The 176,746-nt window shown below is 60.2% G+C and carries 166 protein-coding genes; 76 read left to right on the forward strand and 90 right to left on the reverse strand.

Features of this window, described 5'->3' with window-relative positions; genetic code table 11:
- The 5 genes from AADW22_RS16255 to fliF form a co-directional block, all read right to left on the reverse strand.
- Nucleotides 1-809, reverse strand: an 809-nt coding sequence (locus AADW22_RS16255) for a flagellar motor switch protein FliG (RefSeq protein ID WP_407474696.1), incomplete at its 3' end; no start/stop codon positions are given.
- Nucleotides 810-935: 126 nt separating this feature from the next.
- The gene (gene fliP / locus AADW22_RS16260) at nucleotides 936-1,760 is read right to left on the reverse strand and encodes a flagellar type III secretion system pore protein FliP (RefSeq protein WP_180829517.1); all 825 of its coding nucleotides are present in this window, start codon (nucleotides 1,758-1,760) and stop codon (nucleotides 936-938) included.
- Nucleotides 1,760-2,104, reverse strand: a complete 345-nt coding sequence (fliN, locus tag AADW22_RS16265) for a flagellar motor switch protein FliN (protein ID WP_064216629.1) — start codon at nucleotides 2,102-2,104, stop codon at nucleotides 1,760-1,762. Before fliN ends, fliP begins: the two co-directional genes overlap by 1 nt.
- Nucleotides 2,104-2,745 carry a flagellar motor switch protein FliH gene (locus AADW22_RS16270; protein ID WP_407474697.1) on the reverse strand — a complete coding sequence of 214 codons (642 nt, stop codon included), beginning with the start codon at nucleotides 2,743-2,745 and terminating at the stop codon, nucleotides 2,104-2,106. The genes fliN and AADW22_RS16270 overlap by 1 nt, the downstream gene beginning before the upstream one ends.
- Nucleotides 2,742-4,436, reverse strand: coding sequence for a flagellar basal-body MS-ring/collar protein FliF (gene fliF, locus AADW22_RS16275; protein WP_407474698.1), 1,695 nt, complete (start codon nucleotides 4,434-4,436; stop codon nucleotides 2,742-2,744). Before fliF ends, AADW22_RS16270 begins: the two co-directional genes overlap by 4 nt.
- Before the next feature lie 135 nt (nucleotides 4,437-4,571).
- Between fliF and fliL the strand changes: the two genes are divergently transcribed.
- Genes fliL through AADW22_RS16295 form a run of 4 tightly spaced genes read left to right on the forward strand, consistent with a single transcriptional unit; the run spans nucleotide 4,572 to nucleotide 7,197 of the window.
- Nucleotides 4,572-5,210, forward strand: coding sequence for a flagellar basal body-associated protein FliL (fliL, locus tag AADW22_RS16280; protein WP_037966637.1), 639 nt, complete (start codon nucleotides 4,572-4,574; stop codon nucleotides 5,208-5,210).
- A 9-nt stretch (nucleotides 5,211-5,219) separates the two neighbouring features.
- A complete protein-coding gene (locus AADW22_RS16285) occupies nucleotides 5,220-6,176 on the forward strand; it encodes a flagellar motor switch protein FliM (RefSeq protein ID WP_407474699.1) in 957 nt (318 codons plus the stop codon).
- Nucleotides 6,157-6,531: a flagellar motor switch protein gene (locus AADW22_RS16290; protein WP_407474700.1), complete on the forward strand. Its 375-nt coding sequence runs from the start codon at nucleotides 6,157-6,159 to the stop codon at nucleotides 6,529-6,531. Before AADW22_RS16285 ends, AADW22_RS16290 begins: the two co-directional genes overlap by 20 nt.
- Before the next feature lie 3 nt (nucleotides 6,532-6,534).
- Nucleotides 6,535-7,197: a MotE family protein gene (locus AADW22_RS16295; protein WP_005849044.1), complete on the forward strand. Its 663-nt coding sequence runs from the start codon at nucleotides 6,535-6,537 to the stop codon at nucleotides 7,195-7,197.
- On the opposite strand, the gene AADW22_RS16300 is transcribed toward AADW22_RS16295, so the two are convergent.
- Genes AADW22_RS16300 through AADW22_RS16335 form a run of 8 tightly spaced genes read right to left on the reverse strand, consistent with a single transcriptional unit; the run spans nucleotide 7,194 to nucleotide 13,383 of the window.
- Entirely contained in the window at nucleotides 7,194-8,321 is a 1,128-nt protein-coding gene (locus AADW22_RS16300) for a flagellar biosynthesis protein FlhB (protein WP_005849043.1), read from the reverse strand. The genes AADW22_RS16295 and AADW22_RS16300 overlap by 4 nt on opposite strands.
- A gap of 2 nt (nucleotides 8,322-8,323) precedes the next feature.
- Nucleotides 8,324-9,079, reverse strand: a complete 756-nt coding sequence (locus AADW22_RS16305) for a flagellar biosynthetic protein FliR (protein ID WP_278425743.1) — start codon at nucleotides 9,077-9,079, stop codon at nucleotides 8,324-8,326.
- 6 nt (nucleotides 9,080-9,085) lie between these two features.
- Entirely contained in the window at nucleotides 9,086-11,176 is a 2,091-nt protein-coding gene (gene flhA / locus AADW22_RS16310; RefSeq protein WP_407474701.1) for a flagellar biosynthesis protein FlhA, read from the reverse strand.
- Between the two features lie 2 nt (nucleotides 11,177-11,178).
- Nucleotides 11,179-11,967 (reverse strand): lytic transglycosylase domain-containing protein, encoded by a 789-nt coding sequence (locus tag AADW22_RS16315; RefSeq protein WP_235183703.1) that lies wholly within the window; start codon nucleotides 11,965-11,967, stop codon nucleotides 11,179-11,181.
- A gap of 1 nt (nucleotide 11,968) precedes the next feature.
- Entirely contained in the window at nucleotides 11,969-12,238 is a 270-nt protein-coding gene (locus AADW22_RS16320) for a flagellar biosynthetic protein FliQ (protein WP_005849035.1), read from the reverse strand.
- A 39-nt stretch (nucleotides 12,239-12,277) separates the two neighbouring features.
- Entirely contained in the window at nucleotides 12,278-12,595 is a 318-nt protein-coding gene (locus AADW22_RS16325) for a flagellar hook-basal body complex protein FliE (protein WP_005849033.1), read from the reverse strand.
- Between the two features lie 9 nt (nucleotides 12,596-12,604).
- Nucleotides 12,605-13,015, reverse strand: a complete 411-nt coding sequence (gene flgC / locus AADW22_RS16330; RefSeq protein WP_074636865.1) for a flagellar basal body rod protein FlgC — start codon at nucleotides 13,013-13,015, stop codon at nucleotides 12,605-12,607.
- A 14-nt stretch (nucleotides 13,016-13,029) separates the two neighbouring features.
- Nucleotides 13,030-13,383 (reverse strand): flagellar basal body protein, encoded by a 354-nt coding sequence (locus AADW22_RS16335; protein ID WP_005849029.1) that lies wholly within the window; start codon nucleotides 13,381-13,383, stop codon nucleotides 13,030-13,032.
- A gap of 62 nt (nucleotides 13,384-13,445) precedes the next feature.
- Here AADW22_RS16335 and AADW22_RS16340 point away from each other — a divergent pair, with 62 nt between their 5' ends.
- Nucleotides 13,446-14,837, forward strand: coding sequence for a FliI/YscN family ATPase (locus tag AADW22_RS16340; protein WP_184583845.1), 1,392 nt, complete (start codon nucleotides 13,446-13,448; stop codon nucleotides 14,835-14,837).
- Nucleotides 14,838-14,936: 99 nt separating this feature from the next.
- Here AADW22_RS16340 and AADW22_RS16345 read toward each other — a convergent pair whose 3' ends face one another.
- From AADW22_RS16345 to AADW22_RS16365, 5 genes are all read right to left on the reverse strand, one after another.
- On the reverse strand, nucleotides 14,937-15,812 hold the full coding sequence (locus AADW22_RS16345; protein ID WP_407474702.1) for a flagellin: 876 nt from the start codon (nucleotides 15,810-15,812) through the stop codon (nucleotides 14,937-14,939).
- Between the two features lie 163 nt (nucleotides 15,813-15,975).
- A complete protein-coding gene (locus tag AADW22_RS16350) occupies nucleotides 15,976-16,845 on the reverse strand; it encodes a flagellin (RefSeq protein ID WP_407474703.1) in 870 nt (289 codons plus the stop codon).
- A gap of 132 nt (nucleotides 16,846-16,977) precedes the next feature.
- Nucleotides 16,978-17,469, reverse strand: coding sequence for a flagellar biosynthesis protein FlgI (locus tag AADW22_RS16355; protein WP_407474704.1), 492 nt, complete (start codon nucleotides 17,467-17,469; stop codon nucleotides 16,978-16,980).
- Complete coding sequence (locus AADW22_RS16360) at nucleotides 17,466-17,768, reverse strand: hypothetical protein (protein WP_304950978.1); 303 nt, start codon at nucleotides 17,766-17,768, stop codon at nucleotides 17,466-17,468. Before AADW22_RS16360 ends, AADW22_RS16355 begins: the two co-directional genes overlap by 4 nt.
- Nucleotides 17,768-18,925: a flagellar basal body P-ring protein FlgI gene (locus AADW22_RS16365; protein ID WP_184583851.1), complete on the reverse strand. Its 1,158-nt coding sequence runs from the start codon at nucleotides 18,923-18,925 to the stop codon at nucleotides 17,768-17,770. Before AADW22_RS16365 ends, AADW22_RS16360 begins: the two co-directional genes overlap by 1 nt.
- Nucleotides 18,926-19,099: 174 nt before the next feature.
- Here AADW22_RS16365 and AADW22_RS16370 point away from each other — a divergent pair, with 174 nt between their 5' ends.
- Nucleotides 19,100-19,804: a response regulator transcription factor gene (locus AADW22_RS16370; protein WP_005849021.1), complete on the forward strand. Its 705-nt coding sequence runs from the start codon at nucleotides 19,100-19,102 to the stop codon at nucleotides 19,802-19,804.
- On the opposite strand, the gene AADW22_RS16375 is transcribed toward AADW22_RS16370, so the two are convergent.
- From AADW22_RS16375 to AADW22_RS16390, 4 genes are all read right to left on the reverse strand, one after another.
- On the reverse strand, nucleotides 19,805-20,884 hold the full coding sequence (locus tag AADW22_RS16375) for a flagellin (protein ID WP_340289394.1): 1,080 nt from the start codon (nucleotides 20,882-20,884) through the stop codon (nucleotides 19,805-19,807).
- A gap of 10 nt (nucleotides 20,885-20,894) precedes the next feature.
- Complete coding sequence (flgK, locus tag AADW22_RS16380) at nucleotides 20,895-22,313, reverse strand: flagellar hook-associated protein FlgK (protein WP_064216619.1); 1,419 nt, start codon at nucleotides 22,311-22,313, stop codon at nucleotides 20,895-20,897.
- Between the two features lie 26 nt (nucleotides 22,314-22,339).
- Nucleotides 22,340-23,641, reverse strand: coding sequence for a flagellar hook protein FlgE (locus AADW22_RS16385; RefSeq protein WP_005849017.1), 1,302 nt, complete (start codon nucleotides 23,639-23,641; stop codon nucleotides 22,340-22,342).
- Between the two features lie 129 nt (nucleotides 23,642-23,770).
- Nucleotides 23,771-25,588, reverse strand: coding sequence for a tetratricopeptide repeat protein (locus tag AADW22_RS16390; protein ID WP_407474705.1), 1,818 nt, complete (start codon nucleotides 25,586-25,588; stop codon nucleotides 23,771-23,773).
- A gap of 118 nt (nucleotides 25,589-25,706) precedes the next feature.
- On the opposite strand from AADW22_RS16390, the gene AADW22_RS16395 reads away from it, so the two are divergent.
- Genes AADW22_RS16395 through AADW22_RS16415 form a run of 5 tightly spaced genes read left to right on the forward strand, consistent with a single transcriptional unit; the run spans nucleotide 25,707 to nucleotide 29,145 of the window.
- Nucleotides 25,707-26,438, forward strand: coding sequence for a flagellar hook-basal body complex protein (locus tag AADW22_RS16395; protein ID WP_235183701.1), 732 nt, complete (start codon nucleotides 25,707-25,709; stop codon nucleotides 26,436-26,438).
- 21 nt (nucleotides 26,439-26,459) lie between these two features.
- On the forward strand, nucleotides 26,460-27,245 hold the full coding sequence (gene flgG / locus AADW22_RS16400) for a flagellar basal-body rod protein FlgG (RefSeq protein WP_005849013.1): 786 nt from the start codon (nucleotides 26,460-26,462) through the stop codon (nucleotides 27,243-27,245).
- Nucleotides 27,246-27,257: 12 nt separating this feature from the next.
- A complete protein-coding gene (gene flgA / locus AADW22_RS16405) occupies nucleotides 27,258-27,941 on the forward strand; it encodes a flagellar basal body P-ring formation chaperone FlgA (protein ID WP_037942023.1) in 684 nt (227 codons plus the stop codon).
- Nucleotides 27,938-28,675, forward strand: coding sequence for a flagellar basal body L-ring protein FlgH (locus tag AADW22_RS16410; protein WP_005849010.1), 738 nt, complete (start codon nucleotides 27,938-27,940; stop codon nucleotides 28,673-28,675). The genes flgA and AADW22_RS16410 overlap by 4 nt, the downstream gene beginning before the upstream one ends.
- A gap of 14 nt (nucleotides 28,676-28,689) precedes the next feature.
- Entirely contained in the window at nucleotides 28,690-29,145 is a 456-nt protein-coding gene (locus AADW22_RS16415) for a hypothetical protein (protein WP_005849008.1), read from the forward strand.
- Nucleotides 29,146-29,154: 9 nt separating this feature from the next.
- On the opposite strand, the gene AADW22_RS16420 is transcribed toward AADW22_RS16415, so the two are convergent.
- The 12 genes from AADW22_RS16420 to AADW22_RS16475 all read right to left on the reverse strand — a co-directional run bounded on the left by AADW22_RS16420 (nucleotide 29,155) and on the right by AADW22_RS16475 (nucleotide 46,821).
- A complete protein-coding gene (locus AADW22_RS16420; RefSeq protein ID WP_180829495.1) occupies nucleotides 29,155-29,826 on the reverse strand; it encodes a flagellar hook assembly protein FlgD in 672 nt (223 codons plus the stop codon).
- Nucleotides 29,827-29,839: 13 nt separating this feature from the next.
- On the reverse strand, nucleotides 29,840-31,303 hold the full coding sequence (locus AADW22_RS16425; RefSeq protein ID WP_407474706.1) for a flagellar hook-length control protein FliK: 1,464 nt from the start codon (nucleotides 31,301-31,303) through the stop codon (nucleotides 29,840-29,842).
- A 1-nt stretch (nucleotide 31,304) separates the two neighbouring features.
- Nucleotides 31,305-31,976, reverse strand: a complete 672-nt coding sequence (locus AADW22_RS16430) for a sigma-70 family RNA polymerase sigma factor (protein ID WP_005849004.1) — start codon at nucleotides 31,974-31,976, stop codon at nucleotides 31,305-31,307.
- Nucleotides 31,977-32,102: 126 nt separating this feature from the next.
- Nucleotides 32,103-33,386 (reverse strand): TRAP transporter large permease, encoded by a 1,284-nt coding sequence (locus AADW22_RS16435; RefSeq protein WP_005849002.1) that lies wholly within the window; start codon nucleotides 33,384-33,386, stop codon nucleotides 32,103-32,105.
- Entirely contained in the window at nucleotides 33,379-33,900 is a 522-nt protein-coding gene (locus AADW22_RS16440) for a TRAP transporter small permease (RefSeq protein WP_180829490.1), read from the reverse strand. The genes AADW22_RS16435 and AADW22_RS16440 overlap by 8 nt, the downstream gene beginning before the upstream one ends.
- A gap of 52 nt (nucleotides 33,901-33,952) precedes the next feature.
- Nucleotides 33,953-34,933, reverse strand: coding sequence for a TRAP transporter substrate-binding protein (locus AADW22_RS16445; RefSeq protein WP_168592472.1), 981 nt, complete (start codon nucleotides 34,931-34,933; stop codon nucleotides 33,953-33,955).
- Between the two features lie 88 nt (nucleotides 34,934-35,021).
- Entirely contained in the window at nucleotides 35,022-35,903 is an 882-nt protein-coding gene (locus AADW22_RS16450; RefSeq protein ID WP_288960705.1) for an NAD(P)-dependent oxidoreductase, read from the reverse strand.
- A gap of 30 nt (nucleotides 35,904-35,933) precedes the next feature.
- Complete coding sequence (locus AADW22_RS16455) at nucleotides 35,934-37,421, reverse strand: aldehyde dehydrogenase family protein (RefSeq protein ID WP_407474707.1); 1,488 nt, start codon at nucleotides 37,419-37,421, stop codon at nucleotides 35,934-35,936.
- A gap of 220 nt (nucleotides 37,422-37,641) precedes the next feature.
- On the reverse strand, nucleotides 37,642-38,922 hold the full coding sequence (locus tag AADW22_RS16460; RefSeq protein WP_037966667.1) for a surface lipoprotein assembly modifier: 1,281 nt from the start codon (nucleotides 38,920-38,922) through the stop codon (nucleotides 37,642-37,644).
- Nucleotides 38,923-39,086: 164 nt separating this feature from the next.
- Complete coding sequence (locus AADW22_RS16465; RefSeq protein WP_235208571.1) at nucleotides 39,087-40,079, reverse strand: transferrin-binding protein-like solute binding protein; 993 nt, start codon at nucleotides 40,077-40,079, stop codon at nucleotides 39,087-39,089.
- A 192-nt stretch (nucleotides 40,080-40,271) separates the two neighbouring features.
- Entirely contained in the window at nucleotides 40,272-45,134 is a 4,863-nt protein-coding gene (locus AADW22_RS16470) for a cytochrome P450 (RefSeq protein ID WP_407474708.1), read from the reverse strand.
- A 55-nt stretch (nucleotides 45,135-45,189) separates the two neighbouring features.
- Complete coding sequence (locus AADW22_RS16475) at nucleotides 45,190-46,821, reverse strand: hypothetical protein (protein ID WP_407474709.1); 1,632 nt, start codon at nucleotides 46,819-46,821, stop codon at nucleotides 45,190-45,192.
- A 192-nt stretch (nucleotides 46,822-47,013) separates the two neighbouring features.
- On the opposite strand from AADW22_RS16475, the gene AADW22_RS16480 reads away from it, so the two are divergent.
- On the forward strand, nucleotides 47,014-48,699 hold the full coding sequence (locus AADW22_RS16480) for a thiamine pyrophosphate-dependent enzyme (RefSeq protein WP_288960709.1): 1,686 nt from the start codon (nucleotides 47,014-47,016) through the stop codon (nucleotides 48,697-48,699).
- A gap of 71 nt (nucleotides 48,700-48,770) precedes the next feature.
- Here the strand turns inward: AADW22_RS16480 and AADW22_RS16485 are convergent, their stop codons facing one another.
- Nucleotides 48,771-49,520, reverse strand: coding sequence for an SDR family oxidoreductase (locus AADW22_RS16485; RefSeq protein ID WP_005848987.1), 750 nt, complete (start codon nucleotides 49,518-49,520; stop codon nucleotides 48,771-48,773).
- 96 nt (nucleotides 49,521-49,616) lie between these two features.
- Here AADW22_RS16485 and AADW22_RS16490 point away from each other — a divergent pair, with 96 nt between their 5' ends.
- Nucleotides 49,617-50,252 carry a glutathione S-transferase family protein gene (locus AADW22_RS16490; RefSeq protein WP_407474710.1) on the forward strand — a complete coding sequence of 212 codons (636 nt, stop codon included), beginning with the start codon at nucleotides 49,617-49,619 and terminating at the stop codon, nucleotides 50,250-50,252.
- Nucleotides 50,253-50,265: 13 nt separating this feature from the next.
- On the opposite strand, the gene AADW22_RS16495 is transcribed toward AADW22_RS16490, so the two are convergent.
- The 4 genes from AADW22_RS16495 to AADW22_RS16510 all read right to left on the reverse strand — a co-directional run bounded on the left by AADW22_RS16495 (nucleotide 50,266) and on the right by AADW22_RS16510 (nucleotide 53,396).
- The gene (locus AADW22_RS16495) at nucleotides 50,266-50,559 is read right to left on the reverse strand and encodes a CcdB family protein (RefSeq protein ID WP_009824373.1); all 294 of its coding nucleotides are present in this window, start codon (nucleotides 50,557-50,559) and stop codon (nucleotides 50,266-50,268) included.
- Nucleotides 50,560-50,567: 8 nt separating this feature from the next.
- Entirely contained in the window at nucleotides 50,568-50,789 is a 222-nt protein-coding gene (locus AADW22_RS16500) for a type II toxin-antitoxin system CcdA family antitoxin (RefSeq protein ID WP_341205303.1), read from the reverse strand.
- A 163-nt stretch (nucleotides 50,790-50,952) separates the two neighbouring features.
- Nucleotides 50,953-52,098 (reverse strand): ParB/RepB/Spo0J family partition protein, encoded by a 1,146-nt coding sequence (locus tag AADW22_RS16505; RefSeq protein WP_278375714.1) that lies wholly within the window; start codon nucleotides 52,096-52,098, stop codon nucleotides 50,953-50,955.
- Nucleotides 52,098-53,396 carry an AAA family ATPase gene (locus tag AADW22_RS16510; protein ID WP_005848979.1) on the reverse strand — a complete coding sequence of 433 codons (1,299 nt, stop codon included), beginning with the start codon at nucleotides 53,394-53,396 and terminating at the stop codon, nucleotides 52,098-52,100. Before AADW22_RS16510 ends, AADW22_RS16505 begins: the two co-directional genes overlap by 1 nt.
- A 504-nt stretch (nucleotides 53,397-53,900) precedes the next feature.
- Here AADW22_RS16510 and AADW22_RS16515 point away from each other — a divergent pair.
- The 10 genes from AADW22_RS16515 (at nucleotide 53,901) to AADW22_RS16560 (ending at nucleotide 66,172) form a co-directional block, all read left to right on the forward strand.
- Nucleotides 53,901-54,581, forward strand: a complete 681-nt coding sequence (locus AADW22_RS16515) for a hypothetical protein (RefSeq protein WP_407474711.1) — start codon at nucleotides 53,901-53,903, stop codon at nucleotides 54,579-54,581.
- A gap of 123 nt (nucleotides 54,582-54,704) precedes the next feature.
- Entirely contained in the window at nucleotides 54,705-55,466 is a 762-nt protein-coding gene (locus AADW22_RS16520; RefSeq protein WP_037941991.1) for an SDR family NAD(P)-dependent oxidoreductase, read from the forward strand.
- Nucleotides 55,467-55,490: 24 nt separating this feature from the next.
- Nucleotides 55,491-56,651 carry an acetyl-CoA C-acetyltransferase gene (locus tag AADW22_RS16525; protein ID WP_037941990.1) on the forward strand — a complete coding sequence of 387 codons (1,161 nt, stop codon included), beginning with the start codon at nucleotides 55,491-55,493 and terminating at the stop codon, nucleotides 56,649-56,651.
- Between the two features lie 101 nt (nucleotides 56,652-56,752).
- The gene (locus AADW22_RS16530; protein WP_005848974.1) at nucleotides 56,753-57,730 is read left to right on the forward strand and encodes a nitronate monooxygenase family protein; all 978 of its coding nucleotides are present in this window, start codon (nucleotides 56,753-56,755) and stop codon (nucleotides 57,728-57,730) included.
- 58 nt (nucleotides 57,731-57,788) lie between these two features.
- Nucleotides 57,789-59,051 (forward strand): glycerate kinase, encoded by a 1,263-nt coding sequence (locus tag AADW22_RS16535; RefSeq protein WP_407474712.1) that lies wholly within the window; start codon nucleotides 57,789-57,791, stop codon nucleotides 59,049-59,051.
- 269 nt (nucleotides 59,052-59,320) lie between these two features.
- Nucleotides 59,321-62,437, forward strand: a complete 3,117-nt coding sequence (locus tag AADW22_RS16540; protein WP_407474713.1) for a CHASE domain-containing protein — start codon at nucleotides 59,321-59,323, stop codon at nucleotides 62,435-62,437.
- A gap of 135 nt (nucleotides 62,438-62,572) precedes the next feature.
- Complete coding sequence (locus AADW22_RS16545; RefSeq protein ID WP_407474714.1) at nucleotides 62,573-64,225, forward strand: ATP-binding protein; 1,653 nt, start codon at nucleotides 62,573-62,575, stop codon at nucleotides 64,223-64,225.
- A 9-nt stretch (nucleotides 64,226-64,234) separates the two neighbouring features.
- Entirely contained in the window at nucleotides 64,235-64,600 is a 366-nt protein-coding gene (locus AADW22_RS16550) for a response regulator (protein ID WP_005848967.1), read from the forward strand.
- A gap of 331 nt (nucleotides 64,601-64,931) precedes the next feature.
- Nucleotides 64,932-65,435, forward strand: a complete 504-nt coding sequence (locus AADW22_RS16555; RefSeq protein ID WP_009824384.1) for an RNA polymerase sigma factor — start codon at nucleotides 64,932-64,934, stop codon at nucleotides 65,433-65,435.
- Nucleotides 65,432-66,172, forward strand: coding sequence for a hypothetical protein (locus tag AADW22_RS16560; protein ID WP_340245444.1), 741 nt, complete (start codon nucleotides 65,432-65,434; stop codon nucleotides 66,170-66,172). The genes AADW22_RS16555 and AADW22_RS16560 overlap by 4 nt, the downstream gene beginning before the upstream one ends.
- A 1-nt stretch (nucleotide 66,173) precedes the next feature.
- Here AADW22_RS16560 and AADW22_RS16565 read toward each other — a convergent pair whose 3' ends face one another.
- From AADW22_RS16565 to AADW22_RS16575, 3 genes are all read right to left on the reverse strand, one after another.
- Complete coding sequence (locus AADW22_RS16565; RefSeq protein WP_407474715.1) at nucleotides 66,174-66,905, reverse strand: c-type cytochrome; 732 nt, start codon at nucleotides 66,903-66,905, stop codon at nucleotides 66,174-66,176.
- Nucleotides 66,906-66,960: 55 nt separating this feature from the next.
- A complete protein-coding gene (locus AADW22_RS16570) occupies nucleotides 66,961-68,145 on the reverse strand; it encodes a sulfite oxidase (RefSeq protein WP_407474716.1) in 1,185 nt (394 codons plus the stop codon).
- A 268-nt stretch (nucleotides 68,146-68,413) separates the two neighbouring features.
- Complete coding sequence (locus AADW22_RS16575) at nucleotides 68,414-68,950, reverse strand: peroxiredoxin family protein (protein WP_407474717.1); 537 nt, start codon at nucleotides 68,948-68,950, stop codon at nucleotides 68,414-68,416.
- A gap of 239 nt (nucleotides 68,951-69,189) precedes the next feature.
- On the opposite strand from AADW22_RS16575, the gene AADW22_RS16580 reads away from it, so the two are divergent.
- The 5 genes from AADW22_RS16580 (at nucleotide 69,190) to AADW22_RS16600 (ending at nucleotide 73,564) form a co-directional block, all read left to right on the forward strand.
- Nucleotides 69,190-70,185 (forward strand): TRAP transporter substrate-binding protein, encoded by a 996-nt coding sequence (locus AADW22_RS16580; RefSeq protein ID WP_005848957.1) that lies wholly within the window; start codon nucleotides 69,190-69,192, stop codon nucleotides 70,183-70,185.
- A 71-nt stretch (nucleotides 70,186-70,256) separates the two neighbouring features.
- A complete protein-coding gene (locus tag AADW22_RS16585) occupies nucleotides 70,257-70,787 on the forward strand; it encodes a TRAP transporter small permease (protein ID WP_278375703.1) in 531 nt (176 codons plus the stop codon).
- Nucleotides 70,788-70,789: 2 nt separating this feature from the next.
- Complete coding sequence (locus tag AADW22_RS16590) at nucleotides 70,790-72,070, forward strand: TRAP transporter large permease (RefSeq protein WP_005848953.1); 1,281 nt, start codon at nucleotides 70,790-70,792, stop codon at nucleotides 72,068-72,070.
- 58 nt (nucleotides 72,071-72,128) lie between these two features.
- Entirely contained in the window at nucleotides 72,129-72,845 is a 717-nt protein-coding gene (locus tag AADW22_RS16595; RefSeq protein WP_005848951.1) for a ribonuclease activity regulator RraA, read from the forward strand.
- Nucleotides 72,821-73,564: a FadR/GntR family transcriptional regulator gene (locus AADW22_RS16600; protein ID WP_407474718.1), complete on the forward strand. Its 744-nt coding sequence runs from the start codon at nucleotides 72,821-72,823 to the stop codon at nucleotides 73,562-73,564. The genes AADW22_RS16595 and AADW22_RS16600 overlap by 25 nt, the downstream gene beginning before the upstream one ends.
- A gap of 4 nt (nucleotides 73,565-73,568) precedes the next feature.
- Here the strand turns inward: AADW22_RS16600 and AADW22_RS16605 are convergent, their stop codons facing one another.
- Nucleotides 73,569-73,916 carry a cupin domain-containing protein gene (locus AADW22_RS16605; protein WP_005848947.1) on the reverse strand — a complete coding sequence of 116 codons (348 nt, stop codon included), beginning with the start codon at nucleotides 73,914-73,916 and terminating at the stop codon, nucleotides 73,569-73,571.
- Nucleotides 73,917-74,286: 370 nt separating this feature from the next.
- Here AADW22_RS16605 and AADW22_RS16610 point away from each other — a divergent pair, with 370 nt between their 5' ends.
- The 16 genes from AADW22_RS16610 to AADW22_RS16685 all read left to right on the forward strand — a co-directional run bounded on the left by AADW22_RS16610 (nucleotide 74,287) and on the right by AADW22_RS16685 (nucleotide 90,875).
- Nucleotides 74,287-75,033: an SDR family NAD(P)-dependent oxidoreductase gene (locus AADW22_RS16610; protein WP_005848946.1), complete on the forward strand. Its 747-nt coding sequence runs from the start codon at nucleotides 74,287-74,289 to the stop codon at nucleotides 75,031-75,033.
- A 71-nt stretch (nucleotides 75,034-75,104) separates the two neighbouring features.
- Entirely contained in the window at nucleotides 75,105-76,610 is a 1,506-nt protein-coding gene (locus AADW22_RS16615) for an aldehyde dehydrogenase (NADP(+)) (RefSeq protein ID WP_407474719.1), read from the forward strand.
- Nucleotides 76,611-76,776: 166 nt separating this feature from the next.
- Complete coding sequence (locus tag AADW22_RS16620; protein WP_407474720.1) at nucleotides 76,777-77,769, forward strand: TRAP transporter substrate-binding protein; 993 nt, start codon at nucleotides 76,777-76,779, stop codon at nucleotides 77,767-77,769.
- Between the two features lie 75 nt (nucleotides 77,770-77,844).
- Nucleotides 77,845-78,339, forward strand: a complete 495-nt coding sequence (locus AADW22_RS16625) for a TRAP transporter small permease (protein WP_005848940.1) — start codon at nucleotides 77,845-77,847, stop codon at nucleotides 78,337-78,339.
- Entirely contained in the window at nucleotides 78,336-79,646 is a 1,311-nt protein-coding gene (locus AADW22_RS16630) for a TRAP transporter large permease (protein WP_009824395.1), read from the forward strand. The genes AADW22_RS16625 and AADW22_RS16630 overlap by 4 nt, the downstream gene beginning before the upstream one ends.
- Nucleotides 79,647-79,683: 37 nt before the next feature.
- Nucleotides 79,684-80,874 (forward strand): mannonate dehydratase, encoded by a 1,191-nt coding sequence (gene uxuA, locus AADW22_RS16635; protein ID WP_407474721.1) that lies wholly within the window; start codon nucleotides 79,684-79,686, stop codon nucleotides 80,872-80,874.
- On the forward strand, nucleotides 80,871-81,782 hold the full coding sequence (locus AADW22_RS16640) for a sugar kinase (RefSeq protein WP_407474722.1): 912 nt from the start codon (nucleotides 80,871-80,873) through the stop codon (nucleotides 81,780-81,782). The genes uxuA and AADW22_RS16640 overlap by 4 nt, the downstream gene beginning before the upstream one ends.
- A gap of 130 nt (nucleotides 81,783-81,912) precedes the next feature.
- Nucleotides 81,913-83,523: a cytochrome-c oxidase, cbb3-type subunit I gene (ccoN, locus tag AADW22_RS16645; RefSeq protein ID WP_005848932.1), complete on the forward strand. Its 1,611-nt coding sequence runs from the start codon at nucleotides 81,913-81,915 to the stop codon at nucleotides 83,521-83,523.
- Between the two features lie 5 nt (nucleotides 83,524-83,528).
- Entirely contained in the window at nucleotides 83,529-84,365 is an 837-nt protein-coding gene (gene ccoO, locus AADW22_RS16650) for a cytochrome-c oxidase, cbb3-type subunit II (protein ID WP_386176794.1), read from the forward strand.
- 10 nt (nucleotides 84,366-84,375) lie between these two features.
- Entirely contained in the window at nucleotides 84,376-84,564 is a 189-nt protein-coding gene (locus tag AADW22_RS16655) for a CcoQ/FixQ family Cbb3-type cytochrome c oxidase assembly chaperone (RefSeq protein WP_005848929.1), read from the forward strand.
- Nucleotides 84,561-85,466 (forward strand): cytochrome-c oxidase, cbb3-type subunit III, encoded by a 906-nt coding sequence (gene ccoP, locus AADW22_RS16660; RefSeq protein WP_407474723.1) that lies wholly within the window; start codon nucleotides 84,561-84,563, stop codon nucleotides 85,464-85,466. Before AADW22_RS16655 ends, ccoP begins: the two co-directional genes overlap by 4 nt.
- Before the next feature lie 96 nt (nucleotides 85,467-85,562).
- Nucleotides 85,563-87,170, forward strand: coding sequence for a cytochrome c oxidase accessory protein CcoG (gene ccoG / locus AADW22_RS16665; protein WP_407474724.1), 1,608 nt, complete (start codon nucleotides 85,563-85,565; stop codon nucleotides 87,168-87,170).
- A complete protein-coding gene (locus AADW22_RS16670; RefSeq protein ID WP_407474725.1) occupies nucleotides 87,151-87,621 on the forward strand; it encodes a FixH family protein in 471 nt (156 codons plus the stop codon). The genes ccoG and AADW22_RS16670 overlap by 20 nt, the downstream gene beginning before the upstream one ends.
- The gene (locus AADW22_RS16675; protein WP_407474726.1) at nucleotides 87,618-89,738 is read left to right on the forward strand and encodes a heavy metal translocating P-type ATPase; all 2,121 of its coding nucleotides are present in this window, start codon (nucleotides 87,618-87,620) and stop codon (nucleotides 89,736-89,738) included. The genes AADW22_RS16670 and AADW22_RS16675 overlap by 4 nt, the downstream gene beginning before the upstream one ends.
- The gene (ccoS, locus tag AADW22_RS16680) at nucleotides 89,735-89,899 is read left to right on the forward strand and encodes a cbb3-type cytochrome oxidase assembly protein CcoS (protein WP_037941952.1); all 165 of its coding nucleotides are present in this window, start codon (nucleotides 89,735-89,737) and stop codon (nucleotides 89,897-89,899) included. Before AADW22_RS16675 ends, ccoS begins: the two co-directional genes overlap by 4 nt.
- A 190-nt stretch (nucleotides 89,900-90,089) precedes the next feature.
- Nucleotides 90,090-90,875 carry a glycosyltransferase family 25 protein gene (locus AADW22_RS16685; RefSeq protein WP_407474761.1) on the forward strand — a complete coding sequence of 262 codons (786 nt, stop codon included), beginning with the start codon at nucleotides 90,090-90,092 and terminating at the stop codon, nucleotides 90,873-90,875.
- On the opposite strand, the gene AADW22_RS16690 is transcribed toward AADW22_RS16685, so the two are convergent.
- Entirely contained in the window at nucleotides 90,872-91,612 is a 741-nt protein-coding gene (locus tag AADW22_RS16690) for a hypothetical protein (protein ID WP_407474727.1), read from the reverse strand. The genes AADW22_RS16685 and AADW22_RS16690 overlap by 4 nt on opposite strands.
- A gap of 158 nt (nucleotides 91,613-91,770) precedes the next feature.
- Nucleotides 91,771-92,826 (reverse strand): glycosyltransferase, encoded by a 1,056-nt coding sequence (locus AADW22_RS16695; RefSeq protein ID WP_407474728.1) that lies wholly within the window; start codon nucleotides 92,824-92,826, stop codon nucleotides 91,771-91,773.
- A 287-nt stretch (nucleotides 92,827-93,113) separates the two neighbouring features.
- Between AADW22_RS16695 and hmgA the strand changes: the two genes are divergently transcribed.
- From hmgA to AADW22_RS16715, 4 genes are all read left to right on the forward strand, one after another.
- Nucleotides 93,114-94,475 carry a homogentisate 1,2-dioxygenase gene (gene hmgA / locus AADW22_RS16700; protein ID WP_407474729.1) on the forward strand — a complete coding sequence of 454 codons (1,362 nt, stop codon included), beginning with the start codon at nucleotides 93,114-93,116 and terminating at the stop codon, nucleotides 94,473-94,475.
- 138 nt (nucleotides 94,476-94,613) lie between these two features.
- On the forward strand, nucleotides 94,614-95,564 hold the full coding sequence (locus tag AADW22_RS16705; RefSeq protein WP_005848911.1) for an MBL fold metallo-hydrolase: 951 nt from the start codon (nucleotides 94,614-94,616) through the stop codon (nucleotides 95,562-95,564).
- A 23-nt stretch (nucleotides 95,565-95,587) separates the two neighbouring features.
- Nucleotides 95,588-97,213, forward strand: coding sequence for an FAD-dependent oxidoreductase (locus AADW22_RS16710; protein WP_407474730.1), 1,626 nt, complete (start codon nucleotides 95,588-95,590; stop codon nucleotides 97,211-97,213).
- Nucleotides 97,214-97,215: 2 nt separating this feature from the next.
- Nucleotides 97,216-97,398: a DUF2783 domain-containing protein gene (locus tag AADW22_RS16715; protein WP_074636951.1), complete on the forward strand. Its 183-nt coding sequence runs from the start codon at nucleotides 97,216-97,218 to the stop codon at nucleotides 97,396-97,398.
- Between the two features lie 314 nt (nucleotides 97,399-97,712).
- On the opposite strand, the gene AADW22_RS16720 is transcribed toward AADW22_RS16715, so the two are convergent.
- On the reverse strand, nucleotides 97,713-98,930 hold the full coding sequence (locus AADW22_RS16720) for a multidrug effflux MFS transporter (RefSeq protein WP_407474731.1): 1,218 nt from the start codon (nucleotides 98,928-98,930) through the stop codon (nucleotides 97,713-97,715).
- 103 nt (nucleotides 98,931-99,033) lie between these two features.
- Between AADW22_RS16720 and AADW22_RS16725 the strand changes: the two genes are divergently transcribed.
- Nucleotides 99,034-99,606 carry a TetR/AcrR family transcriptional regulator gene (locus tag AADW22_RS16725; RefSeq protein ID WP_407474732.1) on the forward strand — a complete coding sequence of 191 codons (573 nt, stop codon included), beginning with the start codon at nucleotides 99,034-99,036 and terminating at the stop codon, nucleotides 99,604-99,606.
- Nucleotides 99,607-99,634: 28 nt separating this feature from the next.
- On the opposite strand, the gene AADW22_RS16730 is transcribed toward AADW22_RS16725, so the two are convergent.
- The 5 genes from AADW22_RS16730 to AADW22_RS16750 all read right to left on the reverse strand — a co-directional run bounded on the left by AADW22_RS16730 (nucleotide 99,635) and on the right by AADW22_RS16750 (nucleotide 105,378).
- Nucleotides 99,635-100,336 carry an ABC transporter ATP-binding protein gene (locus tag AADW22_RS16730; RefSeq protein ID WP_407474733.1) on the reverse strand — a complete coding sequence of 234 codons (702 nt, stop codon included), beginning with the start codon at nucleotides 100,334-100,336 and terminating at the stop codon, nucleotides 99,635-99,637.
- On the reverse strand, nucleotides 100,329-101,105 hold the full coding sequence (locus tag AADW22_RS16735) for an ABC transporter ATP-binding protein (RefSeq protein ID WP_407474734.1): 777 nt from the start codon (nucleotides 101,103-101,105) through the stop codon (nucleotides 100,329-100,331). Before AADW22_RS16735 ends, AADW22_RS16730 begins: the two co-directional genes overlap by 8 nt.
- On the reverse strand, nucleotides 101,102-102,964 hold the full coding sequence (locus tag AADW22_RS16740) for an ABC transporter permease (protein WP_005848902.1): 1,863 nt from the start codon (nucleotides 102,962-102,964) through the stop codon (nucleotides 101,102-101,104). Before AADW22_RS16740 ends, AADW22_RS16735 begins: the two co-directional genes overlap by 4 nt.
- Nucleotides 102,965-103,036: 72 nt before the next feature.
- Nucleotides 103,037-104,254: an ABC transporter substrate-binding protein gene (locus AADW22_RS16745; RefSeq protein ID WP_407474735.1), complete on the reverse strand. Its 1,218-nt coding sequence runs from the start codon at nucleotides 104,252-104,254 to the stop codon at nucleotides 103,037-103,039.
- Between the two features lie 56 nt (nucleotides 104,255-104,310).
- Nucleotides 104,311-105,378, reverse strand: coding sequence for a Rieske 2Fe-2S domain-containing protein (locus AADW22_RS16750; protein ID WP_407474736.1), 1,068 nt, complete (start codon nucleotides 105,376-105,378; stop codon nucleotides 104,311-104,313).
- Between the two features lie 158 nt (nucleotides 105,379-105,536).
- Between AADW22_RS16750 and AADW22_RS16755 the strand changes: the two genes are divergently transcribed.
- Entirely contained in the window at nucleotides 105,537-105,974 is a 438-nt protein-coding gene (locus AADW22_RS16755; RefSeq protein ID WP_005848896.1) for a MarR family winged helix-turn-helix transcriptional regulator, read from the forward strand.
- A 3-nt stretch (nucleotides 105,975-105,977) separates the two neighbouring features.
- Here the strand turns inward: AADW22_RS16755 and AADW22_RS16760 are convergent, their stop codons facing one another.
- From AADW22_RS16760 to AADW22_RS16790, 7 genes are all read right to left on the reverse strand, one after another.
- A complete protein-coding gene (locus tag AADW22_RS16760) occupies nucleotides 105,978-106,562 on the reverse strand; it encodes an amino acid synthesis family protein (protein ID WP_341205144.1) in 585 nt (194 codons plus the stop codon).
- Nucleotides 106,559-107,143, reverse strand: coding sequence for an amino acid synthesis family protein (locus AADW22_RS16765; protein WP_407474737.1), 585 nt, complete (start codon nucleotides 107,141-107,143; stop codon nucleotides 106,559-106,561). The genes AADW22_RS16760 and AADW22_RS16765 overlap by 4 nt, the downstream gene beginning before the upstream one ends.
- Nucleotides 107,136-107,984 (reverse strand): UPF0280 family protein, encoded by an 849-nt coding sequence (locus AADW22_RS16770; protein ID WP_407474738.1) that lies wholly within the window; start codon nucleotides 107,982-107,984, stop codon nucleotides 107,136-107,138. The genes AADW22_RS16765 and AADW22_RS16770 overlap by 8 nt, the downstream gene beginning before the upstream one ends.
- On the reverse strand, nucleotides 107,981-109,468 hold the full coding sequence (locus AADW22_RS16775) for a 6-hydroxynicotinate reductase (RefSeq protein WP_407474739.1): 1,488 nt from the start codon (nucleotides 109,466-109,468) through the stop codon (nucleotides 107,981-107,983). Before AADW22_RS16775 ends, AADW22_RS16770 begins: the two co-directional genes overlap by 4 nt.
- Nucleotides 109,461-112,208: a molybdopterin-dependent oxidoreductase gene (locus tag AADW22_RS16780; protein ID WP_407474740.1), complete on the reverse strand. Its 2,748-nt coding sequence runs from the start codon at nucleotides 112,206-112,208 to the stop codon at nucleotides 109,461-109,463. Before AADW22_RS16780 ends, AADW22_RS16775 begins: the two co-directional genes overlap by 8 nt.
- Nucleotides 112,208-113,044, reverse strand: a complete 837-nt coding sequence (locus AADW22_RS16785) for a xanthine dehydrogenase family protein subunit M (RefSeq protein WP_288959638.1) — start codon at nucleotides 113,042-113,044, stop codon at nucleotides 112,208-112,210. Before AADW22_RS16785 ends, AADW22_RS16780 begins: the two co-directional genes overlap by 1 nt.
- A gap of 89 nt (nucleotides 113,045-113,133) precedes the next feature.
- Nucleotides 113,134-113,940, reverse strand: a complete 807-nt coding sequence (locus AADW22_RS16790) for a ferredoxin--NADP reductase (protein ID WP_074636797.1) — start codon at nucleotides 113,938-113,940, stop codon at nucleotides 113,134-113,136.
- A 133-nt stretch (nucleotides 113,941-114,073) separates the two neighbouring features.
- Between AADW22_RS16790 and AADW22_RS16795 the strand changes: the two genes are divergently transcribed.
- The 8 genes from AADW22_RS16795 to AADW22_RS16830 all read left to right on the forward strand — a co-directional run bounded on the left by AADW22_RS16795 (nucleotide 114,074) and on the right by AADW22_RS16830 (nucleotide 122,708).
- Nucleotides 114,074-115,264: an amidohydrolase family protein gene (locus AADW22_RS16795; RefSeq protein WP_407474741.1), complete on the forward strand. Its 1,191-nt coding sequence runs from the start codon at nucleotides 114,074-114,076 to the stop codon at nucleotides 115,262-115,264.
- 377 nt (nucleotides 115,265-115,641) lie between these two features.
- On the forward strand, nucleotides 115,642-117,333 hold the full coding sequence (locus AADW22_RS16800; protein WP_407474742.1) for an AMP-binding protein: 1,692 nt from the start codon (nucleotides 115,642-115,644) through the stop codon (nucleotides 117,331-117,333).
- Between the two features lie 33 nt (nucleotides 117,334-117,366).
- Entirely contained in the window at nucleotides 117,367-118,659 is a 1,293-nt protein-coding gene (locus AADW22_RS16805; RefSeq protein ID WP_132997976.1) for a 3-hydroxyacyl-CoA dehydrogenase, read from the forward strand.
- Entirely contained in the window at nucleotides 118,656-119,435 is a 780-nt protein-coding gene (locus tag AADW22_RS16810) for an enoyl-CoA hydratase-related protein (RefSeq protein ID WP_009824290.1), read from the forward strand. The genes AADW22_RS16805 and AADW22_RS16810 overlap by 4 nt, the downstream gene beginning before the upstream one ends.
- A 53-nt stretch (nucleotides 119,436-119,488) precedes the next feature.
- Complete coding sequence (locus tag AADW22_RS16815) at nucleotides 119,489-120,775, forward strand: acyl-CoA dehydrogenase family protein (protein ID WP_407474762.1); 1,287 nt, start codon at nucleotides 119,489-119,491, stop codon at nucleotides 120,773-120,775.
- Nucleotides 120,772-121,539: an SDR family NAD(P)-dependent oxidoreductase gene (locus AADW22_RS16820; protein WP_005848869.1), complete on the forward strand. Its 768-nt coding sequence runs from the start codon at nucleotides 120,772-120,774 to the stop codon at nucleotides 121,537-121,539. Before AADW22_RS16815 ends, AADW22_RS16820 begins: the two co-directional genes overlap by 4 nt.
- A gap of 9 nt (nucleotides 121,540-121,548) precedes the next feature.
- The gene (locus AADW22_RS16825; protein ID WP_180829560.1) at nucleotides 121,549-122,340 is read left to right on the forward strand and encodes an SDR family oxidoreductase; all 792 of its coding nucleotides are present in this window, start codon (nucleotides 121,549-121,551) and stop codon (nucleotides 122,338-122,340) included.
- A complete protein-coding gene (locus tag AADW22_RS16830) occupies nucleotides 122,337-122,708 on the forward strand; it encodes a VOC family protein (protein WP_407474743.1) in 372 nt (123 codons plus the stop codon). The genes AADW22_RS16825 and AADW22_RS16830 overlap by 4 nt, the downstream gene beginning before the upstream one ends.
- A 21-nt stretch (nucleotides 122,709-122,729) precedes the next feature.
- On the opposite strand, the gene AADW22_RS16835 is transcribed toward AADW22_RS16830, so the two are convergent.
- The 17 genes from AADW22_RS16835 to AADW22_RS16915 form a co-directional block, all read right to left on the reverse strand.
- Complete coding sequence (locus AADW22_RS16835; RefSeq protein ID WP_407474744.1) at nucleotides 122,730-123,785, reverse strand: amidohydrolase family protein; 1,056 nt, start codon at nucleotides 123,783-123,785, stop codon at nucleotides 122,730-122,732.
- The gene (locus AADW22_RS16840; RefSeq protein WP_005848859.1) at nucleotides 123,782-124,660 is read right to left on the reverse strand and encodes an acyl-CoA thioesterase II; all 879 of its coding nucleotides are present in this window, start codon (nucleotides 124,658-124,660) and stop codon (nucleotides 123,782-123,784) included. The genes AADW22_RS16835 and AADW22_RS16840 overlap by 4 nt, the downstream gene beginning before the upstream one ends.
- Nucleotides 124,661-124,666: 6 nt before the next feature.
- The gene (locus AADW22_RS16845) at nucleotides 124,667-126,625 is read right to left on the reverse strand and encodes an acetoacetate--CoA ligase (protein ID WP_342580036.1); all 1,959 of its coding nucleotides are present in this window, start codon (nucleotides 126,623-126,625) and stop codon (nucleotides 124,667-124,669) included.
- Entirely contained in the window at nucleotides 126,622-127,824 is a 1,203-nt protein-coding gene (locus AADW22_RS16850) for a serine hydrolase (RefSeq protein ID WP_289085404.1), read from the reverse strand. The genes AADW22_RS16845 and AADW22_RS16850 overlap by 4 nt, the downstream gene beginning before the upstream one ends.
- Before the next feature lie 101 nt (nucleotides 127,825-127,925).
- Nucleotides 127,926-128,627: an ABC transporter ATP-binding protein gene (locus AADW22_RS16855; RefSeq protein WP_174226639.1), complete on the reverse strand. Its 702-nt coding sequence runs from the start codon at nucleotides 128,625-128,627 to the stop codon at nucleotides 127,926-127,928.
- Between the two features lie 2 nt (nucleotides 128,628-128,629).
- A complete protein-coding gene (locus AADW22_RS16860) occupies nucleotides 128,630-129,391 on the reverse strand; it encodes an ABC transporter ATP-binding protein (protein WP_005848852.1) in 762 nt (253 codons plus the stop codon).
- A complete protein-coding gene (locus tag AADW22_RS16865; protein ID WP_064216662.1) occupies nucleotides 129,388-130,728 on the reverse strand; it encodes a branched-chain amino acid ABC transporter permease in 1,341 nt (446 codons plus the stop codon). The genes AADW22_RS16860 and AADW22_RS16865 overlap by 4 nt, the downstream gene beginning before the upstream one ends.
- Entirely contained in the window at nucleotides 130,725-131,681 is a 957-nt protein-coding gene (locus AADW22_RS16870; protein WP_005848848.1) for a branched-chain amino acid ABC transporter permease, read from the reverse strand. The genes AADW22_RS16865 and AADW22_RS16870 overlap by 4 nt, the downstream gene beginning before the upstream one ends.
- Before the next feature lie 78 nt (nucleotides 131,682-131,759).
- Nucleotides 131,760-133,007 (reverse strand): branched-chain amino acid ABC transporter substrate-binding protein, encoded by a 1,248-nt coding sequence (locus AADW22_RS16875; protein WP_168593217.1) that lies wholly within the window; start codon nucleotides 133,005-133,007, stop codon nucleotides 131,760-131,762.
- Nucleotides 133,008-133,471: 464 nt separating this feature from the next.
- Nucleotides 133,472-134,269, reverse strand: a complete 798-nt coding sequence (locus AADW22_RS16880; protein ID WP_005848844.1) for an IclR family transcriptional regulator — start codon at nucleotides 134,267-134,269, stop codon at nucleotides 133,472-133,474.
- A 1-nt stretch (nucleotide 134,270) separates the two neighbouring features.
- On the reverse strand, nucleotides 134,271-135,302 hold the full coding sequence (locus AADW22_RS16885; protein WP_289085403.1) for a phosphotransferase family protein: 1,032 nt from the start codon (nucleotides 135,300-135,302) through the stop codon (nucleotides 134,271-134,273).
- Between the two features lie 12 nt (nucleotides 135,303-135,314).
- On the reverse strand, nucleotides 135,315-135,962 hold the full coding sequence (locus AADW22_RS16890) for a histidine phosphatase family protein (RefSeq protein ID WP_180829554.1): 648 nt from the start codon (nucleotides 135,960-135,962) through the stop codon (nucleotides 135,315-135,317).
- A gap of 6 nt (nucleotides 135,963-135,968) precedes the next feature.
- Entirely contained in the window at nucleotides 135,969-137,165 is a 1,197-nt protein-coding gene (locus AADW22_RS16895; RefSeq protein ID WP_005848837.1) for an acetyl-CoA C-acyltransferase, read from the reverse strand.
- A 27-nt stretch (nucleotides 137,166-137,192) separates the two neighbouring features.
- A complete protein-coding gene (locus AADW22_RS16900) occupies nucleotides 137,193-138,119 on the reverse strand; it encodes an SDR family NAD(P)-dependent oxidoreductase (protein ID WP_037966583.1) in 927 nt (308 codons plus the stop codon).
- A 9-nt stretch (nucleotides 138,120-138,128) separates the two neighbouring features.
- Nucleotides 138,129-138,950: an SDR family oxidoreductase gene (locus tag AADW22_RS16905; protein ID WP_009824304.1), complete on the reverse strand. Its 822-nt coding sequence runs from the start codon at nucleotides 138,948-138,950 to the stop codon at nucleotides 138,129-138,131.
- A gap of 3 nt (nucleotides 138,951-138,953) precedes the next feature.
- Entirely contained in the window at nucleotides 138,954-140,069 is a 1,116-nt protein-coding gene (locus tag AADW22_RS16910; RefSeq protein ID WP_235183695.1) for an acyl-CoA dehydrogenase family protein, read from the reverse strand.
- A gap of 4 nt (nucleotides 140,070-140,073) precedes the next feature.
- Nucleotides 140,074-141,249 carry an acyl-CoA dehydrogenase family protein gene (locus AADW22_RS16915; protein ID WP_005849108.1) on the reverse strand — a complete coding sequence of 392 codons (1,176 nt, stop codon included), beginning with the start codon at nucleotides 141,247-141,249 and terminating at the stop codon, nucleotides 140,074-140,076.
- A gap of 124 nt (nucleotides 141,250-141,373) precedes the next feature.
- Here AADW22_RS16915 and AADW22_RS16920 point away from each other — a divergent pair, with 124 nt between their 5' ends.
- The 3 genes from AADW22_RS16920 to AADW22_RS16930 are packed head-to-tail and all read left to right on the forward strand — an operon-like array spanning nucleotide 141,374 to nucleotide 143,877.
- Entirely contained in the window at nucleotides 141,374-142,372 is a 999-nt protein-coding gene (locus tag AADW22_RS16920) for an NADPH:quinone oxidoreductase family protein (RefSeq protein WP_074636819.1), read from the forward strand.
- Nucleotides 142,373-142,390: 18 nt separating this feature from the next.
- Nucleotides 142,391-143,395, forward strand: a complete 1,005-nt coding sequence (locus AADW22_RS16925) for an NADP-dependent oxidoreductase (protein ID WP_407474745.1) — start codon at nucleotides 142,391-142,393, stop codon at nucleotides 143,393-143,395.
- A gap of 11 nt (nucleotides 143,396-143,406) precedes the next feature.
- Complete coding sequence (locus tag AADW22_RS16930) at nucleotides 143,407-143,877, forward strand: MaoC family dehydratase (RefSeq protein ID WP_005849103.1); 471 nt, start codon at nucleotides 143,407-143,409, stop codon at nucleotides 143,875-143,877.
- Nucleotides 143,878-143,947: 70 nt separating this feature from the next.
- On the opposite strand, the gene AADW22_RS16935 is transcribed toward AADW22_RS16930, so the two are convergent.
- The 8 genes from AADW22_RS16935 to AADW22_RS16970 form a co-directional block, all read right to left on the reverse strand.
- Nucleotides 143,948-144,553 (reverse strand): hypothetical protein, encoded by a 606-nt coding sequence (locus AADW22_RS16935; protein ID WP_005849102.1) that lies wholly within the window; start codon nucleotides 144,551-144,553, stop codon nucleotides 143,948-143,950.
- A gap of 3 nt (nucleotides 144,554-144,556) precedes the next feature.
- Nucleotides 144,557-146,734, reverse strand: a complete 2,178-nt coding sequence (locus AADW22_RS16940) for a molybdopterin cofactor-binding domain-containing protein (protein WP_407474746.1) — start codon at nucleotides 146,732-146,734, stop codon at nucleotides 144,557-144,559.
- A 3-nt stretch (nucleotides 146,735-146,737) separates the two neighbouring features.
- Complete coding sequence (locus AADW22_RS16945) at nucleotides 146,738-147,196, reverse strand: (2Fe-2S)-binding protein (RefSeq protein WP_009824309.1); 459 nt, start codon at nucleotides 147,194-147,196, stop codon at nucleotides 146,738-146,740.
- 161 nt (nucleotides 147,197-147,357) lie between these two features.
- On the reverse strand, nucleotides 147,358-150,471 hold the full coding sequence (locus AADW22_RS16950; protein ID WP_407474747.1) for an efflux RND transporter permease subunit: 3,114 nt from the start codon (nucleotides 150,469-150,471) through the stop codon (nucleotides 147,358-147,360).
- A 21-nt stretch (nucleotides 150,472-150,492) separates the two neighbouring features.
- On the reverse strand, nucleotides 150,493-151,659 hold the full coding sequence (locus tag AADW22_RS16955) for an efflux RND transporter periplasmic adaptor subunit (protein ID WP_407474748.1): 1,167 nt from the start codon (nucleotides 151,657-151,659) through the stop codon (nucleotides 150,493-150,495).
- Between the two features lie 74 nt (nucleotides 151,660-151,733).
- On the reverse strand, nucleotides 151,734-153,002 hold the full coding sequence (locus AADW22_RS16960) for a multidrug effflux MFS transporter (protein ID WP_407474749.1): 1,269 nt from the start codon (nucleotides 153,000-153,002) through the stop codon (nucleotides 151,734-151,736).
- The gene (locus tag AADW22_RS16965) at nucleotides 152,999-153,472 is read right to left on the reverse strand and encodes a MarR family winged helix-turn-helix transcriptional regulator (protein ID WP_005849095.1); all 474 of its coding nucleotides are present in this window, start codon (nucleotides 153,470-153,472) and stop codon (nucleotides 152,999-153,001) included. Before AADW22_RS16965 ends, AADW22_RS16960 begins: the two co-directional genes overlap by 4 nt.
- Before the next feature lie 113 nt (nucleotides 153,473-153,585).
- Nucleotides 153,586-154,602, reverse strand: coding sequence for an aldose epimerase family protein (locus AADW22_RS16970; protein ID WP_407474750.1), 1,017 nt, complete (start codon nucleotides 154,600-154,602; stop codon nucleotides 153,586-153,588).
- A 166-nt stretch (nucleotides 154,603-154,768) separates the two neighbouring features.
- Between AADW22_RS16970 and AADW22_RS16975 the strand changes: the two genes are divergently transcribed.
- The 8 genes from AADW22_RS16975 (at nucleotide 154,769) to AADW22_RS17010 (ending at nucleotide 163,711) form a co-directional block, all read left to right on the forward strand.
- On the forward strand, nucleotides 154,769-155,752 hold the full coding sequence (locus tag AADW22_RS16975) for a PleD family two-component system response regulator (protein ID WP_037942088.1): 984 nt from the start codon (nucleotides 154,769-154,771) through the stop codon (nucleotides 155,750-155,752).
- Nucleotides 155,752-156,123 carry an Hpt domain-containing protein gene (locus tag AADW22_RS16980; protein ID WP_005849092.1) on the forward strand — a complete coding sequence of 124 codons (372 nt, stop codon included), beginning with the start codon at nucleotides 155,752-155,754 and terminating at the stop codon, nucleotides 156,121-156,123. Before AADW22_RS16975 ends, AADW22_RS16980 begins: the two co-directional genes overlap by 1 nt.
- 169 nt (nucleotides 156,124-156,292) lie before the next feature.
- Nucleotides 156,293-157,570: a flavin-dependent oxidoreductase gene (locus tag AADW22_RS16985; protein ID WP_289082609.1), complete on the forward strand. Its 1,278-nt coding sequence runs from the start codon at nucleotides 156,293-156,295 to the stop codon at nucleotides 157,568-157,570.
- Nucleotides 157,571-157,774: 204 nt separating this feature from the next.
- Nucleotides 157,775-159,034 (forward strand): imelysin family protein, encoded by a 1,260-nt coding sequence (locus AADW22_RS16990; RefSeq protein WP_168592499.1) that lies wholly within the window; start codon nucleotides 157,775-157,777, stop codon nucleotides 159,032-159,034.
- A 45-nt stretch (nucleotides 159,035-159,079) separates the two neighbouring features.
- Nucleotides 159,080-160,084 (forward strand): hypothetical protein, encoded by a 1,005-nt coding sequence (locus AADW22_RS16995; protein ID WP_407474751.1) that lies wholly within the window; start codon nucleotides 159,080-159,082, stop codon nucleotides 160,082-160,084.
- 58 nt (nucleotides 160,085-160,142) lie between these two features.
- Entirely contained in the window at nucleotides 160,143-161,639 is a 1,497-nt protein-coding gene (locus AADW22_RS17000; RefSeq protein WP_407474752.1) for a di-heme oxidoredictase family protein, read from the forward strand.
- 1 nt (nucleotide 161,640) lies between these two features.
- Nucleotides 161,641-162,657 (forward strand): imelysin family protein, encoded by a 1,017-nt coding sequence (locus AADW22_RS17005; RefSeq protein WP_407474753.1) that lies wholly within the window; start codon nucleotides 161,641-161,643, stop codon nucleotides 162,655-162,657.
- A 4-nt stretch (nucleotides 162,658-162,661) separates the two neighbouring features.
- Complete coding sequence (locus AADW22_RS17010; protein ID WP_037966617.1) at nucleotides 162,662-163,711, forward strand: DUF1513 domain-containing protein; 1,050 nt, start codon at nucleotides 162,662-162,664, stop codon at nucleotides 163,709-163,711.
- A 301-nt stretch (nucleotides 163,712-164,012) separates the two neighbouring features.
- Here the strand turns inward: AADW22_RS17010 and AADW22_RS17015 are convergent, their stop codons facing one another.
- Entirely contained in the window at nucleotides 164,013-164,978 is a 966-nt protein-coding gene (locus AADW22_RS17015; protein ID WP_407474754.1) for a hypothetical protein, read from the reverse strand.
- A gap of 457 nt (nucleotides 164,979-165,435) precedes the next feature.
- Here AADW22_RS17015 and AADW22_RS17020 point away from each other — a divergent pair, with 457 nt between their 5' ends.
- Nucleotides 165,436-168,702, forward strand: coding sequence for an ATP-binding protein (locus AADW22_RS17020; protein WP_407474755.1), 3,267 nt, complete (start codon nucleotides 165,436-165,438; stop codon nucleotides 168,700-168,702).
- An 11-nt stretch (nucleotides 168,703-168,713) separates the two neighbouring features.
- Here AADW22_RS17020 and AADW22_RS17025 read toward each other — a convergent pair whose 3' ends face one another.
- Nucleotides 168,714-169,142, reverse strand: a complete 429-nt coding sequence (locus AADW22_RS17025) for a flagellar motor protein (RefSeq protein WP_407474756.1) — start codon at nucleotides 169,140-169,142, stop codon at nucleotides 168,714-168,716.
- Between the two features lie 3 nt (nucleotides 169,143-169,145).
- Nucleotides 169,146-170,015, reverse strand: coding sequence for a flagellar motor stator protein MotA (gene motA, locus AADW22_RS17030; RefSeq protein WP_005849072.1), 870 nt, complete (start codon nucleotides 170,013-170,015; stop codon nucleotides 169,146-169,148).
- Nucleotides 170,016-170,174: 159 nt separating this feature from the next.
- Between motA and AADW22_RS17035 the strand changes: the two genes are divergently transcribed.
- The gene (locus AADW22_RS17035; protein ID WP_407474757.1) at nucleotides 170,175-170,726 is read left to right on the forward strand and encodes a flagellar motor protein; all 552 of its coding nucleotides are present in this window, start codon (nucleotides 170,175-170,177) and stop codon (nucleotides 170,724-170,726) included.
- Here the strand turns inward: AADW22_RS17035 and AADW22_RS17040 are convergent, their stop codons facing one another.
- The 3 genes from AADW22_RS17040 to AADW22_RS17050 all read right to left on the reverse strand — a co-directional run bounded on the left by AADW22_RS17040 (nucleotide 170,727) and on the right by AADW22_RS17050 (nucleotide 172,949).
- Complete coding sequence (locus AADW22_RS17040) at nucleotides 170,727-171,911, reverse strand: flagellar motor protein MotB (RefSeq protein WP_407474758.1); 1,185 nt, start codon at nucleotides 171,909-171,911, stop codon at nucleotides 170,727-170,729.
- Between the two features lie 138 nt (nucleotides 171,912-172,049).
- Complete coding sequence (locus AADW22_RS17045; protein ID WP_288960698.1) at nucleotides 172,050-172,613, reverse strand: MucR family transcriptional regulator; 564 nt, start codon at nucleotides 172,611-172,613, stop codon at nucleotides 172,050-172,052.
- A gap of 93 nt (nucleotides 172,614-172,706) precedes the next feature.
- Nucleotides 172,707-172,949 carry a hypothetical protein gene (locus AADW22_RS17050; RefSeq protein WP_005849065.1) on the reverse strand — a complete coding sequence of 81 codons (243 nt, stop codon included), beginning with the start codon at nucleotides 172,947-172,949 and terminating at the stop codon, nucleotides 172,707-172,709.
- 297 nt (nucleotides 172,950-173,246) lie between these two features.
- On the opposite strand from AADW22_RS17050, the gene AADW22_RS17055 reads away from it, so the two are divergent.
- From AADW22_RS17055 to AADW22_RS17075, 5 genes are all read left to right on the forward strand, one after another.
- Nucleotides 173,247-173,927, forward strand: coding sequence for a winged helix-turn-helix domain-containing protein (locus tag AADW22_RS17055; protein ID WP_289084204.1), 681 nt, complete (start codon nucleotides 173,247-173,249; stop codon nucleotides 173,925-173,927).
- A gap of 352 nt (nucleotides 173,928-174,279) precedes the next feature.
- Entirely contained in the window at nucleotides 174,280-174,735 is a 456-nt protein-coding gene (locus AADW22_RS17060; protein WP_407474759.1) for a hypothetical protein, read from the forward strand.
- A 163-nt stretch (nucleotides 174,736-174,898) separates the two neighbouring features.
- Nucleotides 174,899-175,300, forward strand: a complete 402-nt coding sequence (gene flaF, locus AADW22_RS17065; protein ID WP_005849061.1) for a flagellar biosynthesis regulator FlaF — start codon at nucleotides 174,899-174,901, stop codon at nucleotides 175,298-175,300.
- Nucleotides 175,301-175,305: 5 nt separating this feature from the next.
- On the forward strand, nucleotides 175,306-175,725 hold the full coding sequence (locus AADW22_RS17070; RefSeq protein WP_064216633.1) for a flagellar biosynthesis repressor FlbT: 420 nt from the start codon (nucleotides 175,306-175,308) through the stop codon (nucleotides 175,723-175,725).
- 9 nt (nucleotides 175,726-175,734) lie between these two features.
- Nucleotides 175,735-176,559 (forward strand): DUF1217 domain-containing protein, encoded by an 825-nt coding sequence (locus tag AADW22_RS17075; protein WP_005849059.1) that lies wholly within the window; start codon nucleotides 175,735-175,737, stop codon nucleotides 176,557-176,559.
- On the opposite strand, the gene AADW22_RS17080 is transcribed toward AADW22_RS17075, so the two are convergent.
- Nucleotides 176,560-176,746, reverse strand: a 187-nt coding sequence (locus AADW22_RS17080) for a FliG C-terminal domain-containing protein (protein ID WP_407474760.1), incomplete at its 5' end; no start/stop codon positions are given.

Raw genomic sequence — 176,746 nt, forward strand, 5'->3', positions numbered from 1 at the left:
AGGAAATGTTCACGCACTTCCTTCTTGGCACCACGCAGCGCCATCGGCAGGGTATTCCCGCTCACTTCGCGCATGATTTTCCCCAACATCATTTCGTTGAACTTAACCAAATCATCGAAAACAAACATTTTTTGCTTGATGGACAAGAGCTTATCGGGCTGGCGCTCTTCCAGGTTGCGGGTGAGATTAACCAACATATCTTCATCGAGTTTGTTGAAAATCGACACCAATTGGCTCTCGATCCGGGCTTCAGCGCTGTTTCCGGCCTTGGCGAGCACATCTTCACGCAATGTGTTTTCGATATTCTGAATCGTATCGATCGGCAGCTTGTCCATGCCCATGATGCGCTCGATCAGATCGGCGGCGCGTTCGCCCCCCAAAAGCGGCAATACCTTTGCCGCGACGTCAGGCCGGATTCGTGTCAGGATGACCGCGATCGTCTGGTTGTGTTCCTTCTGAAGAAAGGCGACCAACTCCTTCTCGTCCAGATCCGACAGGTCTTTCCAAACGTTATCGATCTTTTTGCCGTCAATTTCCTGCAAAATTTCAGCAACACGATCTTCGGGGAGGAATTCTTTCAGCAATCCGCGCGCAGCATCAATCGAGCCGACCACACTGCCGCTATGATTCACTTTTTCATCAAATTCCGCGATGATTTCTTCGACAATACCAGCGTCGACTTCGCCCATCGTCGAGATAGCGGTAGTGATCTGGCGAATCTCATCAACATCAAGCTGCTGCATGATCGCGCCGCCCCTCTCCTCACCCAAACACAGGAAAAGGATCGCCGATTTCTGCGCGCCGGACATGTGGCGATGTTTGCGAAGGGGTACAAACTGGTTCATGAGATCGTCGATTCCCGCAGGCTGGATATTATCGCACAAGGATAGCCGAAACTATTCTTGTTTGACATGGCTATTTATGACCGCGGCGGTTTATCCGGAAACGTAGGATTGAATCAGCGATCCAGCCAGCATGTACCACCCATCGATCAGTACGAAAAAGATGACCTTGAAGGGCAGCGAAACCAACACGGGCGGCAGCATCATCATGCCTGCGCTCATCAAAACCGATGCCACGATCAGGTCGATCGCGATGAATGGCAGGTAAATCAGAAAGCCGATGGTAAACGCGCGACGCAGCTCCGAAATCATGAAGGAGGGCACCAGCACCCGCCAGCTTGGCAGCGCAGCAGGCCCGTCCGAGGGCGGTGACGCTTCATCCGCAATATCAGTGAAAAGCTGGAGATCCTTGTCGCGTGTATTAACCAACATGAAGTTGTAAAACGGCTCGGATATATTACGCACGGCTTGCTCTTCGATGATGGCGTTTTCCATCAAAGGGACCAGCCCGCCCTCCCACGCATCCTCGAACACCGGCTGCATCACAAAGAAGGTCATGAACAGCGCCATAGCGTTCAACACGATGTTCGGTGGCGTTTGGTTCAGCCCAAGCGCAAGCCGTAACATCGAGAAAACAATGACAAATCTGGTGAAGCTCGTGACCATCACCAAAAGCCCCGGTGCCACGCTCAGGACCGTAATGATCGCAAACAGCTGGATCAGACGGCCCGACAGGCTGGCCCCCTCGTCCGTGCCCGGCGTTACGTCACCGAAAGCCGAAGAGAGGTCCCGCACCATGCTGCCAAGGTCTGCCTCTTGCGCCCATCCAGTCGATGCGGACGCGACGACACCAGCCAAAACCAAGGCCAGACCACACATCACGCGCGGTGCAAACAGGGGCAGCAAACGGGGGTACATCAGATTTCTGAGACGAAGTCTTTGACGATCTCACGCAGCGCAACTCCAAGGGAATCCCCCTGCACGCGCACCAGATCACCGCGCGCGACCATGCGATCGTTAATCATGATGTCAACGGGTTCACCCACGCGGCGGTCAAGCTCGATCACCGACCCTTTGGTCAGGTTCAGCAGCTCCGAGATCGGCATACGGCTGCGCCCCAGAACGACACGGACGTCAAGTTTGACACCAAAAATCGCATCGAGGCTTTTGCCATCCAGACCCGCCGGCGCTTTGGTCTCTGCATCCTGAGCGTTGCTGTCAGTCAGGTCTGCTTGGGTTTTATCCTGGTCATTATGTAGCATTATTCAGCAATCCTTGTGGTTGCGGTCAGTTCAACGGCGGCGGTTTGCAAGGCGCTGCGCACGGCCGTGGTTGCCTCTTCAAGATCGTATTCCAGCTTCCCGCCCTGCCAGACGACCCGCGCCGCACCACGGGGCAGATCGCTATCCGCGACAATCTTGATCGACGCGGCGTCTGTTGATGCAGGTAGCCAAACCGGCGGCTCGGCTTTCAGCCGCGCGGCGACTTCGGGGCAGGCGGTAATGGACAGAACCGGTGTACTGCGGCTTAGGGCGACGCTTTCACGGATGCGACCAATGGCCAGATCGACGCCGTAGTTTTGCAGCAACTCTGGTACAAGCCGGTCGCCGATGCCGAGGAAGAGTTCCACGATATCAGTCTCTGTTGCACGGCATTGTCTCGTATCTTGCGCGATCAGCGCGGCAAGCTGCGCACGGATTTCAGCGCTCTCCGCCTCTAGTCGTGCATCCTCTTGCGCGTCAAACTCCGCCTTTGCATCTTGCTGCCCGACGGCGCGCCCGGCATCAAAGCCCTGCTTGCGCGCTTCGGCAAGACGCAGGTTCAGCTCTTCCTCGTCGATTGTAGTGACGGGCGCCGCGGGCGCATTGTCGCTGTCAAAATTCCGGGCGAAAAGATCGATCATGCGCCTGCCTCGGCAGGAAGCCACGACCGGATCACGCGCAGAACCTCTTGGGGTTTCTCATCTGCAAGCTGTTGGATCGTCTCGATCTTTTTCTTATGGAGATTCCCGCGGATGCCTTCCTTGCGCACGTATTCAGCCACTTCAGCAGCTTCGATATCCTCATCCGTGACAGTCAGCGGGTCGTCATCCTCGGCAATATCCGCGACGGCTGGCGTGGTGCCGGGCAGCTTGGGGCGCTGGCCTTCCGCTGTCAGTGCGGCGGGTTCGGCGGCCTTTTCTGCGGTCAGGGCGGGATCTTCGTAACTGTTGAGCTGATCGCCTTCGCTGAACTTGCGCAGCATGGGCCGCACGCCAAAGACGAGGATCAGGCCGACAACCAGCAGGGCCAGAACACCGCGCACAATAGACACAACATTCTCGGTCAGCTCATCCCCGATAGATTTGTCGATCGGATCGCCAAGATCCATCGAATAATCCATGAACCGCATACTATCGACAGAGACACTATCCCCGCGTGTAGTGTCGAATCCGACGGCGGTTTTGACCAGTTCGCCTAGCCGCGCGAGCTCTTCCGGCGTGCGTTCAGCGTAGATCACATCTGACCCGTCAACGTTGTAGATCCCATTCACCAGAACCGCGACCGACATGCGCCGCACGTCGCCGGCTTCGCGCACGATCTCGCGGCGGGTGTTGCCGATCTCATATTGCACGATCTCATCAGCCTCGGACCGACGGGTCGATGTCCCTGCCCCATTGCCATCGGCCAAAGCGGCAGGGATGTTGTTTTCCACACCGACGTTGCCTGCCTCTTTCGTGCCGGTCTGGTCTTCGGACTTCGTCTCGGTCGACCGCACGACCTGCTGGTCGGGGTCGTATGTCTGCTCGACAATGACTTCGCGCTGCGTGGTCAATTCGACGTTCACATGGACGCGCGCATTCCCCGCGCCGACCCGCGCTGTCAGGATGTTCTGGATCTCTTGCGACAGGCGGTCTTCAATGCCTGCTTTGGCGGATTGGACGCCGCCTTGGCTGCTACCGTCCGGCCCTTCCGCCAGGATCGTCTCGCCACTGGCCGACAGAACGGTGACCCGCGAAATATCCAGATCAGCAACGGCAGAGGCGACCAGATTGCTAACCGCCACGGCCTGCTTACGGGTTACCGCACGGCCGGATTCGGGGCGCAGGATGATAGAGGCACGCGGCGCAGGCGCATCGCGGGAGAAAGGCTCGCGGTCGGGCAACACCAGATGAACCCGCGCAGACGAGATCCCGTCAAGCGTCTGGATGGAGCGGGCGAGCTCCCCCTCCATCGCGCGCATCTTATTGATCTTCTGCAGGAAGGAGTTCATCGCCAGCCCGCTGCTTTCGTCGAACAGCTCCCATCCCGGATCTCCATCGATGGGCATGCCGGTCTCCGCCAAAACCATACGCGCCCGCACCGCGTCCCCGCGGGGAACCGAGATGCTGGTACCGTCTTCAGAGACCATGGCATTGAAGCCGGCGTTTGCCAGAGTCGCCTCGATCGAATTGGCGGAGGTGATCGACAGATTCGAATAGAGCGGCGCGTAGTCCGGACGGGTCACAGCACCAATGCCGAGAATCATCAACATCACTACACCAATGCCCGCCCCGCCAAGCATCATGAGCTTGTTTTTACCGAGCGACTTGAGATTGTCGATTAATCCTTGCATGGGGCCCCTCAGCATCGATTTGTTGTGAATATATTGATCAATTCATGCCTCAAGGCAAGTATTAAACAATTTTTAACCTTGTGTTTTTGCCCTTAAAAGGGGAATGTGGCATTAACACCAAGTTAAGGTTTCCACATGGCCGACAAAGCGAAAAAAAAGCCAGCTGCGGCAAAGCAGGCCGCCTCTGCTGACGCAGCGGACCGGCCACGCGGGTCGCGTAAAATGCTGATCGCGGCCGCGCTCATGTGCGTGGTATCCTTGGGCGGCGGCTTTTTCCTTGCCCGTGCGGCCTACGTCAAAGACGCCGAAGCCTTCGAGCCCGAGTATAAAAGCGAAGAAGCTGATCAAACGGACACCAAGGATGATCACGCCGACGCGGAAGATCATGGTAAAGACGATCATGCCAAGGACGAGGGTGATGCCGAAGACCACGCCGATGACACCAAGGCCGCAAGCACAGGGCTGATCGATCTGGGCGAGATGCTGACCAACATCCAAGGTTTCGATCAGAACGGCACGCCGACATCGGCGTTTCTTAAGGTGAACCTGATGGTCGCCTACCGGCCCGATGCGGGCGCGGACAAGCTGATGGTCGAACGCCAGCCCTTCATGCGCGATCTTTTCAACGGCTACCTGCGGGGGCTGACCGAAAACGACGTGCGCGGCATGGCGGGCATTCTTTATATCAAGGCCGAACTGCTGAAACGGGCGCGCGCCGCCGTGGGCAGCGATCTGCCGCAGGAAATCCTGATCAAAGACCTGATCGTGCAGTAGGAGGCGGCGATGAGCGAGAGCGACACAACAGCACGGCGATCCGACGAAGCAGGCAGCACCCTGATCGACGAAATCATCCGCATGTCGGATTTCACGTTTGATCGCCTGCCCATGCTCGACATCATTGGCGATCGCATGGTCGAAAACCTGTCGGTTGCCCTGCCCGACCTGATGCGCGCCATGTGTGAAGCCTCACTCGCCTCGCTTGACTATATCCCTATGGGCAAAGTGATAGAAGGGCTGCCCAAGCCCACGTTTCTGGCCGTTGGCACAGGTCACCCCTTTGTCGGTGAAATCCTTGTGGTGATGGATCAAGCGGTGCTTATGACCGCGGTTGAACTGATGCTGGGCGGGAACGCCAAGAACGTCGATCTCGACAACACCGATCCCTTTACCGCGATCGAGCTCGGCTTTGGCGAACGGCTTGCCTCTGCCGTCTTTGCCGAGTTGGAGCGGTCTTTGTCGGTTGTGGGGGCGGCGAACCTCGAACTCGATCGAATCGAAACCGAGGCCGAAGGTGCCGCGATTGCCAAAAACACGAGCCTTTGCGCGCGGTTACGGCTGTCGTTGACCCTGGCAGGGAATACCGGAAACCTTGATCTAGTCATCCCCTATGACGCACTTGAACAGATCTTGCCCGACTTGGGGAAAGTCTATTTCGGCGACCGTATGGTGTCGCAAGACCAGTGGCGCGGGTTGATCGGGGCGCAGATCGAACGGGCGAACGTCGATCTGGATGTCGTCCTGTCCGAAAACGTCTTTCCGCTCCAAAAAATCATGTCATGGCGGCCCGGCGACACCATTGATTTCGGCATCGAGGAAGGCCGCGATGCCACTGTGACCTGTGCCGACACCCCGATGTTCAACGTGTCGTTGGGCAAACGCAACAACGGCTATGTGGCTGTACAAATTACCGAAAAGCTGGAAATTCTGGAGGACCACGAAGATGATGGCAACGATAGTTGACAGCCTGATCGTCGTATTGCTGATCGGCAGCATCGGCTATGGCTACGTGGTTTCGATGAAATTGCGCAAGTTGACGGCGACGTTGAAACAGCTTGAACCGCTGGTCGAACAATTTTCCTCTGCGGTCGATAAATCCGAACAATCTGTGCACCACATGCGCGAAAGCATCGAAACCGCGCAACGTGCGCCGGCCCCCGTCGAAGCGCCCCCCCCGCCCGAAGAAACAGCCGCCTCTTTCGCCAGCCGCCGCGCGACCAAGCAAGCGCCGGCAGAACGCAATGGCGTGCGCGTGGTACGGGATAAAAAAGAGATGGTGCGCGCGTTTTTCGAAAATTCTTCTGCGGCAAAGGGCTGATAGATGTTTGGACCAGGTATGTTGAACGGGAAAATTATCCTTGGAGGGCTGGCCCTGACGCTCTGCGCCAAAGCCGCGCTATCCTTTCCTGAATTGCCCTTGTTCAAGGATAGTGCGCTGCCGCAGCAGCCGATGGTCGTTCTTGCCGCTGAAACCAAAGAGGAAACGGGCCTGCAACCGGTTCAGGATGCCCCGCCGCTGGTGGGCAACCTGCCCGAACTTTCAAACGGTTGCGAAGCGCCCGAAGACGTTTTGATCTCGCTCACGAAAGAGCGCGAATTGGTGCGGTTGCAGCAGGAAGAGCTGGAAAACCAACGTGCTGAGTTTGCGCTGGCCCGCGAGCGGCTTAACATCGAAAAAGCATCTCTGACCGAGCTCAAGACCTCTATCGAGGATCTGCTGGGCCGCGTTGATGCCGCGCAGACCGAAGACCTTGATCGTCTGATCCAGCTTTACACGAATATGAAGCCGACCGATGCGGCGCGTATCATGGATGATCTGGACATCGAGACGACGATTATGATCCTTGGCACCATGAAGCCAAGAACAGCTGCGCCTATCCTTGCAAAGATCCCGCCTGTACGGGCGCGCGCCGTCTCCAAAATCATTCTGGAACGTTCGCAGCTTCCGGCGGATCAAGATCTTACAGGTATCAAGCTTCGTTAATATGGATCGGTCCGCAGGGTAGACCCCTGCGGTGCCGCCCGCTTTTTATTGTTGCGCAGGTCAAAGACGAAGCTGATGATCTCGGCGACAATTTCCCAATGGGCGACGGGAATGACCTGATCGACGTCGATCTCGTCATACAGCATTCGCGTTAACGGTTTATTCTCGATCATCGGAATATCGTGCTCCGCAGCCACTTCGCGGATGCGCCGCGCCAGATGATCTGCGCCTTTGGCGATACAGACCGGGGCCATATCCTGCGCCGGGTCGTATTTCAGCGCGATTGAATAATGGGTCGGGTTGGTCAGAATGACATCTGCCAAAGGCACAGCAGTGATTGTACGCTGTTGTGACAGCTCGCGCCGGCGACGCGCCCGTTTCTGCCGGATTTCGGGGGAGCCTTCGGATTCCTTGTGCTCGTCCTTGATGTCTTTCTGGCTCATCCTTTGCTTGCGCCGCCAATCAAAACGACGCCACAGAATGTCGGCAATCGCGATTGGCACAAGCAGAATTGCAGCCGCAATCAACAGCTTAACAGCAGCGGCGGTCAGATAGCCGGGCAGATGCTCGGGGATAAAGCCCGACGAGGTCCAGATGCGCCGCACCGCTTCATTCGTGAACCACACGGCAAGCCCACCGATTGCCAAGACTTTGACGATACTTTTCGCGAATTCGACCAGCGCATTCGCCGAAAAAAGACGCTTCAACCCTTCCAGCGGTGACAATTTGGAAAGCTTTGGTTTGATACGCTCTGCCGCAACGACGGTTTCCCCCTGAATCACCGCGCCAATCGCGCCGCCCAAGAACAAAACGCCAAAGATAGGAAGGACAGCCCACACGATCATATAGAAGAATTCGCTCATGATCTGCCCCAGCCGGATCACCCCCGGCTCCCCCGTGGCGACCATCAGATTTGGGGAATGGTCCAGCAGAACTGACAGCGCGACGACGATTTGCGGGGCCTGATAGGGCAAGACCAAGGCGGCGATCCCTAACATCGCCACGACAACGACCATGTTCCCCGTCTCCTTTGAAGACGGGACATCCCCTTTCTTGCGCGCGTCCTTAAGCTTCTTTTCGGTCGGCTCTAGGGTCTTTTCTGTGCTGTCGCTATTCTCGGCCATGATTAGATCCTAAAGCCCATGATCCACTCCTGGAATCGCACTAGGAAGTAATCAAGCATGGCTGGCACGGCGATAGCAAGGATCAGCAGCCCTGCCCCGATCAACAGCGATGCCGCTACGAAAAACACGGGCAGTTGTGGCATCATCCGGTTTGCCAGCCCCATGCCAAGGTTCAAAATCACCCCCATCACAAAGAAGGGGGCCGCAATTGCCGTCCCGATGTAAAGGCTCGCACTCGCGACACGAAGTATTTGATCAGCAAGATCGGCGAGCACGAACTGTCCGGGCGGGAACACCTGATAACTGGCAAGCAATGCGCGGATGATCAGATGATGGGTGTCTGTGACAAAGATCATGGTCACCGCGCTCATCAGCAGCAAGGTCGCCACCATCGTCGCGCCTTCAAACGACCCGAACGACGGGCCAAAAGCGTTTGCCAAACCAGACACCTGCCCGACCTGAAACCCCGCAAACTGCAATGCTGACAACAGGATACGCGCACAAAGACCAATCCACAGCCCGATCAGCACCTCGGCGCCCAACAGGAACACCGCGGTCACCGCGCTATCAGGCAGCGCGCTTGCAATGGGTGTCAGCGGAAGCAGGGAAAGACTGATCAGCACCGCCAAGGACAGCCGCGGGCGCACTGGAATCTGCACCTCCCCAAACCCGGGCATAAACATCAGCGCCGTGCCAATGCGGGCAAACACCACGAAAAAAGAGAAAAATAGCGTCGAAATGAAGGGTTCGATTGCCACGATCGGTTAACCGACGGTGCCAACAGTACGTAGCGACGCTTTGCGGTGGACTTCGTTGTGCGAAATCACTTGGGTCATGGGGCTCACCCGTTCGAGGATCGACCGGACGTAGGGCCGCGCTTGCGGGCTGACCAAAATGGCCGGCCATTCATCTGCGCTCGAAAACTTCTGGATTTCCTTGCGTACTGCAAGAACAAATTCCTGCACCCGCGACGGCGACATCAGGAAGGTTTCTTCCCCGTTCGCTTTAGAGATCGAAGTCGCAAGCTCGCGCTCCCAATCTCCACCCAGATTTATGACGGGCACATATCCTTGAGAATCCTTCAAGGATTGGCAAATTTGTTTGGCCAGTTTGCTCCGGGCGTGCTCGATCACTGTGCGGATATTCTTGGACGTGGCGCTTGCCTCCGCGACCGCTTCGATGATCATCGACAGATTTCGGATCGACACCCGCTCTGCAAGCAGCGCCTGCAAGACATGCTGCAACATAACAGCCGAGCTGCTGTCAGAGCCGCTTGAAAGCAGTTTCTGATATTCCTTGCCCTGCCCCTCGATCAATTCCTGCGTCGCGGCATAGGTCAGGATCTCGGGCATATGCTCCTTGATCACCTCGGTCAGATGCGTGGTGATCACGCTTTCCGGATCAACGACAGTCATCCCCATGAGCTCTGCTTCGGATGCGCGCGTTTCGTCAACCCAGATCGCTTCCAACCCGAAGGTCGGTTCGCGCGTGCGTTTGCCGGGAAGGTTAATTTCTTGGCCCGACGGGTTAATCACCATCATCATCATCGGGTCCACTTCCCCACGGGCGGCCTCCACCCCTTGCAGGGAAATGGCGTAGGTATAGGCGGGAAGCTCCGCATCGTCCTTGATCCGAACCAACGGCAAGACAAACCCGAAGTCTTTTATAAACAACGACCGGAGGCTTTTAACCTTACCCGGCAGCGCCGCATTGACCGAGGTAATCATCGGCACGAGACCAGAGCCGAGATCCAGCCGTACATCATCAACGCGCAGCATATCCGACAGCTTGTCTTCAGCACTCTCAACAGGTGCCGCGTCACGCGCGGCGGCGAGTTTCTCGGCCTTGTCCCGCTCTACAAAGGACTTCTGCATGATATAGCCAAAGCCCGCCATCCCGGCAGAGAGCGCGAGAAAGATCATCAACGGAAAGCCGGGCAGCCAACCGATACAGAATGTCAGTCCCGCCGCGACATACAAAGCCTTGGGGAAATTGCTGAGCTGCCCCAAGACGGCTTCGTTCGCCGCACCCAGTGTTCCGCCCTTGGTCACCAGCAAACCAGCGGCAAGAGACACGACCAACGCCGGGATTTGCGTGACCAAACCGTCACCGATCGTTAGCACTGTATAGCGGCTCATCGCGTCGCCCACGCTCAGTCCGTGGCTGATCATACCGATCATAATGCCGCCAAAAACGTTGATCAGCGTGATGATCAACCCAGCAACTGCATCCCCGCGGACGAACTTGGACGCACCGTCCATCGCCCCGAAGAACGAGCTTTCTTCCTCGACCGTTTTACGCCGTAGTTTCGCCTCCTCCTCCGTAATGGCACCGGCGCCGAGGTCAGCATCGATCGCCATCTGTTTGCCCGGCATCGCATCCAGCGAGAATCGCGCCGCAACCTCCGCGATTCGAGTAGAGCCCTTAGTGATGACGATAAAGTTAATGATCACCAGAATTGTGAAAACAATAATGCCGATGATGAAGTCGCCGCCCAGAATGAACTGCGAAAATCCCTCGATGACATTCCCCGCAGCGCCCGGCCCGTTATGACCTTCACTCAAAATTAATCTGGTGGAGGATACGTTCAGCGCCAGACGCAGCATCGTGACGACCAGCAAAAGCGTCGGAAAGGAATTAAATTCCAAGGGTGTACCGATCCACAGGGCCACCATGAGAATCAGAACGGACAACGCGAGGGAAATCGCCAAACCCAGATCCAGAAAGAAGGGAGGCAAAGGAATAAACAACATCGCCAGGATGAGAACCATCCCCACGGCGAACCCGATGTCGCGATTGGCACCGCTGAGCTTGGCAAAGCTGAAGGGCTGCGGATTTGTGTCTGGTGTCGCCACGCTCAGTTGACCTCTGCGTAATGGGGCAGGATGGGGGCCAACGCCTGCGTAGAATAGATTGACAGCGCGCCGCCCGCTTTGCCGGAGTTTGCACCGCTCAGATCGGCGCTCCAGTTGAAATCGGGCATCTCGCGGGTGACTGCAACCTGCTGCGGGGTGCTATTGCCCGGGCTGACATCACTTGCAAAGCGGGTCAGGAATGCCTGGGCGATGCGCTGGTTCTGCTGCAACTTCTGCAGATAAACAGCTTTGTAGCTGGGGTTAGACGAATGGTACCGGCCGGCGGCCTGCCACCAATCGCCTGTCTCGTGATATAGCGCGGTCAGAAAACGTGCGGCATAATCGACGTTATGCGCTGGCGTCGTCGCCTCTTCCAGCGAGGAGAACTGGTCGCCATGCCACCGTTGGTTAATCTGCATGCATCCCACATCCGTGGACCGGATGCCGCGGCCCTCTGTCTCGCGCACATGCGCTTCTAATGCGAGCTTGCTGCCAAAGAACGTGCCGGTACCGTTTGTGTTTGCGGTCCACGGCCATACCACCAGCTTGTTGTTCACCTGACGGCCAGCTTCCTGAATCCCGATCGCCAGCAACAGGTTACCGGGAATGTTATAGCGCTGTTCAGCCAAAAGGATCTCGTCCACGCAGACGCGCATCGGGTTTGACGTGGCGTTTTGCCGACCCAACTTCACGGCAGGAGCGGATGACGTGTAAAACCCCGTCCAACCGCCTTTGTCCGCCAAGGCAGAGACGGGCAGCAAGAGAACCATGAACAAGACGGTGAGGCGCACCCTAGAGCCCCCCGTTGGAGACAAGATCAAACACCCGGTCCGAGAGCCCGACAAGTGTCGAAAAAATAAAAGGAATGCTGATGGCGAGCGTCACAAAAATCGCAGCGATCTTGGGCACGAACGTTAGCGTCATTTCCTGAATCTGTGTCAAAGCCTGGAAAAACGCGATGGCAAGCCCGACGCCAAGCGCCACAACAAGCACAGGTGCCGATCCGATCAATGTCACGGTTAACGTCTGCCGGATGATTTCGTAGATAGTGACAGAATCCACAGCGGACCTCCGAAAAACATGGCGCGTGTTAACCTGACGTTAAACCGGCATACGCATAACTTCTTGGTACGCTTCCACCAGTTTGTCACGCAGCGCGACCGAAACCTGAACTGTCTGCTCCATCGCCATGGTGGCCTGAACAACCTCTTGCAGGCTGGCTTGCCCTGTCAGCCCCTTGATCGCCATCTGGTCGCCTTCGCGCACCGAATCCACGGCCTGCGACGCGGCATCGCCGACCATCTGGGCAAAATCCTTGGGGGCGGGACCAGCGGGTTTTGCACCCCGCGTTTCGCCCTGCACCGTCTTTGCATAGGCGGCTTCAACATAGGACGATCGGATGGCGGAAAAATCTGTCATTCTGGCACCTTACTTCAACAGCTCGACCAACTGACGGCGCATGTCACGCGCCTTGTCCAGCATCGAAAGGTTTGCTTCATAGCTGCGCGCGGCTTCACGCATATTGCTCATTTCGATCAGCGGGTTCACGTTCGGCATCTTGATATAGCCGTTCTGATCCGCCGCGGGGTGCGATGGTTCATACCGCAGCGTGAAATCGGCATCATCCCGCAGCACGCCTGCAGACTGCACAATCGCCGCCCCCGTTGAAGGATCCGTAGCGCTTTCGAAAGAAATCGTCTTGCGCTGGTATGGGTCACCCCCCGCCGTTTGCGCGGTCGAACTGGCATTAGCAAGGTTTTCAGAGACGATGCGCAACCGGTCACCCTGCGCCCGCATCCCGCTGGCTGCTGTTGCTGAAATTCTGGAAAGGGAATCCATCGCGCGTCTCTCCGTTATTTCCGGCCAGCGACGGCGTAGACCATCTCGTGCGCTTTGCGGTACAGGCTCGCGGCCATTTGAAACTGACCCGAGGCGCTGTTCGCCTCGACCAACTGCTCTTCCAGGTTCACATTATTCCCGGTTGCCGTAGCGCCACCCAGAACCCGCGCCTCAACCACCTCGGCCTCCTGCAAACGTTGCGACCGACCTGCGTCTTCCAAATAGCTGGCAAAGCTTTGCACATCCTGCGCGCGGTATCCCGCAACGTCAGAATTCGCGATGTTCTCCGACACGACATTCTGCCGCGTGGCAAGCCACTGCAAACGCTTGGGTGCAAGGCTGAACAAGGATGTGGGATCTGTATTCATACTAGACTCATTATTTATCCTTGTTATATAGCAAGGATAGAATATTTTCGAAAGAGTATATTTTGACTTCTGCCTTCGCAAACCTGCAAAAGTCCATCTATTCATGCGCCAGCGCAAAGATCTCGGGCACCGTCAGGTCCATCACTGGCATGACCCTCACCGTCAGCGGGCTAGAGGCGATGGCAGCGATCGGCAGCCAATGCCGGGTGCACACCCCCGCAGGACACATCGATGGCGAAGTCGTCAGCGCGCAGGGCAGTGATCTATGCGTTCTGCCGTTCGGCACATGGGAGGGCGTGTCCGTCGGGAATACCGTCGAATTGATCGAGCACGACGATATGGTATCCCCCGACGACAGCTGGATCGGCACGGTGGTCGATGCGCTTGGCCGCCCCCTCACGCAATACACCCGCGCGCGCCGCCCGCGCCGCAAAACCCGCTTTCGCGCCAACCCACCCGGTGCATTCGACCGCAAGAAGGTGGGCGAGAAGCTGGAAACACAGATCAAATGCATTGATATTTTCACCCCGATTTGTCGCGGCCAGAGGATGGGTGTTTTCGCGGGTTCCGGTGTCGGTAAATCGACCATGATGGCCATGCTGGCCCGCAATACGGATGCCGATGTGATTGTCATCGGGCTGATCGGCGAACGCGGCCGCGAGGTGCAACAGTTCATCCAAGAGGATCTGGGCGAAGAAGGCATGGCGCGCGCCGTTGTCGTCGTCTCTACCGGGGACGAGGCACCGCTGCTGCGCAAACAGGCCGCATTAACCACGACCGCGATTGCTGAATACTTCAAATCGACGGGAAAGCAGGTGTTGCTGCTGCTGGATAGCGTCACCCGTTTTGCGATGGCGCAGCGTGAAATCGGCCTCGCCCGCGGCGAGCCGCCAACCCTGCGGGGCTATCCGCCGTCGGTGTTCAGCGAACTGCCCCATTTGCTGGAACGTGCCGGCCCCGGCATGGCGGCGGAAGGTGACATTACCGGTCTTTATACGGTGCTGGTGGATGGGGACGATATGAACGAACCCATCGCGGATGCGGTGCGCGGGATCGTGGACGGGCATCTGGTGCTCGACCGGCGCATCGCCGAACAAGGGCGTTTCCCCGCGATCGATCTGCAAAAATCGCTGTCGCGGATGCTGCCGGGCTGCCACTCTCCCGAAGAATACGAGATCACCAAAGTCGCGCGCAAGGCTTTGGGCCGCTACGCCGATATGGAAGATCTGATCCGATTGGGAGCGTATAAAGCCGGGTCCGACCCGGAAACGGACCAAGCCATCACATTTTTCCGCGCGGCCAGCCCATTTCTGTCACAAAGCCGCGGCGACAAGACCCCAGCCGCCGAAGGCTTTGCCGACACCTACCGGATGATACTGGAATCCGGCATCGACGACCCGCTGCGCAGCTTTTTCGAAGAACGCGCCCGCGCCGAGGCGACGACAGCGCAATAAAAAACCGGCGGGACGTCTGTCCAAGCCGGTGTTTTGTGTCGTCAGGGCCCCTCCCCACCAGTGGCGGAGAGGGGTTTTTCATATAACGCCTAAACCGAATTAACGGAACAAGCTCAGGATGTTCTGAGGCGCCTGGTTTGCAATCGACAGGGACTGCGTCGCCAGCTGCTGCTGAACCTGATAGGCCTGCAAACGCGCCGCTTCTTCTTCCATATCCGCATCAACCATCGAGCTCACGCCGGAATCCAGCGTGTCTGTCAGGCTGTCGATGAACTGCATTTGGCCGTCGAGAGCGTTTTCGGTGATGCCTAGGGATGTGGCAGCTTCAATAGAAGCTGCTAGCTCGGCCTCTGCATCTTGCAGTGCTTGCTCCATGTCGATTACATCAGGAGTTCCTGATGTTTCGCTGTAGACCTTAATTCCTTCGAATGCTGTCTTGATAGCATCGAGATTCACACCTTCAAACTTGAATGTCGTAGTAGCAAAAGTACCGCCACTGCGTGTTACCCCGTTGGTAACTATCACACTGTTATCAGGGTTGCTGTCGGCGGTCCCATCCATACTATTGCCATCAACTAGGTTGTCGCCATTGAACGTAGCCTGCTCGATTGCCGTCCCCATGTTTTTGACGAGTGCATCAATTTCAAGCTGTACATCAGCGCGATCCACGCCATCAGTTTGTGCAAACGCAACACGTTCGACGATTTGCTGAGCTATGTCTGCAACAGTTTCGGCACCTAAACGAGCCGTCGCGACGGAGTTCTTGGTCGCAGTCATGCCTTCGTTGATGGCTTTGAACATGCCGCTGTCGCCTTTCATCGTCTCGGAGACGGCGAAATAGGCGGCGTTGTCTTTGCCAGACGCCACTTTCAGACCCGTGGAAACACGGTCCTGTGTTTGGTTGAGCCCACGGTTCACGTCTTTCAACGTGGCCAGAGCGTTAATTGCTGAGCTATTTGTGAGAATGGACGACATTTAATGTTCTCCTTGTTTCTCGTATTGATCCAGTCTTCTGACTGATACTGACTTGCGCCAGCTTTGTTATCTGGTGATTAGATTAAACTGGCTTCACGACTGCCATGCCAGCTTTCTCCCACCAAAGACGGAGGGAGCGTTCTTATAAATCGCCGAGGCGAGATTAACGGAACAAGCTCAGGATGTTCTGAGGCGCCTGGTTTGCAATCGACAAGGACTGCGTCGCCAGCTGCTGCTGAACCTGATAGGCCTGCAAACGCGCCGCTTCTTCTTCCATATCCGCATCAACCATCGAGCTTACGCCGGAATCCAGCGTGTCTGTCAGGCTGTCGATGAATTGCATTTGGCTATCAAGAGTATTTTCAGTGATGCCAAGGGACGTTGCTGCGGTAATTGCTTCACCAAGCTGAGCTTCTGCTGTGGCAAGCTTCTCAGCCATAGTAGTACCACCGGTATTAGCAGCTAAGGATTCCAAGTCAATTGTAGCAAATGCATCCTTGATCGCAGTCAAGTTAACTTCATTAAACGCAAACGTAGTCGCGGTAATTCCGGTGCCAGTACGTTTGATACCATTTACCACCGATACCTCGGTTAGCGGGTTGCCGGCTGAGTCATTTTTGTAAACACCATCGACGAGGTTGTCGCCGTTGAAAGTTGACTGAGCGATCGCCGAGGTCATATTTTCGACCAAAGCATCGATTTCCAGCTGGACGTCAGCGCGATCCACGCCATCGGTTTGAGCGAAAGCAACACGCTCGACGATCTGCTGCGCGATGTCGGAAACGGTTTCGGCACCCAGACGGGCTGTCGCGACGGAGTTCTTGGTCGCGGTCATGCCTTCATTGATGGCTTTGAACATGCCGCTGTCGCCTTTCATCGTCTCGGAGACGGCGAAATAGGCGGCGTTGTCTTTACCGGACGCCACTTTTAGACCCGTGGAAACACGGTCCTGTGTTTGGTTGAGCCCACGGTTCACATCTTTCAACGTGGCCAGAGCGTTCATTGCGGAGGTATTTGTGAGAATGGACGACATTTAATGTTCTCCTTGCTTCTCGTATTGATCCAGTCTTCTGACTGAGGTCAGCCGTAAAAGGCTAACCTGAACTACATAGCAGTTCAGGTTAAAGCAGGGTTAACAAATTGGGTAAAATCGACGGAACGCGCGTTAGAATTTCTGATCGACGTGCATATTCTTATCCGCAACGCCGCTCACACGTTGGCCCATCTTGCCATAATTTCCGTCTAGCGCGTTACGATTACTGATTTTTTTGACCTCGCGCAGAATGGTGCGGGCGGCGACGGCCATGCGGGATAAAATTGCGCTATCCTCTTCAATCGCCCCCTTTAACTGCTTGAGCTGCGCCTTCACCTCCAGCTCAACCATAATCGGGTGCTCCATAAAGGGTTCGACCAGCGGGGTTTGTAGCTCCAGCCACTTCAACGCGCGGGATTTTTCTTCGAAGATCGCGCTAACGACATCCAGATTGCCGGCTTTGATCGCCTCGACCTCGCGGTTCAGCACGTCGATGGTGTCGTGGATTTTCGCGACATAGGCGTGAATATTTTCCTCGTCCTGCGGGGTCAGCACCAACTGGTCAGGGGCCTCGCCCTCGGGCGCGGTGCCGCGTTGACCGAAACGGAAGGTGCGCGGGGTCATTCGCCCTGCTCCGAAAATTTGGCTTTGCCCTGCCCGTAGGCGTCCAGCATTTGCGACACGCTACCGGAAAAGCCCAGGCCGCCCTGCTCTACCAACTGGCCAGCGACGGCTTCGGACATGAAGGACCGCCACATATCCGCCTGCTGTTCCCCGCCGAAAGCAGAGGCACCGGCGGTTTTCATCATCTCGTCCACGAATTGGGTCAAGAACACCTTTTCGAATTCTTTACCTGTCTGCACCGCGCGGTCGGGTTTGGCGATATCGAAACTAGGCAGTGACGGGGGGATTGAACCGGTCATCAGATAATCTCCAGATCGGCGTGAAGCGCCCCTGCGGCTTTGATGGCCTGCAAAATCGCAATCGTTTGCCGTGCGCCGACGCCGATGGCGTTCAGCCCGTCGACAAGCTCTTGCAGGCTCACGTCACCGTTAAGAATGGTAAAGCTGCCGTCAGTTTCTTCGATATCAATCTCGGTCTCCGGCACAATCACTGTCGTCCCCCCGATAGAGATAGGTTCCTCGCTGATCACGGCCGTATTCCCGCCAAGGCTGATCGGACCGGGCTGGCTGACGCCGAAATTCTCGCGCACGCGCACGGTCAGCCCCCCCTGGCTGATCGCGACCTGCGCGATCCGCACGTCCGAGCCCATGACGATGGTGCCCGACTTTTCGTCAATCACGACCCGCGCCACGGCGTCCGGCGTGACCAGCAGGTTTTCCACCGCCATGATCGTCTCGGGCGCGTTGCGTTTGTCACCGACCCAGACCTCGATCGTGCCAGAATCCAACACCTCGACCTGACTGGATCCAAGGTGTTTCGCGATGGCTTCGCGCACGCGATCCGCCGTGGTGAAATCAGGGTTGTTCAGCGCAATCCGGATACTGTCGAGCTGAAAGAGGCTGAATTCGATCTCGCGTTCGACGATAGCCCCGTTTTCGATCCGCGCAATGGTCGGCACGCCATCCACAACGCTCGCGGCATTGCCATCCACCCGGTAGCCCGAGGCCGCAACGGCGCCCTGCCCCACGGCATAGACCTCACCATCCGCGCCCGTCAGCGGGGTGATCAACAAGGTGCCGCCCCGCAGACTTGTCGCATCTCCAAGCGAAGAGACGGTGATATCGATGGGCGAGCCGCGCCGCGCAAACGGGGGCAGCTTGGCCGTCACCATCACGGCGGCGGTGTTCTTGGTTTTCAGCGCCTCGCCATCAAGGTTCGCAACGCCAAGCCGTTCAAGCATCCCGCGAATGGATTCACGGGTGAATGGGCTGGAGTTCAGCTTATCCCCCGTCCCCAAAAGCCCGACAACGAGGCCATATCCGATCAGATGGTTTTCCCGCACACCTTCAAAATGCGCAATATCCTTGATCCGGACCTCGGCCCAGGACGGCATCGCGGGCACAACCAAAAGTGCTGCGGCGGCAAGGGCCCGCAGGCAGCGCAACAGGCGGGTCATGGGGCGTCGCTGGCTGTGCGCCATTGCGAAATCTCCGGTACAAGAACAGTTCAACTATCCTTGGCATAATCACGTAATAACCGGATTTATACAAGTTAAATCATCTATTAATTGTTGCTACCGCAGAATATACTTGCTACCGATAGGAATAGTCAGGGTTTAGGGCACACAAACATGCGCATGTATATTTTCGAACAGCGGAAAGAACGATGCGCCGGCCTTACGGCAGAGCTGCGCAGCGCAGGTATCGAGCTTCAGTTCGTCACCGCCGAGTTTTTCACGACGGGCCTTGGCCCATTGCTGCAACCGGGCCATCAGACCAATGCGGTTCTGATCGGTGAATGTGACGATACGCGTGAATATATCCGCGCGATGCGTACCGCAGGCTGCGTCAACCCTGTCATCGTGCTCAAGGATTTCCGCAACGCCAAGGATACGTCGGACCTGCTGAACCTTGGCGCGGATGATGTGATCGTCAGCCCGATCCGTGGGGCCGAAGTGCTGTCGCGGACCAATTCGATCATCCGGCGTCACTATGGCCATGCTTCTGAAAGCGTGATCGTCGGAGAGCTGACCGCCTATTTCGACGGGCGCGATCCGATTGTATCGGGCAGCCGCATCAAACTGTCAAAACGCGAATATTCGGTGTTCCAGCATCTTGCGCTGAACTCGAACAAAGTCATCTCTAAAGACGCGATTTATGACGCAATCTACGGCAGCAGCATCGATCAGCCCTTCGATAAGGTCATCGATGTCTACATCTGCAAACTGCGCAAAAAGCTCGCTTCCGCGTCGAAATCAGGCTGGCAGTATATCGAGACCGTGCATGGCCGCGGCTACAAGCTAAGCTCGCCCGAGGTGACGTCGAAAGCCGGCTGATCAGCGCAGGTAATTCAGGATCGACAGGCTCGAAAGCCGCGAGGAGACCTGATAGCTCGCCTGCAACTGTGTCTCGAGGCTATTCATGCGCGTGATCGCCTCGTAGGGATCAACACTTTCGTAGTTCGAGATTTGCGTCCGCTGCACAAGCGACAGATCGGTCAGCTGCGTTTGGGTCTTCTCGACGATCTGCTGGTTGAACCCGATCCGCGCCGAGATATCCAACATACCCTCTTGCGACGCCGACAGGCTATCGACCACCTCTGACATCCAGGTGCTATAGGCCGCTTCGTCCATCTGGCTCACGTCGGTCACGGCCAGCATCGCCAACCCTTTGTAGGCATCGCGGAAAGACTGGTCGTTGGCGCGCACGCCGTAGACGACCTCTTGTCCGGTATTCACCCAGGCGCTGATCTGTTTTGTCTCGGCCCCACTGGCATCACGCTCGGGCGAGCCTTGATAGAAGGTGCCCTGAAAGTTCCGGCTGGCGTCGGCGTCTTGCGAGTTGAACACGGTCTCTAGCTGATCCGCGATGGTTTGGGCGCTGGCTGGGTCGGTTGGACCGGCGCCAAAGATTTCTTCGACCACCGATTGCGGTGAACGGCCTGTGTCGGCACTGGTTTCGGGCCAGCGGGTCAGCGAGGTCTTGTTGGATTCCAGCCCCGAAAACAGGTTCTCGCCATTATACGACGTGTTCATCGTCGACACGAGGCTTTCCAGCGCGGCGCGGGCCTGCATCTGCAACACCTCGGCCCCGTTGCCATTGCGTGTAGCATTGACCAGCGCGCTTTCCAGCACCGATTGTACCTGCGTACGTGCCGCATCGACGGACGCAAGCATCGCGTCAAGCTTGCTCGCCAGCACGTCGTTCGATGTCATGAAGGTCTGGGTATTCGCCTCGCGCCCGTGCAGCTTCATCACCGAGGCCGCGCGCGGGCCCAGATCGGCATAGATGTCGGCCTTTTTTCCGGTAGAGACTTCTTCGCTCACCCGTTGCAATTCCAGTGTCGTGCGCTGCACGTTCTGACGGTTGAAAAGGTTAAACTGGAACGACGAAAAACTGCTGATACCTAGAACCATTGTCCCTGCCTCATACCGCTGCGATCAGCGTGTCGATCATCTCTGACACCGCTGTAAGCACTCTGGAGTTTGCCGCATAACTTTGTTCGATCAACAGCAGTTGCTGCATCTCGTCATCAATATTCACACCTTCAGAGTTGCGCCGCGCCGACATCACGACCTCGGCCGCAGAGGCCGCGGCGTTAAAGTCATTCTCTGCCCGCGCGCGCGTGGCCGCTTGGCTGGTGATCATCTCTGCCGAAAAATCACGCAAGGTGACCTCGGCGGGAATACCCGTGCCCGTCGCTGCATTCATCGCCGTGTCGAGCCCTGCCAGAAATGCGTTGATCTGCACCGTTTCAGACCCTGCACCGGGGGAAGTGGCCCCCAGACCATCGCGGATACGCCAAACCTCCGCCTCGCCGGTAGAGGAGATCTTGCTGTTTATTTGCAAACGGCTCGCCAGACCTGTGATATTCGCCGGATCAAACGCGATCCCGTTATCTGTGAACAGCCCCGCTTCACCCGGTGCAAGGCTGGCATCCGCCTCTTCAAAGGTCTGGATCAGCCCCCGCGCGTATTCGTCCAACTGTTGACTAAACTGCGGTATAGTCTCTCTCTTCAGCTCGGAAAGCCCCGCAAGACTGCCGTGCTGAATACCACGTACACCGTCTTTGAACGGGGTGATGTCCTGATTACCCGCCATCAATGTGCCGTCGCTGGGGTTAAAGGTCACATCCTGCACGACGCGCCCCTCCAGCAATGCGGCCCCGCTGACCGTATACAGGCTGATCGATCCGTTCGAAGACCGATGTATCCGCGTGTCAACGATCCCGGAAATCTGGTCAAGGATCGTGTCGACCTTTTCATCAAACTGCGCGGCCTCCAGCGAACCGGGGGTAAAGCCGCTGCCCGAGGCATTCAGATCGCGCAACTGGTATAGGGCCGTGTTCAGGTCCGCGACTTCATAGCGGATTTCCATATTCACGTCGTTCAACGTCGTGGACAGCGTTGTCGCTGCCCCTTTGACCGACCGCACCAAATCCTCTGCCGCCAGCGCAACCGATGTCTGCGCCCCGTTCGACGACGGCATATTGACCAGCGTTGTCAGGCTGTTCTGGAAATCGTTAAACCGGTCTGCGGGCGATGTGCCGTCACCGGGTTGCCCCAGATAGGCGGTATAGGTGGTCAGCCCTTCCTGAATAGACTGATACTGCGTCATCCGACTGTTTTCGAGCCGCGACATCCGTTGCAGCGTCGCATCAACCTCGCGGCGGACCTCGCTGATGACGGCACCGCCCTGCCCGCCGCTGGCGGTGACCAGCACCGCCTCGCGCCGGACATAACCGGGGGTCATCGCATTCGACACGTTATCGGCCGCAATCCGCGACTGACCCTGTGTCGTATGCAAACCGGCTGTGGCCGAATTCAGCGCGCCCGAAAGGCTCATGTCATGCTCCGGTCAGACCGTCTGGCTTATCGTTTCAGACGGGTGGTTTCATCCATCATATCGTCGACGGTAGTGATCACTTTGGCATTGGTCGAAAACGCCCGCTGCGCCTTGATCAGGTCGGTCATCTCTTGCGCAATGTCCACGTTAGACCCTTCAAGCGCACCGGCGTTGATCGACCCCACGGTCGAAGAATTGGCCTGCAAAGCAGAGAACGACCCTGTTTCACCCGACAGGCGATAGGCGTTGCCCTTCACTTCGACCAGCCCGTTGGGGTTGGCGACGACAGCGACGGGAATGTCATAAAGCGCGCGGCGCATGCCATTATCGAAAACGCCGAACAATGTACCGTCTTCGGTGATCTCGGTGCGCACCAGCTCGCCCGCGCTGGACCCGTCCCGATCAAACGCGAGGCTGAAATCCCCCGCGAACTGGCTGATCCCGTCAAATGCGCCGGGCTTGCCAAGAGTGATGTCGATCTCTTGCGGGACAACCCCGTTATCAAGGGTGATCGTCGCCACGCCTGTCGCAGGGTCCACGGTAAAGGCGGCAGGTGCCGTCGCGGTGGAATTGATGTTGCTATAGCTCAGCGGAGAGCCCGCCGCAGGTCCGGCGTTGTTGAACTCGATCGTGACACTGCCAAGCCCATTGCCATTCTGATCCGCAATCGCCAGATCCCATGTGTTCGCCGTGGTGCCAGGTGCCCAGGAAAAGCTCACGCGCTGGCTTTCACCCAAAGCGGTGAACACCTCGGACGAGGTGACAAAAGGTGCGCCGGGATCGGCTTGGCCTGTGTCCTGCGATGGCAGGTTGCCAAAGGCGGTGATGGTCGACGTCACGCCGGCAGAGATGTTCAGATTGCCGATGTTAACCGTTTCCATATCCTTGAAGGACGTCCGGTCGACCGACCCGATGTCCCCTTCCAGCCCGTAAGGGTAGCCCGCAAGATAATAACCCGCCGCGTTCTTCAGGTTGCCCTGCTCATCCGGCAAGAACGACCCCGCGCGGGTCAGCATGTAGTTGGTCTGCACTGTCTCGTTCGGGTTCATCGACACCGCGAAGAAACCGTTCCCGCCAATCGCCAGATCGGTAGAGGAGTTGGTCGAGATCAGGCCGCCTGCTGTCGCGATGTCCAGCTCTTCAACGGCGTTGACCGACAGGACCCCGTCGCCATTCCCGCCCGAGGCAGTGGTCGTGACCATATGCGCGAACCCGCGGCGGTACCCCACCGTGTTCGAGTTTGCGATGTTCTCAGAGATGCTGCCAACCGCCTTGGAGTTGGCGCGCAGCCCGCTGACACCCGTCTGAAGCGCGCTTGAAATGCTCATTTTCCTACCTCGTTGTCGTTCTTGGTATTCTTGCCTAACAGGACAAATAATCGAATTGGTTTAAAGAAGGTTAAATTTTCGCGATTTATTTTTGTCTAACCTTGGTTTAGCTGAAATTTGCAGCCGAGTTCATGGAGATATCCCTGAATTCGCGATGCTCTCAAAGGCATTCTCTAGCTGCTCCAACCGCTTCGCCGCCCCGCCCGCGCTCAGCGGCAGCACGTTATCGCGCACCTCCGATATGCTGTTTGCCAGTGAAATCAGATCTTTAGACGGCGTGAGACTGGGGAAGGAACGCGTCACCTGCTGTAGGGTCTCTTGATCTTCGGACCGATAGGCCGCGATCAACAGGCGTGTGGCATCCTGCAAGGAAAAATCCTGCGGATATGTCCGCCAAAGCTGCGAAAGAACGTCCGCCGCCTGCGGCCAGCGCTCCTCCTCCGACAGCGCGAGCCCCACATCGCGCAAATGCTGCGCCGTTGGTGCATCGACGGACGCCTTTAGCAAAGCAGGCTTATCCCCCAGTTTAGAGAGGGTTTGCGCCAGCAAACTCTGATGCGCCTCCTCCATCTCGGGGGCGACGCTGACGCCCATCAGTTCCAACGTCAGCCGTGCATCGGCGAATTGCCCCCCCTGCACCTGCGCTTGCGCAAGCTTCATGTTCAGGCGGAAAATCTCGGCCGCGCGGGAGGTGCCTTGTTCTTCCTGCTTTTCTTGCAAGATACGCACGGCACGACGGTATTCCTTGGCCGCCAGATCGGTCGACCCCAGTTTCAAGACGTAGTCACCCAGTGTTTCAATCTGCGCCGTGAACCCGTCGGTATAGCGGAAATAGGGCAGCAAACGCAGATGCAGCGCGACCCAAGCCGACAGCGGATACTGCCCCTCGCCCCCCGCCTTATAGATATCTGCCAGCAATTCTTGCGCCTGCGCCTCAATCGGGGCGGCTTCGGCAGGTTCGGGGAACCGCAGCAGAATACGGCCAAGGGTCAACACCGCTTCGGGATGATTGCCCAATGCATGGTACACCCGTTCAAGCCGGCGCAAGACTTCCAGCTCGTACCGCCCGCCGCGCCACGCCTCTGATCCGCCCTCTAGGGTCGATTGTGCAGCCAGCAACGCCCCCCTTCCGCCATCGGCAAGCGCCATATCCGCAACCGCCAAACGGGCGCGCACGGCGTATTGGTCCCAGCCCTCTGCCGCTTCCAGATAGATCTTGAGCGCGGTCGCCGCGTCCCCACGCTTTTGCGCGGCCCGTGCACGCAGGAATGTACCGGATTCAGCCCCCGCCAGCTCTGGCATTTCGTCCAGCAGGCGCAGGGTCGCGTCGACATATTCGCGCTTGTCCAGCTCAATCGCCGCTTCAAGCAACACCGGCAGAACGGCCCGCACGACGGATTCCGGCTGTGTGCTCAGCCCGCCAAAGCTTGGCTCGATATTATCCGACAAGCGCCGAACGTCGGAGGTGGCAATCGCGTCCAGACTGGCCCAAAAGGCGCGATCCGGTCGGTTGCCTGCCAGCGGAGACGTGTTGAAAGGTGGCGTTACCGCGGTCGGTGCTTCCCCCGCCAGCAGACGCACCGCGTCGGACAGTGCACGGTGACGGCGTTTATGAACCGGCGTGTCAGGGGTCACTTCGGCAAGGATAGAGCCCGCCTCGAACAGCAGCATATGGGCCATATACAGTTCGGCCACATCCATCATCACCCGCGTCTGGTCGCTGCCCCGTTGGCTGCCGAGCTTGGCAATGCTGTGTCGCAAATCATCGCGCAACCCGTCCGGAGACCAGCGCCGCAAATCCAGATCCCGCCGCCATGTCTGCCCTGCGTCCAACGCGCTGTGATCCAGCGTATCAACCACATCAGAGGGCGCGGCCACAAGTACACCCGCCGGAACCGCAAGAACCAGCAACGCCTTAACGACCGTTATGCAAATATACTGGCGCACACCTATCCTTGAGAGTGTAAATAGAACTTGCCTTATCCTTGTATTCATGAAAATTTGTATTTGCAATGACATGTACAATGCGTTTTTTCGTGATGCTTCAGCACCGCCGGAGGATGAGATGAGCAATATCAGTTATGTGGCGCTTTCTCAGGCAACTGCGCTGACCCGCAGCATGGACACGACGGCGCATAACCTCGCCAACGCCACGACCTCGGGCTACAAGGCGATCCACCCCGTGCTTGAATCCGTGCCCGATGGCAGCGGCGACAACGCGATCAACTATGTTCGCGAAAGCGGGACATACCTTGAACTTGCCGACGGCCCCTTGATGCAGACCGGCAACCCGATGGACATCGCCGTGGCCGGTGATGGCTGGCTCAGCTTCCAGCTGCCCGGCGGCGAAACAGGTTACAGCCGTCACGGGCGCCTTGTTGTGGATGTCGACGGCCAGTTGAAAACCGCAGGTGGTATGCCCCTGCTTGGCGTGGGCGGCGGGCCTGTCGTGCTGCCCGATGATGTGGGTGACGAGGTGGTGATCACCACCAGCGGCACCGTGACCAACCCCCAAGGCGCGGTGCTTGGCGCGGTCAGCGTTGTCGCGATCAACGAGGCGGCGCAGATGCTGCCCATGGGCGCGGGCATGTACCAGTTGCCCCCGAACGCAGGCCAGCCACAGCAGATGGAGAACCCGCAGGTCAAACAGGGCTTTATCGAGGGCAGCAACGTGAACGCCGTCCTTGAAATGACCCGTCTGATCGACATCCAACGGGCCTATGAGAATTCGGTCAAACTGATGGGGTCGGACGATGATCTGACCCGCACGGCCATCCAGAAACTTGGGCGCGTATAACGCCGCCGGAAGGAGCATAAGATGAAAGCACTCGGGATCGCGGCCACGGGCATGTTGGCGCAACAGACCAACGTTGACGTCATCGCCAACAACATCGCCAACGCCAATACCACCGGCTTTAAAAGCGGGCGCGCCGCGTTTCAGGATCTGGTTTATCAAAGCTTTGCGAGCGCCGGATCGCTGACCTCCGAAGAAGGCACTGCGCGGCCTGTAGGCACTGATATCGGCTTGGGCGTGCAGGCGGCGGGCGTGATCCGTCACAACATCCAGGGCGGCTTGATCCAGACCGAAAACCAGTTGGACCTCGCGATCGAGGGGCGCGGCTATTTCACCGTGAACCGTCCCGATGGCACACAGGCCTTTACCCGCGACGGGAACTTCCAGCTCAGCGCCGAAGGCCAGTTGGTCACCCTGAACGGCTATGAGGTAGAGCCCGCGATCATCGTGCCCGAACTGACCCGTCAGGTCGAAATCAATCAAGAGGGCGTGGTCATGGCCTATGTTGAAAACGACCCTGAACCGGTGGAACTGGGCCAGTTGAACTTTGCGACCTTCCTGAACGAAGCGGGCCTGAAACCCGTCGGTGATAACTTGATGGAGCAGACCGCCGCGTCGGGTGAGCCTGTGCAGAACGTCCCCGGCACCCCCGGCGTCGGCATCACACGGCAGGGATATCTTGAACAGTCGAACGTCAACATCATCCAGCAGATCACCGACCTGATCTCGGCACAGCGCGCCTACGAGATGAACTCCAAGGCGATCGAGACCGCCGATCAGATCATGACCACGACGAACCAGATCAAGTAACGGGTTGAACCGATGAAACGTGTTGCCATTGCCCTTTTCGTGTTGTTCCAGCTTGCCGCCGCTCTTGTGGTGGCGGGCCCTGCGCTTGCACAAGCCGTGCCCGTGACCGACCTGATCGAGGAACGCGCCGTCGCCGAACTGGGTGCCACTTTGCCCGCGAAAGCCAAGCTGGATATCCGCATGGCCGAGGGGATGATCAAGAAGGGCAACTTCGTGCAGGAGTTCTGGATCGACCCTGACTCGGGCCAATTCATCGCAAATGTGGTAACCGACAGCGGTGTCCCGCAACGCGTATGGGGTCTGGCGATGGTGACATTGACCGTGCCTGTTCCCAACCGGCGCATCGTGCCCGATGAAATCGTCCGCGCCCAAGACGTGTCACTGGTCGAAATGCCGATGCAGCGGGTCGGCAGCTATGCGATAAATGAATATGATCAACTCGTCGGCCAGCAGGTGCGTCGTATGCTGGTCACCGGCCGCCCCGTCCCGCGCAATTCGGTCATGCCGCCCCGTATCATCAGCCGCGGTGAAAAGGTCAAAATCCGCCTGACTCACGGCGGGTTGCAGCTAACGGCCAAAGGACGTGCCCTGGATGATGCCCATAAGGGTCAGGAACTGCGCGTCGTCAATCTTTCCAGCAACAAGGCCCTGTCGACCATCGCGATGGCAGCAGGCGTCGTCGAGGTCGTACAATGACATCCCTTCGTTTTCCCGCTCGGCTCGGCTGTCTGCTAGCAGCTTCGGCGCTTTTTCTGGCGGCCTGTGGTGATTTTCAGGAAACCCACAACCCCACGGTCAGCGATCTGACGCTCAGCCCCGACCACATGGGCGAGGTCAACCGCGTGAGCATCCCGATGCCTCTGCCCAAAGCGCCCGAACAGCCCAAACGCGCCGATCAGGCCAGCCTCTGGAGCAATTCGACACCGCGTCTGTTTCAGGATCGTCGCGCCGGCGACGTGGGCGATCTGGTCACCGTTCTGATCGATATCGATGACCGCGCGCAGTTGCAAAATGCCACAGGGCGCAGCCGGTCCTCCTCCACTGGGGTGGACGACCCCGATATCCTGAACTTCGACACCTCGACCGACAGCGGACAGCTGATTGGCCTGTCGAGCAGCTCGTCCAGCGAAGGCGAAGGGTCGATCCGCCGGAACGAGACGATACGTCTGCGTGTGGCCGCCCTTGTGATCCAGACCCTACCCAATGGGAATTTCGTGATCGCCGGACGGCAAGAGGTCAAGGTGAACAACGAACTGCGCGAGCTGCGCATCGCTGGCATCATCCGCCAGTCCGATATCAACGTCGGGAACACCATCGACTACGACAAGATCGCCGAGGCACGGATCACCTATGGTGGGCGCGGGCAGATTTCGACGGTGCAAACCGCGCGCTACGGTCAGGACGCGCTTGAAGTGTTCCTGCCCTACTAAGGCGGGACGAAGGTGTGATCAAATACATCATCATCGCCGTTTGCGTGATTGGTGCGGGGGCCATGGGCTATGTCGGGGAACGCTTTATGCGGCCAACGACATCGGCCCCCTCGGATCAGGCGGCCACGCAAGAGCTAATGTTCAAGATGCCCTTGGGCAAATTCACCATGCAGATCATCCAGAGCCGCAAAATCCTGCATCTGGTGTTTGACATGGATGTCTATGTCATGGGGGCTTCGTCGTTTCACGAGATCAACGGTGCCGTCGGGCGCGCCCGTTTGCGTGACGCAACCGTGTCAGCGATCGCCGAGCTTGCGGAAACCGACCTGAGCCTCGCCCAACCGATCGAAGAAGAAGCCCGCAAAGCAGAGCTTGCCGCGCAAATCGTGCGTAAGCTCTACGTTAATTTCCCGGCAGTACGTACGGCGCGGCTGAACAGCTTTTACGCCAATACCAGCCTGCGCAACTGACAGACCCGATCAGCTCGCCGATTTCACGGTGATCGACGACGCCGTTTCGCCGCCGTCCAGACCAAAGATGATCTCTCCCTCGCGGAAACGTACATCTTCGACGCGAGCACTGCGCGACGGCTGGATCGCGATATTGTTACCAGCGGCATCTTTCGCCGTCAGCACCACGGTGTATTTCCCCGCCAACTGCGCGTTGCCGTAATCGTCCTTGCCATCCCATCCCAGCGGGTTCGTGGTGCCGGATACTGTGGACAGGCCGTTGATCGTACGCACATTGCGCCCCAGCGGATCATAGATTTTCGCGGTGACCTCGGCTGCGCCGGCCCCCACCTCGTAGGAGGTCGAGGTCGTGCCATCTTCCAGCATCACCACATCGGATTGCACTGTAACATCGCGCCCCAAAAGATCGGTGCCCCCCAGATTCAGCAAGCCGCTGATCTGGCTGGTCAATGTCTCTAGCTGGGTATTGGTCTGCACCGCTTGTTCCACCTGCGACAACTGCGCAAGCTGTGCGACGAATTGCGTGCTATCGACCGGCTCAAGCGGATCCTGGTTCTGGATCTGCGCGGTCAGCAGGGTCAGGAACTTGGTATAATCCTCGCCCAACTGGCCCAGTGAATCCTGCGCCGAGCTTTGGTTCGTGCTTGTGAAATTGTTCAACAGTGTCTGGCTTGTCAGCATGGATCACACCCCCTTAGGTGAGAATATCAAGTTGTCCGTCATCCACCACATTTTTGTGCTGAACGCCAGCGGTCACAGGGCCTGCGCCGTCATCAATGCCCCCACCGAACCCCGCGGTAGAGCGTTGTTGATCGCGCGCACCATCGTCCGAGAACCCCTGCTGGAATTCAAAGCTGCCCGCGTCGGTAAACCCGAGCCCCTGCGCCAAAAGCTGGCGTTCATCGCGCAGCGTTTGCAGCACGGCAGGGTTCTCGACACGGACCACAACGCGGGTGCCGCTGTCCTTGTCGGTGACGACCTCGATCTCGATTTGCCCCAAACCGCGCGGATGCAAGCTGACCGAGGTGCGGCCCTCTTTCGCCTCGACGGCCTTCACTTGCGAGATCAGCGCATCGGCAAAGGGTTTCGGTGCAGGTTTGGCCTGCGTCTCGGCACTTGGCGCGGCGGCTTTCAGATCGCTTGCTTGGTCGGCGAGGATCAACGCGTTGCTTTCCACGGGCTGCGCCTGAACCACCTCGGCGGGCCGGAAGGTCGCGGTGACATCAACGGGCGCTTTGCCCTGTGCGGCTGCGCCATTCTGACCTGCGTTCAAGAAGGTCGGCTGCTCCGCCCCGAAAGCGGCCTGTCGCAACGGCGCGACGGGCGTATCCGCGTCGATTGATGGTTCCGGCGGGGCGGTTCCCTCAACAGCGGCCGCGGCTTGGGGTACTGCACGCGGCGGGGTCGAAACCTTGTCACTAACCTGCGGCTTAGGGACGGGTTGCACCGCCGCCGCCCCCTGCGTTTGCGCAACGGTTTGAACCTCTGCCGTGGCAGCGATTGGTTGCTGTGTCGCTACTGCTGTCGCGGGGGCAGCAACGGGCTGCGGCACAACAGAAGTTTGCGGTGCGGGTGCCGCGATTTTGACATCGGTTTTCGCCTCGACAGGGGATGGCGCCGCAGGCGCAGCCGTTTCGGGCGCGACCTTAACAGCGGTTTGCGTCACATTGGCCGCTACCGCGTCAGCGGCCAATGGTGGCGCGGCCAATGGTGGCGCGGCCAACGGCAACCGAGGGTCAGTTTCGCCCGCGACACCTTGCACGAACGTCTGTGGCACAGCGACTGCGGGGGCGCTGACCGTGGTCGCGGTGGTCACCGCCCCCGTTGCTTGAGCGGGAGCCCCCTCGCCCGTCGGTTGGGCGGCCGACATCAGACCGGTGAAGGATGCCTCCATCGACAGGGCCGTCGGATCGCCCGCTTGCTCTGTGGTCAGCGAAAGCCCCAGCACATCTGCCATCCCTTCGGCGGTAGCATCGTCACTACCCAGCAGAATAGGCTCACCATCGGGGCCGAGGGTGAAGGGCGGTACCGCAGCACCTGCCTCGCCAATTGCGACGGTCCCCATCAGCGCGGCGAACCCTTCGGGCACGGCGCTGGAGCCCTTGCCGGTTTTCACGCCAACCTGCCCCGTCATCAATGCGGATAGAGCGACATTCATCTCAGTGCATCTTGCTTGTCATGACGCCACGCGCCGCGAGCTCATACTTCAACCGCGACATCGCGCGGCGTTCGATCTGGCGCAGCTTGGCGGGGGTGACCTCCATCCGCGTGGCAAGATCTTGGATGCTCTCAGGGGGCTGCTGCAAGGTCCGCGCCCGCAGCACCTCGCGGTCCATCGGTTGAAGCCGTTCCATCGCCTCAAGCAATCGCGCGCGGATCAGGGTTTGCGACGACTGCGCGATCACGGCCTCTTCGGGGTTGGGGTCTTCCGACGCCAGCAGCGCAAAGCTGTCATCGTCGTCAATGGAATGCTGCACTGTTTTCTGCACGCCCGCCGGAGTCTCGACAATGGCGCGCAGGTGGTTGCGGGCGGTCATCGTGGCGTTCTTGACCCACCATTTCGCATAGGTCGAAAACCGTACGTCCCGATCCAGATCAAACAGATCGGCGGCGTGGATCAACCCCAGTATCCCTTCGGAAATCAGGTCTTCGCGTTCGGCCTGATCATCGCTGAGCTTGCGCGCCCAGTAGAACACGATACGCGCATGGGACAGCACCAAGGATTCAAGCGCGAACTTATCTTTGCTGACCTGCCAATCCTTTAACAGGACACGTTCATCTTCCAACGCCAACATCGGCGCATTGCGCGCTGCTGCATAAGTTATTGTCATTGCCTGCCCAACTTTTTCCCCAACATGACCACACTTCACGAATCTGGGAAAGTTTATTTTGCTTAAGGCACGGTTAAATTGGGTTTTATCCTTGGCAAACAACCCGATATCAAAGGACAGTTCCCCCTAGAACCCGCTGAGCGTCGGCAACCAAGTGGACAGCGCAGGGATAAAGGTGATCAACAGCAACGCCCCCATCAGTGCGATAAAGAACGGCGGCATTTCCTTGATCAGGGCCGATGGCTTGATGTTCACCGCGGACGAGACGACAAAAATCAGGCTTCCCACCGGCGGTGTGGTCAGACCAAGGGTCAGGTTCACAATTACGATAATCGCGAAATGATCGGGGTCGATCCCAAGCGCAAAGCTGATGGGCGCAAGGATCGGCACAAGGATCATCACCCCGGGCAGCGGGTCCATGAACAGGCCAAAGACCAGCAACAGCGCATTCACCGCCAGCAAAAAGACAATCGGCGACAGATCCCAGGCAATGATCGTCTCTGCCAGAAACTGCGGCACGCCTTCGATGATCAACACCCAGGCAAAGGCCCGCGCCGCACCAAGGATCAACAGCACCGCCCCCGACACCAGGGCCGCGCGCAGGATAATCGCGGGCAGATCCGCGACCCGCAGCGACCGGTAAATGAACATGCCGACGAACAGCGCGTAGAAGACCGCGATCACCGACGCCTCGGTCGGGGTGAACACACCAAAACGGATACCGCCGACGATCAGCACCACCAGCATCAGCGCGGGCAGCGCGTAAAGCGCGATCCGCGCGATCTCGGCCAAGGGAGGCATCGGCGCGCCGCTGGCATAGCCGCGTTTGTGGCTGACCCGCGCATTGGCCAGCAGCACCGCTGCGGTGATCAGGATACCCGGCAGCACACCCGCCATGAACAGCGACCCGACCGATACCTGCTGGTCCTGCATGGCGTAGATAATCATCGTGATCGACGGCGGGATAATCGGCCCCACGACCGAGCTCGAGATGGTGAGCGCACCGGCATAAGCACGGCCATAGCCGCCCTTCTCCATCATGCGGATCATCATCGTCCCCGGCCCCGCAGCATCGGCCAGCGCCGAGCCGGAGATCCCCGCGAACATGGCAGAGCTGACGACATTCGCGTGACCCAAGCCCCCTTTCAGATGCCCCACCAGCGATTGTGCCAAGCGCAGCATCGCAAGTGTCACCGCCCCGCCGGTCATGATCTCTGCCGCGAGGATAAAGAACGGCACCGCCAGGAGCGGGAAACTATCAAGGCCCGAGAACATCTCTTTCACCACAACGAGGTTGGGGTAGGACGACCCGAAGCTCAGCGCGACAAAGACGGATATCGCCATCGCAAAGGCCACGGGCAGACCAAGGGCGAGCAGTACGAAAAGCGCGGGAAAAAGGATCTCAGCCATTTGCGCCTCCGGGCAGCGGATCGGCGGTGGCCCCGTCCATACGTTTATAATCCCCCGCCATGATGAAGGGGTGCGCAATCAGCAGCAGGTGGGCGATCAGCAGCGCAAAGCCGACCGGCATCGCCGCGTAGACATACAGGAAGGGCATCCGCAGTGCGGGCGTCACCTGATACTGCATGCGCTGCGCATATTGGATGCCGACGTAGACCATGAAACCGAAAAAGACCAAAAGCCCCAAGGCAATCCCCGCCCGCAGCAGCTTTTGCCCCATGCTGGGTAATGCATCCTGTAGGTTGGTGATCGCGACATGCCCGCCGGTGCGCAACACCAGTCCCGCGCCGCCAAAGGTCATCCAGATCATCAGATAGCGCGCCGCCTCATCCGCCCAAGGCAGCGAATGGGCAGTCACATAGCGCAGGGTGATATTGGCACCGACGACCAGCGTCATTGCCGACAGCATGAGGATCAGCGCCCAACCGTTCAACGCCACGAAAATGGTTTCCAGTCTCTTCACGGCTTCCCCTCGCCCGATGTCGCCGGCACCCGTTGGATGCCGGCGGTATTGCTCACTCGAAGTTTACGATCGAGTCGACCAGCTCTTGGCCGTAGGTGTCATAGTAGCCTTCATAGGCCGATTTGATCGACGCCTGAAACGCGGCTTTCTCTTCGGCGGACAGGGCGTTTACTTCCATGCCACGCTCTTTCAGCGTTTCCACACCCGAGGTTTCCACATTGTCGACATAGCCCCGCATCGCGGCAGCCGCTTCAGTTGCGGCTTTTTCCATCGCGGCTTTCTGATCATCGTCCAGCCCGTCCCAGAAAGGTTTGGACACCAGCAGCATCGCGGGCGAATAGACGTGGCCCGACAGGGTCAGATATTTCTGAACTTCGTTCAGCTTGACCGAAACGATCACCGACAGCGGGTTTTCCTGACCGTCGATCACACCTTGCTGCAACGACGAAATCACTTCGGGCCAAGCCATCGGCGTGGGGGCGGCTCCCATGGCGTCGAAGGCCGCGAGATGCACGGGGTTTTCCATCGTGCGGATCTTCAGCCCTTCGACATCGGCAGGCGTGTGGATCGCATTGCGGTTGTTGGTGATGTGGCGAAAGCCCTGTTCGCCCCATGCCAGACCGTGCAGGCCGACAGTGTCGAACTCGCCCAGAATGTCCTGACCGATGGGCCCGTCCAGCACGGCGCGGGCGTGGTCCAACCCGCTGAACAGGAACGGAATGTCAAAAACACCGGTGGAGGGGACGAAGTTCGCCAGCGTGCCCGAGGACACGATTGTTGCCTCGATGGTGCCCAGTTGCAGCCCCTCGATCACTTCGCGTTCGCCGCCCAGACCCGAGGACGGGAAATGCTTGAAGCTGAACTGGTCGCCGGTTTCCGCCAGCACGACCTCTTCGAATTTCTGCGCCGCGACGCCGTAGTGGCTGTCGGGGGCCAGAGCATAGCCGATCTTGATCTCGGTCTGCGCGGCGGCGGCACCCGCCAGCGCGACAAAGGCGCTTGCGGCCGCAAAATGTGTCAGATTGAATTTCATGGTAACCTCCCAGTAACCTTGTGGATGTGCTATCTAAACCCACCAAAGCTGACAAGATGCAGCCCTCGTGGCACCGCGCAACGCTGGCTTAGCCCTGCGCGGATTTCCGGAACAACTTTACCAGCTCGGGCACATAGGCCTGACCATGCCCCGCCTCGACCGTTCGGGCGAGCGCGGCAGAGACGTTATCGGCGACGGTCTGTTGCGCCCCCGATGCGGTCGACATGGCACGGTAATAGTCGATGTCTTTTTGTGCATTGCTGACGAAAAAGGGCAGCCCTTCGCGGTCACCTTGCGTGATATAGGGGGCAAGGCGGTCCAGCGCGACACTGGCCCCGCCGCCACCGGCCAGAACATCCACAAAGACCTGCGGATCGATCTGTGCATCGGCGGCCTGCGCTGCGGCCTCGGCCAGCAGGGTCATGAACCCCACCGACACATAGTTATGCAGCAACTTCAACCGGTGCCCGTGGCCAAGCGCACCGACGTGGTCGACCGTATCGGTAAAGCTTGCCAGCACGGGCCGGACCTTTTCCAGCACCGCGGCGTCACCCCCCACCAACAGGTTCAACGCCCCGTCATGGGCATGTTTCGCCGTGCGCGTCATTGGCGCATCCAGATAGGCCCCGCCCGCGGCCTGCACCGCGTCGCCCATACGCAGGGTGCTGTCGGGCAGCGCGGTGGAACAATCGACAACCACCGCGCCGGGTTTCAACGCCGACACCAGCCCGTGATCGCCCGTGACAATCGCCTCCACCTGAGGCGATCCGGTGACGCAGAGAATGATCACATCACTCACCGCCGCCAGCGCGGCAGGCGTGTCATACGCCACAGCGCCAAGGCCCGTAATCTCGTCTACCGGCTGGTTGCCGGGGTGATCCAGAAAGCCCAGTTCGAACTTGCCCTTGCGCAAGACGTTCCGCGCAATGCCGTGGCCCATCAGACCGACACCGATAATGCCAACTTTCATCGCGTTCCTCCCTTTGTCCCGCAGCGCGGTTTATTCCGCGTTGATCCAGATCGCTTTGGTGTCCAGATATTCTTCCAGATGCTCGGTCCCGCCTTCGCGGCCATACCCCGACATCTTGACACCGCCAAAAGGCACCGCTGGATCAATGGCGTGATACATATTCACCCAGACGGACCCTGCTTTCAGCCGATGTGCCAGCTTGTGCGCCGTCCCCAGATTGGTCGAGAATACACCAGCAGCCAACCCATAGGGCGTGTCATTGGCGCGGGCCACGACCTCGTCCAGATCATCAAACGGCAGCGCGGAAATCACGGGGCCGAAGATCTCTTCGCGGGCGATGCGCATGTCGTCGGTGACGCCGCCAAAAACGGTGGGCTGGATGAAATGCCCACCCTCCAGCGCCGCCCCTTCGGCACGTTGCCCGCCGGTCAGAACCGTTGCGCCCTCGGCCGGACCGTCCGACAGGAAACCGGCGATCCGTTCGGCCTGACGGGCCGAGATGATGGGCCCGATATCCGTACCCTCGTCAATCCCCTGCCCGATCTTCAGCCCCGCGGCAAACTCCGCCACGCGGCGGGTGAATTCATCATGGATCTCGCGCGCCACAAACAGCCGCGATCCGGCGATGCAGATCTGACCCGAATTGGCAAAGACCGACATCGCGGCCACGGGCACCGCCTTGTCGATATCCGCATCCTTGCAGACGATGACCGGCGATTTACCCCCCAGCTCAAGCGAGACGCGTTTCAACGTGCCCGTCGCCGCGCGGGCAATCGCCTGACCGGTGGCGGTTGAGCCGGTGAACACGATCTTGTCCACATCCGGATGCGCCGCCAGCGCGGCACCGGCATCAGACCCCAATCCGGTCACCACATTCAACACCCCGTCGGGCAGCCCCGCCTCTTGCATCAACCGCGCGATCATCAGCACGGTCAGCGACGCCTCCTCGGACGGTTTCAACACCACGGTGCAGCCGGTCGCCAGCGCGGGCGCGATCTTCCAGACGGAACCGGCGATTGGCGCGTTCCACGGGATGATCGCCCCGACCACGCCCACGGGTTCACGCACAGTGGATGAATAAATCTCGCCGGGGAAGGAGTTCGGGATCGTCTGGCCATGGATCATCACCGCCTGCCCCGCATAGAACCGCAACATCCCCAACACGCGACGGCTGTTGGCCAGCGTGCGCTGGATCGGCATCCCCATATCCAACGTGTCCGAAAGACACAGGCGTTCCCATTCTGCCTCGAACTTGTCGGCGATGCGCAGCAGCAGCGCCTGACGCTCGAACGGGGTGAACTTGGCCCAAGGCCCCTCGAACGCCGCGCGGGCGGCTTTTACGGCGGCATCAATATCCGCCGCGCCCCCCTGCGGTACAGTCGCCAGCAAAGACCCGTTCGCCGGATTGCGCGCATCCATCTCTGCGCCCGATTGGGCCGGACACCATTTACCGTTGATGAACATCGGCCGAAAGCTGCCGTCATACAGCGCGCTCGCCAAAGCGTTCCAGTCTTTCATACGTGTCTCCCTTGCTTTGCAGACCACCGCGTAGATGGCGTCTTTCTGCACCTCGGATCGAGGCGCCGCAAGGTAAGGCAGGCGAATTAATCCAACTTTTTGAAAGTTTTACGGCAAAGGTATGCCCGAATGGCCCGCAAACCTGTGTTTTGTCAGGATATTCGGGCCGTCTCTTTGGTGTTTGCGGGAAGGGGCACCCCATCAGGCCGCCCGCCCCGCGTCAGAACTTGAGCGAGAGACTCGCCCCGATGTCGTGGCTGTCATAGTCGAACAACGCCACATTCGATTTCGCCCGCGTGTAGGTATAGGTGATGCGCGGCACGTATTTCCCGATCTGCACCTTATTGTGCTGCACGGTGAAGGTGAGGCTGGTGGTGTCATCTTCGCGCGGGGTCGTAGTACCGGGGAAGATGCCGTCGTATCTGTCCTGTTCGTATGCCAGTATCACGCCGGTCGAGAGGCCCGATTTCCACTGTTTGTCGATCCCCATCGACACGCCGGTTTCATGGTGATCCAGATGCGCGCGCTGTGTCGTTTCGCGCAGCTGCGACAGGCCGAAGGACAGCCCGAGCGTCGGCGTCAGCCGATGTTGGTACGAGACCGAAGCCCGCATCCGGTGCCCGTCCCGAAACGGGCTTTGGTCATAGGTCTGCCGATCAAACCGAAGCGCACCCGACACCAGATCACGCGGACGCAGCTGATAGGCTCCGCGCAGCTCCGCCCCCCACCGTCGTCGCACGATGTCTGAATCAGAAAAGCTCAGCTCGGCAATCGGCCCGAAAGAGAACCGCCCCCGCTGCCCGCCTCGAATGACATCGAACCGTGCGACGGCCGTGGTTTCCGTGTTCAGCGCGGAATCGTAGAATTTCGCATCCAGACTGGCGGTGCCCACGCCGGACCATCTTTCATTCCACTGCCAGCGCCGCCACGCGGTGCCCCCAATCGCCAGCCCCACCCCGGAAGACGCGCGCGACGCAGGGTTCAGCGTGAACGGCACCCCGCCAATCAGGATTTCCTGCTCGGCACTGCCGCGGGTCTGGTTCGACGACGGCAACAGCGCGAACCGCAGGGCAAAGCCGCCGGGCTTGCGCGAGGTATTGTTCAGGATAAAGGTCTGCAATCCGGCGCGCAGCTGTTCGTCGGCGGTTTCCGCGACCAACCGTTCCGCATGATAGCGCGCAGCGGTCACATCACCGCGATAGGCCAGCAGCAGGGTCAGCTCTCGTCTTGCCGGTTCATAATCGGGCGCGATGCGTACCAGATCGCGAAACAGATCAACCGCCGCCGCAGGCTGGTTCTGGCGCATCAGGATTTGACCTTCCAGATAGGCCTGATGCAACGGCCCGTTCGGATCCCCCTTGACCAACTGCGCCAGGCTGGCCCGCGCGGCGTCATAGTTTCCCTGTTCCAGATAGTCCTGTGGTGTCGCGGCCTGCGCCTGTCCGGGCGATTGGCACGCCAAAAGAACGCCCATCAGGGCGGCAAAAAGAAGATGTTTCATGGATTAACCCTCAAGCAGTTAAATCGGCGTGAAACCTGAACTCTGCACTGCGTCTCCCACATGAAATAATGGGGAGACGCAGGCATGGCTTGAGGTCATGCCCACGCCCAGAGAAGCGGGACCCGTAATTTGATCGACGCTTCTCTATCCCGTTGTCGTCGACCTTAGTCGACTTTGTCGGCCGAGAAGTAGCCGTTCCCGTTCAGCGACCCGTCGTCAGCGCCGATACCAAATGTCAGCGCACCGGCAACCTGTTCGGCATTTGGCCCATAGAACGCACCGGAGTACGTCCCTTCGGCACTATTGACGTCGATATCGCTGATGAAGTCCGCATCTGCCGTCAACGTCCCGGCAAAACCATTGTTGTCGAACGTGGTTTTATCCATCGCGATGGTCCCTTCAACGGCATCACGTTCACCGTCTTCGGGGTCTTCGATGGTGGTGTTCCCGATGGTGCCCCAGATCTCGCCGGCGCCAAAGTCTGCCGTCATCGCGATCTCGCTACGCACCTTGTACCGGCTTTCGCTGTTCGACTCGAAGCCGCTGTTTGGCACGACGTTGATCCGCGACCGGCCCGTATATTCGGCTTTTGGCAGATCCTTCAGATCTTCATCCGCCGTCTCTGTGCCAAAGATCGCAAAGGTATTGTCACCCGACACATGACCTTCGGCGTTCTCGGATGTCCGGAAAATGCTTACCACCTGGGCAAAGCCATTGCCCGCCGTCAGCAGTTCTTCGACCGGACCATTAAAGTTATAGACCCCGGCGAATTTGCCATCCACCTCGACCTCGTAGCCGTCACCTTCGCCATTCACGTCGGCAGGGGTGAACGCCAGCTCTTCGCCGTCGATGGTCACGGTCAGCGCGCCATCATCATTGCGCTTGATCGACGCGGTGACATCAGTCGTCGTGCTGGTTTCCCCGGTGTGATAGTTCAGGTTCTGCAAGGCGACGCCCACGGCGCGCGCGGTCAGCGTCTTGCCGGACGCAATAGCAGCACCGGCATCGACCGGATCACCATCCTCGTCTGTTGCAAAGGTCCGTTTGGCCTGCGCCTCTTCGGTGATGTCTGTCACATCAATCACCTTGTCGACCCCGTTCGATGACCCGCAGGCCGCGACGCTCAGCGCCAGCGCGGTCGTTGTCATCAGTTGCATGTAAAGTTTCATTTGAATGCCCTTTCTAAATAGCCCCAAGCGGGCGGGTGCCTGCCGAAATCGCAGCAGGTTAAGAAAGGTTAAAAATCGACCGTAAACGTACCGTAATTTTTTGCGCGGCGCTCCGTGAAAAAATCGTGAAAAAAGAACGCATCAGGCGGTTTTTCATCGCTAAACGCTCAGGGGCCTAACCTATAGTTGCGACAGATATGCCAGCGCCTGTTTGCTTGGCATAAAGAAGTACCCCCCCGCCACCGTTCGGGTGAAATCCACCGGCGCAGGTTGCGCGACCCCCTCCCCTTCCGCGCGGGACATCGGGCACATATCCAGCGCCAGCGACTCCTCCGACCCCGGAATAATGAACGTATCACCCTTCTGTTTCGGCGTGATCAACGGGTCTGGCCCATGCCGCCCGCCGTGGAACCCGTCGGCGTTGATCCAGGTCTGCTGCACGAACTCGAACTGCCGTTCGATATTGGCGTTAAAGCACATAAAGAAGGTGCCTTCCTCTTGCTCAACCGGCGGTACAGTTTCGGTATCGCGCCGCACCCAGCCCGCGTCGACCAAACCTGCGTCCTGCGGCGTGTCAAACGCGCTGCTATAGGTCCGGCCCCGCCGCAACAGCCGATGGCGGTTGTTGATCTGCAATGTGATCTCGTGACCGGGGCGGAAACTGTCGCGCGGGTTGGCGCGGCGGATATGCGACCCGATCGGGCAATACAGCCCCAAGGGGTCGTCCTCACCGTGGCGGAAATCATTGTCGGGGATCACCGGCCGCAGCAGATCGCGTGGTATGCCAAGGGGGCCGACCTCATGCTCCAGCTCTGACAAGGCATCGTTGAACGCGGCCCAGCCCTGCGCCGTCCAGATCGTCTCATCCATGCTCAGCCCGCCATACACGCCCAAACGGCCGCTTCCCCTTGGCGTGCGTGTCCGGTCAAGGAACTGCTGCAGCGCAACAAGATGGCCGTCGGTCGCAGGGCGCTGGCCCGTGGCGGCCTGCAATGCCTTGAGGCGCAGCCCGACATAGCGACGCACGACCGCGTGATAGCGCGCGCGGTTGCGCAGGCTGCGCGACACCGACGGGTTGCGCGCAAGTGAACTGCCGTCCGCCCACCGACCGATGATCTTGGCGGTGATCCATTGCTCCATCCAGATCTGCCGTGCATCCGGCCCCATAGGCACATCGCCATAGGGCGACTGATCCATCTGCCCGCGCTGCATATCCCCCAGCACGATATCCTTGTCGCCGGGCATGTGGTCGCCCTGCCGGATCCTGATGTCGGCCTGCATATCCTCGCGGATCGCATCCGCGATGCCCTTTTGCGGCAGATGTCGCGCCTCAAGCCCGCGCGCCTTGGTCGCCACAAAATCCTTCAAAGCCTTGTCATTGTGCAAGATCTGCCGCACCGCCAGAAAGCTCCCGCCGCGGCCAAAATCACGCTGGTCCCCCAGATGCAGCCGCCCAAAGCGCGGCACCAGATCCGTCACCGGCCGCTCGACCGCCGACAGCCCCTGCGCCGCCGGCGTATCGGCGGGCACGGTGATCGCCAGCGGCAGGTAGCCCCGGGAATCGGGATACCCCAGGATGAACTCCCCCGCGCCGACCACATCATCCGGCGCGGCCTTGCCTTTGGCAAAGGCCTGGGTGTGGCGCATGATCGGCTGCGAGATACCGTCACGCGTGCCGAACCCGTCGCTATGGGCCAAGCCGCGGCGTTGCAGATCCGCTCGCACGATGCTGTCCACCGCGATGCCATATTGCTCGAACATCACGGTCAGCGTGTCGTCCGTCGCCGCCTGCTCCGAAGGATCGCGGGCATAGGACAGCAGCAAAGCGTGCGCGGCACCGTCGCTCCACCGCCAGCGGGCGGGATCGGCGGGCGTGCCCGCATCGCCCAACACCCGCCCCCGTGCCGCCATGCCGCTGGCAAAGGCGTGGGGCAACGTCGCGCGCCCGTCGTGGGGCGTGTCGGGAAACCCCAGCAGCGACAGCCCGCCAGAGGACAGGGCAATGAAATGCGCCGGATAATCGGGATAGGCGTCGCCAAAGCTCAGCCGCGCATCCCAGGGCGCACCGGGGGTCTCGGCATTGCGCGCCTCTTGCAGCAACTGCGCGATCAGGCGTTTGCCCCCCTGCCCCGTGTCAAAGCGCAGCACCCGCGCAGTCATCAACGGATGCCGCCCCAGCCCGTTGAACAGCAAGGTCTGCACCTGGTCCGTCTCGATCGCATCGGCGGGGCGCGGCGCGGTGTAGAATAGGTTGGCCCATGCGCGATATTCGTCATGGGTCAGCGCCCGCGCCAGCCCGTCGCGCACCAGCGCATTGGTGCGGATCATCCCAGTGGTCAGCTGCGGAAAGCGGCTGTACCAGACCTGCGTCTGCACCTGCTGGCGCCGCACCCAGCGTTTGAACCTGTCACCGTCCTGCGCCCCATCCAGAAAAAACCACCGGCTGCGCGGAAACCCCACGCAGTTGTTCCACGCCATCGTCTGCCCACGGTGCACCTTGGTGATGAAATCCTCTAGGTAGCTTTCCCAGCTGCCGTCGTAATTGCCCTGAAAGATCAGCTTTTGACTGCCTTTGGGGCAGTACCAGCGCGCATAATGGATGGTGGCGAAATCGGTGACAAAGCCGGGGCGGAACCACAGGATTTTCATATATTTGATGATGTGGAACGCCAGCGCCGTGGTCAGCCGCCGCAGCAGGCCGGGCTTCAAGGCACTGACCGAGGTGATGTGGTTCTGCGCATAGCCGGGCAGATCCTCCATCGCTTGCACGGCGGCGACGTGATCATGAGGCGCATAGCGGTCATCCGGCGTCTCGCGCGTCTCGACCCGCCGCAACCATGCCAGCACCCCGCCCGCCACCGTAAGCCCCAGCAACAGCGGCACCATCCACAGCGAGACATAGACATCCGCCGCCTGCAGCAGACTGACAAGACCAAAGGCGACCAGCCCCACAGGCAGCACCAGCGCCAGCAGCGCAAAGACCGCCAAGGGCTTAAGCCCCAGCACCGCATATTTCGCGATAAACCCCGAGAAGGGGAAATCCTTGTGCCGCGAGAAACGCGGATAGCGATGGGATGGGCGGTACAGCAGCGCCGCTTTCGCAGGGTCCTCCTGCATCTGCTTGCGGATATCGGCGACCAGATCGGCGGGGTCCGTAGTGCCCTCGGCTGCGCGCTGCCGCACCTGCGCCTCGGCCCAGTCATAGAGGTTTTTCTCCTCCTCGATCTGGCGCACGGGCATATGTTCGGTGCCGTTGAAGTTCACCCCGATGGTGCCCCAGGGCTTGGTATCGGGATGTAGCAGATGCGCGCGCACCGCCGCGATAAACCCGCCCTGCGCATCTTTCAGAAACGGCAGCACTGTCGAACAGGGCGCGTCGATCCGTTGCGCCAGCCGCGCCAGCGCGTCCCGCGGCATGCCATCGGTGTTGAACTCTGCCAGCAGATGCGTGGGCCGCGCATCAAGCCGCGTCTCGGCCCCCAGATTGACCAGATTGAGGCTTGCGAAATGCACGATCCCCGTGCCCTCAAGCCCCTGCTTCAAATCCAACGTCTCCTCCTGCAACCCCGCCAAGACCGCGCGCAGCGCCTCTATATCCACACCCTCTTTCAAGGGCACTGGTGCCACGATCGTCGACTGTGCCGCGTGGCCTTCCACCATGTCGAACCGCATCCGCAAGCGGCCCAGATAGGGGCCATAGAACTTTGGCCGCTCGGGCAGAAAGGCGATGCCGGGGCGCGACAGGATGATCTGGAATGCCTCGGTGATGATCTCATGCGCCATCTCGTGCCCCAGACAGTGATGCATCCCCAAACCAAAGGACAGATCCGGCAGCGTGGTGCCGTCCTTGGCCAGGAACCCTTCGCCGGGCATGAAGCGGTTGGGGTGTTTCACCACTCGCGGATCATGCAGGGCTTGCGCTGTTGCCAGAATGACCACGGCACCGGGTTTGATCCGCCTCAGCGCCTCGGGCAGGCCGTGGGTATCGCCGGCCTCTTTACGCAGGCGGAACTGGCCGGGAAAAAGCGACGGGTTAAAGCGGGCGATCTCGAACAATATGTCGCGCAGGGCCACGCGCGCCTGCGGGTCATCGGGGGTGGCTTCGGCCCGCGCGGCACAGCGCAGCGCCTGATGGAACTGGTCCGGCTTGCGGCGCATCTGATCGAGTATCTTGCCCGCCGCAAGCGCGGTGGTGGGCACAAAGCCGGTGATCACCCCGAACAGGATCACCCGCACGGTGTCTTTGTCCGACTGTTCCCAAACCGGCCCGCCATCGCCCTGCCGCGCGACCTGATCCATCAACCCTTGCAAGAACCCCGCCTGTGCCGGGTCCGCACGTTCGTCGGCGGACAGCTTGGCATAGGCGTCGATGCTGGCATCCAGCAGATCGCAGATGCGCTTGGCCCCGATCATCGCCTGCCGACGCACCGCAGGCGTGCCCGAGGGGTCGGCAAAGATCAGCGAGGAACAGGCCGCCGAAAACGCGGCAAAGTTTTCCGCGCTCGGTGCCGCGATGCCAAAGGTCTTCAGACAGGCCTCTGCCGTGACGCGCATAAAGACATCGCGCGCCATGTCGATCTGCCCGCCGCTATCCTCCAGCAAGGCTTCGGTCACGCGGCGCACCACAGGGCGCACATGGGTCACCGGATCAATCGCCGCCCAAGGATCGCGCAAAATCGCCATCTGCGCGGCATGGGTCTGTGCATCATCGCCCAAGGCAAACACCGGCGGGCCTGCCATCTCTTCCATCTCGGGGCCAAAGGGCACGCCGAAAACATCGGGCCGATGCAATGCCGCGACAATATCAGCGTGGCGCGTGACAAAATGATACGGCCCCAACCGCACCACCGGCGCAATCCGCTGCATCAGGCGCAGCCCGCCATGTTTCATCAGCCCTTGCGTGATCCGGCTTTGCAGCTGTGCGACCCAACTGCCGTTCAGCGCGTCAAGCGTGAAATGCCGCGTTCCCAGATCAGAGGGATGCGCCCGCTCCTCCGCCTGCGCTTGCCGGATACCAGCGTAGTTGTCTGCATATTTCGTCATGCGTCGGATGCCTTCTGCAAAGGCCCCCCGGGGGTCACCAGCCGGCGCGCCGTACCTAGAACATCTCTTCAATCATACGCGCGTTCAGCGACCGGTCCGAAAAGGGAAGCCAGTTGATATAGCTGCGGTTGAAACGGGGCTCGAACTCGTACAGGTCGCGCTTGGCACGCGCCACGGCGTCGGGGCGGCCCATGCGGTGCAGCGCCAGGACCTTGACCATATGGGCGTACCAATAGGCGGGGCGCAGCAACAAGGCGTGATCCGCGTGCTGCAATGCGGCCGACAGATCCCCGGCCAGCAGCGCGGCAAGGGCTGTCTCCCCCTCGAAACAGAAGCGCTGCGGGTGGTGGGGCGACAGGCGGATCGCGTGTTCCAGCGCCTCCAGCGCGGCCAAGGGATTGCCATCATAGGCCAGATTCGTGCCGCGCTGGTCATGGGCAAAGGCCAGCGAGGGGCACAGCCGGATCGCCTCGTCCGTGTAATGCACAGCGGCCGTCTTGTTGCCCAGCCAACATTCCGCACAGCCCGCGATCCAATAGCCCCGCCCGTCCGACACATCCAGCTTGATCGCCTTTTGCGCCTGTCGCCGCGCCAGCTTGATGTCACGCGGATCGGCGCGGCAGGTCCAGACCCGCCACAGCGTGGTCAGCGCAAGATAGACATGGGCCTCTATATGACCGGGGTTGCGCGCGATGATATCCTCGAAGATCGCCTGCGCCTTCTCGAAATCCTCGGCCGTGAGGCGGTTGATATGCCAGCGCCCCTGCCACACCAGCGCCTCGTCACTTTGTGCCGGCCGCGACTGGGACCGCTGTTCGTAGGATTGCGCCAAGGCACAGCTGAAATTCCCCGCCACCTCGATCGCCATATCCCGCGCGACTGCGGCAAACCCCGCCCCGATATCGGCAGCATCGGCCAGCGGCGCGATAAATTGCGCGCGTTTCACCGATTGCCCCGTGGTCAGATGCGTCAGCTCAACCATCAAGACCAACCGCCCGCTGCTCTGGCGCAACTGGCCGGTCACCACGTAATTCGCCGTCGCAGGCCGCGCGGCACCGGCGGCGCTGCGGCCACTGTGCACGGCCCAATCCATAAAGCTGATCCAACGATGCCGCGCCAGCTGGTCCAACACCTGCTCTGCCAGCTCTTGCGCCTGAGGGGTCAGCGGCTCGGCACTGGCAAAGGGCATGAGCGTCACGCAGGGCACATCCAGCGGTGGGGCGAAGTCAACCTCTGACGGGTCGGGACCGCCCTGCGACGTCTCTAGCTGGCGGGACCAGAAAGCGCGTTGCTCGCGCAGCCAGTTGTCGAATTCGGGGTCCCTGATATCAAGCCCTTCAAGGAACTCCGCCTGCCCCGGCAACCGCTGCGCCACCGACGAAAGCTCAAGCGCATCTACCGCGACCTCGCTCAGCGACAGCGTGACCGTGGTGCGATCCGCCTCCAGCACATCGCCCATCGGGGCAAGCGCACGGCGCAGGGCCGACAGCGTCTGGCGCAGGCTGGCCGCACCTTCACGCTCTCCGCGTTCGCTCCATAGCTTGTATTGCAACCAACGTCTTTCGCGCCTGCCACCGGGGGCGACCGCCAACATCGCCAGCACAGCGCGCGCCTTCTTCGAGGTGATGGTGACACGTGACCCATCGGTGCGCCGCAAATCGAACGGCCCGATGACATTTAGCTGCAATCCTAGAGTTTTATGAGAACCATCCGCCAAAACTACCCACCACTTTCGTCATGGTTGAGTGTGCGGGATACGTTTCCATCCGTCAATTTTTTTTCACCGCCAATGTTTCCCTAACGGCATTGCAAAACCTGCCCCAGCGTGCTGCATCTTCGGCAATCGAAAATACCAGATGACATGGACGGAGCCCGACCAATGACCCAGAACGCCCCCCTCAAACGCCGGACCGGCGGACAGGTCCTTGTGGACCAGCTTTTGATCCACGGGGCCGACACCGCCTATTGCGTGCCCGGTGAAAGCTACCTCGAGGTGCTGGACGCGCTGCATGACGTGCAAGACCGGTTCACCCTGATCAACGCCCGCCACGAGGCCGGTGCGGCGAATATGGCCGAAACCTACGGCAAGCTGCACGGCACCCCCGGCATCTGCATGGTCACCCGCGGCCCCGGCGCCTGCCACGCCGCCATTGGCGTGCATATCGCGCAACAAGATAGCACGCCGATGATCCTGCTGGTGGGCCAGATCGCCCGCGACACCACCGACCGCGAAGCTTTTCAGGAAGTCGACTACCGCGCCATGTTTGGCCCTATCGCCAAATGGGCGACCCAGATCGACGATGCGTCGCGGGTGCCTGAATATATGGCCCGCGCCTTCCGCGTCGCCACCTCTGGTCGGCCCGGTCCGGTTGTCATCGCCCTGCCCGAAGACATGTTGACCGATATCGTCGAAGTCGCCGACGCGCGGCCCTATAGCGCCACGCAGGCCCAGCTTTCGACAGCAAATGTAGACGCGCTGAAGGACGAGATCGCACAGGCCAAACGCCCGCTGATGCTGCTTGGCGGCTCCGGCTGGACCGAGGATGCCGCCGCCGCGATCACCCGCTTTGCCGAGACCAACAACATCCCCGTCGCCACCTCCTTCCGGCGACAGGATATCGTGCACAACCTGTCGCCCGTCTTTGCGGGCGATTTCGGCACCTCCACCGCGCCGACGCTTTTTGCGCACCAGAAAGAGGCCGACCTGCTGATCGTCATCGGTGCCCGCTTGGGCGAGATGACGACCAAGACCTACACCACCCTGCAATCGCCCAACCCCGATACCCGTCTGGTGCACCTGCACCCTGACGCGGACGAGATCGGCCGCGTCTATTCCCCCGACCTCGGCTTTGCCGCCTCCCCCGCCGCTGCGGCAGCGGCGCTTGATGATCTTGATCTGGGCCGCGCTGACGATTGGCAGGATTGGTGCGCTAAGCTGCATGGCGATTACCTGACCGACACCGACAGCCCCAATGGCGCGGAATGGGAGCTCGACATGGGCGTCGCCCTTTGCCAGATCCGCGATAGTCTGCCGCAAGATACAATCGTGACACTGGACGCGGGCAACCACACCGGCTGGGCACAACGCTATCTGCGTTTTGGCCGCCCGGGGCGCATCGTAGGGTCGACCTGTGGCGCGATGGGGTATTCCGTTCCGGCGGGCGTCTCTGCGGCGCTGGCGCATAAGGATCAGCTGGTGCTGTCATTCGTCGGCGATGGCGGCTTCATGATGAGCGGGCAAGAGCTCGCCACCGCCGCGCAATACGGGGCAACGCCGATCGTGCTGCTGTTCAACAACGGCATCTACGGCACTATCCGCATGCATCAGGAACGCGACCACCCCGAACGCATTTCGGGCACCACGCTGATCAATCAGGATTTCTGCAAAATGGCCGAGGGTTACGGCGCGCATGCGGAACGCGTGACCAAAACCGCCGACTTCGCTGCCGCCTTTGACCGTGCCCGCGCCAGCGGTCGCCCGGCCTTGATCGAACTGGTCACCAACCCCGAACAGATCTCTACCCGCACCACGATCACGAAACTGCGCGATGCGGCAAAGAAGTAGGCTCTAAACCCCGTACTAGAGACACATAACAGCACCCCGCCCGCTAATTTCTCGCGGGCGGGGCCCCTCCTCTAGCCGCGCCCGATAAAGGGCATCTTGGTCGCCATCACCGTCACGAACATGGCGTTTGAAGCAGGCGGCAGGCTTGCCATATAGACCAGCGTGCGGCCCACATCCTCTACATCCATGCGCGGCTCTGCCCGACGTGACCCATCCGGTTGCAGCACACCCTGGGCCATCTGCTCTGTCATCTCGCTGGCGGCATTGCCGATGTCGATCTGACCACAAGCGATGTCATGCGCCCGCCCGTCCAGCGACAGCGACCGCGTCAGCCCCGTCACCGCATGTTTCGTCGCCGTGTAGGGTGCCGAGAACGGGCGCGGCACATGGGCAGAGATCGACCCGTTGTTGATGATCCGCCCGCCCTTGGGCGACTGCCGTTTCATCAACCCGAAAGCCGCGCGCGCGCATAGAAACGACCCTGTGAGGTTCGCGGCCACAATGGCGTTCCAGTCGTCCAGCGACAGGTCGTCAATCTCGACCGCGGGGGCGTTGACGCCCGCGTTGTTGAACAGCAGGTCCAACCGTCCGAACTGCGCCTCGATCTGGTCAAACAGCGCCAGCACATCCGCCTCGACCCCGACATCGGCGGTGATCGCCAGATGCCCCTCCCCCGCCAACGCGGCGCGGGCCTCCTCTAGCGGGGCCATCCGACGCCCCGTCAGCACCAGCGTAAACCCCGCCTCTGCCAGCGCTGCGGCGCAGGCGCGCCCGACGCCGCTGCCCCCGCCGGTAACCAGTGCAATCTTCCTCTCCATCATCCCCCCGATCTGCGCCTTTGTGATCCGCGCAAGCTGATTTATACCAAGGGCATAGCAACCCGTTTTCCCCCCTGACGCAAGCCGAAGGACGCCGCAATGATCGACCTCTATACCTGGACCACCCCGAACGGCCGCAAGGTCTCTATCCTGCTGGAGGAGTTGGGCGTACCCTATACCGCCCACCCCATCGACATCACCAAGGACGACCAATTCGCGCCCGATTTCCTGAAAATCAGCCCCAATAACAAAATCCCCGCGATCAAGGACCATGACAATGGCCTCTGCCTGATGGAATCCGGCGCGATCATGTGGTATCTCGCTGATAAATATGGGAAATTCCTGCCGAGCGATGCGATTGGACGTGCCAAGGTGCATGAATGGCTGATGTGGCAGATGGGCGGCTTGGGTCCGATGGCCGGACAGGCGCATCACTTCTTGCAGTTCAACCCGGGCAAGGCCCCCTACGCCGAAACCCGCTATGCGACAGAGGTCCAGCGGCTTTATGGCGTGCTCGACAAACAGCTCGACGGGCAAGACTACATCTGCGGAGACTATTCGATCGCGGATATGGCCTGTTGGCCCTGGGTCGCGCGCTATGAATGGCAGCGGGTGGACCTGACGCAATTCCACAATGTGTTGCGCTGGTACAAAGCACTGCGCGCCCGCGACGCGGTGATCAAAGGGTATCAGGTGCCGAAAGATGTGGGCGAGGTTCCCCGCGGGGAACCGTAAGCCGCGGGCAGTGTCACAGCCCGTCGATCAGGATATCCAAGGCCCGCTTCAACGCATCGCGCTCTGCCTCAAGGGAGGTCACCTTGTCGCGCAGCGCTGTGCCGGGCACGGCGGCCAGCTCTTGCACCCGCACGATCCATGCGGTGCCGTCGACCTCTACCTGCGGGGTCAGACCGGGAAAGGCAGCGTACCGCCCCGCCTCGCGCAGCGGTGCCACCACGCGCGAAGCGTCGATGCCAATCAGGTCGGTTTGCAGATCCACCACAAGCTGCCCGCCCGCAAGCCGGTACACATCAAACTGCGCCATAGCTCGCCCTAGAAACTGCGGAAGCGTTCAAGCGGCAGGCCCTCGGACTCTACCTCTTGCGCATAGGCATCCAGCGCCTGCTGGTTCTCGATCCGCCAGCGCCGGTTACGTTCTGCCTTGGCGGCGTCCGAAATCGCGGCCTCGGCCAGCCGTGACATGTTCAGCCCAAGCGCGCGCGCCGTTTCGGCGACGCTGGCATCCAATGTAAGATTCACTTTGACACGGCCCATGGCACCCTCTCGCACTATGCGTATAGGGCAGGAGTATAGGTGAGGCTGAGGATTCGGGCAAGGCGGCGCGGGTTGGCGCGTATATGTGGGCCTATCGCGCGCATTAGGCCCGACCCATCGCGAGAAGAAGGGGCAAAGCGATCCGCCCTGCCCCCTTCGAGTTTCAGTCTTTCTGATCCAGCGCTGCAAGGAACGCCTCGATCCCGCGCTGTAATCGCGCCTTGCTGACAGCCGAGAAATCGCGTGGCAAGCGCATCTCTACCTTCCCGTCCGACGCGATCACCCGCATCTCCCCCTGTGGCAACCCAAGCCGCAAGGATGTCTTGGCAGAGCTTCGGCCCGCGGGTTTTGGCGCGGCTTTCTTTGCTGTGATCCCTGCCCGCAGAATCGCAAGTTCGGCATCGGCATCCCGTTCAGGCTGCTTGATCAACGCCTTTTTCAGCGCCATCGCATTGCCCGCCTGCGCATCAAGGAACCGATAGACATCCAGCCCAAGCGCACGCGGGATCGCCTCGGGGTAGCGCAGCGCGCCGTCCAGATCGGCAAGCACACGGGCGAACTGCCGGATATAGGTCTTCTTCTGTTTCAGCGCAGAAGCATACAGCGTGCCAACCGCGTCACTCACCTCGACGCCCGAATCCTGTGCATAGGACAAGGCCAGCCGCGCCATCTCGCCAAAGGACAGATCTTTGCGCACAAGGTTCTCGTCCACCATCTTACGGTACAGATCCGCGAGGGGTTCCCCGCGGGGAACCAGCGCGGCCGGGATGCGGGAATAACGCGGATCGCCGGTTTCGGCGGCAAGTTCGCGGAAAGCGGTGAGCCGGCGGAAGCCTTGAATAAGCTCATACCCATTATCCGTCTGCTCCACCCGAATGGGGTTGGAAAGGCCGACCGACTGGATCGACTGTTTCAGCTCTGCCAGTTCGGGGTCAACATTGGCCGACCGGTCGCGGGTCAGCTTATCGGTATGCACATCCGAGGTCTGGATCAGATCGGTGATCAACCCCAGCCGTTTCAGCCGCACATGCTCATGCGCCAGCGCGTCGTTTTCCGCGCGAATGGCGGCCTCTGCGCTGGCGCGCTCGGAAGTGGCTTCAAGCGTTTCCGAGATCGCGCTCGCCATCGGGCCGCGTCGCGACGGGGCAGGGGGGTTGGGCACAGGATCAGAGTTCTGCAACGGGTGGCCTTGAATGTTGTACTCTTTCACAACGGGCGGCTCGACAGGTGCGTTCCCCGCGGGGAACCCCGCGTCTTCCTCTTCATCCAGATCGAAGTTGATATCGAAAACAGAGCGTTTCTTAACCATTATTCATCCTCCAGTTTATCCCACGCATCGACAAGCGTGGCACGGAATTCATCATAGGCCCGATCAAAGGAGGCCCGCGCGCGGCGCCAGGTCTCGCGGGTCATCTGGCGGTAATCCATCTCGTAGATCGACGACAGGAACCGGCCTGACTGTTCAACCGCGCGGGTCATTTCAATCGGGTGCTCTGCTACATGTGGCTTAAAGACCTGATTAAATGCTGACTGCATCGCACGGTGCAGATCGTTATTAGGCTCGAAACGGGTCAATAGAAACTTGATGTCAGCAAAGGCCTTGACGGGATCGGTGCCCGACGGCAGCCGCCCGCGGAAGCGGCCCAGGTCCTCAAGCGCTTCCGAGAGCTGGCCGATGAAGCTGGTGGTGCTGTCATACTCCCAATAGCCGGGGCCGGACGGAATATACAAAACATCCGCCGCAAAGACCGCGTTCATCGACTGGTAACCAATGGCCGGCGGGCAGTCGAAGATGATCAGGTCGTAGGCGTCCGGCGGGATCGTATCAAGATAACGGGACACGGCGGCAAAAAACGACCATTCGGGGTTCAGGTGCCTATACTGCGCGCTGGCAAATTCAACGAAGGCGGCATTGGCACAGCTGGGGATCAGGTCGATCGTGGGCCAGCTGGTTGGCTTGATGAAATCGGTGGCGCGCAATTCGCTAAGCCCCATGCCGGTGACAGAGGCAGGCAGTTTGCGTTGGGGCAGGGTTGCCCCGCTTTCCGCGCCGCCTTGCACCGCGTTCATCCTCTCAGTCTCGCGGATCAGGTCGCGGGCCATGATGCCCCAGACGGTGACCTCTTCCGAGACATCCGACAGCCCCATCGAATGGCTGAGCGTGGCCTGCGGATCGAAATCCACGGCCAGCACGCGGTAGCCGTCAAGCGCGGCCGCATGGGCGAAATGCAGCGCCACGGTGGACTTGCCCGCGCCGCCCTTGAAGTTCGCAATCGCGGCACGCACCGCCCGCTTGCCGGCAGGTCGCGGCGGCATCAGCGACCGGTTCTTGATCTTCAGCTTGCGCCGCAGCTCGTTGATCTCTTCCAGGGAATACCAGCGTTGGCGGCCTTCCTCTTCCACCTGCCCCTCGGGCAGGGACGGGTCGGCGGCCAGCCGGCCGCGCAGGGTCGACGGGTTGGTCTTGAAGATCAGCTCTGCCACTTCCCAGCTTGAGAACCGGCGCAGGGTCTTTTCCATCTCGGGCGAATAGGTCTGATGCCGGATGTGCCCCTGCATCTTGAGCGACTGCGCCTGAAGCTTTGCCAGGTCCGCATAGGTAAACATAAGCTGTCCTTTTCCCTACCCGTTCCCCGCGGGGAACCGTCGCCCCGCACGCTGTGGCGGCACCGGAAAACCCGAAAGAGAACGCTAATTACTACTCAATTTGGATTTACGCTGAATTTGCATCTCATGGAAAGACATTTATTCTATAAACAGGTTTTCAATATCCCTTATACCACAGGGCCCCGGCGCGATTCGGGCGATAGGCGCGGCTCTATAGCTCCGGGGCGGAAATATAGGGGGACAGCAGGATCGGCCCCGCGACATATTGGGGGACAAAAACGCTGTAATAGGGGACGCTCTGTATGACCCCCTATACCAATGATACCTCAACTTTCAAATTTGAATGGGGAAGAAAGAGGGTCGGTGCAAAACCAATCCTTGACAGAATCGGGTTTCCGGACGCAAATCAGGGAAGAGGCGGAAAAGACGTTGTCTACGCCCCGAGGATCCATCAAGAGATCGAACTGAGGCTGCACATTCACACCGTGCCAGATCGGAGCAGCTATGCTTTCACCGAAACCCGTGGGGCGTGACGCCGCCGCGCGCAAGTATGATATCATCACCGCCTTGGGGGCCTATGCCCTTGCCGGCGGGAAACATGATCACCGTCTGGTGCTGCGCTTCATTACACTTGTAACGGCGCGCTACAACTGGGCGCGTAATGAACTGGCCGTGGGTCAGCGCGAGATCGCGCAGCTTTGGTCCGTTGATGAACGCACCGTTAAACGCGAGATGGCAAAGCTGCGCGGCTGTGGCTGGCTGGTGGTCAAACGTCAGGGCGCGCGCGGACGGGTGACGGAATACGGGCTCGACCTTGATGCGATCCTTGAAAAGACGCGCCCGCAATGGCCGCAGGTCGGCCCGGACTTTGATCTGCGCATGCAGGGCGCGCCGGAACCGACGCGGGTGGTGCCTTTGCCCGTGCGTGGCAGCGCCCCGACACCGCCTGTCGAAGGGGGCAGCGAATGGGCGCTGGCGCAGGCTGTGCTTCATGCGGAAGATGCCGGTGTCTATGGCAGTTGGCTGCATAATCTCACACGGCAGGATCGGGCAGGGGGGCGTGTCACGCTTCAGGCCCCCAGCCGTTTTCACGGGGCCTATGTACAGACCCATCTGATCCCCCGCGTGCTGGCCGCATTGCAGGCCGTAGATAGTGACGTGTCCGAGGTCGTGATCACCGCCTGAACCGGATCGGCTGAACGGGGGGCCGCTGGCCCCACGCTTTGCCATTGTAATCCGCGAAACTGCAGGCGACATTCCCCGCAATTAAACTGTTGCCCCTGCGTCAGCAGGGAAGGGGAGGATACCATGCAATTGAACGGACAAGCCGCCATCGTCACCGGTGGCGCTTCGGGATTGGGCGGGGCCACGGCAGCGTTTCTGGCGCAGGCCGGGGCCAAGGTCACCATCTTTGATATGAACGCCGAACTGGGCGAGGAAAAAGCCACCGCCATCGGGGGCAAGTTTCTGCGCGTTGATGTCACCGATGAAAGCGCGGTAGAGGCCGCGATCGCAGAGGCCGAAGGGCTGCACGGCAAGGCGCGTATTCTGGTAAACTGCGCGGGCATCGGCCCACCTGCCAAAGTCGTGGATCGTGACGGCGCGGCGCTGCCCTTGGCAAGCTTTACCAATGTCGTGAATGTGAACCTGCTGGGCTCGTTCAACGTGTTGTCGAAATTCGCCGCGGCCTTGCACAAGGCAGAGCCCGTGGGCGAGGAACGCGGCGTGATCATCAACACGGCGTCGGTCGCAGCGTTTGATGGTCAGATCGGGCAGGCGGCCTATGCGGCATCGAAGGGCGGGATCGTGGGCATGACCTTGCCCGTCGCCCGCGAGCTGGCGCGCTATGGCATTCGTGTGATGACGATCGCACCGGGGCTGTTCCTCACTCCGCTGCTGGAGGGGCTGCCGCAGGAGGCGCAGGATTCGCTCGGCGCGCAGGTGCCCTTCCCCAGCCGTTTGGGCGATCCGTCGGAATACGCCAAGATGGTTGGGGCGATTATCGACAACCCGATGCTGAACGGTGAAACGATCCGCCTTGATGGCGCGATCCGCATGGCACCGAAATAGAGACTGAATAGAGGGGAAAGCGTTATGGCACATGCCTATATCGTAGAGACAGCCCGCACCGCAGGGGGGCGCCGTGGCGGCGCGCTGCGCGACTGGCACCCTGCCAATCTGGGGGCCGAAGTGTTGAATGCGCTGGTGGCGCGATCGGGGATCGACGGCGCGGTGATCGATGACGTGATCGTCGGGTGCGTCAGCCAGGGCGGAGAGCAATCCTTTGCCTTCGGGCGCAACTGTGTGCTGGCGTCGAACCTGCCGCAATCGGTGCCTGCGGTCACCATCGACCGGCAATGCGGCAGCTCGCAACAGGCGGTGCAATTCGCGGCTCAGGCGGTGATGTCGGGCACGCAGGATGTGGTTGTCGCGATGGGTGTCGAAAGCATGACACGGGTGCCGATGGGGTCGAATGTATCGCTTTATGCCAAGGCGGGGTTGGGCGAGGGCCCGTTCAGCGACCGGATCGAGGCGCGCTACGGCACCAAGAATTTCAGCCAGTTCATCGGCGCGGAAATGGTCGCACAGAAGCACGGGTTCACCCGCGCGGAACTGGACGCCTATGCGCTGGAAAGCCACCGCCGCGCCGCCGCTGCGCGGGATGGTGGGGCCTTTGACGCAGAGATCATTCCGCTGGCCATCGAGGGCGGGATGCACACCCGCGACGAAGGCATCCGCGATGATGCGACGCTTGACGGGATTTCCTCTGTTAAACTGCTGGATCCGGACGGCATGATCTCGGCCGCGAACGCGTCGCAGATTTGCGATGGGGCGGCGGGCGTGTTGGTCGTGTCCGAAGCTGCGCTCAAGAAATACAAGCTGACCCCGAAGGCGCGGATCGTGAACCTGACGGTGACCGCAGGCGATCCGGTGATCATGCTGGAGGAACCGCTGCCCGCCACCGACCGCGCGCTGGAGCGGGCCGGTATGAAGATCGACGACATCGATCTGTTCGAGGTCAACGAAGCCTTTGCGCCGATCCCGATGGCCTGGGCGAAACACACCGGGGCCGATCCGGCCAAGTTGAATGTAAACGGCGGCGCGATTGCGCTTGGGCATCCTCTGGGGGCCTCTGGAGCGCGGCTGATGACGACGCTGGTGCACAGCCTGCATGCGCGCGGCCAAAGATACGGGTTGCAAACCATGTGCGAAGGCGGCGGCATCGCCAATGTCACCATCATCGAGGCGCTGTAGCCCCGATCACAAGAAGGGGGTGACGGACGCAACGTTCGTCATTTCCAAAGCGCGCACATCCTGACAAGTTGCAGGAAAATAATACGTCCCGGAGGAACAAGATGACGCTACCCGCCCTTTTCGACAATTTGCGTATCCCGCTGATTGGCAGCCCGCTGTTCATTATCTCGAACCCTGATCTGGTGATTGCACAGTGCAAGGCCGGTATAGTGGGCAGCTTTCCAGCGCTGAACGCACGTGAAGCGGAAGGGGAGCCGATTGAGCTGGACCGCTGGTTGACGCGCATCAAGGAAGAGCTGGACCGTCACAACCAAGCGAACCCCGACAATCCCGCCGCCCCCTATGCGGTGAACCAGATCGTGCATAAATCCAACGCGCGGCTTGAACGGGACGTAGAGATTTGCGTCAAGCACGAGGTGCCGCTGTGGATCACGTCGCTTGGGGCGCAGGAATGGCTGAACGATGCGGCGCATGGCGCGGGCGGTGTTGTCTTGCACGACATCATCAACAACCGCTTTGCCCATAAGGCGATTGAAAAAGGGGCTGATGGTCTGATCGCTGTGGCCGCCGGGGCAGGGGGGCACGCCGGTGCCTTGTCGCCGCTGGCGCTGATCCAGGAGATCCGCGAATGGTTCAACGGGCCGCTGTTCCTGTCGGGGGCGATTGCCAAGGGGGACAGCATTCTTGCGGCGCAGGCCATGGGCGCGGATGGCGGCTATGCCGGGTCGGCGTTTATCGCCACGCAAGAGGCGAATGCCGACGCACGCTACAAGCAGATGATCGCGGATTCGGGGGCCTCGGATATTGTGTATTCCGACTTGTTCACCGGCGTTTGGGGCAACTATCTGAAAGCCTCGATCGAGGCGCAGGGCATGGACCCGAACAACCTTGAGCGGTCCGACCCGTCGAACATGAACTTCGGTGCCGATCGCGAAAAGCCTAAAAGCTGGAAAGAGATTTGGGGGGCCGGTCAGGGCATCGGCGCGGTCAAGGATGTGCGCCCCGCCGCCGAGGTGGTCGAGCGGATGGCGACAGAATACGCTGCGGCACGCAAAAGGCTGTTCGATCAGACTGCGTGAGTGTAAAACAGGCCGTCCCTTCGGGGGCGGCTTTTTTGATGACGGGATAGGGATCGCCATGCACACCGCGCCGGAGACGACTTTACGCCGCTTGTTCGATCGCGCGGTCGCCGTGGCCGATCCGATGCAATCGCTGGCCGCGCATCTGCCGCCCAAACCCGCGGGCCGTGTGGTGGTGATCGGTGCGGGCAAGGCCAGCGCGCGCATGGCCGAGGCGGTCGAGGCGGCCTGGGGCCCCTGCGACGGTTTGGTGATCACCCGCTACGGATACGCCCGCCCCTGTCAGGGCATCGAGATTGTCGAGGCCGCCCACCCCGTGCCCGATGCCGCCGGACAGGCCGCAACCGCGCGGATGCTACAACTGGTGCAGGGCTTGGGCGAGGGGGACTTTGTGCTGGCGCTGATCTCGGGCGGGGCGTCGGCGCTGCTGACCGCCCCCTTGGGGGAGATTACGCTGGCCGAGAAACAGGCGGTGAACGCGGGGTTGCTGGCCTCTGGCGCGCCGATCACGCAGATGAATGTGGTGCGCAAGCATCTGTCGCAGGTCAAGGGCGGGCAGCTGGCGGCGGCGGCCTATCCGGCGACGATGCATACGTTGATGATCTCGGACGTGCCGGGGGATGATATGGCGATGATCGGGTCGGGCCCCACGGTGGGCGATGCCTCGACCTCGCGCGATGCGCAGGCGATTTTGACGCAGTGGGGCGTGGCGGTTCCGGCCTCGGTCACGCGGGCGCTGGCTGCGGGGTCTCAGGTCGTGCCGCCGGATGATATGCGGCTGTCGCGTGTGATGAACCGGATTTATGCGGCCCCCAAGCAATCGCTGGATGCGGCACAGGCTTTGGCCGAGGCAGAGGGGTTTCGCGTGATCCGTCTGGGTAATGACCTGGAGGGCGAGGCCCGCGAGGTCGCCCGCGCCCATGCCGCCTTGGCCCTGCAAGAACAGGCGCGTCTACATCCCGACGATGCGCCGATTGTTATCCTGTCGGGCGGCGAGCTGACGGTCACGCGGCGCGGGGATGGCGTTGGTGGACCGAATGCGGAATATGCCTTGGCGCTGATGCTGGCCCTGAACGGGGCGGCAGGTATCTGGGGGTTGGCCTGCGATACCGACGGCGTCGACGGCGCGGCAGAGGTGGCGGGGGCGATCATCGGGCCTGACACATTGGCACGGGGCGGGGCCGCGCGCGCCGACGCAGAATCGGCGTTAGCGGTAAATGACGCCCACGGTTTCTTTGGCCGGATCGGCGGTCAGGTGGTGACGGGACCGACGCTGACGAACGTCAACGACTTCCGCGCTATGATTGTGCATCCCGTATGATCAGCAACCCTGAGTTGGGGCGTCTTTAGATTCTCTTGAGGTTTCTGTCTTTATCCTGTGCGCAAGTAATAATTAACGTTGGCAGGGAAACCGGTGCTACTTATAAGTGAGGGATGCCGGTAACATGATCAGCGGGTGGCTTTCATCGATTAGGCGCTTTTTTCAGTTTCGCGAAATGTGAGAGTATAGTTTTGTTCAAGCGCTTAGATTTGATTTTGGTCGTTGTCTGCCTTCTCGTGACCTTCGGGATCTACGCTGAAGGCGCGCGAATGAACCGCGCCGCGGCCAAGGCCGAATTCACCCGCATCACCGAAGACGGGCTTCAGGCGTTGGATCGTCGGATGAACATCTATCTGCAAAGTCTGAACGGCGCCGCAGGGATGATGCAATCGTCGGAGAATATCGAATACGACGATTTCGAGACCTTTGTCGAAAGTCTGGATTTCGAAAACTATCTGCCCGGCATCAACGGCATCGGTTTTGTCGAACCCGTGGCCAAGGTGGACGAGGATGCTTTCGTCGCCGATATGCGTGCCAATGGGACGCCGGGGTTCGAGATCAGGCCGGAAACGAACCATGACCAGAAATATGTGATCAAATATATCGCGCCGGTGCTGCCCAACAAGGAAGCCGTCGGGCTGGACATCAGCTTTGAAAAAGGGCGGCGCGAGGCGGCGGATCGGGCGCGCGAAACCAACACCCCGCAGCTGACACCGCGCATCCTGCTGGTGCAGGACGCGATGAAGGAACCGGGGTTCTTGCTGCTGCGCCCGCTGTTCTATGCCTCCGGCCCGCGCGAGGGGACGTTTCGCGGCTGGGTCTATGCGCCGTTCATCGGCCGCAACCTGTTGCAGGATCTGACGCCGAACCAGAACAATGTGTATGATTTCCACGTCTATGACGGCGACACGACCGACCCCGAGGCTCTGATCTATGCTAGTCAGGATCACGAACATGCGGCGGGTAAGTATAGTGTGGCCTATGCCACCGAATTCTTCGGGCGGACCTGGACCGTCCAATATGAAAGCACCCCCTTGTTCGAGGCGTTGTTCCCCGGTGGAACACCGCTGCTCGCGCTGATCGCAGGGATTGCCCTGACCGCGATGCTGATCGTGGTGCTGCGCGCCATTCGCCAACGCGGGGATTCTCTGGCTGAGGTGGCCGCGCTGCGCGAACAGCAGATCAGCGCCCGCGAAGAGGAAAACCGGTCGATCATCGAGAACAGCGTTGTGGGCATCTTCATTCTGGATGAACGCCGCGAGATCCTGTTTGCCAACCACGCCGCGCTCGAGATTTTCGACAAGCATGAAGACGGGATGGGCGGGTTGCCCCTGAAGAAATTCGTGACAGAGGCGGGGTGGCTGCCCGCAGAGGCAGGCTATAACGCCACGGGCACCAAACATGACGGATCCACGCTGCACCTTGATCTACATTATAACGAATGGGAAACGCTGAATGGCGTCAAACGCATCACCGCTATTGTGCGGGATGTATCGGTCGAGGTCGGGGCCGTCGGGGAACTGGCCGGGATCAAGGAACGCTATGACCATGCCCTCGCGGGGTCAGAAATTGGCGTGTTCGAGATCGACCTGATGTCGGGCAAATCGGTGGTTTCGCCGACGTGGCGCAAGATCATGGAGGTCGGTCCGGAGGTCGAGGATACGCAGGAAGAGTTCCTAAGCCGTATCCACCCCGACGATCTGCCCCGTCTGATCGAGGCGGATCAGCACTGTATCACCGGCAAGGCAGAACGGTCGCGGACCGAATACCGGATGCAGTTCGGCGAAAGCTGGCGCTGGATGCGGTCGGATGCCGTGGTCGTGGACCGCGCCGACGATGGGTCGGCGATACGGATGGTCGGGACGCAAAGCGACATTACCGGGCTGCGTCACGCCCGCAACGCGCTTGAGGCGAGCGAGAAGCGATTCCGCACCGTGCTGGATGCGGCCCCCGTTGGCATGGCGACCCTGAACAGCAACGGACAGTTCACCAGCGTGAACAACGCCATGTGCGAGCTGACGGGATATTCGCAAAAGGTAATGACCGACCGGTTCAACCTTGCGCAGATCATCCCCGAGGAAGATGTGAAGCTGATGCGTGATATCGTGACCAAGTTCACCGAAAGCGGGTCGAACGAGGTTTACCGCGGCGAACATCCGATCCTGCACAAGGACGGCGGCCAGCGGTGGGGGCTGTTCAACATCACCTGGACCTTCGACAAAAACGAAGGGGCCTATGTCTTTATCGCGCAGGTCAACGATATCACCGACCAGAAGAAGATCGACGAGATCAAGAATGAGTTCGTGTCCACCGTCAGCCATGAATTGCGCACGCCGCTGACCTCTATCAAGGGGGCGCTTGGCCTGATCGAGATGTCGGCGCGTGACACCATGCCGGCCTCGGCGCTGCGCCTGATCGAGATCGCGCGCAACAACGCCGACCGTCTGACCACCATCGTCAACGATATTCTCGACCTCGAAAAGATATCGTCGGGCAAGATCGAGTTTGACCTCAGCCCGATGAGCCTGAACGAGGTCATCTCTTCGGCGGTGCAAGAGATGATGCCCTTTGCCGTCACCCATAACACCAAACTGGTGATGGATCTGCCCGACACCGACATCAATGTAACCGCCGATTGGTCACGGATGATGCAGGTGCTGGCGAACCTGATGTCGAATGCGTGCAAGTACTCGACCGAAGGCACCGACGTCACGATCAAGGCCGAGACGATTGGCGACATGGCGATTGTTTACGTGCAGAACTTCGGCCCCGGCGTGCCCGAGAATTTCAAGAACCGGATTTTCCAGGCATTTTCTCAGGCCGATGGATCGGACACGCGGGCCAAGGGCGGGACGGGCCTTGGGCTGAATATCACGCGACAGATCGTCTGGCGTCAGGGCGGCAACATCGGCTTTGAAAGCAAGCCGAGCGGGACCACGGTTTTCTGGTTCACCTGTCCGTTGAGCACCGATGCCGAAGGGTATGACGTGCTGCCCGATGCCCGCACGTTCGAAGTGATCGACGGCACGAGGAACAACCTTAGGGTGTTGCACCTTGAGGATGACGAAGAATTTGCAGAGGTGCTGCGCGAAGGGCTGAGACCCTTTGCCGATGTCCATAACGTCACGCGGCTGAACGAGGTCCACGAAGCGCTGAGCGCGGGGCCGCTGGATGTGATTATCCTTGACTGGACCGTGCCAGATGGCGACGCCGCTGCCGTCCTGGACGATATCGCTGAGCTTCAGCCAACGGCGCGGGTGGTCGGGCTGACCTCTGACGCGGCGCGCGAGAAGGATAGTCGGGTGGGCACCCATCTGGTGAAGTCTCAGACCGACCTGAACCACATTATCGAAAGTATTGTAGGTCCGACACAAAGAGCGAGTTGATCTCCTTATGGTTGTTTCTAAAGTTGCTAAAAATCGCCTTAAAAATGTCTAGATACTTTTGTCTATGATGGCGCAAGGGATGGAGAGGGCGCTTGGCTAGGGATGGTGCCTTCTTTTTGTAAGTAAGGACGCGATATGTCTTGGAACGGAAAGAAGCGCCATAGTGCGACCGGTTTCGTCGCCGGATCGGCCTTGGCTGGGGGGTGGTACGCCGCGACCTCGGCGCTGCTGTCGGGCGCACCGGCGCAAACCGTTCCGGTTATCGGGGCCATCGCCATTGCAAGTCTGGTGCCGCTGATCGCCGCGAACGTGCGGGCCACGCCGGCGCGTGCGACGGTTGATGACAGCGTTGCCCAACAGCTGCGTGTTCTAAAGATGCACACGATGGTAAACGTGGTCGACACCGATAACCTGCTGGTCGAGGTGAACGACCTGTTGCTCGAGGCAACCGGCTATACCCGCAAAGAGCTGATCGGCAAACCGGTCGCGATGCTGTATTCCAAGGACAATAGAACCACCGCCACTGAAATCCGCGATCTGCTGCGGCAGGGCAAAAGCTGGCAGGGTGAAACGACGCTGCGCAATCGCGACGGGTCAAACTGCGTGACACAGACGACAGTGACCCCGTTGCTGGATGCGAATGGCCGCTGGATCGGGTCGATCTCGGCGCGGACGGACATCACATCTACCACCAAGCTGATCGCGCGACGCGACACGGCAATGACCTTGCACGAGCTGCGCGACGACATCTGGATCGTGTCCGAAGACAACCTTGAGTTGCGCTATATGAACCTCGCCGCCAAGGCACGGTTCGGCTGGTCGACGCGGCCCAAGAACGGGCAAACGGTGCGCGATATGGCGGCCGCGCGCGGCTGCGAGGATGTGCTCGATGCCTGTCTGCGGATGATGGATATCGGCGACACCTATATGACGTTCAGCGCAACGATATCGGGCACGAACTTTGAAGGGTCGATCAAGTGGCTGAACAAGGGGACAGTCGACGGGCGTCTGCTGATCATGCTGCACGACATCACCGAACGGCTTGAACAAGAGCAACTTCAGGCGGATTTCATCTCTATGGTCAGCCACGAACTTCGGTCGCCGTTGACCTCGATCAAAGGGTCGATGGGGCTGCTGTTGTCGAAAGCCGCGGGGCAGCTACCGCCCAAGGCCGAGGGCTTGCTGGAGATCGCGCATCGCAATGCCGATCGTCTGGTGCTGATCATCAACGACATTCTGGACATGGAAAAGATCTCCTCCGGGCGTCTGGATTTCGAACTGGAAACCGCCGACCTGTCAGAACTGGTGGCCGAATCCCTGCGCGCCAATGCGACCGCGCATCAGCGGTTCGGCTTGCAGATCAAATGCCACGGGGTGGATACGCCCACCTATATCGAGACCGACGCCAACCGTATCATTCAAGTTTTAACCAACTTGATGTCGAATGCTGCGAAGTTTTCCAAGCCGGGCGGCACGGTGGAGATCTCCGTCGATAAAACGCCCGAAAACGTATGTGTGTCTGTACGCGATGAGGGTATGGGCATTGCGCCCGAAGACCAGCATAAGATCTTTCAGCGGTTTGCAGATATGGCGAATTCCGATCGGGCGACCAAAGGCGGTACCGGTTTGGGGCTGAGCATCTGTAAAGCAATTGTTGAAGGTTTGGGTGGTACGATCGATTTTGTCAGTAAAGAAGGGCGGGGGACAACTTTCACCTTCACTTTACCTGTCAAAACGCGCCATTCTGGGCCAGAGACTGATTTTGAAAGACTAGAGAACGTTGGATAAGAGTCCCGTATGATTAAATTGCTTCACGTAGAAGACGACGCCGATATTCGCGAAATCGCCAAAATGTCACTCGAACTGTCGGGTGATTTCGTGGTTGAGCAATGCGATTGCGGCGAACAGGCGCTTGAAAAGACGCTGGACTATATCCCCGACGTTTTTTTGCTGGATATGATGATGCCCGGCATGACCGGCCGTCAAACGCTTGAGAAACTGCGCGAGAATCCGGATTTCGCAAATGTGCCCGCGATCTTCATGACCGCCCGTGCCCAGCCGAACGAGCTGGAAGAACTGCGCGGCATCGGCGCGACAGAGGTGATCAGCAAACCCTTTGATCCCATGTCGCTCGCCGACCAGATCAAGGCAGCCATCGCCTGAATAGGGCCAGACGTTAGATGAAAAAACCGCGGCGGAAATGCTGCGGTTTTTTTGTTTTGTGGGTGTCGCTGTTTGTAAGGTCGATACGGGTGGGACGTTTGTTTGGAAATCAAAAGTGCCGAAGAACGTTATGTTAAATAATGGCGAACGCTTAAACCCTGCCGGTGAAGCCACCTGAATACCGTTTCAGATTCAGCCGCGTGCGCCGCGATTTTTCCGGCAAGCATCACGGATATTCTCGACGCAACTCCTACGCCCGATCCCGCACGAAGAATGCCGACAACGGGCCGTGTTGGCTTTGATCCGGCCTGAAAACGCGGTACGGATTGATATGGCGCAGCGTACCCTTATCGAGATTCTTTTGCCTGAGTTGAGGGCCTATGCCACGGCCATCTGTCAGTCGCGCGACGCGGCAGAGGATCTGGTGCAGGACGCGGTGGAGCGGGGGTTGCGGTCTGATCGCAGACCCGAACTGCTGGAGGAATTGCGCCCGTGGATGTTCCGCGTCATTCGCAACCTGCATTATGACGAGCTGAGAAAAAGGCGCGTGCGCCGTGAATATTCGGCGGAGGAGAAACGTCTATCTGATGAAGCAGGCGGACCGGACACCGCGCGGGATGTATTGATCCGGCTGGCGTTCGAGAAGCTGCCGCCCGAAACCCGCGAGGTGCTGTGCCTTGTGGACATTATGGGCCTGAAATACGCAGAGGCGGCGAAAGTGATGGATGTGCCAAACGGCACAGTGATGAGCCGGATCAGCCGCGCGCGTCGGGCGTTGCTGGACGTGGTCGATGGGGCCGGAACGGCAAAACAGGAAGTGACGCGGAAGACATGAGCGAGCTGAACGACAAAGACTGGGAACAGGTCAACGCCTACCATGATGGCGCGCTGAGCGCGTCGGAAATGCGTGCCTTAGAGACGCGGTTGGCTGCCGAACCCGCGCTGGCTGCGGCGCTTGAGGATGTGCGGCGCGTTTCGCGCGGTTTGGCGTTGATGCGTCCGGTGCTGGACGACCCAGACGCTACGCCGCAAACGAGGGCTGCAAATAGCAACCGGCACCCGCGACCTTGGCTTTGGGGCGGCGCTGTCGCCGCAGCGGTGGCTTTGGCGATGGTTTTCGGGTCTGACTTCGTCGCCACCCCCACGGCTTTCGACATTCACACCGAACTTGCAGCACAGACCTATGATGTAGGCTCTGGCGATCTGCGCCCCGTGGCGGGGGGTGGACTGGCAGGTGTGCCGGATCTTGAGGGCGCGAACCTGACAGCCGTCGCGTCCCGCGTGGCAAAGCAGGGCGACATCATGCATTATGCGGGCCAGAATGGATGTCGGCTGACCTACCTGCGCGGCGGGTTTGCACTGCCAGAGGGTAAGAGCACGTCAGAAAAGCAGATCGCGAGCTGGGGCTCACGGGACCAACAGCACCATATTATCGTCGCGACGGGGATGGACCGCACCCGGTTCGATGCCATTGCCCGCTATCTTAGGCTTGAAACGCGCGAACGCGCCTCTGAAAGCGTGATGGCAGCGCTTTCAAAGACGGTTCGTTCGGCACGGCCTTGCGTCGGTTAGGTCAGTCGGCGTCTGACAAACTGGCGAGATAGGCGATCACATCGGCTTGGTCTTCCGGCTTGCGCAGCCCGGCAAAGCTCATCTTGGTGCCGGGCACGGCCTTGCGGGGGTTGGCAAGGAAAGTCGCAAGCCGGTCCGGTGTCCAGTCGCCGCCATGGTCGGTCAGCGCGCCGGAATAGCGGAACCCGTCCACCGCCGCGACAGAGGCACCGACGATCCCGTACAGATTTGGCCCGACGCGGCTTGGGCCATCTTCTTCTACCGTGTGACAGGCTTTGCACTTCCTGAATACTTTCTCGCCCGCGGCGGGGTCGCCTTGCGCCAGAATCTCGGCACCGGGGGTTTCCGGCTCTGCTGCGGCGGCGTCCTCGGTCGGCGCGCTGGCGTCGCTGTTGGCCGCGGCGTCAGATCCGCCCGCGACCGTCGCCACATAGGTCGATAGCGTTTCGATCTCTGCGTCGGTCAGCGTTTCGGCAAAGCCGGGCATAATGCCGATCCCGCTTGTCACGGCGGCGCGGACCTGTTCGACGGTGGGCTTGAAGTCATCAAGGTTCGGGCCGATCTCGCCTTCGGCGCCTGCGTCTTTCAAGCTGTGACAAAGGGCACATTGCGGCTGCGCTGTCTCGTTGAAAAGGGCGCGCCCGGCGTCAAGAGAGGCGTCGGCTGCTGCTACGCTGCCGATCAGCGCAAGGAAAAGGGCACCGCCAAGGCGCGGCGTCAGGGATGGGGTCATTTCAATGTCTCCGGGTAAGGGTCGGACCGACGGCCAAGGCCGCCGGTCTATGGTATCAGCTGACAGTCACGTCGACGGCATGTGCCCGCCATCCGTTGTTGCCATAACCGCGTTCGTTTGGCGGAAAGTTCTCTGGCTGGGCGTCGCCTGCGGCGTTGGTTGCCCGGCTGGCCAGCATATGTGTGCCTTCCGTCAGATCGGTGATCAGCACAAAGGGTCGCCACGCGTAGGGGCCAAGGTCAGGGCCCAGAAACTGCGCATCGGCCCAATTCTGCCCGCTGTCTGTGGACACTTCGACTTTCTCCAGCCCGCTGACACCGCCCATGGCGACGCCGTGAATCTGCACCTTGCCCGTTGCAGCATCCACCAGCGGCCCGGTGATCCATGATTTCACCGACATCTCGTACATGGAGGGTTGCGAGGGATCACCTTTTTCGCCGACAGGGCGGACGCGGTAGCCAGTCTGCTGGATCTTATTGGGCGATTCCTCGACCGTCAGGGCCAACCGTTTGAGATATTTGATATTGTTGACCCCGTAGTAGCCCGGGATAATCAGCCGCAGGGGGCCACCGTGCGCCAGCGGCACGGGTTCGCCGTTCATCTCCCACGCGAGGATCGCGCGATCCATCGCAGCCTTGGGGACAGAGCGTTCAACCTGGATCGATTCAGGCGGCAGTCCTTGGGGAATGTCCTCTCCGCCGGTGCCGGTCAGGTAGACGGCATCCGCATCGGCACCGCCCATTGCGTCAATAACGGCGCGCACGGGCACGCCTGTCCACACGACATTGCCCGCCGCCCCGACGGACCACTGCGACCCGCTCGTCTCGTGATCGAAGAAAGCGCGCCCGTTGCCCGAGCATTGCAACACGCACACGACCGTTTCGACGCCAAGCGTTTTCAACGCGCCGACGGTCATCTTGCCGGGGTTTGCAACACCGTCGATCTCGACCTCCCAAGCATCGCGATCGGCAACGATCTTGTCCGAGGGGGCGGGCAAGTTGTTGCGGATGTAAAGTTCGGTCGTGGGGGTGATCAGCTCTGCCCCCTGTGCGGCGCGTTTCGTCTCGAGCGTCTGCTTGGAATGGACGATCATGTCCTCGGCGTCTTTCCAGGCGACGTAATCCGGCAAAGGCTCTCCGCCCGATTGTGCCAAAGCCGGTGCCCCGACCGCGACGGCTGCCATCGTGCCTGCCGATCCGATCAAAAAATGCCGACGCTTAACGTTTTCAATGACTTTCATGTCTTCCTCCCGTGGTTCCGGGCCTTTGCTCTGCATGGTGGGCAAAGGCTCTATGACCAAGTGACGTCCGGGGGGTGCGGTTTATTCCCGCGTGACAAAATAACTTTCGATAAAGTTTGCGAGCACCCGCTGGATCGGTGCCCGTTCGCGCAGGCCCGCTGTATCCAGCGCTTTGGCAGAACTCGGGTCTGTCGCCTAGCGGGAGGCGTTGTGTTGTATTAGGGGTGCTCCTCTTGGCTGTCTTGCGGTTTGTAGGCACAGGTCGGGTTTAGGCGTTCCCGCGGACAGGTTTGTCGTTGTTGATCGTGAATATCATCCCGTCGAGAAGTTCATCCAAATCGGGGCGCGCCGCCGGACCGTTAGAGATGGCTATGATCTGCGTCGTGCCGTCGGGGCGCAGGCAGAAAATACCGGGCTCTGCAAAGCGACGGTCGGTTTCCTGCGAAGACAGCGGGTCGCTGACGTAAAGCCCCATGGCGCGCATGTCACTCTCTCGCAGGTCGTAGCCGATGTCGAAGGTCCACCCGAAGCGCGCAACATCATCGCTGACTTTCTCCAGCGGGTCGGCCGAGACGCATTTCACCGCAAAACCCGCGTCTTCCCACTTTGCATAGTTGTGTTCCAGCTTGCCCAGGTAGGTCTTGCAGCGTCCGCAATGCTTGCCACGGTATACGATGAGCAGCGTCCAGCCGTCGGTCGCGCCGCCCACCGTCATGGTGCCGCCACCGAATTTAGGCACCTCGAACACGGGGAAGGCGGCGCCCGCCTGTAGTTTGGTTGTCTGGTTGGAATGCGAATTTGTCATCTATCTACCTCTTCCTATGTATCGGCCCGCCCGTGCAGTAGGGGCGAAATTTCCGTCGCCTTAGTCGTCTCTTCGCAGACCTTAAGCCCTTTAAAATTCTAAATTTTTGGGTCGGTGCGGTGAAGATCAAAACGACAAGGTCGGGCGCGTCCCCATTAAGACTCGAAAAATAATACTTGTAAATATTTGTAAGTCGTGTGATCACTTTTGCAATAATTTGTCTTTGGGAGGAAACAAATATGAAACTGAATAAAATCATCACCCGTGGTGCCTTTGCGATTGCCGCGGCATCGACGCTGGCTGTCATGCCCGTGACGGCGCAGGCAAAGGACTGGCGCGGCTGGAATATCCACGTCGAGGATTACCCTGTATCGCACGGTATGGAAGCCTTCATGGAAGAGGTCACCGAAAAGACCGGGGGCGAGATCAAGGGCAAGGTGTTCCACGCTGGCGTTCTGGGCTCGCAGCCCGATGCGATTGAACAGCTGCGTCTCGGGATTATGGATTTTGGCGTCTTCAGCCTTGGGCCGATGGGTCAGGCCGTGCCTGCGACCAATGTCGTGTCCTTGCCTTTTGTCTTCAAAAGCGTGCCCCAAATGTATGAGCTGATGGACGGCGAACCGGGGGCCGCACTGGGGGAAGCGCTAGAGGAAAAGGGGATTGTCCCCCTTGGTTACTATGACGCCGGCGCGCGGTCTTTCTATAATTCGGTCAAGCCGATCAATACGCCCGAAGACGTGCAAGGCATGAAAGTGCGCGTGATGAACAACGACCTGTTCGTCGGCATGATCGAATCCATGGGCGGCAACGCCACCCCGATGGCCTTTGCGGAAGTCTACCAGTCGATCAAGACCGGCGTTGTGGACGGGGCAGAGAACAACCCGCCGTCTTATGAATCCACCAGCCACTTCGAGGTCGCGAAATACTATTCGTTGACCCAGCACCTGATCATTCCCGAATGCCTGTGCATGAGCAAGAAGACCTTTGACGGTCTGACACCAGAACAGCAGGAAATCGTGAAAACCGCCGGTAAAAACTCCACCGATCTGCAGCGCAAGCTCTGGGGCGAACGCGAGGCGGCGTCGATGAAGATCATCATGGACGGTGGCGTCGAAGTGAACGAGATCGCCGACAAATCGGCGTTCCAGGAAGCGATGGTGCCCGTCTACGAAAAGTATCTGGCGGCCAATCCAGAGATGACGGATCTCGTCAATCTGTTCCGCAACGCTGACTGATCAGCGCGGCTGGACAATCGTGCGCCCTGTTGCAACGGGGCGCACCCCTTCTCTCACAAAGGAATAGGGCCGTGGAACACGCACCCCTCTGGATGAAGCATACCGAGCGTGCGCTCGACGGGCTGAGTTTTCTTTGCATGCTCGCGGCCTCTATCGCCATCGTCGTGCTGATCGCGACCTTTGGCTGGCTGGTGTTCGGGCGCTATGTCTTGAACGTCACACCGACATGGGTCGAACAGCTGGCACTTCTGCTGATCTGCTATGTGACCTATCTGGGCGCGGCGGTCGGGATCCATGAGAACACACATCTCGGGGTGACGCTATTCCGCGACATGATGGGCTGGCGGGTCAGTCATTTCCTGAAGCTCGTCATTGATATCGTCCTTGCCGGTTTTGGCCTGATCATGCTGGTCGCAAGTATTGAACTGGTGAAATTCGGGTGGAGCACAATGCTCCCCATGCTGAACATCCCCGAGAGCTTCCGGTCCTTGTCGGCTGCGATGTGCGGCGGGCTTGTCTTTCTATTTGCCGGACTGCGCGCGGTGTTTCGGATCGCCTGTTTTCTGCGCGGTATCCCCTATCATGAAAAAGGTCTGTTTTAATCATGGGTCTGACAATCCTTCTTGGCATTTTCGGTGTCTCCGTCGTGATCGGTATCCCCGTCGCCTTTGCAATGGGTATCGCAGCCCTGACCGCGTTCTGGTACGAGGGTTTTCCGCTGCTGATCACTTTTCAACGGTCGGTTTCCGGCATCTCTGTCTTCTCGCTGCTGGCGATCCCGTTCTTTGTTTTCGCAGGCGAGCTGATGCTGCACGGCGGTATCGCCATGCGTCTGGTCAAGTTCGCCTCGGCCCTTGTGGGTCACGTGCGCGGCGGTCTGGCATCGGTGAACATTTTTTCCAGCATGTTGTTCGGCGGGATTTCGGGATCGGCTGTGGCTGATATCTCGGCGCTCGGGTCTATTCTGATCCCTGTCATGAAGGAACGTGGCTATCATTCCGATTACGCGGTGAACGTGACCGTTACATCATCGATTGCAGGCATCGTTATTCCGCCCAGCCACAATATGATTATCTTTGCGGTGGCCGCTGGCGGGGGGATCTCGATCTCGAAGCTGTTCCTCGCGGGGGTGGTGCCCGGTATGCTGATGTGTCTGTGCCTTGCGGTGGCGGCCTATGTCATTGCGATCAAACGCAACTATCCGGCGGAGCCCTTCCCCGGCTGGCGTGCGGTCGGCGTTGCATCGCTGCATGCGCTGCCGGGTCTGGTGACGGCTGTGATTATCGTGGGCGGGGTGCTGTCGGGTATTTTCACCGTGACTGAATCCGGTGCCTTCGGCGCGATCTATGCGCTGCTGCTGACCTATTTCGTCTATCGCAGCCTTGACTGGAACGGGTTCAAGACCGCCGTCGTCTCTGCCGTGCGCACAACCGCGATGGTCATGGTGCTAATCGGTTTCGCCAGTTCATTCGCCTATCTTCTGGCGCTGTATCAGGTGCCCGAAAAGCTGAGCAGCTTCATGCTTGGCATCTCGGAAGAAAAGATCGCCGTTCTGCTGATGATCAACATCATGCTGCTGGTGCTGGGGATGATCATGGATATGGCCGCGCTGATCCTGATCTGCACCCCGATCTTCCTGCCCATTGTACGCGATCTTGGCATGGACCCCACCCAGTTCGGGATCATGCTGCTGGTCAACCTCGGGCTTGGTCTGTGCACGCCCCCCGTTGGCACCTGCCTGTTCGTGGGCTGTGCCGTTGGCAGGGTCAAGATCGAGGAAACGCTCAGGACCATATGGCCCTTCTACCTGGCCATTCTGATGGCGCTCTTGCTGGTCACATATGTCCCCGCGGTGTCGCTGTTCCTGCCCTCATTGCTTGAATGAGCCGACCTTTTCCACGCCTTTCAAAACGCCCGAAATACCATAGTAGAAAGTTTTCACCATGACTGAACCGACGCCAGAACTCCTTGAAAAGCTCATGCATGTCAGCACGGCAACGCTGACCACCGCATTGTTCAAGCGCGGCTTTCGTAACGTCTTTATTCAGGGGCCGTACCGTATGAACCCCGGGCCGAATATGGTCGGGCCGGCCTACACCCTGCGCTATATTCCCGCGCGCGAGGATCTGGACGGGCTAGAGTCTTTCGCGGACCGTGCCAACCCGCAGCGCAAGGGCGTAGAGGAATGCCCCCCCGGGTCCGTCTTCATGATCGACTCGCGGCGCGATTCAACGGCGGCGTCGGCGGGGTGTATTCTGGCCACCCGGTTGATGAAGCGCGGCTGCAAGGGGATCGTCACCGACGGGGGGTTCCGCGACACGCCCGAGATTTCGGCGCTCGAGATGCCCGCTTATCACACGCGCCCCAGTGCGCCGACAAACCTGACCAAACACCACGCCGTCGCGATCAATGATCCTATCGCATGTGGCGGTGTTTCCGTCTTTCCGGGTGACATTATCGTCGGCGACAATGAAGGCGTCGTTTGCATCCCCAAGCATCTGGTGGCAGAAATAGCGTCAGAAACCGAAGAGATGACCGTTTTCGAAGACTTCGTTCTGGAAATGGTGCAAAATGGTGCTTCGATTTTTGGGCTTTACCCACCGACAGATCCGGCAACGAAGGACGAATTCAAAGCATGGCGGGAACAAAACAACCGGTAGCAGGCGCAGATGCGAGCCGTTCCGCCATGGGCAAGCCCGCCAAGGAACGCACGCTCGCGGATCACGCCTACGAGAAAATCCTCGCGATGATCTCCAGCGGGGAGACTGCGGTCGGGGATAAGCTGCCGACGGAACACGCCATGAGCGAGATGCTGGAGGTGTCCCGGCCGGTGCTGCGTCAGGCGCTTAAGCAGTTGCGCGAAGACGGCGTGGTCGTGTCGCGGCAGGGGTCTGGGTCATTCGTGCAGCGCCGCCCCGATACGGCGGTGCTGACCTTTGCGCCCGTGGGGTCCATCGCTGATATCCAGCGCACCTTCGAATTCCGCGCCGCGATCGAGGGGGAGGCGGCGTTCCTCGCCGCCGTGCGCCATACAGACGGGGATCTGGCCAAGCTGCGCGCGCATTTCAAGGAGCTGGACCGCTGCATTCGCGAAGGGGAGTTGGGCGTCGAGGCGGACGAGGCCTTTCATCAGGCGATCTGCGAGGCGTCCGGCAACCAGTATTTCGCAACGGCGCGCACCTCAATGAAGTCGAACATCCTGACCGGCCTCAACCTGACGCGGAACCTGTCGCTCAGCAAACCACGCGAGCGGATGGAGCTTGTCCAGCAAGAACACCGCCGCATCCTCGCCGCGATCATCGCACGGGATCAGGCCGAAGCCCGCGCCGCCATGCGCGCCCATGTCGAGAATGCAAAGAACCGTGTGTTCGAAGGTTAACCGCTTACTCTAGCGGTAGCCCGTGGGCCGCCATGAAATCATCCCGCCGCGGCGCAAAACTGTCGAGCAGTTTCCCCGCCTGCAAGCACAGGCAGGAGTGTTCGACGTTCGACGGGATGATCAACGCATCGCCGGGGTTCAGGATCTGCGTGTCGCCCCCAACGGTGAATTCGAACTGGCCAGAGGACACGAAGGTCGTCTGCACATGGGGATGCGAATGGGGCACGCCGACGCCGTCCTTTTCGAACATGAACTCTACCATCATCAGCGCTTTGTCCTGACACAAGATGCGCCGCTGCGCGCCGGGGCCAGAGGTCATCCAGCCCTGTGATGCGTCTGCTGTGGTGTCCATTGGTATGCCTCCCTCAGGCGTTTATCAGATGTAATTATTTGTAACTATTTTTGGATGTTGTCAACAGATTTGGGTGAGAGGCTCGCCGAAGGCGGTAGTGATTTTTATCGGGTTTGTGCTTGATATAACGCATATTCTACTGTTTTTTCGGGCTTTTCCGCTGGGGCCAAAAACCTTCTCGACTTACCGATCTCTATATTTGTAATAATTTGTATTGTCGCGCCCTGAGGTTTGCCCTAAGCAAGGGGACGGATAATGCAGTTGTTGGGCGTGCATCGCCGCCCTTGAACCCCATTGTGCATCGAAGGGAGACGCGGAGAGCACTGCTCGGTCAGGTTCCTCCGCAGAATTTTATATTCAGGAGACGATCATGGACCTCAAAGGGAAAACCGCAATTGTAACCGGCGGTGGCCGCGATATCGGCCGCGCCTGCGTGCTTGAGCTCGCGGCGCGGGGCGCGAATGTGGCGATCAACTATATGGCAAGCTCTGAAGGGGCCGACAGCGCTGTCGCTGAAATCAAGGCGGCGGGCGGCAATGCCTTCGCGCTGCAGGGCGATATGACCAAAGAGGCCGATGTTGCCGCCTTGGTAGAAAAGACCGTCAAGGAATTCGGACAGGTCGATACGCTGGTCCACGTCACGGGCGGGCTGGTCGCGCGGGTCACCATGTCGGAGATGACGCTGGATCACTGGCAGTCGGTCATGGACGTGAACCTGACATCCTTTGTGCTGATGGTGCGTGAATGTCTGCCCCATATGACCGAAGGATCGTCGATTGTCGGGCTCGCGTCGCAGGCCGGTCGCGATGGCGGCGGGCCCGGTGCCTCGGCTTACGGCGCATCCAAGGGGGCGCTGATGACCCTGACGCGGGGTCTGGCGAAAGAGTTGGGTCCGAAAATCCGCGTGAATTCGCTTTGCCCGGGGATGATCGATACCGATTTCCACAACATCTTTACCAAACCCGAAGTGCGCACCCATGTGGCCAATGTCTCGCCCGTGAAACGCGAGGGAACTTCGGAAGATGTGGCCAAGCTGGCGGTGTTCCTTGCGTCGGATGATGCGGCGTTCATCACAGGTGCCAACGTCGATATCAACGGCGGCATGCTGTTTTCCTGACAACGACACGACCGGCGGCTGCGGATGCACGCGGCCGCCGGATTTTTGACAGAAGCTAAAGGAAACGCAGCATGGAACTGATGGGCAAACACCTGATCGCAGGCGAATGGACCGGCGCGGCAGAGCAATTTTCATCCGACCCCGCCGAAGGGGAGCCACGGATTTTCGCCGCCGGCACCGTTGATCTGGTAGACCGCGCCGCGCAGGCTGCCGAGGATGCGTTTGACGCCTACAGCGCCACCACAGCGCAGGATCGCGCGGCCTTCCTGAATGCGATCGCGGATGAGGTTGACGCCCGTATCGACACATTGGCCCTGATCGGTGCCCAGGAAACCGGCCTGCCAGACGCACGTTTGCGCGGTGAAACAGGGCGCACATCAGGTCAGCTGCGCATGTTCGCGACGCATATCCTTGAAGGCAAGTTTCTGGACGCGCGCCATGATGCGGCCCTGCCGGATCGCACGCCTTTGCCGCGATCTGATTTGCGGATGTTCCAGCGCCCGATTGGCCCGGTTGCGGTCTTTGGGGCGTCGAACTTCCCGCTCGCTTTTTCGACGGCAGGCGGGGATACGGCGTCGGCCTTGGCGGCGGGCTGTCCGGTGGTTGTCAGGGGGCACCACGCGCACCCCGGCACGGCAGAGGTCGTGGCCGCAGCGATTGCCGCCGCCATTACAGCTTGCGACATGCCCGCGGGAGTATTCTCGTTGATCCAGGGGGGCGGGCTAGAGGTCGGGCAGGCGCTGGTGCAGCATCCGTTGATCAAGGCCGTGGGCTTTACCGGATCACTGCGCGGCGGAAGGGCGCTGTTTGATCTATGTGCACAACGGCCCGAACCCATTCCGTTTTTTGGCGAGCTGGGGTCGATCAATCCGGTCTTTGTATTGCCCGCCGCAGCCTCCGCCCGTGGCGCAGAGATCGGCGCGGGGTGGGCCGCGTCGTTGACAATGGGGGCAGGGCAGTTCTGCACGAACCCGGGCGTGGTTGTGGTCACCGACGGCCCCGGTGCCGATACCTTCCGCGATGCCGCGGTCGCCGCCTTGCACGAAAGCCCTGCCCAAACAACGCTGACGGCGGGGATCGCCGATGCCTATTTCGACGGGCGTGATCGTATCGCGCGCGCGGGGTGTACGCGCGCGCTCGTCTCTTCGGATCGGGGCGAGGCGCGTCGTGTCACCCCCGCTGTCTTCGAGGTCTCTGGCACCGATTGGCTGAACAGCGACGCGCTGGCGCATGAGGTCTTCGGGCCGCTTGGCATTATTGTGCGCGTGGCCGATGCGGATGAGATGGCCGCGGTTGCCAAAGGGCTGGACGGGCAGCTGACCTGCACGTTGCAAATGGACGCAGGCGATACCGCTGCCGCCAAGGCCTTGATGCCAGTGTTAGAGCGCAAGGCGGGGCGGATATTGGCCAACGGCTTTCCCACGGGCGTGGAGGTCAGCGGGGCGATGGTCCACGGCGGGCCCTATCCCGCGTCGACCAACTTTGGCGCGACCTCGGTCGGGACGCTGGCGATCCGCCGTTTCCTGCGCCCCGTCTGCTACCAAGACCTTCCGGCAGAGCTGCTGCCGGTCGTTTGACCCTATGCGGGGCAGCGGTGCTTGGGGGGTAAGCCGCTGATAAACTTTAAATATACAAATAATTACAAATAAACTTGACGCGTTACAAATACTAACGACATATTTCACGTCAGGGAGAATCTGGTCAGGCACGTATCTGGTCAGGCAACAATCAGGGAGGACTACCATGTCATTTTTTACCAAGACAGCACAGCTTGTTTCGGGTGCCGCCGTTGCTGCGACGCTCTTTACAGCCACCGCGCAGGCCGAGACGGTTCTGCGGGGGGCCAGCATGTTCGACGAGGAACATGCCTTTACCAAAACCCTGCGTAAATTCGAGGAATTGGTCGGCGAGAAATACGACGGCGATGTAACGTTTGACTTACGTCTGAACGGCGAGCTTGGCGTCGAAAGCGATTACGTCACCTTCCTGAACCAGGGTGTGGCGATTGACTATACGATCCTTGCGCCGTCCAACATGGCCAAGTTCGCCCCGTCCATCCCGCTGATGGACATGCCGTTCCTGTTCCGCGATCTGGACCACTGGAATGCGGTCCTGTCCAGCGATGTGCTTGCACCGCTGGAGGACGAGCTGCTGGAGAAAGCCGATATCAAGATCGTGGGCTACACTGGCGGGGGCACGCGCAATCTGCTGTCCAAACAACCTGTTGTGACCTTTGATGATCTGAAGGGTCACAAGATGCGGGTCATGGGCGCACCGATCCAGGCGCAGATCTTCCAGGCGTTGACGGCGGCCCCGTCGGCGATTGCCTATAACGAGGTTTACAACGCCATCCAGACCGGCGTCATCGCAGGGTTCGAGAACGAGGCCGCGAGCATCCAGAACCTCAAGTTCTACGAGGTGGCCCCGAACCTGACGCTGACGCGCCATTCGATCACCGTGCGCCCCATCGTGATGAGCGGCAAGACCTTTAACAGCCTGCCCGCAGACCTGCAGGCCGCCGTGCTTGAAGCGGGCGAAGAGGCAGGGGCCTATGGCCGCGAGCTGGAATCGCGCGAGGACGGCGTAAAGCTGCAAGAGATGGTCGATGCGGGTCAGCTGACCGTGTCCGAATTCGAAAACCGCGACAAGATGCTGGAAATGGTCAAGCCGGTGCAGGATGCCTATGCCGCCGAGATCGGTGCATCGGAGCTGCTTGAAGCGGTCCGCGCCAAGTAATCCCTGCGGATGCCCCCCTTGGGTTCTTGTGACCCGAGGGGGATTTTATTTTCACTCAAGTTGATCGGTAAGCACATGATCCTGCGTGGTCTGGAACTGCTCGCATCCTTGCTCCGCTTCGTTGTGGGGGTGCTGATGTTTTCACTGGCGATCCCCGTCGGCCTGCAGGTCATCGCGCGCTACACCGGGGTGATCCCCGTCTATTTATGGACCGAAGAACTGGCCACGTTCATCTTTGTATGGGTGGTCATGCTCGGGTCTGCCCTGGCGGTGTGGGAGGGGACGCATTTCGACGTTCAGGTCATCCCCGGCGCCAAGCATCCGCTGCTGGCGTTCTTGCAGCAAGCGCTGGTGCTTGGGCTGGTCGCGGGGTTTGCGCTGTTGTTCGCATGGTACGGCATTGATTACGCCAAGTTCGGGGGCAACCAGACGTCGGTCATGATGCGGGCAAATCTGATGTTCACGCATATCTCTGTCCCGATCGCCGGTGTGCTTTGGGCGGTCTTTGCCCTTTACCGTTTGTATCAAGCATTTGCGGTCTACCGCACAGAGGGGCGGGCCGTATCATGATCGTTTCAACGGGCCTTGCCTGTCTTATTCTTGTGGGCGGTTTCATCCTGCTGGTGGCGTTGCGGGTGCCGGTCGCCTTTGCCTTGGGGATCGCGACAATTCCGATTGTGATGCTGGATATCCGGCTGACGCCCTTCATCGTCATCGACCGGATGTTCCAGTCGTATAACTCGTTCATCCTGCTTGCCGTGCCGTTCTTTCTGTTGGCGGCGAATCTGATGAATTCGGGGTTGATCACGCAAAAGCTGATTGATTTTGCCCGCGTGCTGACCGGCTGGATGCCCGGAGGGTTGGGGCATGTGAATGTCGCCGTGTCGATGCTGTTTGCCGGCATCTCGGGGTCGTCCACGGCGGATGCGGCGGGCTGCGGCAAGATCCTGATCCCCGCGATGGTCAAAGAAGGCTATGACACCCGTTTTGCCATCGCGATTACGGCCTGTTCGTCCGTGATGGGGGTGATCATTCCGCCCAGTATCCTCATGGTGGTCTGGGGCGGGGTCATGCAGATTTCGGTCGGCGCGCTGTTTCTGGCGGGGGCCATTCCCGGCTTGCTGATCGGTTTTGCCCTGATGGCGACGGTCTATGGCTATGCCAAAAAGTACGACTACCCCGTCACCCTGCGGCCCACATTCGCGCAGTTCTGGTCGGCGTTCAAAGGCGCGGCGCTGGCGATGCTGACCCCGGTTCTGGTGATCGGCGGCATTGTCGGGGGCATTGTTACCCCGACTGAAAGCGCGATCATCGCGGCGGGCTATGCGTTGATCCTTGGGGTTTTCGTCTATCGTACCGTATCGGTGCGGGATCTTGGCGGCATCTTTTATGACACGGGCCGTTTTGCGTCGATCTCGCTTTTTGCGATCGGGACGGCTTCGGCTTTTGGCTGGATGCTGGCGTTCTACAACGTGCCGCGTTTGATCGTAGACGTGCTGACCGCGCACGAGCTTGGCGTCATCGGCACGTCGTTGATCATCGCGGCGCTGTTCCTGTTTTTCGGTCTGTTCATCGATGCCATCCCGACCATTATCATTCTGGGAACGGTGCTTTTGCCCGTGGCACGAGCGGCGGGGATTGATCCGGTGGCCTTTGCGATCATCGGGATCATCTCGCTGGCCTTTGGTCTGGTGACGCCGCCCTATGGCTTGTGTCTGCTGATCTCTGCGTCGATCGGGGGGATGAATGTGGTCAAGGTGCTGCGGGATGTCTGCATCATTCTGGCCCCGATGCTGGTGATCTTGTTGCTGGTCATTCTCTTTCCGCAGATCGCCCTGTGGCTGCCGCGCACGCTCATGCCGATGTCATTCCAATGACCCGTCGGCGCAGACATCTGATCGAATAGGATATCTCATGAAAGAAACATGGCGCTGGTTTGGCCCCACTGATCCGGTCACGCTTACCCATATCAAGCAGGCCGGCGCGTCGGGCATTGTGACCGCTTTGCACGACTACGCCCCCGGCGAGGTCTGGCCGCTAAGGGATATCACGGCCCTTCAGGCGCGGATCAAGGAGGCCGGCCTGAGCTGGGATGTGTGCGAGTCGATCTGGATGCCGGATGCGATCAAGCTGAAGGGTGCCGGTGCCACGGCAGAGATCGCGGCATGGATCGAGACGATGCGCAATCTGGCGCGCGCGGGCGTCAAGACGATCTGCTACAACTTCATGCCGCTGCTGGACTGGACCCGCACCGATCTGCGCTTCGAGATTGACGGGCAGGGGCAGGCCTTGCGTTTTGACATGGTGGATTTCGTGATGTTCGACGTGCATATTCTTGCGCGCCCGAACGCCCAGGCCGACCACGCCCCCGATCTGCTGGCCGCGGCGCAGATGCGGTGGGGGCATATGACAAAGCCCGAGATCGCCGCGTTAGAGGCGAATATCATCGCAGGGCTTCCCGGGAGCGCGAAAGGGTTTACGCGGGCGGATCTGCTGGCGGGCATCGAAAGTTTCGCATCCCTGTCGCACCGCGACCTTCAGGCCAATCTGGCCGCGTTCCTAAACGTCGTCGTGCCAGAGGCAGAGGCCTTGGGAGTCCGGCTTGCCATCCATCCCGATGATCCGCCGTTCCCGCTTTTCGGTTTGCCGCGCTGCGTTTCGACCGCGCAGGATCTGGCGTTTATTCTTGATGCGGTGCCGAGCGTTGCGAACGGGCTGACGTTGTGCACCGGATCACTTGGGGCCCGTGCAGATAATGATCTGCCCGACATGGCCCGCCGCTTTGGCGCGCATATCCACTTTGCCCATTTGCGCAATGTGCAGCGCGAGGGGGATGGCAGCTTTCATGAAGCCGCAGCGCTTGGGGGGAGCACCGATATGATTGCGGTCCTCGCGGCCCTGCGCGCGGCAGAACAGGGGCAGCCCGCCCGCGCTATCCCCATGCGGCCGGATCACGGTCACCTGCTGGGGTTCGAACAGCAGCAGAAAACAAATCCGGGCTATTCCTATCTGGGGCGGCTCAAAGGATTGGCGGAGCTACGAGGCGCCTTGGCCGCGCTGGACCATTCAGACATCGGATCAAAACACGCAAGGCAGGTGCAATGACCTCAATTCTTGGCATCGGCGAATGTATGATCGAACTGTCGTCGGCGGGCGATGACCTGTGGCGGCAACGATTTTCCGGCGATGTGTTCAACGCCTTGTGGTACGCGCGGGCGCATTCCGCCGATGATGCGGATGTCGCCTTTCACACCGCTGTTGGCACGGATCCTATGTCGGACCAGATGCTGGCTTTTATCCGGTCGGGCGGAATCCGCTGTGCGCAGACGCCGCGCATCGCCGATAGGCGCCCCGGTCTATATACGATCCAGCTGAACGGGGCCGAGCGCAGCTTTACCTATTGGCGCGATACATCGGCGGCGCAGATGATGGTGCGTCACCCCGGCCCGCTTTGGCGCGATGTGGCAGGGGCGGATGTGGTCTATTTCTCGGGCATCACACTGGCGATCCTGCCGCCAGACGACCTTGAAACACTACTGGCCGGTTTGCTGCAGCATAAAAAGCAAGGCGGGCTTTTGGCCTTTGATCCGAATATCCGGCCTCACCTCTGGGCGGATAAAGACCGGATGCTTGATGTCATATCGCGGGCCGCGGGGCTGAGCGATCTTGTACTGCCAAGTTTCGATGATGAAACAACGGCCTTTGGTGACCGGACCCCGCAGGACAGCGCGAAACGTTATGCCGATCTGGGGGCCGGGCATGTTGTGGTCAAGAACGGGCCTGCGGATACGATCCACCTGCAGGACGGCCAGTTGACGGCTTTCCCCGTGGTGCCGGTCAGCGACATTATCGATACGACAGCCGCCGGAGATTCCTTTAACGGCGCCTATATTGCGTGCCTTCTGCGCGGCTTGCCGACCGAGGACGCTATATCGGCCGCGCAGAGATGTGCGGGGCAGGTGATCAGGCATAAGGGTGCCATTATCTCGCGCAACGATCTGGGCCTGGTCTGACAGAGCGCGCGCACCCGCCGATAGATTGCCCCCTAAAATGCCCGCCAAGCCCGTGCCGCATTTGATCTAGATCAAGGCGCCGCTCCTGCCGCCATGAGAACCGTGTCCCGAAATAAAGGGGATTCGGGATATGTTCGATACGCTCAAGTTGGTCGTGCTTGCGCTCATTGTGTTTTTCGCAGCTTTGGCGGCCGATTGGGCGCGGGATCCGGCCTATATGGTCCATGCGCTGCTGATCATGGTGATCGCCGCCGGCCTGTTCTTCTGGCAACTGCGCAATATGCCGGTCGACGGTGTCGCCGCGCCCCACGCGCCAGCGCCGCAGGGCTATATGGACGGGCCGATCCGCTATGGCGTGATTGCCACGGCGTTCTGGGGTGTTGTCGGGTTCCTGGCGGGGACATACATCGCCTTTCAACTTGCGTTTCCAGCGCTGAATATCGAATGGGCGCAGCCCTATGCCAACTTTGGCCGTCTGCGTCCGCTGCACACCAGCGCGGTGATCTTCGCCTTTGGCGGCAATGCCCTGATCGCCTCTTCATTTTACATCGTGCAACGTACGTCGGCGGCACGGCTTTGGGGCGGCAACGCTGCTTGGTTTGTTTTCTGGGGCTATCAGCTTTTCATCGTGCTGGCAGCGACGGGCTATCTGCTGGGGGCAACACAATCGAAGGAATATGCCGAGCCGGAATGGTATGTCGACATCTGGCTGACCATCGTCTGGCTGACCTACCTCGCCGTGTTCTTCGGTACGATCCTGAACCGGCGCGAGCGTCATATTTATGTCGCCAACTGGTTCTTTCTGGCCTTCATCATCACCGTGGCCATGCTGCATGTGGTCAACAACCTCGCCATTCCGGTGTCGATCTGGGGCTCCAAATCGGTGCAGGTCTTTGCGGGTGTGCAGGATGCTATGACGCAGTGGTGGTACGGGCATAACGCCGTGGGCTTCTTCCTGACCGCCGGTTTTCTGGGCATGATGTACTACTTTGTGCCGAAACAAGCGGGCCGCCCGGTCTATAGCTACAAGCTGTCGATCATCCATTTCTGGGCGCTGATCTTTCTGTATATCTGGGCGGGTCCGCACCACCTGCATTACACCGCCTTGCCCGATTGGGCGGCGACGCTGGGGATGGTGTTTTCAATCATCCTGTGGATGCCAAGCTGGGGCGGCATGATCAACGGTCTGATGACGCTCGAAGGCGCATGGGACAAGATCCGCACCGATCCGATCATCCGCATGTTTGTCGCCTCGCTCGCCTTCTACGGAATGTCCACCTTTGAGGGGCCGATGATGTCGATCCGCGCGGTGAACAGCCTTAGCCACTACACCGACTGGACCATTGGCCATGTGCATTCCGGTGCGCTTGGCTGGAACGGGCTGATCACCTTCGGCGCGCTGTATTTCCTGACACCGCGGCTTTGGGGGCGGGCGCAGATGCATTCGCTGTCGGCGATCAACCTGCACTTCTGGCTCGCGACCGTGGGCATCGTTCTTTACGCGGCGTCGATGTGGGTCTCGGGCATTATGGAGGGGCTGATGTGGCGCGAGGTCGATGCCAATGGCTTCCTTGTCAACAGCTTTGCCGACACCGTCGAAGCCAAATTCCTGATGTATGTGGTCCGTGGTCTGGGCGGGGTGCTCTACCTCGCGGGGGGTGCGGTGATGGTCTGGAACATGTGGATGACCATCCGCGCCCCGCAAGCCCGCCCCGTCACCGTCGCCCTGCCAGCGGAGTAATATCAATGGCCAAGAACCCCCACAGCCCCAACTATGACCCCGCTGACGATCCCAAGGTGGTAACCGCCAGCGAAGGGATGAAAAAGGGCAAAATCCCGAACGAGCTGCCGCCCGAGACGCAGACGATCACCTTTCACCAGCGGTTTGAACGCAATGCGACGCTGCTGCTGATCGCCTCTCTCGGGGTGGTGAGCATCGGCGGGATCATCGAGATCGCGCCGCTGTTCTGGCTGGAAAACACGATCGAGAAGGTCGAGGGCATGCGCCCCTATTCGCCGCTGGAACTGGCGGGGCGCGAGATCTATGTGCGCGAGGGCTGCTATGTCTGCCACAGCCAGATGATCCGCCCCATGCGCGACGAGACGGAGCGTTACGGCCATTACAGCCTCGCCGCCGAATCCATGTATGACCACCCGTTTCAATGGGGCTCGAAACGCACCGGGCCGGATCTGGCGCGGGTCGGTGGGCGCTATTCGGACGAGTGGCACGTGGACCACCTGATGGACCCGCAGTCGGTCGTGCCCGAAAGCGTGATGCCGAAATACGCCTTTCTGATGGAAGCCAAGCTGGAAAGCGAGGATGTGACCGATTTGCTGGCGACCCACCGTATGGTTGGCGTGCCCTACACCGACGAGATGATCGCCAGCGCGAGCGGAGATTTCCGCATGCAGGTTGACCCGATGGGGGATTATGACGCGCTGCTTGACCGCTACCCCGGTGCGCAGGTGCGCGACTTTGACGGGCAGCCCGGTGTCAGCGAGATGGATGCCCTGATCGCCTATCTGCAAATGCTCGGGACGTTGGTCGATTTCTCGACCTTTGTGCCCGATGCCACCCGCTGAGGAGCTTGCCATGGACACCTATTCCTTCCTGCGTGAACTGGCCGACAGTTGGGCCTTGCTGATCCTGACGCTGATCTTTCTGGGGGTCATTGCTTGGGCCTATCGCCCCGGCTCGCGCGCGCTGCATGATGACGCGGCGGATGTGCCGTTTCGCAACGACGACCCCGACCAAGCCCGCCAAGACGGAGCCCGCCAATGACCGACAACCGCAAGATCGACCCCACCACCGGCACCGAAACCACGGGCCACAGTTGGGATGGCATCGAAGAGCTGAACACACCCCTGCCGCGGTGGTGGCTTTGGACATTCTACGCCACCATCGTCTGGGGCGTGATCTATACCATCCTCTACCCCGCGTGGCCGATGGTCTCGGGGGCGACGGCGGGGTTGTTGGGCTATTCCACCCGTGGCGAGGTCGCGGCCGAGATTGCGCGGGTGGACCTGACGAATGCCGATTTGACGGAAAGCCTGATCAACGTCGATATGGGGGTTCTGAAAGACAACGACGCGCTGCACCGTTTCGCTGTGCAGGCGGGGCGTTCGGTCTTTGCGTCGAATTGTTCGCAATGTCATGGCGCGGGGGCAGGGGGTGTGGTGGCCTCTGGCTACCCGAACCTTCTGGATGATGATTGGCTTTGGGGCGGTACGATGGCCGAGATCGCCTATACCGTGCGCCACGGCATCCGCAACGAGGATGACGCCGACGCGAGGGTGTCGCAGATGCCGTCCTTTGACTGGCTGGGCGCTGCGGAGCTGGACGCCACGGCCCATTTCGTGCGCAGCCTTTCGGGGCTCGCGCATGACGAGACAGCGGCCCAAGCGGGTGCGGATATCTTCGCCACGAATTGCAGCGCGTGCCACGGTGAAACGGGCCTTGGGGATCGCGAGATCGGCGCGCCAAACCTTGCCGATGCGATCTGGCTGCGCGGCGGCAGTCACGAGGCGATCATCCAACAGCTGAAAACACCGCGCATGGGGGTCATGCCGCCGTGGCAGGCGCGTTTGGGCGAAGCCGATGTGCGCGCTGTGACGGCCTATGTGCACGGTCTGGGCGGGGGGGAGGCCGCGATGGACACGGCCCAAGATGGGTCTGCTGACTGAGCCGCAGCACAAAAAGACCTGTTGTTTGATGCAGATCAAAGCGGCCTGCGCCCCACGGGTGTAGGCCGCAAGATGTAACCCCGGAGCCCCCCGCACATGTCCAACGCCGCCCCCCCGCTTTTCGCCGCGCGCGAGCCGATCTTCCCCCGCCGGGTGAGCGGCTTTTTCCGCCGGCTGAAATGGGTGATCCTGATCCTCACGCTGGGGGTCTACTACGTCACCCCGTGGCTCCGCTGGGACCGCGGGCCGAACCTGCCGGATCAGGCGGTTCTGGTCGATCTTGCGAACCGCCGTTTCCATTTCTTCTGGATCGAGATTTGGCCGCATGAATTCTATTTCGTCGCCGGGTTGCTGATCATGGCGGGGCTGGGGCTGTTCCTGTTTACCTCTGCCTTGGGTCGGGTCTGGTGTGGCTATGCCTGCCCGCAAACCGTCTGGTCTGACCTCTTCATGACCGTGGAGCGCTGGATCGAGGGCGACCGCAACGCCCGCATCCGCCTGCACAATGCGCCGTGGAGCCTGCGCAAGGCGCGGTTGCGGGGGGTGAAATGGGCGGTCTGGTTGCTGATCGCGGTGGCGACGGGCGGGGCTTGGGTCTTTTACTTTGCCGATGCGCCCAGTCTCGCGCGCGACCTCTTGACCCTGCAAGCCGCCCCCGTGGCCTATGCCACCATCGCCGTGCTCACCGCCACGACCTTTATCTTTGGCGGCTTCATGCGCGAACAGATCTGCATCTACATGTGCCCCTGGCCCCGCATCCAGGGCGCGATGATGGATCCGGGCACGCTGACCGTCGGCTACCGCAAATGGCGGGGGGAGCCGCGCGGGAAGGGTGGGGTGAAACGCCAGCAAGCCGCCGCCGCCGCGATTGGGAGCGGCGATGCCGTGGCGCGCTATGGTGCCGCGCTGGATATAAACTCCGCCGGAGACCGCCAGTCGCGCAGCGGCGACGTGCTGGGGGATTGTATCGATTGCAACGCCTGTGTCGCGGTCTGCCCGATGGGGATCGATATCCGCGAGGGTCAACAGATGGAGTGTATTACCTGCGCCCTCTGCATCGACGCCTGTGACGATGTGATGGCCAAGATCGGGCGGCCACGGGGGCTGATTGACTATCTCGCGCTGGATGACGAACCGCCAACCGCCCCGCAACAAAGCGCCGCAGTCGCGGGGTATGCCGACGCCCCCGCCGGTGACGTTACTGGTGCCGCGCTGCGCCCGTGGCAGCCCAAGCCGCTTTGGCAGCATATCTTTCGACCCCGCACGATTGTGTACACGACGGCATGGGCCGCCATCGGTGTGGCGCTGGTCGTAGCACTTTTCATCCGGCCCGAGATCGACATGACCATCGCGCCGGTGCGCAACCCGACCTTTGTCACCCTGTCGGACGGGTCCATCCGCAACGCCTATGACATCCGCCTGCGCAACAAACACACCGAAGCACGGGATTTCAGAGTGTCGCTGGTGGCCGACAGTCCTTTGGAACTGGCGGTAGAGGGCGCAAGTAACGCCGTGGTCAACGTGCCCGCTGACACCAGCCGGTTGCAACGTGTCTATGTGATCGCCCCGCCGCTGACCGCCGCCGCCCGCGCGCAGCGCAGTGATCTGCGCCTTTGGGTCGAAGATGCCACCTCGGGCGAGCGGGCCTATGGCAATACAATTTTCAACGGAAAGGAAGGATCTGATGAGCGCAGTACAGACTGAACGCCCGCTGACCGGCTGGCACGTGCTGGCGATGTTTATCGGCGGCTTTTCTATCATCATCTCGGTGAACCTCGCGCTGGCGTTCAACGCGGTGCGGACTTTCCCCGGCAAAGAGACCGAGTCGAGCTATGTCGCCTCGCAGAACTTCGACACCGACCGCGCCGCACAGGAAGCTTTGGGCTGGACCGTGCGGACGGCGCTGACCGACACGACGCTTAGGCTTTCTGTGACAGATGCGGGCAATCGCGTGGTAAGGCCCGAGATCATCTTTGCCACATTGGGGCGCGCGACGACGGTGGCGGATGACATCACGCCGGAATTCAGCTGGGACGGCACCGCATGGGTTGCCCCCGTCACGTCGGGCCCCGGCAACTGGAACCTGCGGATAGAGATGCGGGCCGCTGACGGCACGCTCTTTCGGCGCCGCATCCCGCTGCGGGGCCTGCGATGACCGTCGCTGCCTGTCCGGGCTGTATCGCGCTGGCCCCATCGGTCGAAACCGCGCGCAAGGGCGTGCCCGACACCGAGGCGGCAGTCTACCTTGCGCTGCCGCAGATCCGCTGTGCCGCCTGTATTGCGGGGGTCGAAGGGGTATTGGCCAAGCTGCCCTCTGTGAAAGCGGCCAGAGTAAACCTGAGCGCCAAGCGGGTGCGCCTTGTGCTCGTCCCCGGGTGTGACGCCAGCACCGCCCTTCAGGCCTTGAACGACGCAGGCTTTGACGCGCATGAACTGGACGCGACCGCCCTGCGCCCCGCCAATGACGACGCGGGGCGGCGCCTGCTGGCCCGTGCTGCGGTGGCGGGCTTTGCGATGATGAATGTGATGGCAATCTCTGTCGCGGTCTGGTCGGGGGCAGGGGATGTGACACGGGTGATGTTCCACTGGGTCTCGGCCGCCATAGCACTGCCCGCGCTGGCGTTTTCTGCGGTGCCTTTCTTTGCCTCGGCATGGGGGGCCTTGCGGGCGGGGCGGATGAACATGGATGTACCCATTGCGCTGGCGATCCTGCTGGCCGCTGCGACATCGCTTTATGAAACCTTTGCGGCACGCGGGGCGCATACATGGTTTGATGCCGCGCTGTCGCTCACGTTTTTCTTGCTGGTGGGGCGGTATCTTGAACACCGCGCGCGGGCGACGGCGCGTTCTGCCGCAGCAGAGTTGACGGCGCTGGAGCTACCGCGCGCCACCCGATTGACCGCAACAGGGCGCGAAACCGTGGATGTCGCCATGCTGATGCCAGACGACCGGATCGCGCTGGCCGCAGGGGCCCGTGCGCCTGTGGATGGCATAGCTGAAACCGCCGCAATGGTGGACCGCTCTGCCCTGACCGGAGAGGCGGATCCCGTCGCTTTGGCGGCAGGGGATCTGATCTGCGCGGGCGAAGTGATTCTTGGTGCACCGCTGACACTGCGGGCCACGCATCGCGCCGAAGACAGCACCCTGCGCCGTTTGGCGGCCCTCGTCGAGGTCGCAGAGACCGGCAAGCACCGCTACAGCGGGATCGCGGACCGCGCCGCACGGCTTTATGCGCCGGTGGTGCATGGTTTGGCCGCGGTGGCTTTCGCGATCTGGTGGGCGTTGACGGGGGATCTGCATCACGCCATTGCCGTGGCCACCGCAACGTTGATCATTACCTGCCCCTGCGCCTTGGCGCTTGCCATTCCGGCAGTGACGGCGGCAATGACGGGGCGCTTGTTCCGCGCGGGCGTGCTGCTGAAATCGCCCACGGCGCTGGAACGGCTGGCTGACATCGACACGGTCGTTTTTGACAAAACCGGCACGCTGACCGAAGGGGTGGCTGTTCTTCCCGCGCTTGACCCCGACGCCGCGTCAGTTGCCTTGAGCTTGGCCCAAGCGTCGCACCACCCCGCGTCTCGTGCGCTGGCGGCGTCCCTTGCGGGGCAGGCTCCTGCCGACTTGCGCGACGTGGTCGAGGTCGCAGGGCAGGGGGTCACCGCCCTTTGGAATGGTGTGCCCGTGGGGCTGGTGCGCGGAGAGGACGGGCCCGAGCTTCATCTGCCCGATCGGTGCATCCCCCTGCCGCTGACCGAGACCCCGCGCCCCGGCACCGCCGCGTTGATCGCCGCGCTTTGCGCCGGCGGGTGGCAGGTCGCGATGATCACCGGCGACACACCGGCCCGCGCCGCCGCCCTTGCCGCAAAGCTTGGGATTGATCAGATACATGCCGGTGTCTTGCCGTACGAGAAAGTCGATCTGGTGCGTGGCATGTCCGAACAGGGCAGGCGGGTGCTGATGGTGGGTGACGGGCTGAATGACACCGCAGCGCTTGCCGCCGCACATGCATCGCTCGCCCCCGGTTCAGCGCTGGACGCGGCAAGGGTCGCCTCGGACGGCGTCATTCTGGGGGGCACTCTAGGTACCATCGCACAGACCCTGAGCCTGGCACGTCGGGCGCGCAACCGCATCAAGCAGAACCTCGCCCTCGCCGCCGCCTATAACTGCGTGGCGATCCCGGTCGCGGTCATGGGCTTTGCCACACCGCTGATGGCGGCGGCGGTCATGTCTTCGTCCTCCATCCTTGTCGTCCTGAATGCGTTGCGTCGATGAATATTCTGATTGTCCTGATCCCCGTTTCCATATGCCTCGGCGCAGCAGGGCTGATCGCCTGTCTGTGGACATTGCGCAGTGGTCAGTACGAAGACCTGGAGGGCGATGCCGCGCGTATCTTGCTGGAGGATGACGTGTGTGTTGAAGGTGAAGAGGGGTAGAGCTGGGCTTAGGACGCGTGTCACAGCCGACCACGCCGCAGCGGATCTGATGGCCGCTCCCGCCCTCGGCCCCATAAGGATCACGAGGGGCGAGAATAATCATCTTAGATTGCCGTGTGAGGTGACTGTTGATAGAAGCCGGTAGTCGCACGCCATCTGTCCGGAGGGGCTCCTCATACTGTCGATCATCATCAACGTCGCTTCGGCCCGGGACCGTATGGCCTTTATGGCGCAACAGATGGATGCGCTTGGCCTGCCCTATGAGCGGCTCGAAGCCGTTACCCCCGATGCGCAGAGCGGATCGCATAACGCGGCCTATTGGGCCAGTTGGCAACGCCCCCTTAAGGAAACCGAGAAAGCTTGTTTTCTGAGCCACGTAGCAGCATGGGAGCGTGTTGCGGCTTTGGAGGAGCCTGCGTTGATCCTTGAGGACGATGTCGTGCTTTCTCGTGCGACGCAGGTATTGCTCAAGTCCTGTCGCGGGCTGGTGGATGTCGACCATCTGACGCTTGAGGTACGCCAGCGTCGGAAGATTGTCGCCAAAGACGCACAACCGCTGACAGACGACCACGTTATGCGCCGTCTCTATCAGGATCGCAGCGGTGCCGCCGCATATGTGCTATGGCCGTCAGGTGCGGCAAAACTGTTGCAGCGTGCAAAGACACAGGCAGCACTTGCCGATGCGATGATCTGTGGTGCTTACGAGCTTAAGAGCTATCAGGTCGAACCGGCCTGCGCGATCCAGATCGACCAAGCGGAGGCTTACGGCGTAGCTGTCGGGCTTAAGACACATTCGCTGATCGGGGCCGGTGTACCGACACGGCAGCCAACCACCGCGAGGTTCAAGCTGCGCCGCATCGCCGCCCAACTTCGCATGGGCATGCAAGCTTTGCTGCATGCCATGGATGCCGAACGCCGAGAGATATCATTGTCACCCGCCGAGTTTTATACGCCCCCCCAAGAGCCGCGGCGCTAAGCCTCGTCCCACCAGCTTGTTTTATCCCGTTTGTGCTGTGCCTTAAAGCGCGCAAACGCGGTGTCATTGATCTGCAGCCGCGCCCAGAGTTCCTGGAAAATGGGCCCGACGGGATCAAGCGCCATAAACGGTTCCATCCTCCAGACCATATTGCGCAGGGTGTCATCCGTTCCGACGGTAAAGCAGGACATGCCTTCGAAAAGCGGAATGAGCCGGTGTTGAACATCCTCGACATGCGTAGGAGTCATCGTGGTGCCCAAGGTATCCGTCAGATACCGTTCACTTTCGTACATTTTAACTGTGTTGACGACCGCGCTTGTCATCATGGCAACCGCGCGCACCGCCATATCGCTATCATGGGCCGCAAATGTGTCGGTGGCTGAGACAAGCCAGCGGATATTCAGTTTCTCCCGCAGGAAGTCCCCCTCGGCCATCCACAGGGTGCGGAATTTCTGATAGGTTTCAGCCAGGTTGTGGTCGCGCCGGATCAGCACGATCAACTCTGCATGATAAAGCAGCAGCGCAGACTGCCCCGAAAATTCCGTCCTTAGATTTTGCAGATGCAGGTCGATGGATTTCGCTGACCCTCGCGTCTGAACCGGATCGCCCGCGTCAATCATCGTCGCTTTGAGCTCGGCTAGATTATGTTCCGCCGCCGCATGCCTGCGCGCCCCCCAGCGTTTGCGATGCTGGTTGAGGGATAAAAACCGTCTAAGCCGTCCGGGTTTCTTTCGCATTGGTCTCGCTTTTCCTATCGGTTTAGTGGCGCAACACTCCGTAAAGACGCAGTACATCAAACCGCCGGCGTAGTCTTCGGCTTTTTAGGAAGGGTCTGAGAAGCCGGTATTTCAGCGCCATCTTCCCTTGGTCAAAGCGCCCTGCCGCAGCACATCCATCAAGCGCTGAGGCTCATATAAGCGCGGGTCACGGCCTTGGCATCGAACTTTTCGGGGAAGTCGATCCTGAAGCGCTCCGGATTGTCTGAGGCTTCCGTCATTCGGGCTGAAAGCGCTTCGATGTTATCGGGCGGTGACACGAGATTTTGTGTGGGCAGTATTTCAGCCGGCCCCGAGGGGCAATCCGTGCTTATGACGGGGACACCAAGGGCAATCGCTTCGAGGATTGTCATGTTCAGCCCTTCATATTCCGACGATACAACCATGAATCTTGCCGCTTTGATCAACGGGAACGGGTTTTTCTGGAAGCCCACAAAATGCACGCGGTCTGCGATGCCCAAAGACTGCGCCAATGCTTTGGTTTCTCCCAGCAAGGGTCCGGACCCGACGAGCAGCAGGTCATACGGGGTCTTTGCCCGCGCATATGCATGTAGGAGCCGATCGTGGCGCTTGGCTTTTTTGAACTTGCCTACGTTGACGATATAGTCCTTCCGGGGCGGCACCGGTTCACCGGCCTGCCGTTGGATCAAAGCCGGTTCGACCGGGTTATAGATTGTGCGCGTCTCGATCGATTGCCCAAACAGCGCCTGCATGTCCTCTTCGACGCCCTTGCTGACGCAGATACATTTTTTTCCGCTGTAGATCTGCTTCAGTCGATTGAGGCGAGGGTCGGCGGCACCATCAAGAGCATACTCCTGCGACGTATTATTATGCATGATAAAATGAATATTCGGGAGCCGACTCTTTGAGAGAATAAAATCGACGGGATGAAGGTTGGAAAGCACCAGATCAGGCGTCCCGATGTTCTTCCTGATAAATCGGTCAAAAAATTTCGCCGCAATCTTGGGGCGGATTTTTCGAGGTAGCGATCGAAAAGCACGGTACGGAAATTTGTGGATATGAACTCCGTTATCTAGCGGCAGATCAATAGTGTCTTTAAATATAACAATATGCGCCGAGCCACCCAATGCGTTTATATTTCGCGCCAGTGTTTGAACAACGCGCTCTGCACCATTCCCCTGCAGGCTGAAAACAGCGAGAACTATCGTTTTCATATATTCTTCTCCAATACGCGCTTTGGGCGTTGTATAGACCAAACGGTAGATAATGCGTACGGGCGTTGTGAAGTCCAGAACGGTTTTTGCAAGGATGCCGTGCTAAGGTGCCGTTATCTGTTTGGGACGTGTCCGGCGGCTGTAGCGGGGCCGGCCTTGGCGCGGCGGAACTGACGCTAGATGCTTTACCCAGCCCCCAAACCACCTCACACCGCCCCAAAAAAAACCAGTTGTTAGTTACAAATGCAACCTTTAGGCAATCGCTAGTGGAACGCGAGGAGCCGAGTATGACTGTAGAAAAACATCCGACCCGTATGACCCAAGCCCCGTCTCTTCCCGGGGCCAACGCCGGATACATGCCGGGCTTCGGGAATGATTTCGAGACAGAAGCGCTGCCGGATGCCTTGCCGCAAGGGATGAACAGCCCGCAAAAATGCAACTACGGGCTTTATGGTGAGCAGCTTAGCGGGACCGCCTTTACGGCACCAAGCCATCAGAACGAACGTACCTGGTGCTACCGCATTCGCCCGTCGGTCAAACACTCGCACCGGTATCACAAGATCGATCTGCCGCTTTGGAAATCCGCGCCCAACATTGTCGCGGATGTCACGAGCCTTGGGCAATATCGCTGGGATCCGCTGCCGCACACAGACACGCCGCTGACATGGCTGACGGGGGTGCGCACGATGACGACGGCGGGGGATGTCCACACGCAGGTCGGCATGGCGACCCATGTGTATCTTGTGAATGCCTCCATGGTTGATGCGTATTTCTATTCTGCCGACAGCGAGATGCTGATTGTCCCGCAGGAAGGGCGTCTTCGGTTTTCCACTGAACTGGGGATCATTGATCTCGCGCCGCAGGAAATCGCGATCATTCCGCGGGGGCTGGTCTACCGTGTCGAAGTGCTTGAAGGGCCGTGCCGCGGGTTTGTCTGCGAGAACTACGGCCAAAAGTTCGAGCTGCCTAATCGTGGGCCGATCGGGGCTAACTGCATGGCCAACCCGCGCGATTTCAAAGCACCCGTTGCCGCGTTTGAAGACCGCGAAGTCTCCTCTACCGTGACGGTGAAATGGTGCGGGGCGTTCCATGAAACCAAGATCGGGCAGTCGCCGCTTGATGTGGTGGCATGGCACGGGAACTACGCGCCAGTGAAATATGACCTGCGCACCTATTGCCCCGTGGGGGCGGTGCTGTTCGACCATCCTGACCCGTCGATCTTTACCGTTCTCACCGCGCCGTCCGGTGTCGAAGGGACGGCGAATATCGACTTTGTCTTGTTCCGGGAACGCTGGATGGTGGCGGAAGATACGTTCCGCCCGCCGTGGTATCACAAGAATATCATGTCCGAATTGATGGGCAATATTTACGGCCAGTATGACGCGAAGCCCAAAGGCTTTATTCCCGGCGGCATCAGCTTGCACAATATGATGCTGCCGCACGGGCCTGATCGTAATGCCTTCGAGGGGGCCTCCAACGCAGAGCTGACGGCCCAAAAGCTCGACAATACGATGTCGTTCATGTTCGAGACCCGCTTCCCGCAGCAACTCACGAAATTCGCCGTACAGGAGGCCCCCTTGCAGGATGATTACATCGATTGCTGGGCGGACATCGAAAAGAAGTTCGACGGGACACCGGGCAAGAAATGAAGCGGACTCCGGCCGGTGAAAGCACAACGTTGACCCGGCGCGGTGCCGCAGGGCGTGACGGGTATCAGGTGGGGTCGGGCAGGTGCCAAAGCATCGTTCGATCCGCAACAAATTCCCCAAAGTAAAAGGACCAGAACCATGGCAAAAGCATTCGCATCCCAAGGGGATATGACAGAGAAGAAAGTCACCTTTGACGAAGTCGGCGAGGGCCTGTGGGCCTTCACCGCGGAAGGCGACCCGAATTCGGGCGTGATCATCGGCGATGACAGCGTCATGATTGTAGAGGCACAGGCGACGCCGCGTCTGGCCAATAAGGTCATCGAGAAGGTGCGCGAAGTCACCGACAAGCCGATCAGCCATGTGGTGCTGACCCATTATCACGCGGTGCGCGTGTTGGGGGCCTCTGCCTATGGGGCACAGCAGATCATCATGTCCGACGTTGCCCGCGCGATGGTCGAGGAACGCGGACAGGAAGATTGGGACAGCGAATTCCAACGCTTTCCCCGATTGTTCGAGGGGCATGAATCAATCCCCGGGCTGACTTACCCGACCACCACATTCAGCGACAGCATGACCGTCTATCTGGGCAAACGTCGCGTTGATATCAAACACATCGGCCGCGCCCATACGGCGGGTGATGCGGTGATCCATGTGCCGGATCAGAACGTTATGTTCACGGGCGATATCGTGGAGGATCATTCGGCCTGCTATTGCGGCGACGGATACTTCGGCGACTGGGGGCAAACGCTCGATAACATCAAGGCCTATGACGTGGATGCGATCGCACCGGGACGGGGGGGCGCCTTGATCGGCAAGGACGCCGTTGAACGTGCGATTGAAAGCACGCGTGATTTCGTCGAAAGCACCTTCAAGCCAGCGCAGCGGGTCGCCATGAAAGGCGGCACGTTGAAAGAGGCATGGGATGCGGTGCGCGCGGAATGCGACCCGAAGTTCAAGGATTACGCGATTTACGAGCACTGCCTGCCGTTCAACGTCAGCCGCGCCTTCGACGAGGCCCGCGGCATCTGGCATCCGCGTATCTGGACAGACAAGCGCGATCTGGAAATGTGGGCGCAGTTGCAGGGCTAAGGCTAGGTCTGGGAGGGCAAACCATGGTCGACGTCCGCTATGATATCGCGTTCAAACTATACCCTTACCAAAAGGGAGCGGATCAGGATCTTGCCCCCCGGCGTCACCCTGTGGTGATCGTCGGGGGCGGGCCCATCGGGATGGCGCTGGCGCTTGATCTTGGGCGTAAGGGCACGCCTGTTGTGGTATTGGACGATCATGAAGGGGTCGGACAGGGCAGTCGCGCCATCTGTTTTGCGAAACGCACGCTCGAGATCTGCGACCGCCTTGGCGCGGGCAAAGCGATGATCGACAAGGGCGTTCAGTGGAACGTCGGCAAAGTGTTTCATGGCGATGAGCGGGTGTTCGAATTCAATCTGCAACCCGAAGACGGCCATAAGGCTCCGGCGTTTATCAACCTGCAACAGCCCTATTTCGAGAAATACCTCGTGGATGAAATCCGTGTGGCGCAATCTGACGGCGCGCCCATTGAAATCCGCGGGCGCAACGGGGTCACGGGGGTGACACCGCGGGTCGATCACGTGGTGCTGGATATCAACACACCCGACGGCCCCTACCAGCTTGAGGCCGACTGGCTGGTCGCTTGCGATGGCGCACGGTCTCCCACGCGCGAGATGCTGGGTCTGAGCTTTGAGGGCCGCGTGTTCGAGGATAATTTCCTGATCGCTGACGTGAAGATGAAGGCCGATTTCCCGACCGAACGCTGGTTCTGGTTCGAGCCGCCCTTCAAAGACAGCGGCGCGTCGGCGCTTCTCCACAAGCAGCCCGACGATATCTGGCGGATCGATTTCCAACTGGGGTGGGACATTGACCGCGCCAAGGAACTGAAGCCCGAGAATATCCGCGCCCGCGTGGATGCCATGTTGGGCGAGGGGGCGGAATACGAGCTCGAATGGACCTCCATCTACACGTTCCAATGTCGGCGTATGGAAAAGTTTCGACACGGCAGGGTGCTCTTTGCGGGCGACAGCGCGCATCAGGTCTCTCCCTTCGGGGCGCGGGGGGCCAACTCCGGCGTGCAGGACGCGGACAATCTGGCGTGGAAACTTGATCTGGTGATCAAGGGCTTGGCACCCGACCGTCTGCTCGACAGCTATTCGCAAGAGCGGGTCCACGGCGCTGACGAGAATATCCTGAATTCCACTCGCGCCACGGACTTTCTCACCCCGAAGACAGAGATGAGCAAGATTTTCCGCAATGCGGTGTTGAGCCTCGCACACCGTCACCCCTTTGCAAGGCCCTTGGTGAATTCCGGTCGTTTGTCTGTGCCAAGTGTCTATGACGGGCTGTCACTGAACGGCCCCGATGCACTGAATGGCCCCGCGACAAACCGTGTCGGCGCCACCTGCAGCGACGCGCCCTTGAGGGACGGGTTCTTGCTGGACGTGGTGGGCGGCGTGTTCACCGTTCTGGCGATCAATACCGACCCGCCCGCGCTGGCCGAGGTTGGCGGGGTCACGGTAAACACCGTCACGCTGAACACGCAAACCGACGATCCCAGCGGTGCTATTGCGGCACGCTACCTCGGCGACACGCCCTGCGGCATCTACCTGATCCGCCCGGACCAGCATGTCGCCGCACGGTGGGCCCGCGCAAGCGCCGCAGACATCCGGTCAGCCGTAGGCATCGCAACAGGAAAGGGGCAGTAACGATGGGGCTCAACCTTCAACCGAACATCAAGGATCCGGACGGGTTCTATGATGAATTGCTTTGCGCACATGAAGGGCGAAGCAAGGACGAAAGCGACGCATTCAACGCCCGCCTGATCCTCATCCTCGCGAACCATATCGGTGACAGAGAAACCCTGCGCGCAGCATTGGCCGCCGCCAGATAGGGGCGTCCGGCGTCTGAAGCCGCGTCGAGACGTGGGATGCTATCCCTGATGTTCGTTGTAGCCGGCGAGAGCGGAGACAGTTCTCGTCTAATGGGACGCGTTCCCTGTCGCGCCTTTGTGCGAAAATTGTAACTTATAATAGTAATTATGTGCAGTGTTGTTCAACTCAGCGGCCAGCCCGACCCATATCCCAGCTCATATATGCGGTGCCAGTAACGCTTGGATGTCGCTGTCGGGTGGCGCGTTTCAGCGGTTTCGGATTGGCGAAGTCGTGTCGGGGCGGGTGCGGCTTCCCACCTCAACACGTATGGGGCTTAGGAGGTCAGTCGCGATGACGAAGGCACGGTGAAGCGCCCTGCCACGAAGAACAGCACCGTTGCCAGCCCAGCAGGGATCGCAAGCCCAAGGGACATGGGGAGCGCCGTAGCTGTCCCGCCAATCGCGACAGAGGTAGAGACGGCAAAGGCAAGGGCAAACTGGATCGCCCCCAGCAACGCCGATCCCATGCCGGCACCTTTCTCTGTCAGCGACATCGCGATAGACATCGCGTTCGCCGACAGCAACCCGACGCAGCCAATCGATATCCACAGCGGAATGGCGAATACCAGAAGCGAGCTTGTCTGCGACAGCAGCGCCAGCACCAAAGTAGCGGCGACAAACAGCGGCAAGACGGCGGTGAGGATCTGTTCGGGGCTATAGTGGTTCAACAGCATGCCATTGATGCGGCCAAAGATGATAAGCGCGGTCGCAATAGCCGCGAACATGAGCCCAAAGCCGATTGAACTCAGCCCGAAGATCCCTTGGAAGACCCCAGAGGATCCCGTGATAAACGCGAACATGCCGCTTTGAATAAGCCCCGCAACCAGCGCCATGATGAGAAATCCGCGCTCGGACAGGAGCCGCTTGGCGGTTTTTGCACCCGTGCGGAAGGGCCGAGGCTGGCGGCCTTCGGCGGGCAATGTCTCGGGCAAGGTGATCACGGACAAGACCAGCGCGACAAGGCTGATAAGGGCCATCGTCGCAAAGATGGAACGCCAGCCAAACGCTTCAAGCAACAGGCTGCCCAACGTGGGCGAGGCGATGGGGCCAAGCGTCAGCAACATGACAAGCACCGTCATGACTTTCGCCGCCTTCCGCCCTTCGTACAGGTCTTTGACCATGGCGCGCCCCACGACCATGCCCGCGCTCGCCCCGATGGCCTGAATGAAACGAAGTGCGTTGAACCACGCGATGTCGCTGAACAACGGCAGAACAAGAGAGGTCACGGTGAAAAGGACGGTGCCGATCAGAAGCGGCCCCTTGCGCCCGTAGGTATCGGTCAAGGGGCCGATCAGGATTTGCCCGAAACAGAGCCCCAGAAAAAAGAGAGAAAGCGAGAGCTCGGCCGCCGTATGGGTGGCGTTCATCGACGTCGCAAGATCCCCGAGGGCGGCCAGATACATGTCGGTTGCCAATGGCGGAAAAAGGGAGAGCAGGCCGAGGGTCGCGGTCACAGCGAACGCGCGGCTTGAGGACAAGGAAATTTGAGACATCTTGGCTCCAACGGGATAATAGACTGTGGTCTACTTGCATTTAGTAGATCGCAGTCTAACAATCAATGTCATACCACGCTGCATCGATGAACAGGAGCTGTGCATGTCGGTAAAGAAGTCGGGCGGACGCCCCGCGAACGAGGAAGCCAGCGCCGCTTTGAAAGCCGCCGCGCTGCGGCTTGTGCGGGAAACGGGCTACGAAAAAGTCTCTATCGCGGCGATTATTGCCGAGGCGGGCGTTGCGCGCCAAACGCTCTACAATCGCTGGGATACAAAGGCGGACCTCATCCTCGAAGCGATATTCGAGGCGACGAATTCCTATGCCGCTGAACCGCCTTTGGATAGCGCGCAAGACTATAGGTCGCAGCTTGAAGACTTCCTGATCAAGGTTTTCGAACATCTGAAACTGGATGGCGGAACCATCCGGTCGCTGATTGCATCGTCACAGCAAGACGCGAAGTTTCACGCGTCGTTCCATGCTAAATTCGTTCTGCCGCGCGAGCAGATGATGACGCTGATGCTGCGTCGGGCGCAGGACCAAGGGGCGCTTTCACCCGCGCGCAACGTCGAGGTATTGTCGACCATGATCCACGGTGCATTCTGGTATCGCTTGCTGAACCGCGGCGTATTGGATGCGACTTTCGCGAAAGAGCTCGTGGCTGAGACCTTCGCCTGAACCAGCCTTGTGATCGCGGGCGCTGCCCCTACACCGACAGATATTGATCCCGAATTTCCGGCTGCGATTGCAGCGCGGCGAGCGTGCCGACGAATTTCTGTGTGCCGTGTTCGATGATCACCACGCCATCGGCGACCGCTTGCGCGAAATGCAGGTTCTGTTCGGACAGTAGCACCGTCAGCCCCTCTGCCTTGAGTTGCAGGATTACGCGGGCCATCTGTTCGACGATCACCGGCGCGATGCCTTCGGAAGGTTCGTCCAGCAGGATGAACGCGGGGTTGCCCATCAGGGTGCGGGCGATGGTCAGCATCTGCTGTTCGCCCCCCGACAGCGCTTTGCCGCGGTTGTGACGGCGTTCGGCGAGGTTGGGGAAGAGGTCGAACACCATATCCTCGGTCCAGGTGGTGCAGCCGTCGCGGGGGGGCTGGCGGCCGACCTCCAGGTTTTCCAGCACGGTAAGCTGGGTGAAAATCCGGCGTTCCTCGGGGACATAGCCCAGACCGTTGCGCGCGACCTTGTGGCTGGGCCAGCCGGTGATGTCCTGGCCCTGATAGATGATCTTGCCCTGCCGTGGCCGAACCAGCTGCATGATGGATTTCATCGTCGTGGTCTTGCCCGCACCATTGCGCCCCAGCAGGGCGACGACAGTGCCGCGATCCACGGTAAAGTTCAGGTCATTCAGCACCTGCGCCTTGCCGTAGAATGAATTGGCGCCGTTCACCTCAAGCATGGGCATCCTCCTGCGCTTTGAACAGCGTGCCGCCGCCCAGATAGACCTCTTGCACCTGCGGGTTGTTGCGGATCTCGTCGACGGTGCCGTCGGCGATGAGCTGGCCACGGTTCAGCACCATGATGCGGTGCGAATGGGCAAAGACCACGTCCATGTCATGCTCGGTAAACAACACGCTGATGCCCCGTTGCTCTAGTATATCGGCGGTCAGCTGCATCAGCGCGATCCGTTCACGCGGGGCCATGCCAGCGGTGGGTTCATCCATCAGCAGCAGGATCGGGTCATTGGCGAGGGCAACCGCCAGTTCGAGCCGTTTGAGGTCGCCATAGGCCAGCACCGCGCAGTGGCGTTCGGACTGGTCGGCCATGCCCACGGTATCAAGCAGCGCCAGCGCCTCTTCGCGGTAGAGTTTATGGGCGAAGGTGATCAGGGAATAGAGCCGCTTGTGATGCGACATCAGCGCCATCTGCACGTTTTCGACCACGGTCATCGAGGCATAGGTCGCGGTGATCTGGAACGTCCGCCCCACCCCCATGCGCCAGATCTTGCGCGGTTGCATGCCCGCGATGTTCTTGCCCATCAGCTGCACGGTGCCCGACGACGGCTTGAGCTGCCCCATCAGCATATTGAAACAGGTGCTTTTGCCCGCGCCATTGGGGCCGATCAGCGCCAGCAGCTCTCCCTTGGCAAGATCAAAGCTCACGTCATCCACCGCCTTGATCGCACCAAAATTGCGGGACAGGTTGCGCACAGACAGGATCGGGCTCATTTCGCGTCCTCCGGTGTTTTCAGCAGGCCAATGCGTTCGCCCGCCTTGCGCAGCGATCCGACGATGCCTTCGGGGCCAAGGATCACGACAAAGATGATCAGCAGACCCAAGGCGAGCCGCCAGTATTCAAAACGGGTCAGATAGTCTTTGACGCCTTCAAAGAAGGCCCCGCCGACCCAGCCGCCCGACAGGGTCTTCACCCCGCCCAGAAACACCACGATCAGCGCGTCGAAACTGCGGGCGGTTTCAAGCTCGTTAGGGAAGATGCTGCCCTTGGAGAAGACGAACAGCCCGCCCGCGAGCCCCGCCATGATGCCCGCAAAGGTAAAGGCGACCCATTGGATGCGTTTGGTGTTGATCCCCATCGCCTCGGCTTGTCGCGCACTGTCGCGGGCCGCGCGCATGGCATAGCCAAAGGGCGCATGCGCAGCTTGGCGCAGCAGCAGGATGCCCCCGATGCAGAAGACAAAAGCGAGGTAGTAATAGACATCATTGTCCGACGCCCAATCGGACGGCCAGATGTTGACCAGCCCGTCATCGCCCCCCGTCACATCACCCCATTGGAACGCAAGGCTCCAGAGTAGTTGCCCGAAGGCGAGCGTCAGCATGGCGAAGTAGACACCGGTGGACCGCAGGCAGACCCAGCCGATCACCACGGCGGCCAGCCCCGCGCAGATCGGGGCCAGCACCAGCGCCAGCTCCATCGGGGTGTCGGCATAGGTCACAAACAGCGCCGCGGCATAGGCCCCCCCGCCAAAGAAGGCCGCATGGCCAAAGCTGACCAACCCGCCCTGCCCCAGCATGAAATGCAGCGAGGCGGCAAAAAGACAGAAGATCATGATATCGGTCACCAGCACCACGGCGAAATTCCCGCCGTAGAACGGCAGCAGCGCAAGGATGAACAGCCCAGCCATCACCAGCAAGCGCATGCGATTGCCCGCGGGCTTGATCGGGCGCTCCGGCTCTCCGGTCTGGCCATGCTCGCCCGCGATCTCCTCTTTCCCGAGCAGGCCGAAGGGGCGGAACATCAGGACGATCACCATGACGACAAACATCAGCACAAGCGTCGACTGCGGCGCATAGGTCACGCCAAACACATTCAGGACCGAGATGATCACCGCCGCCAGATAGGCCCCCGGCAGCGACCCCATGCCCCCGATGACCACGACCACAAAGACCGCACCAATGATGCTGAAATCCATCAGCAGATCGGCACCACCCTTGGGCAGTTGCAACGCGCCGCCAAGCCCTGCAAGCGCACAGCCCAGAAAGAAGACGCCCGTGAACAGCCACGCCTGATTGACCCCAAGGGCACCGACCATCTCGCGGTCCTGGGTGGCGGCGCGCACCAAGGTGCCGACACGGGTTTTCGTGATCAGATACCACAGGGCGATGGCGACGAAGGGCGTGATAATGATCAGCGCGATGTCATATTGCGGCACGGGTTCCCCCATGATGCGGATCACCCCTTTCAGCCCCGGCGCGCGCGGGCCCAGCAGATCTTGCGGGCCCCAGATCATCAGCGCCAGATCCTGAATGACAAGGATCACGCCAAAGGTCGCGACCAGTTGGAACAGTTCAGGCGCGCTATAGACAGGGCGCAGCACGCAGATCTCGACGATCACCCCGATCAGCCCGACGATCAGCCCCGCCAGCAGGATCGCTCCCCAGAAGCCGACCATGCCCGGCAACACCTGCATCAGCGAATAGCCGACATAAGCCCCCAGCATATAGAACGACCCATGGGCAAAATTCACCACCCGCGTGACGCCAAAGATCAGCGACAGCCCAGAGGCAACCATGAAGAGCGCACCCGCATTGGCAAGCCCAGTCAGAATCTGTGCGATGAAAAGGCCCATGGGCACCTCTTGATGTTGGGGATGGGGTCAGATGCAGCCAAGGGGGCCTCCCCCCTTGGGTGCGAGTCCGGATTATTCTGCCGGACGCAGTTTCGACACCTCTTCGTCAGACGGCAGGTAGTCGGCACCGTCCAGATAGGTCCAGTCGGTCATGACGCCCGCACCGTCCTTGAGCATGGTCTTCCCGACAAAGGCCCCCATGGTCGCCTGATTGTCGATCTCGCGGAACGTGATGTCGCCCACGGGCGTCGCCACATCCAGCCCTTCGAAGGCCATACGGATCGCGTCCCCTTCGGTCGATCCCGCCTTGCTGATCGCGGCCGCGATGCTTTGCGCGGTCATATACCCGACGAGGGAGCCGAGCTTTGGCGTTTCGTCGAATTTCGCCTGATAGGCATCAACGAAAGGCTTGTTCGCGCCGTCTTCATCCGAGAAGTCATACCAGGGATAACCGGTTACAACCCAGCCTTCGGGGGCTTCGTCGGCTAGCGGTTCAAGGTATTCCGGTTCGCCCGAAAGCAGGCCGTAGACCGTGCGCCCGTCGAACAGACCACGGGTGGTGCCTTCGCGGACGAACTTGGCAAGGTCGGGGCCGAAGGTCACGTTATAGATCGCGTCCGGCTTGGACCGCTCCAGCGCCTGAACCTCGGCACCGGCGTCGATCTTGAACAGGGCGGGCCATTGCTCTCCGACGAATTCGACCTCGGGCTTCAGTTCGGTCAGCACTTCCTTAAAGGCGGCCACCGCGTCTTTGCCATAGGCGTAGTTGGGTGCGATGGTCGCGTATTTCACGGCATCGGTCTTGGCGGCCTGTTCGGCCAGCATTGCGGCCTGCATATAGGTCGAGGTCCGCAGGCGGAAGGTCCAGGGGTTGCCTTGGCTCCAGGTCAGGGCATCGGCCAGCGGTTCGGCGGCGAGGTAAACCCAGCCCTTTTCCGCCGCGACCGAGGAGATCGCCAGACCGACGTTCGACAGGATCGAACCGGTGATCATCACGGTGCCTTCGCTGGTCATCAGCTCTTCGGCGATTTTGATCGCTTCACCGGGGTCGCCCTGATCGTCGCGGAAGATGAATTCGAGCGGGCGGTCCAGCACACCGCCAGCGGCGTTGATTTCCTCGAGCGCCAGTTCGATGCCCTGTTTATACGGCTCGGCAAAGGCGGCGAGACGTTTGTAGTGGTTGATCTCTCCGACTTTGATCGGGTCGCCCGACTGCGCCGCTGCGGCAAAGCCGGTGACGCCAAGGGCAAAGGCGCCTATGACGCTGTTCAGGAATGTCTTTCTGTTCATGTGATGGTCCTCTCGTGTTGGGGTGTGCCGTCTGCTGCGGCTTTGCTTTTTATGGATCAATCATGCTGGACAAAGATCGGTGCGACGGGGTCGCCCAGATCGTCCGTCGCCTCTGCCTCGATCCGGTCGCGGATGCGTTTGCGGTAGACGTTGGGCGCTTTGTCGATAGCGATGCGGATGGGTTTGCGTTTTTGGGGGCGCTGTTCTTCTTGGTGGACGGCTTCCAAAATCGCCTTGTCCTCGGCAAATGCTACGCGGAACATCGCGTCCATTTGGTCCGACGCGGCGTCATCGCCAAGGGCGGTGTTGCGCAGGTGCATCCAGTGGTCGATCGTATAGTCCTCTGTCACGGGTGTGACGAAATGGAGCGCAAAGATACGCACGCCTTTGTTGCGCTGATCTTCGGGAAGTTCAAGCTTTGCATCAGACGACCCAAAGTCAATCACGGCGGTCGAGGGCATGTGCAGATAGTAATAATGCCAGCGGTCCACATTGCCGCTAAAGCCGCCGAATGCCTTGAAAAAGCCGATGGGTTCCGCGTCTCTGATCCAGCGCCATGCCACGATCACCTCGTCTGCGGTTTTGACATGCACGGGTACGTTTTCAGAGGCCGCATTGCCCAATGTCGTCGGATGGACAAAGCTGACATGCGCCGGATCCACAAGGTTTTCGGCAACGTTGAGGTAATTTGCGCGGATATGCAGCTTGTCCCCGTGGTGGACGTGCCACCCCTCTTGCCCCAATTCCGGCATATCGAAAGCAAGCGCGGGGTCGGCCTTGTCGGCGTCGCCCATCCAGATGAACACAATGCCGTAGCGTTCCAGCACCGGATAGCTGTCGACATAGGCGGATTTGGGCAGGTTCGATTGCCCCGGCACCCGCACGCAGGCACCGTCCGCGCCAAAGGTCATACCGTGATAGCCGCATTGAATGGTGTCGCCGATGCGCTTGCCCTTGGACAGCGGCAGCAGCCGGTGCGGGCAGCGATCTTCGAGCACGGCGATCTGGCCATCGCTGGTGCGGTAGGCTACTAGGTTCTGCGCAAGCAATGTCAGCGGCACCAGCTCATCGCCAAAGTCGGTAGACCAACCCGCAACGTACCAAGCGTTTCTGACAAAGGACATCGGTTCACTCCTTGCTCTGCACAGCTTCATGAAGGACCAAAAAATTGTTAGCTGTCAAACAATTTCTTGCGCCCCATCTGATATAGACCCCAGATGGAAACCATGGGATGATAGTGCCTAATCTATACGCATTGACCCAAGAGCACTGGATAAGAACCTTGGTTGAAACCACACAAGACCTGACCCTGACCGCAGACTATGCGTTGGAACAACAGATCGGGTTCAAGCTGCGCCTCGCGAACCAGCGCCACCTTGAAATCTTTAACCGGAGGATGCCGGATATCACGCCGACACAATTCGCCGTGCTGGCCAAGCTGCGGGACGAGGCGCGGATCAGCCAGAACCATCTGGGGCGTCTGGTCGGGATGGACGCGGCGACCACCAAAGGCGTGATCGACCGGTTGCGCAAAAAGGGGCTGGTCCATTCCACCCCGTCAAAGACCGACATGCGGCGGCTGGAGATTTCGCTGACCGACGAAGGCATCGCGGTGACCGCCAAGGCGATTGCCACTGCGCAGGAAATCTCGGCCGAGACGGTCGGCAACCTCACCCCGCGTGAGGTCGACCGGCTGCTGGCCCTGCTCGAGAAACTATAGGCTCTAACGCAGGCCGTCCTTGCCTTCGGCCTCGGCATGGGTCAGCCCGCCGACACGGGGCAAGGGGCGCCCGGAATCTGTGACAGCCACGGCCACCAGTATCTCGCCCGCGCGCGGCGCGTCGTTCAACCGCACCTCGATCCCGTCGAAATGGCTGCGCACATAGGCGGCGTCCTTGTGCCCTAAAGGCACGTCAAGCACCTGCCCCGGCCCGCCCATCTTTTTGGAAGACGGCACCAGTGCGGCCCCCTTTTCAACCGCGACCCGCAGCGGTGCGCCCAGCTTCGGGTGCAGGATCGCGGCGGCGTGTTCCAGCTCTCCCCCCTCGCCCACCATCGCGGCCTTGCCATAGCTTTCGGCCTGCGCGGGGGTGATCCCAAGGGCCGCAACACATTTATCGCCCAGCAATCCCCCCAGCTCTGCGCCGATATCCATCAGCGGGGTCAGGTCCTCGGTATAAGAGCCTGCAAAGGGGTTTTTGATCACGGCCACAGCAACGGCCTTGCGCGTGGGGGGCGATATCTGCTGCCCGATCTCGCGGTGAGTCTCTTCGACCCAAGTGGCGATTTTACGAATGTCGGCGCTCATCTCAGACCATCCTTTCCTTCGATATCCTTTGCATCCAACCCGCCCGCGCGGTTGTGGATACGTGCCCCTGTGGTCATCACAAGGATCACCGCCATTTCATCGGCGCGGGGGCTGTCATTCAGGCCGACCTCGATTGAATCGAAATGGCTGCGGACATATGAGGCATCGACATGGGTCACAGGCACATCCAGCCGCACCCCCGCCGTGCCAACCTTTTTCGTCGATGGCACAATCGCCTTCGATCCGCCCAATACATCGCGCATCGCATAGCCGCCGGGGGCGTGCCAGAGCGCACCGTGCTCCAACTCTCCGCCCGTGCCGACGATGCTGCCTTTGCCGTAGCCTTCGATCTGTGCCGCCTCGACATCGAGCGCCGCCAGCAGCTTTTGCGCCATCGCGACCCCCAGCGGTTTGAGGTCTTCCATAAAGGGCTGGATGTCCTCGATATAAGAGCCTGCATAGGGGTTTTGGATCACAGCCATGACCGACCCGCGTTTCAGCGGCGTATTGGCGCGGGGGCCGCCTTCGTGGAAAATCTCTTCGACGCTGGTGACGATTTTGCGGGTCATAACCTCAGGCATATTCGGGGGCTTTCACTAGGGATTTCAGGGTTTCGGGCAAGCCGATGACAGTATGTTGGTCGCGCAGAAAAAGCGCCGCGCCAAAGATGAGGCCACGGTCGCGCAAACCCTGCGCCGCTGTCGCGCCGGTGGTAAGCGCTTGGTTAACATCGGCGGGGGAGAGCGGCCCGACATGGGTCACCACCGGTGCCGCACCAAGGTCACTGTCGTCGTGCAACTGGTTGGCGGGGCTGCGCCGGATTGCGGGATGGGCGGGCAGATCAACGGCATTTCCCAACCTTGTCGCCGCGGCATCGGCCATCGCGGCGGATCGGGCCAGCACGGTGACACTGTCGGCAATGCCCAAGGAGTGGCTGCGCCCGCCCTGCCCGCTGGTGGCGATGCCGCGGATGGGGTCATTGCTGCGGATCGTGACGGTGCCAAGCGACCGCCCGTCCAGCCCCGCGATGCCCACGTCAAAACGCGCGCCCTCGGTCAGATGCAGCGCGATATCGCCACCGTTGTTCACATACGCGCGGGTCAGATCGGCGGCATCCACCATGGCCGACAATACCTCTGCCGCGACGGCACCGGCGACGCAGATCATCGGCGTGGTCAGCCCGTCGGCATGGGGCAAGGCGGCGCGGTACATGGCGCGGGCGATCTTGCCTTTCGGTTTGGTGTTCACAGGGCGGCGCAGCAGAGGCAGCTCTGTCGTCAGTTCAGACAGGATCGTGCCAAAGCGATCAAAACCCGCGCGAAACGCCAGATCTCGCGCGCCATCCGCCCCGATGACCAGATCAATCGGGCCGTGGGACAGATGCAGCCTGCCACCGGGGAGAAGAGCCGCCTGTGCCGTCATGTCTGGTCCTTCGACCAGCCGTAGTTTTCCCGCGCGTTCGGGTCTGGTTGCAGCAGTTGCTGCGCCACCCGTCGCACATCATCGGTGACCACATCACGCACGGGCTGGATATGCTCCATATGCCCGCCAAGCGTGCCGTAATCCTCGCGCCGCAGGGTGAATTCGATCGGTGCCACCAGCGCGGGCGTGGGTACATAGCCGAAAGAGTTCGTGGGCATATCCATGACATCCACCATGACGGTAATCCCGCCCCCCGGCCAGACATAGGCCTCGGCCCCGCCGCAGGACACATGAGTCAGCGATTCCTTGACCGACCGCGTCAGCCGCACGGGGTTCTCTGTCACGCCGGCACGCAAGCTGCCCCCCGCCCCCCCCATGAATAGCACCGAACAAAGCGAGGGTTCGCAATTCTCGGCGATGCGGTCCGCGACGACCAGCAGCTCGGGCGTAATCTGGGCGGGTTGCGGGATCAGGTCATCATCCAGCGTGAAATAGGCCCATTGCTCTCCGGTGGTAGAGATCATCAGCAGCCGGAGCCCCGGCCAGGCACGCTTCGGGTCGGCGTCACGCAGGATGGTCAGCGGGTCTTCAACATCGGTGCCGCCCCATCCGGTGCCGGGGTCCGCCACCTGAAAATACCGCCCCGGCGTTGACCGCCGTCCGTTCACGCGGATGCCAGAGGGGGTCATATCCAGCCCTTTGCCCGCCTCGTGTTCTGTCAGCACGCCGGTGATGTGATCATCGACAACGACGACCTCGTCCACATGCCCGTGCCATTGTTTGGCGAACATCCCGATGGTCGCTGACCCACAGCCCACGCGCATCAGCTTTTCCGGAACGCCGTTGATGATCGGCGCTTTGCCCGCCTCGACCACCATGGTGACGCCGCCGTCGATGGTGACCTCGACCGGTTCACGGTTACATAGGCGCAGCAACGCGTCACAGGTCACGCGGCCTTCTTTCTTGGAGCCGCCGGTCAGATGCTCGACCCCGCCCAAAGACAGCATCTTGGACCCGTATTCAGAGGTCATCACATGCCCGATCGCCTCTCCGTCAACGCGCACCACGGCGCGCTCGTCGCCGATGTGGCGGTCGGTGTCGATCTTCACCTTGACCCCGCAATACGAAAAAATGCCCTCGGTCACGACGGTGATCATATCCACGCCCTCGACCTCTTGGCTGACGATGAAGGGCGCGGGTTTGTAATCTGGATAGGTGGTCCCCGCCCCCACGGCGGTGACGAAATCGCGCCCGCCCTGAATGACGTCGCCGTCCCAATCTTGCGCGTTGTCGCCCTGATCCAGAAAAGCGACGGCCTTGGCCCCCGACTGGATCACGGTCAGCGGATCAAGGCGTACCAGTTCGCCCGCGTGGTTGGCATAGCGGTCGCAGGCGCCGGATTTGCCGTCGGCGATGAAGCACATCACCGGGCAGGCATCGCAGCGGATTTTCACGGGCTTGGGGTCGCGCAGGTCGTCAGGCATGTCCGGCCTCCTTCAGGGCGGCGCGCAGGCGCGTCGGCGTGGCCGGTGTCTGCGTCACGCGCGCACCGGTGGCATGGTAGATAGCATTGAGGATCGCGGGGGCGGTGGGGATCAGCACATGTTCGCCCAGACCTTTCGCGCCGTAGGGCCCATGGGCGTCAGCCACCTCCAGGATCAGCGTCTCGATCGCGGGAACGTCGCCGATGGTCGGCACCAGATAGTCATGCAGGTTCTCGGTGCGCCCGGGGATATATTCCTCCATCAGCGCCATTCCAAGCCCTTGGGCAATGCCGCCCTGCACCTGCCCCTCGACCAACAAGGGGTTGATCGCGCGGCCCACGTCATGGGCGGCGACAAAGCGCAGGGGACGGCAAAGGCCAAGGGCGATATCCACCTCGACCACCACCAGATGCGCGGCATAGCCGAACTGCGCATAGGGTACGCCCTGCCCGTTTTCATCCAGCGGTTTGACCGGCGGGTCATAGCTTTCCTGCGACTGCAGCACATAGCCCTGCGCATCGACCGGCAGCCGCGTCAGATCAAGGCGCTGCGTGCGCCCGCCGTCGGTCACCGTGAGCTGCCCGTCTTGGCAGCCGATCTGCGCGGCGGGGCCCGCATTGACCTGCCGCAGAATCTGCGCCCGCAGTGCCTCTCCGGTCCTCAGTGCGGCGTTGCCCGACACAAAGGTCTGCCGCGAGGCAGAGGTTTTGCCCGCGTCCGGCGTGATATCGGTGTCACCCCCGAGGATCTTGATCCCCTCGACCGACAGCCCAAGCGCTTGGGCAAAGATTTGCGGGATCACCGTATTGGCCCCCTGCCCGATGTCCATTGCACCTTGGTGCAGCACCACCGTGCCATCCGCCCGCACGCCCGCCAGAATGGTCGACGGGTTCGGCAGCGAGGTATTGCCGCAGCCGTACCAAGCCCCCGCGATCCCAACACCGCGTTTCACTGTGTCATTCTTTGCATTGAACCGGGCGCATTCGGCTTTCGCCTCCTCCCACGCGGGGCGCAGCGCCTCTAGGCAGGGGGCGATGCCGACGCCCTGATCGAACACCTGCCCGCAGACCGTGGGCACCCCGTCCGCCAGCGCGTTCTTCAAACGGAACTCCAGCGGATCAAGCCCCAGCTTTTCGGCCAGCAGGTCAAAGGCGGTTTCCTGTGCGATGGCAGATTGCGGCACGCCGAAGCCACGGAAGGCACCCGCGGGGGGGCAATGGGTATGCACGGCACGGCTACGTGCGCGATAATCAGGGATGTGGTAGGGGCCAGAGGCATGCACCGGCACGCGATTGGCGACCGTCGGGCCCCAGCTTGCATAGGCACCGGTGTTGAAATCCCCGTCGAACCGCAGCCCCGAAAGCGTCCCATCCGCCTTGGCCCCGACCTTGATCGTGATCTGCGCGGGGTGGCGTTTGGTGGTCGATTGCATCGTCTCGGCGCGCGCATAGGTCATGCGCACGGGCCGCGCCGTCTTGAGCGCGGCAAGCGCGATGAAGGGCTGCAACGACAGGTCGATCTTTGATCCGAAACCGCCCCCGACCGCCGTCGGCACAATGCGGATGTCGGCCATGGGACGGTCAAGGATCGCGGCCAGTGCTTCGCGGTCCATACCCGGTGCCTGGGTGCAGGCATGCACATGGATCCGCCCGTCGATCACTTGGGCAAAGCCTGCCTCTGGCTCGATATAGCCATGTTCGACAAAACTGGTGGTATAGTGCGCCTCGACCGTGACGTCGGCGGCGTCGAGCGCGGCCTCCACATCGCCGCATTGCACGAAGCCGCCGCACATGATGTTCCCTTTGCGATCGTCGAACAGCTGTGGCGCGTCGGGGGCGGTCGCGGCATCGGTATCGGCAAGCGCAGTTTTTGGCGACCAATGGACAGGAAAGCTTTCCAGATCAAGGGCGATCATCGCCTCTGCCTCTCCTACAACGCAAGCCACCGCCTCCCCCCGGAACCGGATGTGGTTCACAGCGAAAACCGGCTGGTCGATGAAGCCGGGGATCACCCCAAAGGCGTTGAGGCCGGGCACGTCATCTGCGGTCAGGATGCAATGGATCCCGGGCTGTGCGCTGCGCCATGCCTCAAGATCGCCGAAGGTAAATCCGGCCGAGGCATGGGGCGCGCGGATGACCCGCGCGACCAAAGCACCGGCTGGGGCAACGTCATCGCCAAACGCCTCTGACCCGTCGACCTTGGCCTGCCCGTCCAGCCGCCGCGCAGGCTGGCCAAGCGCGGTAGAGGCGACAGTCAGCCCGTCGGCAGCATGGGCCCCGACCACCGCGTCGATGATCTTGCGATAGCCGGTACAGCGACACAGCACGCCGCCAAGGGCATCCTGCACCTGCGCCGCGCTCGGCTGCGGCACCTCGCGCAACAACGCCACGGCAGAGACCATCATCCCCGGTGTGCAAATCCCGCATTGCGCGGCCTGATGGTGCTGAAAGCTTTGCATCAACGCCTGCGCGTCGCGGTCGGTTTTCACCAGCCCCGCCAGCGTCTCCACCTGCCGCCCCACCGCCTGCTGCACGGGCATCAGGCAGGCGCAGACCGGCGCGCCATCGACCAGCACAGTGCAGGCCCCGCAATCGCCCGCGTTGCAGCCGATCTTTACATCCTTGCGGTCCAGCCGCTCGCGCAGCGCGTAAGACAAGCGTTCACCGGGCAGCGGTTCAACCTGCGCAATGCTGCCGTTCAGGGTGAAAGAGGTCACTTCTGTCGTGGTCGGCCTATCCATCACAGGGCCCCTTTCAAGGCGCGCATCACAGCGCGGCGGACCAAAGTGACGCTGGCGGCAAGGCGGTAATCGGCGCTGGCGCGCGCATCTGTGATGGGGCTCAGCGTTTGCACCAGATCAGCAGTTATGCGGTTTTCTACATCGCCAAGGGCGCTACCGCGAAGCTGATCCTCAAGCGCGGTCAGCCGCTGCGCGACGGGGGATGCGGCGCCGATGGCGATGCGGATATCGGTGAGCCTGCCGCTCTCGATCTTTGCCAGCACCGCGACCATGCAGATCGAGATCACCAGATACTTCCGCGCACCGAGTTTGACAAAGCTGCTGTGACTATCAGCCGGGGGCGCGGGGATGTGGATGGCGGTGACAAGCTCGTTCTGGGCGCGGTCGGTCTGGCGCACGCCTTGCAGGAACTGCGACAAGGGCAGCACGCGCGACCCGTTTGCGCTGCAAAGCTCTACCTCGGCATTCAGTGTCAGCAGCGGCGGCACCCCGTCGGCGGCAGGAGAAGCGTTGCACAGATTACCCGCGATGGTGCCTGCGTTCTGGATCTGGATCGACCCGACCTCGCGCGCCGCCAGCTTGAGCCCGTCGAAAGCGGCGGGCAGATCAGCGCGGATGATGTCTGTCCATGTGGTGGCCGCCCCGATACGCCAGCCTTGGTCTGTTTGGCTGATGCCGCGCAGCTCTGGCAAGCGGGTGATATCCAACAAGTCGCCCGTCACCGGGCGGTCGCCGCGTGCGGGAAACCAATCGGTCCCCCCCGCGATGATCGACACCGGCCCCGCGGCCAATGTGGTTAACGCTTGATCCAATGTCGTCGCGGTCAGGTAGCTCATCCGGTCACCTTTTGCTGCGGGCATAAAACTTGTTGGTATACGAATAGAAGTGCGTCGGGTGCCTTCGTGTCAAATCAATTCGTATGTCGTTAGCCGACAAAGGCTTTTTCTACCACAAAACTGGCAGGACGGTTATTTGCCCCCTCCACTAGTCCGAAGGATTCGAGCGCGGCCTTGGTGTCGTTCAACATGGCCATCGACCCGCAGATCATCGCACGGTCGCGATCAGGAGAGATCGGCGGCACGTCCAAATCGCGGAACATCTTGCCCGACGCCATCAGGTCTGTTTGCCGCCCTTCGCGCGGCCACGGCGCGCGGGTCAGCGTGTCGTATAGGGTCAGCCTTTGCGCCAATTCACCCACCAGCGGATCGGCCTTGAGGCTGGCGACCAGATCACGGCCATAGGTCAGCTCTTTGGCGGTGCGACAGGTGTGGCATAGGATCAGATCATCGAACTTCTCGTACGTCTCGGGGTCACGGATGACCGACGCGAAAGGCGCGATACCGGTCCCCGTGGCGAACATCCACAGCCGTTTTCCGGGCAGCAAGGCGTCATTCACCAACGTCCCCGTCGGCTTGCGGCGCATCAGCACGGTATCACCGACCTTGAGCTTTTGCAGGTGCTGCGTCAGCGGCCCGTCCGGCACCTTGATAGAATAGAACTCGACCCCCTCGTCCCACGAGGGCGACGCGATGGAATAGGCGCGGAACACCGGCTTTTCGGCATTGGGTAGCCCGATCATCACGAACTCTCCCGACCGGAAGCGGAAGGACGGGTCGCGGGTGATGCGGAAGCGGAAAAGGCTGTCGGTATAATGCTGCACCTCCGTCACCGTTTCGGCAAAGACACCTGCGGGGATCGGGAAGCTGGGGCGAGAGAGAGAAGCGGCGTCCATGGAGAGTCCTTATCGGCTGCGGATGTAATATTGTTTGTATGCGAATGATTATCTGTCAAGTGTTTCATCTTGATCGGTCGCATTTTTCTGTTAGCGTTCAAATGAAACTGATGCTGCTTGAAAGGCGTGCCCCATGTCAGACACCTCTGCAAAACTCGTGATCCGGAACATCGGGATGATCCTGACCGGAAAGATGGAAGACCCCATTGCCGACGGGGATTGCCTGATCGCGATGGACGGTAAGATCACGGAATGGGGCTATGCCAAGGATATGGATTGCGACGGGGCCACGACAGAAGTCGACGCCCATGGCGCGACGCTGGCACCGGGGTTGATCGACAGCCATGTGCACCCGGTGGTGGGCGACTATACCCCGCGCCAGCAGCAGTTGGGGTGGATCGATTCAACGCTGCACGGCGGGGTGACCACACTGATCTCTGCCGGGGAAGTGCATATGCCGGGCCGCCCGAAGGATATCGTCGGTCTCAAGGCGATGGCGATCGCGTCGCAGCGTTGGTACGAAAACTTCCGCCCCTCGGGCGTCAAGGTTCACGCCGGTGCGCCGGTGATCGAACAGGGCATGGTCGAAGAAGACTTTGCCGAGATGGCCAAGGCCGGCGTGACCCTGCTGGGCGAGGTCGGACTGGGCACGGTCAAGGACGGCAAGACCGCCGCGCAGATGGTCGGATGGGCGCGCAAATACGGCATGCAAAGCACGATCCACACCGGCGGCCCGTCGATCCCCGGATCAGGGTTGATCGATGCGGATATGGTGCTTGAAACCGGAACGGATGTGGTCGGGCATATCAACGGCGGGCACTCTGCCCTGCCCGACGATCAGATCATCTGCCTGTGCGAGGGCTGCAAGGCCGCGCTTGAGATCGTGCATAACGGGAACGAACGCGCCGCCTTGCTGACGCTGAACACAGCGCGCGAGTTGGGCAAGCTTGATCAGTTGATCTTGGGCACCGACGGTCCGGCGGGATCTGGCGTGCAGCCTTTGGGGATCATGCGCATGGTTGCGATGCTGTCGTCGCTTGGCGATGTACCTGCCGAGGTCGCCTTTTGCTTTGCCAACGGCAACACCGCACGGCAACGCAAGCTGGACACCGGATTGATCGAGGTCGGCAAATGCGCCGATTTCGTCCTGATGGATCAGGCACAGCATGCGCCCGGCAAAAATATGCTTGAATCGGTGCAACTGGGTAATCTGCCCGGTGTTGGCATGACGGTGATTGATGGCGTGGTACGCAGCCTGCGCAGCCGGAATACGCCCCCTGCCACGCGGCTCCCCAAGCTGATTTGCGGCACCGTCGGCACCTGAACGCCGACATAAGCGGCTGCGGCGGGGGATCTGCCGCGCCGCAAGTGACGCGATGTTTCAATGACATCGCAGGTGCCATTGGCCGCTTTCCCCGGTTTCGGGGAAAGTAGGGCTTTCCTTACCTTTATATTCATGGTCAATTTTCGCCGAGATATGGGGCCGCACGTGCGGAGGGCCTTGGTGCGCGTAAAATCCTGTCAAACGTCAGCTTGCGGAACATCGTTCCATCATGCGGTATTGGCAGTTTGAATTTTAGCGCTTAGGCTGCAGAAATCAGAGTCGCGGACAATCGTGGAGGAGTGTCCGGCAACAGGCTCGATAAGGGAGGACGAAATGGCCACACTATCTGTATCTATGCTGTCTGCGGGCGGGTGCATATGACCGCAATGACCCCCGAAGAAGCCATTCGCCACGTGGTTTCAACGAACCCGACGTTCGAAGTAACCGAAAGTAATATCCGTGGCGTCACCTATAAAACATTCAAGAATATCCCGAAAACCCTGGGCGGGCTGATCCAGGCAAGCCGCGAAATCCAGGGTAATGGCGCGGCGGAGTTTCTGGTCTATCAGGATGAACGCTGGACCTATGATGCGTTTGTCGCCGATGTGAACCGCATCGCCAACGGGCTGCGCGACACGCTGGGGATCAAGACCGGCGACCGTGTCGGCATCGCGATGCGCAACTATCCCGAACTACTGATGCTCACGCTGGCGGTCGCGTCAGCGGGTGCTGTGGTGGTGTTCGTCAATGCGTGGTGGACCACCGAAGAGCTTGACTATGCGTTGCAAGACAGCGGGGCCAAGACGGTCTTTGCCGATGGTCCCCGTTTTGAACGGATGAAACCCTTGGTGGATGATCTGGGCCTGCGGCTCATCGGCGTGCGCGATGCCGAGGAAATGGGCCCGCACAAGCTGTCGGACCTCATGCAGGGCATGGCCGAAACGCCGCCCGAAGGGGTCGATCTGGACACGGACGATGACTTTGCGGTGATGTATTCCTCTGGCACGACGGGCAAGCCGAAAGGGGTGGTGCAGACCCACCGTGGCGCGCTTAGCGCGGTGTTCAGCTGGCTGTTACAAGCCGTCGCCGCGCCGCTGGTCACCCCCCCTGAACCCGGCGCACCGCCCGCGCCGCGCCCGTCGGGGTTGATCGTCACACCGCTGTTTCACGTCACCGCGACGCATCCGCTGTTTCTGCTTAGCCTGCCCGCCGGTGCCAAGATTTCCTTGCTGCACAAGTGGGACGCCGAAGAAGCGGTGCGCGTGATCAACCGCGAGGGCGTGACCCGTTTTCTGGGGGTGCCGACGCAATCTGCCGACCTGCTGGAAGCCGCAAAGCGTATGGGGGAAACCCTACCGACGCTCACCTGGCTTGGCGCAGGCGGGGCGAAACGCCCTGCGGCGCAGGTGGCGCAGTTGAAAAACCAGTTCCCCGCCGCCGACATCGCGACAGGCTGGGGAATGACCGAGACGAACGCGCTTGGCATCGGCATGGTGGGCGAGGAATACAACAAACGCCCCGACGCCGCAGGCAAGCTGCATCCGCCGCTGCAAGACATCCGCTTTCTGGACGACAAGGGCAACGATGTCCCGCAGGGCGAATTGGGCGAGATTACCGTCAAAAGCCCCGCCAATATGCGCTGCTACCTCAACAAGCCGGAAGCCACAGAAGAGACGATGCAAGACGGCTGGCTGCGCACCGGTGATCTGGGTGTGATCGACGCCGAAGGCTATATCACCATCCTTGATCGCAAGAAGAACATCATCATCCGGGGCGGCGAAAACATCGCTTGTCTGGATGTCGAGGGCGCGCTTCACACGCATCCCGATGTGATCGAGGCTTGCGCATTTTCCGTGCCGGACCCGCGCTTGGGTGAAGTCGTCGGGGCCTCTGTGCAGACCCGCGATGGCAAGCCTTTGACGCAAGCCGACATGGCGGCGCACCTCGACGGGCGGCTGGCCAAATTCAAGATACCCGAAAAACTGTGGTGCCAGGACGGTCCTTTGACCCGTGGTGCCACCGACAAGATTGACCGCCGTGCGATCCGCGCGGCCTGTCTGGACACATAAGGCCCACCAACCGGGCCGGAAGAAAGGAAGACTATGAACACCCCAACCGACGCAGAAATTGGTGCCTATATCGGTGCTGCCGGCAAAGCCGCATGGGAGGTCCCGGACCTGCCCGCCAACACCAAACAGCGCGAGATCAAATCCGTAGGCATCATCGGCGCGGGTACGATGGGCGGCGGTATCGCGATGAACTTTGCCACCGCGGGCATCCCCGTCACCATCGTCGAGACCACGCAAGAAGCGCTGGACCGCGGGTTGAAGGTCGTGCGCGGCAACTACCAGCGCAGCGCAGATAAGGGCCGTTTCCCGCAAGAAGAAGTCGAAGCGCGGATGGATCGCTTTGACGGCAAGCTGGAACTGGCGGCCTTGGCCGAGTGTGATCTGGTGATCGAAGCCGTGTTCGAAGATATGGAGCTGAAGCGCAAGATCTTCACCGAGCTGGACCGCGTGATGAAACCCGGCGCGATCCTTGCGACGAACACCTCGGCGTTGAACATCGACGAAATCGCAGCGATGACCAAGCGCCCCGAAGACGTGATCGGGCTGCACTTTTTCTCGCCTGCCAACGTGATGAAACTGCTCGAAATCGTGCGCGCGAAACATACTGCTGATGATGTGGTCGCGACCTCGATGGATCTGGCAGCCAAGATCAACAAGATCGCTGTACTCGTCGGCGTTTGCCCCGGTTTTGTCGGCAACCGTATTTTGTTCGCACGCCAGAAACAGGCCAACAAGCTGCTGCAACAGGGCTTGATGCCGTGGGATGTGGACGCCGCGCTGAACGCCTTTGGCTTCAAGATGGGGCCGTTCCAGATGTCCGATCTGGCCGGTCTGGATATCGGCTGGTCCAAAGGGGCCAAGACCGAAAACCCGATCCGCGATGCGCTGTGTGAAATGGACCGTCGCGGCCAGAAGACCCAAGCGGGTTTCTACGACTATGATGAATCCCGCCGCCCGATCCCGTCGGATGTGGTTGCCGGTGTGATCAAGGACATCACCGGTGCCGAGGCCAACCAGATGTCGCAGGAAGAGATCATCGAGATCTGCATCTATCCGATGATCAACGAAGCGGTCAAAATCCTCGAGGAAAACAAGGCGCAGCGTCCCTCTGACATCGATGTGGTCTGGCTGAACGGCTATGGCTGGCCCGCCGATAAGGGCGGCCCGATGTTCTATGGCGATATGGTCGGTGCGCAGGCCGTGCTGGACGTGATGGAAAAGCTGGGTGCCGAAGACCCCGAATTCGCGCCCGCCGAGCTGCTGCGCGATCTGGCCAAGAATGGCGGGAAATTCACTGAAATCGACACCGGAGGGCTGAAGGTATGAGCTATCAATATATCACCACCGAAAAGAAGGGTCACATCCTTGTTGTGACCATGAACCGCCCCGAGGTGTACAATGCTGTGCACGTCGACATGCATAATGAAATGGCCGATTGCTGGGACGCTTTTGCAGCGGATCAGGATCTTTGGGTCGCGGTTCTGACCGGCGCGGGGGACAAGGCGTTCTCCGCGGGGAACGACCTGAAAGCCACCGCGGCGGGCGGGTCAAAAGCGACAATGCCCGCCAGCGGCTTTGCCGGTCTGTCCTCGCGTTTTGATCTGGAGAAGCCCATCGTCGCCGCCGTCAACGGTTTCGCCATGGGCGGCGGATTTGAAACCGCGCTGTCGTGCGACATCATCCTCGCCTCCGATCAGGCGAAATTCGCCCTGCCCGAGGTTAAGGTCGGTTTCTTCGCCGCGGCATCCGGCGTACAGCGCCTGTCGCGCTATATCGGGCGGCTTGCCGCGCAAGAAATGATGTTCACCGGCCGCACCATCATGGCCGATGAGGCGCTGTCGATGGGCTGCGTCAACGCGGTCTATCCTGCCGACCAGCTGATGGCGAAAGCGATGGAAAAGGCCGAAGAGCTGTGCGCCGTGTCGCCGTCGGCGGTCAAGGCCACGAAACGCGTCCTGAACGACATGTACAAGCGCGACGGGATGCAAGACAGCATCGCCTATTCACGCGAGGTGATCGCGGACCTCAGCAAAACCGAAGATTTCAAGGAAGGCGTGAACGCCTTTGTCGAAAAACGCAAACCCAACTGGGTCAATAAATAATCGAACCAACTGCCAGGAGGCACTCTATGTCACATAACGAAGCTATGGCCGGAATGAATAATCTCGAGATGTCCGAGAAGGCCAAGCCGCTGTTGGCCGCCGTCATCAAACACATCCGCGAAAATGTCGATCCGATCACCGACGAGTATTTCCGCCTTGGCGAAGGTCGTGCCGACCGCTGGTCACACGCGCCCGGCCAGTTGGAGCTGCTGGAAACCGCCAAGAAAAAGGCCCGTGAGAATGGGCTGTGGAATTTCTTTTTGCCCAATGCCGAAACCGGTGAAGGTCTGTCGAACCTCGATTACGCCTATATCGCGGCCGAGCTTGGCAAAAGCCCGCTGGCCTCTGAATCGCTGAACTGTTCCGCGCCCGACACCGGCAACATGGAAGTGCTGGAACGGATCGGGACAGCGGAGCAGAAAGAAAAGTGGCTCAAGCCGTTGTTGGCCGGTGAAATCCGGTCGGCCTTCGCGATGACCGAACCCGATATGGCGTCCTCGGATGCCAAGAATATCTCTACCTCTGCCGTGCTAGAAAACGGTGAATGGGTCATCAACGGCGAGAAATACTATATCTCCGGTGCCGGTGATCCGCGCTGCAAGATCATGATTACTATGGTCAAGACATCGCCAAATGCCGAACCTTTCCGTCAGCAGTCCCAGATCCTCGTGCCGATCGACACGCCCGGTGTTGAAATTGTCGGCCCGATGCATGTCTTCGGTCACGACGACGCGCCGCACGGTCACATGCACATCAAGTTCACCAATGTCCGCGTGCCCGAGGAAAACATCCTCTGGGGCGAAGGCAAGGGCTTTGAAATCTCCCAAGTGCGTCTTGGGCCAGGCCGTATCCACCACTGCATGCGCTCCATCGGGGCGGCGGAAAAGGCGCTGGACCTGATGATCGAACGCGGGCTGAGCCGTGAAGCCTTTGGCAAGAAAATCATCGATCTGGGCAAGAACATGGAAACGATCTCTCGCGCCAAGATCGAGATTGAAGCCATGCGCCTGATGGTTCTGAAAGCCGCCAAGGCGATGGACGTACTGGGCAACAAAGAGGCCCGCATCTGGGTCAGCATGATCAAGGCGATGGTGCCGGAAAAAGTCTGCAACATCATCGATCAGGCGATGCAGGTGCATGGTGCGACAGGTATTTCGCAGTGGTCGCCGCTGTCGGGCATGTACACGTCGCAGCGCACGCTGCGCTATGCGGATGGCCCTGATGAGGTCCACCACCACGTGATCGCCCGCGCCGAGGTCAAGGATTATCAGGAATCCAACCTGCGCACATCGCGCGCCCGTGAAGAGATCGCCACAGGCCGTACGCGAGGTGGCGTATGACCCTATTCGATCTGACCGGAAAGGTGGCGCTGTTGACCGGCGCCTCCAAGGGCATGGGGCTGGCGATGGCCAAGGGTCTGGCCGAGCATGGCGCGACAGTCGTCATCTCGGCGCGCAAGCAAGACCAGCTGGACGCCGCCGCCGCCGAGATCAACGCGCTTGGCAAGGGCAAGGCGTTCGGCGTCGCCTGCAACGTTGGTTATAAAGAGCAACTGCAAGCGCTGGTGGACGAGACCCACAAGCTGGCAGGCAAGATCGACATCGTGATCGGCAACGCGGGCGTGAACCCCTACTATGGGCCAACGTCCGAGATCCCCGATGATGCCTATGAAAAGACGATGAACGCCAATGTGCTGTCCAATCTTTGGCTGGCACAGATGGTGGCCCCCGACATGATCGAGAAAGGCGCCGGGTCGATGGCGTTCACCTCGTCCATCGGGGCGTTCAAACCGTCGGTCATGCTGGGCACCTATGGCATGTCCAAGCTGGCGCTGATCGGCCTTGTGCGCAACCTTGCCGCCGAATTCGGGCCCAAGGGTCTGCGGTTCAACGCGATCTGTCCGGGTCTGGTGAAAACCGAATTCGCGCGCGAGCTGTGGGACAATCCCGATGTCGAGAAACGCATCAAGAACGAGATCCCGCTGCGCCGTCTTGGCGAGGCAGAGGATTTCGCGGGGCTCGCCGTGTTCCTCGCCTCTGATGCAAGCCGCTACATGACCGGTCAGGCGCTGACCGTTTGTGGCGGATCGAACATGTGGACGTAAGGGGCTGCTATGGAACTGAAGGATAAAATCATCGTCATCACCGGTGCCGCAAGCGGCATCGGCAAGGCGATGGCCATCCGCTTTGCCGCGGAAGGGGCCAAGAAAGTCGTCTGTGTCGACCTTAACAAAGAGGGCGCGCAGGCGGTCGCCAACGAGATCGACGGCGTGGCTTTCGGTGTGAATGTGGGTGTCGAGCAAGAGATCGCGGATATGATCGATGCCGTGGAAAACGACATCGGCCCGATTGATCTGTTCTGCTCTAACGCGGGCATATTGATCGCGGGCGGCATGGAAGTGCCGAACGAAGACTGGCAGCGCATCTGGGACATCAATGTGATGGCCCATGTCTGGGCGGCCCGTCATCTGGTGCCGCGCATGACCGAACGCGGGGGCGGCTATCTGCTGAACACTGCGTCGGCGGCAGGACTGCTGAACCAGGTCGGCTGCGCGCCTTACGGCGTGACCAAACACGCGGCTGTTGCCGTGGCCGAATGGCTGGCGATGTCCCATGGTGATGACGGGATAAAGGTCTCTGTGCTCTGCCCTCAGGCTGTCCGCAGCGAGATGACCCGCGGTCACGAGGATTCTGTCGCCGCGCTCGACGGTCTGCTTGAAGCGGAACCCGTGGCCGAAGCCTGTCTGGAAACCATCCGCAACGAGACGTTCCTTGTGCTGCCCCACCCGCAAGTGCTGGAGTATATGCGCAAGAAAACCGAGAACTACGATCGCTGGATCGGGGGCATGCGCAAGCTGCACCGGATGTATGGCGACCGCAGAAACCCGCAGGGGAATGTATCATGATCGGCTATACCACCGTGGGCACCAGCGACATGGCGCGCGCCAAGCAGTTCTATTGTGACCTGTTCGAAAGCAAGGGTGCCAAGGTGCTGATTGACAGCGGCCGGATCGCCATGATCGGCACCGGCGGCGGCACGCCCATGATCTCTGTCTGCGAACCCTACAACAAAGAGGCCCCTACCCCCGGCAACGGGGTGATGGTCGCTTTTACCGCTGACAGCAAAGAGGAAGTGGACGAGATCTACGCCAAGGCGATCTCGCTTGGTGCGACAGACGAGGGCGCGCCGGGGCAAAGGGTGCCGGACCGGTTCTACGGGGCGTATGTCCGCGACCTTGATGACAACAAACTGTGCTTTTTCAAATTCGCCTAAAGTAAAAATCTGCCGTCCGCGTCACGCGGGCGGCAGCCCATAGACGCGCCGCGCCGTGCCAGAGAAAAGCGCCGCTTGCGCCGCGTCATCCAGATGCGCTGACATCTTCTTGAACGCGTTCCAGATCACCACATAGCTGACCGCCGTGCGATCCACGGGAAAGTTGCTTTCGAACATGCAGCGTTCGGGGCCGAAGACATCCAGCATATGCGCGTACCATTTGCCCTGCGTCTCTACGATCTCGTCCGAGGACGGTGGCAGGTCACGATGCATGTAGCCGTACCCATTGTCGGGCATGCATAGCCCGCCCAGCTTGGCCATCACATTGGGGCATTCCGTCAACTCTGACATATGGTCTTTCCACGCGGCAAAGATATCGTCGCGTTTGCCTTCGAACCGGCCAATGCCCAAGGGTGTGCCGAAGTGGTCAAGGATCAGCGTGGTCTGTGGCACCGCGCGGGCAAGGTCCAGAAACTCTTGGTGTTGATGGTGGTAATGCCAGCTGTCCAGCGTCAGCCCACGCTCGCCCAGGATCGCGGCACCGCGGATGAAGTTAGGATCGCCGTATTGGTTTTCGACCCCGCGTCCGGGGATCGCCAGATGCTGCGGTTCCGCATCGCGCGCGCCGGAGTTGCGGATACCTTTGAACAGCCCGTTCCCTGCGGCCTCATGCGCGTCGAGCGCGGCATGCAGCTGGTCAGGGGGCAGCACCAGTTCGGTCTGCGCGATGATGCCCGCGATCTGCGCCTGACCGCGCGGCACCTGCGCCGCCATCTGCGCCACGGTGCGGGTCTCGCCCACCGATTGCAGATGCGCGGGCGCGTCGCGATCCCAATAGGACCGACATTCGATATAGACCGTCTGTACCACGTTATGTCCGGCGCCGGTGTCGCGCCAAAGCGCGTCCATCTCGTAGACGGCGGGGGCGTCGGGCGTGCCGTGACGCCAGAGGTGGTGGTGGGGGTCCACAATCTCGCGGTGCGGGTCGATTGCGGTCTCGGGGACCAGTCCCAGCCAGTCGTCCCGCAGTTCGATCCCCGGTCGCCAACCCGGATAGCGGCCCCCCGTCTGTGTCATGAAGCAGCTTCTTTCTTTTTATAGGGGCGCATCAGCCCTTCTTGCGCCGTTGTCGCGGCAAGTTGGCCGTTCTGGTTGTAGATCAGCCCGCGATTGAACCCGCGCGCGCCGCCAGTAAACGGGGCGTCGAGTTCGTACAAATGCCAGTCAGAGAAATCGATCGGCGCGTGAAACCACATGGCGTGGTCAAGGCTGGCAGTCATGACCTGCCCCTGGAACCACGTCAGCCCGTGGGGCCGCAACGACGAGCCGAGCAGGTTCATATCGGACGCATAGGCGAGCAGGCAGTGCTGCATGATCGGGGACTGCCCCTTTGCCGCCTCCATCCGGAACCAAAGATAGTTCTTGTCCGAGGTCTTTTCCGGTTCGAACAGATCGCGCGGATCAACCTCGCGGATCTCAATAGGGCGTTCGCGCAGAAAGTCGTCGCGGTGTTTGGGCGAGATTTTTTCGATATAGGGTTCGCGCAGATCGGGGCGGTCAAGCCAGTGTTCCGGCCCTTTTACGTCAGGCATCTTGTGCTGGTAATCCCAGCCCTCTTCCTGCACGTGGAACGACGCCGAGAGGTTGAAGATCTGCTTGCCGTGCTGGATCGCGACAACCCGCCGCGTGGTAAAGCTGCCCCCGTCGCGGGCGCGGTCGACCTGATAGATCACCGGGATCGACGGGTCACCGGGACGGATGAAATAGGCATGCAGCGAATGGCACATCCGGTCCGGCACCGTGCGATAGGCGGCCATCAAAGCCTGCGCGATAACATGGCCGCCAAAGATGCGCGTGGTGGTTTCCCCGCCCGACCCGATGCCGCGGAACAGGTCGATCTCAAGCTGTTCGATATCCAGCAATTCAAGGAGTTGGCGGGCCACATCGGTCATCTGGGTTCAGTCCTTCTGGGTCGCACGCGCATTGGCGTAGGCGACATAAAAATCAAAGCTGTCCGGATTGGCCATTGAATCCCTGTTCACCACCTTTTCCGGATCCTGCCCAAGCAATAGCTTTTTCACAGGAACCTCAAGCTTTTTGCCAGATAGGGTGCGGGGGATCTCGGCGACCTCGATGATCTCGTTTGGAATGAACCGGGCCGAGACGTTCTTGCGGATTGCCGCGTTGATCTTGTCCTTGAAGGCGTCATCAAAGGCGACGCCTTGGGCCGGCACCACGAAGAGCGGCATAAAGCTTTCGCGGCCCAGAAATTCGAGGTCGACAACAAGGCTGTCCATCACCTCGTCCAGCCCTTCGACGGCCTGATAGATTTCCGCACTGCCAAGGCGCAGACCCTTGCGGTTGATCGTGGCGTCAGAACGTCCATAGATGACCGATCCGCCGTTTTTGTTGATCTCGATCCAGTCGCCGTGGCGCCAGATGCCGGGATAGGTGTCGAAATAGCTGTCGTGCAGGCGGCTGCCATCATCGTCGCCCCAGAAGAACAGCGGCATCGACGGCAGCGGCTCGGTACAGACCAATTCGCCCACAACGCCGGTCAGGTCATTGCCATCCTCGTCGAAGGCACGCACCGCATTACCAAGTGCGCGGCACTGCATTTCACCTGCGCGCACGGGCATGCCGGGATGGCCCAGCACAAAGGCCCCCGCCAGATCAGTCCCGCCCGAGATAGGCGCCAGCCAGACGTCCTGCTTCACCTGTGCGTATATCCAGTCATAGGCATCAGAGCTCAGCGGTGACCCGGTCGAGCCGAGCGAGCGCAGCGCGGAAAGGTCGACCTCGTCCCGTGGGGTCAGCCCTGCCTTCATGCAACCGCTAAAGAAGGCCGCGCCTGCCCCAAAGAAATCAAGCTTTTCATCCGCGACAAAGCGCCAGATCACGCCCATGTCAGGATAATTTGGTGCCCCGTCGAACATCGCGACCGTGGTGCCCTGCCCCAGTGCGGTGAATTGCGAGTTCCACATGATCCAGCCCGAAGATGTCAGCCAGCAATAGCGTCCGCCGCGCCGAAGATCATGGTGCAGCGATTGTTTTGCGGATTCCAGAATGATCCCGCCATGCCCGTGCACGATCGGCTTGGGGTTGCCGGTGGTGCCGGAGGAATAGACGATCCACAGCGGATGATCGAAGGGGACTTGAGTGCTTTCATAGGGTGCGTCGCGGTCCAGCAGACTGTCCCACGCCATATGCCCCTTGGGCAGATCCCCGACAAAAGGCACCGTGACGCATTGCACCAGACTGGGCAGCGCTGCCTCTAGCCCCGCGAGGATCTCGCGACGGTCCACGGTTTTGCCCGCGTGGACATAGCCGTCTTGCGCGATCAGCACCTTGGGTTCAATCTGCTTGAACCGGTCCAGAATGGCGACATGCCCCATATCGGGGGCGCAAAGCGACCAGATCGCGCCGATGCTCGCGGTAGCCAGAAAGGCGATCATCGCGGTTTCGGTATTGGGCAGCACGGCAACAACGCGGTCGCCTTTGGTCACGCCCATATCCCGCAGATGCGCTGCGACGCTTGCCACTTGCGCGCGCAGCTCGGACCAGGACAGACGTTTGCGGCCAAAGGTTTCGGACTGCACGATCAGCGCATCGCCGTCAGGCTGGCTGTCCACATGCTTCATGATCTGGTCGGTGTAGTTCAGCATCGCGCCGGGGCACCATTCGGCACCGGGCATCTGACGCTTTGCCATCACGGTCGTGTAGGGCGCGCTGGCCTGTACGTCGAAATAGTCCCAGATCGCGGACCAGAACCCGTCAAGGTCGGTCACGCTCCACTCCCACATGGCGTTATAGTCGTCGAACGTCAGCCCGCGTTGGTCTTTCAGGAACCGTTCAAATTCCGCCATGGTCGAGGCATCGGCGCGCTCTTTTGTCGGGGTCCAAAGGATATCGTTCATGTCATCGCTCCGTGGATGAGGGCCTTGAGTTGGGGGCGCGCGGGGTACGAGCTGGACGGCGCAAGCTGCGTGAAGAATACGACAGACAGGTCCAGCACCGGATCAATCCAGAAGAAGGTAGAGGCCATGCCGCCCCAGCTGAAATCGCCTAGGCTGCTGGGAACGCGGACGCGACCGGGGTTCAGCACCACGGCACCGCCAAGGCCAAAGCCCATCCCCTCCATCGGTTGTTCAGCAAAGCTGGCAGGCCCCATCGACGCGATGTCGCCGGGCAGATGGTTGCGCATCATAAAGTCGAGCGTCTTGGGCGAGATCAGCCCCGCCCCACCGGTGCGCAGCATCTCGGCGAACTTGAGGTAATCATCAATGGTGCCCACCAGTCCGCCGCCGCCGGAATGCATCTCGGCGTTCAGGAAGGGGGAGGTGTCGGGCTTGTCCACGCAGCGCAGCACGGGCGTCTCTGGTTTGGCCGCGTTCATGCCATAGGCGCTGCCTGCCAGCGGGGTGTAAAGCGAGGCAAAGCGGTCAATGCCACCTGAGGGCACGGAAAACCGCGTCTCGTCCATGCCAAGGGGGCCAAGGATTTCATCAACCAGAAACGCCTCTAACGACTTGCCCGAAACGACCTCTATCACGCGGCCAAGCACGTCGATGCCCACGGAATATTCCCAACGGGTGCCGGGGTGAAACGCCAGCGGCAAGGCGGCCACGCGGTCGGTCATCTCTGCCAGCGATCCCTGATCGGCGCGGAACAGGATGTCGGCCTCGTCCATCGCCTTCGCCGTGATGCCGGGGTTGAACGGATAGCTCAGCCCCGAGGTATGGGTCAGCAGCTGGTGCAGTGTCGGCGTCTGACAGGGTTCGGTCTGATCCGCCGCGGTGGCACCGTCGATCAGGCAGCGCATATCGGCGAAAGCGGGGATGAAATCAGACACCGGCGCATCAAGGTGGAACAGCCCGCGTTCCGCCAGCATCATGATGCCGACCGAGGTGACGGGTTTGGTCATCGAATAGATGCGGGCGATCGTGTCGCGTGTGAACGGCTGGCCAGTATCCGTGTCGCGCTGGCCCTTGGCATCAAAGTAAACCTCTTGCCCGCCCTGCGCCACCAGCACCGAACATCCGGCAAACCGTTTGCGGTCCACATAGGTCTGCATCCAATCCCCGATGCGGCCCAGCTTATTTGTGTCGAACGCCAAAAAACTTTCCTCCCGAGCCGCGACCGCGCCTCAGGAGGATGAGGCCGCGGAACGCGACGATTTCAATAGATGATTTACTGGTAATGGTCCGGGTTAGGTCATCAGACCTCAAGCCATTCCTTGCGCACGTCATCACGCTGGCGCAATTCAGCCGGCGTGCCCTCATAGACCACCTGACCATGCCCCATGACATAGACCCGATCCGCGATGTCCATCGCGATCGACAGTTTCTGTTCCACCAGCAGGGTAGAGATCCCGCGGTTGGCGATCTCTTTAAGCACCTCGGCGACCTTCTGTACCATCTGCGGGGACAGACCTTCGGTGGGTTCGTCGATCATGACCAGATCGGGGTCGCCCATCAGCGTGCGACACATGGTCAACATCTGCTGTTCCCCCCCCGACAGAACCGAGGCTTCGACGTCGGCGCGGCGGTCGAGGTTTTCGAACATGTCGAACATCGACTGCATCGACCAACGGCCCGCGCCATCCTTTTGTCCCGGCTTCAGACCCAGCGTCAGGTTCTGCCGCGTGGTGAGACCGGGAAAGATATCGCGGTTCTCGGGCACATAGCCGATCCCCATATTGGCGATCTGGAAGGCTTTCTTGCCGCTGATCTCCTGCCCCTGAAACTTGACCGATCCTTTCGGTTCGACCTCGCCCATGATGGCCTTGCAGGTGGTAGACCGCCCCACCCCGTTGCGCCCCAGAAGCGCGACGATCTCGCCTTCTTTGACGTTCAGGTTCACCCCCTGAAGGATGTGGGACTTGCCGTAGAAGGCGTGCATATCCGTGACTTCGAGCATCATTAGTGTTCTGCCTCCAATGCGGCGCCCAGATAGGCTTCTTGTACGCGGGCGTCTGCACGCACGTCTTCGGGTTTTCCGGTGGCGATGATTTCGCCATAGACCAGCACCGAAATCCGGTCGGCGAGACCGAAGACGACGCTCATGTCATGTTCCACCATGATCAGCGTCTTGCCCGCGGTCACCTTGAGGATCAGGTCGGTGATATAGTCGGTTTCCGTGTTGCTCATCCCCGCCGTCGGTTCGTCCAGCATGATGACATCGGCACCGCCCGCGATGGTGATCCCGATTTCAAGCGCGCGCTGTTCGGCGTAAGACAGGGTGCCCGCGGGCAGGTTGCGCCGTTCCAGCAGGTTGATCTGGTCAAGGATGCGGTCCGCGCCCTCGGTCAGCTCACGGGACCGGTTCACCAGATTCCAGAAGCTGTATTTATAGCCCTGCGACCACAAGAGCGCACAGCGCACGTTTTCAAACACGCTCATCGCCGGAAAGATGTTGGTGATCTGGAACGAGCGGCTTAGCCCCTTGCGGTTGATCTGGAAGGGTTCGAGCCCGGCCAGATCCTCTCCGTGCAGCTTTACCGTTCCAGCCGAAGGCGCAAACCGTGCGGTGATCAGGTTGAACAGCGTCGATTTCCCCGCGCCGTTCGGCCCGATCACGGCGTGACGTTCCGCCTTGCCGATGCTCAGGTCGATGCCGCGGATGATCTCGGCCTTGCCAAAGCTTTTCTTGAGGCCAGTCAGTTCAAGTGCGGGTGTGCTCATGACGCGCCTCCTGCTGTGTTTGCTTCGTTCCAGGCGTCTTTCAACGCGGGTGCTGTGGCCTTGGCAATGCCCAAACCGATCAGCGCGACCGCGCCCGCCACCAGCCACGGCATCAGCGTGTGGCTGTCGAATGTGGTCCAGAAGACGGTCATTTCATTGTCACCCGTGGCCCCATGACGATAGTGGAACGTCATCTCGACCAGTGCCGCCAGCCCCATCAAACCGATTGCCGCCGGCAGCAGCGTCTTGAGATAGGGCATGACCAAGGTCGATGCCTTGCCCAGCTTGAACACAGGCACATGCATCATCAGCAGACCTGCCAGACCACCGGGGAAGAACATCACCGTGGATAGGAACAGGACGCCCGCATAAAAGGCCCAAAGCTCGGTCGACAGGCTCAGAACGGTTTGCAGCAGGGTAAAGGCGATGGCCCCGATGATCGGGCCAAAGAAGAACCCGACGCCGCCAAGGAAGGTCACCAGCAGGATGATCCCTGACGAGGCGGTGTTGAGGTTTTCCTCGGTCAGGATTTCGTAGTTGATCGCGAAAAGCCCACCGGACACGCCCGCAAAGAAGCCAGAGGCGACAAAGCTGTAGAAGCGGACCCACCGCGAGGAATAGCCCAGAAACTCTGCCCGTTCGGGATTGTCGCGCACGGCGTTTGCCATGCGACCCACGGGGGTGCGGCTCCAGAGGTACATCAGCGCGGCAGAGATCACGACCCAGCCAGCGGTCAGGTAATAGACCTCGATCTGTTGCAGGAATTCGACGCCAAAGAAGGGCTGCGCGTAGGTCCGGTCACCGCTGATGCCTTCCTCGCCGCCAAAGAACGCGACGATAATGACGGAACAGGCCGCGATCAATTCGCCCACACCCAGCGAGATCATGGCGAATACCGTGCCCGCGTTACGGGTCGAAAACGCGCCGACGATCATGGCCAGACCCATGCCGAAAAGACCACCAAACACCGGCAGGATCACCAGGGGAATGGTCGAGAAGAAATCGGACATGTTCATGATGTGCATACAGGCAAAGCCCCCCACACCGGCATAGACCGCATGGCCAAAGGACAGCATACCCCCCTGCCCGAGCAGCATGTTATAGGCCAGCGCGAAAACGATCGTGATCGACATCTGGTTCATGATCGTCAGTGCCGAGTTATTGGTAAACACCATCGGCAGGATGGCCAGCACGACAGAGGCAATGACCCAGGGGGCCAATGTCAGCACCAGCGACCCTGACCGCATACGCTGCGCGGGTTTGGACGGGTCCGTGGTGATCTGCTCTTTCGGGCGGGCGCCTTTGGGAATGTCGGTTCTTGGATCTGAAACTGTCATGAGCTGCGCTTTCCGAAAAGACCTGCCGGGCGGAAGATGAGGATCAGCACCATCAGGATATAGGGCAAGATGTCGGCGATCTGCGGGCTCGTGAGGCTCCAGAAGTCGCGGAATATGCTGTCATCCAGGCTCTCTGGTTTAGAGATGCCAAGGCCGGTCAGGATATTCTCCATCTCGATGTTGTAGGATTTGGCGAAGGTGGTGATCCAGCCGATCAATAGCGACGCGATCAGCGCCCCCCAGAGCGACCCGAGGCCGCCGATCACGATGGTCACGAACACGATCGACCCAAGCACAAAGGCCATACCGGGGAAGGTGCCAAGCACCGGTCCGGCAATCACACCGGCCACACCGGCCAGCGCCGTGCCGACCCCGAAGACCCCCATAAAGATCAGCGGCACATTGTGGCCCAAAGCTTCGACCGTGCGCGGATAGCTGAGCGCGGCCTGAATGATCATGCCGACGCGGGTCTTGGTCAGCACGTAAAGCAGCCCGATAAAGATGCTGATCGAGATGAAGATCATGAAAATCTTATAGGCGGGGATCGAATTCCCCGAGATCGCAAACGCGGTAAAGTTCAACGCGTCAGGAATGGCGTAGGGCAGTTGGTTCTTGCCCCAGATGAATTGCACCAGTTCTTCGATCAACAGCGCCAGACCAAAGGTAAAGATCAGTTCGGGCACGTGTCCGTATTGGTGCACCCTGCGAAGGCCGTAGCGTTCAACCCCTGCCCCCATCACACCCACGACGAGCGGCGCGATCAGCAGCCCCATCCAGAAGCCGAGCGCAAGACTGATCTGGTAGGCGAAATAGGCACCAAGCATATAAAAGCTGGCGTGAGCGAAGTTCAAAACACCCATCATCGAGAAAATTAGGGTCAGACCGGCGGAGAGCATGAACAACAGCAATCCAGTAACCAGCCCGTCGATGAGGTTGACGAGAATGAGGTCCATGAGGCCCCTCCAGTAGTGTGGTGGCAAGGTGCAAGAGGGGCCCGCCCGCCGGCGCAGGCGGACCCGAGAGAAATCGCCTTATTCGGGGCGCTTCATCTCGCAGGTTGTCGGGCTGTCCATCGACGCCATTTCGACGGTCGATTCAGTCACGACACCATATCCGGATTGGTCATAGTCAAAGTCCAGGTTGTCGTTTGTGTGGACGCCGACATGCATGTCCTGAATGATCTGGTGATCTTGCGGACGCATGAACAGTTTACCACCCCACATGCTGTCGTATTCCATGCCTTCCAGCTTGCTGGCCACGGCGACCACATCTGTGGCGGAACCTGCTTCGGTGATGGCCTGGGCCAGCATGCCGATGGTGTTGAAGATACGGCTTTGGTCGATGTTGCCGTCTGGATACTTCTCAAGGAAGGCGTTGTAGGTGTCGCGCGCTTCTTCGGTAGCAATCGGGTTGATGCTGCCTTGCGAAATCAGGCGAATCTTGTCCTTACCGCTTTCACCAAAGGCGGCCGTGATGCCGGAACCCGCAGCGTAATAGGTATAGATCGGCCCTTCGAACCCGTTGTCGATGATCGCCTTGCCGATGCCCAGCATGTCAGCGCCCCAGTTCCCGGTGATCACGGCATCCGCACCAGAGGATACAACCTTGCGCGCGTAGGGGGTAAAGTCTTTCACCTTGCCGATGGGGTGCAGTTCGTCACCGACGACCTCGATGCCGTCACCTTTCGCGTCCAGCATTTCATTAGCGGCGGCAGACACAGCCTTACCAAAGGAATAGTCCTGCCCGATGATGTAGACTTTCTTGATGTCCTTGTCCTGAACGATCACATCGGTCAGCGCGTCCATCTTGATGTCAGAGTTGGCGTCGAAACGGAAATGCCAGAAGTTGCATTTGTCGTTGGTCAGCGCAGGGTCCACAGCGGCATAGTTCAGGAACAGAACACGGCTGTCGGGGTTGCGGCGGTTGTGTTTGTCGATGGCTTCGGTCAATGCGTTCGCAACGCCAGAGGAGTTCCCCTGAACGACGTAGCGCGCGCCTTGGTCAATCGCGACCTGAAGCTGAATAAGGGATTCTTTGGGGCTGACCTTGTTATCAAAAGGCAGCACTTCCATTTTTTGGCCGTCCAACAGACCGCCTTTGTCGTTTACCATGTAATCAGCCGCGAATTCGAACTGATGCAGGCCGTTGGTGCCCGTGCTTGCGAATGGACCGGACAGCGGGTCAATGAACGCGATCTTGATGTTTTCGGCAAAGGCTGCGCTCGCGCCAATGACCAAAGAAAGCGCGGAAACCGCGCCGTACTTAGCGATATTTTTCATTTTAATCCTCCCAAGGACGGCCCGGCGCTTTTAATGCGTTTTTTGGATTGCCAGACCTTGGGAAGAGCCTTGCATAATGCGATTTATTGTCAAGCGCCTCTGTTCATAAGTTGCGAGCCTGCACCGTTGGTTATGCCATATATTGCGTGAAGGTACGGGCGAAATCACCTGCGTGAAATTTTGCCCGCTGCCGTTTTTTGACGCAGGGTCAGAAATAAGCATTTGAAAATAAATGTATTAATGAATTGCACAAGATTGTGACGGCTGATCAGTTTTTACGCGGTGCCTGACAGATGTCCGCTGGACACTATTCAAAAAAAATTTGCGACGGCGGGTGCGATCCTGACAATTGTCATGGCACCGCAGTTTCGCCAATTCCAGCCACTGGAACGAAGCTGCTGGCCGCGGTGGTTGAAATCTATACGACCGGCCAAGTTGATTCTCCCGCCCCGCGGGTCCACACCCTAAAACCGGATGCTGATGGCTTGCGCCGCTGCCGACAAAAGCTGTGCATAGGTCGTTTCAAGCTGTCGCTTCTTCACGTGGAAAGCGGGACCGCCCACATTCAGCCCGTAAACCTGCGACCCGTTGGGCGAAAACACGGGCACCGCGATGCCGTTCACATCGGGACGCCAATCGCCATAGCTTGAACAAAATCCCTTATCTGCAAACTCGGTCATCGCGGCGGCATAGCTGTCGCGCGCGCGGGCTTCGAACTCGGGCCCTTCGGCTGCAGCATAGCGGAACGCGCGGTCGCGGCTTTCGTCGGACATGCCGGTCAGGATGGCGCGACCAATGGCGGAATCAAACAGCGGCAGCCGTGACCCGACGCGAATTTGCAACGCGACATCCTCGCGCGAGCGTTTGGTCGCGATATAGACAACGTCCAGCCGGTGGACCTCTCCGATCGCGATGGTGACATAGGAATTGGGCCCGTCACGCAGCTTGCGCATCTCTTCCTGCGCGCGGTCCCCGATCTCCATACTCGACAGCACGCCAAAGCCAAGCTGCAGCACCCCTGCGCCCAGCCGATAGGTGCCGGTGCGGGCATCGGCGACAAGATAGTCCAGTTCCACCAGCGTATGGGTCAGGCGCGACACCGTCGCCTTGGGCAGCCCTGTCCGTTCGGAGAAATCCGTGTTGGTCAGGGCTGTTTCGTTTTCCCGAAAGCAGCGCAACACATCCAGCCCGCGGGCAAGCGCCGTGACAAAGTTTCTGTCCTTCGTCTCTGCCGGATCTGTCGCGAACTCGTTGGAGGCCATCTTACTTGCCTTCCAGCGCTTTAAGCCCGTTTTCCGCAAACACAGGGACATAGGCCCCGACCTTCATCGCCCGCTCGGGGTTGGAGGCATTGCCGTCCAGCGCGCGTTTCAATACGCCCTGAATGATCCCGGCCATGCGGAAGAAGCAAAAGGCGAGGTAGAAGCCAAAGTTGTCGATCCCGTCCAGCCCGCGGCGTTCGCAGTATTTGGCGATGAATTCGGCATCACTCGGCACGCCAATCGCTGCGCGGTCCACACCGCCAAAGCCGCGCCCTTCGGTGCCCGCCGGCATCTGCCACTGCATGATAACGGCCGCAAGGTCAGCGTAAGGGTGCCCGATGGTCGACAGTTCCCAGTCCAGAATGGCCAGACACTTGGTGCCGTCTTTCTCGAACATCATATTGTCGATGCGGTAGTCGCCATGCACCAGCGTGCGCTGCCCGTCATCCGCAGGGATGCTGGCGGTCAGCTTTTCGATCAGCTGGTTCATCGCGGGCAGGTCTTCGGTTTCGGACGCGCGGTATTGCTTGGTCCAGCGGGCGACCTGACGTTCATAATAGTTACCGGGGGGGCCGTAATCCGACAGACCCACCGCGTCGATGTCCACCTCGTGCAGGGCGGCAAGCACGCGGTTCATCTCGTCAATCACGCCAGCGCGGCCTGCTTTGTCCATGTCGGGCATGCGCGGGTCCATGAAGTTGCGCCCGTCGATATGATCCATGATGTAGAACGCCGACCCGATCACATCGTCGTCTTCGCACAGCAGGTGCATTTTCGACACGGGCACATCGGTATCCTGCAACGCCTTTTGCACGCGGAACTCACGATCAACCGCATGGGCGGATTTCAACAGAACTCCCGGCGGTTTGCGACGCAGAACATAGTTACGCGACGGGGTTTTCAGCAGGAACGTCGGGTTGGACTGACCGGCTTGGAACTTGGAAACCTCAAGCGGGCCTTCAAAGCCCTCAAGGTGTTTTTCCAGATAGGCGCTGACCTTCGGAATATCGAGTGTCTGGGTGTCTGTGCTCATGGCTACCGTTCCTTAACTATAGGTCAGCATGTCAGCGGTCTCGGCTGATATCAGATGCGGGGTCGCGTTGAATTCATGCAGGAAAAACGCGGATTTGGTGAAGACGAATTTGGTGATGGATGTGTTCTTGATCTGCAGATTCAAGGTCATCATCATTTTATGCGGCGCGCCGAGTGACGCGGCCGTTAGCTGCCCGATCACCCCACCGGAGCTTACCGCAAGCACGCGTTCCGCCCCTTCGGCACAGGCGATCAGACGGGCGGCTTCCACGCGGTCGGTGAAATTGGCCCATGTCTCGGCGGGGCCTTCGATCTCGTCTGCCTGCCACTGAAAGACGGTTTCGCGCAGGGTACGGAAATGCACCTTGCGGTCGCCCTTGACCAGTTCCGGAACCGCCCCTTTATAGCGCGCGTCCAGCAGGTTCTGAAAATCATATTCATTCAGGCCGGGGTGGGTGTCGCCTGCCTCGAATCCCATCGAGGCAAGCGTTTCTTTCTGGCGGGTCAGGGTGCCGGTGATTGTCCGGTCCGGCACCCAGCCGGTATCGCGTAGCAACTGGCCGACGGCCTCGGATTGCCGGTGCCCGAGGTCCGACAACTTGTCATAGTTGTCAGCCCCGAAAGACGCCTGACCGTGGCGGATGACCAGTAGCTCTCCCATGACGGTTTACAGAACCTCAAAGAGGCCAGCAGCCCCCATGCCGCCGCCAACACACATGGTGCAGACAACGTATTTGGCACCGCGACGCTTGCCTTCGATCAGCGCGTGACCAACCATGCGCGCGCCGGACATGCCGTAGGGGTGACCGATAGAGATCGCGCCGCCGTCCACGTTCAACAGCTCGTCCGGGATGCCCAGTTTGTCGCGCGATGCGATCACCTGACAGGCGAAAGCTTCGTTCAGTTCCCACAGACCGATGTCTTCGATCTTGAGCCCGTGCGCTTCCAGCAGCTTTGGCACGGCATAGATCGGGCCGATACCCATCTCATCGGGCTCGCAGCCTGCGGCCATCACGCCAACGTAGCGACCCAGTGGCTGAAGACCGCGACGTTCGGCTTCTTTCGCTTCCATGACCACAGCGGCAGAGGCACCATCGGACAGCTGCGAGGCGTTGCCCGCAGTGATGAACTTGCCTTCGGGCAGGTGGATGCCGTCTTTGAACACGGGCTTCAGACCGGCAAGGCTTTCCGCCGTGGTACCGGGGCGGTTGCCCTCGTCTTTTTCCAAGGTGACTTCGTGCTTGGAAATCTCTTTGGTCTCTTTGTCCTGAACCATCATCGTGGTGGTCATTGCGACGATCTCGTCGTCAAAGCGGCCGGCCTGTTGCGCTTGATGCGTCAGCTCTTGGCTGCGCGCCGCGTATTCGTCCTGCGCTTCGCGGCTCACGTTATAGCGCTCTGCCACGTTTTCGGCTGTTTCCAGCATGGTCATGTAGATTTCGGGCTTGTTCTGCTTGAGCCATGGGTCGGCGCTGACGCGCATCTCTGGCGTTTGCACCAGGGAGATGCTGTCGACACCGCCGCCGATGACAATGTCCATCCCGTCGGTGATCACCTGCTTGGCCGCGGTGGCGATTGCCATCATGCCGGATGCGCACTGACGGTCCAGCGACATGCCTGCAACGGTCACGGGCAGGCCTGCGCGGATGGCGGCCTGACGCGCGATGTTGCCCGCCTGATGTCCCTGCTGCAGGGCGGAGCCGATGACACAGTCAGAGATTTCCGACCCGTCAAGACCCGCGCGCTTCACGGCGTTCTCGATGGCGTGGGCGGCAAGCGCCTGTGGTGTGGTGGCGTTGAACGCACCGCGATAGGCTTTGCCGATCGGGGTACGGGCGGTGGATACGATTACTGCGTCACGCATGGTGATCTCCCTTTGAAAGTTCGTCTGTTAGCCCCAATCCAGATCAAGACCCTGGGCCTTGGCTGCATTGAGCGCGTATTTCTTCGTTTGACTAAAGGCATCGGTCAGCTCTTGCTGGCCGCCTGCGTCGGTGATTTTGTCGAAAGCGGATGCGACACCTTCAGGGGTATTCTCCTCGCCGGTCAAGGTCACGCCTTCCGTTTCGTAAATACGGGTCTGGGCAAAGCCACCCGCCCCTGCCCCAAGGATCACACGGCTGGGGCCGTCCTCGCTGACGAGGTACAGCAGGCCGGGGGTGATCGTTTCGGGGGCCAGCAGGGCCTGGGCCTGTTCAGGCAGCAGATCGGCGGTCATCCGCGTGGCCGCTGTGGGGGCCAGCGTGTTGACGCGGATATTGTCGCGCGCGCCTTCCAGATGCAGCACGTTCATCAGCCCCATCATCGCCGCTTTGGCCGCACCGTAGTTGGATTGACCAAAGTTGCCATACAGCCCCGAGGCCGAGGAGGTCAGCACAATGCGCCCGTATTTCTGTTCGCGCATGATCGGCCAGCAAGCATGGGTCACATTCGCAGACCCGATCAGATGCACGTCGACGACCTTGCGGAAATCAGACATCTCCATCTTGGAAAACGTCTTGTCCCGCAGGATGCCTGCGTTGTTCACCAGAATGTCGATGCGACCCCAGGCGTCCATGACCTGCGCGACCATATCCTTGACACCGGCCTCGTCCGAGACATCACAGCCATGCGCCATCGCCTCGCCGCCCGCGTCGCGGATTTCCTGCGCGACGGCTTCGGCAGCAGCCGACGAAGACCCCTGCCCGTCGGTTGTCACGCCCAGATCATTGACCATAACCTTTGCGCCGCGTGCCGCGAGGCCAAGCGCATGGCTGCGCCCGAGGCCCGTGCCCGCGCCGGTGACAATAGCGACGCGGTTGTCAAAACGAATATCCATCATCGCCCCTTAGTGCAGTGCTTGTTCAAAGATGTTCGGCCCGCTCATCACATTGATGCCGCCGCTGACGGGGACGATCGCGCCGGTGATATAGGCGCCGCCCTTGCCACAAAGGAACAACATGCAGCCCGCAATATCCGTATCGGTGCCGACGCGGCGCAGGGGGACGTCTTCGCCCACCTTGTTGCGCATATCCTCGTCATGGGTCGCAAAGGCGGTCATCCGCGACACGAAGGGTCCGGGGGCCAATGCGTTCACGGTGATCGCGTCACCTGCCAATTCCTTTGCGAGGATCTTGCTCAGGTGGATCACCGCGGCCTTCGAGGCAGAGTAGCTATAGGCGCCATCGCCCATTTCGCGTTCGCCCATCACCGATCCGACGTTCACCACCCGCGCCGGATCGTCGATTGTCGCGTTCGCCTTGAGCAGCGGCAGCAGTTTTTGCGTCAGATCGAACAGACCCGCGACGTTCACGTCCATGACCTTGCCCCAGGCCTTGAACGGGAAATCACCCAAAGGCGCGCCCCAGGTGATGCCCGCGTTGTTCATCAGGATATCAAGGCTCTCGGTGCGGTCCTTCACGGCAGCGACCATTGCGTCGACACCCTCCTCGGTGCCGACATCGCCTGCGAACCCCTCGGCAGAGCCAGAGGCCCCGAGCGCATTCAGTTCTTTCGCCACGGCCTCGCAGGCCTCGCCCTTACGGCTGGCGATCAACACGCGGGCACCGGCACGCACCAGCGCCTCGGCGGCCATACGGCCAATCCCGGTCGCCCCGCCTGTGACCAGTGCGGTTTTACCCTCTAGGCCGAAAAGTGTTTGAATATCCATGCCTTAGAATCCTCTGTGCTTGGCGACCTGGGCAGCGTGATAGCCGTAGTCCCCGAGCCATTCGGCACCCACACGGGCGCGCTTCATGTAAAAGCCGATGTCAAAGGCGTCCGTCATGCCGATCCCGCCATGCATCTGCACCCCTTCGATCACCGCCAGCTTGGCGGTCGATGTCGCACGGGCCTTGGCGAGCGACACGGCCATCGTCGCATTGTCGGGGTCTTCGTCCAGCTTGCGCCCTGCGTGCAACACGGCAGAGGCGGTGACTTCCGTCTCGCACCACAGATGGGCGGCGCGGTGTTGCAGCGCTTGGAAGGTGCCGATCAACGTGCCGAACTGCTTGCGTTCTTTCAGGTAGCCCACGGTCATGCCAAACGCGCCCGCAGCAACGCCCGCCATCTCGGCGGCGAGGGCGGCCTGCCCTGCCTCGATCGCAGGTTTCAGCACGGTCATGGCGTCATCGACCTGACCCAACACATCGTCGCCCGTCGCTTCGACGTTATCAAAATCGATCCGCGCGGAATCGCGTGCATCGATCATGTTCTGCGCGTTGCGTGTGATGCCTGCGCGGTCCGCGGGAATGTCGAACAGGGTCAGCCCGTTGTCTGTCTTGGCCAGCACCAGCAAACGGTCCGCCAAAGCACCATCGACGACAAAGGTCTTCTTGCCCGTCAGGCGAAAACCATTGCCTTCCGCCGTGGCGGTCATTGCCGTGGCATCCGGGTTGAACTTGGAGGTTTCATCCACCGCCAACGCATAGGTCGCGTCGCCGCTGGCAATCTTGGCCAGCGCGGCCTCGGCGCGCGCATCGCTGACGTGGCGCAGGGCTGTCGCCGCGATCACTGCCGTCGAAAGGAACGGGCTGACGGCCAGCGTCTTGCCCATTTCCTGCGCCAGGATACCCGCAGCAGCATGGCCCATATCAACGCCACCCGCACTTTCAGGGACCAGCACACCGGCCCATCCCATCGCGGCCATCTCTTTCCACATCTTCGCGTCATGGGTCTGCCCGGCATCGCGCAAGTCACGGAACGCTTTAACGGGGGCGGATTTATCAAGAAAACCGCGCGCCGCGTCGGCCAGCATGGTTTCGTCTTCTGTTAATACTAGTTTTACCATGATCTTACCCCGGAAGCCCAAGCACGCGGCGGGAGATAATGCTCAGCATCACCTCGCTCGTGCCGCCTTCGATTGAATTGGCCTTAGTCCGCAGCCAGTCCGCGGGACGGTTGCCCAAAGGCCCGTCCCATTCCAGCGCGTCGCTGCCACCCGCGGCCATCAGCAACTCGTGACGCTGCATGTTCAGCTCTGTGCCCATGTATTTCAGCATCGCCGAGGCATCCCCCGCGCCGGTACCGGCCTCGGCCTGATCCTTGTAGCGTTCCAGCGTGAGGCCAATGGCAAGCGCGTCCACCTCGCAGCGCATCGCATCGGCACGCAGCACGGTGTCCATTTCTTGCCCCTCGGCCAGAGATTCATTCAGCACCGCCCCAAGCGCACGACCGCCCGACAGGCCCTGCCCCCCGCCCGAGATCATCTCGCGCTCGTGGGTCAGCAGGTATTTCGCCACGTCCCAACCGCGGTTCTCTTCGCCGACGATCCGGTCCTTGGGCACCTTCACATTGGTAAAAAACGTCTCGCAGAAAACCGACGCGCCAGAGATCAGCTTGATCGGGCGGGTCTCGACGCCTGCGTCTTCCATGTCGATCAGCAGAAAGGAGATACCCTTGTGCTTGGGCGCGTCACGATCCGTACGGATCAGCGCGAAAATCCAGTCGGCTTTATCGGCGTAGGAGGTCCAGATCTTCTGACCGTTTACCAGCCAATGATCGCCCTTGTCCTCGCCTTTGGTCTGGACACTGGCCAGATCCGACCCGGCCCCCGGCTCGGAATAGCCCTGACACCAGCGGATTTCACCGCGGGCGATCGGGGGCAAATAATGCAGTTTCTGTTCATGCGTGCCAAAGTGCAGCAAGGCGGGCCCAAGCATCCAGATACCAAAGCTTTGCAACGGGTTGCGCGCCTCGATCCGGTCCATCTCTTCTTTAAAGATCTTTTCCTGCGCGCGGTTCATCCCCGCCCCGCCGTATTCGACGGGCCATGTGGGCACGGTATAGCCCTTGGACGCGGCGCGCTCCATCCAGACGCGCTGCGCGTCGGATTCGAACTCAAAATTCTTGCCACCCCAGCATATCGATGCTTCACTCGGCTCACCGCCGCGCATTTCGGCCGGGCAGTTTGCCTCTAGCCAATCGCGCAGCTCCGCGCGGAAACCCTCCAGTTCCTGTTCGGACTGCATCTTTTCTCCCCCCTCGTTTTGCGAACTCCAATTCCGCACTGCAAAATTGCATTTCGAAATTCGATTGACAAGACAGTTTCTGAACGCGCCTATTGCTTTGCAAATCTAGAGGAGGAATGACCCGATGAAAGCCATGCTTAGCACTGCCCCCGGCGGCCCCGAAACGCTGGAACTGACCGAGATGCCACAGCCTGAACCGAAGAAAGGTCAGGTGCGTATTCGCATCCGCGCAGCGGGGCTGAACTTCCCTGACACCTTGATTATCAAGGATCTTTACCAGATGAAGCCGCCCCGCCCCTTCGCGCCTGGTGGCGAGGTTTCAGGCGATGTGGACGCCGTGGGAGAGGGCGTTTCCAACGTTGCTGTGGGCGATCGGGTGCTGGCGATGACCGGCTTTGGCGGCTTTGCGACAGACATCATTGTGGACGCGGAACGGGTGCTGAAGATCCCCGATGCGATGCCATATGACGAAGCGTCATGTCTGGTGCTGACCTATGGCACCTCCCATCACGCGCTGAAAAACCGCGCCGAAATCCAGCCCGGCGAATCCTTGCTGATCATGGGCGCTGCGGGCGGCGTTGGCGTGGCCGCGATCGAACTGGCGAAAGCCGCCGGTGCCCGTGTGATCGCTGCCGTATCGTCGGAAGACAAGGCGCAGTTCTGCCGTGATCTGGGCGCGGACGAGACGATCATCTACAGCCGCGACATGGATGACCGTGCGACGCAGAAAGCCTTCTCGGACGAGATCAAGAAGCTGTCGGGCGGTGAGGGTGTCGATGTGGTTTATGACGCCGTAGGCGGCGCCTATGCCGAACCCGCCGTACGCGCGCTGGCGTGGAAAGGCCGCTATCTGGTCGTGGGCTTCCCTGCCGGTATCCCCAAGATCCCGTTGAACCTGACGCTGCTTAAGGGCTCGCAGATCATGGGTGTTTTCTGGGGCGCGCATACGGCCCGTGAACCCAAGGTACATGCCGAAAACATGGCCGATCTGTTCCGTATGTATGCGGGTGGCCAGATCAAGCCGCGCATCTCTGCCCGCTATCCGCTGGAAAAAGCCGCCGACGCTCTCAACCTGATGCAGGACCGTAAGGTGCAGGGCAAAGTGGTGTTGGATGTTCAATAAGCAGAAAGGACGTTCAAAATGACCAACACACAGATTGTCATCGCAGAGCTGCCCAGCGATTCGCTGACGCCTGCGCATTTCAAACAGACCACCGCCGATATGCCCGTGGCGGGCGACGGTCAGGTGCTGCTCAAGGTGATCCTGATGTCCATCGACGCGGCCAACCGGTCATGGATGAAAGGCGCGACCTACCGCGCGGCGGTGAACGCCGGTGATGCCATGCCGACCTATGCCATCTGCGAGGTCGTCGAGAGCAATAGCGGCCGTCTGGCCGTTGGCGATATCGTCGCGTCAGAGGCAACGTGGTCGAACTTTGTCATCGCCGATGCGCGCAAATGCGAGAAATTGCCAAAGGTGCCGCAGCTGTCGAACCTGATGTCCGTTTACGGCATCGCGGGCAAAACCGCCTATCACGGGCTGATCTCTGTCGGGCAACCGGTTGCGGGTGAAACCGTGCTGGTGTCGGCCGCCGCAGGATCGGTCGGCGGCTATGTCGGCCAGATCGCCAAGGCGCTTGGCTGTCGGGTCGTGGGCATCGCGGGCGGAGCGGAGAAATGCAAATGGGTGACGGAGGAGTTGGGCTTTGACGCCTGCATCGACTACCGCGCCCCTGGCATGTCCAAAGCCCTGCGTGTTGCCTGCCCCGACGGGGTGGATGTCTATTTCGACAACGTTGGCGGCACCGTGCTTGAGGCCGCGTTGTTCGCGATGAACGAAAAGGGCCGCATCGTCTGCTGTGGTGCTGTCAGCCAATATGACACCGAAACCCCCACCGGGCCGCGCAACCTGCCCGGTCTGGTCGTGGTCAAACGTCTGCGAATGGAAGGCTTTATCGTGATGGACTGGACCCAGAACGACGCCAAGGCGCTGCGCGCGTTGCAGACCTGGGTCGAGGCGGGGCAGATCAAGGTGACCGAGGACATCGTCGACGGATTGGAAAACGCGCCACAGGCGCTGATCGGCCTGCTGGCCGGTGAGAACAAGGGCAAGCGCATGGTGCGTGTTGCCGCGGACCCATCCTGAAGGAGTATCCCATGTCTGCATTGAAAGAGGCACTTGCCCATAGTGAAACGCTGATCGGGACCGAGGTCGGGGTCTCTGACTGGATCACGGTGGATCAAGAGATGATCGACCAATTTGCCAAAACCACCCACGACATGCAGTGGATTCACATCGACCCCGAACGCGCCGCTGCGGAAACGCCTTTTGGCGGAACGATTGCGCACGGGTTCCTCACCTTGTCGCTGGCGAGCCGCTTTGCCTATGATTGCTTTAACATGATGCCCGGACAGGTGATGGGCATCAACTATGGCATGAACAAGCTGCGGTTCCTGACTCCGGTCAAGGCGGGGTCGCGGCTGCGCGGGCGGTTCACGTTGCAAAAGGTCACGGCGCGCAACGCCACCGATATGCTGCGCGAGAACCTGCTAACGATCGAGATCGAAGGCGTCGAGACACCCGCGATGGTCGCCGAATGGTTGGGGCTGGCGGTTTTCAAAGACTAAGCCCCCACACCAGCGCAAAGACAAAGGGCCGCGCATCCCTGCGCGGCCCTTTGCTGTTATGTAAAAGCATTTACCCCGCGGGGCACGCGGCACCCGTCTCGATCCAGGCCTTGGTCAGCTCGCCAAAGATCTCCTGACTGCCGGGTGCGGGCTCGCGGCCCTCGCCCGGATGCCACCCCCAGCCGACCAGACCGTCTTCGGCGTTATGCTCGTGCAGCTCTTCCAGAGTCTTACCGCCATTGCGTTCCTCGTCCTTGATCTGGGCACAGATTTCGGCGGCAGATTTGCCGATCCAGCCCATTTCAATCGGGGCCAGCTGCCAAGGAGTATGCCCCGGAATCGACCCGCCCCCCGCGGCAAAGGTAAAGTTCTGTTCGCCATGACAGGTGTTGCAGCGCATACCGGGCGCGCCAAAGTCCGCCTCTCCGCGTACCACGGGGGGTTCGTGCATCTGCATGTCCATCCCTTGGCGTGGGGAGTTATCGACGGGGTGGCAATTCAGGCAGCGTGGATGCCCGATCACCACCATCATTTCCTCGAAAAGCGCGGTGGAGCGTTCTGCCTCCCCCTCGATCGCGTCAAATTCGTCAACCGTGCGCAGACCGTTGACGGTCTCTGCCATGACAGGGCCCGCCATCAGCGCAGTGATGGCCATGATGTTCAGCGTATTTTTCATGACTTACACTCCTACAGATTTGGTAAAGGGCAGTTTGGTGACAGCTTGCCCCGTCAGGGCACGCCACGCGTTCGCAACGGCCGGACCGACGGGCGGCAAGCCCGGCTCGCCGATACCGGTGGGGTCATTATCGCTTTGCACGATAGCGACCTCTACCTGGGGCATCTCGTTGATGCGCAGCATGCGGTAGGTGTCAAAGTTGCGTTCCATTATGGTGCCGCCTTCGCCAAGGGTGACCTCGTCAAACAGCACCGATCCCAAACCGTAGCCCGCCCCGCCTTCGATCTGGGCGCGGATGACATTGGGGTTCACGGCGACGCCACAGTCAACGGCGCACCAGATTTTATGCACCTTGGGGAAGCCGCCCTGATCCGAAACTTCGACGATCTGGGCCACATAGGTGTTAAAGCTTTCGTGCACAGCAACGCCGTAGGCACGATCCCCCTTCACCTTGGTGCCGTCCCAACCCGCCAGCGCGGCCACTTTCTCCAACACGCCACGGTCGCGACCGGCGTCGCCTTTCATCAGGTCCAGACGCCCCTGAACGGGGTCTTTGCCCCCTACTTCAAGCAGTTGATCCAGAAACACCTCGGTCGCGTAACCCGTATGCGAATGGCCGACCGACCGCCACCAGAGCACGGAAACGGGGCTATCCTGCCGGACCCAGTCCACCTTCAGCGCGGGCAGGTCGTAGGGCATCTTGGTGGCCCCCTCGTAGGACGTGGGGTCCATGCCGTCTTTCATCATGCCTTCCATCGGACCACCGGCCATGATGGACTGGTTCACCACCACGTCATGCCACCCGACGATATTGCCGTCCGCGTCCAGACCGCCCTTCATCTTATGCACGGTCAGCGGGCGATAATAGCCGCCGATCATGTCGTCTTCGCGCGTCCAAAGCAGTTTCCAGGACCCGTTCCCGCCAGCGGCTTTCGCGATCTCGGCGACTTCGGCGGCAACATGGGCCGTGGGCTGCGCGCGGCGGCCAAAGCTGCCGCCCGCGAACATCACGTTGATCTGCACCTCCGATGGATCGATCCCCAAGGTGGCGGCCAGCGTCGGCTTGTCGAGCGACGGGAATTGCGACCCCATCCAAAGCTCCGCCTTGCCATCCGTGACCTCGAGCACGGCATCAAGCGGTTCAAGCGCGGCATGGGCAAGATAGGGAAAGTGGAACTCCGCCTCGATCACTTGCGCGGCCCCGTCGATCCCCGCCATGGCATCGCCAACCTCTTCCGCAGCGCGACCGCCTTCGGCAGCGGCACGCGAGAAATCCGCATAGATCTGCGCGCTCGACCGGGTTTCGGCTTTGCTGTCGTCCCATTTCACCTGCAATGCCTCGCGCCCCTTGAGCGCGGCACCGGTGGTCTTGGCATAGACCGCGACCCCTTGCGGGATTTCACGTACCGCGATGACACCCGGCACCTTCAGCGCGTCGGTATCGTCAAAGCTGGCGACAACGGCACCCATCTTATCGGGGTGCGCCACGACGACCGTTTCCATCCCCTCGCGGTAGACATCCATCGTGTATTCGGCCTGACCGGTGGTCTTGGCATGGGTGTCCAGCTTGGGCACATCGGTGCCGATCAGGGTAAAATCCTTGGCCTCTTTCAGCTTGGGTTCGGCGGGGGCGGTCATGGTTGCGGCTTTTTCAGCGAAGGCGCCAAAGCCTGCCTCGGTCCCGTTGGGGTGGGAGATCCGCCCTTTCGAGATCGTGATCTCGGACGCGGGCACGCCCCATTCGGCGGCGGCGGCATCAACCAGCATCGCGCGGGCGGCAGCGCCGGCCTTGCGCATCTGCATATAGCTGTTCGCCATCGCGGTGGACCCGCCTGTGCCCTGCAACCCGAACAGCGTGTTGGCGTAAAGTTCATCATTGGCAGGCGCGCTTTCGGCACGCATCTGCGACCAGTCGGCATCCAGTTCCTCGGCCACGAGGGTCGCAAGGCCGGTGTTCGGCCCTTGCCCGAATTCGATATGTTTGATCAGCACCGTCACCGTGTCATCGGGGGCGACACGAACAAAGGCGTTCGGCGCGAATGTGGCCGGATCGGCCGCCGGGTCAAAGGCGGTCGCGGCACCGGACTGGGCGCGCGATTTTTCGGGTAGAACAACGCCGATCACCAGTCCGGCAGAAGCGGTAGACAGAAAACCGCGGCGAGAAAGATTAAGATTGGTCATGGCTTACCCCTCCAGCTCTTTGGCGGCGTTCTTGATCGCCTCGCGGATACGGACATAGGTAGCGCAGCGGCAGATGTTGCCGGCCATTGCATTGTCGATATCCTCGTCCGTGGGGTTCGGGATCTCGCGCAGCAGGGCCGTGGCGCTCATCACCTGACCGGATTGGCACCAGCCGCATTGGGGCACGTCGATCGCCTCCCATGCCGCTTGAACCGCTTTGGCCTCTGGCCCGTCGACACCTTCGATCGTGGTCACATAGGAGCCTTCAACCATAGAAAGCGGGGTGACGCAGCTGCGGCGGGTCATGCCGTTCAGCTCGACCGTGCAGGCACCGCATTGCGCGATACCGCAGCCGAATTTCGTGCCGGTCAGCCGCAGGTCGTCGCGCAGCACCCACAAGAGGGGCGTGTCATCGGGCGCGTCGACGCTCACCTCTTTGCCGTTCAGGGTAAAGTTTATCATGCTGGCTCCTCCTATTGGATGTTGGCTGCTGGCGTGGAATGTGGGGCTTCCCTCGCAGAGGGACCTAGCCCGCAATAGCAGCGCGTCAATGTGCCACAATACAAAAGACGGAGGCAACGCGCGGTTGCCTCCGTCCTGACTTCATCAAAGCAAGGTGTTGCCTAGCCGGTGGTGTCCTTGACTGGATCCTTGCCGGTGAAACGCGCCACCATCGCAAAGAAATACGGCACGAAAAGAACCCCCAGAACGGTTGCGGCAATCGTACCGGCCAGCACACCGGCCCCAATCGCTGTACGTCCACCGGAGCCCGCACCGGTGCTGAGCACCAGCGGCAATACCCCCAGCGAGAACGCCATAGAGGTCATAATGATGGGGCGGAACCGTTGCCGCGCGGCGTCGACAGCGGCGTCAAAGATGCTTTCGCCCTCTTGCCGTCTGTCGCGGGCAAACTCGACAATCAGGATCGCGTTTTTCCCCGTCAGACCCACCACAGTCAGCAGCCCGACCTGAAAGAAGACCCCGTTTTCGAACCCGCCCAGATAGGCGCCGGTCAAGGTCCCCAAAATGCCGATTGGCATGGCGAGCATCACGGCAAAGGGGATCGACCAGCTTTCATAAAGCGCCGCCAGCGCCAAGAAAATTGCCGCCAGGGACAGACCGTACAGCAAGGGGGCCTGGTTGCCGGATTCCTGTTCCTCCAAGGACAACCCGGTCCAGGCGATCTGGAAGCCGGGGGGCAACTGGGTGACCAGCCGTTCAAGCTCTGCAATCGCCTCGCCTGTGCTGACCCCTTCGGCGGGGGAACCCTGGATCTGCATCGCGGGGATACCGTTATAGCGGTTCACCCCCTGCGGCCCGTACGCCCAGCTTCCTTCGGCAAAGTTAGAGAAGGGCACCAGCCCCCCGCTGTCATTGCGCACGCGCCATTTCTCAAGATCCGACGGGGTCGCACGGGCAGCGGCCTCGCCCTGCACATAGACCCGTTTGATCCGCCCCTCATCGACAAAGTCGTTCACATAGCGACCCGCCCAGGCGACGGTCAGCAGGTTGCCCACATCCGTGGCACTGACCCCCATCGCACCGGCGCGGCGCCAGTCGATATCCAGATTGAACTGCGCCGCATCTTCCAACCCGCTGGGGCGGGCAGAGGCGATCAGCGGGCTTTGCGCCGCCATCCCCAAAAGCTGGTTACGTGCCTCCAGCAGCTGTTCGTGGCTTTGACCGCCGCGGCCTTGCAGGTAGAAATCAAAGCCCGACACGTTGCCAAGCTGGCTGACCGAGGGCGGCACGATGGGGAAGACCATCGCGTCCTGTATCTGGCTGAAGGCACCAAAGGCCCGCCCCGCCACCGCCTGCACGCTTTGCGCCGCCTCTGGGCGTTCCTCCCAGTCTTTCAGTCGTACAAAGACCAGACCAAGGTTCTGCCCTTGGCCCGCAAAGCTGAAGCCCACTACGCCGAAGACGGATTCAACGACGTCATCCTCGTTTTCCAGATAGTAGTTCTCGACCTGTTTGATGACCTCGAGCGTGCGTTCCGCCGTCGCGCCCGTGGGGGCCTGCACCAGCGTGAACAGCGTGCCCTGATCCTCGGCCGGCAGGAAGCCTGCAGGCGTGCGCATGAACAAGAACACCATCGCCGCGATGATTGCCAGATAGACCAGCCCGACCCGCAGCGGACGCCGCACGAGCCAGCCCACCGTGCCGGTATACCCACCAAGCGTCTTGTCAAAACCGCGGTTGAACAGGCCAAAGAACCCGCGCCGCTTCTCGTGGCTGCCTTGCTTGAGCAGGGACGCACAAAGCGCGGGCGTCAGGGTCAAGGCGACCACCACCGACAGCGTCATCGCCGAGATGATGGTGATCGAGAACTGCTTATAGATCACCCCCGTCGAGCCGGGGAAAAACGCCATCGGCACAAAGACCGCCGACAGAACCACCGCGATCCCGATCAGGGCGCCGGTGATCTGGTCCATCGACTTGCGCGTCGCCTCAAGCGGGCCGATGTGTTCCTGCTCCATGATCCGTTCGACGTTCTCGACGACCACAATCGCGTCATCGACGAGCAGGCCAATCGCCAGCACCATGCCCAGCATCGTCAGCGTGTTGATCGAAAAGCCAAAGGCCGCGAGCACGCCAAAGGTGCCCAGCAAGACGACCGGCACCGCCAGCGTCGGGATCAAGGTGGCGCGGATGTTCTGCAAGAACAGATACATGACGATGAAAACCAGCACGATCGCCTCGATCAGGGTCTTGATCACCTCTTCGATAGAGATTTTCACGAAGGGCGTCGTATCGAAGGGCACGACATAGCTCACGCCTTCGGGGAAGAACGCCGACAGTTCCTCGATCCGCTGTTCGACGGCGGCGGCTGTATCCAGCGCGTTGGCACCGGGGGCAAGGCTGACCGCCATACCGGTCGCCGCATTACGGTTGTAGCGCGAGATCGTGGCATAGCTTTCCGACCCGATCTCGACCCGCGCGACATCATTCAGCAGCACCAGCCCGCCGTCGGTTTCCGCGCGCAGCACGATTTGGCGGAAATCCTCGGGGCTGGTCAGCAGGGATTGCGCGGTGATCGTGGCGTTCAGCGCCTGCCCTTCGACGGCAGGACGGCTGCCAAAGGATCCCGCTGAAATCTGCGCGTTCTCGGCCGAAACCGCTGCCACGATGTCGGACGGGGTCAATTCAAACGCGGCGAGCTTCACCGGATCAAGCCAGATGCGCATCGCGTATTGCGCCCCGAACACTTGTACGCTGCCCACGCCTTCGACGCGGCTGATCTCGTTCACCAGATTGGATTGCATGTAATCGCCAAGGTCGGTGGCGTCATACTTCCCGTTCTCGCCAATCAGCCCGATCACCATCAAGAAGCCCGCAGAGGATTTCTGCACCGTGATCCCCTGCCGCTGCACCGGTTCCGGCAACAAGGCAGAGGCTTGTGACAGTTTGTTCTGCACCTGCACCTGCGCGATATCGACATCTGTGCCGGTCTCGAACGTCAGCGTAATGCTCGCCCCGCCTTCGCTGGTAGACGACGACGAGATATAGCGCAGCCCGTCCAGACCGGTCATCTGCTGTTCGATCACCTGCGTCACCGTATTGGCCACCGTCTGCGCCGACGCACCGGGATAGGACGCGCGCACAGCCACAGAGGGCGGCGCGATCTGCGGGTATTGCGCCACGGGTAGGTTGAGGATCGACAAGACGCCGATACCCATGATGAAAATCGAAATCACCCATGCGAAGATGGGGCGGTCAATAAAGAAACGGGCCATGCAAAACGCTCCGGCTTTTGGTTATTCGGCGGGTGCCGGTGCGGCGTCCTCGGACTTGGCGTCTGGGGCGGCTTGCTCTTGCGGGGTAACGGTCGCACCGGGCGCGGCCTTTTGCAGCCCCATCACGATCACACGGTCGCCCGCCGATAGCCCCTCGCTCACGATCCAGTCCGATCCGCGGTCCTGCAGCACGGTCAACTGGCGCTGTTCGACGACGTTGTCGCCGTTCACCACCATCGCCAGCGGCTGCCCGCGACGGTCGCGGCTTACGGCTTCTTGCGGGACAAGGAAGGCACCTTTCGCGATCCCCGTGGGCATTTCAACGCGCACATACATGCCCGGCAGGAGCAGACGGTCGGGGTTGTCAAAGGCCATCCGCAGCACGACGACGCCGGTTTGCTGGTCCACATCCGGTTCGGCGGCGGTCAGCGTACCGGTCTGGTCATAGATACTGCCATCGGCCAGCGTCAGCTTGACCTCGCGCGGGGTATCGCCAAGGCGCTTTTCCGCATTGCCGCGCCGCCAATCCAGCAGCTCGGCCGCTGATTGCGTCACATCGACGTAGACCGGATCAATGTTGCGGATCACGGCCAGAGGGCTGGCCTGACTGTTGGTCACCAAGGCACCGGGGCTGGTCAGGGACCGCCCGATCTCGCCCGATAGACGGGCGCGGACCTGCGTGTGATCCAGCTCGATCTGGGCAGAGCGCAGCCCCGCCTGCGCCGCCTGAAGCGACGCCGCCGCGCTGTCGCGTGCCGCTACCGCCGCATCCAGCGCCTGATCGCTGGCAACATTGCGCGAGGACAGTTCCTCGAGCCGCTTGGCCTCCCGCTCGGCAGAGCTGGCTTGCGCCTGTGCCTGCGCAACCGATGCCTGCGCCTGCGCGACAGCGGCCTCGTAAACGATGGGATCAATTTTAAACAGCACATCGCCTTCCGCCACGGGCGCACCCTCAGCAAACAGACGCTCTGTGATGATGCCGGCCACCTGCGGGCGCACCTCTGCCTCGGCAGAGGCGACAACGCGTCCGGGCAAGGTTGTGGCAAGCTGCACATCCTGCGGCTGCATCGTCATCACGGTGACGGCAGCGGGCGGGCGTTCGCCCTGCTGCGCCGTTGCGGGGACAGACACCACACAAATAGCCGTTGCAAGGGCGGCGCAGCGCAGCCCGGAGATCAAGGAGTACATTCTGACGATCCTGTCTTTTAGTTCAAATCGAAAGCACCACCGCGGGGTGCTGTGGATGGGGCGGACAAATTGCCCTATTTTTCCGGTGCCGACACGGGCGACGGCGCCGTCACCTTGGGCCCGCAGGTGGCACGGGTTTCTGCCGGTGCAGCGGCTGCGGGCCGAGGCTGGATCTTGCGATAAACCAGAAACGACACGCAAGCTACCGCGCCCATCATCGGGATTAGGGTTGCCATAGCCAAAAGCGCATTGCCCAGCAAGGCACCAAGCGACCCGACCAACAAACCGGACCCCATCTGGATAAAGCCCAGCATCGACGCCGCCGCCCCCGCAGCCCGCCCAAAGGGGGCAAGTGCCGCGGTGGACATGGCAGGCATCACAAAGGCAATCCCGAAAGAATAGGTCGCGACCGGCACCATCACATGCAGAAAGCTCGGCGGCCAAAGCAGCAGGGTTAACGTCCCCAGACTGCCCAAGGCCACAAACACCAGCCCCGGCCCGACCAGCCGGTCTGCCGAAAACCGGCCCATCAGCTGGCGCACCAACAAAGACGCGGTAAAGAAGCTGCCCGATTGCGCCAACATCGACGCCCCGAATTGCGCAGGCGTCAGCCCGACCTCGTCCATCAGGATAAACGGCAGGAATGTCGCCTGCGCATAGAGCGCGCCAAGTGCACCGCCCATCACCAAAGCGGCGGATAGGAACTGCGGATTGCTGAGCAAAGCCTTGTAGGTCCGGCCAAGCGCCTTGAAATTCAGGCGCGAGGGGTCTGCGGTCACGGTTTCTTTCATGGAAAAAAGCGCGACCCAGATCACGAGGAAACCGATCACGGTCATCAGCAAGAAAATCGACTGCCAGCCAAACACCGGCAGCATCAGCCCCCCGATGGTCGGGGCCAGCGCCGGACCAAGGGCTAGAATAATCCCGATCAGGTTCATGATCCGCGACGACCGGTCATCGGTGAACAGATCCCGCACCAATGCCCGCGAGATCGCGATCCCCGCGGAGGCACCGATGCCTTGCAGGAAACGCGCGCCCATCAGAACCTCTACCGTGGGCGACAGGGTCGCAGCGACACTGGCCACACAATAAAGCGCCATGAAGGCAATCGTGATCGGCTGCCGTCCAAGCGCATCCGACAGCGGCCCTGCGATCAGCTGCGCACAGGCGAAGCCCCCGAAATAAAGCGTCAGCGTCAGCTTGATCGCGGATTCCGTGGTGTCAAAGACGCGCACCAGCTCTGTCATCGCGGGCGTATACAAGGCCATCGACACAGGTCCGATGGCCACCAGAAGCGCGCCGATCAGACTGACCCGTCGTTCTGACATAATGGGCGTTGTCATTCGGCGGCCTCGGATTTGCACGTCGCCCCGCGTGAGGCTGACAGGTTCTGTCGCAGGGTCAGGGCCGTGGCGCGAAAGGTCTGCCACTGCTCTGGCGTCAATCCTTCCGAAATGATCGTCTCTACCCGTGCACCGGCCTGTGCGATCTGCGACAGGATGTCATTGGCTCGCGGGGTCAGGGACGCGATCTTGGCGCGGCGGTCATTCGGGTCGGCGGTACGGGCAATCAGCTCTGCCGCTTCCAGACGGTCCAGAAACCCCGTGAGGCTCATCGGCGTCATGCCAAGACTTTCAGCCAGCATATGCTGCCGCGTCGCCCCGCAGCGCGCCATATGCGCCAGCACCCGTGCCTCTGCCGCCGTCACAGGAAGCTCGGCGGCTTCGATCTCGCGCTCGAACACGCCACGGCTGAGCCTGCCGATGTCGCTGATAAGGAAACCAAAGCTGTCAGGGTTGATCTTGGTACGCATGTCTTGTCCGCTTTTAATATGTTTACCTTATTATATAGCGCACTGATACATCTTGGACCAAGTGTCAATTCGACCCTGCCCCAAAAAAACGTGAGGTGACCACGGTAAAGCTGTCAAATGCGGCGCAGCTCAAAACGGGACCGGTAGCGCACGGGCTTTTCCGGCAGCAGCAAACAATCGGGATACTCGGGGTGGTGCGGGGTATCGGGCCAGAACTGCGGCTCGATCGCGAGCCCGGCCTGTGGCCCATAGGTGCCCCCGTCGACGCCCAGATCCGCACCTGTATCAATATGCGCGCCGTTATAGAGCTGCACCCCAGGTTGATCTGTCAACACATCCAACTGTAGACGTTGAGTGCTTAACCGGCACGCAAGCACCATCTGGTCCCCGCCTTGGGACAGGCAAAAGTTGTGATCCAGCACCGGTCCGATTGCGCGCGCATGGCGATAGTCGAATTCGCTGCCCGCTACCGCGACGGGCGCGCCCAACGGGAGTTGAGCGTCATCCACAGCAAGGTAACTGGTCGCGGGCACCATCAGGCGGTGATCCGACAGATCCGCCGATCCCGACAGGTTCCAATAGCCATGAAAGGCGGGATTGAAATAGGTGGGCTGATCCGTCGCGCCCGTCATCTCGATCTCTAGATGTCCCGCATTATCAATCGTGTATGTAACAGAGGCGTTAATATTCCCGGGAATCCCGCCCAACCCGTCGGGGTGGTGCAGCTCAAGCCGGCAGCGCGTGGGGGTGACATTGGTAAAGCGCCAGTTCCGGCCGGAATATCCCGCGACGCCGCTGTGCAGCGTGGTCCGTCCTGCTTCGTTTTGATCAAGCTGATGCCGGATGCCCGCAATCTCCATCTCTGCGCCCGCGATGCGATTGGCGACCGGACCGACCACCGCGCCAAAGTACTGCATGCTGCCAAGATAGGCAGCCACGTCGCGCCCGCCCAGTAGCAGCGAATGCGATTCCCCCATGACGCGAAGCTCTTGAATCGTTGCCCCCCACGACAAAACGGAAATCGACGTACCGCCATTGCTGATCTGATGCCGGACGATCTTTTCACCCTCTGGCGTTGTGCCGAAAATCGTTGAATCGGCTTTATTTTTCTTGCTCTGCACCGGCGTCATCGAATGGTCCCTTTCGTCTATTCAACTGCTCAAACGAACATCTAATTAGCCTAAATGCCTAAGTATTTAACCGAGATCGCCCCAATTATGACAAGTTTCGCCATCAGATAGAAAACAACAGAAACAGCCATACCGAGCTGTTACGGACAAGTAGTAAGGCAAACAAATGAAAATTCTTGCGGTAGATGACGACCCAATCATCCTAGAGCTTTTGTCGCATTTCATTGAAGGCATGACAGACCATACACTGGTCACTGCCGAATGCGCTGCCGATGCACTTGAGGCGATCAAGGACAACGCCCGCGCCCCGTTCGACAGCTTCCTTCTGGATATCCAGATGCCGGTCACCGACGGTATCCAGCTGGCCAGCCAGATCCGCGCGATGAAGCAATATATGGACGCGCCGATCCTGATGCTAACCGCGATGTCCGAAAAATCCTATATCGACGCCGCCTTTTCTGCCGGTGCGACCGACTATGTGACCAAGCCGTTCGAAATGACCGAGCTTAAGGCGCGGCTGTCGCTGGTTGAACGCGCGGTTGACGGGTTGGCAACCCGCACGAGCAAAGTGTTCGCGGCCAAGGCGGTTACCCATCACGACGGTCGGCCCGAACGCGCCGTGCAATTGCACGAGCCGATGGCGATCCATGATGTGAACAACCTGATCGAGTTCATGGCGCTTGAGAACTATGTGCAGCAATTGTCGCGCAGCGACCTGTTCGGGTCGATCTGTTTTGCCTTCAACATCCGCGATGTCGAAATCTTCCACGAAAACATGTCGAACTTTGAATTCTGCAGCATGCTCAGCGATGTCGGAGAGATCATTTCGGATACGCTGGAAGGGTGCCAGTTCCTCATGTCTTACGCAGGCGGCGGCACGTTTGTATGCATCACAGAAAGCGGCTGGCGCCCTGATCCCAAGCTTTTGGCGAATAATATCAACATTTCGCTGGCAAAAACCGAATTGTTCGATAACCGTGGTCAACACATCAACCCACGTATTTGCGCCGGCAAGGCGGTGCGGTTGATGTGGAAGACAAATTCCTCGGTCATGGATGCGCTGTCAGAGGCGCATGCCTCTGCCGAAGAAGCGACAGCCAACTACCAGAAGGTCCAGAACGACTTCTGGAATGTGGGGAGAACAGCGTGATGCACAAGAAGCTGGAGTTACCGGGGATCGAGCGTATTCGCGCGCGGTTCCTCGATATGCTAGAGCAGCGCCAGCGTGCGCTGGCCGAGCACGCGCTTGCCGCCTGGGAAGGCAGCACGCTGCAAGAGATCAACGATAACCTCGCCGAAGCCCGTACCATTCTGCACCAGATCGCGGGCACGGCCGGTTCTTTGGGGTTCGACGATCTGGGCACCGTGGCGCGCGACAACGAGCTTGCCATAGACGCGCATCTGGATGGCCCCAAGGGCAAGATCGCCAACTGCCCGACCGAGATTATCTTTGGTCTGGATGACTTCCTGAAATCCTCCGAAGCGTTGATTGCCGAACAATCCGCGTTGGAATCCGCCTAAACGGTCCTTTGCGCTTCCGGCCCCCACGGGCCATTTGCCGTTGCAGCGCCTCGCGCTCCGGCGATCCGGGGTGTGCCCCGCTTTCCCAGACATCCCATTGATTTCCGCACCATGATGTAGGACGTTCGTCGCGCAACGAAATGCCCCTAGTCGAAAGCGGAACTGCACCATGACCCAACCCCATATCCTGATCGCAGGCGGCGGTATTGGCGGCCTAGTACTGGCGCTTTCGCTGCACCAGCTTGGCCTGCGCTGCACCGTTTATGAACAGGTGCGCAGCTTGAAACCGCTGGGTGTGGGGATCAACATCCAGCCCAATGCCGTGCGCGAGCTGTTTGACCTGGGGTTGACCCAAGCGCAGCTTGACGAAATCGGCGTGCCCGCAAAGGAATGGGCGCTGGTCGGGCAGAAGGGGCAAGAGATTTACGCAGAGCCGCGCGGCACCGACGCAGGCTATCGCTGGCCGCAATATGCCGCGCATCGGGGCCAGCTGCATATGCTGCTGTATCAAACGCTGGTGGATCGCGCTGGCGCTGAGGCCGTGCAGCTTGGTGCCAAGATCACCGGATACACCCACGGGCCAGCGGGTGGCGTGACCGCGCATATCGCCCATGCCGACGGGTCACAGACACGTGCCGAGGGCACCCTGCTGATCGGTGCCGACGGGATACATTCCGCCGTGCGTGCGCAGATGCATCCCGATCAGCCGCCGATCCACTGGGGTGGTGCTTTGATGTGGCGCGGCACCTCGCGGGCAAAACCGGTGCGCACGGGGTCTTCGTTTGTCGGGCTTGGCGACCACCGCCAGCGCATGGTGATCTATCCGATTTCAGCCCCCGATGCCGAGGGCTATGCCACCATCAACTGGATCGCCGAAGTCACGCTGGACGAGACCGAGGATCGCAAAAGCGGTTGGTACCGTCCGGCGGAGCTGTCGGACTTTGCACATCACTTTGACGGCTGGACTTACGATTGGCTGGATGTCCCCGCCCTGCTGCGCGGCGCGACAGAGATTTACGAGAACCCGATGATCGACCGTGACCCGATCCCCACATGGGTCGACGGCCCTGTTGCCCTGATCGGCGACGCGGCCCATGCCATGTATCCCACAGGATCGAACGGCGCGAGCCAGGCGATCATGGACGCCCGCCATCTGTGCGCGCGCTTCCTGCAAGACGGGGTAACCCCCGCGGCGCTGCGCAGTTTTGACGACGCTTATTGCGGACCGATATCAGAGCTGATCCTGCGCAATCGCGGGGCCGGTCCTTTCGGGTTGCTGAACATGGTAAACGACCGCTGTGGCGGTGCCTTTGACCAGATCGACGACGTGATCCCTCCTCAGGAACGGGCCGAGTATATGGCGCAGTACAAGACCGCAGCAGGATTTGCCGTTGATCGGTTGAATGCCTCTGACCCCACTTTGCCCCAAGGCGCACGCCTTACATAGTAAGCCCCTAGGATCACCGCGTATTTTTTGGGCGATGCCAAAAACGTGAGCGGCAAAAAAGTTATCTTACTAAAATTGTCGGGTTGACCTTCCCAACGATACTGTTCAGGTATTGCGCATAATTTCCATGCCTCCGGCGCGGCCCGTCGATCCGCAATTGTCGACAGCATCCGCAGGCGCGATCCGTCAAAAGGAACTGAACGTATGACCCGCAGCTTGATGACCTCTGTGCTTGCATTGACCTTGGCCTCCCCCGCTTTGGCGGTAGAGAAGTCCGAGGTGATCGACACATACGCCGACATCGCCGAAGCCGCCTATGGCGACAGCCTGATCACAGCCCAAGCGCTGGTCGACGCTGTGGATGCCCTGATCGCAGAGCCCTCCGCCGACACGATGCAAGCCGCCCGCACCGCGTGGCTGGCAGCGCGCGTCCCCTACCAGCAGACCGAAGCCTACCGTTTCGGCAACCCCATCGTTGACGACTGGGAAGGCAAGCTGAACGCCTGGCCGCTGGACGAAGGTCTGATCGACTATGTTGACGCCTCCTATGGCGGGGCCACCGATGAAAACGCTGCCGCCGCGTTGAACGTTATCGCGAACCCGACCTTCACACTGTCGGGCACCGAAGTTGACGCCAGCACAATCACCCCCGACTTCCTTGCCGAAACCTTGCACGAAGCCGACGGGAATGAAGCCAATGTGGCGTCGGGCTACCACGCGGTTGAATTCCTGCTTTGGGGGCAGGATCTGAACGGCACGAAACACGGGGCCGGTGGGCGCGACTGGACAGACTACGCCACGGGCGAAGACTGCACCAATGACAATTGTGACCGCCGCGGTCAGTACCTCAAGGCTGCTGCCGATCTGATCGTGACCGATCTGGAGTATATGGTTGCACAATGGGCCGAAGGCGGTGCCGCGCGCACCAACCTGACCGACAACGAAGACGGCGCCATTTCTGCGATGCTGACCGGCATGGGGTCGCTGTCTTACGGTGAGCTCGCGGGCGAACGCATGCGCCTTGGTCTGATGCTGAACGACCCCGAAGAAGAGCATGACTGCTTCTCGGACAACACACACAACAGCCACTATTACGACGGTCTGGGCATCCAGAACGTGTACCTCGGCGCCTATGCGCGTACCGACGGCACGCTGGTCACCGGCCCGTCCCTGTCCGATCTGGTCGCTGCCGAAAACGCTGATCTGGATGCGGAAATGCAGCTGAACCTGTCGACCACCATGCGCAAGCTTGGCCAGATCAAGACCGCTGCCGAAGCGGGCATGTCCTATGACCAGATGATGGCGCGCGGCAACAAGGGCGGCGAAGCCTTGGTCATGGGCGGGGTGAACGCCCTGATCGCACAGACCAAGACCATCGAACGCGTCGTTGCCACCCTGGGTGTGGATGACGTGGCGATTGAAGGCTCCGACAGCCTCGATAGCCCCGGCGCCGTGTTCGAGTAATACCCCGTTTTCATGAGTTCCTCCTCCCACTGAAAGTAAACAAGAATGAAGAAACTAGCTCTCGCCGGTTGCGCTTTGGCGCTGACCGGTGCCACTCCCCTTTTGGCTCAAGAACAGGCATTTGTCTGGGGCGGTGAGTTTGAAATCGGCGTCGACAGCACCGTCACATCCGATGATCCTGCAGGCGAGTTGACCGATAACTACGCCAGCCTGTCGCTCGCCTTCGAAGCCGGGGTCGCGACCAGCATCACGCTGTTTGGTGAAGTGACCCTGGAAAGCGTCACAGACCCGGCCGAAACCCGTCAGTTCGACGATCTGGGTCTTTATGTGAACGAACTTGGCCTGCGCTTTAATCTGGCAGCAGGCGAGCTGAGCGTCGGTAAAGTAAGCCCGACCTTCGCTGTGGCATGGGACGCAGCCCCCGGTTTCTACGGCACATCGCTGGCCGAAGACTATGAGTTGTCCGAAGTGATCGGTGCGACATTCGACATGCCCGTCGCCGCCTCCGGCGGGGTTCTGTCCTTTGCGCTGTTCTATGCGGATGACACGGCGTTCAGCGACTCCCTGGGGACAAAGCGCGGCCGCAACACCACCGCGGACGGCGGCGCGGGTAACACCGGCAAGCTGAACAACGTGGCGCTACAGTACTCGCAAGAGGTTGGCGACACGACCTATTGGGTTGGCGGGCGTTTCCTGACCGCGGGTGACAGCGATGTATCCGACGAAAAAGGGGCCGTCATCGGGATGGCGCATGACTTTGGCAACGGTTTCGACCTGATCGCCGAAGTGGCCTATTTCGACGGGTTCGCAGGCACGGGCGAGGATTCCACCTATGCGACGTTGGGCGGTTCTTACGTTCAGGGGCCGTGGGCCTACTCTGCCAGCTACACCGGCATCGACAACACCGCGAATGGTTACGACGATTTGATCACCGTGGGTGTAGACTACACGTTCGAGAATGATATGTCGCTGGGTGGTGGCGTCGGCTTCTACGATGTAGACGGCAACGACTTTACCGCTGTCGGGGCATCGCTGGTGATCCCCTTCTAATATCGAAATAGGGCAGAATATGCATTTCCTCCGGTCTTTTATCCCTCAGGCCCTGGTGATGTCCCTGCCCCTATTGAGCGGTCCGGTCTACGCCGGGCCGCTTGATGAACCCCATCTGGATATCATCCCGCGTACCGCCGATGAAACGGCCCGTATCGCCGATGTGACCGCCCCACCCGACAGTTTTGACGCCCCCAGCCCGTTCGAGGTGAACAGCGGCGGCGCGGCCACCGTCCGCCCGCGCATGAACGCCGATGCGTTTTCGCAGGCCTCCGGCAATATGTCGTTCGAGGACGAGCTGACCTTCAAGCTGGGCAATGGGCTGTTTCGCAAGCTGTGGGTGTCGTCGCCTTCGTCGACGCTGGCCTCTGACGGGTTGGGGCCCTTGTTCAACGCGCGGTCGTGCCAAAGCTGCCACATCAAGGACGGGCGCGGCCACCCGCCCGAGGGCCCCGACGACAGCGCGATTTCCATGTTTCTGCGCGTATCTATTCCGGGCAATGAAGACGCCGGCAATATCAAAGAGATTGAAGGGTATCTGGCCACGCTCGCCGAACCCACCTACGGCACGCAAATGCAGGATTTCGCCGTCTCGGGGCATCATGCCGAGTACCGCTTGCAGATCGATTATACCGAAGTCCCTGTAACCCTGTCGGGCGGGCAGGTCGTGTCCTTGCGGCACCCGACATACACCGCGGCTGATCTTGGTTATGGTCCGCTGCACCCCGACGCGATGCTGTCGCCCCGTGTGACGCCGCAGATGATCGGGCTTGGGCTTCTCGAAGCGATCCCTGCCGCGGATATTCTGGCGCTGGCAGACCCTAATGACGCGGATAGTGACGGTATTTCGGGCCGCACCAATATCGTCTGGTCGCAGGAATACAACATGCCGATGCTGGGCCGTTTCGGGCTCAAGGCCGGGATGCCCACGATCCGCGAACAATCCGCGGGGGCCTTTGCGGGTGATATCGGCATCTCTAACCCGATCTTCGGCGATCCGTTTGGCGATTGTTCGACCATTCAGGATGCCTGCGTAAACGCGCCTCATGGGGCCGGTGACGTGCGCGGGTTCGAGATTGACGCCGAAGGGCTGGATCTGGTCACCTTCTACAGCCGCAACCTTGCCGTGCCCGCCCGTCGTGACGCGGACACACCCGAGGTGCTGCGCGGCAAACAGGTGTTCCATGAAACGGGCTGCGCCGACTGCCACCAGCCCAGCTTTGTCACCCATCGTCTGAAGGACCAGCCAGAGCAAAGCTTTCAGCTGATCTGGCCCTATACCGATATGCTGCTGCACGACATGGGCGAAGGTTTGGCCGATCACCGCCCCGAGGCCCGCGCCACCGGCACCGAATGGCGCACCGCGCCGTTGTGGGGGATTGGCATGACCGAAACCGTATCGGGACACACGCAATTCCTGCACGACGGGCGCGCGCGGTCACTGCTGGAAGCCGTGCTTTGGCATGGCGGAGAGGCCGAGCCCGCCAAGAACCGCGTCATTGACATGCCGCCCGCAGACCGTGATGCTTTGATCCACTATCTGGAAAGTTTGTAACATGAAAAAACTGGTCCTCGCCCTTGGTCTTTTCTGCGCACCATTGGGTGCTGCGGCCGAGGTAGGCTCCACCGTTTTGCGCGATGTGGTCGATCATCACATCCTGCCCCGCTATACCACACTGGCAGAGCGTACGGATGCATTGGCCGCCGTTGCCCAGCAGAATTGCGCCGCTGATGACGCCGCGTTGCGCGATGCCTACCACGATGCCTTTGATGCGTGGATCGCGGTGAGCCATCTGCGTTTTGGCCCGTCCGAGACCGACAACCGCGCCTTTGCGCTGGCCTTCTGGCCCGACAGCCGTGGGGCCACACCCAAAACGCTCGCGGGGCTGATCACGGATGCCGATCCCGTGGGCCGTGACCCGCAGGCCTATGCCGATGTTTCCATCGCGGGGCGCGGTTTCTATGCGCTCGAATTCCTGCTGTATGACGACCAGATCAGCACGATGGGCGATGCTGGCTATCGCTGCGCTTTGGTGCAGACGGTAACTGGCGATATCGCCACGCAGTCCCAAGCCATTCTGGACGGCTGGACCTCTGGCTATGCCGAGGCACTTGCCACCCCCGCCGAAGGAGGCCCCTACCGCAGCACCGAGGAAGCGGCGCAAGAGCTTTTCAAGGCGCTGAACCTCGGGCTGGAGTTTACCGCCGACACCCGCATCGGACGTCCCATGGGCAGCTTTGACCGCCCGCGCCCCAATCGGGCAGAGACGCGGCGATCGGGGCGGTCTTTGCGCAATGTCGTGGTCGCGCTCACCTCTCTGCAGGATCTGGCGGAGCGGTTGGCGGCGGATGACCTGGCCGTGGTGGCCGCCTTTGACGACCGGTTTGACGAGGCGCTGGCAATCGCTGCCGACCTGGACGACCCTGTGTTCGCTGGAACGGCCAAGCCGCAATCCCGTCTGCGTGTAGAGGTGTTGCAGCAATCTGTTGCCGCGATCCGCGATGTGGCCCGCCAAGATCTGGGCCCGCATTTGGGCGTCGCTTCGGGCTTTAACGCATTGGACGGAGATTGATCCCATGACCAACCGCCGCCATTTCATTGCAGGGATGCTGGCATCAGGATTGGTGCCCGCCCCTACTTGGGCCGATGCGGGCGGGCCGGCCTATCTTGCCGCTGCCGGTCTGCGCGATGGCAGCTTTGTGCTCTGCGGCATCGACGCGGCGCTTGAGGTGGTATTCGAAATCCCCCTGCCCGGTCGCGGCCACGCAGCGGCGGCGCATCCGTCCAAGCCGCAAGCTGTCGCCTTTGCACGGCGCCCCGGCAATTTCGCACTGGTGATCGACTGCATGTCGGGGCGGGTCAAAGCCACGCTGCACGCGCCCGAGGGGCGACATTTCTACGGGCACGGGGCTTTTTCCGCCGACGGGAGCCTGCTTTACACGACCGAAAATGACTATGCCAACGGCATCGGGCGCATTGGTGTCTGGGACGTGGCGCTTGGCTATGTACGCGTCGATGAATTTGCCAGCGGCGGTGTCGGCCCCCATGATATCAAACGTCTGCCTGGTGGCGACACGCTGGTCGTGGCGAACGGCGGGATTGATACGCATCCCGATTCAGGGCGCGCCAAGTTGAATATCCCCACCATGCGGCCCAACCTCACCTACATCAACGACCGCCGTATTCTAGAGCAGATAGAATTGCCCTATGACATGCACCGCAACTCGATCCGGCATCTGGCCGTAGGGTCCGACGGGCGTGTCGCTTTCGGGATGCAATGGCAAGGCGACGGCGATGCCCCCGCGCTTGTCGGGCTGCATCAGCAAGGAGAGACACCGCTCTTGCTGGACGGTGCCGAAGATATGCACGGGTACATCGGCAGTATTGCCCTGTCGGACGACGGGTCCGAGATTGCTGTAACCTCGCCCCGTGCCGGTTTGGTGCAGGTCTTTGACGCAGCAACCGCGTCATACACCCGTAGTATCGCGCTTACCGATGTCTGCGGTGTTGCCGCGGCACCGGAAGATTTTGTTGTGACCAGCGGTACCGGTATCGTTCAACGTCTCTCTGGCAGGTTGAACCCGGAAAAACCGCTGATGTGGGACAATCACCTCGTCCGGCTTTAAGCCCTGGCGAGTTGGCTTGATGTCACCGGCTTACATCTTCGAAAAAGCAAAAAGCCCCCGTGGCCAGCACCTTGGCCGGTCCACAGGGCAAAGTAGTAAGGGCCGGAGCAGGCCCGAAAATCGATTAAGCTGATGAACTCTGCCCCGCGAAAATTCGCGCGTTGAGGGTTCACGAAAAAGGGAAAGCGCCGCATTCGATGCCCGTCTGCTGTTAAATCCTTTCAAATCATATCGGGTCGAACACGGTGCTTTCTCGGGCCCTGGCTGCGGCGAGGCATGCCGCTTTGACAGGGCAAACCAGTTAACTTTGACGCATACCTCCTTTCGTTGCCGGGCTTTTGCCCCACAAAAGGGCATCTATTGTTGTGGCTCCCATGTGGTCCGCCATCGCGCCGACCACAGTCTCGTTCACGCCGCTCAGGAAGTTCACAAGTTCCGTCAGCGTCAGCTCTTCGAGCAGCAGCTTGAGCGTGCCGGCACCGACATTGTGCAACAGCTCGTCCAGTTCTTCCGCCTCAAGCACATTCAACAGACGCGTCGCGGCAGGGGTGTCGAGGTTTGCAAGCAACACCGCAGCGCTGCCGACACCAAAGGCGCGGTCGAATTCATCGGTGCCGAGGGCGGTCACAAAGGCGTCGATCTCGGCCGAGGTCGCGTTGTTCAGCGCGTCGGCCAGTTTGAAGGCTGTCTGCCCTTCGGCAGAAAAATCAAACACAGCGTCGATCAGATCTTCGGCCTGGGCAGCGGCACCAACAAAGACCGCGCGGGCCCCGTTTTCCATCGTGATGATGACGTCACCGTCGCGCACATCGCGGGACCCGGTCAGGCACATGGCAGCGCGCAGATCGGCGCGGGAAGAAAACTGACCCAGGAAGGTGATCGCATCGCCGCGGGCGACGTCAAAATTATTGACGACGATATGCGTGTCGGAGGGTACCACGATAAAGTCAGGCGTGGCGATGGTCATTGTCTCCTGGGTCAGGTCGGGATGTGCAGCCTGGGGCGCGGCCCAGACGTCCTGCACATGAGAGAAGCCAGCGTTGATCTGGATGGCCTGCGTCGGGTCCGCATCTGTCGGCATGACATAGCGGGCGCAGCGCATCCGGTCCGCCGCGAGTTTAAGCGCGGTGCTGTCGGCCGTGATGTCCAAGACGGAGTCGGTAGCGTTTCCCGAAACATGGATGCCAAGTACTGCACCCAAAACCGCCTCGCGCAGGGAGGAGTTGTTGGCGATCTGGGCCAGTTCTAGGAATGTTGCGTTTGCCATCGTCTTCACCTTGGATTTGTTTCAGCCTGTGTTTGGTGGCTGTTAAGATGAAATTAACGCTAAATCCCAAGGGCGTCGCGGGCCTAGGCGGGTAGTCCAAAGCAGCTTGTGGCTATGGCGATATCCCAAAGGATAGGTACCTGCTGCTGCACTGGCACTATTCACCCTGCCCTGCAGGCAGAAACGGAGTTTACCATTGCCAAAAAAGCCCGCCCCGCCTAGCCTTTTCGCAACTGCAAAAAGCGCCCGATCAACGAGGCGCAGCAAAAAACGCAGTTAGAGCAGTAGTGAAAGGACAGCACCAGACGACATCCAAGTTGCCATGCTCCGCAGCATATGCCGCGGGGGCGCAATGGAATCGATCGCTTTGGAGCTTTTACAAGTGGTTTGACGTTGTGATGTTTGATAGCAGGAGGCGGGCTTTGACTATGCTTTCCGGCGTCCGCAAAGCGACGAGATGAACCAGAAAGAGAATATGGCGGGCGCTAAAATCGTGAAACAGGCATGGGGCAAGCTGCGTCGAACGCTTTTGGGTGCCGCTATCGCCCTGATCGGTGCACTGCAACCGGCGGCTGGTCAGCAGGCCGACACGATGGATGCGCCCCGTGACATCACCATCGGTATTCTCGCCTCCGAAGGGATCACCCGCGCGCTGGACAGCTGGTTGCCAATGGCCGCCGCGCTGAACACCGCCGCACAGGGCGCAGAACTGAACTACCGTTTCAAGATCGCGCCTTACACCGACGCCACAATGATCAATAAAATCTCGCAAGGCGCGCTGGATTTCTTCCTTGTCGATCCCGCGGCCTTTGTCGTGGCAGAGGTCGAAAGCAACGCCCGCCCGCTGCTCTCTGTCGCCCAGATGTGGGAGGGGCAGGTCTATGATAAAACCAGCGTCGTCGTCTTTACCACCGCTGACAGCGATATTCGCGCCATCCCGGATATCGCGGGTCGCAGCATCATGGGGGTGTCGGCCGACGAAATGACCGGCTGGAAGCTCGCGCTGCAAGAGTTTCGCAAGTACCGGCTGGATATCGACGATATCGCGTCCCGCGCGCTGTTCTCGGGCGGGAACCAACGCGAGGTCGTCTATGCCGTGCAAGCCGGTCTGGTGGATGTGGGCGTCGTGCGCGCCGGTGTGCTCGAAGCGCTGGCCCGCGACGGCGTGATCAATATGAACGATTTCCGCCCCGTGTCCCCTGTCGATCATCCGGGCTATCCGTTCTGGGCCAGTACCATGTTGTACCCCGATTGGGTGCTGGGGACGATCCCCGGCGTGCCGCAGGCGGCGTTAACCATTCTTGTCGACACCCTGCTGGGTCAGGATACCGGCAGCCCCGAGGCGATTGCCGCCGGTGGCACCGTCTGGCTGCCCCCGCAAAATTATCAATCCGTGCACGAGCTGCTGATCTCTTTGCGCGCGCGCCCCTACGAGAATTACCTGCAGCGCTCCGCCTTGCGCATTGCGTCAACCTACAAGTGGCTGGTGTTGGGCACGCTGCTGCTGATCGTGTTTTCGCTGTTGTTCCTGATTTTCCAGCTGCGCGAAAACGCGCGACAGGCCCATGCCCGCAAGGATGTGCTGAAGTCGGAAGTTCGGTCCAAGCAATTTTATCGCAACGCGGTAGAGGCCCATACCGTGTTCTGCATGCTGAACCAGAACGGCGCGATCACCCATGTGAACGACCAGTTTGTCCAGGCCAGCGGCCGGTCCCGCGAGGCTCTGATCAGCACGCCGTTGGTTGATGTCATGGATGCCGGCAATCGCGGTGTGCTGACGGGCGATGTCTTGCCCGCCATGATGTCGGGCACCCCGTGGAAAGGCACCATCGTTCTGCATAAAACCGACGGCAAAGCGGTCTGGCTGCAATGTAGCTTTATTCCGATCACCGACGGCGAAAAACAGCTGCGCGAGATCGCGATTGTCGCCTCGGATATGACCAAGACCCGCGAAGGCGTGTCAGAGGCGCGGTTCAACAACACGTTGGAACTGTTGCAGGATCATGTCGTTGTCTTCCAGCCGCAAACCTACGCGGTGATGTATGCCAATGCATCGGTCGCACGACACCTGATGCGACATGATGAAAGCGACGACTGGCGCGGCAAGAGCCTGTCGGACCTGATTGGCAAACGGGATTATGACAGTCTGCGCGAACGCTGCGCCGGTCTCATCAAGGGGCCAGAGCGGCGCGTCACCTGGGAGGTCGAGGCGAAATCAGGCATTACCTACGACATCAGCCTTGAATATGTCTGCCCCGCCCAGGACGAACCGCGCTTCATCGCGATCTACCGCGATGTGTCGCAGCGCAAGGTGGCCGAAAAAGCAAAGACCGAATTCCTGTCCACTGTCAGCCACGAATTGCGCACGCCGCTAACCTCTATCAAAGGGGCCTTGGGGCTGGTGCTGTCAGGTGCCACGGGGCAGTTGCCTGACAAGATGAAGGGGCTGATCACCATCGCCGCCTCAAGCTGTGACCGGCTGATCCTGCTGATCAACAGTATTCTGGATATGGAGAAAATCGAAACCGGCACGCTTGATTTCCGGATGAAGACGCTGAACCTGTCCGAGACACTGAATACGGCGCTGGTGCCGAACCAGCTTTATGCCGAACGCGCAGGCGTATCACTGCGCCGTGTCGATACCCCCGACGACGATGTGTTGCTGACCTATGGCGACTCCAAACGGTTGGTGCAGGTGCTGGATAACCTCTTGTCCAACGCGGTGAAGTTTTCGGAACACGGCGGGGAGATCCTGATCGCCCTGCACGCGGTCGGGGATCAGCTGCGCATTTCGATCCGCGACTTCGGCACCGGCATTCAGGCTGCCGCGCAGGCGTCGGTGTTTGAAAAATTCACCCAAGGCGACAGTTCTGACAGCCGGTCCAAGGGGGGCACGGGGCTGGGGCTGACCATCGCCAAAGTCATCATCGATCACCATCAGGGGCAGATCACGTTCTTCAGCCGCGAAGACGTGGGGACAGAAATTATCATCTCCCTACCCCGTCTCGCGCAAGAGGACGCGCCAGCACCCGACACGCCGGTGCAAGTCGCCCCGCCAACGGCCTTTTCTGCCGCATTGGAACAGCAGGCCCGCAAGACGCCGTCTGTCATCAAAAAGACCGCCGCGGAACATCTGGTGCAACAGATCACACGCGCGGGATACGGACCGGAGTTCGAGCTTGGCAAAGCCGACGTCGGGCGTCTGGCCGCAGGTGTCGAAATCGTCGGCGCGCCGTTGCTAAATAAATGGATCACCCAGAACGAACGCGACACGCTCTCGCAGTTGATCGGCGCGGGCGCGATTGCGGATGCGGCGGTCTGTGTGATCGAAGCCGCCTCGGACACGGATCACAGCGCGGCGGCCAGCGCATCCACCGCTGTGGCTCAGTTGCGGGCATGGTTCGCCACCTGTGCCGAACCCATCGGCAATCCCGCACAACCGCTGACCATCGCGGCGGTCGATCACCCGGATGTTGCCAGCTGGCTTGAAACCGAAAGCATCGTGACCTTTGACGATACCGTGGATCTCGCAAAATCAGTCGCGACGTCGCAGGCGGATGTCGTGCTGACCTTTGCCATCAACGACGGGTCGGCCAGCGTCATGGCGGTGCCAACCTCGCAAGGTTTGATGCCCTCGGGCTGGCCAGTCTGCGTGCTGGTCATCCGGAATGTAGAGAACAAGAATTCGCTGGGTGTGGTATCAAAATTCAGCAGCGGGCGCTAAGGCAAAAAGCGTTACCGGCGCTGCAATGCAAACAGCGCGCGCGACGCGTCGTCTAGTGCGGCCTGTTCTGTCCTGTCAGCATCGGCTTTCGCCTCGGTTTGCACTTTCGACAGCACCGTTTGCGTGGTCTTAAGCGCGCGGAACTGCGCAAAAAGCGCATCCTCTAGCGTGTCGATCTGCCCTGACAGCGCATCCCCCTCCGCCGCCAAGCCACGTTGTTGCCGGTCAACCGAGGATAGGTAGGCGGGCAAATAGGCCTGTGTTTCCAAGGTGCTGCCCGTCTGTTCAGCAATCGCCCGTTGGGTCAGCGCCGCACTTTGTTCCGTCAGCGATGTTTGCTGTGCCCGCAGGCCCGAAAGCTGTGCCCCGATGGCATCCAGCTCGTGTTGCCGGATGGTGTTGATCAGCTTAAGCGCAGCGATCTGACGGCGTCCGGCCATGGGTTATGCGGCCTCTGGCATCTGTTTGCGGGCCTCTTCCATCTCGTAAAAGCTGGGCTGCAGGCTGGTGGGAATGTTGCCGCGCCCGATCTCGGTGCAGATCGCGGGCGAATGGCCATGCAGGATCGCGATAAAGATATCGCGGATCACGGCGTAGTAAATGCCGTCCTGCTCTTCGATGGCTTGCAGACGGTTGGCGACCGGAGAGACGAAAAGATAGGCAAGGAAAACCCCAAGGAATGTCCCCACCAACGCGCCGCCGATCATCGCCCCCAGAACCGCAGGCGGCTTGTCGATCGACGACATCGTCTTGATCACACCCAAAACCGCCGCAACAATCCCGATGGCGGGTAGCGCGTCGGAGACGGTGGTCAGCCCGTGGGGGGCCACCAACGCTTCATGATGGTGCTTCTTGAGCTTGCGGTTAATGACATCTTCCGCCTGATACGGATCATCGAACTGCATCGCCAGCATACGGAAACTATCGGTGATCAGATCAATGGCAAAGTGGTCTTTCTGCAACTTGGGATACTGCGAAAAGATCGAACTTTCTTGCGGGTTTTCAATATGTTCATCCAGCGCGAGCATGCCATTTTGCTGGTACTTGCGGGCCAGCGTATACATGAGGTTCAGCAGGTCCACATAGTCGCCCGAATTCCACTTGGGGCCCTTGAATGCCTTGACCAGTGCGCGCCCTGCCCCCGCGATATTGGCAAAGGAATTCGCCGCAATAAACGAGCCAAGCGCGGCACCGCCGATCATCATACCTTCGAACGGTAGCGCGTGGGTGATGATGCCCATGTCGCCGCCAGAGAGCATATACCCCCCAAAGACCATGCCCATCACGACCACGAAGCCCAGAATAATCGTCATTTGTTTTCCACTTGCAAGTTTCCAAGCACTTTAGGCATTTTCATTGAAATCTCAAGAACAGTTCATGTTCTTCCAAGTTTAAAAATTTGTCGCTCAAGACCAATTGCTATCTTTCCATGGTGTGACTAAGGTAAACCTCAGAATAAGCTGGAGAGTGCCGTGATCTCGGATGTTGAAACCACAATGATTGTCCTGATTGATGCGGACGATGTGAAATTCGCATTCTCGGGCTGGCCGGATCACATCTGCCTCGCGGCGTGCCTGTCCAGCTTTGGGACCTGCAGCATGATCGTGTTTCGCCGCGATGAACGCCACTTGATGCCGGATCGTTTGGTCAAGCTGCTGAAGCTGCGCCGCGAAAACACCTGCTTTGTCCCCGAGGTTGACGGCTTCAAGACCAAGCAATTCCTCTATTCCGACGAACGCCGCTTGATGGCGCTGGTCGCGTCGGACCCGGTGGTGCTGGAAGAAGCGGTCGATTACGCCGTGAACTACAACTACGCGCTGGAAGAAGGGCTGGACCCCGCCAAGATGCTCGGCCTCGATATTCCCACTGCCGACCCCGTGGTCGCTACACCGCGCGGCACAATGGTAAATGAAGAAGCAAACCCCATGCTGCCAGAGTTCCTGCGCCGCTCGGTCGAACGGTCCCGCCGGCCGATCTTTGCCACCCGACGGGTCCCCACCTTGGGCGAATTGATCAGAGCCTGATCACCGCAGCGCGTTGCGCAGGTTCAAGAATACATCATCCTTCAAAGGTGCCGCCACAGGCTCGACGTTCTGTGCGACCCGTTGCACCTCGCCACTGTTCTGTGGTGCTACTGGCGCAGGGATCGACGCCTTATATAGCTTCTCGCCGGTCTCGGCTGGCGGTGCCGCCGCGTCAGTCCGCGTCGGGGCTACGTCATCGCCGGCATAATCCTCGACCTTCTGATATTGAACCGACACCGTGATCCGACGGTTAGACGCGTCGGTCGGATTTTCGGGCACCAGCGGCGCGGTATCGGCAAGGCCCGACACGCGGATGATACGATCACGTGCGACGCCCGAGGCTTCGAAAACACGGCGCGTGGCGTTGGCACGGTCCGAGGACAGATCCCAGTTGTCGTATTTCTGGCTATTGGCAAAGCGGACAGCATCGGTGTGCCCTGACAGCGTGATCTTATTCGGCAGGCGCGCCAAAGACTTACCCAAATTCGCGAGCAGCTGATCTGTGGCACCCTGCATTTCGGCGCGGCCACTATAGAACATCGGCTGCCCTTCCTGATCGATGATCTGGATCTGCAAGCCTTCGGGGGTTTGCTGGAAAATCAGGTTCTTCTTCAGCGGATCAAGGTCGGGATTCTCCTGCATCGCCTGCAAGATATCCTGCTCCAGCTTTTTGAACTTTTCATTGTCCAATGCGTGCACATTATCAATGGTCGCATCGCCAGCCGATTTAGACCCGTCGGATGCGGCTTGCGACGCGCTGGCAACATTGGCCGCGGCGGGGTTTTCATGGGCACCGTCTTCGGAGCCGATCTGCGTCTCATCTGGCACCGACGTCGCGGTTTCGTCGCGGATTTCCCACTTGGCCGAGGCCGGATCGTCGATTTTGCCAAGCTCGCTGCCACGGGCCACAATCGCCCCATTCGAAGCAGTCAATGTACCGGGTGGCCCCAAGGTCGCACCGTCCAATACACCACTGCCGCCGGGCAGCGTCGCATTGGTAAAGTATTCGGCAATCCCGCGCAGCTTTTGCTCGTCCGCGCTCGAGAGAATCCACATCAGCAGAAAGAACGCCATCATCGCGGTCATGAAATCAGCATAGGCGACCTTCCAGCCGCCACCGTGATGTCCACCGCCTTCGATAACTTCTACTTTTTTAAATACGCGCGGCTGTGTCGTCGCTGCCATATGTCCTGCCTCTATTCTCGCGACCACGGGGGCCGGTTCGGCAGACGTGCTTCTGCACCGACCGCCTCAGAGACATGTATCGAGGGGGATTAGGTGCTCCGCAGGACAAAACGGTGGCAAAGGAAAGGCATTTGAACTTTACAGCTGCGACCCAAGATTTGCCTGCACCGCCTCGTCGCGAGCATAGCGACCAAGGCCCGCTTTCTTTGCATAATCCGCTTTGCGCAAAGAATAGTTCGGTGCGACGAGGGGATGATCATCATCAAGATTGAACTTGATCCGGTATTCGCTCTCGCTCAACCCGTGCTCTGCGCGCAGGTGACGCTTGAGCATGGTAAAGGATCGGCCGCAGCACAGGCAGGTGACGGAATCATCGGTAAAAGACTCGGCAACCGGAACCGCGGGAATGGCGGTTTCAGTCGTAAACTGCGCTGCTACCTTGCTGATTTCGGCCTTGGCGGCTGCGGGCTGGAGCCCGGCGAGTGCGGCGGGAAGCGCCTGCGACAACGCCAGAATGTCTTGCACGGTTGCGGATTCACGGCCAGCGAATGCGGTAATCACGCGAATTGCGGCCTCGGAAACGGGGGGATCTGTAAACTCTGTCACTTTCGTATGCGCCTTTACTACGTCGGTGCGGGATGAAGCCTCGTGAACAAATCTTGGAAACTCTACTAGAATACCAGGATTGTCCGCCAACCTCATAAAAATTGTCAATGTCTCTTAAGTATAGGTTGGCCCGCCGCAAGGAATGGCGAAAGGACAACAACTTATGAACTCAAGATAAACTGCGGTGGATTAATTCAACCGGTGGCGGTCGGGATGCAAGCTCGGCAGGTCAGATGTGGCAAAACCTTGCCGTTTCTGACCACTCTCTGCGACTGCGGACAGAACACCCGACTTGGCCACAACTTCTGCCGCGTGAAGGATCACCGCGCGCATGTTTTCATCCTGCACCGCCTCGTCGCGCAAATGGACCAGCCGTTTGGCCGCCGCGAGCGCACGCCGCTTTGGCGCAACAATTTCAAGTATGTCTGCCATTTTCTAGCGCCTATTCTTGAGGTTCTCTCAGACGCGTTCTGCAGTCTGCAAGGATATACATAGCGTGGAAGGTTAAAGAATAGTGAACGTATGGCTTTTTCATGACAAGCAGGCCCAATTATTGCCGCATAACTCTGACTTTGATTTCGCCCACGGGTTCGTGCAACAAAGGGATAACCCAGTTCATCGCTCCCTTTCCTAGTATATGGCCGTTATCATCGTGTCCTTTCCGCGTCTCGCCGCAATGCTATCCTTTTCCGAACATCCATCGGTCAACCCATTGGGGCAGCGCGATAAATGACCAAGATCCTACTCGTCTCTACGTCACCTTCGGTGCGCAACGCCCTGAACTATTTATTTACGGTTATCCTAAAATTTGACTTTGAATGTATAGACTTTGACGCCTGCGAAGATTGGCTACACAACAATGAAAACGTTAATGCCATTTTCGTCGATATGACCGAAGCGAACAGCAACCCGGCCCCGCTGATCAGCACGCTCACCACCCACGCGCAGCCCGGAGTCGTGCTCGCAATACAAGAGCTGAAGGGGGTATGGGGTGCCGATGCGTTTGAAGCGGGTGCGATCGATGTCCTCACATGGCCCTGCAATCTGCGCGAACTGTCTTTGCGACTGAACCGACGGCTACCAACCCCTACGCCGTCAGTTGAACAACCTCACGATGTGAGCTGGGATGTCGAAGCGTATATCGCTCTGCGCGCCGGATTAACGACGGCGGAAGCTCAGATCATGCGGGTATTATTCGCCCAAGACGGGCAAATTGTGACCCGCGATGCGCTTAGTCTCGCCGTAGAATCTCGGCCGTGGCGATATGGTGATCGGAAATTTGATGTCCACGTCGCGAAAATTCGTAAGAAATTTGCGGACACATTTGATGAACGTATTTCCGTCGAAACGGTACGGTCCAGTGGCTACATGCTGCGCACGGGCGGGCTGAATGCATTCGATCCGACGTAAGGGGGCCTGTACCTGCATCGTGAGAGAATCGCACATTTCCGCATTCACACCTACCGCACATTCTCAACACATTTATTGTAAATTCGCATACAAGTGAACATGCAGCCATATTTTGCCCCGCCCACCAATACTTGTGCTGTGGATAACATTTCGCCCCATATTTGGTTCCCAAAAATATGGGTGATCGGGGGAATTTTGCCGAAATCACCGCAAGCGTCAGCGCAAAACCGCTGCGCTGATCGTTGTTGGAATTCAAGAACAGCTTGCGAAGTTTAACAAATCCGGAATTCAAAAAACCGTGTCGGGAAGATACCTTGGGGTTGCACACGCGACACTTGGGGAAGTTTTAACTATGCGTTCTGATTTGATGGGGCACATCTGGGGCGGTCGGCTGGAATTTTGCGCCGATCCTTGCAACACGCCCTTGGGCCGCATCCTGTCGTCACTGCTGGCGTCGCCGATCACCCGTTTCACCGTCGCCGTAGAGGACGTTGATCTGACGCCCTTCGCGATCTACGCCGGAGAAGAGATCATTTCCGGTGCCTCTTTGGCCGATGTTCTAGATCAGGAGTTTGGCCTTGATCTGGAAGATGACGCCATCGTTTTGATCGAACCCTGCGCCCAACCAACCCTGACGCCTACGTGCCCCGTTCAACTTGGCCACCACATCGGCCATATCATCGTTTCCCTCGCCCAGTCCGAGCGTGACGGCACCGCCCCTGACGCCTTGCTTTCCGCTGATAATATCGCCCATAGCTTTCACCGCGAAATGCTGCGCGCGGTTACTCCGGGCCAGCACATTCATTAACACTGCGGCCCCCCGAAAACCCCGCCACAGTGTGACATGCAAAGCATGATTTAAAAACAAGTGCTTAAAATTATCCTTGCTTTCAAGAAATTAAGGATTTTTTAATTCTCCCTTAACTCTGCCACCCTATAGTTGAACCGAGGCAGAATAAAAAGGCAGTGAAATGAGTGTAACCGCGTATAAGCGGACCATCTCGCACACCGAAGATCCGCGCCAGATTGAGCGTCGGATTTTGGCGAGCGTGACATCCAAACTTGAAAACAAATTCGAAGCATTTGACGGTGCTGCGGAAAAATCTCAAAAGCTTCAGATGCTTGCAGATGGCCTGCGCGATACCCTGTGGGAGAACCAGCGCGTTTGGCTCACGTTCAAGGCCGATTTGGCCGAGAAGGATAACGGGCTGACGGCCGATTTGCGCGCTGCGCTGATCTCGCTGGCTCTTTGGGTGGAAAACCACACCAAAGCGGTCCTGTCAGGGTCTAAAAATGTGAAGCCTTTGATTGATATTAACCGCAGTATTATCGACGGTCTGAGCGGACGGGCTGCAAAAGTCGCGGCGGAGTAAGCTTTATGGCGCTGCGATTAACCCTGAAACCGAACGAGCGGATCCTGATTAACGGCTGTGTCGTGCGCAACGCCGATCGCCGTCAGATGATTGTGATCGAGAATCAGGCTGACATCGTGCGTGAAGCCGATCTGTTAAAAGAGGATGAAGAGCGCACCCCTGTAAAAGAGGTCTATTTCTTCATCCAGACCGCCTTACTTGAGCCATCGACCCGTAAAAAATTGGTGTCGATCATCCAAAGGAAACTAGGCGCGCTTGCGCCGGTTTTCCACGACGAGATGGCCGGCCACATTTTTGAAGCCGCGGCTCACGTGTCTTCTGCTGACTTCTACAAAGCGATGCGCACATTGCGCCCCCTGATCGAATATGAAGAGAAATTGTTCAAAATGATCCGGGAAAAGAACACAGCCACGGCGGCGGAATAGGGTAAACCTATGATCAGCATTTCAGGTTTAGGCAGTTCCACCGCGCTCAAGCTGATTGACGCAACGCGGGACAAACAGCTTGATCTGATGCGTGATTCCGCCGCCAACAAACGCGCGGAAGAAGCGTTTCGCGACAGAATCGGCGACATCTCCAGCCCGGAAGAGCTGATCGCGGATTTCGAAGTCTACAGTTTTGTGATGCGGGCCTTTGACCTGGAAGACCAGATTTTCGGCAAAGGGCTGATCCGCAAGATGCTGGAATCCGATCCGGTCGAACCTTCATCCCTGCTGAACCGACTGACCGACAGCCGCTTCCGCGAAATGCATCTGGCCCTTGGGTTCACAACCGAGGCAGGTCCGCAGACCCCTGATTTGACGGACCCGGATTTCCTAAATGATGTGACGACGCGCTTCTATAATCGGCAATACATCAACGAAAATGACGCCCAGAACGAGACCGTGGGCACGGTGTTAGAATTTCGTGACAAGTTTAGCGGTATTAATAACTGGTTCGAGGTGCTGGCCAGCGAGAAGTTGACTAACTTTTTCCAGGTCGCTTTGTCACTCCCCGAGCAGATGTCTGCCCTTGATCTCGACAAACAAAAGGCCCTTCTCGCTGATAAATTCGACCTCGAAAAACTGGCGGATCCGGCGGAGCGTGAGAAGCTGATCGCGCGCTACGTCGCCATTTCAGATGCAGTTAACCCACAGGGATTTCAGGCGAATTCGATCGCACTTGATCTGCTGCAATCCTACAATCTGGGCGGCCAGTTCGTGCCGATCACAATCGATGTGACGGCTGTCACATTCTCTGCATCGCGCCTGTATCGCTGATCAGCTCGGCATATCCGACATCATGTCGTCGTCATTTTCGGGCAAGGACACCTCCCCTTCCGACATCAAACGCAATGCGGCTTCGACCAACTGAGCCTGCGCGCCTTTAACATCTTTGGACCGGACAGGGCCCATAGAAGACATTTCATCCTGCAGCATTCCGCGTGATCGCGAAGGCAGGGACGCC

Origin of the sequence: Sulfitobacter sp. PM12 (assembly GCF_045586035.1) — a bacterium.
In the GTDB taxonomy this organism is placed as follows: domain Bacteria; phylum Pseudomonadota; class Alphaproteobacteria; order Rhodobacterales; family Rhodobacteraceae; genus Sulfitobacter; species Sulfitobacter pontiacus.

What these genes read in the sequence shown, in the direction of transcription:
- AADW22_RS16760 (WP_341205144.1), bottom strand. Translation starts at nt 106,562, where the DNA reads ATGAGCGCCGACATTCGTAAAATCGCCACTTGGGTCGAAGAGACTCAC.
- AADW22_RS16740 (WP_005848902.1), bottom strand. Translation starts at nt 102,964, where the DNA reads ATGGGCCTTTTCATCGCACAGATTCTGACTGGGCTTGCCAATGCGGGT.
- AADW22_RS16975 (WP_037942088.1), top strand. Translation starts at nt 154,769, where the DNA reads ATGAAAATTCTTGCGGTAGATGACGACCCAATCATCCTAGAGCTTTTG.
- AADW22_RS16570 (WP_407474716.1), bottom strand. Translation starts at nt 68,145, where the DNA reads ATGAAAGTCATTGAAAACGTTAAGCGTCGGCATTTTTTGATCGGATCG.
- ccoG (WP_407474724.1), top strand. Translation starts at nt 85,563, where the DNA reads ATGTCCAACGCCGCCCCCCCGCTTTTCGCCGCGCGCGAGCCGATCTTC.
- AADW22_RS17070 (WP_064216633.1), top strand. Translation starts at nt 175,306, where the DNA reads ATGGCGCTGCGATTAACCCTGAAACCGAACGAGCGGATCCTGATTAAC.
- AADW22_RS16580 (WP_005848957.1), top strand. Translation starts at nt 69,190, where the DNA reads ATGAAACTGAATAAAATCATCACCCGTGGTGCCTTTGCGATTGCCGCG.
- fliL (WP_037966637.1), top strand. Translation starts at nt 4,572, where the DNA reads ATGGCCGACAAAGCGAAAAAAAAGCCAGCTGCGGCAAAGCAGGCCGCC.
- AADW22_RS16710 (WP_407474730.1), top strand. Translation starts at nt 95,588, where the DNA reads ATGGTCGACGTCCGCTATGATATCGCGTTCAAACTATACCCTTACCAA.
- AADW22_RS16630 (WP_009824395.1), top strand. Translation starts at nt 78,336, where the DNA reads ATGATCGTTTCAACGGGCCTTGCCTGTCTTATTCTTGTGGGCGGTTTC.
- uxuA (WP_407474721.1), top strand. Translation starts at nt 79,684, where the DNA reads ATGAAAGAAACATGGCGCTGGTTTGGCCCCACTGATCCGGTCACGCTT.
- AADW22_RS16735 (WP_407474734.1), bottom strand. Translation starts at nt 101,105, where the DNA reads ATGAGCCCGATCCTGTCTGTGCGCAACCTGTCCCGCAATTTTGGTGCG.
- AADW22_RS16690 (WP_407474727.1), bottom strand. Translation starts at nt 91,612, where the DNA reads ATGCGAAAGAAACCCGGACGGCTTAGACGGTTTTTATCCCTCAACCAG.
- AADW22_RS16860 (WP_005848852.1), bottom strand. Translation starts at nt 129,391, where the DNA reads ATGAGCACACCCGCACTTGAACTGACTGGCCTCAAGAAAAGCTTTGGC.
- AADW22_RS16795 (WP_407474741.1), top strand. Translation starts at nt 114,074, where the DNA reads ATGTCAGACACCTCTGCAAAACTCGTGATCCGGAACATCGGGATGATC.
- AADW22_RS16545 (WP_407474714.1), top strand. Translation starts at nt 62,573, where the DNA reads ATGTCTTGGAACGGAAAGAAGCGCCATAGTGCGACCGGTTTCGTCGCC.
- flaF (WP_005849061.1), top strand. Translation starts at nt 174,899, where the DNA reads ATGAGTGTAACCGCGTATAAGCGGACCATCTCGCACACCGAAGATCCG.
- hmgA (WP_407474729.1), top strand. Translation starts at nt 93,114, where the DNA reads ATGACTGTAGAAAAACATCCGACCCGTATGACCCAAGCCCCGTCTCTT.
- AADW22_RS16900 (WP_037966583.1), bottom strand. Translation starts at nt 138,119, where the DNA reads ATGGATATTCGTTTTGACAACCGCGTCGCTATTGTCACCGGCGCGGGC.
- AADW22_RS16775 (WP_407474739.1), bottom strand. Translation starts at nt 109,468, where the DNA reads ATGCCTGACGACCTGCGCGACCCCAAGCCCGTGAAAATCCGCTGCGAT.
- AADW22_RS16790 (WP_074636797.1), bottom strand. Translation starts at nt 113,940, where the DNA reads ATGGACGCCGCTTCTCTCTCTCGCCCCAGCTTCCCGATCCCCGCAGGT.
- AADW22_RS16715 (WP_074636951.1), top strand. Translation starts at nt 97,216, where the DNA reads ATGGGGCTCAACCTTCAACCGAACATCAAGGATCCGGACGGGTTCTAT.
- AADW22_RS16490 (WP_407474710.1), top strand. Translation starts at nt 49,617, where the DNA reads ATGATCGACCTCTATACCTGGACCACCCCGAACGGCCGCAAGGTCTCT.
- AADW22_RS16855 (WP_174226639.1), bottom strand. Translation starts at nt 128,627, where the DNA reads ATGCTCGAAGTCACGGATATGCACGCCTTCTACGGCAAGTCCCACATC.
- AADW22_RS16770 (WP_407474738.1), bottom strand. Translation starts at nt 107,984, where the DNA reads ATGACGGCACAGGCGGCTCTTCTCCCCGGTGGCAGGCTGCATCTGTCC.
- AADW22_RS16800 (WP_407474742.1), top strand. Translation starts at nt 115,642, where the DNA reads ATGACCGCAATGACCCCCGAAGAAGCCATTCGCCACGTGGTTTCAACG.
- AADW22_RS16455 (WP_407474707.1), bottom strand. Translation starts at nt 37,421, where the DNA reads ATGAAAGACTGGAACGCTTTGGCGAGCGCGCTGTATGACGGCAGCTTT.
- ccoP (WP_407474723.1), top strand. Translation starts at nt 84,561, where the DNA reads ATGACCGACAACCGCAAGATCGACCCCACCACCGGCACCGAAACCACG.
- AADW22_RS16610 (WP_005848946.1), top strand. Translation starts at nt 74,287, where the DNA reads ATGGACCTCAAAGGGAAAACCGCAATTGTAACCGGCGGTGGCCGCGAT.
- AADW22_RS16960 (WP_407474749.1), bottom strand. Translation starts at nt 153,002, where the DNA reads ATGACAACGCCCATTATGTCAGAACGACGGGTCAGTCTGATCGGCGCG.
- AADW22_RS16450 (WP_288960705.1), bottom strand. Translation starts at nt 35,903, where the DNA reads ATGAAAGTTGGCATTATCGGTGTCGGTCTGATGGGCCACGGCATTGCG.
- AADW22_RS16695 (WP_407474728.1), bottom strand. Translation starts at nt 92,826, where the DNA reads ATGAAAACGATAGTTCTCGCTGTTTTCAGCCTGCAGGGGAATGGTGCA.
- AADW22_RS16785 (WP_288959638.1), bottom strand. Translation starts at nt 113,044, where the DNA reads ATGAGCTACCTGACCGCGACGACATTGGATCAAGCGTTAACCACATTG.
- AADW22_RS16505 (WP_278375714.1), bottom strand. Translation starts at nt 52,098, where the DNA reads ATGGTTAAGAAACGCTCTGTTTTCGATATCAACTTCGATCTGGATGAA.
- AADW22_RS16560 (WP_340245444.1), top strand. Translation starts at nt 65,432, where the DNA reads ATGAGCGAGCTGAACGACAAAGACTGGGAACAGGTCAACGCCTACCAT.
- AADW22_RS16930 (WP_005849103.1), top strand. Translation starts at nt 143,407, where the DNA reads ATGTCTGCATTGAAAGAGGCACTTGCCCATAGTGAAACGCTGATCGGG.
- AADW22_RS16820 (WP_005848869.1), top strand. Translation starts at nt 120,772, where the DNA reads ATGACCCTATTCGATCTGACCGGAAAGGTGGCGCTGTTGACCGGCGCC.
- ccoO (WP_386176794.1), top strand. Translation starts at nt 83,529, where the DNA reads ATGGCCAAGAACCCCCACAGCCCCAACTATGACCCCGCTGACGATCCC.
- AADW22_RS16355 (WP_407474704.1), bottom strand. Translation starts at nt 17,469, where the DNA reads ATGACCCCGCGCACCTTCCGTTTCGGTCAACGCGGCACCGCGCCCGAG.
- AADW22_RS16995 (WP_407474751.1), top strand. Translation starts at nt 159,080, where the DNA reads ATGAAGAAACTAGCTCTCGCCGGTTGCGCTTTGGCGCTGACCGGTGCC.
- AADW22_RS16515 (WP_407474711.1), top strand. Translation starts at nt 53,901, where the DNA reads ATGCTTTCACCGAAACCCGTGGGGCGTGACGCCGCCGCGCGCAAGTAT.
- AADW22_RS17045 (WP_288960698.1), bottom strand. Translation starts at nt 172,613, where the DNA reads ATGAGGTTGGCGGACAATCCTGGTATTCTAGTAGAGTTTCCAAGATTT.
- AADW22_RS17010 (WP_037966617.1), top strand. Translation starts at nt 162,662, where the DNA reads ATGACCAACCGCCGCCATTTCATTGCAGGGATGCTGGCATCAGGATTG.
- AADW22_RS16520 (WP_037941991.1), top strand. Translation starts at nt 54,705, where the DNA reads ATGCAATTGAACGGACAAGCCGCCATCGTCACCGGTGGCGCTTCGGGA.
- fliF (WP_407474698.1), bottom strand. Translation starts at nt 4,436, where the DNA reads ATGCAAGGATTAATCGACAATCTCAAGTCGCTCGGTAAAAACAAGCTC.
- flgG (WP_005849013.1), top strand. Translation starts at nt 26,460, where the DNA reads ATGAAAGCACTCGGGATCGCGGCCACGGGCATGTTGGCGCAACAGACC.
- AADW22_RS16945 (WP_009824309.1), bottom strand. Translation starts at nt 147,196, where the DNA reads ATGATAAACTTTACCCTGAACGGCAAAGAGGTGAGCGTCGACGCGCCC.
- AADW22_RS16655 (WP_005848929.1), top strand. Translation starts at nt 84,376, where the DNA reads ATGGACACCTATTCCTTCCTGCGTGAACTGGCCGACAGTTGGGCCTTG.
- AADW22_RS16675 (WP_407474726.1), top strand. Translation starts at nt 87,618, where the DNA reads ATGACCGTCGCTGCCTGTCCGGGCTGTATCGCGCTGGCCCCATCGGTC.
- AADW22_RS16825 (WP_180829560.1), top strand. Translation starts at nt 121,549, where the DNA reads ATGGAACTGAAGGATAAAATCATCGTCATCACCGGTGCCGCAAGCGGC.
- AADW22_RS16765 (WP_407474737.1), bottom strand. Translation starts at nt 107,143, where the DNA reads ATGCCTGAGGTTATGACCCGCAAAATCGTCACCAGCGTCGAAGAGATT.
- AADW22_RS16360 (WP_304950978.1), bottom strand. Translation starts at nt 17,768, where the DNA reads ATGACCGGTTCAATCCCCCCGTCACTGCCTAGTTTCGATATCGCCAAA.
- AADW22_RS16370 (WP_005849021.1), top strand. Translation starts at nt 19,100, where the DNA reads ATGCGCATGTATATTTTCGAACAGCGGAAAGAACGATGCGCCGGCCTT.
- AADW22_RS16525 (WP_037941990.1), top strand. Translation starts at nt 55,491, where the DNA reads ATGGCACATGCCTATATCGTAGAGACAGCCCGCACCGCAGGGGGGCGC.
- AADW22_RS17050 (WP_005849065.1), bottom strand. Translation starts at nt 172,949, where the DNA reads ATGGCAGACATACTTGAAATTGTTGCGCCAAAGCGGCGTGCGCTCGCG.
- AADW22_RS16980 (WP_005849092.1), top strand. Translation starts at nt 155,752, where the DNA reads ATGCACAAGAAGCTGGAGTTACCGGGGATCGAGCGTATTCGCGCGCGG.
- AADW22_RS16805 (WP_132997976.1), top strand. Translation starts at nt 117,367, where the DNA reads ATGAACACCCCAACCGACGCAGAAATTGGTGCCTATATCGGTGCTGCC.
- flgC (WP_074636865.1), bottom strand. Translation starts at nt 13,015, where the DNA reads ATGGATTCCCTTTCCAGAATTTCAGCAACAGCAGCCAGCGGGATGCGG.
- AADW22_RS16970 (WP_407474750.1), bottom strand. Translation starts at nt 154,602, where the DNA reads ATGACGCCGGTGCAGAGCAAGAAAAATAAAGCCGATTCAACGATTTTC.
- AADW22_RS16335 (WP_005849029.1), bottom strand. Translation starts at nt 13,383, where the DNA reads ATGAATACAGATCCCACATCCTTGTTCAGCCTTGCACCCAAGCGTTTG.
- AADW22_RS16810 (WP_009824290.1), top strand. Translation starts at nt 118,656, where the DNA reads ATGAGCTATCAATATATCACCACCGAAAAGAAGGGTCACATCCTTGTT.
- flgK (WP_064216619.1), bottom strand. Translation starts at nt 22,313, where the DNA reads ATGAGCCTTTCGGGCGCGCTGAATTCGGCCACAGCCGGTTTGCATACG.
- AADW22_RS17005 (WP_407474753.1), top strand. Translation starts at nt 161,641, where the DNA reads ATGAAAAAACTGGTCCTCGCCCTTGGTCTTTTCTGCGCACCATTGGGT.
- AADW22_RS16300 (WP_005849043.1), bottom strand. Translation starts at nt 8,321, where the DNA reads ATGGCCGAGAATAGCGACAGCACAGAAAAGACCCTAGAGCCGACCGAA.
- AADW22_RS16445 (WP_168592472.1), bottom strand. Translation starts at nt 34,933, where the DNA reads ATGAAATTCAATCTGACACATTTTGCGGCCGCAAGCGCCTTTGTCGCG.
- AADW22_RS16940 (WP_407474746.1), bottom strand. Translation starts at nt 146,734, where the DNA reads ATGACCAATCTTAATCTTTCTCGCCGCGGTTTTCTGTCTACCGCTTCT.
- AADW22_RS16270 (WP_407474697.1), bottom strand. Translation starts at nt 2,745, where the DNA reads ATGATCGATCTTTTCGCCCGGAATTTTGACAGCGACAATGCGCCCGCG.
- AADW22_RS16460 (WP_037966667.1), bottom strand. Translation starts at nt 38,922, where the DNA reads ATGAAACATCTTCTTTTTGCCGCCCTGATGGGCGTTCTTTTGGCGTGC.
- AADW22_RS16985 (WP_289082609.1), top strand. Translation starts at nt 156,293, where the DNA reads ATGACCCAACCCCATATCCTGATCGCAGGCGGCGGTATTGGCGGCCTA.
- AADW22_RS16705 (WP_005848911.1), top strand. Translation starts at nt 94,614, where the DNA reads ATGGCAAAAGCATTCGCATCCCAAGGGGATATGACAGAGAAGAAAGTC.
- AADW22_RS16935 (WP_005849102.1), bottom strand. Translation starts at nt 144,553, where the DNA reads ATGAAAAATACGCTGAACATCATGGCCATCACTGCGCTGATGGCGGGC.
- AADW22_RS16620 (WP_407474720.1), top strand. Translation starts at nt 76,777, where the DNA reads ATGTCATTTTTTACCAAGACAGCACAGCTTGTTTCGGGTGCCGCCGTT.
- AADW22_RS16880 (WP_005848844.1), bottom strand. Translation starts at nt 134,269, where the DNA reads ATGGCCTCCAACGAGTTCGCGACAGATCCGGCAGAGACGAAGGACAGA.
- AADW22_RS16595 (WP_005848951.1), top strand. Translation starts at nt 72,129, where the DNA reads ATGACTGAACCGACGCCAGAACTCCTTGAAAAGCTCATGCATGTCAGC.
- AADW22_RS16500 (WP_341205303.1), bottom strand. Translation starts at nt 50,789, where the DNA reads ATGGGCCGTGTCAAAGTGAATCTTACATTGGATGCCAGCGTCGCCGAA.
- AADW22_RS16410 (WP_005849010.1), top strand. Translation starts at nt 27,938, where the DNA reads ATGACATCCCTTCGTTTTCCCGCTCGGCTCGGCTGTCTGCTAGCAGCT.
- AADW22_RS16385 (WP_005849017.1), bottom strand. Translation starts at nt 23,641, where the DNA reads ATGAGCATTTCAAGCGCGCTTCAGACGGGTGTCAGCGGGCTGCGCGCC.
- AADW22_RS17025 (WP_407474756.1), bottom strand. Translation starts at nt 169,142, where the DNA reads ATGGCCGGACGCCGTCAGATCGCTGCGCTTAAGCTGATCAACACCATC.
- AADW22_RS16830 (WP_407474743.1), top strand. Translation starts at nt 122,337, where the DNA reads ATGATCGGCTATACCACCGTGGGCACCAGCGACATGGCGCGCGCCAAG.
- AADW22_RS16885 (WP_289085403.1), bottom strand. Translation starts at nt 135,302, where the DNA reads ATGAGCACAGACACCCAGACACTCGATATTCCGAAGGTCAGCGCCTAT.
- AADW22_RS16325 (WP_005849033.1), bottom strand. Translation starts at nt 12,595, where the DNA reads ATGACAGATTTTTCCGCCATCCGATCGTCCTATGTTGAAGCCGCCTAT.
- AADW22_RS16910 (WP_235183695.1), bottom strand. Translation starts at nt 140,069, where the DNA reads ATGGTAAAACTAGTATTAACAGAAGACGAAACCATGCTGGCCGACGCG.
- AADW22_RS17000 (WP_407474752.1), top strand. Translation starts at nt 160,143, where the DNA reads ATGTCCCTGCCCCTATTGAGCGGTCCGGTCTACGCCGGGCCGCTTGAT.
- AADW22_RS16575 (WP_407474717.1), bottom strand. Translation starts at nt 68,950, where the DNA reads ATGACAAATTCGCATTCCAACCAGACAACCAAACTACAGGCGGGCGCC.
- AADW22_RS16745 (WP_407474735.1), bottom strand. Translation starts at nt 104,254, where the DNA reads ATGAACAGAAAGACATTCCTGAACAGCGTCATAGGCGCCTTTGCCCTT.
- AADW22_RS16835 (WP_407474744.1), bottom strand. Translation starts at nt 123,785, where the DNA reads ATGACACAGACGGGGGGCCGCTATCCGGGTTGGCGACCGGGGATCGAA.
- AADW22_RS16365 (WP_184583851.1), bottom strand. Translation starts at nt 18,925, where the DNA reads ATGACCCGCCTGTTGCGCTGCCTGCGGGCCCTTGCCGCCGCAGCACTT.
- AADW22_RS16870 (WP_005848848.1), bottom strand. Translation starts at nt 131,681, where the DNA reads ATGGACCTCATTCTCGTCAACCTCATCGACGGGCTGGTTACTGGATTG.
- AADW22_RS16430 (WP_005849004.1), bottom strand. Translation starts at nt 31,976, where the DNA reads ATGACAATAACTTATGCAGCAGCGCGCAATGCGCCGATGTTGGCGTTG.
- AADW22_RS17020 (WP_407474755.1), top strand. Translation starts at nt 165,436, where the DNA reads ATGAACCAGAAAGAGAATATGGCGGGCGCTAAAATCGTGAAACAGGCA.
- AADW22_RS16955 (WP_407474748.1), bottom strand. Translation starts at nt 151,659, where the DNA reads ATGTACTCCTTGATCTCCGGGCTGCGCTGCGCCGCCCTTGCAACGGCT.
- AADW22_RS16565 (WP_407474715.1), bottom strand. Translation starts at nt 66,905, where the DNA reads ATGACCCCATCCCTGACGCCGCGCCTTGGCGGTGCCCTTTTCCTTGCG.
- AADW22_RS16925 (WP_407474745.1), top strand. Translation starts at nt 142,391, where the DNA reads ATGACCAACACACAGATTGTCATCGCAGAGCTGCCCAGCGATTCGCTG.
- AADW22_RS16420 (WP_180829495.1), bottom strand. Translation starts at nt 29,826, where the DNA reads ATGCTGACAAGCCAGACACTGTTGAACAATTTCACAAGCACGAACCAA.
- AADW22_RS16530 (WP_005848974.1), top strand. Translation starts at nt 56,753, where the DNA reads ATGACGCTACCCGCCCTTTTCGACAATTTGCGTATCCCGCTGATTGGC.
- AADW22_RS16605 (WP_005848947.1), bottom strand. Translation starts at nt 73,916, where the DNA reads ATGGACACCACAGCAGACGCATCACAGGGCTGGATGACCTCTGGCCCC.
- AADW22_RS16375 (WP_340289394.1), bottom strand. Translation starts at nt 20,884, where the DNA reads ATGGTTCTAGGTATCAGCAGTTTTTCGTCGTTCCAGTTTAACCTTTTC.
- AADW22_RS16295 (WP_005849044.1), top strand. Translation starts at nt 6,535, where the DNA reads ATGTTTGGACCAGGTATGTTGAACGGGAAAATTATCCTTGGAGGGCTG.
- AADW22_RS16350 (WP_407474703.1), bottom strand. Translation starts at nt 16,845, where the DNA reads ATGTCGTCCATTCTCACAAATACCTCCGCAATGAACGCTCTGGCCACG.
- AADW22_RS16550 (WP_005848967.1), top strand. Translation starts at nt 64,235, where the DNA reads ATGATTAAATTGCTTCACGTAGAAGACGACGCCGATATTCGCGAAATC.
- AADW22_RS16915 (WP_005849108.1), bottom strand. Translation starts at nt 141,249, where the DNA reads ATGCAGTCCGAACAGGAACTGGAGGGTTTCCGCGCGGAGCTGCGCGAT.
- AADW22_RS17055 (WP_289084204.1), top strand. Translation starts at nt 173,247, where the DNA reads ATGACCAAGATCCTACTCGTCTCTACGTCACCTTCGGTGCGCAACGCC.
- AADW22_RS16485 (WP_005848987.1), bottom strand. Translation starts at nt 49,520, where the DNA reads ATGATGGAGAGGAAGATTGCACTGGTTACCGGCGGGGGCAGCGGCGTC.
- AADW22_RS17075 (WP_005849059.1), top strand. Translation starts at nt 175,735, where the DNA reads ATGATCAGCATTTCAGGTTTAGGCAGTTCCACCGCGCTCAAGCTGATT.
- AADW22_RS16615 (WP_407474719.1), top strand. Translation starts at nt 75,105, where the DNA reads ATGGAACTGATGGGCAAACACCTGATCGCAGGCGAATGGACCGGCGCG.
- fliP (WP_180829517.1), bottom strand. Translation starts at nt 1,760, where the DNA reads ATGTACCCCCGTTTGCTGCCCCTGTTTGCACCGCGCGTGATGTGTGGT.
- AADW22_RS17040 (WP_407474758.1), bottom strand. Translation starts at nt 171,911, where the DNA reads ATGGCAGCGACGACACAGCCGCGCGTATTTAAAAAAGTAGAAGTTATC.
- AADW22_RS16535 (WP_407474712.1), top strand. Translation starts at nt 57,789, where the DNA reads ATGCACACCGCGCCGGAGACGACTTTACGCCGCTTGTTCGATCGCGCG.
- AADW22_RS16865 (WP_064216662.1), bottom strand. Translation starts at nt 130,728, where the DNA reads ATGACAGTTTCAGATCCAAGAACCGACATTCCCAAAGGCGCCCGCCCG.
- fliN (WP_064216629.1), bottom strand. Translation starts at nt 2,104, where the DNA reads ATGCTACATAATGACCAGGATAAAACCCAAGCAGACCTGACTGACAGC.
- ccoS (WP_037941952.1), top strand. Translation starts at nt 89,735, where the DNA reads ATGAATATTCTGATTGTCCTGATCCCCGTTTCCATATGCCTCGGCGCA.
- AADW22_RS16875 (WP_168593217.1), bottom strand. Translation starts at nt 133,007, where the DNA reads ATGAAAAATATCGCTAAGTACGGCGCGGTTTCCGCGCTTTCTTTGGTC.
- AADW22_RS16600 (WP_407474718.1), top strand. Translation starts at nt 72,821, where the DNA reads ATGGCGGGAACAAAACAACCGGTAGCAGGCGCAGATGCGAGCCGTTCC.
- AADW22_RS16815 (WP_407474762.1), top strand. Translation starts at nt 119,489, where the DNA reads ATGAATAATCTCGAGATGTCCGAGAAGGCCAAGCCGCTGTTGGCCGCC.
- AADW22_RS16895 (WP_005848837.1), bottom strand. Translation starts at nt 137,165, where the DNA reads ATGCGTGACGCAGTAATCGTATCCACCGCCCGTACCCCGATCGGCAAA.
- AADW22_RS16465 (WP_235208571.1), bottom strand. Translation starts at nt 40,079, where the DNA reads ATGCAACTGATGACAACGACCGCGCTGGCGCTGAGCGTCGCGGCCTGC.
- AADW22_RS16395 (WP_235183701.1), top strand. Translation starts at nt 25,707, where the DNA reads ATGAGCAATATCAGTTATGTGGCGCTTTCTCAGGCAACTGCGCTGACC.
- AADW22_RS16435 (WP_005849002.1), bottom strand. Translation starts at nt 33,386, where the DNA reads ATGGCTGAGATCCTTTTTCCCGCGCTTTTCGTACTGCTCGCCCTTGGT.
- AADW22_RS16425 (WP_407474706.1), bottom strand. Translation starts at nt 31,303, where the DNA reads ATGAATGTCGCTCTATCCGCATTGATGACGGGGCAGGTTGGCGTGAAA.
- flgA (WP_037942023.1), top strand. Translation starts at nt 27,258, where the DNA reads ATGAAACGTGTTGCCATTGCCCTTTTCGTGTTGTTCCAGCTTGCCGCC.
- AADW22_RS16950 (WP_407474747.1), bottom strand. Translation starts at nt 150,471, where the DNA reads ATGGCCCGTTTCTTTATTGACCGCCCCATCTTCGCATGGGTGATTTCG.
- AADW22_RS16540 (WP_407474713.1), top strand. Translation starts at nt 59,321, where the DNA reads ATGAACCGCGCCGCGGCCAAGGCCGAATTCACCCGCATCACCGAAGAC.
- AADW22_RS17015 (WP_407474754.1), bottom strand. Translation starts at nt 164,978, where the DNA reads ATGGCAAACGCAACATTCCTAGAACTGGCCCAGATCGCCAACAACTCC.
- AADW22_RS16345 (WP_407474702.1), bottom strand. Translation starts at nt 15,812, where the DNA reads ATGTCGTCCATTCTCACAAATAGCTCAGCAATTAACGCTCTGGCCACG.
- AADW22_RS16920 (WP_074636819.1), top strand. Translation starts at nt 141,374, where the DNA reads ATGAAAGCCATGCTTAGCACTGCCCCCGGCGGCCCCGAAACGCTGGAA.
- AADW22_RS16965 (WP_005849095.1), bottom strand. Translation starts at nt 153,472, where the DNA reads ATGCGTACCAAGATCAACCCTGACAGCTTTGGTTTCCTTATCAGCGAC.
- AADW22_RS16470 (WP_407474708.1), bottom strand. Translation starts at nt 45,134, where the DNA reads ATGACGAAATATGCAGACAACTACGCTGGTATCCGGCAAGCGCAGGCG.
- ccoN (WP_005848932.1), top strand. Translation starts at nt 81,913, where the DNA reads ATGTTCGATACGCTCAAGTTGGTCGTGCTTGCGCTCATTGTGTTTTTC.
- AADW22_RS16625 (WP_005848940.1), top strand. Translation starts at nt 77,845, where the DNA reads ATGATCCTGCGTGGTCTGGAACTGCTCGCATCCTTGCTCCGCTTCGTT.
- AADW22_RS16290 (WP_407474700.1), top strand. Translation starts at nt 6,157, where the DNA reads ATGATGGCAACGATAGTTGACAGCCTGATCGTCGTATTGCTGATCGGC.
- AADW22_RS16495 (WP_009824373.1), bottom strand. Translation starts at nt 50,559, where the DNA reads ATGGCGCAGTTTGATGTGTACCGGCTTGCGGGCGGGCAGCTTGTGGTG.
- AADW22_RS16990 (WP_168592499.1), top strand. Translation starts at nt 157,775, where the DNA reads ATGACCCGCAGCTTGATGACCTCTGTGCTTGCATTGACCTTGGCCTCC.
- AADW22_RS16750 (WP_407474736.1), bottom strand. Translation starts at nt 105,378, where the DNA reads ATGTCCTTTGTCAGAAACGCTTGGTACGTTGCGGGTTGGTCTACCGAC.
- AADW22_RS16890 (WP_180829554.1), bottom strand. Translation starts at nt 135,962, where the DNA reads ATGGGAGAGCTACTGGTCATCCGCCACGGTCAGGCGTCTTTCGGGGCT.
- motA (WP_005849072.1), bottom strand. Translation starts at nt 170,015, where the DNA reads ATGACGATTATTCTGGGCTTCGTGGTCGTGATGGGCATGGTCTTTGGG.
- AADW22_RS16510 (WP_005848979.1), bottom strand. Translation starts at nt 53,396, where the DNA reads ATGTTTACCTATGCGGACCTGGCAAAGCTTCAGGCGCAGTCGCTCAAG.
- AADW22_RS16590 (WP_005848953.1), top strand. Translation starts at nt 70,790, where the DNA reads ATGGGTCTGACAATCCTTCTTGGCATTTTCGGTGTCTCCGTCGTGATC.
- AADW22_RS16780 (WP_407474740.1), bottom strand. Translation starts at nt 112,208, where the DNA reads ATGGATAGGCCGACCACGACAGAAGTGACCTCTTTCACCCTGAACGGC.
- AADW22_RS16840 (WP_005848859.1), bottom strand. Translation starts at nt 124,660, where the DNA reads ATGACCGATGTGGCCCGCCAACTCCTTGAATTGCTGGATATCGAACAG.
- AADW22_RS16720 (WP_407474731.1), bottom strand. Translation starts at nt 98,930, where the DNA reads ATGTCTCAAATTTCCTTGTCCTCAAGCCGCGCGTTCGCTGTGACCGCG.
- AADW22_RS16730 (WP_407474733.1), bottom strand. Translation starts at nt 100,336, where the DNA reads ATGCTTGAGGTGAACGGCGCCAATTCATTCTACGGCAAGGCGCAGGTG.
- AADW22_RS16670 (WP_407474725.1), top strand. Translation starts at nt 87,151, where the DNA reads ATGAGCGCAGTACAGACTGAACGCCCGCTGACCGGCTGGCACGTGCTG.
- AADW22_RS16285 (WP_407474699.1), top strand. Translation starts at nt 5,220, where the DNA reads ATGAGCGAGAGCGACACAACAGCACGGCGATCCGACGAAGCAGGCAGC.
- AADW22_RS16725 (WP_407474732.1), top strand. Translation starts at nt 99,034, where the DNA reads ATGTCGGTAAAGAAGTCGGGCGGACGCCCCGCGAACGAGGAAGCCAGC.
- AADW22_RS16845 (WP_342580036.1), bottom strand. Translation starts at nt 126,625, where the DNA reads ATGAACGATATCCTTTGGACCCCGACAAAAGAGCGCGCCGATGCCTCG.
- AADW22_RS17060 (WP_407474759.1), top strand. Translation starts at nt 174,280, where the DNA reads ATGCGTTCTGATTTGATGGGGCACATCTGGGGCGGTCGGCTGGAATTT.
- AADW22_RS16905 (WP_009824304.1), bottom strand. Translation starts at nt 138,950, where the DNA reads ATGGATATTCAAACACTTTTCGGCCTAGAGGGTAAAACCGCACTGGTC.
- AADW22_RS16480 (WP_288960709.1), top strand. Translation starts at nt 47,014, where the DNA reads ATGACCCAGAACGCCCCCCTCAAACGCCGGACCGGCGGACAGGTCCTT.
- AADW22_RS16640 (WP_407474722.1), top strand. Translation starts at nt 80,871, where the DNA reads ATGACCTCAATTCTTGGCATCGGCGAATGTATGATCGAACTGTCGTCG.
- AADW22_RS16555 (WP_009824384.1), top strand. Translation starts at nt 64,932, where the DNA reads ATGGCGCAGCGTACCCTTATCGAGATTCTTTTGCCTGAGTTGAGGGCC.